Origin of the sequence: Streptomyces vastus, assembly GCF_039532825.1 — a bacterium.
In the GTDB taxonomy this organism is placed as follows: Bacteria; Actinomycetota; Actinomycetes; order Streptomycetales; family Streptomycetaceae; genus Streptomyces; species Streptomyces vastus.
The window spans coordinates 1-229341 of record NZ_BAAASJ010000022.1; the positions used below are offsets into that span (position 1 = coordinate 1).

Genomic DNA, 229341 nt, shown 5'->3' on the forward strand with positions numbered 1-229341 from the left:
CCCTGGTGCGCTGGCTCGGCTCCGGACGGCAGGACTCCCTGCTCTCGGTCGAGAACACGGTAGGAGTCGCCGCCCCGGGAGGTGAGGCCGTATGACCACCGCCGCCGCTCAGCTGACCGCCGCCACCGCTCAGCGGCACCTGCTGCTGCACATGACCGCCAACGGTTCGCTCGGCCCCGAGGGCGAGGACCTCCTCGTCGTCCAGCGTGGGGAGGGACCGTACGTCGACGACGCGGACGGCAGGCGCTACATCGACGGCCTGTCAGGGCTGTACTGCTGCCAGCTCGGCTACTCCTACGGCCCCGAGTTCGCCGAGGCCGCCGAACGGCAACTGCGCGAGCTGTGCTACAGCCCGCTGTGGACCGGCTCCGCGCACCCGACGGCGATCGAACTCGCCGAACGGCTTTCCCGGATCGCCCCGGTCGACATCGAGCACACCTTCTTCTCGAGCGGCGGCGCCGAAGCCGTCGAGACCGCCTGGAAGATCGCCCGCCGCTACCACGCGCTGCGCGGCGAGCCGGGCCGCACCAAGGCCATCGCCCGGCGCGGCGCCTACCACGGGCTGACCATCGGCACCCTGTCGCTCACCGACGACCCGGGCCTGACGGAGCCGTACGGCCCGCCGGCGATCGACACCCGCTTCGTGTCGAACACCAACCGCTTCGGCCTCGCACCGGAGTACGCGGACGACGACCTGTACACGGCCCGGCTGCTCGCCGAGCTGGAGGCCGCGATCCTGGCCGAGGGCCCGGAGACCGTCGCCATGCTCATCGCCGAGCCGGTGCAGAACCGCGGCGGCTGCATCACCCCGCCCAAGGGGTACTGGCCGGGTCTGCGGGCGCTGGCCGACCGGTACGGCTTCCTGCTCGTCGCCGACGAGGTGATCACGGCCTTCGGCCGGGTCGGAGAGTGGTTCGGCGGCGACCGCTACGGCGCCCGCCCGGACATCGTCACCGTCGCCAAGGGCATCACCGCCGGATACGCCCCCATGGGAGCAACTCTCTTCAGCAACCGCGTAGTTGACGTCATCAACCGGCCCGGCGTGGTCCTCAACCACGGCTACACCTTCGCCGGTCACCCGCTGAGCGCGGCCATCGCCCTGCGCAACCTGGAGATCATGGAGCGGGACCGGATCCTGGAGAACGTCCACGGCCTCCAGGACCACCTCGCGAACCGCATGGCGTCCCTCACGGACCTGCCGATCGTCGGCGACGTCCGCGGCACCGGGTTCTTCTACTCCTGTGAACTCGTCGGCGACCTCGACGACGGCGGCTTCAGCGACACCGCCCGCGCCGATCTGATCGTCGACCTGATCCCGCGCCTACTGCGTGAAGCCGGCCTGCTGGCCCGCGTCTACAACCGCTCCGCGCCGCTGGTGCAGATCGCGCCCCCGCTGATCAGCGACCGGTTCCTCCTGGACGGTATCGCCGACATCCTCGCGGTCACCCTCGCCGAGGCATCCGCCCGCATCTGATCCATGTTTTGGAAAGGAACGACATGTTCTCCATCGGTTCGCTGACCGTCGCCCCCGGCGAGCGCGCCCAGGGCCTGATCCCGGTCGGCACCAGCAGCTACGGCGTGGAGCTCGGCATTCCGCTGATCGTCGTCAACGGCGTTCAGGACGGCCCGGTCCTGTGTGTGGACGCGGGCGTGCACGGCGACGAGTACGACGGCCAGGAGGCCATCAGACGTGTCCTCGCCGAGATCGACCCGGCCACCTTGCGCGGCACCGTCGTCGGCATCCCCTGCCTGAACACCCCGGCCTTCGAGGCGGCGGCCCGCGCCAGCGGCATCGACCACCTCAACCTCAACCGCATCTTCCCGGGCGACGCGGAGGGCTCGTACTCCCAGCGCCTGGCAGCGACGTTCGTCGAGAAGGTCGTCCCGGCCGTCGATGCCGTGGTCGACCTGCACACCGGCGGTGCCTACGGCGAGATCGCCCCGCTGGTCATCCTCCAGGGCGGTTACGAGGACCTGGCCACCGACCTGGCGCTGGCGGCCGGGCACGAGCTGGTCTGGAAGGGCGGCAAGTGGGGCGGCACGGTCCGCCACCCCGTTCTCGCGGCGGGCAAGCCCGCGATCACCATCGAGGTCGGCGGCGGCACCTACCGCGAGGCCAACGTCGAGACGCACATGAACTCGGTCCGCAACATCCTGCGCAGCCTCGGGATGATCGAGGGCGAGGCGGAGCTGCGGGACACCTACACCACCGTCTCCGGCACCTTCGCACGCTCCGCCTCCGGCGGCTTCTTCGTCGCCCGCGCCGAGCCGGGGGAGAACTGCAAGGAAGGCGACCTGATCGCCACCATCACCGACCACTACGGCAACACGCTGGAAGAGGTCACCGCGCCGCAGGACGGCATCGTGCTCTGGGTCCGCCGGATCCGCACGGTCCGCCCCGGCGACGAGGTCGTCATCTTCGGCGAGGTCCTCGGGGAGATCCGGCCATGACCGGCGAACTGCAGCTGACCGAGCTGCTCATCGACGGCAAGCAGGTCCCCGCCGCCGACGGACGCTCCTTCACGGTCCTCGACCCCTCCGACGGGACGGCCATCGCCCAGGTGGCGCTGGCCGGCGAGGCGGACGTCAACCAGGCGGTGGCTGCCTCACGGGCGGCGTTCACCTCTCCCGAGTGGGCCGGGATGCGCGCCGCAGACCGGGGCCGGATCCTTTACCGCATCGCGGAGGCCATCCGTCACCAGGGCGAACGGCTGGCCCGCCTGGAGAGCCAGGACGTCGGCAAGCCACTGCGCCAGGCGAAGGCCGATGTCGAGGCCGCGGCCCGGTACTTCGAGTTCTACGCGGGCGTCGCCGACAAGCTCGGCGGCACCACGATCCCCCTCGGGCCCGGCCTCATCGACTACACCGTCCGTGAGCCGATCGGCGTCTCCGGGCAGATCATCCCCTTCAACTACCCGCTGCAGAACACCGCGCGGGGTTCCGCCCCGGCACTGGCGGCGGGCTGCACGGTGGTGCTCAAGCCGTCGCCGGAGGCGCCGCTCACTCCGCTGGAGATCGCCAGGATCGCCCTGGAGTGCGGCCTCCCGCCGGGCGTCCTGAACGTCGTCCCCGGCGACGGCGAGACCGGCGCGGCCCTCGCCGGCCACCCGGACATCAACCAGGTCACCTTCACCGGCTCGGTGCCCACCGGCATCAAGGTCGCCCAGGCGGCCGCCGCAAACGTGGTGCCCTCCGTCACGGAACTGGGCGGCAAGTCCCCGGTCGTCGTCTTCGCCGACGCCGACTTCGACCTGGCCCTCGGTGCCGTCGCCGCCTCGGCCTTCGGCAACGCCGGCCAGACCTGCTCGGCCGGCACCCGGCTGCTGCTCCAGCGAGGCGCCGAGGAGTTCCTGGAGAAGCTCGTCGCCCACGCCGCCGCACTGCGCGTCGGCCCCGGGCTCACCGACCCGGACATCGGCCCGCTCGTCGCCGCACGGCAGCGCGACCGGGTGCTGGGCTACCTGGACGTGGCCCGGCAGGAGGGCGCGACGGTCCGCGTCGGCGGCGCCCCGTCCGACCCGGCCCTGGCCGACGGCTACTACGTCGCGCCTACTGTCCTCACAGGCCTGACGAACGACGCTCGGTGTGCCCGCGAGGAGATCTTCGGCCCGGTCGTCACCGTCATCGAATTCGACGACGCCGACGAGGCGCTGGACATCGCCAACGACAGCCCGTACGGCCTGGCCTCCTACGTGTGGACCCGCGACATCGACAAGGCGATGCGGCTGGCCGAGGGCATCCGGGCCGGTCAGGTCTACGTCAACGCCACCGGCGTCGGCACCGGCGTCGAGCTCCCCTTCGGCGGCTACAAGCACAGCGGCTGGGGCCGGGAGAAGGGCCTGGCAGGCCTGGACAGCTACCTGCAGACCAAGAACGTCTGCATCGGGTTCGGGAACCGGTCATGAGGTACCGCACCCTGGGCGAGCGCGGCCCGGCCGTCTCGGTGGTCGGTGTCGGTGGCAACAACTTCGGCTCTCGCTTGGACGAGGAGGGCACGAAGGCCGTAGTCCAGGCGGCCCTGGATGCCGGGATCACCCTGTTCGACACGGCGGACATGTACGGCGGGCGCGGCGACGGCGAGCGGCTCCTGGGTGCCGCCTTGAAGGGGCACCGGGACGACGTCGTCCTGGCCACCAAGTTCGGTATGGAGATGGGGCCCGAGGCCGACATGTACGGCCGGCGGGGCGCCCGCCCCTACATCCGGTACGCCGTCGAGGCGTCCCTGCACCGGCTCGGCACCGACCGGATCGACCTGTACCAGTACCACGAGCCGGACGGCGTCACCCCGCTGGAGGAGACGGTGGCCGCGCTCCAGGAACTGGTGGACGAGGGCAAGATCGGTCTCATCGGCTGCTCCAACCTGCCGGCCGAGCACCTCACCGACGCCTTCGTGTCCACCCAGGCCCGCTACCACCTGCTCGACCGCAGCGTGGAGCAGGACCTGATCCCCGCCTGCCTGCGCCACGGCGTCGGCCTGCTGCCGTACTACCCGCTGGCCAACGGCCTGCTCAGCGGCAAGTACCGGCGCGGCGAGCAGCCCCCGCCCGGCAGCCGACTGTCCTGGCGGCAGGGCTGGCTCACCGACGAGGCCCTCGACCGCGTCGAGGCGCTCACCGCGTACGGCGCCGAACGCGGCCTGACCCTCCTCCAGGTCGCGGTGGGCGGACTGGCCGCCCTGCCCGCCGTCGGCTCCGTCATCTGCGGCGCCATGAACCCCGAACAGGTCACCGCCAACGCGGCGGCGGCCGACTGGATCCCCGACGCGGCCGACCTGGCCGCCCTGGACGCGATCGTCACCCCCGGCGAACGCGTCGTCTGAAGCTCCTACATCCTCTGGAAACCCGCGAAATAGAGGCTGAACACCATGCGAGAGATCGTCACCTTCGACGCCTATGCAACCCTGATCAACTTCGAGCTCGGCCCCACGACCCTGAAGGTCATCGAGGACCGGCTGGACCTGGACAACCTGGACGTCGACGAGTTCCTCGACGACTTTCGCGTCATGCGGTTCCAGGCCGTCCTGGAGGCCTACCGCCCCTACCACGAGATCCTGCACTCCAGCCTGCGCAACGCCATGCGCCTGCACGGCCTGGAGTACCGCGAGTCCGACGGTGACGCCCTCGTCGAGGCCGTCCCCACCTTCGGTCCCTTCCCGGAGGTCCCGGACGCGCTGCGCGCCCTGAAGACCAAGTACGAGATCGCGATCATCTCCAACACGGACGACAACCTGATCGCGCGTAACGTGGAGAACATCGGCGTCGAGTTCGACTACGTCATCACCGCCCAGCAGGCCGGCGCCTACAAGCCGGACCGCCAGACCTTCGAGTACGCCTTCAAGACCATGGGCGTCGAGCCGTCGCAGGTCATCCACACCGCCCAGGGCTGGGAGTACGACCACATCCCGACCCGCGACCTCGGCCTGAAGCGCCGCGTGTGGATCAACCGCTACGGCCGCCTGGGCAGCTCCGACTACCAGCCGTACGACGAGCTGCCCGACCTGTCGGGCCTGCCGACGCTGCTCGGCTGCTGACCGACGGCGCACCGGCGAAACAGACCGAGAACACAGAGGACGCACGCGATGAAGCAGATCCCCTACTGGATGGACACAGCCCCCGCCCTTCCCGACCGTTCCGGGAAGGACCTGCCCGACGAGGCGGACGTGGTGGTCATCGGCGGCGGCCTCACCGGCCTGTCCACCGCCTACCACGCCGCCCGTAAGGGCGCCCGGGTCGTCCTGGTCGAGAAGGACCAGGTCGGCTCGGGCGCCTCGGGGCGCAACGGCAGCCACTGCAACCCCGGCATCACCATCAGCCCGGCCCAGGCCCGCAAGCGCTACGGGCAGGAGCGTGCTCGCGAGCTCTACGACGCGTTCCGCGACGCTGTGGACGTGGTCGAGGAGCTTGCCGTCAGGGAGAAGATCGACTGCGACTTCCACCGTGCCGGGCGCCTCGGCGCGATCTGCAAGCCCCAGCACTTCGAGGGCCTGCAGGCCAAGCAGCGCGACCTGGCCGAGAACTTCGGCCACGAGACGGTCGTCCTGAGCAAGAGCGAGCTGCGCGCCGAGCTCGGCACGGACTACTACCACGGCGCCCTGCTCGACCCGCTCGGCGCAGCCATACACGTGGGCAAGTTCGTCGTCGGCCTGGCAGGCGCCGCCGAGCGTGCCGGCGCCGAGATCCACGAGCGCAACGCCGCCACCGGCCTCACCCGCTTCCCTGGCGGCGGCTTCTCGGTGGAGACCCTGCACGGCACCATCCGTGCCAAGCAGGTGATGGCGGCGACGGATGCCTACACCGACAAGTCGATGCCGTGGTTCCGGAAGCGGCTGATCAACGTCGGCAGCTTCATCATCGTCACCGAGCCGCTGGGGGAGGCACGCGCCAAGGAGCTCATCCCGAACGGCCGCCTGCTGGTCGCCCACAAGAATGTCGGCAACTACGTCCGCCTCACCCCGGACAACCGCCTCGCCTTCGGCGGCCGGGCCCGCTTCGCCCCCTCCAACCCGGCCTCCGACGTCAAGAGCGGTGACATCCTCAAGCGGGAGATGACGGAGATCTTCCCGCAGCTGGCCGGGACGCGGATCGACTACGTCTGGGGCGGCATGGTCGGCTTCTCCTGGGACCGCGTTCCGCACGCGGGTGACGTCAACGGCCTGTACTACTCCATGGGTTACTGCGGTCACGGCGTCCAGATGGCCACGTACATGGGCCGGGCGGTCGCCGAGATGATGGACGGCAAGCCCGAGGCCAACCCGATGCGCGGCTTCGGCTTCCCGAAGGTCCCCGTTCCCTTCTACAACGGCACTCCCTGGTTCCTGCCGTTCGGCGGTGCCTACTACAAGGCCAAGGACCGGCTGCTCTGAGTCCAGGCCGAACAGCGGTGACACTGTGGGGGCCTCCCGTGACATGGTCGCGGGAGCCCCCCCCGCAGAGTCCTGGCCAACGCGTCTTGTGTTGGCACCGACAGAGAGTCCAAAGGATGTTGCATCAACAATCCGTGATTCCTGTCCGGGCTGGCCCTGGGAGGCCGTCGTACGCGGCTGATCGGCCGACGCCGTGAGCGCGAAGCCCTCAGCGCCCTCGTAGACACTGTTCGTGCGGGGGAGAGCCGGGCCCTCGTCGTCACTGGTGAGTCGGGCGTCGGCAAGACGGCGCTTCTGGACTGGCTGGTTGCCGAAACATCGGGTGTCCGCATCGTGCGCGCCACCGGTGTCCAGGCAGAGATGGATCTGCCGTTCGCCGCGCTGCACCAGCTGCTGGCGCCCATGCTCGACCGGCTGAACCGCCCGCCTCGGCTGTCCTCTTGTGGAATCGTCGGCCGGCCGGGCGGTGCCATCATGCACGCGGCCGGTCGGGCATCTGTGACTTCGTAGGAGCCCGGCCAAAGGTCCCACCACAGTCTTGTCCAGCCGCGCGACCGGCCCGTGCGATCCCTCGCGCATCGCACGGAAGGACAGCAAGACCCAGCATGGCAGACCAGATCGCGGTGGTCGGCGGCGTGGACACCCACACCGACTTCCACCAGGCCGCAGTGATCGACTCCATCGGCCGTCACCTCGCCACGGCAGCGTTCCCCACCACCCCCGACGGCTACCGCCGACTGCTGGAGTGGCTGCGAACGCACGGGGAGGTTCTCGCTGTCGGAGTTGAAGGGACCGGCGCCTACGGCTCCGAACTCGCCCGATTTCTGCGGGTGAACGAGGTCACCGTCGTGGACGTCGACCGCCCAGACCGCAAGGCCCGTCGGGCCAACGGCAAGTCCGATCCCGTGGACGCCTATGCGGCCGCCACGGCCGTCCTGTCCGGCCGCGCGAACGGCCGGCCGAAGACCCGCGGCGGCATCGTCGAGGCCATCCACTCTCTGCGGGTGCTCCGTCGCTCGGCCATCAAGTCCCGCACCCAGACGATCAACCAGATCCGCACCCTCATCGTCTCCGCCCCTGCCGAGGTCCGCGAACGTCTGCGCGGCCTGCCCACCTACAAGCTGATCGCGCAGCTTGCCCGCTCCCGCCCTGGCGCTGATCTCGCCGACCCGACCTGCGCGGTCCGCACCGCCCTGCGACGTCTGGCCCGCCGCTACCAACACCTCACCGAGGAGATAGCCGAAGCCGACGCTGGCCTGGAACCACTCGTGGCCCAGGCCGCCCCGGGGCTGGTCGAACTGGTCGGTGTCGGCACCGAGACGGCAGCCCAACTCCTGATCACCGCAGGCGACAACCCCGACCGGCTGAAGTCCGAAGCCTCCTTCGCCCATCTCTGCGCAGCGGTCCCGATCTCCGCCAGCTCGGGACGGACCAACCGCCACCGTCTCAACCGCGGAGCTGACCGCCAGGCCAACCACGCACTTCACACGATCGCCCTCGTGCGGATGCGCCACGACCCCCGCACACGGCTCTACGTCGCGCGGCGCACAGCCGAAGGCATGTCAAAGAAGGACATCTTCCGCTGCCTCAAACGCTTCATCGCGCGCGAGGTCTACAAGTACCTGACCAGCACGAACGTCTCACAGCAACCACTCCTACAGGCCGCTTGACGATCTATAGGAGCTTCCAGCTCAAACTCACGACAAGAAAGTAGAGCGCCCCCCCATGAGCCAGCCTTCTGCCGCCCCGGTCGTCGAGCGGGTGGACGCACACCATCGGTACGAGATCGTGGTCGACGGCAAGCGCGCCGGCGTGACCGAGTACCGCGACCACGGTGAGCAGCGCGTGTTCTTCCACACGCAGGTCGACGACGCCTACGCCGGACAGGGCCTGGCCGCACAACTGGTGCGGCAGGCGCTCACCGACACCCGCGCCGCCGGCAAGCGGATCGTCCCTGTCTGCCCATACGTTGCCAAATTCCTGAAGAGGCATGACGAGTTCGCCGACATCACCGACCCCGTGACCCCTGAGGTCCTGCGGTGGCTGGAGGCGCAGCTGGGCTGACTGGTCGTCCCTCGGACCCGGCGGCGCGCACGGCCGGCCGCAGCTGCCACGCACGCACCAGGCGTTGACGGGTCGTCCAGCATCCTGGCGGGTGACCCGTCAACGGGCACTTAGACTCGTCCACATGAAGGAGACGGCGCGATGGTTGACCCCGGACGAGCAGCACGCGTGGCGGAGCTTTGTGCGGTTGCATGAGCGGCTGGGGGGCCGGTTGTCGCGTTTGCTGCAGACCGAGTCGAAGCTGTCGGCCGCGGACTTCGCGGTCCTCGTCCATCTGACGGACGTGCCCGAGGGGCGACAGCGTTATCAGGACCTGTGCCGTGCTCTGGAGTGGGAGAAGAGCCGGATGTCCCATCACGTCGCCCGGATGGCCGGCCGGGGACTGGTCGTGCGGGAGGAAGCCCCTGATGACGCGCGGGGGGCGTTCGTGGTGATCACCCCCGCAGGGCGGGAGGCGATCGAGGCGGCAGCTCCGCTCCATGTGGCGGCGGTGCGGGAGTTGTTCCTGGACCATGTCACGCCGGCGGAGCTACGGATGCTGGGCGAGATCTCCAGCCGTGTCGTGGCGAAGCTGGACGAGGACGCGTCCTGAGCCCCGGGCTCGGCTGAGCCCGTACCCCGGACTCAGCCCGAGTCCCGGGCTTCCGGCCGCTCGGGCGAAGGCGTGGCTTCTCAGGCGACTCCGAGGATGATTGACGCATCAACTGTGCTTGGCATGCTGTGCTTGCCGTGGCACGTCAAGCAAGTCTGCGCATAGTCATGTGACGCATCAAGTATCCCGGAGCGCGGCAGGCGAGTCATCGGATCACCCGCTCCGGCAACTGCTCGTCGGCAGCCGCTCCCGGACGCCGCGTCCAGCTGCGGCCGGCGCGGCCGGCGTCGAGCGGGTGACCGCGCGCTGCCGGCCGCATGGCGCCGTCGCGGTCACGCCCCGGCGGTCATCGCGTCCCGGACCTTGGCGGTGTCCACGAACTGTTCGAAGCGGACGATCAGCCCGCCCCGTACGACGAAGTGGTGGGCGACTCGCACGTCGATCGGATTGCCCGTGGCTTTGTTGAGGGCTGTGTAGCGGGCCAGGACGATGACGTTCTCGCCATCGACGACATACGTGTCGTCATGGACGATCCAGTTGTCCCATTCCTTGGCGAGCTGCTCCATGACGTGCGAGATGACGCCGTCAGGGGCGCGGTAGGTGCCGGCCAGGGGGAAGCCGGCCATCTCGGTCCACTCCACGTCGGGGGCGAGGGTGGCGCGCAGGGCGTCCAGATCCCCGGCGGCGGAGGCCAGGTACTGGCGGCGTACGACGTCGGCGGGAGCGGTGGAGGCGGCGAACTCGGTCATGCTCAGCCCCACTTCATCTCGCCCTTGACGACCTTGGCACCGATCTGGGCGGCGATCACCATGCCGTTGTCCGGGTAGCGCTTGACCAGGGCGTCGGTCAGCGAGGCGCCGTCGGCGGCCTTGGCCAGCTCCTCCTCGAACGCCACCAGGTAGTCGCGGGTGGCGGTGATGGCGGAGGCGTCGGCGGGGGCGTCGGGGAGGCGGTGGCCGGGCACCACGAGCTGAGGCTCGAGGGCGGCCATCTCGTCCAGCAGATCGCGCCAGGCGGAGCGATCCCCCGGAGTCGGGGTGTCGGCCACCCAGACATGCTCCTTCTGGAACAGCAGCACGCCGCCCAGGATCGCCCGGTGCTCGGCCTGCCACAGGTAGTGCCGGTCAGGCAGTCCTGCCGGGCCGCCCTTGAGCTCGAAGCGGTGGTCTTCCAGGCTGAGGTCGCCGGTCACGGGCTCGAGGTCGACCAGGCGGGTCGGCAGGTTCGGGCCGAGGGCCGCCCACGCCTTGAGTTTGCCCTCGTAGGAGTGGTGGATGTGTTCGATGACGTGCTCGGTGGCGACGAACCTCGCCTCGGGGAAGGCGTCGGCGAGGACTTCGGCGCCGAAGTAGAAGTCGGGGTCGCCGTGGCTGATGAACACGGTGGTCAGCCGCTTGCCGGAGTCGAGGATTTCGGCGGCCAGCCGGTGGCCGTCGGCCCGGGTGAAGCCGGCGTCGACCAGCAGGGCCTCGCTCTCGCCGGTGACGACGGTGGCGGTCTTGTTCTTGCTGCCGGCGGGGAAGTCGAGATCGAGGATCTTGAAGTCGAGTGTGCTCATGGGAGGAGGTTCCTAACTCTCGGACGTAGGCTCCCCGGGAACAATATCTGACGCGTCAGATATTTCCATCGTGGACGTCCGATCGCCGTGAACCGAGTCTCGCCGTGGTTACTGCACACCGCACGCCGACCGTGCGGCGCCCCTCAGGGCAGCAGCGGCAGAAAGTCCCGGGCCGAGTGGCTCAGGATCCGCAGGTCCTCCGCGAATCGCTCCCGGTGGGACGGAGGCAGGGGCTCCAGGAAGTACCGCTTGATGTTCTCCACGTGGAGCCGGGATGCGCGTACGGCGGTCGCCTCGCCCAGCGGTGTCAGGCGCACCAGGCGTCCCCGCCTGTCGTTCGGATCCGTGACGCGTCGCACCAGCCCGGCCGTCTCCATCCGGTCCACCAGTCGCGTGGCCCCGCCGGTGCTGAGCACCTGCTCCTGGCTGATCGCCCGCATCGACAACCCGGGGTCGCCGGCCCGTCCCAGGATCAGCAGCACCTCGTACATCAGGTGGCTGACCCCGCACTCCTCCTCGATCTTCCGGCCCAGGATGTACTCCAGCCGGTTTGCGGCACCCTGCAGCCGTCCGAAGGCCAGGACCAGCGCGTTGTCGGCCGCCTCCTGGGCGGTCGTGATCTCCGTATGGTCGTTCTGCTCGTCCACGGCACCTCCGTATGTTCGTCCAGGCGGAAACTATCGCGCCTCATCGTGGCGGGAGGCTCGGTGCCTGTGGGGCGGGGGTCGTGCGTTGGGGCGGGGTTGCCGTGATGTTGCGCGAAGTCTTGACACGTTCTGTTCGACTGCGTAGATATGACACCGCAGTCATGGCAGCGCAGTCATACAGCTGATCGCCCGAGTCCCGGTCGGGTCAGCTGCAGGGCTACGGGCCGTGACTGGCTAGGATTTGAGCCGCCGAACATCGGGAGACGCAATGACGCGAGTGGGAGGACGGGGCGGCAGCCCCGCCGCGCCGCGCAGCGTGGACGTCGCCCGGCTGGCCGGCGTCTCACAGAAGACGGTGTCGCGGGTCTTCAACGGCGAGCGGTACGTGTCCGACGACGTGCGCCGGCGGGTGCTCGAAGCCGCCGAGGAACTCGGCTACCGGATGAACAACGCGGCCCGCGCACTGGCCTCGGGGCGCTCCCGCACCATCGGCGTCGTCACGCTGGGAACCGCCCTGTACGGGCCCGCCTCGCTGCTCATCGGCGTCGAGCGGGCCGCCCGGGACGCGGGTTACGCGATCCGGGTGGTCAACACCCTGGAGGGTGAGCCGGGAGGCGTCGCCGGGGCCGTGGAGTCACTGCTCGAGCAGGGTGTGGACGGCATCGTCGTATCCGAACCGATCGATGAGGGATCGGTCTCGCTCAGCGTCGATGTGCCGGTTCTCGTCCTGGGCGCCCCCGCGGTGTTCGGCGGTTCACGGACCGTGGCCGCGGGGATGGGCGCCGAGTCGCTGGCCCGGGCGGCCACCGAACACCTGCTGGATCTGGGCCACGTGACGGTCCATCACCTGTCCGGTCCGCAGGGGTGGTTCGCCGCCCGGGACCGTCTCGGGGGCTGGCGGGCGGCGTTGTCGGCACGCGGCAGGGAACAGCCGCCCGTGATCGAGGGCGACTGGTCGGCCGAATCCGGCTACACGGCGGGCCGCGAGTTCGCCTCCGCCGGTGGCGTCACCGCCGTGTTCGCGGCCAACGACGACATGGCCATCGGCCTGATCCGCGCACTGACGGAAGCCGGCCTGCGGGTGCCGGGCGATGTGAGTGTCGTCGGCTTCGACGACATCCCCGTCGCGGCCTACGTCACTCCTCCGCTGACCACGATGCGCCAGCCCTTCGACGCCGTGGCGAACGACGGGATCCGGCTCCTGGTGCAGGCCATCGAGAAACCGGACGCGGAGCCGGCGCCGGCGCACGATCCGCCGGTCGAACTCGTCGTCCGCGGCTCGACCGCACCCCCGCCGAGCCGGAAGACCCCGGCACGCGGGCGGCGTACGGCCTCCCGCACGGGCCGCTCGGCACACCCGCCTCCGGCCGGGGACGGCCGCCCACCCTTAACCGAGCCCACCATCGACTGAACCGCACACATCGGCCGCCCGAGTGGCGCCCGCCCATGGCCGGGCGGTGAGTCTGCCGCCTGCGCTCACTGCCCGTCAAAATCCTTCTAGGACCGTGGACTTCCGCGCTACGGCACGTGACGCGAGTGCCGGCCGCACCCCGCGCGACGCAGACCCGAACCCGGCGACCCCGATGCCCTGGTAGCGACGTCCGCGCCTCACCCCACGTAAACCCTCCCCACACCCATGCGCAGCGCCCTCGCCAGGCGCTCCGTTCCTCTGCCCATTCGTCTGCCCTTTCGGCGGGAGTTCACCATGCCTCGATCCTTCGTTCCCACGTCCTCCATGAGCCGTCGGCGGTTCCTCGCCGCGACCGGCGCGGTATCCCTCGGCGTCGCGCTCGCCGCGTGCAGCGGCGACGGCGACTCCGGCTCCTCCTCCGCCGAGCCGGTGAGCCAGGCCGACATCGCTACTCCAGCACCGACGAAGGCGAGAGCTGGAAAGTCCTCAACGTCATCGCGACGGGCGGCCGGCAGGGCGGCAGCGCGGGCGCGGTCGGCAGGAACGTCGCCAAGGCGAACACGTACAAGCAGGTCGATCCCCTCTGGGAGCCGTACCTGATGGTCCACGACGGCAAGCTCGTCTGCTACTACTCCGACGAGAACGACTACCTCGGTTTCGACCCGGTCACCGGTGTGCCGAAGCTGGATCCGGACAACGACACCGCCCGGGACTCGCACGGCCAGATCCTCGTCCACAAGACCTGGAACGGCCGCAGCGCGCAGTGGAGCGAGCCCGTCGTCGACGTCGCCGGCCTGACCCAGGACATGGGAGGCGGCAAGACGCAGATCGGAGGCGGCCGGCCGGGCATGACGACCGTCGTCCCGACGACGGACGGCAAGTGGCTGCTCCCGTACGAGTACTGGGGCGGCGGAACCAACACCCGGTACGTGCTCGCCGACGACCCGCTGAAGTTCTACCGCGGCTCCACGGACAGCCCCGTCACCTCACTGCCGGTCGACGCCGGTTCCCGTCGGCTCGCGGTGAACGGCAGCCCGGTCGTCATCAACCTCCCCGACGGGCGTCTGGTGTACAACGCCGCTGGCAGCGGCAACGTCTGGGTCAACGAGAGCGGACGCAGCGACGGCGTGTGGAAGGAGTACCAGACGAATGCGCCGGCCTCCTACAGCCGCAACCTGCAGTATGTCGAGGGCACCGGCCGCATCTCGATCCTCAACCACAAGGGCACCTCGACGATCGCCTTCTCCGAGGTCGACCAGGGCCGCTCGGAGGGCGCCTACTACCAGCTCGTGAACCGCAAGACCGGGCAGGTGATCGGCACCGGCGGCAAGAGCAACGACGCCAACACCGGCAACGGAGACGTTCCCGACGTCCGCCTGGAGGACGCCGGTTCGGTGGCGAACAAGGACACCCGGTACTGGCACCTGGCCACCAAGGCCGACGGCGCCCTGACGCTGCTCAACAAGTCGGGAGGCCGTGCCGCGGGCATCTGGACGGCGGATCCGACGGTCGGCCAGCGGATAGGCCAGTGGGTCGACAACACCCCGGCGGGCCTCTGGAACCTCACCAGGACCGCCGACGGCTACTACAAGTTCCAGGCGGCCAAGAACACCAACGTGTACCTGACCGGCGCATCCGCCGGGGCGCCGCTGACCCTGCAGAACGCGGTCGCGAACGGCTCCCAGGAGTGGCAGCTCGTCCAGCAGGCCCCGACCGCCGCGGACCTGATGAAGGACACGCAGTCGAAGCGCCTGACCACGAGCACCGTCAGGAGGAACGCCACCCTGTCGCTGAACGCCGCCGCCTCGGATCCCGCGGGCACGGCCCTGCACGCGAACAAGACCGGCCGTGTCTATGTGTTCGCGGCCGACGGGAAGGTCACGGACCTCGGCCGGGTCTCCTTCGACGAGGGCCAGAAGGGCAGCGTGGCCCTTCCGGGGACGATCGCGGGCGGGAAAAAGGTCAAGATCGCCGTGGTCTTCGACGACACACCGCTGATGTGGGACGCCGTCACCGTTCGGGCCGCTGCCTCCGAAAGCTGATCCGCAGCTTGGGGTGAGCCGACTCGCCGGCTCACCCCAACCTCAGCCGGCTGTCCGTCACAGACAACCGGCCCACCCGGACAGCCACGGCCTCGTTGAGGCGTTCGACCCTGCAAGGTCATTCACGAGGGCGACATCGGCAGGGCGGCGCGGTGGAGTCGGTGCCGGCGCGGCCAGAAACGGTGTAGCGCCCCGTCCGCGGGTGCGGTGCGTGCAGGTGTCACTTGCGGTGTCGTCGACCGACTTGGACCGGCTGTTCGCTGGATAGAAGGGCGGTCCAGCCCGTGAAGGACGTCCGATCTTGCCGCTCACGATCGCGACGATCACCCCAAGCACCACCGGGCAACCCGTGCGGTGAGAGCCAATCCCATGGCAGGACACCGTCGTGCCTGTGGTTGACAGCGACGACGGTGAGGGGGCCGAATGCAACCCGCTCCCTCAAGAGTCAGCTGTCGGACGTCGTCTGCCCGGGGCCCGCGACGTGATGCCCGAGGGAGAGACTGCCGGGGCATGACCACCCGGCCACCGCGACCGTCCCCAGGCATGACCGGGCTGCCGTGCCGCTTCTGACTGGCACCTGCGTCCTGCGCGCCGAGCAACTCAGCCGCTCTCTCTTCCGGTCGGCACTCCGGCTCTCGCTGCTGACCGGCGTGGCATGCTGGGCGGCCATCGAAGTCGCTGCCCCGTGGCGCGCAGCGCTGTGGAACATGCCCGAACTGGCGCGTTCCTGTGGCTGTTGGGCTGCCAGTACCTGGTGGCGCCGATAGGCGGTGTGCTGTTATCCGCACTGCGCCACGTCGGCCTTCCCGGCTACGCAACGGTCGCCGAGCTCACCGGGCGGGTGGCTGGCTGCGTGGTCGCAGACACGCTCGGCGCCCACGCAGTGGTCCGTGGCCATCTCGCGCACCTTGTGGCCGGGGTCTGTCTGGTCGCGGCCGGCAACTGGGGCGACTCCGCGCTGGGCGGTTTGCCCGGCGCGGTGTTCGCCATGTCTCCGGTATTGCTGGCTGTTGGCTGCTGCGCGGTCGCTGCTGGCCCACCAGGCAGCCGCCGAGATCGGACTGTTGGGCCGCCCAGGTTGGCGAGCGGAGCAACCCGCGGCCGCTGCGGGGCATACGGGTGCAACGACTGGGCCATCTGTGGAACACGAGCATGGGTCTGTTTGGCGAAGGCCGCTCACGTCTATGGATCTCGTTGATTCCGGTCGATGACCCTGTCCGATGAACAGGGCCCCGAAGTCGTCCGAATCAGCCATTCGGTCGTGGCAGACGACCTCCGCCGCGCCGATCGACCAGACCACAATCAGCGTGATGTCGGGAGAGGTGGTGCAGACGGCGAACTGTCCATTCGCACCGCAACGCGCCCTTTGAGTACGCGAACCCGCGCCGAGTCGATTTCACTCGGTGGCCAGTCCGCTTGGCCGTCCGCGAACGAGTTGCTTAGGACTAAGCGGTGAGGCTTCTGCTGCACCAGCGCGGTGGTTCAGTCGCTTAAGAGGACGCTGCAGGTAGGCGCGGTCGGAGGCCGCCACGAGCAAGATCGCGGACCGCCGCGGTCGCTCATGTGTCTCCCATACCGGCAACAGTGCACGATCACTCATCAAGCGTCTTCTGAGGAGCCTGATTACGATGCCCAGACGTCCTGGACGGCATGTCGCCTTGGCCGCTGCCACTGCAAGCCTGATCGCCGCTACACCGCTGGTGGCCGCCGAGCCGGCGTTCGCCCAGTACCCGCCGGCTCCCAATGTTGTGATCGATGACGACACCGTGGCTCCCGGTGATTCGATCACCTTCACCGCGACCGGCTTCGAGTCGGGCGAAGAGGTTGTCGTCAGCCTGGTCCCCGCAGGGGGTGCGGCCGCAGGTGGTGCCACCGTCGGTGCAGGCGCGACCGGCGGCGCGGCCACAGCCCTACTGAGAACATCGCCCTCGTCCGTACGGGCTTTCATGGCGGCCGCCCCCGTCGGCGACGAAGACAAGGGCACCGTGGTGCTCGGCACCTTCACCGCCGACGAAAACGGCGTCGTGACGGGAACGGTCACCATCCCCAGTAACACTCGACCGGGTGTCTACCTCCTCAGACTCGTCGGCCAGTCATCCGGACTCAAGCTGACCGCACGGTTGACCGTCGAAGGTGACGGCGATCACGACCACGGGCACGACTACGGTGACGACGTCGGCCACAACGAGCGCAGTGGCAGCGTCGACAGCCATGACGGGAATGGGAGCTCGCCCGTTTCCGGTCGTGGCAACGGGCCCTCGAGTCTTGCGAACACCGGTTCCTCGGACGTACGAGTGGCCATGCTCACCGCGGCAGGTGGTGTGCTGCTTCTCGGTGGCGGCACACTGGTGATCGCCAGGCGTCGGCGTACTGACGCTCAACGCGGCTGAGAGGCCTGTTGCCGTGGACCGCCCACGACTCTCGGACAGCCCCGTTCTGTCCTCCTTCACCAGCCTTGTCCGACGGCATCGCCGTCGCGCCAAGCCGCTGATGTGGGCGGCCGCAGGTCTCCTCCTCGCCGGTTCGGGCTGGGTGCTTGTAACAGGGCTGTACGCCCGCAGCGAGCTGCTCGCGGCCCAGGAGGACCTGGAAACGCTGCGGAACACGATGACGGTGTCCCGCTCGCCAGTCTCGACGGCGAGGGATGCCACGACTCGCGGCTCCCGCACCGAAGCGGCGGCCCGTTCCGCCGCGGCTCACGCCGACCGGGCACATCGGCTCACCACCGGCCCCGCGTGGTCCGTGACCGCGTATCTGCCCACGCTCGGAGAACCTCTCAAGACGGTCCGCGGCACAGCCAAGGCCGTCGACCGGCTGACCGGCGAGGTGCTGCCCTCCGTCGTACGATCCGCCGGCGACCTCACCGACGAAGCGGGCGCCGGCGACGGCCACTTGAACCTGTCCGAACTGCGCCGCGCCGCGGAGACGCTTGAGCAAGCCTCGCGCCAGGTGGCCGCGGCTCGTACGGAGACACTCGAGTTGCCCCGTCGGACCTGGCTGCCCGCCGTGGACCGGGCCCGAACGCAACTGCTCGAGAAGCTCGACCGGATGGCGCCCACCGTGGAGGACGCCGCCACCGGTGCCCGTCTCCTGCCGGCGATGCTCGGCGAGCACGGGCCGCGGCGTTACTTCCTGGTGTTCCAGAATCCCGCGGAGGCCCGGGGAACCGGTGGAATGCCTGGTGCTCATGCCATGCTGACAGCCGACAAGGGCACGCTGACACTGACGGATTTCGGACACGACGCCGAGATGATGACCGCTCGCCCCAAGGTAGATCTCGGCGACGAGTTCACCGCCATGTACAAACGAAGCGACTCGGTGAACACATGGCCCAATTCCAATATGAGCCCGCACTTCCCCTACGCCGCGCGCATCTGGTCGGCGGCCTGGCTCGACAAGAGCGGCGAACGGGTGGACGGTGTGGTCTCCTTGGATCCGAGTGCGCTGGCCCGCCTGCTCGCGGCCTCCGGGCCCGCGCTCACGTCCGACGGCACAGTCGTCGCCGCGGACAACGTGGTGGATCTCAGCGAGCGCACCAACTACATGACGTACCGCGACCCGCATGAGCGCAAGGCGTTCCTGCTGAACGTGGCCCGCGCCGCTGCCGGACGGTTGCTCGCTGCCGCCGAAGATCCCCAGCAGCGGCCCGCGCTGCTACTTGGCCTGTACGAGGTGCTGAGCAAGGGGCAGATGAATGTCTGGAGCGCGCACCGCAACGAGCAGCGGGAGCTGGCACCACGCCCGGTCGGCGGCTCCTTGCCGCACAGCCCGACACCCTACGCAGGGCTGGTAGTCAACAACGCCGCGGGCACCAAGCTGGACTACTACCTCGACCGCACCCTGGACTGGCACCCCGGCCGCTGCACCGCCGCCGGCCGCGAGGTCACGGTCAAGGCAGTCCTCGCCAACCGTGCGCCGTCCTCAGGGCTTCCCACATACGTCACCGAGCGCATGGACAAGCCACCCTATGCAACGCACGAGGGTGACAATCGCCTGCTCGTCTCCTACTACGCGACCGTCGGCGCGGATCTGATCAAGGCGACCGTTGACGGGCGCAAGGCTCTTATGTCACCGGGCATCGAGCGCGGACATCCGGTGTACACGTTCGACATCGAGGTACCTGCGGGCGGCAGCCGCACCGTGATGCTGCACCTGTTGGAGCCCCCGGCCGACGACGCGCCCACCGTGCTGCACCAGCGACTGCCGCGCCCACTGCGGGCCACGGCGCACCCTCCCCCGGACTGCCACGGAGACTGAGCGGCCCCTTGCCGGCCCGCCCTCGGCCCAGCGCTGCCGCGGCGATCTGTTCCACCGCTTCCGCGATCCGGGCGGCGCACGTCCCTCGGCACAGTACGGGTCGGCCAAGTCGTCGTCCCCGATCCTGCGCCGCTCCCTCTCAACAGGCGGAACTTGTCCGGCGCCGAATCCGGTCGGAAGGCCGGCAGGCGTTCCGGCAGTCGGGGGCGTCCTGCTCGGGCTCAAGGAGTCGTCGCACGATCCCCGGTGGCCATGATGGATGAGGCCGGGCCGCCATGTCCTTGATGCAATACCGGGTCTTCAAAGTTGAGGGGTGCGGAGGTATCCGCGGGCTCGGCGGGTGGTTACACAGCGTGTCCGTAGTCGTTGGTCGTCGGCGTTGCGGAAGACGAACGGGTTGCGGGCACGACGAGCTTGATCACGTGGTTGATCCCCTCGCTTGGCGTTGCTGTGCCCGGTGTCGATGAACGCTTCGGTCTCCGGCCACCATCGGTCGACGGTGGTGGCGAGTTGTCGCACCTCGGGATGTCGGCATCCGCGCACCAGGTGAGGAACTTCCAGCGTGCGTGGCCGATCTGGTGCCGGTCTGCGCCGGTGCGGGCCAGGGCGAGGACGTTGCGCAGGTTCTCCTTGGCGATCCATGCCGTCAGGAGGTCTGCCCGATTGTCCCCTCGCCCAGCAGTGTGTTCCACATCGTGGCGAAGTGTTCGTCGGTGAGGTCCTCGCGGTTGCGTAGCAGGCGTCGTCTGGCCTTCCATTCCGGGTCGCTGGCGCGTCCGCGGCGGCCGCGGATCTCGGCGGTGGTGCGGCGCCGGACCTTGGAGAGCATCTTGTTGGCGAGCTGGACGACGTGGAAGTGGTCGACCACCACGGTGGCGTGGGGCAGACCGGCGCGGACAGCTGCCCGGTAGGTGGCGGACATGTCGATGGCGACGTATTTGATGCTCTTTCGCCATTGGAGGGGTGTGGTGGCCAGCCAGGCCAGCACGTCGGCGGCGGTACGGCCCTCGATCTGGCCCAGCAGCCCGCCGTTGCCTCGCGCGTCGACGAAGCCGGTGTGCCACCGGTCCCGGACGAGAAGCCACTTGCCGGTGGTGGGATCCTGCTCCCAGCACGGCCGACCGCGCCGGGTCTCGAGAGATGATCACGCAGGTCCACAGGCATCCTGCATCCGGGGCTGTGCCCGAATGTGTCATGACAATCGGCCGGGTGTGGTTCGCTACTGCGGTGACTCAGGACTTGGAGATCGTGGCATTCGAATCCGCCGAGGCATTTGAGGCATGGCTCGGCGAGAACCACGCCGTCTCGCCCGGCATCTGGCTCAAGCTTCGCAAGAAGGGCCCCGGAATCGTCGCGCTGGACTACGCCCAGGCGCTCGACGTGGCACTCTGTTATGGCTGGATCGACGGCCAGAAGGCCAAGTTCGACGACCAGTGGTGGCTCCAGCGGTTCACCCCGCGCAAGCCGAGAAGCAAGTGGTCCAAGGTCAACCGGGACAAGGTGGCCGCCCTGATCGAGCAGGGCCGGATGCATCCGCCGGGGCAGACCGAGATCGACCGCGCCAAGGCGGACGGCCGCTGGGCGGCGGCCTACGACGGTGCGAAGACCGCTACTGTGCCGGACGACCTCGCGGCGGCCCTGACCGCCGCCCCGGCTGCGGCGGCGTTCTTCGAGACGCTGGACCGGCAGAACCGCTACGCGATCCTGTACCGGATCCAGGACGCCAAGAAGGCCGAGACCCGGGCGCGCCGGATCGAGAAGTACGTAGCGATGCTGGCGAAGAGCGAGAAGCTGTACCCGTAATCGAGGAGAGGGCCCGCCGCGTGGTGCCCTGGGCTCCTGGCGCGCCTGCGGCCCCGGCAGCAACCACCAGGTGGCCTCACTGAGCGTGACAAAACGTCAGAGGCCTGAGTAGGCGCACCGCTCAACTTCGAAGACCCGCAATACCGCCGCAGCGCCGTCTCCAGCGGCTTGTGGTGCGTACCCTGTCGGCCGACGACGATCATCCGTGAGCACACGCCCAGGATGAACACCGCGTACGCCCAGGCTGAGCAGGTTCTGACATAGGCATGTCCGCGACCCAGAGGTGGTCCACGCCCGAGGCTGTGGCCACGGTCGACCAGTCCCGACGGGCGGGTGCCGACGGCTGCTGGGAGTGGTGCGTCCGGCGTTCTTGAGTAGCGCGGTCAGGGGCCGCTGTTGACTGAACGCAAGGCTGCTGTCCTGTCCGGGGTTCTACTTCGTTCCACGGACGACATAGAGCCCGCGAATGCGTTCGATCTCGAACTCGCTCAGGCGAAGGTCCCTGCACCAGCGCTCGAGTCGGCGCCGCGGCTGGGGCCGCTCGAATTGAGGCGAGAGCCAGTCGAAGGTGTCCAGGACCGACCAGGTCCGCACGGTCTCGGTGTCGCTCAACCCGAGGTGGCGGTGATTGGCGACGGGAACGAGCCGGGTCAGGTAGTCACCCACCCATGGGACTGCGCTGAGGCGCGTGGAAACCGGCAGTAGTCGTGGCGTGATGGATTGGACAACGCCATAGAGCTTGCCTGGGGGAATTCGCTTGGTGACGGGCCGCAGCAGTTGCCGCAGATGCGGATAGGCGACGATCGCTGCGTACACGTCGATGCAGAATTTTCCACCGGGACGCAGGTAACGGAAGATCGTTTTGAAGGCCCGCTCGACGTCAGGGGTGTGCTGGATGACCCCGAGGCAGACGAGGTAGTCGAACGACTCATCCATCAGGGGGAGGTCGTAAATGCTGGCCTGAAGCAGCCGCAGGCCGGCGAATCGGCCATTGGATGTGGCGTTCGCCTCCACCGCATTGGAGATGTCGAAAGAGGTTACGGCAGCCCCGGTCTGGCAGAGCACCTCTGTGAAGCGTCCGGCACCGCTTCCGCACTCAAGAACTTCGCGGCCCTCAAGTTCATCAGTGGTCCAGCCACTCTCCCGCAGCAGGCGATCTCTGGATACGGGGAGCCCCACATACGAGTCAAGCTGGGTAAGTCGATGCAAATTCCATTGATACCCGAACGATTTCCCGTAGTTGTCCTCGGGAACGAATCGCGGGATCCCGTCGCGCACCGGATAGCTCCGTCTACACCCTTCGCAGCTCAGTGTGGCCTCTCCGTGCAGCCGTGCACGGCAGTTCGGACACCGAAGCATTTCGAACCAACCGTCTCGGTTGTTCTCCGCAAGGCCGTCGGCCAATCTCCTGTGCATGCAGGACAAGCTAACTGATCGTTCGGTCTGGAGCGGGACAGGACTGTTGTGTTTTCGACGCACATTTCCTGAGAAGTCAGGAGTGCAGTCGACTTGGAGCCTTTTCCGTACTCAATCTGAGCTGAACGCGACCACGGCGGGCGAACGCGCACATCCTGTGTACACGCTCGACGTCGAGTGCCCCGGGACGCAGCCGCACGGTGGTGCTGCACCTGCTGGAGCCCGTCCGGCCGCGCCCGCCGTGCTGCACGAGCGACTGTCGCGCCCGCTGGGGGCACGGTGGACCCGTCCTCGGGCCGTTCCGGAGACTGGCCTGGACTCTCCCGGTCAGCCCAGTCCTCCGCCTGGTCACCGCCGGCGTGGGGCAAGGTAACCGCTGGTCCCCGCCGGAACCGCGATCCGTGTGTTCCCCACGCTGCCCTAGGCGGCTTCGGATGCGATCAGCGACAGGAGATCGGCCACGAGGCTGCGGTACCGGACGGCAGTGACCGCCGGCGCGGAGATGCGCACTCGCCGCGTTCCGATCCGCAAGCGAGGCCTCATGGAGGAATACTGACGCCATGTCCGATTTCGCCTCCTCCGCCGCCTCGCGCCTGGCCCCATTTCGCGTACTCACGGTGTGTACCGCCAATCTGTATCGGTCCCCCATCGCCGAGTGCCTCCTGAGACAGCGGCTGGACGCACTGCGGGAGACGATCCATGTGAGCAGCGCAGGCACGGAGGCCGTACCGGGCACACCGATGGCGGCCACGGCTGCATCCCTGGTCGTCGGGTGGGGCGCGGACCCGTCCGGGATGGTCACGCGCCGATTGACGACCAGGCTGGTCGAGAGGGCGGATCTGGTGCTCGGTGCCGCGACGGAGCATCGTGAGGCGGCCGTACGGCTCTGCCCCGTGCGGGCATTGTCCCGAGCCTTCAGCCTGCGCGAGTTCGCCCGGTTGGTGAGGGCCGAGGACGCTGCGGGTGTGGTGCACCCGGCCGCCCGGTTCGCCGCGCTCGTGGAGGGTGCGGCGACTCGACGCGGTGCGGCCGGGACAGACGTGGCTGATGACGACGTGTCCGATCCTCTCGGAGCGAGTCCCGCGAAGGCCCGGGAATGCGTGACACGGATCGAAGAGTCGGTGGAACGGATCGCCGTCGCGTTGCGGGCGCCCTGAGGCGTCCGACCCGAGTTATGAGACCTGTCAGACACCGCACACCGGACAGGGCTGACGCAAGCCCGAAGCGGCGTGCCTCGCTCTGCCTGGAGTATGAGGCTGGTAGCCGATGCTGCGTGGCCGCGACGGTGACCCAGATGGCCGCCTCTACTTCTCGAGTACCAGCGTGATCGACGATGCGTAACGGAGCGTGCAAAAGGCGATCCAGTCGATTACAGCCCGCCTGGAGCGGCTGTAGGTGTCGGAGCCCCTGCGCCCGAGCACAGAAGCGAGCTTCTGCTGGTACAGCTCCTGCGTGTACCGGTACGAAAGCCTCAGCTCCGCGCGCTTTGCCTCCTTGACGAACTCCTGGAAATGCCGGTACGTCGTACCCAGGTGCAAATAGGTCGAGATGCGTTCGGCGGTTTCTGTGATATCCCCGGTCCTGTTGTTCCCCACCCCCAACCGCCTCCACATGCGGGCCATTGCCGCGCGTTGCTCGTGTCCGTGGACTCGGTGAATCAACGGCATGAGCACATGGCCGTCGCACAGCGCGTTGCGCATGGGGAATACGTGCATCGAGCACCCGCCGGGGCTGAGCACGCGGCCGAGCTGTGCCAGGAACGGGGAAAGGCGGACGACGTGCTCCAAGACTTGGTTGGACACCACGATGTCGAAGCTGCTGTCCGGGTACGGCCAGGCGTCATGCTGGGAGACGGACCGGATGCGCTCGTGCCACGGCACACCCGGCATCAAGCCTTCCAACTGATCCACAGTCGAGTCCGGAAAGCCCGAACGATCGGATAATGTGTCAACAACGTCGAATCCGTGCACCTCAACGGCGATTTCGGGGTTGAGCTCGGTCAGCCCGGCCTGAAGAAAAGCGACGAGGTGTCCCTCGCCGCAGCCCACGTCCAGCACCCGGACGCTTTTCCGGCCATCTCTACCGGCTAGTTCGGTATTCACCGCGGCCAGCAAGTGTTGATGTGTGAGGCTTTTCGGCTCGAGGGGGATACTCATAATCGCGCACTGTACACATGCATTTACCAACAATGTGCCCCTGGCCGAGGTGTCTGCACAGAATTGACCTCATCGAGTGAGACAAGTCCGGGCGCGATGGACACGCACGGTGGACCAGGTGTCTGAACCAGGGCTCGAGGCCCGGAACTGTGCGGGACTTTGCTGGTGAGCCCGGCAGAGCCGTTACCCGCTCGACAACCGGATGCCCGAACCGCGCCGGGTCGGAGGCCCCGTTACCGCCTGGTTCTCCCTGCTCGCGCTGTACCTGGTCGACCGTTCTCGAGCGACTCGACCACCCCGACGAGACGGAAGGGGTCACCTGCACCACCTCCGGGAACTGGTGAACCCGGCGGCCGGCGGGGCCCCGGCGCAGCCGCAGCGACACACGAAAGCCCAACCCGCAGTCACGCGGGAGAAAAAGGGCGGACCAGCAACCCGCCCATGCACTCACGGCCGCTGACGAATCGAGGATAGCTTCCCAAACTCCAGAGAGTTGGGTGACGAAGGCGTAATTTTCCTGCCCCGGGAATGTGCGAGGAGACAGCCCAGGCAAATCCAGAAGGGAACGGTCACAGTCAGGTTTTCCAGGGTGTTTGCGAACAACAGCCCCACTGAGTAGGCCACTCCCAGCGAGTGGAGAATCAGTTGGTCACCAGCGTATCGTCGACCGAGACCGAGCCAGAGCAGGGCCATGAAGAGTGCGAGTGCGCCGATTCCGGCCTCAGCCGCCAATCGTAGGTAGTCGTTATGTGTGTTGATGTAGACGCCCAGGGCGGACGGGGAGTGGGCATAGCCGGGGAACGCTCCGTACCCGATGCCTCGGAGCGGGTAGTCGAGCGCCACGCGAATGGCAAGCATGGCAGCCTGCTTCCGCACCTCGCTGTTCGCTGTCAGTTCGCTTGACGTCCGGTTTCCCGTCAGGTCACCTTCCACAGCGTCGAGTGATCCCGGGAGAACCATGAGCACGCCGATGATCGTCAGCGCGATGACCACCTTTTGCCACAGCGGACGTCCGACGAGGAGAACGCAGGCCAGCCCAGCTGCGGCCATCAGAAGGGCCCCGCGCGACAGAGTCTGCAGGATCGCGCCGGCGCACGGCAGCGCCGCCAGCAACCACACCCAGGAGCGGTTGAAGCGCGCCAGACCGACTGCCGCAACCAGCGCGAGTGCCAGCACTGCTCCCAAGTAGTTGGGGTTCAACCCCAGGCCCGTCAAGCGGTCGTTGACGTATTCGCCCCGCATAAGGAGGTATCCGGCGACACCAGCGCCGGAGCCGGCGATGAGATACGCGACGGTCCGAGAGCCAGGAGGTGCGATGGCGGAAGCCGCGAGCAAGCCGAGTCCCAAAAGGAAGGAGGCGAGTCCGCTCCACGAGCGATCCGCTTGCAGCATCAGCTGGGGCAGCAGGAAACTCGCGGTCACCGCGATGGCGGTGAGCAGAATCAGAGCAAGGTGGGCGCGCGGTTGGAAGCCTCTGAGCGCAACGCGGAACAGAACGATGACGACTCCTACAGTGACCAGTACCGGCAATGCCGGGCCGTCGGAGTCGACAACGGCGGCTACGGGGGCGATCACAAGGAGCATTGACAGCGCCAGCTCTGGACGCGGCATGACCAACATGGCCAGGCACACCACAACACCGACGGCGAGGGTCGGCGTGCCGTGGTGCAGCACTGTGTACGTCGCCGCTGGCACGCCGATCACAAGGCATCCCCAGGCGATGACGGTGGTAGTGAGAGGCCTTCGCCCGGCCACCAGACTGCCCATCATTCACTTCTTTTTCGGAGTCATGGAGAACCCGCGAGACACGTTGGACGATCCTTTGTCACATCGGCAGCCGCACTGCTCGAAAGTGCCACTGGGAAGGCGGTCTAGCCCTTGCGTGCGAGCACGACCCGAGTATGAAAGCCCCGGTACAGCGACTCGACCGCGGGCCATGAGATTACAGGAGCGAGAAGTCCGGATACTCGACTGACCTGCCGCGTCGCCATGACAAATTCACGCTCTACGAACTCGACTCGCGAAAAGTTACGACCGAAAGCCTGTGAAATCTCCCTTTTTGTCGGGTAGTTGATGCCGCACCTACTGTATTCGACATTCCGCGCTGAGGTTTCGGCAGCGTTGAGACACCGCTGGTAGGAGTTACGGATACCGAGCTTCGCCCACAGTGAAATGAGCGCGGGCTGCTGGAACCGCCCGCCGAAGGGCGTGAAGATGTGCGGTTCCACCGGCCGCCAGCGAGCAGGGAAGACGTGCAACGTCCAGGCGCCGGGTTTAAGAACCCTAGCGATTTCACTGATCGGCTTGTCGTAGCTCATCACGTGTTCGAGAACGGAGGTCGAGTAGCAGAAGTCGAAGGATTCGGAGGGGAATGGGAAGTTTCCTCCCGCGTCAGACAAGTGCAGGTTCCCCCTGTCGTCCGCCGGTAGGTCTCCCCACGCTGCGACCAATTGGTCCACGGGCCTGTCCACTCCCATCACCTCGTAGCCCGCGGCAGCGAACTCGCGGACATGTCGGCCCGAGCCACATCCGAAGTCCAACACGCGGTCACCCCGACCAAGCCCACCACGGCCAGCCAGGATGGCTTGGCATGTCGAAGTCATTGACTGATTGCCAAGCGTTTGAGGGGCGTCGATCGCCATTTCAGCTCCCACGTGCAGCCATCGGTCAAGTGCGGCGACCATAACCCGATCTTCGGGACCGCTTGCGACGTTGACGCCGCTGGGCCGAAGAGGTCGCCGGATCAGAGCACACGGTGATGCTCCCTATTGGCAGTGGTTGCCGGTGCGAGCGAGGGTCGGCGGAATGTCCGTGTCTATGTGATATGTCTCAGGCTTTGATGGTCGGCCCGAGGAGAAGGTGAGCCGGGAAGCCGGCGGACTGTCACCTGGCCATGCGTCATGTTGGGAGCTGTCTATGTGCGGTGTAGCCGGAATCGTGTCCACCAGCCCTCCCAGCCCTGAACTGGTGCGGGAGATGTGCCGCCTCATCACCCATCGAGGGCCCGACGGGGAGGGCTACCACACCGACGCCAACGCGGCCCTGGGGATGCGCCGGCTCGCCATCATCGACGTGGCCGGCGGCGACCAGCCCGTCTACAACGAGGACGGCACCATCGCCGCAGTCTTCAACGGTGAGATCTACAACTTCATGGAGCTGCGGGACCGGTTGGTCGCGCGCGGGCACCGCTTTGCCACCGTCAGCGACACCGAGGTGCTCGTCCACCTGTACGAGGAACACGGCGATGACCTGGTTGAGCATCTGCGAGGCATGTTCGCGCTCGCGATCTGGGACGCGTCGCGACGCAGGCTGCTGCTCGCACGGGACCGAGTGGGCAAGAAGCCGCTGTTCTACCGGCAGGCCGGGGCCTCGCTGACATTCGCGTCGGAATTGAAGGCTCTCGTGGCCGATCCGTCGGTGCCTCGAGACCTGGATCCGGTGGCCCTTCATCACTATCTGACCTTCCAGTACGTCCCCGCACCGTGGTCGATCTATCGCGGCATTCACAAGCTGCCTCCCGGGCACCTTCTCGTGTGGGAACAGGGCGACGTGCGGCTGCGGCGTTACTGGAAGCTGGACTTCACCCCGCGGCCGGCGCACGACGAGCGTGAGGCAGAGGAGCGGGTCCGGCAGTTGCTGCTGGATGCCACACGGGTCCGCATGGTCAGTGAGCGTCCGCTGGGGGCGTTTCTGTCCGGCGGCATCGACTCATCCGCGGTGGTGGCCGCCATGGCGCGGCTCAGCAGCGAGCCCGTGAAGACGTTCTGCATCGGATTCGACGACCGGCGTTTCGACGAGCGGTCCTACGCGGCGTCTGTGGCCCGGCGTTATGGAACTGATCACTACGAGGCCGTCGTGACCGGGTCGGCTGCGCGCGAAGTGCTGGCGACCGTGACCCGGCATTTCGATGAACCATTCGCCGACTCTTCGGCCATCCCCTCGTTCTTCGTGGCCGAACTGAGCCGTCGGCACGTGATGGTAGCGCTCAACGGCGACGGCGGAGACGAATGCTTCGGTGGGTACCGTCGCTATGCGTTCATGGAGAAAATGGGACGAATGCAACCCCCCACCCGGCTGCGTGGTTCACTGACACGCGTCGGTTCCACACTGGAGGAGCGAGCGGCCTTCCGGTCCCGGCTGAGTACAGCCGGTCGGGTGCTGCGGCTTCTGGGCGAAACACCACAGCGCCGATACGCGAGCCTGATGTCCCTCTTCACCAGCGGGGAGAAGGTGGCGCTGTATACTGAGGCGCTGCGTGAGCAGGTGGCCGGTGTCGACAGCTACGCGCTCATCGACCAGGCCCACACCAACTCCTGTGCCGTCGACGCGGTCAGCCGGTTCATGGACGTCGACGTCAACACTTATCTGCCGGGGGACTTGCTCGCCAAGGTCGACATCACCACCATGGCTCACTCGCTCGAAGCCCGCTCCCCATTCCTGGACCACCATCTGATGGAGTGGGCCGTCGGCCTTCCTGGCCGGTGGAAGGTCGACGGCCAGGTGACCAAGGCGCTGTTGAAGAAGGCGATGGGGCCATGGCTGCCACCCGAGCTGCTCAGTCGGCCGAAGGCCGGTTTCGGGGTGCCTCTGGCCGACTGGCTGCGCGGAGAACTGCGACCGCTGGCCTTCGATCTGCTGACCGACGACACCGCGCGCTCGCGCGGCCTCTTCCGGCCGGAGGAGGTGCGGCGGTTGCTGCACAGTCACCTCGACGGGCGCGACCACTCCAGTCGGCTTTGGGCGCTGCTGCAGTTTGAGCTGTGGCACCGCACCTGCGCGGACGGGCCGCACGTCACGGACGCCGCCGTACCCGCGGGCGTCCCTGGATGCCGTGGCTGACAGAGCGCGGCAAGCGCTTGGCATGGTGGGAAGCCAGGCGGCGTGTCTCGTGCTGGCTGCTCTCGCGAGCGTCGTCATTGCCCGTTCGCTGCAACCCGTCGGTCGGGGTGTTTACTCCACGGCGGTCACCGTCGCCACCACATCCATCATTGTTGGGCACTTGTCCGTGGAACAGGCGCAGAGCGCGCTGTGGACGGACCCCGAGCGACGGAAGTCACTCGCGGGCAACAGCGTTCCTCTCGGACTCGTGCTCGGAACGTTGAGCGGACTTGCCGGCACAGCATGCGTGGCCGCGCTGGGCGCGGATGTGCTCCATCTGCCGGGACTGTCGATCGTGGCCGTGGCCTGCCTGGGCGTGCCGTTGGGTGTCGCAGTCAACTACGCCAACAACGTTGTGCTCCTACGGGGCCGTTCGCATGTGGTGAACCGGGCGCTGCTGGCCCGTTCACTCATTCAATGCGTGATGTTGCTGGTGCTGGCTTCCACAGTTGGTTTGACACCCATGTTGGCCATCGCTGCCTGGATCGCCTCGGAAGCGGTTCAGTTACTCGTATTCACCACCATGGGCGGTACGGTGATTCGCCGCCCGAACCTGAGTCTCGTACTCACGACCGTGGTCACCGGCGCCCGGTACCACCTCGGTCCCGCGTCGGTCTTCCTCCTGCTGTACGCGGACGTCTTTCTTCTCGGGGCATTCACCGACGCGGAGGAAGTGGGCATCTATACACTGGCGGTCACCCTGGCCGGGTACAGCCGTCTTTTGTCCGATGTCCTCTCGCAGCTCATGCTGAACCGCCAGTTCGCATTCAGCGCCGCCGAATCCGCTGACGTCACCGTCCGGATTACCCGGATCGCTGTCCTCTTGGCTCTCGCATCTTCTCTGGTCCTGGCACTGAGTGCACCGGTGCTGGTCAGTTCCGTGTACGGCGAGGCGTATGCCGGTGCGGCACCGCTCGTGGCGCTGCTGGCTCCGGGCGTGATGGCTCTGGGAGCGAGCAGGTTGCCGAGCGCCTACCTGCTGCGCCTGCGCCGTGCGCGACTGGTCGTCGTCCCGGCTGTGATCGCCCTCACGGTCAACATCGCGCTGAACCTACTGCTGATTCCCTTGTGGGGAGCCGCGGGCTCTGCGGTCGCCTCCTCGCTGGCATACACGTTGCTGGCTGCTCTCCAGACGGGACTGTTTGCCAGGGAGGCCGGTGTTGCGGTGCGGGTTCTCCTCCCCACGACCGCAGACGCGCTCGCGCTCTTTGCGGCAGTGCGACGCTGTCTGCCACATAAGCAAGCCGTGCCATCACCGCCGCCTGGATAGCCGACTCGCTCTGGTGGCCGTGGCTTCTGCGGTGTGTCACTCGGACGACGGCCCATCACCCGGACGACGGCGCGTCGCGTTTGATACGAGAACAAGAAAGGTTGAGAGGCTGGAGAAGAAGAGCACGCTCTGTCGTGCCCTAACTACTGGTTGGATGGTGGTATCGGTGGCTGGGAACCGCGACGCACGGGCAGTGCCGATCGCCCGGACTGCCGTGGGCGATGAGGAAGTGTCGCGGGTCTGCCTGATGATCGGTCAGCTGGGACTGGGCGGTGCGGAGAAGCAGGTTGTGATGCTCGCTCGTAGCCTGGCTGCGCGAGGTATTGAGACCACGCTGCTGGTGCTGTCCGAAAGACGAGGACCGCGTGAGGCAGAACTGGCAGATTCCGGCGTGTTGATCGTCAGCCTGGGATGCCGGGGGATCCGGCCATGGTCCGATCTCAGAGGTCTCGTGAGGAACATCGCGGTCGGCGGGCGGGCGTTCGTCCGACTCATGACCCACCTGCGACGCACACGGCCTCAGGTCTTCCACGCCTACTTGTTCCACTGCTACATCCTCGGAGCTCCCGCGGCCCGCTTGGCACGGGTTCCGGTGTACGTTGCCGGGCGACGCAGCCTGGGCACCTTCAAGGAAGGACGTCGCATGCTGATGGCCGTGGAACGGGTCGCAACCAGCATGACCGACTTCGTCGTGGCCAACGCGCATGCCGTCGCCGAGGATGCCCGACGCCAGGAAGGCCTGCCGCGAGACAAGATCGCTGTTATTCACAATGGGATGGATGAGGGGGACTTCCAGCCGGCCACTCCGGCTGTCCTGAGCACAGAGTTGCCCGTCGTGTTGTGCGTGGCCAATTTCCGCGCCTACAAGGGGCATCGTTACCTGCTGGACGCCGTCGGCCGACTGCAGCAACGCGGGCTGCCCTGCACCCTTGTGCTGATTGGTGAGGGTCCCCTACGTCCCGATCTGCAGCGACAGGCCGATCTCCTGGTCATCGACGTGCGCTTTCTGGGCCACCGCCGGGATGTGGCGGCCTTCCTCACCCGGGCAGACGTCGTCGTATTGCCCTCCCTCCAAGAAGGCTTGAGCAACGCGGTCATGGAGGCCATGGCGGTGGGCCGACCCGTGGTGGCCACCGATGTGGGGGGAACGGCCGAGCTGTTGCGCGGTCGCGGTCTGCTGGTTCCCCCGGCCGACACCGAAGCGCTGGCGCAGGGCCTGCATCAGATGCTCACCGACCGTGCCGCCGCAGCCCTGCTGGGGAACGCTGCCCGGGAGTGGGCTCTTGAACACCTGAGCGTGAACACCATGGTGGAACGGCACATCGGTCTGTACCGGAAGCTGCTGCAACGCCGATCCGCCGGTTGAGTGCGGGCGACGGCCGGGCCAGCATCGCTGCGAGGGCGCGGCCAAAACGGCCGCGCCCTCGTCGTCCCTGATGTGGTCGGCGCCGAGCGGTCCAGGCAGCCCCGATACGGGTTTTGCAGGCCGCCCAGTTCGTGAGGTCGGTCAGACCACCGCTGTCGCGTCGCGAGCCGCGGGGGCGGGCCCAGCGGTGCCCCGGTCGGCGAGCGAGGCGAAAACGTACTCGTTGCAGCCCAAGCCCCCTCCGCACGTCTTGAGATGACGCAGTTCGAGCCCGTGGCGCCGACCCACGCGGAACACCTCTTCCGGAGCGGCGACTTCGAAGGGATAGCCACCGACCCAGTCGATGAGGTCGTAACGGGCGGACATGCCGCGAGCACGTCGGTCCTGGCCGGCAGGACGCTTACCGGTCTTGGCCAGCTTCAACAAGGCGATCGCGCGCGAGGGAGCAGTCAGATAGACCCTGCTGCCGGCGACCAGCAGGCCCCGCGCCACCGGGCCGGAGGAGTTGTAGGTGCGCTTGACTCGCCTCCACATGCGGCTGCGTCGCCCCTGGTCGTTGTAGATCGACACATACAGCAACCCGCCGGGGGCAACCAGCTGGCAGGCGGTGTCCAGCGCTTCCCACAACGCGCCCGTGTGGTGCAGCACTCCCCAGGAGTAGACGATGTCGAACTGTCCGAGGCGGGAGATCAGGGAGGAATCCAGCACCGACCCCTGCTCCACGCGCCAGTCGCTGTCGGGCGCGTACCGGTCGCGCAGTCGCCCGGTGGTCGCCACCGCGTCGGGATCGTAGTCGAAGGAATGCACCTTCGCGCCCAGTTGGAGCGCCGCCAGCGAGAACAGCCCGCTGCCGCAGCCGATGTCCAAGAATGTGCGCCCTTCAAGGTCGCTCGTTCCCAAGGCCACCACGAGGGACTCCCGAGCCGCAGCGATACGACCATCGTCGACCAACCGGCTGAATTCCTGCCAGTTGCGGCCGAAGGCGAAACGTCTGCCTTGTTCTACCTCACTGGTGCAGTCGATCACCTCATGGCCTCCTTCCTCCTGAGAGCATTCACTGCGGACGCCCGCAGCACCTCGTGCTCAACGCCACATGAACATGCGTACTGACGCGGTATATCAGACGCCGGCCGAGAAGGGCGTCGACTCTGCGGTATGGGATACGAAAATCGACCGAATACCGGCCCTCGGCGATCCTTCCCGGCCTCTTGAGGGTTTTTCCGAGCTTGCTGGCCAAATCAGCGGAAGCATACTTCGAGCCCTTGACAGATACTGGGGAGCGCTCCGCTTAATATTTGGCACATGTCGACCACCACGCACCGAACCGCGAGTTCCGGCATTCTTCGCCTGCGCGTGATGAGGGTCATCACGAGAATGAATATCGGTGGTCCGGCTGTCCAGATCTCGGCGCTCATGCGGGGGCTGGACACCGAGCGATTCGACCATCGCCTGATCACCGGATGTGTGGGACCCGGTGAAGCGGACTATCTGCATCAGCGGGCACCAGACCTGCCGGTTCATCGGCTCAACTGGCTGGGGCGGGCCGTGCGGCCCTCGGACGATGTGCGCTGCGTTTTCGAACTGGCGGCAGCCATACGTCGATTCCGGCCCCACATCGTCCACACGCACACGGCGAAGGCGGGCGCACTCGGGCGGGCGGCGGCCGTACTGGCGCGTGTTCCGTCAAAGGTGCACACCTTTCACGGCCATCTCCTGCACGGGTATTTCTCCCCGGCAAAGGCCCGAGTCGTGGTGCAGACCGAGCGCAGGCTGGCGGCCGTCACCGATCGGCTGGTGGCCGTGGGCAGCCAAGTGCGGGACGACCTCGTCGCCGCAGGCGTCGGAAAGGCCGCGCAGTACGCCGTCGTACCGCCCGGCACCAGGCTCGCGGCGGCGCCCGAGCGCTCGGAAGCCCGGCGCTCGCTCGGACTTCCGCCGGACTGCCCCGTGGTGGCCTATGTAGGTCGCGTTACCCAAATCAAGCGGCCCGACCGCTTTCTCGCCGTGGCCCGCGAGGCGCGCCGTGCCGTACCTGCGGCACATTTCGTGGTGTGCGGGGAGGGCGACCTGCGGCCGGATCCGGAGGCGGTCACCGACCTCGGTGACTCGCTCCATCTGTTGGGCTGGCGCGCGGACGTGGAGACCGTGTACGCGGCGGCCGACATAGTGCTGCTGACCTCCGACAACGAAGGCATGCCGGTCAGCCTGATCGAGGCAGGAATGGCGGGGCTGCCGGTGGTGGCCGCCAACGTGGGCAGCGTCTCCGAGGTCGTGAGCGACGGAAAGACGGGACTCCTGGCGGGAGCTTCGTCCGCGGAACTCGCTCGGCACACGGTGCGCCTGCTCTGTGACGAGCGCCTGCGCCAGGAGATGGGCGCACGGGCCCGTACGTGGACCGCCCTGCGCTTCGGCGAGGAACGTCTGACGGCTGACACGGAAGCGCTGTACACCTCCATCGCCGTCGCCCGGGGCTGGTGGCCCGCATCCCTATCCGAAAGGTGAGCACTGTTGAACGTTCTTGTGACCGGAGGCGCCGGGTTCATCGGGGCCAACCTGTGCCGGGAGTTCGCCTCGCGTCCGTCCGTGGGAAAGGTCATCGCGCTGGACGATCTGAGCACGGGGTCCGCGGCCAACCTGGCGGGAGTCGACGCCGAACTGGTCGAGGGCAGCATCCTCGACCCCGATCTTCTCGACAGCCTGGTGACCGGGGTGGACGCCGTCGTCCACCTCGCGGCCCGCCCGTCCGTGCCACGCTCGCTGGCTGACCCTGTCGCCACTCATCACGTCAACGCGACCGGGACGGTGAACGTCCTGGAGGCATGTCGGCGCGCACACCTCCCGGTGGTCGCCGCCTCGTCATCCTCGGTCTATGGAGCCATCCCCGCGCTTCCGAAACACGAGGATCTGCCGACCCGACCGCTGAGCCCGTACGCCGCGAGCAAGCTCGCCACCGAGGCCTATGTCCTTTCCTACGGTGCCTCGTTCGACCTCCCGGTTCTGGCGTTCCGGTTCTTCAATGTCTACGGACCGTTGCAGTCGGCCGGCCACGTCTATGCCGCCGTGATCCCGGCCTTCATCGATGCCATGCTGCTAGGCGCGCCCGTGAGGATCCACGGCGACGGACTGCAGACGAGGGACTTCACGTATGTCGGAACGGTCGTCAAGGTGCTGGCCGACGCGGTCCTGCGCAAGGTCACCTGTCCTGGCCCGGTGAACCTGGCCTTCGGTACGCGGGTGCCCGTCATCGACCTCGCCCGGCAGCTCGCGGACATCGTCGGATCACCGGCCGACATCCGGCACGAGGGGGCGAGGGCGGGAGACGTTCGCCACTCGCAGGCCGCGGACGGTCTTGTGCGCGGTCTGTTCCCCGACGTCATCCAAGTGCCGCTGGCGCGCGGACTGGCCGAGACGGTGCGCTGGTTCCGCACCATGCCCGAGTACGCAGCGCTGCCGTCGGCCGGGTCCCTCCCGGTGGAAGTGGGCTGACGAGAAGCCCGAGGGGAGCCACAGTGCGGTCACTGTGGCTCCCCTCAGCTCTGTCCGTCCCCTCCTACGCTGTACACAGGGACTCTCAGGAGCAGGACCCAGGCCACAGCGGTCACCGTGACAACCGTGACCAGCACGGTGTCCTGCGGGAAGACCTTGAGCATGACGAGCACTGCTGTCAGGCACGTCATGGCTGCGAAGGACCCAATGGCAACGGTCACCTGGCGGACAGTCAGTCCGAGGCGCTGGAGCCGGTGGGCGATGTGGTCCCTGCCGCCCTGCAGCACGGGTCTGCCCTGTCTGCGTCGCGCGACCATGACCAGGACGGTGTCCGCGGTGACGACCAAGGTGATGAGCAGCAGACTGGTGTACCCGGAAAGGCCGATGTTGTCCCGGTGCAGAGTCACAGTGACGGACGACACCAGAAAGCCCACGAAGAGTGAGCCCGCGTCACCGAGAAAGATCCGCGCCGGATGCCAGTTGTGGAAGAGGAAGCCCGCGCAGGCCCCGGCCAGAGCGGCCATGACCGCGGCGGTGCCGACCAGACCGACGGAGAGAGCGGCGCAGCAGAGGAATCCTGCGGTGACCGCGGTCACGGTGGACACCACTCCGTCCATGTTGTCCAGCAAATTGAACGCGTTGGTGGTGAAGAGGATCCACGCGACCGCGAGAACCACGTCGAGCCATGTGCCGAAGAGACTGGGATGGCCACACCACAGAACCACCACCAGGGCCGCCGCCGCCTCGACGCAGAGCCGGCAACGAATGCTGAGCGGACGCACGTCGTCGGCAAGGCCGAGGACGGCGATGAGCGCGGCGCTTGTGAGCATGACGCCGACCGTTGCGTCGGTCTTTTTCGCGGCGAGTGTGAGCACACTCGCGGAGGCCAGAGTGGCGAACGCGACCGCCATACCGCCGAGATACGGCGTGGGACGTTCATGGGCTTTGCGCGCGCTCGGCTGGTCGGTGTATCCGCCACGCAGGGCCAGTCGCCGCAGTGGCTCGGTCAGCAGGGCGGCGATGAAGAGAGCACCCAGTCCCGCGAATGCCGACACCAGCCAGGGACTCAGACCGAACATGGACCCGCCAGCACGGTCTGAACGGCTGGGTTGCCCGCCTCCCCGTTGGCTGGTCCTTCCACGACAAGCCCACCCACCTGCTGCCTCATCTCGCTCCGGGCATCCGCGACCGCGTCCGCCAGCACATCGTCGAGATTCCGTTGCGGCTGCCAGGCTGTGAAGGCCCTCAGTTTCGTGGTGTCGGGGACCCGACGCTCCATGTCTTCGAACTCGGGTCCGTAGGCTTCGCTGTACGAGAGACGGCGCACGGACGACGTGCTCTCGGCGCAGGCGATGGTCCGCTCCGCCAGATCCAGAATGCTGATCTCCTCGTCGCTTCCGATGTTGAAGGTCTCACCCACGGCATCCGGAAGGTCAATCAGCGACAGGAGTGCCTCGACCGCGTCCGCGACATGGAGGAAGCAGCGGCTCTGTCGCCCGGTGCCGTAGACGGTGAGCGGTTCTCCTCGGACTGCCTGACGGGCGAATCTCGGGATGACCATGCCGTAGGCGGGGCTCTGCCGTGGACCGACCGTGTTGAAGAACCGCACGACGGTGGAGCGCAGTCCGTGCTCCCGGCGGTACAGCTCGGCGAGGATCTCGTCCACCGCCTTCGCTGTGCTGTACGACCACCGGGGCACGGAGGGACTGCCCAGAACTCGGTCGGACGTTTCCTTCAGTGGTCCGGAGGAGTTCTTGCCGTAGATCTCCGACGTGCTGGCAATCATGATTCTGCTGCCGTAACGGTGAGCAGACTCGATGACGGTTTCGGTGCCTTTGGTGTTGATGATGAAGGAACTCAGCGGCTCTTCGACAATGAGTTTCACACCAACGGCCGCGGCCAGGTGCACTACACCACCACATTCACTCACCAACGTGTCCACGAGTGACGCATCCAGCACCGAGCCGTGGACGAACTGGAAGTGACGTTGCTCGCGCGCCGTCGCAAGGTTCTCCAGGCGTCCGGTGCTGAGGTCATCGAGTACGACGACCGGCTCGCCACGTGCCAGCAGTGCATCGACGAGGTGGGAACCGATGAAGCCGGCTCCTCCGGTGACCAGGTACTTCTGACGTTCCATCACACCGACACTCCATGTTTGGCAGGTGGGGCTCGCCGGGCGCATGCACGCCGGCAACGCATGGCAACGATAGCCGGGGCTCACACAAATAGAATGAATTGAATGCCGGATTAGTCCATTTCACTCCCCGGGTGGCCTGGCCGCCAACATGGCCCATTTGGCTGATGGAGGTCACTCAAGAGACGGATGGGAAGCCGCGCCGAACGAGTACCAGGCGTATTCCTCGGAGACATTCTGCTGGGTAGGCAGAGAGGATCGCGGTCGTGTCGATGGGAAAAACGAAGGTCGCGGTGGTCGGCCAGGGGTACGTGGGCCTTCCACTCGCCGTTCGTGTGGTGGAAGCCGGGCACAACGTCGTGGGTCTCGACGTGGACGAGATCCGCATCAAGCGTCTGGCCTCCGGCGAGTCACTCGTCGAGGATGTGACATCCATTCGGCTAGCGGCAGCCCTCAACTCGGGCCGTTATCTTCTGAGCACCGATTACGCGGATGCCGCGGGCTTCGACGTCTGCGTCATTACAGTGCCCACTCCGCTGAAAGACGGCACCCCCGACCTCAGTTTCGTGGAGAACGCCGCAGAGTCGATCGCCGGGCATCTCCGGCCGAACGCAACGGTGATCCTGGAGTCGACCACATACCCGTGTACGACCGAGCACGTGGTCCGCCCGATCCTGGAGTCGGGCAGCGGGCTCCTTGCCGGCGAGGACTTCTTCCTGGGATACAGCCCGGAACGAATCGACCCGGGAAACCCGACCTGGCGACTGGAGAACACCCCTAAGGTGATCTCCGGTGTGAACGACGCCTCCCTGCGACATGTCGAGAAGTTCTACAACGGCATCGTGGAGCAGACCGTCGCCGTCAGCTCACCCCGGACGGCCGAACTGACCAAGCTCCTGGAGAACACTTTCCGCCACGTCAACATCGCTCTCGTCAACGAACTCGCGATGTTCTGCAAGCCACTAGGCATCGACATCTGGGAAGTGATCGACGCGGCGGCGACCAAGCCCTTCGGCTTCATGCGCTTTCTGCCCGGGCCCGGCGTCGGAGGACACTGTCTGCCCATTGATCCTTCCTACCTGTCGTGGCAGGTCAAGCAGATGCTTCGGCACGACTTCCGCTTCGTGGCGCTGGCCAACGACATCAACACCCATATGCCCGATCATGTGGTAATGCGTGTTGCCAGAGGTCTCAATGCCAACCGCAAGCCCGTCAACGGCAGCCAGGTCCTGATCCTCGGGCTCGCGTACAAGAGGAATACGGGCGACCTTCGGGAGTCCCCTGCCGTCGCAGTGGCTCTCGGACTCCAGCAACTGGGCGCGCGCGTCCTCGCGGTGGAACCGCATGTCGACCCGCTGCGACTGCCTGAGGACATCCTCTGCGTGGAACTCACGGAGGAACAGGTCGCGGCAGCCGATGCCGTGGTCATCGTCACTGACCACGACGTCTTCGACTACGCAATGGTGGAGCGCGTCTCCGACTACGTGTTCGACGCCTGTAATCGCTGCCACGCGGATAGCGTCGAGCGTCTCTGAAAAAAACCCACGCACTGCGTTGGGGTACGAAAGGGCGAGCGTAGAGGCCATGCGCCCTTAACACGCAGTGCGGTCCTAGGGTGACTGTCCCACCTACTCGCTCCGATCGGGGAAGACCTTGGATTTGCGCGATTACCTACGAGTCCTTTCCCGTCGATGGCGTGTCATCGCCCTTGTGACTTTGCTGGCAACGGTGGCGGGCGTCCTGGCAAGCGTTATTGCCACCCCTGAGTACCGGGCAACGGCAACGCTGTTCGCTTCACTCCGGGGCGGCGACGACACATCCCAGCTCAATCAGGGGAACGCCTTCACCCAGGCGAGAGTCCAGTCCTACGCAGACGTAGCGACCAGCGCGAAGGTGACCGGGCCTGTCGTAGAGCGCCTCCGGCTCGATATGACGCCGACCCAGCTTGCTGAGCGGATCTCGGCTGAGGCGCCTCTCAACACGGTGCTGATCCGTCTGACCGTCACCGACACCCGAGCGGCACGAGCAGCCCGGATCAGTAACGTGGTCGCTGATCGTTTCGCCTACGTGATCAGAGAGCTGGAACGTACTGAGGGCGAGCAGTCCACGTCTCCCGTGCGACTCACCGTCACCCAACCCGCCGCCGTGCCAACCGCGGCCGCGTCCCCGAACATGCCTCTCAACGTTGCTCTCGGTCTGACGATGGGTCTGCTTCTGGGTCTGGGGCTGGGTGTCGCACTGGAGGCAGTGGACACCTCGGTGCGTAACACCAAAGCACTCGCCGAGTGCCTGGCGGGGGCAGGAGGGCCTCCGATCCTGTCCAGCATCGTGCAGGACCCACGCGCCGTACGACATCCGGTGTCCTTGCACGACGACGTGCACTGTCCTCGTGCGGAGGGCTTCCGGAAGCTCCGCGTCAATCTCCAGTTCGCGGAAGTGGACCAGCGGCCGAAGGTGATCGCCGTCACAAGCCCGCTGCCCCGTGAGGGCAAGAGCAGCGTGTCGGTCAACCTGGCGGCCACCCTGGCCGAAGAGGGGGCCAAGGTATGCCTGATCGACTGCGACCTGCGTCGCCCCTCGGTTGCTCGAGCCCTCGGCCTTGTCAGGGACGCCGGGCTCACCACGGCTCTGGTTGGCCAGGCCAGGCTGGATCAGGTGCTGCAGTCGGCAGGGTCCTTCTCCGTGCTCACCAGCGGGATGATTCCTCCCAATCCGACCCAGCTCCTCGGAAGCACCCAGTTCAGCACTCTACTGCGCACTCTCGCCGAGCAGTTCGACCATGTCGTGGTGGATACTGCTCCGCTGCTGCCCTTCGCCGACACCGCAGCGATGGGGCCCGCCATTGACGGCTACATTCTCGTGGCGCGTGCCGGGCGGACCAGCCGAAGCCAGGTCGTCGACGCCTTGCGCGTCCTCCAACGCGTCAACGTCCCTGTGTTGGGTGCCGTGCTGAATGCCGCGCCGGCACGAGGTGACGGTGAGGCATACAGCTACGCGTACAAGTACCGGCCGAAGCAGAAATCGACAGCGCGGCTCACCGCGCTTGTGTCGTCGCGCAGGGCGGTAGTCCCCAGCCGACGGTCGCATGCAACCGTCGGTGAAGGAACGGCGGTCGCTGGCGCCGGTCGAGACGCGGCCGTAGAGGTAGGTCACACCGGCGAGTCTTCATGAATTGACGGTCCCCGTTTGGTTGAACATCGTCACACTCGGCCCTCGCTCGGTTTCGGCCCGTTCGATCCTGGAAACTACGCCCTGGGAGCGAACGTCTGCGAGTGGTCCGGGTGGGCAAAGTCACCTTTTTTGGGCAGCCCCTCTCGGCGCGGGTCCGCAGGAGATGCAGGAATGCCTTGTGCGGATCGAGGAGTTGGTGGAGCAGATCGCCGCAGCCGTACGGATCCGGGTGAGGCCCGTCTCGGTCAGCCGCGGCATTGCAATGCACGTATTGACGTTTTTGAGCTTGTACGCTCTATTTTGTCTTCTCGGACTACCGCATTTCCAACTGACTTCCTCAACTGGGACGGATATCTTGGATCTGCCCGACTACCTTGGCGTCCTCGCCCGCCGCTGGCGCGCCGTCTTGGTGCTGGGGCTGCTGGGCACGGTGATCGGAGCGCTCGCCGCTACTCCGCAGTACCGGGTCACTTCCACCTTCTTCGTGTCGCTGAAGGTGACGCCCTCTCAACTCACCTTTGCCGACGCCGTTCGCACCCTGCAGCGAGTTGGTGCCACCATGCTCGGCGGCGTCCTCAACATGGCCTCCACGAAGGGCGACAAGGAGCACTACTCGTACGTACTCCTACCGCCCAGCGAACGCCTCACGACGTTGGGGCCGGTTCTGGGGCCGCTGTCGGCCCGCGCCGATCGGTGGCTTGCCCGAACCGCCCAAGCTGGCAGTACCGCCTGTCCCTGTCCATGTGCGTCCGTTCACCGTGGCCAGCACGTCCAGTGGCCGGACCGGTCCGGTGACACTCGAAGACGAACCCCCACGATCAGGGTGTAGGGCATGCGACTCAGGCTCGTGATCTCTATTGCGACCGTCTTGCTGATCGGCGGTGTGCTGGCCCACCTCTGGCAGGCGAGAAGTGGGGCCGTGCCCCCCGTCGTGGACGGGCGCCGACAGGCTGCGGGAGGACCCGAGCGGTTGCGGGCACAGGTCCTCGAAACCCTCCCTCATGACCCCAAAGCCTTCACCCAGGGCCTGGAGACTGCTGACGGCATGCTCTACGAAGGCACAGGCCTGCCGGGGCAGTCGTCCCTCCGTGCCGGGCCGCTCGGCAAGGCCCCTGCCGTCCGGGTCGAGTTGCCGGCTCCGTTGTTCGGGGAGGGCGTCACCGTCCTGGGCCGGACGCTGTGGCAGCTCACGTGGCGGAACGGCATCGCGATCGAACGTGATGCCCGGACGCTGGCTGAGGTGCGCCGCGTCCGCTACGAAGGCGAGGGCTGGGGGGTGTGCCACCAGCGGGACCGTGGGCGGCTGGTGACGAGCGATGGTTCCTCCCGGCTCGCCTTCCGGGATCCGAAGACGCTGACGAAAACGGGTGAGGTGGCCGTCACCTCCCGCGGGCGTGCCGTGCCACGGCTGAACGAGTTGGAGTGCGTCGGCGACGCCGTGTACGCGAATGTGTGGCCGTCCCACCAGATCGTACGCATCGACGCCGACACCGGCAGGGTGACCGGCGAGATCTCGGTGCCGCCCCTGCTCAGTGCGGAGGAGGAGCGTCACGCAGACGTGCTCAACGGCATCGCCGCCGTGTCCGGCACCGACGAGTTCCTGCTCACCGGCAAGTGGTGGCCCAAGATGTTCCGCGTCGTATTCGTCGTTGGATGACATTCGTCGCCGGATGACAGAGGACGATGCTCGGGTAGTCGTTGGCGCCGTTGGCGCAAGTGGTGATGGTCGGTGTGGCGGTGGGCGTGATCCTGACCGCGATGTGGACCACGGCACAGTCCGATGAGTCGAGGGCTGACCCGGAGGCCGCTCGACGCTGCGGACGGTGCCTTGGACGAGAGATGAGGGCCAGTCGAGCCAGGGCCGGGGCGGATACGGGGTCCGGCAGTTGCCGTACAACACCGTCTTGCCTGCGGTTGACAGCGACTGCGCTGGCGGGGCCGAAGGCAGCCCGCGCCCTCAAGTGTCAGCTGTCGGACGTCATCTGTCGGAGCCTGCAACGTGATGCCCGAGCGTCACGTGAGCAGTTGGTCCCCAGGCGGAGCTGTCGGTCTCGCGGAGGTCGCAGGCGGACGCGGGCGAGGAGTTCGTCGAAGCTGAAGGGCTTCGTCATGTAGTCGTCGGCGCCGCCCTCCAGGCCGTACACCGTGTCGGCGACGGCGTCCCGGGCCGTGAGGATGATGACCGGGAGGGCACTGGACGCCGTGCGGAGGCGGGTGACGACGGTGAAGCCGTCCTCGCCGGGCAGGCCGATTTCCAGGACCATCAGGTCGTATATGCCCGACATGGCTGCGCGGCGGGCCGCCTCCCCGTCGGTCACGACGGTGGTGCGGAAGCCGTGGGCTGTGAAGCGTTCCGAGAGGTCGGAGGCGATGTGGGACTCGTCCTCGGCGATGAGGAGGTGGTGGGTCTGTCTGCTGCGGCTCATGGTTTGTGAGAGGCGCCGTTCAGGGCGTGCGTGACGTAGGGGATGCGCAGGGTGAAGGTCGCCCCTCGGCCCGGGGCACTGTCCACCCGGATCTCGCCGTGGTGCGCCTCGGCTATGGCCTTGACGATGGCGAGTCCGAGGCCCGCTCCGGTCCTGCCGCGGCTTGCCTCCGCCCTCGTGAACCTCTCGAAGAGGTGTTGCTGGTCGGTGAGCCGAATGCCGGGGCCGGTGTCCTTGACCCACAGTTTGACCATGTCGGCTCCGGCCCGGCCGCCGATCCAGATACGGCCGTGTTCCTCGGTGTGCTGAGCGGCGTTCTGGGCCAGTTGGATCACGGCCTGGGTGGGGAGCTGGCGGTCGGCGTGGAGGGTGTCGCGGTGCCGGTCCTCCGCGAAGTCGAGGAGCCGGCGGCGCTCGGCCAGCGCGGCGGCCTTCACGTACACCTCCTCTATCAGTTCGGAGAGGCTGAGGTCCTCGGGGCGCAGGGCGTCCGGGCGGCGGGCCTTGGCCAGCGCCAAGCAAGTTGGTCGCCACAGGTCAGCGCGTAGCAGATGACTGACTTCACTGTCCAAGGGCAGCGTCCACAACGGCGGCCCGGTGCGCGTCCGGCAGGCCGGGCAGGGAAGAATGAGGGCCGTACTCAACGGTCGACCCTTGCGGAGGAGCGGGAAATGCAGAACGCGCGAGCGGGGCAGGTCGCCGGGCCCGAGGACCTCATCGATGTGGCCCGCCTGGTCACGGCGTACTACGCGCTGCACCCCGACCCGGCCGAGCCAGGGCAGCGGGTGGCCTTCGGCACTTCGGGACACCGCGGCTCGTCCCTCGCGGCGGCGTTCAACGAGGACCACATCGCGGCCACCAGCCAGGCCATCTGCGAGTACCGCGCCGCCCAGGGCACCGACGGCCCCCTCTTCCTCGGCGCCGACACCCACGCCCTGTCGGAGCCCGCCCGGATCACTGCACTGGAGGTGTTCGCGGCCAACGACGTGACCGTCCTCATCGACGAGGCCGACGGCTACACGCCCACCCCTGCGGTCTCGCACGCCATCCTCACCCATAACCGGAACCGCACGTCCCACCTCGCCGACGGCGTGGTGGTCACCCCGTCGCACAACCCGCCCGCCGACGGAGGCTTCAAGTACAACCCGCCGAGCGGCGGCCCCGCCGGTTCCGAGGCGACCTCCTGGATCCAGGACCGTGCCAACGAGATCATCACCGCCGGCCTGAAGGACGTACGGCGCATCCCCTGCACTCGCGCCCTGGCCGCACCCGGCACCAGCCGCTACGACTTCCTCGGCACCTATGTGGCCGACCTGCCCAACGTGCTGGACCTGGCGGCGATCCGGTCCGCCGGAGTGCGCATCGGCGCCGATCCGCTGGGCGGCGCCTCGGTCGCCTACTGGGGCCGCATCGCCGAACAGCACGCGCTCGACCTGACGGTGGTCAATCCGCTCACCGACCCCACCTGGCGCTTCATGACGCTGGACTGGGACGGCAAGATCCGCATGGACTGCTCCTCGCCGTTCGCCATGGCCTCGCTCATCGAGCAGCGGGACCGCTTCGACATCGCCACCGGCAACGACGCCGACGCCGACCGGCACGGCATCGTCACGCCGGACGCGGGTCTGATGAACCCCAACCACTATCTGGCCGTGGCCATTTCGTATCTGTTCTCGCACCGGGAGCGGTGGCCCGAGGGCGCCGGGATCGGCAAGACCCTGGTGTCGTCCAGCATGATCGACCGGGTCGCGGCGGACGTAGGCCGGCCACTGGTCGAAGTCCCCGTCGGATTCAAGTGGTTCGTGGAAGGCCTGTCCGACGGCACCCTCGGCTTCGGCGGCGAGGAGTCGGCGGGCGCCTCCTTCCTGCGCCGCGACGGCTCGGTGTGGACCACCGACAAGGACGGCATCATCCTGGCCCTGCTCGCCTCCGAGATCACGGCCGTCACGGGCAAGACCCCCTCGCAGCACTACGCTCAGCTCACCGACCGCTTCGGCGCCCCCGCATACGCCCGCGTCGACGCCCCGGCGACCCGCGAGGAGAAGGCACTGCTCGCCAAGCTCTCACCGCGCCAGGTCACCGCCGACACCCTCGCCGGCGAGCCGGTCACCACGGTGCTCACCGAGGCCCCCGGCAACGGCGCCGCCCTCGGCGGCATCAAGGTCGCCACCGCCAACGCCTGGTTCGCGGCCCGCCCTTCGGGCACCGAGGACGTCTACAAGATCTACGGGGAGTCCTTCCTCGGCCCGGACCATCTGCGCCAGGTCCAGGAGGAGGCCAGGTCCGTGGTGCTCGCGGCGCTGGACGCCTGACGCGGTCGTCACCGGTGATGCGGATCCTTCCGCGTCCGTCCCACGAACTACGCCGGGGCTATGCCGGGGCTGCGGGGGCGGTTGCCGTGAAGGCGTCCGCGTGCTCCGCAGCCCACTGGGCGAAAGTGCGGGCCCGCCGGCCGGTGACCTTCTCGACGGTGTCGACGACCGTACGACCCACCTCCGGGGTGTTCCCGTACGCCTCGATCAGGAAGCCGATTACCTCCTCCGGGTGGCCCGCCGCCCGCCACTGGGCGACGGCCTGCTCCTCGGTCAGTTCGACCAGGGCGATTTCCCGGCCACAGGCTGCGGCAAGCTTCGCCACCTTGTCGCCGACGGTCAGCAGCTCGGGGCCTGTGATCACGTACTCCTGGCCCTCATGGCCCTCTTCAGTGAGCGCGACCGCGGCGACGGCGCCGATGTCGCCCTCGTGGACCATGGCGCTGAGCCGGGAGACGAACGGCTCACGGACTTCGCCCGAGGCCACGATCTGGTCCGCCCACTCCAGAGCGTTGGCCATGAACTCGACCGGCATGAGCACGGCCCAGTCCACACCGTCGTCGGCCCGCACGGCGTCCTCCAGCAGGGACGGCCCGCCGCCATGCAGCACGGTGATCCGGCGTACGCCGGCCGCGCGGGCCAGCTCCAGGATCCGCGGACCGCTCTCCAGCGGGGCGAAGTAGGGCCCGCCGAAGGTGATCAGATGGAGGCCGGTGACGCCCTCCAGGGCCGGGATCAGGCTGTCGGGTTCGGTCAGGTCGCCCTGGACGACCTCGACGCCGACCGGGAGGGAGGCCGTCGTCGCATCCCGGGTGAGGGCGCGGACCGCGTGGCCGCGGGCGAGCAGTTCGGCGACGACCTGACGGCCGACGGTTCCGGTGGCGCCGGTCACAAGAATCTTCTGCGTCTGTGTCATGACACGACCGTAGGGAGCATCTAGGTCAAATCCTGTCCGCAATGCTCGATCCAGAAGCGGCAGCTCTCGGCGTACTCCGGTCTACGGAGTACGCCGAGAGCACTGCCGGAAGGCGACGCTTTATCCCGCCGGCTGATCTCAGGCCGCGAATTCCTTCGTGATGCGGTCCAGCATGAACGCCGAGGAGTCGCGGGCCCGTTCCTCCCAGGCGAAGACGCAGGACGTGGCGACGCCGTCGAAGTTCAGTTCGCGCAGGGTGCCGAAGAACGTGTCCCAGTCGACCTCGCCCTGGCCGATGTCCAGGTGCTGGTGGATACGGGCCGGGGTGCCGGGCGGGTTGAGGATGTAGCGCAGGCCGCTGGAGCCCTTGTGGTTGAAGGAGTCCGCGATGTGCACGTGCTGGAGCTTGTCGCCGGCGTAGCGCATCATCGCCGCGATGTCCGCTGTCGGGTCCGCCCCCGAGAGGTGGAAGGTGTGCGGGGCGCAGTAAAGGTAGTTCACCCAGGGCTTGTTGATCGCGCGGACCAGGTTGACCGCGGGGGTGTTCTCCTCGCAGAAGTCGTCCGGGTGGGCCTCCAGGTTCAGAGCGATGCCTTCGCGCTCGAACACCGGCAGCAGTTCCTCCAGCGAGCGCCAGAAGGCGGCCTCGCTCTCGGCGGCGCGCTCCGGGCGGCCGTTGAACTCCGAGTTCATCAGCGGACATTCGAGGTCCGCGGTGATCTCGATCATCCGCTTCCAGTAGCGTACGGCGGTCTGCCGCTCGGTCTCGTCGGGCGAGGACCACTTGTACAGCGGCAGCACCGAGGACAGTTGAACGCCGTGCGTGCGCAGGGACTTCTTGAACGCCGCGACGCGCTCGTCGTCCGCCCGCGGGTGCAGGAAGAACGGCATGAAGTCGTCGCGCGGGGACAACTCGATGTACTCGTAGCCGAGTTCGGCGACCGTGCGCACCATGTCGTCGAGCGGCAGGGCGCGGAACATATAGGGGTCGAGGGCGATTTTCACCATGTTCCTTTCAGTAGGCCCGGCTGTCTCGCCGGCCGGAATGGATCTCGAACAAGCGGCGCGTGGCGCCGCAGCGTCTCCGGTACGATGCTCTGGTCGTTCTGTGAGCCCTTGAAGGCACGAACCGGCCTGGCCGGGGAGACGGTTGTACGTGGTGTCGACCGGATCGACGTCGCCAGGACTTTCCTGGCGTGGGGCCTTGTCACCGGTCCCGCACCGCATGGCGTTCCGGCCGTCACGTGGTGGATGCGACCCGTGACCGCCCCGTCGTAGGGGGCAGTCGGGAGCGCGACGAGGTGTGGACGGCGGGCGCCATAGCGCGGTCGCTTCACGGCTGAGAAGGTGAAGCGGCACCTCCGTAGAACGCGGGGCGGGGCTTCATGTCGGCGGAGACGACGGTGCCGTCGGATTCCAGGGAGCGGACGGCGGCGTCGGTGATGACGGTGGCGGCGTAGCCGTCCCAGGCGGACGGGCCGGTGGGCTCGGCACCCGCGGCGACCGAGGCGATCCACTCGCGGAACTCGGTGTCGAAGGCCTCGGCGAAGCGGACCTTCCAGTCCTGCATGACGGCCGTGCTGTGCCGGGCCGCGGTACGGACGCTCGCGGCGGCCGGGTCGGGCAGCCGGACCAGGCCGTCCTCGCCTACGACCTCGCACTGGATGTCGTAGCCGTACTGGCAGTTGACGAAGACCTCAAGGTCGATACGCACCCCGCTCACGGTCTCGAAGATCATGATCTGCGGGTCCTTGAGGTGCTCGAACCGCTTGCTCGTGGCACGGGGCGTGACCACCTGGGCGGAGACGATCTCGTCGTCGAGGAGCCAGCGCAGTACGTCGATCTCGTGGACCGCCGTGTCCTGTGCCGCCATCGCGGAGTGGTACGCGTCGGGCACTGTCGGGTTGCGGTGGGCGCAGTGCACGATCAGCGGGGCGCCGAGGGTACCGGCGGCGAGGACCTCCTTCATCTGGCGGTAGCCGGGGTCGAAGCGGCGCATGAAGCCGACCTGGACCAGACGGCTGCCATGGGCGCGCTCGGCCTCGACGATGCGCAGACAGTCCTCGGCGGTCGTCGCGAGGGGCTTCTCGCAAAACACGGGCTTGCCGGCCGCGATGGCGCTCAGGACGTGCTCGGCGTGGGTGGGACCCCAGGAGGTGACGAGGACGGCGTCCACGTCGGGAGAGTTGATCAGCTCGGCGCCGCTGGGCAGCACGGTGGCGCCGACGGTGGCGGCGGCCTCGGCGGCGCGGGCGCCGTCGAGGTCGGTCACCGCGGTGACGGCGGCCCCGGTGACCACCTCGGTGAGGCGTCGGATGTGGTCCTGGCCGATCATTCCGGCGCCGATGACACCTACACGTACGGTCATGGCCGTATCCCTTCGAAGGGCTTGCGGGGCCGGCGTCCAAAACCCGGCCCACGGGGGAGGAGGTCAGGAGAAGCGGGCCTTGAGTTCCGCTTCCAGCGTCTCGAGCGTGCGGCCCTTTGTCTCGGGGACGTAGCGCTTCACAAAGGCGAGCGAGAACAGGCCCGCCAGCACAAAGAGGAAGAAGGTGTTGGAGATCCCGATCCCGTCGACCAGTGACGGGAAGACCAGACCGATCACGAAGTTGGTCAGCCACAGCACCACGGCCGCGACACCCATCCCGAAGCCGCGCATCCGCATCGGGAAGATCTCCGACAGCATCAGCCAGGTCACCGGCGAGATCGCGCCCTGCTGGAAGGCCAGGAAGGTGACGGTCATGGCGAGCACGGCGTACGCCCGGCCGTCACCGGAGGGCAGTGCCAGGGAGAAGATGCCGATCAGCAGCAGAGCGGAGGTCGTGCCCATCTGGCCGGCCATGAGCATCGGGCGGCGCGCCACCCGGCCCAGCAGCCAGATGCCGACGAAGGTCGCCAGCACCGAGATCACGCCGTTGGCGATGTTCGCCGTGAGCGCGCTGTCCGCGGCGAAGCCGGCGTCGGTGAGGATCTGCGTGCCGTAGTACATGATCGTGTTCACGCCGGTGATCTGCTGCACGATCGCGATGCCGAAGCCGACGAACATCAGCTTGCGCACCCACGGCGTGCTCTTCATGTCCTGCCAGCCGCCGAGCTTCTCCTGCTCGTCCTTCACGGCCAGCGAGGACACCTCCGCGAGCTCGGCCTCGGCCCGCTGCTGGGAGCGCACCTGCTTGAGGACCTCCAGGGCCTCGCCGAAGCGGCTCTGGGAGGCCAGCCAGCGCGGGCTCTCGGGCATCACCAGCATGCCGAACCACAGCACGACGGCAGGGATGGTCGCGATGACGAGCATCCAGCGCCAGACGCCGCCCGACTCATCGCCCACCCGGGCGATGATCGCGTTCGACGTGAAGGCGAGCAACTGCCCACTGACGATCATGAGTTCGTTACGGGTGACCAACGCGCCGCGCCGCTCGGCGGGCGAGACCTCCGCGAGATAGACCGGCACGGTCACCGACGCGCCACCGACCGCCAGACCGAGCACGAACCGGGCCACGACCATGATCGCCGTGTTCGGGGCGAGCGTGCAGCCGAGCGCGCCGATGAAGAACAGCACGGCGAGAACGAGGATGGTGCGGCGCCGTCCGCGCCCGTCCGACAGCCGGCCGCCGGTGACGGCGCCGAGCGCGGCACCGAGGAGGAGGGAGCTGGTGACCATTCCCTCGGTGAACGGGGTCAGGCCGAGGTCCTCGGTCATGTACGGCAGGGCGCCGTTGATGACGCCGGTGTCGTAACCGAAGAGCAGTCCGCCGAAGGTGGCGATGAGCGTGATGACCCGCAGCCGTCGCTTGACCGTGGGCGAGGCGTCGTCCGGGACGGCGGTGGCGGGAGTGGGGGCCTGAGCCGTGTCCTTGCTGACGTCCATGGTCACCTCCTACTTGTCGTCGAGGGCGGGGCGCCGGGTACCTGCCAGTCCGCAGCCGGCCAGGTAGTCCCGCGTACTGACCGCGATGGGCAGCGGCACCTCGGGAGCGCAGGGGTACAGGTCCTGCTCGACGATGACGAACAACTCCGCGTCCAGCTCCGCGAGTTCGGCGACCACGTCGTCCGGCTTTGGCACACCCGCCGGAGGCGACACGCACACACCGCGCTTGACGGCCTCGCCGAAGGAGAGGTTCTCGGCGGCCACCTGGGCGAGGATCTCCGGGTCCATCTGCTTGATGTGGACGTAGCCGACGCGCTCCCCGAACCGGCGGATCAGGTCGAGGTTGTCCCCGCCGCCGTAGGCCACGTGCCCGGTGTCCAGGCACAGGTTGGTGTAGCGGGAGTCGGACTCGTTCAGCAGCCGCTCGATCTCCGGCTGCGTCTGGATGTGGCTGTCCGCGTGCGGGTGGATGACGAGGCGTATGTCGTACTCGTCGAGGAGCAACTTGCCCAGCCGGTCGGCGGCACGCCCGAAGCCCGCCCACTGCTCGGCGGTCAGCTCGGGGGACTCGGTGAAGCCGCCGGTCTTCTCGTCCCGGTACATGGGCGGGATGAAGACGAGATGGTGGGCACCCGCGGCGGCGGTCAGCGCGGCCACCTGCCGGACATGGGCGAGCATGTCGTCCCAGGCCTCCGGACGGTGCAGCGCGCCGAACGCGGTGCCGCCGGAGACCTGGAGCCCCCGGGCGTCGAGCTCCGCTTTCAGCCGCTGCGGGTCCGTGGGGAGGTAGCCGTACGGGCCCAGCTCCAGCCACCGGTAACCGGCCGCGGCCAGTTCGTCGAGGAAGCGGGTGTACGGGACCTGGTGCTCATCCTCGGGGAACCAGACGCCCCACGAGTCGGGGGCCGAGCCGAGACACAGGTTGCCCACGACGGTGCGGAGGGGGGACGGCGTCGTTGCCATGGTGCACGTCCTTCGAAGAGGGAACGGGTGGGGGTGGGGAGGAAGCTCCGGGGAGTTGCCAGCAGGACGAAGACAGGAAGAACAGTTGAATGACGCGCGCTACTAGCGCGCGCTAGTCCGAGTACGATGACTCCTGTCCAAATGTCATGTCAATAGCCTGTTGCTGGGAGATTTCAGAGCTGCCCGTAGGGTGGGCGCGTCGAAGGGTGGTTCACAGGTGAGTGCGTCGGGCAAACAGCGGCCCACGATGGTGGACGTCGCCGCGAAGGCGGGCGTGTCCAGGGCGCTCGTCTCCATCATTTTCCGCGACCAGCCGGGGGCGAGCCAGGAGACCCGCGAGCGCGTACTGCGCGTCGCCGACGAGATCGGCTACCGCCCCGACAACGCGGCGCGGCTGCTGGCCCGCGGCCGCAGCCGCACCCTCGGCGTGATGTTCACCGTCCACCAGACCTTCCACGCCGACCTCGTCGAGGGCATCTATTCCGAGGCGGAGCGGCTCGGCTACGAGGTGCTGCTCTCCGCCACCGGCCGGGGGAGGGGCGAGGCGAAGGCCGTCGAGGCCTTGTTGAGTCACCGCTGCGAGGCGGTGATCCTGCTGGGTCCGGACACGGTGGCTGCGGACCTCGACGCCCTCGGGCGCCGCACGGTCGCCGTCTCCGTCGGACGCCGGGTGCCGCAGACCCGCGTCGACAGCGTGCACACCGCCGAGGGCAAGGGCGTACGGCAGGCCATGGACCACCTCTACGAGCTGGGGCACCGCCGGATCGTGCACATCGACGGCGGCCGGGGTCCTGGTTCGGCCGAGCGGCGGCGGGCGTACCGGGCCGCGATGCGCCGTCACGGTCTGGATTCCGAGGTGCGGGTGATCCCCGGGGATCACACTGAGGAGTCCGGCATCGAGACCGGCCGCCTGCTGCTGGCGGAACGCGAGCGCGGGGAGCCGCTGCCGACGGCGGTCCTCGCCGGGAACGACCGGTGCGCGATGGGCCTGTTGATGGCTCTGACACGGGCCGGCGTCGAGGTCCCGCGGGACCTGTCCGTCGTCGGCTACGACGACAGCCACCTGTCGCACCTGATGCCGATCGGCCTGACCACCGTCCGCCAGGACTCGCTCCTGATGGCGGAGTACGCGGTCCGGTTCGCCGTGGAACGCCTGGAGGACGGGGAGTTGGAGCCGCGGGAGGCGGTCCTGGACCCGAAACTGGTGGTGCGGGGAACGAGCGGGCCGGCCCCGGAGCAGGGGCCGGCCTGAAGGCTCGGTGAGGTCGAGTCAGTGCGACTGCCTGGTCGTTACCGGGTGCCCTTCTCGGCGAACTTGGCGATTTCGTCGACGTTCTCCTCGGTGACGAAGGCTGGACCGGTCAGGACCGGTGCGGTGCCGCCGCCGCTGAAGTTTCCGTTGTTCTTGTAGAGCCAGAGGCCGTCCACGGCGAGGTAACCCTGCAGGTAGGGCTGCTGGTCGACAGCGAACTGGACGTTGCCCTCCTTGACGGCGTTCACCAGGTCCTTGTTGAGGTCGAAGGTGGCGACCTTGGCCTTGCTGCCCGCGTCGGCCACGGACGAGACGGCGGTCAGTGCGAACGGGGCGCCGAGCGTGACGACCTCGTCGATGGACGAGTCCTGCTTGAGCTTGGCGGTGATCGTCGACTTCACGGACGGCATGTCGGCGCCATTGACGTAGAGGTTCTCGGTCTTGCCCTCGAACGCCTTCTTCAAGCCCGCGCAGCGTGCTTCCAGGGCGACGTGCCCCTGCTCCTGCACCACGCAGACCGCGTTCTTCGCGCCGATCTCGTTCAGGCGCTCACCGAAGGCCTGGCCTGCGATGTTCTCGTCCTGGCCGAAGTACTCGAGCATGCCGAGGTCTTTCCAGTTGTCCAGGCCGGAGTTGAAGCCGACGACCGGGATACCGGCCGCCTTGGCCTTGGCCACGACGTCCTTCATGGCGTCCGGCTTGGCCGCGGTGAGCGCGATGCCGTCGACCTTCTGGTCGATCGCGTTCTGCACCAGGTTGGCCTGGTCGGCGGCGTTGGGACTGCTGGAGTAGACGAGCTTGACGTTGTCCTTGGAGGCGGCGGCCTGCGCGCCCTTGCGGATCAGGTCCCAGAAGGTGTCGCCGGGGGCCGCGTGGGTGATCATGGCCACGGTCATCTTCGGGGTGCTCGCCTTGCCCGCCGCGGCTTCCGCGCCGCCTTCCTCCGACTCCTTGCCACCGGAGCTGCTGGAGCAGCCGGCTGCGAGCAGGGTGCCGGCGAGGACGGTGGCGGCGAGAGCCGCGGTTCGGTGGTGTCTGTGCATGTCCCTTGCACCTCACTGTGCGGTCGGGGGGTGGATATGGGGAGGGAGGGGCCTGGCTCGAAGTTCTTCAGGAACCCAGGAGTGGAGGTCGCCCGGCCCAGGAGGCGGGTGTGCCGTGGGAGGGGGCTCGGGAGGCGGCGGGACCGTTGTCGCTTGTCCGCGGCAGTCTCATGGGTAGGACCACCTCGCCTTCCGTGACTAGAGCGCATCATTAGCGCGCTCTAGTGCTAGGTAACTATGGGGCTGACCTCTGGTGCTGTCAACAGGTTTGTCCGGATGTCCCGACAGAGGTCGAGGGGGAGGAATTCCCGCCGCGGGTGGGGGCGGACTGTCACGCTCTAGACATAGGACTTGAAGTTTCAACGATCTTCCGGAAGGCTCTGCTTTTAAGTTGAAACATTCCTTTCGGACCTCTTCCCGCAGTCCCCACCCTGGAGTTGCCATGTCTGTTACCTCTGAGGCAGTCGCCGCCCGCCGTGGGCCGCTCGTCGTGGCGGGAGGTGTGCTTGCCGCGATCGTGGTGGGCTCTCTGGCCGACGCGGTGCTTGCCCTCCTCGCCCTGGCCGTGGGTGCGCCCGACGACTTCCAGCCGCTCATGCCGGGCTCGTACATCTTCCTGACAACGGTCGGAGTGGTGGCCGGGGCCATCGGCTGGGCCATCATCCGCAAGGTGTCGAAGGGCCCCGAAGCGCTGCTGCGATGGCTGGTGCCGACCGTCGTCGCGGTTTCCTTCGTGCCCGACTTCCTGCTCTTCGGTGAAGGCGGAGCGGCCGGCGTCGTGGCGTTGCTGCTGATGCATGTCGTGGTCGCGGTGGTCGCGGTGGTCGCCTACCGCAAGGTGATGCCCTTGTCGTGACCTGACCGCCTCGCGGTCCACCCCCGGCGACGCGGCCAGTTCGCTCTTCGAGCGACCAACATCCGCGCACGCGCGCGGGAGTTGTGGCGACGCGGGGCCCAGTCAACGGCCCCTGACCCACCCCGGACACCTCGGAGTGGGTCTGGACGCAAACGACGCATCACCGCCAGTGATGCCCGTTGTGCAAGCCCAGCGCTTTAGCGCTGGGTAGTTGACGTGTCCTGACGCAGGGCCTCCGAGATCGACTTGGCGCCGCCGTGCGCGGTGAGGCCGCCGTCGACGGGGATCTCGGCGCCGGTGATGAAGGCGGAGTCGTCGGAGAGGAGGAAGGCGACGAGCGGGGTGATGTCGTCGACGGTCCCGGTGCGGCCGAGCGGCGTCTCGCTCAGGTTCGCCTCGCGGAACGCGGGCGCGGCGGAGGCGGTCATCGCGGTCTCGATGAAGCCGGGGTGGACGGTGTTGACGCGGATGCCGCGGGGCCCCAGTTCCATGGCGGCGGTCTTCGACAGGCCGCGCAGCGCCCATTTGCTGGAGGTGTACGCGACCGGGTAGTGGGCGGTCAGCGCCGCAGAGGAACCGACGTTCACGATCGACGCGCCCGCGCGCATCAGCGGTACCAGGTTCTGGATGCCCAGGAGCGGGCCGGTGACGTTGACCGCGTGGACCCGGGCCATGTCCTCGGGGCGTACCTCGTCGATCCGGGCGCGCCAGGTGACGCCCGCGTTGTTGACCAGGCCGTGCACCTGCCCGTACGACTCCTTGAGCTCGGCGGCGAGATCCGCCCAGTCCTTCTCGCTGGTGACGTCGAGGACACGACAGCCGGGCGCCTCCGTCGTGTCGGTGGCGATCACCCGGGCGCCCTCGAGGGCCAGTGCCTCGGCCTCCGCGGCGCCCTGCCCGCCGGCCGCGCCCGTGACCACGACGACCTTGCCGAGGAGCCGCAGGGAACGGAAGCCGGAGGTCACGGCCGCTCCCGGGGACGGCGCCGGGCGACCGGAACGGGCACCGGCTCCGGGCCGGTCACCACGGTGTTGGAGACGGAGCCGATGCCCTCGACGGTGAGTGTGACCGTGTCGCCCGGCTTCAGCGGCGGCGGTTCCTGCCTGCCGCGTACGCCCCACAGCTCGGCGAGGCAGCCGCCGTTGCCGCAGGTGCCCGAACCGAGGACGTCACCAGGACGCACCCAGGTCCCGCGCGAGGCGTAGGCCACCATCTCCTCGAAGGTCCAGCTCATGTTGGACAGCAGGTCCTTGCCGACGACCTCGCCGTTGACCTCGGCGGTCAGCGCCAGGCGCAGGAAGCCGTCCGCGTCGCGGTACTTCTCCAGCTCGTCGGCGGTGACCAGGTAGGGACCCAGCGTGGTGGCGGTGTCCTTGCCCTTGCAGGGGCCGAGGCCGACCCTCATCTCGGCGGACTGCAGATCGCGGGCCGTCCAGTCGTTGAAGACGGTGTAGCCGACGATGTGGTCACGGGCCTGCTCGGGGGTGAGGTCGCGGCCCTCCTTGCCGATCACGGCGGCGACCTCCAGCTCGAAGTCGAGCACGTTCGATCCCGGGGGCACGGGGATGTCGTCGTGCGGGCCGTACACCGCGTAGGGGTTGGTGAAGTAGAACGTCGGCGCCGCGTACCACCGCTCCGGTACCCCCGCGGCCCCGTCCACGGACCGCCGTACGCCCTCGACGTGCTCCTCGAAGGTGACGAAGTCCCGCACGGTGGGCGGCTGGAGCGGCGGCAGCAGACGCACCTCGGAGACATGGGGACCGGCCAGGGCGTCGAGCGTCCTGGTGCCCATCTCGAGCAGTTGTGGCAGGCCGCCCCCCTCGGTGAGCAGTCCGGTCAGGGAGTGGATACCGGGCAGGGGGCGGAGCGTGCCGTCCTCGTCGACGACGGCCACATGGTGTTGGTCGTGGTGTTCGTACGTGGCGAAGCGCATGGGAGGGTCCTGTCGGCATGGGCGCTGGCGTGGGGTGGGAGGGAACGGGGAGCCCGGGGCACGGGGAGCCCGGGGCACGGCGGGCAGTCAGGGCTGACAGGGGATCGCCGCGCCCCGGTGACGTGGGGACCTTGCCGGTCGGACGGTCAGAAGTCGCGGGTCGGTCGGACGGTCAGAAGTCGCCGGTCGGTTGGACGGTCAGAAGTCGCCGGACGGTTGGACGGTCAGAAGTCGCCGGACGGTCGGACGCCGGACGGTCAGACCGGCGGGGCGACGAACACGCCGCGGTCGACGTCGTTGAACGACTCCTTGACGATGAGTTCGTTCATCGGGTTCGCGGTGCCCCACTGGTCGGTGACCTCGGGCTCCGAGAAGTCGTAGACGTGGGGGTGCCAGGTGTCCTCGTCCAGCTCCTCCAGCTCGGTGGTGTACTCGACGGTGTTGCCGTGCGGGTCCAGGAAGTACGTGAAGGTGTTGTCGCCCGCCAGGTGCCGGCCCGGGCCCCAGAGCTTGCGGAACCCGGCCCGCATCACGCGGCCGGAGCCGCGCATGTACTCGTCCAGGCCGCGCATCTCGAAGGAGACGTGGTGCAGCGAGGTGTGCGGGCCCTTGGCGATGGCCATCGAGTGGTGCTGGTTGCTGATCCGCATGAAGTGCATGACCTCGCCCATGTGCGGCGAGCCCAGCGTGTCGGAGAGACGGAAGCCGAGGTGGCGCTCGTACCACTCACGGGTCCTGTTCAGGTCCGGGGAGTTGAGCACCACGTGCGACAGGCGGACCGGGATCGACTCCTTCTCCTCGACGCGGCGGTGCTGCCGCGCCTCCACGTCGGCGGAGACCTCGATGGTGCGGCCGTCGACGTCGAAGAAACGGAAGCCGTACCCGCCACCCGGGGTGTCGAGCTTCTCCGGCTGGGAGATCAACTGCACGCCCTGGGAGAGGAGTTGTCCGGCCAGGGTGTCGACGTCGGCCGGGCTGCCCGCCCCGTACGAGACCAGGTCGAGGCGCTTCTCGTCGGCCTCGCGCAGCCGTACGACGTACTGCTCGGGGCTGCCCTCGGCGGCGAGGAAGGAGATCCCGGAGTCCTCGGCCACCTTGGTCAGGCCCCAGACGCCCGCGTAGAAGTCGAGCTGCTTGTCGTAGTCGGGCACGGCGAGGTCGACGTGCCGCAGATGGGTGAGCAGGCGGTTGCTCATGGGGGTTCCTCCTCAGGCGAGGTTGAGCAGGACGGCGGCGTTTCCGCCGCGGATGGCGTGGAAGTCGGCGTCGGGCAGGTCCGCGGCGCGCAGCGTGTCCAGCGGGTCCTCGGTGCCCATGTCGAAGGGGTAGTCGGAGCCGAGCAGGACCCGGTCCGGCCCGGCGGCGCGGACCAGCTCCCGCAGTACGTGCGGGTCGTGGACGAGGGAGTCGAAGTAGAGCTGCTTCAGGTAGCCGCTCGGCTCACGGGCGCAGTCCCGGGCGTCGGGGCGGGCCCTCCAGGCGTGGTCGGAGCGGCCGATGTGGGTGGGGAGGTAGCCGCCGCCGTGCGCCGCGATCAGCTTCAGGCCCGGATGGCGGTCCAGGACACCGGAGAAGATCAGGTGGGAGAGGGCGACGGCGTTCTCGGTGGGCTGGCCGACCGTGTTGGACAGGTACCACTGGTCCAGGCGCTCGTCGAGCGTGCAGCCGAACGGGTGCAGGAAGACCAGGGCGCCGGTCTCCTCCGCGCGCGCCCAGAAGGGCGCGAGCCGCGGGTCGGAGAGTTCCACCGCCCGTGTCCCGCCCGGCCCCGGCGCGTGCGAGGAGATCTCCACGCCCTTCAGTCCCTGGTCCAGGGCGTGATCGAGCAGAGTGACCGCGAGGTGGGGGTGCTGGAGCGGGATCAGCCCGAGGCCGTGCAGCCGGTCGGGGGCCTTGGCGCAGTGCGCGGCGGTGCCCTCGTTGGCCAGCCGGCACACCCGCTCGGCCAGTCGGGGCTCGGCCCAGTAGTGGTAGTGGGACGGCGAGGGGCTCACCAGCTGCACGTCCACGCCGGCCGCGTCCATGGCCGCCAGGCGCGCGGCCACGTCCGTCAGCCTCCGCACTCGCGCGCCCACCATGGGACCGCTCACGGCGAGGGCCGCCGGCCCGTTGCGGCGGGCGTCGAGATCGCGGGCCTCGGCGAGGCCGGTGTGACCGGCGACGGCCTCCTCGACCTCCGGGAGCATCAGGTGGGCGTGGACGTCGATCGTCGGAGTCAACGAGGGCCGGATCACGGGAGTTCCTTCAGCGCGCTCAGGGTGCGGTGCATCAGCCCGGGCACGTCCGCGTCGCGCACCCCGTCGAGCAGCCACTGGGCGAGCTGGACGGAGGCGTCGACGACCATACGTACACGGGGCATCCGTCTGGCGTGGTAGTCGGTGAGGAGCTTCTCGTCCCAGGAGTCCCGGCCGGCCAGCAGGTCGGCGAGGACCTGGGCATCCTCCAGGGACATCGCGGCGCCCTGGGCGAAGGTGGGCGGGCAGGCGTGGGCGGCGTCCCCGATGAGCACGACCCGGCCGCGGTGCCACGGGCCCTCCACCAGATGCCGGTCGAACCACGTGTAGTTGACGGCCTTCGGGTCGGTGAACGCGGCGCGGAGCTCCTCCCACACGCCGCCGTAGCCCTCGCTGAGCGCCCGCATCTCGTCGGCGTACGCGTCCGGGTCCAGCGAGGCCCGGTCGCGGGCCGGTTCGACGAGGTACGTGTAGACCGTGTCCTCGCTGGTCGGGCAGTACCCGGCGATGAAACAGCGGCCGCCGTAGACCATCTCAGTGCGGCGGACACCGTCCGGGCGGGGCGCGGGGGCACGCCAGATGCCCATGCCGGTGGGCTGGGGCTCGTCGGTGATGCCGATCATGGAGCGGGTGGCGGAGTGCAGCCCGTCGGCGCCGACCACCAGGTCGTACCGCCGGCTCGTGCCGTCAGAGAAGGTCACGTCCACGCCCTCGCCGTCCTGCTGGAAGGCGGTGGCCGTGGTGCCCAGGCGGACATCGGCGCCCGAGGCGCGCACCTGGTCGATGAGGAGCTGCTGGAGCCTGGGGCGCTGCATACCGATGTGAGAGGGCAGGTCGTCACCGCCGGTGCGGAGTTCCTCGTGGGCGTGCAGCACGGTGCCGTCGGGGGCGAGGACCGCGAGGCCGTCGGCGGCGTATCCGTCCTTCTCGATCCCTTCGAGGACTCCGACCTCGCGCAGCACGCGCAGCGCGTTGCCCTGAAGGGTGATTCCGGAGCCGGCGGAGGCCTTCCAGTCGGGGCTCGCCTCGACGAGGTCGACAGCGATCCCGGCCCGGCGCAGCAGGACGGTCAGGGCGTTTCCGGATGTGCCTCCGCCGATGACCAGGACGATGGGGGCACCCCCAGCCGGAGGCGGGGGGAGGGTGAAGCTGTCAGCCATGTCGTGGATACCTCCCGGGGTTGGGCCGCGCGGCTTCGGGCGGCCGGGGGTGGGGCTGTCGCCCGCCGAGCGCTCCGCTGAGAGTGCGGTACGAAAGCTGCGGGCTGTCTGTGGCTGGTCGCGCAGTTCCCCGCGCCCCTTCGGGGCGCCGGGTACCGCGCCGGACTTCGGCGGGTCCGCTCGGTGCGAGCCCGGCGACTGCGCGGGCTATTTCACCGCCATGGGATTGACCGGGGAGCCGACGGCGCCGGTGATGGGGAGGGGAGCGGCGGTGAGCCAGAACTCGTACACGCCGTCATCGGCGCAGTCCGCGGCGAGGGCGTCGAGGTCCCACATCTCGCCGATCAGCAGGCCCATGTTGGGGATGACGACCTGGTGCAGCGGCTGGAAGGCGTTGTCGAACTCGTTCGGCCGTACCTCGAAACCCCAGGTGTCGGTGGCGATCGCGGCGATCTCGGTACGGTGCAGCCAGCCGGCGGTGGTGAACGACAGGCCGGGCGCGGGGCCGCCCGCGTAGTCGCCCCAGCCGTCACGCCGGGCGCGGGCGAGGCGCCCGGTGCGGACGAGCACGATGTCGCCGCGGCCGACGCTCACGCCGTGGGCCTCGGCGGTCGCGGTCAGGTGCTCCTCGATGATCGCGAAACCGTCGGGCAGCTCCGGTTCGCCGTCGTCGTCGCCGATGGCCCGGGCCACGTCCAGCAGGACGCCGCGACCGGCCACGTACGGGGCCATGTGCTCGATCCCGGTGACCAGGTCGCCGGCGGAGGTGACGACCTTCTCGGCGTCGCGTCCGTTCCACGCCTTGCCGTGGTCGAAGATGTGCCCGAGGCCGTCCCACTGGGTGGAGCACTGCAGCGGCATCGCGATCACGTCGTCCGCGCCGCCGATACCGTGCGGGAAGCCCTGGTTGCCGAGGGCGGCGTCGGTGCCGGTGTCGAGCATGGTGTGCACAGGGTTGGTCCGCCGGCGCCAGCCCTTCTGCGGGCCGTTCATGTCGAACCGCTGCGAGAGGGAGAAGCTCACGCCCCGGCGCACCAGCGCCGCGCCTTCGCGCCGCTTGGCCTCGTCGAGGAAGTTCAGCGTGCCGAGCACGTCGTCCTCACCCCATCGCCCCCAGTTGGAGTAGGCCTTGGCGGCCTCGGCGATCGCGCCCTCCGGGTCGTGGCGGTCCAGGCTCATGGCGTCTCCTCCACACAGCGGGTGCGCTGCATGCCCAGCCCGGTGATGGAACCCTCCATGACGTCGCCGTCGCGCAGCAGCCGCCCCCAGTGGATGCCGTTGCCGGCCGGACTGCCGGTCAGCACCAGGTCGCCGGGCAGGAGCCGGGAGGTCTGGGAGATGTACGACACCAGGCGCGCCACGCCGAAGAGCATGTCCTTGGTGGACTCGTCCTGCATGGTCTCGCCGTTCAGCTTCAGCGTGACCCGCAGGTCACCCGGGTCGGCGATGGACTCCGCGGGGACGATCCAGGGCCCGAGCGGGGTGAAGCCGGGGGCGTTCTTGCAGCGCAGCCAGTCCGTGCCGATGGCCTTCATGTCGCGGCGGAAGACGGTGGCGCGGTCGGTGAGGTCGTTGGCGATCGTGTACCCGGCGACGTACTCCAAGGCCTCCTCGACGGACACCCGGAGGGCGGGCCTGGCGATGACGGCCGCCAACTCCAGCTCCCAGTCCGGCTTTTCGGCCCGCGAGGGGAGGACGACATCGTCGTACGGACCGGTGATCGCGCTCGGCAGACCGATGAAGACGTACGGCAGGTCCTCGGCCGCCCGGCGGTCCATGACCGCGGCGATCTCCGCACGCGCCTCTTCGACCGTGCGGGGGTCGTCGGGGGAGCGGTGGGCGACCTCCAGGTCGATCACGTGCTGGCGGTAGTTGGCGCCGGACTGGAAGATCTGGCGGGGCTCAAGCGGGGCGTGCACGTACAGGCCGTCCAGCGGCAGCCAGTCGAGCGTGTCGTCGTCGGCCAGGGAGCGCAGGACCGGGAGGGTCTCCTCCCACCGTTCCAGTAGGGCACGCACGTCGGACGGTGCCCAGTCCAGGGCTTTGCCCAGGTCGAGCACCCGCTCCTCGGCCAGGAGACCAGGGAACGGCTCCCCTTCCGGAACCGAGACCGTGCCGAGCGCAAACGGGCCGGCAGGTTGCGCGAGCGTTGCCATGAGATTTCCTCCTGCTGGGTTGCGGTCTACTGTGGCCTCGATCGGCGGATCACGGAAATCGCTCCTATGGATGCGTCGAATCCATGACGTGGATGGCTCTTGCTCGCATAGGTGGTGCCCGGTGAACCTGTCCCGACTCGACCTCAATCTGGTCCTCGCCCTGCGCGCCCTGCTGGAAGAGCGCAATGTGACCCGGGCCGGCGAGCGCGTCGGGCTGAGCCAGCCCGCCATGAGCGCGGCGCTGTCCCGGCTGCGCCGCCATTTCGACGACGAATTGCTCGCCCGCACCGGCAACAGCTACGAACTGACACCGCTCGGTGTCTCCCTGCGCGACCGCAGCGCCACCGCGTGCGACCTGCTGGAACGCGTCTTCTCCAGCCAGGCCGACTTCGACCCGGCTGCCGAGAACCGTGAGTTCACCCTCCTCGCCGCCGACTACGGCGCGGCAGTCTTCGGCGCCGCGCTCGCCCGCGTCCTGCACCAGGAGGCACCCGGGATCCGGCTCACCTTCCGGCACCCGACGCCCGACGTCACGGAGAACACCGCCGCCCTGCTGAGCACCGTCGACGGACTGCTGATGCCGCACGGAGTCATCGACGGCTTCCCCGCCGTCGACCTCCACCAGGACCGCTGGCTGTGCATGATCGCCGACGACCACCCCGAGATCGGCCACGCACTCACCCTCGACCAGCTGGCCCGCCTGCCCTGGGCCGTCTACCAGCGCCCCTACGACGCCCCGGCCGCTCGCCAGCTCAGCATGCTCGGCATCAGCCCCCACGTGGAGGTCTCCGTCCAGACCTTCCAACTGCTGCCCTACATGATCGAGGGCACCCGCCGGGTCGCGATGATCCAGGAGCGCCTGGCCCGCAGAGCGGTCCGTTCCGCCGCCGTGCGCGTCCTGCCCTGCCCCTTCGAGGCGGTACCGGTGCAGGAGGCGATGTGGTGGCACCCGGTGCACACCCAGGACGCGGCCCACATCTGGCTGCGGCAGAAGGCGGCGGAGGTGGGCGCGACGCTGAAGGGCCACGACGCGGACGAGGCCGTATCCGTCGTACGGGGCGCGGGGCCGACGCCGGGCCTGCTCTGATCCCGGACCGGAAACCCGCCAGGTGTTCGGCACGTGTGGGCCTTGCCGCCGTCCGGTACGACGGCGAGGCCGGCACGCGATGCGGGACGGGGGGCGGGGCACCGTCGTCGGTGCCCCGCCCCGCCGGCTCCGCGGCCTCAGGTCAGCTGCTCCGGCTGCGGCCGGGGATGCGCGGCCCCCGCGCGGCGCAGGGCACCCCACAGCCCCGCCGCGACAACCGCGGCAGCGGCACCGAGCAGGCCCACCGCCCCCGCGAGACCGCCGGCCGCCGGCTCCAGGCCGAGCAGCACCAGCGGACAGACGAACGCACCGCCGAAGAAGGCCGACGTCCACAGCCCCGTACCGCGGCCGCGGTCCTCGAACGCCAGACGGGACATGGCACTGGTGAGGAGGGCGGGCAACAGCATGCCCGTGCCCAGACAGTTGACCACCGCCCCGACGACCAGCAGGGGGGCGCTGCCGGCGAGGAACATCACCCCGAAACCGGCGCCACAGACCGCGAAGACCGCGGGCAGCGTCACGTCCGGGGAGCGCTTCAGCCGGGCGAACAGGAGCGCTCCGGCCACGGTGGCGGCACTCGCGATCGCCGTGGCCAGACCGATGACGCCGGGGTCCTCCACACCGAGGTCGTCGAGCAGGTACGCCATCTCCACCGGGACCGTGTAGAAGACCATCGCTCCGAAGAAGGTGAGGGCGCAGATCCCCGCCAGCGGCCGCCAGGGGAACGGACGACCGGTCATGGCCACGGCCGGGGCCTCGTCGGTGGCCGCGCGGGCCGCCGGGTTGGGCAGAGCGGCGACCATCAGCGGGGCGATCACCAGGCTCACGGCGTAGATCCAGAAGGGCACGCGCCAGCCCGCCGCACCGACGGCGCCGCCGACCACGAAGAAGGCGGTGGCCGACGCGGAGGTGCACACGGCCTGCAGCGCCAGGTACTTCACCCGCTGCCGGCCGCTGTAGTAGTCGCCGATCAGTGTGGTGCAGCAGGTCATGATGGCGGCCTCGGCGACACCGACCAGGGCGCGGCTGGCGATGATCGCGCCGAGCGAGTCCAGCCAGAGCGGCGCCGTTCCGAACATGGCGTACAGGACGGTCGCCACGACCAGCAGGCGCTTGCGACCGAGCCGGTCCACGATCACCCCGGCGAACGGGGCCAGCAGTGCCAGCGACAGCGCCGGAACGGTCAGTGCGAGAGGCACCAGCGCCTTCGCCCCCGGCGTCGAGGCGAAGTGGTCCTGCATCCTCGGCAGCACCGGGGCGATCAGCACTGCCCCCAGGACCGGCAGACAGCTGCCCGCCATCAGCAGGGTCAGGCGCAGCAGATGAGCCGGGCCCGAGACGGCGAGGGCTGGCGGAGCGGGGTCGTCGACCGCGGTGGGAGACGGCGGCGGAACGGAACCGGGCATGGCGACTCCAGGGGACTGTGTACGGGAGCGGGCATGCCGTCACGGGCGCCGACGGCGGCGCACGGCATGCCGCGGAATACCGGGGAAGGCCACACACCGGGTGCTGGTTGCTGGTCCGGACAGCGGTGCGCGGGTGGCACGACTATGGGCTGTACGTCGCCCCGCCGCTATCCTCCGCACGATCCGAATCCCGTATCCGCGTCATCCACGCCATGAATGAGACCGCCATGGATGAGACCTGCGCCTCCCTCTCATGCCCACCAGGAACCCTCAGGAACGAAGCCGCCCCTTGCTCCGCATAGCGGCGCGGACCCGCTCCTCTGTCACCCCGCGCCCAGCGATGTGCGGCGTGGTACCGCGGCGCCCGGCTTCTTCGAGGACCGTGACGGCGTTGGTGCGCAGCCGCTTGGAGATCGTCTCGAAGATCGTGGGCGTCTCCGGCCGGAATCCGGAGTAGCGGGCGTCCATGGCGAAGGCGGCGGCCACGACGCCTCCGGCGTTGGCGATGAAGTCGGGCAGGACGGCGATTCCGCGTTCGGCGAGGACAGCCTGGGCCTGCTCGGAGGTGGGGAGGTTGGCGCCCTCCACCACCAGCCTGGCCTTGATCTGGTGGGCGGCCTTCTCGTCGATGACGTCCTGGACAGCGGCCGGTACGAGGATGTCGCAGTCGACGGTGAGTTCCTGGCCGGGCTGGATGACGACGCCCTGGGAGTGGCGGGTGACGAAGTCGTCGCCGTACGCGTCGTGGGCCGCCCGCAGCGCGGGAACGTCAAGGCCGGTGGGGTAGTGGAGGGCTCCCCGCGCGGTCGACACCGCGACGATGGTGGCGCCCAGCTCGGCGAACCGTACGGCCGCGGCACGACCCACCGCTCCGAACCCCTGGAGCGCCACGCGGGCGCCGCTCAGCGGCAGTTGGAGATGCTGAGCAGCGGAGTCCGCGGCTTCGGCGACTCCGTACCCGGTGACGCCGAGCTTGTCGTAGGCGACTCCGCCGAGGTGAGCCGGGGTGCCGACCGCCGCACCGCGGTCGCCGAGTTCGTCCTGGATGATGGCCGCGTCGTCCTCGGTCAGGCCCATGTCGAGGCCCATGACGTACTCGCGGGGCACCTCGTTGGCGAGCGCGCGGGCGAAGGCGCGCAGGATCGCCTCCTTGTCGGGGGAGGCGGGGTCCGCGACGATGCCGGCCTTGGCGCCGCCGTAGAACAGGTCGACTCCGGCCCACTTCCATGTCATGACACGGGCCAGCCGGGCGACCTCCCCCACGGAGACGTTCGGGCTCATCCGCGTGCCGCCCTTACCGACACCGCGGGCGGTGTTGTCGATGACCAGGACACCCTTCATTCCGGTACGTCGATGGGAGACGACGACGATCTTCTCGGGGCCCCAGTCGTCGACGAGGGAGAGTGCGTCAGTCACGGTGCGGGTTCCTTGTCCGGTGGGGACTGATGGGGACTGGTGGGGAGATGGCTGGAGTGCCCTAGGACTGCTCGCGCAGCGCACGGGCGATCAGCTCGGCGAGGTGAGTACCGCTACGTTCGGTCTGCTGGGCGATCTGCGTACGGCAGCTGAAGCCGTCGGCAAGGACGAGGGTGTCCGGGCCGGCCGCGCGTACCGCCGGCAGCAGGACTTGCTCACCGGCAGCCACGGAGACCTCGTAATGACCGCGCTCGAAGCCGAAGTTGCCCGCCAGCCCGCAACAGCCGGAGTTCAGCACGCTGTTGTCGACGCCCATGGCTTCCAGCAGTGTGCTGTCGGCACTGAAGCCGCTGGTGGCGTGCTGGTGACAGTGGGTCTGGCTGATCGAGTCGGCGTCGATCCGTGGCGGCTGCCAGCCCTCGGTGTGGTGGAGGAGGAGTTCGGCGAGGGTGAGCGTGGACTGGGAGAGGGCCCGCGCGTCGGGATCGCCGTCGAGGAGTTCGGGCAGATCGGTTCTGAGTGCCGCGGTACAGCTCGGCTCCAGGCCTACGACCGGGACGCCTTCGCGTGCCGCCGGTGCGAGCGCCGCGGCGGTGCGGCGGGCGATACGGCGTGCCATGCCCAGCTGGCCGGTGGTGATCCAGGTCAGCCCACAGCACTGGGTGCCGTCCGGGACCTGGACCCGGTATCCGGCGTGCTCAAGAACCGCCACGCCGGCCTTGAGGACTTCGGGCGTGAAGTGGTTGTTGAAGGAGTCCACCCAGAGCATGACCGGCCCGCGGTGTCCGTCGCCTTCAGGAGTGCGCGTACGGAACCAGGTCAGGAAGGTCCGTTCGGTGAAGCGGGGCACCTCGCGTTCGGCGGCGATACCGCCCAGCCGCTTGACGAGCGGCGCGAGGCGGGACGTGATGAGCCCGTTGACCAGCCGGGGCATACGAGCGGCCAGGCGGGACAGCAGGGGCAGCCAGCCCATGGAGTAGTGGGATGCGGGCCGCAGGCGCCGTCGGTAGTGATGATGCAGGAACTCGGACTTGTACGTGGCCATGTCGACCTCCACCGGGCAGTCGACGCTGCACCCCTTGCACGACAGACACAGGTCGAGCGCGTCGCGCACCTCGGCGGACCGCCAGCCGTCCGTGATGACCTCGCCCTGCGTCATCTCGTACAGCAGACGGGCCCGGCCCCGGGTGGAGTCCTTCTCGTCGAGGGTGACGCGGTAGCTGGGGCACATGACATCGCCGCGCGGGGTGGCGCTGCGGCACTTTCCGACACCCACGCAGCGGCGGGTGGCCTTGGCGAAGTCGCCGTCGTCGGCGGGGAAGGGGAAGACGGTGGCCAGGGGCAGCGGGGTGCGGTGCGGGCTGACCCGGAGGTTGCCGTCGAGGGGCAGCGGTTCGACGATCATTCCGGGGTTCAGGCCGTTGTCGGGATCCCAGACGCCCTTGAACTGCTCGAACAGGGCGATGACTTCGGGCCCGTACATCAACGGCAGCAGCTCGGAGCGCGCCTGACCGTCGCCGTGCTCGCCCGAGAGGGAGCCGCCGTGGGCGGCGACGAGTTCGGCGGCCTCGGTGACGAAGGCGCGGAAGACGGCGGTGCCGTGCTCGGTCGTGAAGTCGAAGTCGATGCGTACGTGGAGGCAGCCCTCGCCGAAGTGCCCGTACACGGGGCCCCGGAGTTCGTGGCGGCTGAGCAGTTCGGTGAACTGCCGTAGGTAGGAGCCGAGTTGGGCGGGTGGTACGGCAGCGTCCTCCCAGCCGGGCCAGGCTTCTGCACCGTCGGGGGTACGCGTGGCCAGACCTGCTCCGTCTTCCCGGATCCGCCACAGTTGCCGGGCCCGTACGGGATCGGTGACGACCTCGTAGCCGGTGAACCCCGCGGTCCGGCCAGCTGTCGTGGTGAACTCCTCGGTCAGCTTGGGGAGTTCGCCATCCTGCCCGCCGAACTCGGCGAACAGCCAGGCCTGTGCGCGGGGCAGGGTGTCGATCGTCCTACGGGTCTCGGCGCGGGTGACGATGTCGGTCAGGGCCTGGTCGAGTCCTTCCAGCGTCAGCAGTTGGTGCTTGAGGAGGGTCGGTACGGCGTCGGCCGCGGCGCAGGCGTCCTGGTAGCCGAGTACGACAAGGGCCCGTGCGGGAGGCGGAGTTACCAGGCGGACGGTGGCGGAGAGGACGACGGCCAGCGTGCCTTCGCTGCCGACCAGGGCGCGGGCGAGGTTGAACCGCCGCTCCGGCAGCAGGTGTTCGAGTGCGTAGCCGGAGACCTGCCGGGGGAAGCGGCCCAACTCCGTGCGCAGGGTTGCCAGGTTGCGTTCGGCCAGCCGGTGCAGGCCCCGGAGTCCTAGCCCGGACACCAGGGAACAAGTAACCCGCCGGTAGCCTTCAGGGCTTCGTGACTGCGGTCTTCTTCGGCTGGCGAGGCACGGTCCTGGTCTTGTCGAGGTGCCCGTACACCGTGGACCGCGGGACGCCGAACATGTCGGCGATCTGCTGGACGGTCTTCTCCCGCTCGTCGTAGAGCCGTTGGGCGAGCGCGGCCTGGTCCTCGGTGAGCTTCGGCCGGCGCCCGCCGACCCGCCCCCGGGCCCGCGCGGAGGCGAGCCCGTCGTTGGTGTTCGCCACGATCAGTTCGCGCTGGAGCTCTGCCAGTACGGACAGCATCCCAAACATCGCCCGCCCTTCCATGGTGGCGGTGTCGATGCCCTGCTCGATGACGTGCAGCCCGATGCCGCGCTCGCGCAGCTCGGCGCCGAGGGTCACCAGGTGCAGCACGGAGCGGGAGAGCCGGTCGAGCCGGGTCACCTTCAGCGTGTCGCCCTCGCGCAGCAGTTGCATGACGAGGTCGAGCTTCGGGCGGGATGCCTTCGCGCCGCTGGCGACGTCGAGGTGGATGTTGTCGCGGTCGACGCCGTGGCGGAGGAGCGCGTCGATCTGATGATCAGGGTTCTGGTCGGCCGTCGATGTGCGGCAGTAGCCGATGAGCATGGTCGGAAACTACCCCGAAGGACCCGTTCTCCGACGTTGATTTCCGACGCGAGTTGCCGACACTGCCCACCTGCGGGTTCGTGATCACGGCCCCGAGTGTCGGCAGACGTTCGTTTACCGACACTGCCGAGCTTGATTCACGTGCGCCTGGTGGGGCATCAGGGGTGATCGGGCCCGACAATATGAGCCAACGCGCGCAGACCAGCAACGATGTCGGCGCCGGTGGGAGCCTGGTCAGGGTCGGTGAGCCATTGCATCATCAGGCCGGAGAGCAGGGCCATCTGGACGGCACCCAGCGTGCGCGCCGCGTCGTCGCCGACCGCGTCCTCCTCGACTCCGCCGAGAACGGCCGCCAGGCCCCGCCGCCCCTGAGCCTGGCCCCCGGCGAGGTAGCGGCGCAGGTTCTCGGAGTGCTCGGCCTGGGTGAGCGCCTCGATCGAGGCGAGCCATAGGGCGCGGTGCATGGAAAGGGACTTGATGATCCGGTCCCACATCGCCTCGTAGCGCTCCGCGGGCGTGGCGCCCTCCGTGCCGAAGTCGGCCAGGGTGCGGCCGACGTGGGTGCCCCATTCGTCGATGGCGTCGATGAGCGCGGCGTTGAGCAGCGCCTCGCGGGAGCCGAAGTGGTAGCCGATGGCGGCCATGCTGACGCCGCCCGAGGCGGCGGTGATGTCGCGGACGGTGGTGCGTGCCCAGCCCTTCTCCTCCAGGCAGCGGCGGGCTCCGGCGAGCAGGTCTTCGCGATTTCCCATGGTCGGAGGCTACTCAACGGTGACGCGCCCGCACAAGACGAATGCCTTAGGCGAGCGCCTTAGGCATTCGTCTTGTGCGTTTGCCTAAATCTTCGCTACGGTCTTTCCATCGCCACCGACAAGGGGGATCCATCATGAACACCACTGCCGCGAACACCGCTGCGACACGCGCCGAACTCGTCATCGACGGCCGCCGGCTGTCCTACCTCGAGTTCGGCGGGACCGGCCGCCCGATCGTCGCGCTGCACGGACACCTGTCCGAGGGCGCATCCTTCGCCCACCTCGCCCAGGTGCTGGGCCCCGATTGGCGGTTGATAGCCCCGGACCAGCGCGGCCACGGGGAGTCCGACCGTGCCGCCGACTACTCGCGGGAGGGCTACCTCGCCGACATCGAGGCCCTCCTGGACGACCTGGGGCTGGACCGCGTCGTGCTGCTCGGCCACTCCCTCGGCGCCATCAACGCCTACCAGTTCGCTGCCCGCCACCCCGAGCGCGTCACCGCGCTGGTCAACGTCGAGGGCGCCGCGTCCCTCGGCCTGGAGGGGCCCAACCCCTTCGCCTTCCTGCTCAACCAGCCCTACCAGGCACCCACCCGTGAGGCGCTGCTCGCGGGCCTGGGCCCGGCCGCGCCCTACTTCGCCGACCGGCTGCGGGAGAACGCGGACGGCACCTGGCGGCTGCCCTTCCACCCCCAGGACATGTACCGGTCCGAAGACCTCGTTCACGGCGACCACTGGGAGGACTGGACGGCCACCCACTGCCCGGCCCTGCTGATCCACGGCACCAAGGGCATCATCCCGGCCGAGCAGATCCGGGCCATGGTCGAGCACCGCCCCGGCACCGCGCCGGTCGAACTCGATGCCGACCACCTCATCCCCACCACCGCCCCGGACGCGTTCGCCGCCGCGGTCAAGGCGTTCCTCGCCACGATCTAGGCAGCCCGCAGCCTCGCTCGTCTCTCCCGTCGCCTCCTCGGCCTAGCTGCCGAGGAGGCGACGCCCATCGAATGCGGGCGGGAGCAGGCGACTCGGTGTCGACTCGAGCGCCATCAGGCGCCGGAGCCCAAAGAAGCCACATCACCGGGTGCGGGACGGCGCTGGCTCGGTACGGAGGCGGCCGGTGCCAGGTCGAGCCGCTTGTCCATCTCCAGCCGGAAGGTGCCGTACGGGTTGACGTTGGACCAGAACAGCGCGGTCAGGCCCCGCCGGTCCTCGTCCGAGAGCTTCTTCGCCCAGGCCGGTTCGGCGAGGACCTGCTGAAGCAGCAGGGTGTTGACGTGAACGAGCGCGGACTGGAGCAGGTGCAGGGCGAGCATCGAGGTCTCGGCGCGTTCCTTGTCCGGGCCGGTCAGCGCGCCGTCCTTGCCGTAGTGGAGCACGGTGTTGGCCGAGTTCCAGGTCTCCACAACCTGGAGCCCGCCGTGGATCTCCCGGCGCAGGCCGGGGGCGGCGAGGTAGTCGCAGGCGAAGACCGTACCCTCCTTGCCCCGGACCTTTTTCAGCTCCGCGGTGAGCTGCCTCTCCACCCGCCGCTCGGCCCGCGCGTTGATCTTGTGGACTAGGGCAACCAGCAGCTCCACCAGGGAGTCAGTGATCTCCGCCTGACGAGAGGAGCACAAGGCCGCGAGCAGGGTGATCCGGGCGTCCTCAGCGGTGTCTCGGAAGTCCGAGGGGTACATCTTGATCGCCCTAGACCGCCATGCGGCCATCAGTTTCTCCGAGCAGTCCGCGAACAGCCCCTGGGGAAGCCCGAGTTTGCGTACATCGTTCAGCTTGGTGATTTCCGTCAGCAGCGAATCCAGCCCCACCGCGCCGGGATCACGCTTGAGCAAGGCCAGCAGGCCGGCGCCGTCCTCGTTGTCCTCCGCGACCAGTGCCAGCAGCCGGGCCACGCCGACGTCGCCCAGGCGCTCGATGGTCCGGGCGCAGAACACCTTCTCCCACCGGTTGCGTGCGGCGACCAGTACCTTCTCGATCCGGGTCCGGCCCGGCGGCTCGATCTTCCTCGCCCGGCACTCGACCAGCAGGGCCTCCCGCTGGCGATCCTCCACCAGCTCGACCGGGCATACCTCCACGGCCAGCCACGCGGTCAGCAGCTCCTCGTCGTCCAGCGTCGCAGGCCGAAACTTCAGGGCTTCCCGAATCTGCTTACGGTGCCGCTTCGCCCCCGCCAGGTCGTACTTCGCAAGCTCAGCCACAGGGACCTTTACCAGACCGGCGACGTACTCGACAGCGGGCTGCGGGAACTCCTCGATGAACTCCGGGAACCGGCCCTCCATCTCGAAGAACTTGAGCATCAGGCAAAAGCCGAGACGGGTCGGACCGGTCTTGTTCGCCACCAGGTCCCAGTCACCGTCCACCAGCGTCCAGCACGCCACCACGTCTTCCGGCGACCACTCCTGCCGCACACCCGCCCCATTTCGTCGCCCCACCCTGGGATTCGCTCGTTCAGCCCAACGAGGCGCACGACGACGAGAAACGGGAGATCTGACCCACTGAAAGCTACCGACGAGTTACTTGCTCCCTGGTGTCCGAGATAGGACTGCGGGGCCGTGCAGGGACGCGATGAGCTCGGCGCGGTCGTCGCCGGCGGCTACGGCTTCGTCGATCTCGGCCTGGGTCATCTCGCCGAGGCGCAGGACGGTCCCGCGGTAGGTGACCACCTCGAGTTCCAGTACGTTCTCCGCGGTGCGTCCCCAGGCGACGGAGTGCGAGCCGCACGCGTTGTTGCCGATCATGCCGCCGAGCGTGCAGCGGCTGTGGGTCGAGGGGTTCGCGCCGAAGAGCAACCCGTGTTCGCCGGCGGCCCGTTGCAGCTCGTCCAGAACGATGCCGGGCTGCACCGTCGCCGTACGCGCAACGGGATCCAGCGCGAGCAGACGATTGAAGTAGCGGGAGAAATCCAGGATCACGCCGGAGCCGACAGCCTGCCCCGAGGTACTGGTGCCCCCGCCACGCGAGGTGATCGGCACGCCCAGACGGCGGCACACGGCCAGCGCGTTCAGCACATGCCGCCGCTCGCGGGGGAAGACCACGACCAGCGGAATCCGGCGGTAGTTGGAGGCGTCGGCCGAGTACTGAGCCCGGCGCCCGGCATCACCCTGCACCTCGCCGCAGTCGCCCCGGGCGAGCGCCTCGGTCACGGCCGCCGCGCCGAGACGCTTCGGGCCCTGCACTGTCGCCGTCACCTGAAACCTCCGAGGATGCCTCGGCCTTCAGGCCAGGGGGGAGTCGGACTCCTGCGGAGCAGGGCACGGAACGGGGTTCCGCCTCCGGGGCGAAAGACCGCCCACGCGGCCGGGTGAGCTGACTGCCGTGCGTTGCGAGAACCAAGCGCGTACGCCGTGCTGATCGAGAACCAAGACAGCACATGCACCTCCAAGCCTTGCGGTACAAACCGGGCTGGTTTCAACCCGGCTGGTGTTGATCGTGGAAGACCTGTCGGGTCGCTGACCTGCGGGCTGCGTGAGCCAGGAACCCCCTGCTTCAGCTGGGGGAGGATTCAATGCGGTAGCTCCCTCATGCTCATACGGTCACGTTCGACCTCGTCCCCGTCACGATCTGCGTACACCTGCCTACTCCGCAAGACCCAGCAGCGCGAGAGTAATGACTCCGCAGGGCAAGTGATGCTTATGCTGCTCGCGAGTTGCCCCGGAGGCCGGCAGGAGGAATCCGTTGCTCAAGCCGCAGCATCTGCTCACCTTGCGAGCCGTCGTGCGCACCGGCTCGTTCGTCATCGCGGCCCGTGATCTCGGCTACACCGCCTCCGCGATCTCTCAGCAGATCTCGGCCCTGGAGAAGGAGACCGGGCTCGTCCTCTTCGAGCGGGAGGCGCACGGCATCCGGGCCACCGCGGCCGCCCACCGGCTGGTCGACCTCAGCGTCCCGGTGCTGGCCGCCATGGACGACCTCGGCCACCAGGTGCACGAACTCGCAACCGGTGCCACCGGCCGGCTGAGGCTGGGCAGCTTCCCCACGGCCAGTGTCAGGCTCGTACCGGCAGCCTTGTCGGCTCTGACCGCGACCCACCCGCGCGCACAGATCCGGCTCGAGGAGGGCGAGCCGGACGAACTCGTCGACGCGCTGAACGACGGCGATCTCGACGTGGCGCTGGTGTACGAGTACGGACTCAGCCCCCGCCAGTGGCCGGACGGAATGGCCCGCCATCACCTCGTACGCGAGGACCTCGTCCTGCTCAGGCCCCGTGGCAGCGGCCTGAGTTCACGCCTCGCCGGGCTGTCGCGAACCCGCTGGATCACCAGCAGCGAAGGAACGGCCGGAGCGCTCTCGCTCACCCGACTGTGCGCGGCAGCCGGAGTCGAAGCCGCGGTCGCCTTTCGCAGCAACAACTACGACGTCGTACGGGAGTTGGTGTCCGCCGGTCTCGGAGTGGCGATCGTGCCGGGTCTCGGCCACTCGCCCGGCGATTCGACCGGCGACGCGGTGGAGGCGACACGGCTCGCGCAGCGCTCGGCCTTCCGCCGGGTGATGGCCCTGCACCGCAGCGAGAACAGCAACCCGCTGCTCGGCACGATGATCCGCTCGCTGCGAAGTGCCGTACCGGCAGAGGACCCGTACGTGCACCCGGCGCAGGACGAACAGACGGCGTAGGGATCACGGCGGGGCCCAGCCCGGTGTCCCTGACCGGGCTGGGCCCCGCCACAGTGCGGCCGGCTGACTACTTCGCGGACACCTGAGCGACCGGCGGCTCGGGACGCGCACAGCGAGGCGGCTCCGGCGACCAGGAACGAGATCAGTACGGCGGGCCCGGCGGTCTCCCTGGCGACGGCCGCCGCCAGGCTGAAGATGCCGGCACCGATGATCGCGCCGACGCCGATCATCGTCAGCTGCGTCAGGCCGAGGGTACGCACCATGCGTTCGCCGGCGGGCTGTTCGGAGGGGAGTGTGCGCCGGAAGATCCCCTGGGGTCCTTTCCCCATCAGCGTGGAAAGCCCGGGTTTGGGGGCTTGGTTGAGGGACATCGCTCGCTCCATGGCAGGCAAGCGGCGGCGTGACGGGCCGCCGACGTAGTGTGGGTCACCACTGGCCTGAAACCATTGCCCAGGGGCGGTACGCCCGGAAGCCTCAGCAGCGCGACAACTTCCGCCTCTGAGACCAACAGAAACTGTTCCTGCCGCCACGGTGAGGAGCCACTTCCGCTTTGCTGCTTACGCCGGGACCGCGCCGCGGCTTAGGCCTTGGCCGCTCCGGGCGGCAGCCGGTCAGCCGAGGTGCGCAGGACATCGACGAGGGCGGCCACGGTCGGCCGATGCTCGGCGAAAGAACGGAACACCACCACGATGTGACGCTCCATCACCTCCTGCAGCTCCAGCACATCGATACGGGACGGGCGCAGCCGCAGCATCAGCTCCGTCACCACACTCACCCCGACACCGGCCTCGACCAGGGCGAGGGTGGCGGCCGTGTCCGTCACCTCGTGCAACACCTGCGGTTCGAAGCCGGCCCGACGGCAGGCGGTGAGCACGGCCCGTCCGTAGTAGCTGCCGACCGACGGCAGGATCCATCCCCGATCCCTGATGTCCGCGAGGGAGATCCTCCGCCGCCCCGGCATCGCCCCGGCGGGAACCGCGAGCGAGAAGCGCTCCCGGGACAGCTCCGTCACCCGCAGGGACGGATCGCGCGGAATGGGTACGTCGGGGTAGTCCAGCCCCAGCGCAAGATCCACAGCTCCGCCGGCGACCGCGTCGTACACCTCGTCCACGTCCATGTCCCGGCTGCGCACGGTCACACCCGGATGCTTCGCGCGTACCTGCTGCAGGGCGGGCGGCAGGATCTCGGCGGCGGCCGTCGCGAAGAGCCCGATCCGCAGCGTCCCGGAGACCTCGTTGCGAGTGCGCTCCAGCGCTTCGACGGCCTCGGCCTCCGTGGTGAGGATGCGCTCGGCGTGCAGGGCCAACGTCGCCCCCGCGTCGGTGAGTTCGACCCGGCGCCCCACCCGCCGCAGCAACTGCATACCGGTGGCCTTCTCCAGCGCGGCGATCTGCTGCGAGACTCCGCCCGGGGTGTAGCCCAGGGCCTCCGCGACCGCGGTGATGGTGCCGCGTCTGGTCAGCTCCACCAGGGAACGCAGCTGTGCACTCGTCCAGTCCATTCAGGGATCGTAAAAGATCAGAAGCATTAACCGTTGATAGACGTCAACGGTTGGGTTGCTGCACGATGACGCACAGCACAGATAACGGTCGTAACAGATAGCTGCTCGGCACCCACCCCGTACTGACAACCCCCGCCGCCCGCAGGACGGTCCGACCCGTCCGCGTCCGCCGGGCGGGCCCATGGATGGGAGCGTGGCCCGTTGTCCTCCTCCGCCTTCCGCACCGTTCCGACCTCCGCCGATGTGGTGATCATCGGGGGCGGCGTGATGGGTGCGAGCATCGCGTTCCACCTCGCCGAGGCCGGCGTGCACAACATCGTCGTCGTCGAACGCGACGATCTCGGCCGCGGCAGCTCGGGCAAGCCGATCGGCGGCATCCGCGCCCAGTTCTCCGACCCCCTCAACATCGAACTGGGCAACCGCAGCCTGCGCGCCTATCAGGAATTCCCCCGCCGCCCCGGCGCCGACATCAAGCTCGACACCGTCGGCTACCTGTTCCTGCTCACCAGCGAGCAGCAGGCCACCGCCTTCGAGACCAGCGTGGCCATCCAGAACGGCCTGGGCGTGCCGAGCCGCATGATCGAGCCCGACGAGGCGCAGAAGCTGTGTCCCTACATCAGCACCGAAGGCCTCGTGGCCGCCGCGTACTCGCCCGCCGACGGGCACTGCCGCCCCGGCCTGGTCGTCAACGGATACGCGGAGGCCGCCGCCCGCGCCGGCGTCACCATCGCCACGCACACCGCGGTCACCGGCATCGACACCGCCGAAGACCAGGTCGTCGGCGTACGCACCGACCAGGGCCGCATCGCCTGCGGCACCGTCATCTGCGCGGCAGGGGCCTGGTCGGGACGGATCGGCGCCATGGTCGGCGTCCACCTCCCGGTCCGGCCCGTACGGCGGCAGTTGGCGTTTACCGAACCGCTCACTCCGCCCGCGCCGCGCATCCCGTTCACCATCGACTTCTCGTCTTCGGCCTACTTCCACAACAGCGACGACGGGCTCCTGTTCGGCCTCGCCGACGCCGACGAGAAGGACGGCTTCGACACCACCTGGACCCCGGAATGGCTCGAGCTGTTCCGCACCGTCGCCCGCGAACGGGCCCCCGCACTGGCCGACATGAGAACTGTCGACGGCTGGGCAGGCCTGTACGAGATCACACCCGACCACAACGCACTGATCGGCCGCTCCGGCGAACGGTCCAACTTCCTTTACGCAGCCGGGTTTTCGGGCCACGGCTTCCTCCAGGCGCCCGCCGTCGGCGAGGTCGTACGCGACCTGTACCTGGAGCGCGAGCCGTTCACCGACATCTCCCCGCTCAGCGCCGACCGGTTCCGCCACGGCGCCGAGATCCGCCCCGAAGCCCACGTGGTGTGACCCGCGATCGAAAGGCCCGGACCATGTCAACGATCAATCAGTGGCAGCTGCGAGCCGCGTTCGCGGCGCGCCTTTCGCACATGTACGGCCAGGAGGTTCCCGCCTACACCACGCTCGTGGACGTCTCACGCGAGGTCAACGAGGACGTCCTGCGCGAGCAGGGGGCAGACGCCGAACGCTTCGGATCCATCAGCAGGGTGACCGCCGAGCGGCACGGCGCCATCAGGGTCGGAACGCCCCAGGAACTGCAGCAAGTCGCCCGTATCTTCGGCGCTTTGGGCATGCACCCCGTCGACTTCTACGATCTGCGCGAGGCCGCCGCCAGTGCCGTACCCGTCATCTCAACCGCCTTCCGCCCGGTAGACGGCGAGGAGTTGGCGCGTAACCCCTTCCGGGTGTTCACCTCCATGCTCACTCCGGCCGACCCCCGCTTCTTCGACGCCGACCTGCGCGCACGTCTGGAAGCCTTTCTCGCCCGCCGCGAACTGTTCCCGCCGGAGCTACTCGCCCTGGCCGACCACGCGGCGGCTGAGCGCGAACTGCCGGAGGACGAGGCCGAGCGCTTCCTCCAACTCGCCGTTCAGGCATTCGAGTTGTCACCCGAGCCGGTCGACAAGGCCTGGTACGAGACCCTGGAGCGGATCTCGGCAGTCGCCGCCGACATCGGCGGCGTACGCAGCACCCACATCAACCACCTCACCCCGCGCGTCCTCGACATCGACGACCTCTACCGCCGTATGACGGACCGCGGCATCGAGATGATCGACACGATTCAGGGGCCGCCCGCCTGGAAGGGTCCTGACGTCCTCTTGCGCCAGACGTCCTTCCGGGCTCTCGCCGAACCGCGCGCGATGCGCACCCCCGACGGCACCGTGATCAGCGGCGCCCTCCGCGTCCGCTTCGGCGAGGTAGAAGCCCGTGGCATCGCCCTCACCCGCGAGGGCCGCGCCCTCTACGACGAACTCCTCGGCCAGATCGACGAGCACGCGTCCGCGAAGCCGGGCGAAGCGCGCAGCGACATCGCCCGTGCATTGTGGGAGCGCCATATGCCCGGCACCGAACAGGAGTTGGCCGCCGACGGGTTGGCCTACTTCACCTATCGGCCAGCCGACGACCGCCCCCGGGACGGCAGCAAACCGCCTGCTGACATCGGCGAGTTGGTGCGGCAGGGCTGGTTGCACGCCGAGCCCATCGTCTACGAGGACTTCCTGCCCCGCTCCGCCGCCGGCATCTTCCAGTCCAACCTGAGCGGCGAGGGCACCCGCAACAACGACCAAGAGGGCACCGCCTACAACGCGGCCTGGCTCTCCGCCGCCATCGAACGCGACGTACTGGACCCATACGCCCTGTACGCCCAGCAGCAGAACACCTCCCTAGCGCAGGTCAGCGAGCAGCTAGGCCTCAACCCCTCTTCCCTCTGACAGGAGCGTCATGACCAGCACCACCCTGCCCACCACGGACGACCTGCGCGCCCGCGCCCGTACGGCCCTGGACCACATCGGGGTCGCCGTCCCCGAGGGCGGCGACTTCCAGGCCCGTACGCCCATCACCGGCGAGAACCTCTTCGCCCTGACGGCCGCCAGCGAAACCGACACCGAAGAGGCGATCGCAGCAAGCCATACGGCGTTCCTGACCTGGCGCACCACACCGGCCCCGCGTCGCGGTGAACTCGTCCGTCGCCTCGGCGAGTTGCTGCGCGAGCACAAGAGCGACCTGGCCGACCTCGTCACCATCGAAGCGGGCAAGATCCGCTCCGAGGCACTCGGCGAGATCCAGGAAATGATCGACATCTGCGACTTCGCGGTCGGCCTGTCCCGCCAACTGTACGGCCGCACGATCGCCTCCGAACGCCCCGGCCACCGCCTCGCCGAGACCTGGCACCCCCTAGGCGTGGTCGGCGTCATCTCCGCCTTCAACTTCCCCGCCGCCGTGTGGTCCTGGAACACCGCGGTAGCCCTGGTCTGCGGCGACGCCGTGATCTGGAAGCCCTCGGAACTCACCCCGTTGATCTCCCTGGCCTGCGACCGTCTCCTCGCCCGAGCCGCCGACGAGGTGGGCTCCCCCGGTGAAGTACACCGTCTGCTGCTCGGCGACCGCACCGTCGGCGAGAAGCTCGTGGACGACCCCCGGGTCGCGCTCGTCAGCGCCACCGGCTCCACCCGGATGGGCCGCGAGGTCGGCCCCCGGGTCGCGGCCCGTTTCGGCCGCAGCCTGCTCGAACTCGGCGGCAACAACGCCACGATCGTCGCCCCGTCCGCCGACCTGGACCTCGCCATCCAGGGCATCGTCTTCGCCGCGGCAGGCACCGCCGGTCAGCGCTGCACGACCCTGCGCCGCCTGATCGTCCACCGGGACATCGCCGACGCTGTCGTCGAGCGGCTGACTGCCGCGTACCAGAAGCTCCCGATCGGTGACCCGTTTGACGAGACGACGCTGGTTGGTCCGCTCATCACGACGACGGCGCTCGATGCCATGAACGATGCCCTGGCTCGCGTCCAGGCCCAGGGGGGCAAGGTCCTGGCGGGCGGCAATCGGCGCCTGACCGAGGCGGTGCCATCGGCCGCGTACACGGAGCCGGTTCTCGTGCGCGTCGACGAACAGACGGATGTCGTACGGGAGGAGACGTTCGCCCCGATCTTGTACGTGCTGACGTACGACACGCTCGACGAGGCGATCGCGCTTCACAACGACGTTCCCCAGGGGCTGTCCTCCAGCATCTTCACGCGCGATCAGCAGGAAGCGGAGATCTTCCTGTCCGCGGCAGGGTCCGACTGCGGCATCGCGAACGTCAATATCGGCACCTCGGGAGCGGAGATCGGGGGCGCCTTCGGGGGCGAGAAGGACACTGGCGGGGGGCGCGAGTCGGGATCCGATGCGTGGAAGTCGTACATGCGGTCGGCGACGAACACGATCAACTACTTCACTGAGCTGGCGCTTGCGCAGGAGGTCAGCTTTCTCTGAGGGGGGCCGGGGCTGGTGTTGGCGAGTCGCCGGTGGGCGGGACGCCCTCTCGCCCACCGGCGGCGGGAGAAGTGATAGAAGCAGGCATGACCAACTCGCATGTCCTTCGTCCCCGCCGCCGGAACGGTGTCCGATGACCGCCGGCATCGACACCCCCGACCGCCGCGGCCGCACTGGACTCGACCGAACCGGCCGCGACCTCACCGGCAATCCCCGCATCAGGGTCCGGGACGTGAAACTCCTGTCCAGCCACTGGTACGTAGAACGCACCACAACCTTCGACTTCCAGCACGCCAACGGCACTTGGACGACCCAGGAACGCGAAACGCACGACCGCGGCAACGGCGCCACGATGCTCCTGTACGACGCCGAACGCGAAACCGTCCTGCTCACCCGCCAGTTCCGCTTCCCGGTCTACGTCAACGGCCACCTCGACGGCATGCTGATCGAAACCCCGGGCGGTCTGCTCGACGACGATGACGAGCACCCCGAGATCGCCGTACGGCGCGAGGTGGTGGAGGAGACCGGGCACACCATCGGCGACGTCCAGCACGTCTTCGACGTCTACATGAGCCCCGGCTCGGTCACCGAACGCGTCAGCTTCTACGCCGCCGCCTACGGCCCCGCGACCCACACCCACGAAGGCGGCGGCCTGGACGAGGAGGGCGAGGACATCGAAATCCTCGAACTACCCTTCCGCCGGGCCCTGGAGATGATCCGCACCGGCGAAATCGCCGACGCGAAGACCATCATGCTGCTGCAGTGGGCGGCACTGGAGGGACCGTTCGCGAAGTAAGTGCGGGAGCAAGTGACTTGCGGGCGCACTTGACTTCAAGTGCGCTCCAAAGTGAAGACTCCTGCTCGAGCCGGACCCACCGGCCGAACGGGAGGAACCACCGTGAAGTACCGCACCATAGGCACTGACCTGGCCACCCGCCGCGACGTGAGCGTGCTTGCGCTCGGCGCGATGCTCTTCGGCTCGCGGACGGACGAGAAGACCTCCTTCGCCCTCCTCGACCGCTACGTCGAGGCCGGCGGCACTTTCATCGACACATCCGACAACTACGCCTTCTGGGAGGACGGAGGCCAGGGCGGTCAGAGCGAGGAACTGCTCGGCCGCTGGCGGCGCAGCCGCGGCATCGGCAACGAGATCGTCATCGCCACCAAACTCGGCGCCCGCCCTCTGGCCCCCGGCACCACCTACATCGACAACCCGGAGGGCCTGTCGGCGAAGGTGATCCGAGAGTCCGCCGAGCGCAGCCGCGAGCGGCTCGGCGTGGACAAGCTGGACCTGCTGTACGCCCACATCGACGACCCCACCGTGCCCCAGCAGGAGACCGTCGAGGGCTTCGCGGCCCTCGTCGCAGAGGGCGCGGTCGGCCTGCTCGGCGTGAGCAACCAGGCCACCTGGCGCGTGGACCGCGCCCGCACCCTGGCCGCCGCGGCCGGGCTGCCCGGCTACGAGGTGCTCCAGTACGCGCACAGCTACCTGCGGCCCCGGGCCGACCTGCCCAGCGGCCTGTTTCCCGACGGCACCCTCGGCGCGGTCGGCCCCGACATGCTCGGCTACCTGCGGGCCGAGCCGCACCTGACCCTGGTCGCCTACTCGCCCCTGCTGACGGGCGCCTACGTCCGCCCGGACAAGCTCCAGCCGGACTACGACCACCCGGGCACCCCCGCCCGGTTCACCGCCCTGCAAGAAGTCGCCCGCGAGACCGGCGCGACCGTCAACCAGGTGGTCCTCGCCTGGCTGCTGGGCGGCGAGCTCCCGGTTGTCCCGCTCGTCGGGGCCTCGTCGATGGCGCAACTTGAAGAGAACCTGGCCGCCGTCGATCTGGAGCTGACAGCGGAGCAGAGGGTGCGGCTGGACGGGGCGCACTGAATGCAGCGCGTACACCCACGGCCCGGGGTGTCCGCGATCAGGGACCGGCTGGCCTGCTACAACGAGGCGGTCAACATCGTCGTGGTTGGTGAGCGCTGGGCACGGCCTATCACGCCGTTCAGCGAGATGCTGCGCCCGAGACCCTGACGGTCTGGCGATCCGTTCCCGTGTGAAGCGCGCCCCAGGGGAGCCTTGACGGCCTAGTCACGCGCGAAGCGATCGAGGAGCGCGTCCAGCCCGGCCGCCAGGGCCTCCGGCCCACCCCGTTCGGCGAGCGCGGCGGCGGTTTCCCGGAGCCGGGGCAGTTCCTGCGACGGCATACGGTGCAGCCCGAGCCGGAACGCCGGCTCCTCCTCGTCCGGGTTGTCGACCATGGGCTGCAGCTCTACGGACACGTAACCCAGGAGCCAGGCCGTGAACGCCCGGAAGGCGGCCGAGGCCCGGGCTTCATCGAGTCCGGCCTCCCGCAGCAGCGCGAGCACTCTCTCGTGGTCCCGCAGCACGGCAAGCGGCCGCCGGGCGAGCGGGACGGCCAGCATGCGGGTGGCGAGCAGCGGAACGGCCTGGGGGTGGGCGAGGCAGATGTCGTACATCGCCCGGGCGATCCGGTGGAGCTCGGCGTGCCAGGCGGGCGCGCCAGGCTCTAGGCCGGGGCCGGGGCCGGGCTCGGCGCCCAGGCGTTCCTCGAGTTCGAGATACAGAGCTTCGACCAGGCCGTCCAGGAGGGCGTCCTTGCTCGCGGCGTACCGATAGAGCGCCATTGCCTCTACGCCGAGCTCGGCGCCGAGGCGGCGCATGCTCAGTGCCGAGAGGCCGTCGCGATCCACCAGTTCCAGGGCGGCGGCCAGGACACGTTCCCGACTGAGCCTGCCGTAACGCCCGCGGTCGCTGGCCCGACGTCTTGGGTCGGCCCCTGAGCCATTCTCCATCCGTGTCTCCTTAACTCCGCGACCGCGCGACCTCATGGAGGTAACATCCTATGTATACGATGTAAACACAAGTGGAAGGGAACTGGAAGTCAGGCGCGCGGTCCAGGAGCGGCGCCTCGCTGGGTCACGTCTTCGCTGCGGGCTGCCCCTCGCCTCTCACTGAGCCTTTTCAGCGTTGGTGCTCCAGGGTGAGGACGGCGGCGGCGATTGACGACATTCGATTCGGGCTGCTCCTAGACCTGCGGAAGATCCGCCACGACTTGAGCCGTGTGACGCCGCGCTCGACCGGCGACCGGGTCGGCGACAGCCGGGCCATGTAGGCGCGGTCGGCGAATACCGGGATGCACTGGCACTCGCAGATCCGGAGGGGTCCGGTGGGTGCGGGCCGCGGTCCGGTCGTGGGCACGGCCCGGCAGGGCGGGCGAGATCCACAGCAGTTTCCGGCAGGGTCGGTCACCACCTGGACGTTCACCCCGTGTCGGCGGTGCTTGTGGGAGAAGTCGGCCCGGCTGTCGCCGACCCGGTCGCACTCCGCGAGGGTGCCGTCCAGCAGGACGTAGTCGGGGTCGGCTTCGCGCAGGGCCCGCAGAAGTCCGGGGGCGCGGTCGGCAAGCAGGCCGATCACCGCGGCCGCGTCGGCGTGAGCAGTGCCGACGGAGATACCGAAGCCGGCCGCGAGCTGGGCGGGGGTGTCGTGCCGGCACAGGTACACCAGGCCGACCAGGGCACGCTGGTGCGGCGGGAGCTTGCAGCGCCGGTCACCCTCCCGGCTGACGATGAGCATGGTGACCCACTCGACCAGGGCGTGAGGCAGGTCGAGTGCGGCAGGATAGGAAACCAACAAGGCTCCTGTGCCAATGAGTTGAGAGGTCGAACACCCCCCTCAACGGCACGGGAGCCTTGTGCTTTGCGGACACCGATCCCGTCCCCCGATCAGTGGCCCCGCTGAAAGAGCTCAGTGCTGCCAGACCCGCACATAGTCGGTCATCATGTCGGCGTTGGCCATTGCCGGGCCACCGTGCTGATCGCTGATCCCATTGTTGAGAATCAGATACATCGGCGCCGAGGTGATTCCGGTCGAAATCTGACCCACCAGCTTTCCGTCGTAGTAGTACGTGACCGAACCCGGCTTCCATTCGGCACCGTATGTGTGCCATCCGGTGAAGTCGCCGGGTGCGCAGCCGCCTGGCCCGCCCGCAGGGGAGTGGAAGTGGTAACAGGCGGAGCCGCCCAGTCCTTCCATGACGTCCATTTCACCGTCGGTCGGCCAGTTCTGTCCGTCGGTCCAGAAGGCGGGCCAGTTGGAGATCTTGCCGCCGGATCCTGGCGTGTAGATCCTGGCCTCGAAGGCGCCATAGGTGAACTCGGCCTTGCCGTTGCTCTCGACGAGGCCGGAGCGGTACGGGTAGGTCTTGCCGTCGACCGTGGTCTGCTGCTGAACGAGCTTGAGGTGAAGGGAGCCGCCGCTGACGCTCACCTGGGAGGGTGCGTAGGCGGTTGTCTCGGCCGAATTGACCGGCTTGGTGGTGCACGTGGGGCAGCCCAGCCAGTTCGGGTTCCACTTCGACGTGTCGAGGCTGGTGCCGTCGAACTCGTCACTGAACACTCTCCGCCATGTGCCGGGAATGCCCAGGGGAACGTTCTCGCTGCTGCTCGGGGCGGGGGAGGCCGACGCGGATGTGCTGGGGCTCGGAGTAGGGGACGCGGACTGGCTCGGCGTCGTGGTGGTGCTCGGGCTCGTGCTCGGAGCCGGGGATGTGGCCGCGGAATCGGGAGAGAAAGTCTTCACCGGGGAAAGATTGTGCCACGTACCGTTGAGCTGGTACGCCACAAAGTAGGTGTACGTGCCGGTGGGGAACGTGCGACTGTCCGAGGTGAAGGTCGAGCCGGAGCGTCTCAGGACAGCCGCGGTGGCGCCGGGGAAGTCATAGTTCACCCCGTTGCTTGAGCGCACTGCAACCGTCAGTTTCTGCACCTTCATTCGGCGGTCGGCATGCATTCTCGCAGTGGCGGTGAATCGTCCGTCGGCTGCCGATGATACCGACAGGGAATCGACGTGCACGGCGTCCGACGATGAGGACGATGGGGTCGCCCATGCGGTGGTGCCGACGGCAAGAACGACGGGAGCGAGTGCGAGCGTGGCCAGCCTGTGCCGCATGGTGAATCGGGGACGGCGTCTCTTTTGGGGTATACGCATGTGGAAATTGACCTTTCCCCACGTGTCGGGCAGTGGGTTACGCGCGGGCAACCCGAACGGACTGGACTTTGCGTTAGTCAATTCCCGTCTGCAACCGTTGTTCCTGCCGCGGGGGAAGGTCGGTGACTCTTTTTTACCCTCAAAGCGTTGCTCTCGAGGGATAGTTGGGAGCGGCGAGTTGCTCCTGGTGATGTCGGTCATAGCGAATTCCCTTTCGTGTCCCATGTGGACGAAAGGGAGCAAAAATGGATTGTTCGCCCTATTAGTTCGAAACCGCCGCGGTTCTAATTCGTTGATCATCGCGTGGGTGAACGGTGGGGACGCACGGCACTTGTCGCATTGACGTGTCGGTCCGGGGTCATCGGGCAGGCAGGCGGAGCCAGCGGCGGCGGCCAGTGTGCACGAGCTGTGCGGCGGCGGAGAACAGACGAAAGCGGGGGCGCTTTGCCGGACGGCACCCCTCGTGAAAGCCCGAGGTTATTGATCCGAAACGGTAGGTGTTCTGGGTCGTTGATCCCTGCGTGAGTGAACTGGTGGGGGACGCACGACAGTTGCCGCCGTCGGCGCAGGAGGCCCTTCGGCTGCGGGCGGTGGCCGCGTTGGTGGCGGGCCGGACTCGCGAGGATGTCGCGGTGGTGTTCCAGGTCTCGCTCAAGGCGGTGGACAACTGGTGGGCGAAGTGGCTGGCCGGCGGGCGCGAAGCGCTCGTAGCCCAGCCACGAGGGAGGCGGGTCGGCGAACATCAGGTTCTCGATGAGGTCGAGCAGTAGGCGATCCGGCAGGCCGTACTGGATCACCGGCCCTGTGACCTGGGGCTGGCGGGGCAGCTGTGGACGCGGGCTGGTGTGGGGGACCTGATCGCGAGGCTGTACCGGGTGCGGCCGACCGGGCAGGTAGTGGGCAAATATCTGCGCCGGTGGGGCCTGTCGTTCCAGCGCCCGAACAAGCGGGCCGTCGAGCAGGATCCCGAGGCCGTGCGGGTCTGGCGCGAGGAGACGTGGCCGGCGATCCGCGCGAAGGCGAAGGCCGAGGGCGGTGAGGTGCTCTTCGCCGACCAGGTCGGCATCCGCTCCGACCACATCACCGGCCGCACCTGGGGCGCTAAGGGGTGCACCCCGGTCGTGCGCCGGTCGGGCAACCGGTTCTCGGTGAACGCGATGTCCGCGATCAGCACCAAGGGCCGGATGCACTTCATGGTGTTCACCGAGACCTTCGACGCCGACGTGATGTGCCGCTTGCTGGACCGGCTCATCGGCCACTTCGCTCGCAAGGTGCACCTCGTCGTGGACGGCCACTCCGCCCACCGCTCACGCAAGGTCCGCGCCTGGCTCGCCGACCATCCTGACCGGATCGAGCTGCATTTCCTGCCGTCCTACTCGCCCGAGCTGAACCCCGACGAGCTGGTCAACGCCGACCTCAAATGGAGCCTGCCGATGGACAGTCGCGCGCGTGACCAGGCCCAGCTCGCCGCCGAGACCCGCCGGTTCTTCCACCGCCGCCAACGCCAGCCACACATCGTCCGCGGCTACTTCGGCGGCCCGCACGTCCGCTACACCCTCGAATAGAACCCTTTGAGTTTCGGATCAATAGTAAGTAACGCCCACTTCGCCGAAGTCAACGCCTGCATAGCCGAGTTACTGAGCGCTTTGCGGAAGATCCGCCACGTGCGCGGTTGACGGTTCGCTGGGTTGGTGTGAGGTCGCGGCCGGGCGAGCGTCTGAGGGGTGTCGTTACCCACGGGCCGGCTTCCATGTAGGAGCTGTCGGCGAGGACCGGGACGCCTTGGCGTTCGCGGGGTAGCGGCTTGTCGAAGACCTTCTTCCCGGCCGGGTCAGTCCGTGCCCGTGGTGGCTAGTCTTGCCGGCATCCCGGCCGAGGAGCACGCCCACATCTTCGGTTTCGAACATCGCGCCCTTCCGGGCAAGTTGAACGTGCAGGCGGTCGGTGTCGTACGCGCAACGAGGAAGCGGCGAGGAGGCGGAGTGGCCGTGGCAGTCCCCTCCACGCTGCACAATCTGCGCCCCATCCTCAGCGGACCCGGCGCGCCCGCACTGCCCCGCCCGGCATCCGTCGCAACACGTACAGCGTTTCTGACCGGACAGATCATTACAAGGAACAGGACGGACGGTCTCGCTGAGACGTCACACCCTTATTACGGCAAAGAGCGCCCGGTCCGTCGGGAAACCGGCGGCGTCGAAGGCGCGATGGCGGCCGAGGTGCTCGATTCGCCCCCCGGCGCAGTTCTTCTGCAGGTAATCCCTGAGCCAGACGTCCGGCGTCGGCTCCATACGAGGAAGACCGAACGACTCGGGCATTTCGTCCTCGCCGCTGTCGAAGAACATCACCTTGTCGGTCCGGGCCCAGAGCTCCCGAAGCAGGTGTGTGGCAGTGTCGAGGCCGTGGGCTCGTACCAGGTGATGCCAGAGGGACAGCAGGAGGGTGCAGTCGGTTACCGGCAGCAGGTCGAGTGTGTCGGGTCGAAACTCGAGTTCCATCACCGCCACATTGCCCAGCTGGTTTCGTCGCACGGCTGTCGTCGCTGTCCGGACGCTTTTCGGATCCGACTCGAGTGCGACCGCGGGAATCCCGCGGGTGGCGAGTTTGATCGGAAAATAGCCGATATTTGCGCCGACATCCATCGCGCTCTTCACGCTCAGACGATCGATGACCGGCTCCATCGCCGCCCATCGGGACTCGGTGCCGACCGCTCGCTTCGCCCTCCGCACTGGTAGGCCCGGGACCGGCTGGTAGATGCCGTCGGGCAGGGCATCAAGCCTTAGGCGGACCAGATCGATCGCGTCGTCGAGCGCGCGACGTGCACGCCGCATAAAGGGAAGCGACGGGATCCTCTGGTGGAGGCGCACCCCGCGCGTGGAAGCTTGAGTTCCGCCCAATTGGTCCACCCTCCATCGGCCTGCAGGGTCCACAAACCCCTAGTATGTCATATTTTATCATAATGTGATGTTGCGATGGATGTCGGAGGAGGGGGTGAAGGCTCACGTTCGTCCGGGGAGGCCGGGGCGCGCCTCCTCGACCCTCGCGGTTTACGTCGTTCGAGCGCCCTCAGTGCCGGTCACGCCAGAACCAGCTCACGGCCAACGAGAATCCGAGCCATAAACCGCGAAGAGCCCCGAAAGGGAAACCGCCCCGGGTCTCTCACGAATGCCGCGGGATTATGCTGCCCATGTGATGCGCGCCCGTGCTCGGCGTGGTCGATGAAGATGGCTCCACGCCGAACGGATCCCTATTGTCGAGATCGTCCGGCAAGCGGATCGGTGAAGCCGTGGGTGAGTGCAAGTTGGTTCTCCTCGTCGTTCCTGCTGCTCTGGTGCTGCAAGGCGGACTGAAGGGCTTGATACGCGGAGGGTGATGCCCCTACAAAACCGCGCGCAGCTGTAGTCCGGCCTCGCCCCGGTGTGTCTCGGCCCCGGATTCCCCTGGCGGGCGGCTCTTCAGGCATCCTCGCCAGGGGAATCCAGCAACTGATGTATCCCCTGCCCCTCTGTGCCGACGAAACGGTCGAGCAGGGCGTCCAGTCCGGCGGTCAGGCCCTCCGCACCGCCCCGTTCGGCCAGGGTGGCGGTTGTCTCGCGGAGTCTGGGCAGTTCCTGGGACGGCATGCGGTGCAGCCCGAGGCGGAACGCGGGATCCGGTTCGTCGGGGTTGTCCACCATGGCCCGCAGTTCCACGGACACATAGCCGAGCACCCAGGCAGTGAAGGCGCGGAAGGCGGTGGTGGCCCCTGCCTCGTCGAACCCGGCCTGTCGGAGTAGGGCGAGCACCCGCTCGTGATCCCTCAGGACCGCTAGGGGGCGCCGGGCCAATGGGACCGCCATCATGCGGGTGGCCAGGAGCGGCACCACCTGGGGGTGGGTGAGGCAGACCCGGTAGGTGGTCAGGGCGATGCGGTGCAGCTCGCCGCGCCACTCGCGTCCAGCGGCCGGAGACTTCTCGGAGTCGGATCCCTCGGCGAGATTTTCCTCCAGCTCGAGGTAGACGGCTTCGACCAGGCCGTCCAGGAGCGCATCCTTGCTGGCCGCATACCGATAGAGCGTCATTGCCTCCACGCCCAGCTCGGAACCCAGCCGGCGCATACTCAGCGCGGACAGCCCCTCACTGTCCACCAGCTCCAGGGCGCTCGCGAGCATACGGCCCCGGTTCAGCCGGCCGTGGCGTCCCCGGTCGCCGCGCAGCGCCATGCCCGCCTCTGAGTGACTGGCCATGTGCTGCCTCCTCTGTTGTGCAGCAAAAGCGTGACTCATTTACGATGTAAATATACACTCTCGATATGGATGTCGGAAGCCAGGGTCGCCCGCTCGCCCGTCGGACAAGCACCGGTGATGATGAGGTAGTGCCAGCTCTTCTGGGAGGTATCTGGCTGAGAGGAGGGCGGGATGACCTTGGCAGCGGGGCTGCGCGGGTTCCTGCCGCTGCGCCCCATCGGTCCGCTGACTCGGCCCGCCGACCTGCTGGCCGCCCGTCGGTTGGCGGCCTCCCTCCGTGTGGGTGGCGGCTACGGCGCCCTGAGGGGGGCGCGGCGGACGTTCTCCGATCTCCTGGTGTTCCGCCTTGACGGCGGCAGCGCGCCAGCCGTGGTGGTCAAGCACCCACGAAGCCGTCGCGCCGCCGCATCGCTGGCGCACGAATGCGAAGTCGTACGCCGGCTGGAACGGGATGAGCGTCTCGGCCTGTGGCGGCGTTTTCTGCCCACGGTGCAGCAGTGCGAGCTGGACGGGGGGCTGCCCTTGGTGATCGAGCACTGCCTGCCCGGGCAGGAAGGTGACATGCTGCTGCGGCGTTTCCCGCAGCTCGCCCAACAGGTGACGGTGTCCGCGCTCCGCATGATCTGCGAGTTGCACCGGGCCACCGGGCGGATGGAGGAAGTGACGGCCCGAGTGGGGCACTGGGTCGACCCTCAACTGGCCGTCCTGGCCGAGGAGATCCAGTGGTGCCGTCACGGCCGTGGTGCGGACGCGACGGCGGTGCTGAGGGAGCATCTGGTCCGTGCTCTGACCGGCCGACGCATGCTGGTGGCGTGGACGCACGGCGACTTCCACCCCGGGAATGTACTGCTGGGGCGGCAGTACGGGGCGCCGCTCGGGGTGATCGACTGGGCAGGGGCCGTCCCTGACGGCCCGTCCGTCATCGACTGCCACACCTTCGTGCTGACTTTGCGGCACCAGCGCGAAGGAAGGCAGTTCGGCCGGGTCGTGGCCGATGTGGTGCGACGTGATTCTCTGCTGCTCGAGGATCGGCATCTGCTCGCAGAGGCGGGGGTGCTCACAGCCGACGACCGGGGAGAGACCGCGCTCACGCTCCTGACCTGGCTGTGGCACGTGGCCAACAACGTGGCGAAATCTGCCCGGTACGGGCGCAGTCACCGGTGGGTCGCCGAAAACGTCGTTCCCGTACTCCGCGAGGTGGCTGCACGCCAAATCGCGTGATGCGGGCACCGCACATCACCTTTGGGCTCGGTTGGGCCAGTCGCCGCCCGAAATGCCCGCTACGCCCGCCCCGACTACGATCAGTACGTGTAAGCACGTGGGCTCAGTTCCGCGAGCCTTGGTTGATGGGAGCCCACAAGCCCGGCAGGAGAAGGCCGTGAACGCACCCGCTGTACTCCTGATCAACACCCCGGCCGGTCCCGCGCACGTCACCGCTCCGGCACCACGGGCGACTTGGTGGGAGCTGGCAGGCCAGGATCCCGACACTCATGTCAGCCAGACCCCGGCATGGCTCGACTGCCTCTGCGCCACAGCGCCGTACCGGGATGCCAGTCGCCTCTACGAGTTCGAGGACGGCAGGCGGCTCGTACTTCCCCTCGTTCGCGGCAGACACCGTCCGGAGCGGCTGGACATGGAGGAGTCCTGGCCGGCCGACTGGGGGATCGGGGGGCCAGTGTCTCCAGGGGGCGTCAGCTCGAGGGAGGCGCGAGTGGTATTCGACGACCTGATGCGGCGGCCGGCGTTCCAGGTAGGTGTGCGGTTCCGGCCGGGGGGCGACGACATCTGGGCCGACGCCGCACCCGCTGACTTCCGGTCAGAACCCCACATGACACAGGTACTGAGCCTCGACGGCGGGTTCAGCACCATCTGGGAGCGCCGCTTCCACTCGGGTGTGCGGCGCCAAGTCCGCCGGGCCGAGCGCTCGGAGGTCGAGGTGGAGGTCGACCGTGCGGGCCGACTCACACCGGCCTTCTATCACCTGTACGAGGAGTCGATCGTGCGCTGGGCCAGGCAGCAGCACGAGCCGCTCCCGCTGGCCCGGTGGCGCAGGACGAGAGGCTTCCCCAGGCGACGGCTGGAGGCGGTGGCTGCCCGGTTCGGTGAATCGTGCGCGATCTGGATGGCCTGGAGCGCCGGGGAGCCCGCCGCGGCGATCGTCGTACTGCGTTACGGCAACCACGCCAAGCTGTGGCGCGGGGCAATGAACCGGGACTTGGCCCATCCGGTCCGTGCCGTACCACTGTTGCACCGGCTGGCGATCGAGGATGCGTGTGAGTCGGGCTGCAGGCAGTACGACATGGGGGAGTCCCGCCCCGGTTCTTCGCTCGCCTCGTTCAAGGCCGGCTTCGGAGCGGACAGCTTCTCGTCCCCTCGCTACTACCGGGAGCGGCTTCCTGTCTCCGCGGCCGAGCGCAGGCTGCGGGCGGCTGTCAAACGCCTGATCCGCTTCCGGGATGCTTGACATCCATGCGCCGAGGGCACGCCGTCGCGGTGTGGCCCCGTGACGGACCGCCAGACTGCCACTCCCAGCAAACGGAAGTAACGTAGCGTTCAACGCTAATGCTGCATATCTGCTGATATCGGCCGATGGGGTGCAGCGACGAACGGGGATCTGGCGTGTTCCGACGAAACGAAGTGCCGTCAAGCGGGATCGCGGGTCGGCCGCTCGACGGGGTTGTACGTCCGGGCGCGCCACGTCCGGGAGGTTCTCCGCAGCGCTGTGTGATCGTCATAGCGGGGAAGGCGCCGAGGCACGGCCATGGTCGCTGCTGTGTGACCACCGTCCTCGCACCCTCTCCGCAGGAGGCATCTCCATGGACAAGCGCCCGACGCTGATGAGCGGCCGTATAACGTCGCGCACCAGCACCGAGTCGCGGCGGCCCGACGCGTCCGTTTGGGCCCGGAGCCGTAGGCGGAGAACTGCGGCACGCCAGTGGGTGGCCCGAGCCGCACTGCCCATCGCGCTCACCCTGTGGCTGGTGTCCCTGCGCGATGTGGAACTGCGCGAGATGGGCGACCTCGGCCTGCTGCAGGTGCTGCCGGTGCTCTTCTGGGTTGCTCTTGGGTTGCTGGCCCTCGGCTTCTGTGTGGCACTGTCCGATCGACGGACTGGGAGCGGCTGGTTCGCGGGCTATGTCCTGGGGCTGATCGCGGTCCTCCACGCCACACCCACGCTGCTCTACCCCACGCTGCGCTACGGCTGGGCATGGAAACACGTTGCGGTCGTCGATGCGATGATCCGGAACGGTGGCGACGTCCCGAACGCAGACAAGCTCTCCATCTACAACCAATGGCCGGGCTTCTTCCACATAAACGCGCTCTTCTTGCAGGCGACCGGTCTCGAGTCGTCACTCGGCTACGCGGCCTGGACCCCCCCGGTGTACAACGCCTTGCTGCTCGTCCCTCTGTTGGTGCTGTACCGGGCGGTGACGCGTGATCGCCGACTGATCTGGGGAGCCGCGTGGATCTTCTACTCGTGCTCGTGGGTGGGGCAGGACTACTTCGCACCACAGGCGTTTGCGTTCCTGCTCTGTGTGACTCTGATCGCCTTGGTCCTGCGTCAGCTGCCTTCCTCGGCACCGCCTCGTCCGAGCTCACCGGGAGGAGGTGTCGGTTCCACGACATGGTCAGCCGGGAGGCTGGCGATGGTCGTGCTGATCATTGGTGTGATCGCCTGCTCGCACCCACTGACACCGTTGATGCTGATCAGTGCACTGGTGGCGCTATCGCTTCCGCGTGGCAATCGACGCGTAACGCTGCCGGTCCTTGCCTGCGCGGTGCTGCTGACAGGGGCCTGGGATGCCACCATCGCGCGGCCCTACGTCTCGGAGAACCTGGAGGATTTCCTGGGCGCGCTGGTGCATCCCGACGCGAACGTCGTCTCGGGGCTGGCCGCGCTGGGTACCGCGGCCCCCGGGCAGGTGCAGGTGTCCTGGATCGACCGGGGCCTGTCGGCCGCCGTCTTCCTGCTGGCTGTCCTCGCCTTCCTGGCTCGCCCCTGGGTCCGCCGTACCGGCTTTCCGCTGCTCGTTGTGGCTCCGCTGCCGGTTCTGACCGCGAACGCCTACGGCGGCGAGATGATCTTCCGCGCCTATCTGTTCGCGCTGCCAGCAGCTGTTTTCCTGATCGCCGCCCTGCTCTTCCCATGGGGGAGACGGCCACTCCTTCGTGCCCTCGTCGTCTATCCATTGCTGCTGGCGATGATCGGTGGACTCGTCTTCGGCTACTACGGCAAGGAAGCGGCGAGCTACTTCACAAAGGACGAGGTCGCGGCCAGCAACTTCGTCACAGCCACAGCTCCTCCCGGGTCCTTGATCGTCTCCCTCACGTCGGACGTTTCCAGTCTGCACATGTACTACGACAAGCACCCCCGGGTGCAACTGGACGAGCAGGAGCTGGAGGACCGGAAACGGCTGGTGAGAGACCCGCTGGCTGGCTTGGAGCCGTTCATTGAGGAAGCCACCGCACGTGAGCCCGCCTACATCGTCCTGAGCCGTGCACAGGCCGCCGCTCTTTACCTCTACGGGACGCTTCCCGCTGACACCATGCAGCGCCTGGAGTCCGCCATGTCGAAGGAACAGGGCTTCACTCGCATCTACGACAACAAGGACGCCGTGGTCTACCGGTACCAGAACCCCGACGAGGAGGAACAATGATCCAGATCCGCTGGGCACTTCCGCTCCGCTGGGGACTCGCGCTGTCTGGCTGGCTGGCTGTGGCGGTCACCCTGCTGCCGGACGCCGGTGCCCTGCGGGTGGTGGTCACGACGGTGTTCATGCTCGTCTGCCCGGGGCTGGCAGCCGCACGGTGGGCCTGGCCGGCAGCGTCGCGTGGTGCGGGGTGGACGGTTGCTCTGGAGGCGGCCGCGCTGGCCGTGGTGCTGAGCATGTCGCTGTCGTTGATCGCGGTGGAGCCGTTCTATTTGAGCGGCACGTTCACGACCACACGTGTACTGATCGCACTCGCGGTCGTCACATCGGGCCTTGCGCTGTTTCCCAGGACCGGCGAAGCCCGTCCTTGGCGGCCGAGAGCCGCCCCGGACGGCGGTCTGCCGACAGACACCCACAGACCCCGGCCTTCTTCCCAGGAGGGGGGAGGCGGCACCGTCGCCCGCGGGCTCCTCGGCCTCGCGCTCCTGCAGGCGGTCCACTTCTTCGGCGGCGGGGGCTTCGCCTCTCGTCGGCTGACCGCCGCGCCAGCGGCCAGGAACCGGCGGTCACAGTGCGGCTGAGGCGCGTACTAGGGGCACTGGCGGCGCTCACACTGGTGCTGGTGGCGGCTTGCGGCAGTGAGACGTCAGTGCTGGAGCCGACTGTTCCAGGAGATTGGAAGCTCGTGTTCCACGACGAGTTCGACGGCTCGAAACTCGACACCGACCGCTGGGCCACCTGCTACGACTGGAATCGGAACGGGTGCACCAACAGTGGCAACGATGAGGAACAGTGGTACCGGCCCGGTCAGGTCTCGTTGGGGGAAGGCGCACTGACCCTGCGTGCCGACCGCCGGGCCACCCGGGGCAGCGACGGCGAGACCTACCCATGGGCTTCCGGCATGATCTCCACCGGTCGTGACCACTGGGACGCCCGTCCCAGGCGGACCTTCACCTACGGGCTCTTCGAGGCGGCCATCCGGATCCCTCCGCAGGCCGGCATGTTTCCGGCCTTCTGGATGATGCCCGCTTCGCGGTACACGCCCCCCGAGCTGGACATCATGGAGTTCCTCGGATCCACAAAGCGGGTCCTCATGTATACGCACTGGCGGGAGCAGGACAGCGAGCGCAAGGTGCGTGGCACCTACGGTCCCGTGAACTTCCCCGCGAAATATCATGTGTTCGCCCTGCGCTGGACCAGCGATGAGCTGACCTGGTACGTGGACGCCGTCCCCCGGTTCCGGGTGACCGAGCCGGAGCGGATCCCCCATGTCCCCATGGAGATCTTGGTCAATCTGGCAGTCGGGGTTCCGCGATCGCCGCCCACGACGGTGGACTCGGCGGAGATGAAGATGGACTGGGTGCGTGTCTGGCAGCAGTGAGAGGTTCAGGTGCCGGACTGCCGGGGCAGCGCCGCATACGGCCGGTAGAGGTCCGCACGCAGACGCCGGTAGGCGCGCCAGGCTGTCGTGCGCATCCCCTCCGCAAACGGTGCGACCGGAGCGCCGGAATCCCGGGTCCAGGACCGGAACTGCTCCCGGTCGGTGTCGGCCCGCACCATCAGCCTGGCGATGCGCAGAGGCTCGTCCGCGGCGGAGCTGAAGCCGAAGCGGACGGCGGCGGCCGATGACCAGCCCGCCTCCCGCACGAGGCGGCGCACCAAACCGCTTGAATATCCGTGCGGATAGGCGAAGGAGTGGACGGGATGCCCGAGCGCGTCCTCGAGTGCTGCTTTGCACCCCCCGATTTCCTCTTGTGCGCGACGCCGCGGCAGTGTGTCCAGCTGCGGATGCGTCCTGGTGTGCCCGCCGATCTCGACACCGAGCGCGTCCAGCTCTTCGATTTGGCGCCAGGTCAGCATCCGGGCGGGCGGGAACAGGCTTCCCCGGACCGGGGAGCCGGGCCCTCCCATGGCGTCCGTGGTGACGTACAGGGTGGCGGGCAGCCCGCGTGCGACGAGCAGTGGGGCCACCGTCGAGTGGAAGTCGGCGAATCCGTCGTCGAACGTCAGCACCGCCGACCGGGGCGGCAGTGGCGGACCGCCGTACAGTGCTGCGACCAGTCGCTGAAGCGGAACCACCACGCGGCCGCTGTCGGCGAGAAGGTCGAGTTGCTCGGCGAAGGCGCGGGGGCCAACGGTGAAGGGTGCGATCCAAGTGGGCGGGGCCACCGACACCGAGTGGTACAGGAAGACGGGTACGGGCGTCTCGTTCATGGTTGGCCCCTCACATGTTCACGTGCCTGACGAGTCTGTGCAGCACCGGTCGGCCGGGCGTCGGCCGGGCGTCGGCGCGGCGTGGTGCGGAGGGGCGGCGGACCGCCAGGAGCGGATCCGGCCCACGACGTAGCCCGCGACCGTGGCGCCGACCCCGGCGGACAGCGCTGCAAAAGTACGCGGGCCGGGAGGTCGGCCCGGCCGCAGGGAGCGGGCGAAGGCCCGCGGCATGGCAGACCGAAGGTAGGTTCGTTCGCTGGCCAGGGCTGCTCTGCCCTTGCTGTGCTGCACGACGAGCGCCTTGGAGAGGCCCTCTGCATAGCAGCGCTGTCTGAAGTACGCCCAGCACGCGCGCGTCTCGGGAACCCGGTGGTGCACAGCTGCCGAAGGCTCGTAGAGAAGTACCGCGCCCGGGCGACGGGCCGCTATCCGCAGGCAGAGTTCCGTCTCTTCGCAGCCCAAAGGTCGGGTTCCCACGCGTCCGAGGTCGGTGCGGAAGCCGCCGGCCGCCACCAGCTCGTCACGGCGGAAGGACATATTGGCGCCAATGAAGTTGCGTACCCGCCCCGAGTGTTCGGGCAGTCCCCGGTACGAGCAGCCGACCACCCAGTCGAACTCCGGCGGAAACCAGGCCGGCCGGCTGGTGTGCCACCGCGGAACGACCAGCCCTCCCACACCCACGACGTTGGGTTCCTCGTACTTCGCCAGCAGGCGCTCGGTCCAGGAAGGGATGGCTGTCGCATCGTCGTCGAGGAAGGCCACCACATTCCCGAGAGCCGCTTCCACCCCCGTGTTACGGGCTCCGGACAGGCCCTTGCGCTGCAGATTGGGCATCACGCGCACACCGGGCAGGGAGCGGCGGGCCAGCCGGTACAGTTCCGGGCAGTGATCGACGACCAGCACGATGTCGTCCGCCGGCCGGTGCTGGGACTGAACCGAGGCGATGGCCGCCTGGAGGTCGTCCCAGCGATCGAGGGTGTAGGCGCACACGACGACGGAGAGGCTTGGTTCGCTGTTCATGAGGTGCTCCTGGGGGGCTCATAACGTGGTCCTGGGGGTTCATGTCGTGGTCCTGCGGGCCGGGATCAGCCAGCGGGACCGCCAGATGAGCAGGGGAACGGCAAGCAAACACTCCGCGAAGAGCCAGGCGACCCCCGCTCCGGTGATGCCGAGCACCGGCAGAAGTACGGCGGCCAGTCCCAGTACCAGGGCGCACAGGGCAATCTGCAGGCCGACCACCAGACGCATGCGCCTGCGTGCCCGCAGCACATCCACGGCCACGCTGAAGACCAGGTTGGGAAGGGCGGACAGGGCCAGCAGGCGGAGCAGGGTGGTGCCCTCTTCGGAGTACTCGGCTCCGAAAAGGCGGAGTATCTGGGGCGCCCCCGCCACGATCACGGCGACACCGGCCGTCAGCAGGAGCCCCGAGTGTCGCAGTACCCGCCGTCCGTGCTCGACAAGCCGCTCAGGACGGCTGACCGCCTCGACCACCAGCGAGCTGCCCATGTTGCGTGCCACCAGAAAGAGCACATAGCCGATGATCCAGGCCAGGGAGAAGAAGGCACTCTGCTCGGCGCCCAGGGTGCTCAGCACCAGCAGCGGCATGATGGTGTACGCGGCCATGCGGAACAGCGAGCCGAAATAGTCGGCCGCCGCGTACCCGACCAGGCGGGGAGGGCGCGCCGCTTGCGGAGCCTCCTTCTCGTGCTGCGGCACGGCCCGCCGCAGCAGCAGGTAGTTGGCCACGAGGAGGGAGACCACGAGCGCTCCTGCCCATGAGGCCAGAATGCCGGACTCCAGTGCCAGGGCGGCTCCCCCCGCCAGAAGCAGGATCTTCACACAGGCGAACACCATGTTCTCCGCGACCACCCAGCCGGGGCGACGCACTGCTGTCAGTGCACCGTCCTGCAGGACGAAGACGGCGTATCCGGCGGTGGCCGCCACGAACCAGACACCGACCGCGGGGTTGCGCAGGTAGCCCAGACCGGAGGCAAGCATGGGCACCAGAGCCAGGAACGCGACGGTGGCCAGGGCGCTCCAGGAGGCGCTGACGGTGTAACAGGTGAGGATCAGTTTGCGGGTATGCCGTCCGGAGCACGGTACGAAACGGATCAGGAAGTCATTGAGGTTGAGCTGGCCGATATTGGCGAGCAGCAGCGAGGCGGAAAGCGCGGAGTAGCTCAGGCCCACGATCTCGTCGTCGTACCAGTGTGTGGCGAACAACCAGAAGAGGGCACCTACACCGGCGTTGACCAGCGAACTGATCGCGAGCACATGCCCGTTGCGAAGCAGTGGCTCGCTGGGCAGCAAGCGGGCGAACCCTGTTAGTACCACAGCGGTCAGTGGCCGCTCCTTGCCGACTGTGTGCGAGGTGTCCGGCATCTCGGCCGTTCTGGAAGCGCTGAGTTCTCGGGAGGCGTACACGGTCTCTCCTCAATCCCCGCCGCTGCCGGCGTGGTTCATGAGGCGTCTGCTGCGCAGATAGCCGAACGGTCCGTACAACAGCCCGCGCAGCTCCAGCAGCGCTAGCCGCCGGGACCACCCGGTGGCCGTTCCCCTCCGGCCGTGCGCCCGGGTCACGGCGTAACCGATACCCCTGGGGAGCCGGCGCAGCAGGGCCGGGACCATGCGAGGCTCGTGCAGGAGGGCGCCGGTGAGGTACGCACCGAGTCCGGCGCCGTAGCCGAACGCCTGGCTGTCCAGGGCGTCCGGGGTGCGGCGATGGCGGTGCCAGACGATCGCGTCCGGCTGGTAGGCCAGGGTCCGGCCCGCCGCCAGGACCCGGAAGAAGGCGAGCAGGTCGTCGCCGCCGTGGGCCGGGGTGCCGGTGCCGGTGGCGGGATCGAATCCGCCGAGGGCCCGCAGGTGGTCGATGCGGAAGGCCATGTTGGTGCCGGAGCCGAAGCGCCCGGCGGTGAAAGGGAACAGGGGGTCTTCGGAGGGCGCTCGCAGGGACCAGGTGCGAAGGGCGTACCCCTTGGCGAATCCGGCATGTTGCTCCAGTGCCGCCTGAGTCGCGGTCCCCAGTTCGGCCGGGACGATCAGGCCGGTGACGCAGCTGATGTCGCCGTCCTGGGCGAATGTCGCGGCGAGTGCCGAGAGCCACCCAGGATCGACCAGAGTGTCGTCATCGGTGAAGGCGGCGACGTGGCCGGCGGCAACGGCCAGACCACGGTTGTGTGCGTGGGCCAGGCCGGCCACTGGCTCTCGAACGTAACGGACATGTCGACCGTACTCATTCCGGACCAGCCTCTCGGTGGAGTCGTCATCGGGAGCGTTGTCCACGACGATCACCTCGAACTTCGGGTACTGGACCCGCAAGAGGGATCGCAGGCACTGCCGCAGCAGTTCGGGCCGGTTGTGAGTAGCGACGATCACGCTGATCGGCGGAGCGGCCGCGAGCGTGCGGAGACGAGCGGCCCTGCAGGGAAGGCGCGCCGTGGCCAGATCCTCGGGACGTCGGCCCGTGCCGTGGCGCAGGCCGCCGGACCGTGGCGCCGATCTGGTTGCGGGAAAGTCCACGGGAGGGTGACCGGGTGAGGTGTCGGCCGTCAGATGCCGAGCGAGGGGGGTGGCGAGCCGGTGACAAGCTGTACGGGCGAGGGACCACCACAACTCGCCGGGATCGCTTCCACCCCTCAGGGACCGGTCGTCGGACGACGGGATCAGACCCAGAGGATGACCGTGCAGTCGGACCAGGGCCACAACCGGTTCTTCAGGGCGGACCAGCTCGCCACCACCGGGCGGACCGAACTCGTTGGGCCGGGCCAGATCGATGTCTACGACCCCTACGGGCGTGTACGAGGCGTCGGTGGGCAGTGTGTCCGCCTTCGGGCGGGCGCTGGTCAGAAGTCGTTGGGCGGTGTTCACTGCGGGCTCCGTCCAGCCCGTGCGCTCGGCCGCTCGGAGAGCAGCGTGTGCAGCACCCGGCTGCCGTCGGATATGGCGTGCAGGTTGGAGCGGCCGCTGCGGCGCGGGAGTTCGAGGCTGGGTACCTCGGCGATGCGCAGACCGGAACAAAGGGCGTGCGCGATCATCTCTGTCTCGATCTCGAATCCGGAGGAGTGCAGGTCGAGATCGTCCAGGAAGCTGCGGCGGAAGGCGCAGTATCCGTAGCACAGATCTGTCAGTGATGTGTGGTACATGCGGTTCACCGCGGCCAGCAGGATGCTGTTGCCGAGGCGCCGGAAGCGCGTGAGGTCAAGTGAGCCGCCGCCGGCGATGAACCGCGACCCCTTCACGAAGTCGTAGCCATGGTCCAGGAAGTGGAGGAAGTGCGGGATCTCTCCGGGCGTCATGCTGCCGTCGGCGTCGATCATCACGATGTAGTCGCCGGTCGCGGCGAGGAAGCCGGTACGCAGGGCGTTTCCCTTGCCCGGGCCGCTCTGCGGGACGTGGCGAACTGTGGGCAGGCAGTGCCGGGCCATGTGCACCGTGGCGTCGATGGAATCGCCGTCGACCAGGAGGACCTCGTCGATGCAGTCGGGAATCTGCTCGAAGACCCAGGGGATGTTGCGTGCCTCGTTGAGGGCCGGCACGACGAGGCTCACGGTGGCTCGGCGCGGGGGCCGGTCCTCTGCCCGCCGCATCGGATGGGCGGGCGGATCCGTTGCCCGACGGTTCGGGAGTGCGGCCGAGCTGTTGATCTCCGGCTGCGCGGTGGAGGCGAGGAGGTCGGAGCTGGGGAGCTGGTTGTTCATGGTGCTGGTGCCTTCCGGAGAGTCAGAGGGCGGAGTGTGTCGGGTGAGCGGTGCGTGGCCTGTTCCGTGCTGCGTGAGCCGAGCGGCTCAGTTGTGCGCGGTGGCGACGCCCGTCGACGGGGCGTACACCTGCGGGGATCGGTCGGGGGTGCCGAGTGCGCCCGCAGATGAGCCATATACTTACGTCGTATACGTACATGTTTACCCCATTTGTTAGCACGGTCAAGGGCAGGTCCAAAATGACGCGCTCAGGGCGTATGGAGCCGCTCCATGCCTGGTTGGCCGAGGGTGAGGCGAGCGTGCTCACCGTTCGCGGCCGCCGTCGCCTGTCGTGGCGTCGAGCGCAGCTCGGGCATCGGCCCGACGATCGCATCGGCGCGCGCTACGCGGACGGTGAAGAAGTGTTCCCTGTCGACGGGGCGCCCTTCGGTCGTTTGACCGTGCCACGCCACCAGGACAAAGTGGTACATATGGCGCAATGGTTTCGAGGTCGCGAACGCCCCTTCCAGCGCATCGGTCAGCGCAGGCCATGGAGGCGACGACCGCCACCCTCCGGCGGAAGGCCGACCACGGCCACGACACGCGCGGGCGAGCCCGCCACAGCAGCCGCGCCGGAGTCGGCCACAACGCCCGCCCCCGAGGCAGCCGCAGCACCCGCACCAAAGTCGCCCGACGCACGCGCGGCGGAGTCGTCCGCAGTACCCGCACTGGGGTTGCGGCTGGACAAAGCAAGCGCGCCGGAATCAGCCGCAGCACGCGCACGGGAGCCGACACCCACGACACGCACCCCGGAGCCTCCGACAGCCCGCGGGCCCCAGCTCCGTCTGATGATCCTGTACGTCCTCTGCGTCATTCCCCCCACCGTCGTCTACCTCACCGTCCCCTCCCGCCACACCACAAGCTGGGCCCTCATCGGCCTCGGCTCAGTAGCCGCAATCCTCGTCGGCGTCCATCGCAACCGCCCCACCCACCGCTGGCCCTGGCTCCTCCTCGCCGCAGCCAACCTCGCCTTCACCGGCGGAGACACCACCTACAACATCCTCGAAGCCGCCTTCAACGAGGAGAACCCCTTCCCCTCCCTGGCAGACGTCTTCTACCTCTCCACCTATCCGCTGTTCGCCGCCGGGATCTTCGGCATCATCCACTTCCGCTTCCCGGCCCGCGACCGCGCCGGCCTGCTGGACGCGCTGATCCTCACCTCAGGCCTCGCGCTCCTCTCCTGGGTGCACCTGATCAACCCGATCGCACAAGCAGAGGGCCAGACCTGGCTCCAACGCGCAATCTCGGTGGCGTACCCGCTGGGCGATGTGCTGATCCTGGCCATGCTCGTCGGACTGCTCACCCTCGGCGGCATCCGCGAACGCTCGGTGCAGCTGTTGGCGGTGGGGACGATCGGCATCCTCGTGTCCGACGTGCTGTACGGAGTACTCCAGTTGCAGGGCACCTGGCAGGTCGGTACGCCCATGGACCTGGGCTGGGTGGTCTTCTTCACCGCTTGGGGGCTGGCGGCCCTGCATCCGTCCATGGTGCGGCTGACCGAGCCGATGGCCCAGCCCCGGCCCGGTATCGCGAAGTGGCGGCTTGCCGCTCTCGCCTGTGCCTCGCTGATCGCGCCCGCCATGCTGTTGGCCCAGTCTCTGCGCGGGCATGCCCGTGACGTGCCGGTCACCGCGGTGTTCTCCGGCGTGATGTTCCTGTTCGTGCTGGCCCGGCTGTGGGGTCTGGTCGACGAACACCGCAAGGCCGTCGCACGCGAACGGAGTCTGCGCGTGGCGGCGGTGTCACTGGTCGCGGCCGTCAGCCCGGAGGAAGTGGCCGGCGCCGTCAGGGCTGCGGCAGCCACCCTCTTCGGACACGGACAGGAGGCTGCCCACGCGGCGGTGCTGCTGGTCCTCGACCAGGACCGGTCCTCGCTGCTTCCGGTGGGCTCTCCGGAACCCCGCTCCACCTGGTCCTTCGACGGCGGCCGTCCCGCGGAGAGTCCTGCGGAGTTGCTGTCCCAGGGCACCCGTCTGATCGACGACGTCGGCGATCTCGGGCCCGAGGTCGCCGATGCCCTCGCACCGTCCTCCGCCGCGCTCCTGTGCCCACTGCGACTCGAGGCTTCCAGCGCGCAGGAGCCGTTGATCGGCGCGCTGCTCCTGGCGGGCCCCGTGAAGCGGCTCCAGGAGCTGTCGGGCCCGGCGGAGTCGCTGGCCGCGCAGGCCGCGCTGGCGCTGGCCCGGGTCGGGCTCAACGAGGAGATCAACCGCCGTAAGAGCGAGGCGTACTTCCGCACCCTCGTGCACAACACCTCCGACGTCATCCTGATCGTCGACGACGACAACACCGTCCGGTACGCAAGCCCCTCGGCGTACGAGATGTTCGGGCGTGACCTGTACGTGAACACCCCGCTGGCCCAGCTGGTGGCGCCGCGGGACCACGAGCGCGCCCTGCACACGCTGAGGCGCGTCCGGGGCGGGGACGGCCTGGACAGCGGACAAGACAGCGGCCAGGACATTCGCGACGACTGGCAGGTCGTACGCGGCGGGGACGGACGCCTCGACGTCGAGGTCCGGTGCCGGAACCTGCGGCACGAGCAGACCGTGCACGGGGTCGTCCTCACGCTGCGGGACGTGACCGAGCAGCGCCAGCTCGAACGCGAGCTCGTCCACCGGGCCTTCCATGACTCGCTGACCGGACTGCCCAACCGGGTCCTGCTGCTGGAGCGCATCGAGCGTGCTCTGCTGCGCGGCCGCCGGGACGCCGGCCTTACCGGTGTGCTCTTCGTCGACCTGGACGACTTCAAGGTCGTCAACGACATGATGGGCCACTCGGTCGGCGACGAACTGCTGGTCGCCGTGGCGCAGCGGCTGACCGCCGCGTTGCGGCTGAGCGACACCGCGGCCCGGCTGGGGGGCGATGAGTTCGCCATCCTCATGGAGGGTGCCAGGGATCCGGCCGATGCCGAGACGCTCGCCGAGCAGATCGTAGGGGCCCTGGGGCGCCCGTTCCGGCTCGTCAGCGGGTCCACCAGCGTCTCCGCCTGCGTCGGTGTGGCGATCGCACGACCCGGCGACGAGGCCGAGGATCTCCTCGGTCACGCCGACCTCGCCCTGTACGCGGCGAAGACCGCGGGCAAGCGGCAGTGGCAGCGCTACCGTCCCGACCTGCACACCGGTATGGCCGAACGCCACGAACTGCGGGCCTCTCTGGCCGGCGCGATCACCAAGCACTCCTTTGCGCTGCGCTACCAGCCGGTCGTGGAGATCGTCACCGGGAACGTCGTCGGTTTCGAGGCGCTGATCCGCTGGCCGCACAGCAGTCGCGGACTCGTGCCGCCGGACGAGTTCATCAACCTGGCCGAGGAGACCGGTCACATCATGCCGCTCGGCGCCTGGGTGCTGGAGCGCGCCGCCACCGACCTCGCCCGCTGGCAAAGGCTGCGTCCGAGGCCCGAACCTCTGCGGCTCAACGTCAATGTGTCGGCCCGCCAGTTCCGGGATGACGGGTTCGTGGACGACGTCCGCCGCGTCCTCGACCGCTCGGGTCTGGCCCCGGGCTCCCTGGTTCTGGAACTCACCGAGTCGGTGCTCGTACGGCGCGACGAACAAATCCGGTCCGCCATGAGCACTCTGAAGGAACTCGGGGTCTCCCTCGCCATCGACGACTTCGGGACGGGATTCTCCTCGCTCAGCTATCTGCGCGAGTTTCCCATCGACGTACTCAAGGTGGACAAGTCCTTCATCGACGACATCGTCACCGACGGCCAGCAGGTTGCCCTGGTCGAGGGCATCGTCCGTATCGCCGACGTCCTCGGTCTCCAGGTGATCGCCGAGGGCATCGAGAACGACGGGCAGCGTGATCTGCTCGGGGCCATGGGCTGCCGCTACGGGCAGGGCTATCTGTTCGCCCGGCCGATGGCGGCGCCGGAGGCACAGCAGTTCCTTCTGGTGAACCAGGAACGGCCGTTCACCGGACGGCAGTCCTCGTCCGGGCCGCGCGGCCGACGCCCTTCCCGGCCCAAGGCCGCGGCGGCCCGCCGGGCGCAGCACTGGGACGATCTCGAGCGGCTGCGCAGGGACAGCCGGATGTGCGACGCGGTGATCGACGAGGTACGCGGGCGGCGCATCCGCAGCGGCGATCACTGGCTGACCGACTTCGCCTCCTGCAACTACCTGGGTTTCGACCTCGACCCCGAGATCATGGACGCCATCGAGCCGCACGTCCGCCGCTGGGGCACTCACCCCAGCTGGTCGCGGCTGATCGGCAACCCCCGCCTGTATCCGCAGATCGAGGCACGGCTGGCCGATCTGCTGGGCGCCCCCGATGTGCTTCTCCTCCCGACGATCACTCTGATCCACGCGTCGGTGATCCCGGTGCTCGCGGCCGGCCGGAGCGGCGGCGGCCAGGTCTTCGTCGAGGCGCGAGCCCACCGCACCATGTACGACGGCTGCATGGTGGCCCAGGAACAGGGAGCGACGGTACGCCGCTTCCACGCGGACGCTCCCGACGAACTGACGCGGCTGCTGCGCACGGCCCCCGTCGGCGCCGCCAGACTGGTCTGTGTCGACGGCGTCAACAGCATGACCGGCAACCTCCCCGATCTGCCGGAGCTGCTCCGCATCTGCCGCCGCGAGGGCGCGCTGCTGTACGTCGACGACGCCCACGGCTTCGGAGTGATCGGGGAACGCGACGTCGCCGAGACGTCCCCGTACGGCATGCGCGGCAACAGCGTCGTACGGCACTTCGGGGAGTCGTACGACGACATCGTCCTGGTCGGTGGCTTCTCCAAGGCGTATTCGTCCCTGCTGGCCTTCGTCACCGCGCCGCCCGCCCTGAAGGCGCATCTGAAGGTCGCCGCCGGCCCCTACCTCTACTCCGGGCCCTCCCCGACCGCCTCCCTCGCCACCGCGCTCGCGGGCCTGGACGTCAACGAGCGCCGGGGCGACGCGATCCGGGCCGATCTGCACCGCAAGACCGCCCGGGTCCTGGATCACACACGCGGCCTTGACGTGGCCACCCCGAACACCGACGGACTGCCCATCATCGAGATCCCGCTCGCCGAGGACGCCGACCTCACGGCCGTCGGTGAGTATCTGTGGGACAACAGCGTCTACGTCACGCTCGCCGCCTATCCGCTGGTGCCGCGCGACCAGGTCGGCTTCCGGGTCCAGATCACCGCGCGGAACACCGATGAGGAGATCGACCGCCTCAACGACGTACTGACCTCGGTGGCCGAGCGGTTCCCCGTGAAGCGGACCGCCGCGGCAGGGGGACGGCCATGAGCGTGAGGGCCCACGGGCGCGGCGCACCCGGCACAGCCACGCACCGGCGCAACGCGGACGCCGACTGGGACCGCTGGCCCGTGGACGCCTACCTCGACGAGAACTACCGCAGGATTCACCCGTCCGACGCGGCGGTCATCCGGCACCACGCCGGCCTGTACCGGACTCTGGCGCCGGGAAGTCTCGCCCGTTCCCTGGAGTGCGGTGCCGGCCCCAACCTCTACCCCCTCATGCAGGCTGCCGCGGCCAGCCACCGTATCGACGCCGTCGAGCCCGGAGCGAGCAACATCGCCTATCTCACCCGGCAGTTCCGCGACGGCCCGGACCCGCACTGGGCGGCCTTCTACGCCCTGTGCCGGGAGCTCGACCCCGCCCTGCCCGCCCGGCTCTCCGACGCCCTGGCACGGGTACGGATCGTGCCGGGCAGCGCCCGCACCCTGCCGGACGGCCTGTACGACCTGGCGTCGATGAACTTCGTGGCCGAAAGCGTCACCGAGGACCTGGGCGAATTCGCCTCCCTGTGCCGTGCGTTCATCCGCTCCGTCCGCCCGGGCGGACTGCTCGTCGCCGCCTTCATGGAGAACATGCCCAGCTATCGCATCGCCTCCGGGACGCGCTGGCCGGCCTGCCCGGTGAGTGCGGGCAACGTGCACGACGTCTTCGCCCCGTACACGGAGGACCTGCGGATCAGGCGCGTACGCAAGGACCCCACGCTGCCCGACTACGGGGACACCGGCATGGTGCTGCTGCGGGCGGTACGGCGTGAGGCCGTCTAAGCGCTCCGTTGGCAGCGCGACGAACGCTGGCAGCGCGATGCCGTCGGCTGGGCGAGGCGGCGGGCGGGCAAGGTCGCGGTGGGTATCGGGAGGGTCTCGTGCGCGGTGCGGCGGAGATGCCGTACGTACTGCTCTCGGGGCATGAGAACGCAGCCCAGGTCGCGGACGTGCGGGCTGTCCCGCTGCGCGTCGAGCAGTTCGCCGCCGGCCTGTGCGAAGCGCGCCGCGAGGTCGGTCACCGCGACCTTGGAGGCACCGGGACGGTGGAAGAACATCGAGTCCATGCTGAAGACCGATCCGATCTGGATGCCGAAGACGCCGCCGATGAGATCGCCGTCCTCCCACACCTCGACGCTGTGCGCAGGACCCAGTTCGTGCAGGCGGACCAGGCTCGCGATCAGTTCGTCGGTGAGCCACAGGGGGACGCGGTCGGCCCGGCATTCGCGGACCACCGCCTCGAACCGCCGGTCCAGGCTGGTCGACCACGACAGCCGGTTGCGCAGCCGCCGGGCGAGGCTACGACTGAGGTGGGGGGCCGAGACGGGCAGCACCGGCCTGGGGTCGGGCGACCACCAGGAGACGGCGTAGGGATCGGCCGATTCCTCGCCCACGAGCGGGATGCGGCCCTCCTGGACCTGATCGTCGAAGACCACCTCGTTGACGGCGCGGGCGTACTCGTCGGATGCCGGGAACGGATAGACCCCGGCGCGGTACGCCGCCAGGAGGCCGGCCGGACTGAGGTCGGCGCCGAAGGCCACCGGACCGTCGGGCGCCGCTTTCAGCACGTCCAGCGCCTCCCAGCAAGGGCATCGGCTCACCACCGTGCCGCTCCCTGCTCTTGGCTCTTCACCGGCCCGACGTCGTCGGCCTGTTGGAGGAAGTCGATGTAGCGGTCCATCATCTCCGCGTCCACCGGCGGAATGTCGATCCCGGCGTCCACCAGCGTCCGTTCCGCGTTGTCGCGGGTGAACTCCGGGAAAACGCCTTGGAAGTACATCTCGCTCACGGTGATGTCGGCGCGGGCGCACCGGTCGACGAAGAGCGGGACGAACGGGGTGATCGCGTCGGTGGGGTGACCGGCCGCGTACTTCACCAGAGCGGCGATCCATTCGGCGTACGGGATTTCCTGGACCGGGTGACCTCGTCGGCGCAGCCGCTCGGCGAGCGAGTTCAGCAGTGTGGGACGGGGGTTGGTGAGGTGGTAGACCTCGCCGCGAGCGGGATGGCGAGTGGAGATGTGTCCGATGGCGCGGGCGAGGTGGTCGGCCGGCAGGAAGTCCAGGGGGAGCGGGACGTCGGGGCACAGTCCGGTCCGCGCGATGAAGTCGAAGAGGGCAGCCAGCTCGCTGCTGGTGTTCATCACGCCGGTTCCGCTGCGGCCCGTGATGTCCATCAAGCGGTAGACGGCGACCGGCAGGCCCGCGTCGGACGCCTTCTTCAGGAGCGCCTCGGCGACCCATTTGGTCTCCACGTAGCCCACCGACAGATAGTCGGGGAAACGCAGCGGCGTGCTCTCCGTCACCTCGCGCACCCCGGCCGGCCCGAATCCGGCGAGCACCGCCATGCTGGAGGTGAAGTGGACGGGGACGGCCCGGCCGGCGGCGAGGCGGATGATCTCGTATGTTCCGTCGACGTTGGCCGCGCGCAACTCGTGGTACGGGTAGATGAAGTTGACCTGGCCGCCGAAGTGGTAGACGGCGTCGATGGTCGATCCCAGCTCCTCGAACCGGCTTGGGGACAGCCCCAGTCCGGGCTTGCGCAGGTCGCCGACGACCGGCTGGACACGCTCGCCGGACAGATCGCTGAGGACGTGTCTCTGATGGCTCGCGCGGATTCGCTCCATGCCGTGCTGCTCGTCCGGGGCCCTGACCAGGCAGAGGATCCGTCCCGTCGTCCTGCGCAGCAGTTCGTCGATCATGTACGCGCCGCAGAACCCCGTCGCCCCGGTGAGGAGGACGTCGCCGGGGCGCCGGGGGTCCGGAGCCGGGGCGTCATGGCCCACTGCCGGAACACGCCGATCCGTCTCGGCGGCGAAGTCGACTCTCCCGCCGTCCGGATGGGCCAGTGTGCCGGCCCGTGCCTGGCGCACGGACTCGGCGAACGCGGCGAGCGTCGGATATCGCAGCAGTGAACGGGTCAGGTCGCGGATCTGTGTGACGCCGATGCCGAACACGACGCGGGTCCGGGCGAGCATCTCCATGGCCAGCAGCGAGTTGCCGCCGAGCTCGAAGAAGTCGTCGTGCGGACGGACGTAGTCCACATCCAGTATCTGGCGCCACAACTGGGCCATCCCCTGCGGCACCGGACGGTCGTCGGCGCCGGTCGTCGGCGCCGCGGTCCCGGGTTCCGGCACGGCCCTGCGGTCGAGCTTTCCGCCGGGCGTGACGGGCAGCCGCTCCACCGCGTGGAACGCTGCCGGGATCATGTAGCCCGGCAGGACCTCGGCGAGTGCCGACCGCAGCCGTGCGCCCAGCACCGCCTCGCCCCCGGCCGGCGGCGAGGTCGGCGTGAAGTACGCGACGAGGTCCCGGTCGCCGCTCGCGCGGGTCCGGGACACCACCATCGCCTGGCCGATCTGCGGGTGGGAGGCGAGCGCGGCCTCGACCTCGGCGGGGTCGACCCGGAACCCGCGGATCTTCATCTGATCGTCGACCCGGCCCAGGATTTCCAGGTTGCCGTCGTAGCGCCGGCGGCCCAGATCTCCGGTGCGATACATCCGGTCCCCCGGCGCCAAGCCGTGCGGGTCGGGCAGGAACTGCTGTGCGGTCAGGGCAGGTTGCCGCCAGATACCGCGCGCCAGCCCCGGGCCGCTGATATAGATTTCGCCGCGCTCCCCCTGCGGCACCTGGCGCATTTCGGCATCGAGCACGTGGACGCGATTCCCCTCCAGGGGCCTGCCGATCGGGGCGACGGCGGTGTCCGGCGCGGCGAGCACTTCCTCGTTCAGGTCGCAGAGGGTGGAGGTGATGGTGGTCTCGGTGAGCCCGTATGCGTTGACGAGCCGCGCGCCGGGGATCCGGTGCAGAATGGCGCGGCAGTCCTTCGCGGTGATGATCTCGCCGCCGACGATGACGAGCCTCAGCGATGCGAGGCTCTCGTCGCGGGCCGGGACGGAGACGATCCGATGCCAGTAGGCGGGGGTCAGGTCGGCGACGGTGATCCCGTGCTCCGGGAGGCGGTGCAGCAGGTCGGTGGGCGCCCACGTATGGGTTCCCGCGAGGACGAGTGTCGCGCCGCTGATCAGCGTGGCGAAGATCTGCTCCAGCGAGGTGTCGAAGCCGAGTGCCGCGGCGTGCAGCACCTGGTCGCCGGGCGTCAGTTCGTATGCCCGGGCCACCGTGGTGAGGGAGTGTGCCAGTGACCGGTGGCTGATCATCACCCCCTTGGGAGGTCCGGTGGATCCGGAGGTGTAGATCACGTAGGCGAGGTCGTCCGGCCGGGGGCCGGGTGCCGGCCGTGCCGACTGGGGGTCCTGCGGCGGCGCCTGCGGGGCCGGTTGCCCGGCGTGGACGATCCGTGCCTCGCACTCGGCGAACCTCGGGGCGTGCTCGCGGCTCGAGACGATGAGGCGTGAACCTGTCTCCGCGACCAGTCCGGCTATCCGTTGCCGTGGAGCCGCCGGGTCGAGAGGCAGGAACGCGCCACCGGAACTCAGTACCGCCAGCAGCGCGACGACCAGCTCGGGCACGCGGTCGAGGCACACGGTGACGACGGACTCCGCGCCGACGCCCGACTCCCGCAGCTCGTGGGCAAGCCGGTCGGCGCGGCCGGTCAGCTCGGCGTAGCTGAGCCGGCCCTCGTCCGAGATCACCGCGAGAGCGGACGGCTCACGCCGTGCCCGCTCCCGGACCAGCTCGGGCACGGTGCTCGGCCCGGTTCCCGGGGGCCGCCGCCCGGCGCGGGCGCTCGCGGGCCGCATGTCGGTCCACAGGCGGTCGACCAGGCTCCCGCACGACGCGGCGGACTCCGGTCCGCCGATCCGATGCCACCCGGCCGGAATCCGGCGATCGGCAGGCCAGATCGCGTACTGCTCCTCGTCGTTGCGCAGCACGACGCACAGCGCGGCCGACTCTGCCGGCGGGTGGTCACGTTCCGTCACCTTCGGTCTCCTGCCTCGCGCGGCGTCCTGCGGAGCATGACTTGCGCGGTTCGCGGGAGAGGGGCCGCCGCCATCACCCATTCCCTTCCGCAGGCGCCGCGGGCATTCCGGCCAGGCGGCCGAGCGGCGGCGCGAGGACGAGGTGCTGCGCCTCCTCTGCGCTGACCGGCTCGGCGAAGAGATAACCCTGCCCGAGTCGGCAGCCCATGGAGATCAGCGATTCCTGTTGCCGCACGTCCTCCACTCCTTCGGCGATCACGGTGAGGCCGAGTGTGTCGGCGAGATGCGTGATGCCCTCGACCAGGGCGTACTGCTCGGGCGAGCGCCCGAGTTGGTCGATGAACGACTTGTCGATCTTGAGTATCGAGATCGGGAACTCGCGCAGATAGCTCAGCGACGAGTAACCCGTTCCGAAATCGTCAATCGCGAAGCGGACCCCGAGGTCGGTGAGCGAACTCATCTCGGCCAGGATGCGCTCGTCGTTGTACATCAGCACACTCTCGGTCAGTTCCAGTACGAGAGACGACGGTTCGATGCCGGAGAGTTGCAGGGCGCGCCGGACCACGTTGGGGAAGTCTTCGTCCCGGAACTGACGCGGCGACACGTTCACGCTGACGTAAGGTGCGTTGCGGTCCGCCGTCCCGTGGTGCAGCACGGAGTCCTCCCACCGGACAGCTTCGGCCGCGGCCTGATCAAGCACCCAGGCTCCGAGCGGGACGATCTGTCCGCTCTCCTCGGCCAGCCTGATGAACTGCTCCGGCAGCACCATGCCGCGCGTGGAGTGGGGCCAGCGCACGAGCGCCTCGAAGCCGACGATCCGCCCGCTGGTCAGCTCCACGATGGGCTGGTAGAGCACCATGAACGACGTCTCGATCGACGAACTGTCCAGGCCCTCCTGCAACTTGGCCCGCTCGGCCATGCCGCTCTGCAGCTCCGGGTGGTAGTGGCGCCACTGGCGCTTGCCCGCCGTCTTCGCCGCGTACAGGGCGAGATCGGCGTGTGTCAGCAGTTCGACCGAGTCGATGCTGTCCTCCGTCGTCGCGACGCCGACACTGGCGTATGTGCTCACCGGCCCCACACTGAGCCGGAACGGCTCGGCGAACACGGTCATCACGTGTTCGGTGAACCGCTCCACGCCCGCCGTCGAGACGGAACCCTCCACCAGGAGGGCGAACTCGTCGCCGCCGATGCGCGCGGCGGTGTCGGAGGCACGGACGGTCGTCTGCAGCCGGAGTGACAACGCGACCAGGAGTTCGTCGCCCACACCGTGGCCGTGTATGTCGTTGACGACCTTGAAGTCGTCCACGTCGACGAAGAGCACGCCGACCACCGTGCCCTCGCGCTGAGCCTGCACCAGGGCGTGGTTGACGCGCTCCTGGAAGAGCAGGCGGTTGGCCAGGCCGGTGAGCGAGTCATGGAACGCCTGGTGGGTCAGTTCGCGTTCGAGCTTGCGCTGTTCGGTCACGTCCCGCAGGGTGAGCACCACCCCACCGACGGTGGCTTCCTCGCGCAGGTCGCTCCACCTCACCTCGACCTCGATGGTCGCCCGGTCGGTGCGGACCATACGCCAGTGTTCGCGACTGGTCTGGTACTCGCGGCTCCGTATCCGGCCGAGCGTCTCAACCACCTCTCGGCTGTCCTGCGGGGGCACCAGATCGATGAGTTGAGTGCCCTCCAGATTCGGAATGCCCAGCACCTGGTCGGCGGAGGGGCTGGCGTAACGGATCCGGTCGTCGTCGTCGAGGATCAGGATGACGTCCGAGGCGTTCTGCACCAGGGTGCGGAAGTACATCTCGCTGTTGCGCCGGTTGACTTCCTCGGCCAGGGCGACCCTCGCCACGGCAAGTGCCGCCTGTGCGGCGAGAGTCGCCAGTGTGTCGCGGAACACGAGCAGGTCGTGCTCGTCCCCGGCCACGATCAGTGCCCCGATCAGTGAATCGCCAGAGGGGTGATCCTGTGAGATGAGCGGGCAGACCAGCGCGTGGCCGGTGCGGGTCGGCTCCTCGTCCGGGCCCGTGAGGCGGGCGGCAAGATCGGGCCCCGTACCGTCGAGGGTCACCAGGCGGTTCTCGCCGGACGCGATCAGTTCCCGTACGGCTGCGGTCACCGGCGCGGGCAGCGGCCCGGATACGTCGCCGTGTGCCCCGTTCACCCAGAGCGTGTTGTCCGGCACGGTGAGCAGCGCCGAACGCGGTGGGCCGTGTGACATCAGCTGCGTGACCGCGGAGTGGACGGCGGCGGCCACATCCCGCAGATCGCCCGCTCCGCCCAGCGACGACACCGCGTTGCGCAGCACCTTCTCCCGGCTGACCGCCCGCCGGTGGGTCGCCACCACGCCCGCCAGGCGGTAGAGCACGAGGAGGAAGAGCACGGCGGAGAACACTCCGATGACGCCGACGTTGGACTCCACGCCGCGTACCGCCTCCGTCAGGAGGATGGTCGGCGCGATCAACGACGCCAGGGTGAGCAGGCTCAGGTGGCCCGTGCCGGTCTCTGCGCGCCACGCCACCGGCCGGGTCAGCGAGCCCATGGACGGATCGAGTGCGGCGGCCGCCCAGGCGCCGTACAGGACGGCCCAGCCGAGATCGACCACGGTACCCGTGCGCCAGGTCCCGTTCAGTTGAATGAGGCCGTAAGCCACGTCGGCGGTGAGCAGGCCGACGGTGCCCGCGGTGAGCAGCATGAGCGAGCGGCTCTTGCCACCACGGCCGACGAGCAGGCGCAGCAGCATCGCCAGTACGAGGATGTCGCCGAGCGGATAGGCGATGGAGAACGCCTTCTGCACCCAGGTGAGACCCTCGACGCGGGCGTACGGATCGATGAGGAACAGCCACGACAGCAGCGCCAGGCCGACCGTCAGCGTCAACGCGTCGACGAGGCTCGCGCGGTCGCGCCAACTCGTGCGCCAGTGCACGAAGCCCAGCAGCCCGGCCGCATAGAGCGGATAAGCCGCGAGATAGAAGCCGTCGGCGATCGACGGGAACGGGATCGCCTCGTCGAGCAACTCGATAAGGATGATCTGGGTGGCCTGGCCCGCGGCGAAGGCGAAGTTTCCCGCGGCGAGCAACAGCCAAGGAAGTCGATGTGCGGGGCGGTTGAGAAGGACTCCCAGGACAATACCGATGACGCCGGTCGCCCCAATGGCGACGAAGATCAGCCGCTCTTCCGGGAATATGTAGTAGAAGGCGGTCAGCACGATGATGCATGTGCTGACCGCAGCCATCGCAGCCGGGCTTCGCAGTCGCAAGTTCATCCCAACTAACCTCCTGGGAAGGCTACTTGTCGGGCGGACCGAGCTGGGCGAAAGGCACCGGCCGACGGCGGAGAAGCCCGTGGGATCGGGCTGAAGAAGGAGAGTTCTCCAGGGCCGGGAATCGGCCCCGGTCGCCTGTGAACACGATCGCTGCTATACGCGGTCGATAAGCGGTTGCCGGTATATGCCGGTATGCGGGCTCCTTCTCGCCGAGACATCGACTTCTCCCATCAAGCTAACTCGACTCGCCATTTCCCGCACATGCAGGGAGAGATACCGCGTCGCGTCGCGGGATACCGGGCCATGCGTGAAAATGCAGTACAAGGAGGACGCAGTAACCGGACCGGATCCGCCCCGCGACGATCGGCTCCTGACGGAACGTGGAGTCCCATGCTCTCCGATTACCGCCGGATCTTCTCTCCTGCGGGCAGTCTGCTCTTCTCCGCCGCGGGCTTCGTTTCACGCCTTCCGATGTCGATGATCGGCGTCGGCATCGTCACCATGCTGTCGCAACTCGGCGGTGAGTACTGGCTCGCCGGCTCGGTCTCCGCCACTCAAGCGATCGCCGCCGCGGCGATCGCACCGCAGATCTCCCGGCTGATCGACCGTCACGGCCAGCGCCGGGTCGTCCTCCCCGCGATGGCCGTGACGGTCGCCGCCATCTGTGCGCTGCTGCTGTGCGCCCGGTATGCCGCCCCGGAATGGACGCTGTACGTCACGGCGGCGGTAGCGGGCTGCATGCCCAGCATGGCCGCGCTCGTCAGATCTCGCTGGGCAGAGGTCCACCGGGAGTCGCCGCGGCTGCTGCACACCGCGTACTCGCTGGAGACGGTGCTCGAAGAGGCAATCTACGTCGTCGGCCCAGTCCTGGCGATCACGCTGTCGACCAGCGTCTTCGCCGAGGCAGGACCGCTGGCGGCCGCGATCCTGCTCGCCGTCGGCGTCCTGCTGTTCGCCGCCCAGCGGCGTACGGAACCGCCGGTGCGCCCCGGGCCGCGAGGCGCTGGGGGCTCCGCGCTGCGCATCCCGGGGCTCGGCCTGTTGGTGCTGACGGTGACGTCGGTGGGCGCGTCCTACGGTTCGGTGGAGGTCGTGACGGTGGCGTACGCCGACGCACACCACCACAAGGCGCTCTCCGGCCTGCTGCTGGGCGTGTACGCGCTCGGCTCGGGCCTGGCGGGCGCAGTCTTCGGCGCGATTAGGCCACGGGGGGCGATCGCGCGGCGGTTGCTGGTCAGCCTCTGGGCGATGGCGGTGACGATGGCACCGCTGTTGTCTGCGCCGGGTCTCGCGGCGCTGGCGGGGCTGCTCTTCGTGGCGGGCATGTCCGTCGCGCCGACCTTGATCACCACGATGGGGCTGGTGGGCCACCTGGCGCCGCCCGCCCAGTTCACCGAGAGCATCACCTGGGTCGTCTCAGGCCTCTCCGTCGGGGTGGCGCTCGGCTATGCCGCGTCCGGGTGGTTGGTCGACGCGGCCGGGGCCTCGGCGGGCTACTGGGTGCCATGCGCGGCGGCCGTGCTCGCCGCCTCGACGGTCTCCCTCGCCCTGCCACGGCTGACCCGCGCCGACGCGCAGTGAGCGCGGCCAGGCCCCGCAGTGCGTGGTTGGGCGCCAGGGTCAGCCGATGCGGAACCCACGATGCACTCCCACAGACAGGAGGTTCCGGCACGGCAACTGCTTGCTGCGTACTGCGGCTGCAGTACCAGGCCTTGCCCCCGGCTCACGCCAGGAGGTTCCGGTACAGCGCCGCGTACCCCGACCTGAACCGCGCCGGACCGAAGCGCTCCTCGACCGTGGCGCGGCCATGCTCCGCGAGCTTCTCCCACCACCAGGGCCGGTCCAGGAGCTGGAGCAGCAGATGGCCGGCGCGATGGGCGTCTGCGGCGGGGGCACGCACGACGGCGTCGTTCAGCGGAGCGAACTGGGGGAGGTTGCTGAGGATGGCGGGACGTCCGGTCGCGAGCGCTTTGAGGACGGTGAAGGGCACGTCCGGCCGGCCGCCGAGGGTTCGCGGGAGATGCAGCACGATGTCCGAGACGGCCAGCAGCCGGGGCAGGTCCTCGACGCTGCCGAGCACCTCGGTGGCGTGCAGTCCCTCCTGAGTCGCGCGGTCGCGCAGCGCCTGCTCGAGAGGGCCGACCCGCTGTCCGGGGCGGCCCTGGACGGCGAGGATCAGCTGGAAGCGGGCTCCCGCGCGGGCGGCGACCGCCGCCGCGGCGATGGCCTCGTACGCACCGCCGCCCGGGTCGTGATGGCCCGTGGCCAGGACGATCGGCGGATCCCTGACCGACCGGGGCCGCACCTGCCACTCTTCCGGCTCGATCATGGGACCGATGACCGGCACCTTGCCGAAACCCGCCGCGCCGAGCGCCCGGGCGGTCACCTCGGACAGCGCCACGGTGGGGCCGAGCGGCCGGGACCGTGCGAGCAGCACGGGATCCGAGACGCCGGGGACGGTGTGCAGGACCGGCCGCCCGTGGAGCAGCGGAGGCCACAGCCGGGAGAAGGCGGGGAAGCCGGGGCCGATGGTCAGCACGGCGTGCACGAGATCGGCCCGCCGCGCCAACCGGGCGCCGACCGCCGCCACGTGGAGTCGTTCCGACAGGCCGGGAGCGCCGTTCCTCGACACCTTCGGCACCGAGCGTCCGCGCCAGGAGCCGGTCGGTCCGTTCCCCCCGCGACGGAACCAGAAGTGGTCCACCTCCGGCATGGCGTGGGCGAGGCTCAGCGCCAGCTCGGCCTCGGCATCGTCCCCGGCATCGAGAGGGCCACTGGTGAGGAGCAGTACGCGGGGTCTGCGGGCGTCAGCTGCCATGGCAGCCTCCCGCGGATGATGTCTCCTGGTCGCCCGCTCCGTCTTCCGGGCAGCTCCCTCGGCGATCTCCGACCGTGCGGGAGGAGGCCGTACGCGAACGCCTGGGCCGCCGAGCCGTCCGGGCCCGGCACGGCGCCGCCCGGCGCGCCTGGGCGCGGGCGATGCGGTCCGAGGCACGACGGAGCGGGTGGACACCGCGAGGGGAACTGGGGCGCCGCGAGCCGTGGGCGGCAGGCCGGTCCGTCGCACGCCGTAGCGGGTGCGAGGCCATATGTGCCGGAAGCCGGCTCGCCAATCGGGACATCGGTACGTCCTGCCGAAGGAACTGAATGCCCTGCTATCCCACCCTTAACGCAGGGCACGGGGTGAGTCAAAGAAAAGGTTTTCTTTCGATCTTTTTCGCTTCTGCTTACCCTCTCCTAGAATTCTTGTCATGGCAGGGCGAATCGAGGACTACGCTCTCATCGGAGATCTTGAGACGGCCGCTCTGGTCGGCAGGGACGGGGCGATCGACTGGATGTGCCTGCCGCGATTCGATTCCCCCGCCTGTTTCGCCGCGCTTCTCGGCGGTGAGAAAAACGGCCGGTGGCGGATCGCCCCGGCCGGCGGCGCATCCCGGCTGTGCGACCACCGGGCCTACCGCGGTGACACGCTGGTCCTGGAAACGGTCTGGCAGACGGCGGACGGTGCCGTGCGCGTGACCGACTTCATGCCTCCCCGCCAGGGAGTTCCCCGTCTCGTGCGCCTGGTGGAAGGGCTGGCGGGCCGGGTCGAGATGCGCGGGGAACTACGGTTGCGGTTCCTCAACGGGCGTGTGGTGCCATGGATCCGGGGTGTCGACCCGCGCACGGTGGCCGCGGTCGCCGGACCGGACTCCGTCATTCTGCGATGCGACGGAATTCCGCAATCCGGCGACGATGAAATGTGCTTCTCCGTCAGTGATTCCTGTATTCGCTCGCAGTTCACGCTCTCGGCCGGACAGCGAAGGGCATTCGTCCTCGACTGGAGCCCCTCACACATGCCGCAGAATCCGCGCGGGGACACCACCGAACTCCTGGCCGAGACACAGGGATTCTGGCAACAGTGGGCGGCGAAGTGCACTTATCAAGGGCCTTGGCGGGAAGTGGTGCTCCGGTCCCTCATCACACTCAAGGCACTGATCTACGCGCCCACCGGAGGAATGGTGGCCGCCGTCACCACCTCACTGCCCGAGTGCCTCGGTGGAGAACGGAATTGGGACTACCGCTTCTGCTGGCTCCGTGACTCCACCTTCACGCTGTCCTGCCTCCTGCGCACCGGCTACCGCGACGAGGCCGTCGCCTGGCGGAACTGGCTGGTCCGTGCCGTGGCCGGCGAACCCGACGACCTCCAGCCGATGTACGGGGTGTCAGGCCAGCGGAGGCTGCCCGAGAAGCCGGCCGGCTGGCTCGAAGGATACGAGGGCTCCCGCCCCGTCCGCTTCGGCAACGCCGCCGCCGACCAGCTCCAACTCGACGTCTACGGCGAGGTGCTCAACACCGTGTACTCCGCGGTGCGCGCGGGCATACCCATCGACCACCACATGTGGAGCGTCGTCGCCTCGCTCATGGGCCACCTGGAGCGGCACTGGCGGGAGCCCGACGTGGGACTGTGGGAAGTACGCGGCCCGCCACGGCACTTCGTGCACTCCCGGATCATGTCGTGGGTCGCCGCGGACCGGGCGCTGCGGATGGCGCGGATCGCAGGCCTGCGCAGCTCGGCGGAGCGCTGGCGGGGGATGCGCCAGGCGATCCACGACGAGGTGTGCCGCGAGGGCTGGGACGCCGAGCAGGACAGCTTCGTGCAGTCGTACGGCTCGAGTCGCATCGACGCGTCCGCACTGCTGCTGCCCAGGCTCGGCTTCCTGCCTCCGGACGACCCCCGGGTCCACGGCACGCTGTCGGCGGTGGCCCGCACGCTCGACGACCACGGCTTCCTGCGGCGCTACGCCGACGGCGGCCCTGAAGGGGCCTTCCTCGTCTGCTCCTTGTGGTTCGCCGACGCCCTCAGGGCGATCGGCCGCCGTGAGGAGGCGGACGCCGTGTTCGAGCGCGTACTGGACACCCGCAACGACGTCGGCCTCCTCTCGGAGGAGTGGGACCCGGTCGCCCACCGCCAACTCGGCAACACCCCACAGGCGTTCAGCCACGTCGGCCTCGTCAACACCGCCTTCGCCCTGCACGGCACGCGCGACGCGGCGCGGCGCTAGCGCGGCTGGTGCGGGGATTGGAAGAAAGCGGCCTGGTTCTTGCCTGCGGTCTTGGCTCTGTACAGGGCGATGTCGGCGTCCCGCAGCGCTTCCGTGGGCGCGGTCGGCCTGGTGATGCTGCGGAATCGGCGGAACACCGGCCGAGAACGGAATCCAGGCGCTCTTGGAGCAGCGCTCGGTTGGCCAGACCCGTCAACGGGTCGTGGGTCGCCTGATGGGTCAGCCGTTTTTGGAGATCTGTCTGTTCCCGCAGTGAGGCGGCGAGTGCAATGGCCCTGCCATGGGCGTACTGAGCCAGGAACGCGACGCGCACCAGCAGCAGTGACAGGCCGGCCATCATGCTCACGATCACTGTGACGTTCACGGACTGGGCCCGGATGCCGCCGACATTGGCCAGCACGATGAGCGGCCCCATCAGGATGAGCGCGATCAGGATCGACATGCGCCGCCGGGGCAGCCTCTCCTGGTTTTCCGCCGGGAGTGCGAGATGGGCAACGGACGAGTGCAGTGCCGCGGCTCCCAACAGGAGACAGCAGCAGCAGGTCGGTGGCGGGATAGGCGATGGTGATGGCGAGCGGCCATGCGGACAGCTCGCCCCTCGTGACCGCGCACCGATCCGGTGGCAAGGGACCGTCGTACGCCGCAGTGGCGGATAATCGCGGCATGCGGATCTCGGCGAAGGCGGACTATGCGGTACGGGCGGCGTTGGAGCTGGCTGCGGCAGGTGAGGACACGTCGGTGAAGGCCGAGGCGATCGCCCTGGCGCAGGGCATCCCGCACAAGTTCCTGGAGGGCATTCTGGGCGACCTGCGCCGGGGCGGCCTCGTGGTCAGTCAGCGGGGCGGGAAAGGCGGTTACCGGCTGGCCCGCCCGGCGGACTCGATCGCCATCGCGGACGTGATCCGGGTGGCGGACGGACCGCTGGTGTCGGTACGGGGCGTGCGCCCGCCCGAGCTCTCCTACTGCGGCCCCGCGGAATCCCTGCTGCCGCTGTGGATCGCGGTACGCGCCAACGTCCGGAAGATCCTCGGCGAGGTCACCCTGGCGGATGTGGCCGCGGCCAAGCTGCCCGAGGAGGTCGTGGGCCTTGCCGAGGACCCCGGGGCCTGGACGAATCCCTAGACCGTATGAGGCGTGCAAACCGCACGGCGCGGGGCCCGGGGGTGGCACCGACAGCATCTGCACGGTCCCGCCCCCCTGTGAGCTGGTTCTCTACGCCGACGCCCCGCGTCGCTGCTGCGCCGCGCGGCATCCGGACGCGGGCGGGTGTCCCACTACGCGCGCCTGGCGTTCGGTGACCGTACGGCGGCGGTGGTCGGCTGGGGCTTCTGCCTCGCGGTGCCCCCGTTCTCGCCGCCGACCGGCTGCGCGGCGCCGGCGGCCGGGTGGTCATGAAGGGCCACTGGCCGAGCCGCGACGGAGTGTTCCTTCTGGCCCTGGCGCAGCCAATTCCGCGACAACGGCGGCTGTTTGAGCCTCGGCGCGGACACGGGACACTCCTGTCCGGCTTCCGGTCTCACTTCTCGTCTGGCTTTCGAGAAGCCCTGTCAGTCCGCTCCGATGACATGATCCACCTCGCTGTGACCGCCCTGATGGCCCGCCGCCTCACCGGCGAAGCCACCACAGAGCGGGTCCGTAGCTCAGTGGCCGACGTCGTGGTCGCCCGCTTCGACGAGGCCGCTTTCGTATGCGCAGATCACGATCTGGATGCGGTCGCGCAGCCCGAGTTTGGTGAGGATGCTCGACACATGCGATTTGACGGTGGCGGCACCGATGACGAGCTGCTCGGCGATTTCCGCGTTGCTCGCGCCCCGTGCGACGGCGGTCATGATCTCGCGTTCGCGGCCCGTGAGCCGTTCCAGACGGGCCGCGACGGCGGTGTTGACGATACGGCGCTGCGTGAACCGGTCGATGAAGCGCCGGGTGATCGAGGGGGCCAGCAGCGTCCCGCCTTCGGCCACGGTACGTACGGCGGCGGCAAGTTGTTCGGGGGGAATGTCCTTCAGTACGAAGGCACTGGCGCCGGAGCGCAGCGCCTCGTAGACGTACTCGTCCGGGTCGAACGTGGTCAGGATCAGTACCCGTGGGTTCCAGTCGGCCTCCTCCAGGATCCGGGAGGTCGCTTCGAGGCCGTCCATCTCGGGCATGCGGATGTCCATGAGGATCACGTCCGGTCGGTGCCGGCGTGCCGCCTCGACCGCCTGGAGGCCGGTGCCCGCCTCGGCCACGACCTCGATGTCGTGGTGGACCCTGAGAATCATGGTGAAGCCCCGCCGTACCAGTGCCTGGTCGTCGGCAACGACGACGCGGATGCTCACGTGGGCTCCCCCTTGACGGGCAGATGGGCGGTGAGGCGGAATCCGCCGCCGGGACGCGGTTGGGCGTCGAGGCTTCCGCCGAGCAGGTGGGCTCTTTCCCGCATGCCGACGATGCCGTGGCCGGGCGGGCCCTTGTGTGCGGCCGGCATGGCCTGGACGGTGGCGCCGTGGCCGTCGTCGAGCACCTCGATGGTGAGGCCGTCGCTTTCGTCGCGCAGGTGCACGTGGGTGTGCGTGCGCGGTCCGCTGTGCTTGAGCACGTTGGTCAGGGCCTCCTGGACGATGCGGTACGCCGAGAGATCGACGCGGGCCGGGAGAGGGTCCCGGATGCTGTTGGTGACCGAGACGTCCAGGCCCGCCTCGCGAACCTCGGCCACGAGCCGGGGCAGATCGCCCAGACCCGGCTGGGGCCCCAGACCGTCGCGCTCGGAGTCCGGCCGCAACACCCCCAGCAGGTGGCGCAGTTCGTCCAGCGCCTGGCGTCCCGCCTCCTCCACCGCCGCCATCGCCTCCAGCGCGCCCTGGGGATCCTCGGCGGCCACCATCCGGGCCGCACCGGCCTGCACCGTCATCATGCTCACCCGGTGGGCGACCACGTCGTGCAGTTCACGGGCGATGTGGGTGCGCTCCTCGGTCACGATCCGCCGGGCCTCGGCGGCCTGTTCTCGGAGCAGCCGGGCGGCACGCCCGGCGCGAAGCCGCAGGCGCCGGCCGAGGTACCAGGCCCCGGACATGACGAGGGCGCCGAAGACGATGTCCCCCCAGGAGACGGAAAGCAGGAGCCGTCGATCGTGAGCCCGGCGATGGCCGCGACGACGCCGAGAGGGCCCCACCGGTTGTCGTCGGCGTGCCGCCCGACGCTGTACAGCGCGACGATCACCATCGCGCCCAGGGTGGAGTGGCTGCTTCCCAGCGTCCCGGCCCACGCGACGAGCACCACGCACAGCACCGCGAGCGGCCTGCTCCGACGCCGGTAGAGCGCCGCGCCGGCCACCAGGAAGAGCGGGAGGGCGGGATGGAGGATGCCCGTGACCGGGCGGACGACCATCGTGTCCCCCGGAGCTTCCTGAAGGAGCATCGTCGGCAGGAACATCGCCACCGCGAGGACAGCGTCCGCGCCCCGCGGCCAGCGCGTGAACGGACCGCGGAACCTGCCCGGCACGCTGCGGCCCGGCGTCTCGGCATGCGGCGCCCTGCGATTCATCGTCGCTCCATCAAGAGGCGTCCGGTGCCCTGGTGCACGGTGCAGGTCATCGGGACGCACCGGGCACGTCATCGTAATTCCGGCTCCCAGGCACCGTCACCCGCCTGTGGACGGATCCGGTCCTCCGCCGCCGGCAGGAGGCGCCCCACGGTTCTCCCCGCCGCGCGCGGGAGGACCGAGCCCGCCGTGCGGCGGGAGACGGCACCGGTGCCGTCTCCCACGATGGGACTGCTCACTCCTGCTGCCGCCGCACACCGATCAGTTGTGGCCGATCGGCAGCCGACCACGGGAGCCCAGCCGGCAGTTGTGGCCGGTCGGTAGCCAACCATGGGAGCCGGTCCGGCAGTTGTGGCCGGTCGGCAACCCCACCACAGGAGCTCAGCCGACACGTGCCGTCAGCCGGCACCCGTACCTCAGGAGCCACCATCATGAACCACGTCACGCGCCGCATCGGCGACGCGAGCGCTCGCCGACCGTGGATGACCATCGCCTCCTGGCTGGCCGCCCTGGCCCTCGTGCTGCCTCTAGCAGGCCTGGCCGGCGGCTCGTTCGTCGACGACCTCGTCGCTCCCGGCAGCCAGAGCGAGGAGGCGATGGAACTGCTCGAAGAGCGCTTCCCCGAAGCCTCCGGCGGCAACGCCATGGCAGTGTTCGCCGCGCCGGAAGGGGAGAGGCTCGACCGCCACCGGCCTGCCATCGAGGCGGCGGTCGCCCGGATCGCCAAGATGGAGCACATCGCCACGGTCACCGATCCCTTCACCGCCGGCACACTCTCGCCCGACGGACGGATCGGCTTCGCCCAAGTCGCCTTCGACGTACCGACGATGGAGGTGAGTCCCGAGCAGATCGATGCCCTGAGCGGCGCGATCGAACCCGTACGCGGCGACGGTGTCGTCGCCGAACTCGGCGGCGACACCGTCTTCATCAATGCCGAGACGCCGACATCGGGCGCGGAAGCGGCGGGTCTGCTGGCCGCCCTGGTCATCCTGGTGGTCGCGTTCGGCACGATCGTGGCCGCACTGGTCCCGATCGCGCTCGCCCTCGTCGCCGTCGCCGCCGGACTTGCCGGCATCACGCTGCTGGCCCATACGATGGACGTCTCCACCGCCGCCCCCACGATCGGCGCGATGATCGGCCTGGGCGTCGGCATCGACTACGCCCTGTTCATCATGGCCCGCTACCGCGAGAACCGCGCCGCCGGCCAGGACAACTCCACCGCGCTGTCGAACGCCATGGGATCGTCCGGCGCGGCCGTCCTGCTCGCCGGCGGAACCGTCGTCGTGGCGATGACCGCTCTCGCACTGACCGGCCTGGGCTTTCTGACCTCGATCGGTCTGAGCACCTCGCTGGTCGTACTGTTCGCCATGGCGACCGCCCTGACGCTGCTGCCCGCACTGCTGTCCCTGCTGGGCGACCGCATCCACAAGGGGCGGCGCCGGGGCTCCCGTTGGCGCCGGGTGAAGAGCCGCGAGTCCTACGAGAACCCCGACGACCCCGAGAACGTCAAGAACCCGGAGAACACGGCATGGTGGCGATTCGCCCACCGCGTCTCCGGCCGGCCGTGGCCGTACCTGCTCGCCGCGTCGGCGGCGTTGCTGGTGCTGGCGCTCCCGGCGCTGCGCATGGACACGGGCTTTCCCGACGCGGGTAACGACGCGACCAGTACCACGCACCGCCGTGCCTACGACCTGCTGGCGGAGGGCTTCGGCCCCGGCTTCAACGCCCCGCTGCTGATCGTCGCCGACCTGCGCAGCCCCGGCGTGGACGCCGGGGGAATCCCCGAGCTGTCCCGCCGCCTCGCCGACGATCCCGGCATCGCGTCGGTCGGCGAGCCCCGGATGTCCGCGGCGGGGGACACCGTCGTACTGCCCACGCTCCCCACCACCGCCCCTGCGGACGCCGAGACCTCCCACACCCTCGAACGCATCCGCGACGTTGTCCCCGACAACGTCGCCGTGTCGGGCCTGACCGCCATGACCGACGACCTCACCCGCCAACTCGCCGACACGCTCCCGGTCTTCATTGCCGCGATCATCGTGGTGTCGTTCCTGCTGCTGATGCTGGTGTTCCGCTCCATCGTGGTACCGCTGAAGGCTGCCGTGATGAACCTGCTGTCCATCGGCGGCGCGTACGGCGTCGTGGTGGCCGTCTTCCAATGGGGCTGGTTCGGAGAGATGCTCAACCTCGACGAAACCCTGCCGATCGCCTCACCCCTGCCGACGATCTTCTTCGCGGTCCTCTTCGGCCTGTCCATGGACTACGAGGTGTTCCTGCTCTCGCGCGTCCGCGAAGAGTACGACGCCACGGGTGACACCAAGGAGTCGGTGGCTCGCGGCATGGCGGTCACGGGCCGCGTCATCACCTCCGCCGCACTGATCATGACGGTGGTCTTCCTCAGCTTCGTCGCCAACCCCTCACCGCTCGTCAAGATGATGGGCCTGGGTCTGGCGACGGCCATCGTGCTCGACGCCACGATCGTCCGGATGGTGCTCGTACCCGCGGCCATGGCGTTGCTGGGACGCGCCACCTGGTGGCTGCCCGGTCCCCTCGACCGCCGACTGCCCCGCATCCGTACGGAGGGCGCAGCCGCCCCACCCCCGTCCGAACCCGCGTTCGCCCCCAACCGTCAGTGACAGGGAGCCCCCGCGGTCGGCTGTCTGCTCGGTCGGCTCCAGCCCTGGAATCGGCGTCGATGGGCACGGTGACCGGACCGTCGTTGACGGCTACGTTGCGGACTGGCAACCGAGTTGGACGGCGAAGCGGGCGTGAAGGGGCGAGGGATGAAACGGCTGTGGGGGGTCGGCGTGGCGGTGGCCACGGGGGCGGCGGCACTGCTGCTCGCGGGATGCAGCGCCCCGACGGATTACAGCGAGGTCGTCACGTTCACCGACGAGCACGGCCGCGCCTGCACCGCGGCGGTGGTCGTCGACCAGTCATACGCCCGCACTCCCGGCCTGGTCGTCGACGAGCGAGCGCCCGGTCCGGCTCAGTGCGCGCCCCGGCGTGGCGCCGACCCCTCTGTGCCCAGTGCCCCCATCGAGGTGGTCCGGGTGCTGCTCGCCGCCTGCGAGACCGACGGGGCGGCCTGACCGCTTCGCGCGGGGGAACCTCGTCTGCCCTCACACCCTGCACCCTCACGCCAGGCGCGGCGTCACCCCGGCGCCTCGGTGACCGTGGGGAGTGTGAGGACGCCGTCGCCGAAGTCCACGACCGTACGGGTCGCGTCGGCCCAGCGGACGGTGACGGTCAGGTCTTTCACCTCGGCGGTGGCCTGCCCGGCGAGCGGGGCGGGGTCGCCTTCGCCGGTGAGGGAGGCGAGCGCGGCGAACACTGTACCGGCCGGGTCCTCGCCGACCGTTCCGGTGAGTTCGGGGACGAGGGCCCAGGGCCCGTATGCCGTGCCCTGCGGGGCGCGGACGGTGCGTTGCGTCTGCCAGCCGTGCAGGCAGAGCAGTTGGCTGGTCACCTCCGGTCCGCCGAGACGCATCTCCTTGATCGGTTCGGCTTCTGTTTCGGCGGCCGACTCCGGCGAAAGGGCGACGGCCCAGCCGGTGTGGTGGATCGGCGTCCCGGCCGGTACGCCGACGGTGCGGTGGACGCGCAGTTCGAGCCTGCCGCGTGCCAGCGTCAGGCTCTCGATGCGGGCCGAGGGCAGGACCGGGCCGTCCTCGGGGAAGACCGGCCGGTGCCAGGAGGCAAGCCAGTCGGGGCCCGCCGCAAGGAGATTGATGCGGATACGAGCACTGCGGGTGCCGCGGGCTGTCAGGGCGATGTGGTTGTCGGGGGTGTTGGCCGCGCTGGTCGGGCCGGTACGGGTGGAGTACGCGAGGCGGGCGTACAGCGGGTTGCCGGGGGCCCGCTCCGGCTCCCGCGAGTCCAGCTTGTAGCTGCCGTGGTTGTGCAGGCGCGCGAGACCGTCCCGGCCTGTGGTCTGGATGAGCAGTCCCGGGGCAGGCAACGCGAGTACACGGTCACGGCCTTCGGAGGGCGCGCTCTCCTCGGTGGCCGTCCACACCGGATCCTCGGGCGGGAGGAGCAGGGCGAGAAAGCCTTTGGAGGCCCAGTACGGGGAACCGGGCCCCGAGTAGCGCTGGAGCGTTGCCTCGTGCGGCCCGTACCAGCCGAGGCTGAGGACGCCGTCCGCGGTGAGCGCGCCGCGGTCGAGGAAGTGGCGCAGCGCCCCGCTGAGGATGCGGCGGGTGACGCCGGGGGCGAGTGGCGTCACGCCGGTGAGGGCGCCGAGGGCCACGGCGGCGACCGCGGCGAAACGGTAGGTCAGGGAGCGGCCATGGTGGATGGGGGCGCCGTTCGCGTCGAAGAGCAGGGCGAAGCCTTCGAGGAACTCCCGCAGCCGCGGGCCGAGTTGGTCGAACAGTACCCGGTCGCCGGCGAGGTGGGCATGCAGGAGCGGGTACATGTGCAGGGCCCAGCCGTTGTAGTGGTCGAAGGACCTGCCGTCGCCGTCGGAGTACCAGCCCTGCCCCTGGTACCAGCCGTCCAGCAGGCCGAGCCCGCGCTCGATCGCGCCGCGCGTCTCGGCGTCGCCCCGCCCGGCGGACTCCAGGAAGCCCGCGACGGTCAGCGGGAAGAGGTACCAGTTGTTGGGGGCGGGCGTGTGCCTCAGCGCGCCGCGCAGCCACTGCTCGACGCGGTCCTGGTCGTCGGCGGGCAGTGTGTCCCAGGTCCACGGCGCGGTCAGCCGCAGGGCCAGCGCCACGGAGGCGGACTCCACCATGGGCTGGCCCTGGATGTTGTGGTGGCCGATCTCCGGCCAGGACTCGGCGTCACCGCGGCCGGGAGTGCGGGTGCCACGCGCGAGGCCCGCGGTGTAGCGCTCCAGGAAGCCGTGCGGGTCCTTGCCGGACGCTCCGGCCGTACGGAACGCCGCCAGTAGGAACGTACGGGCGAACCCCTCCAGACCGTCCGAGCGCACCCCGGACTTGGAGGGCGGGCCGGGCAGGTCGATCAGGGCCTGGCCCGGGGTGGCGTAGCGGAGGGCGGCCGTGAGCAGTCGGTCGGCGGCGGTTTCCCAGTGGGCGCGGGTGTAGCCGGTGTGCGGGCTGAGGGTGCGGTCCTCTGCGGGGAGTTCGAGGGGGTGGTCGGGCATGGGAGGGGCCACGTCTCCTGTTCGTTCCGGCTTGTTCGGCGTAGGCGAGTGGGTGGAGTTCAGGCGAGGCGCGCCAGATGTTCGGGCCGTACGGGATGGGCGAAGGGGCGGCCGAGCGCGTACGACTCGACCTCGGCCAGCGCCAGGTCCGCGAGGCGGCGGAGTTCGCCGCCCTTGGAACCCGCGATGTGCGGGGTGACGAGGACGTTGGGGCAGTCGAACAGCGGTGAGTCGGCGGGCAGCACCTCCGGCTCGGTGACGTCCAGGATCGCGTGCAGCCGCCCGGACACCACCTCGTCGGTGAGCGCGGCCTGGTCGACGACGGCGCCGCGCGCGGTGTTGATCAGCGTGCCGCCCGTGCGCAGCCGCGTCAGCAGGTCGCGGCCGACCAGGCCGCGGGTCTCGGGCAGTAAGGGGGTGTGCACGCTGATGACGTCGCTGTCCTCGAACAGCCTTGGAAGCGGGACCAGTTGGGCCCCGAGCTCGCGGGCCTCGACGCGCGTGACGTAGGGGTCGTGGAGCAGCACCGTCAGGTCGTGGGGACGGAGCAGGTCTATGACTCGGCGTCCGATGGCCGACGCGCTCAGGATGCCCACCGTCTTGCGGTAGTTGCCCGCGTCGGGATGGCGCTCGTTCCAGTCGACGCGGCGGCGCTCGGTGCGGTAGACGCGGGCGGTCTCCAGGACCCGCTTGTTGGCGAGCAGGATCATGGCGAGGGTGTACTCGGCGACCGGCACGGCGTTGGCCGCGGCGGCGGAGGACACCGCGAGGCCGCGCTCCCAGCACGCGGCGGTGATGTGGTGGCGTACGGTGCCGGCGGTGTGCACGACCGCACGCAACCGGGGCGCCGCGTCCAGTGCCGCCGCGTCGATGGGCGGGCAGCCCCAGCCGGTGATGAGCAGCTCGGCGTCGGCGAGCGCACGGTGTGCGGTGGGGGTGGTGAGATCGTCCAGGACGAAGTGCGGGTCGATGTCGGTGAGGGCGGCCAGCCGGGCTCGTACGTCGCCGTCGAGGACCTGCTCCGCCGTCTTCTTCGCCATGGCCAGCACGGCGCGCGGGCGGGGCCGGCCGTCGGGGGCGGTCACTTGAGGTTCCGTACGGACCAACTGGCCCTCCTTGCTGGTCACTTGACGCTTCCTGCGGTCAGGCCGGACTTCCAGTAACGCTGCAGAGCGATGAACGTGACGATCAGTGGGACGACGGCGAGCAGCGAGCCGATGACGACGAGCGGGTAGTACTCGGGTGAGACGGTGGCGGAGCTGTTCCAGGTGTAGAGACCGAGGCTGAGCGGATACAGATGCTGGTCGGAGAGCATCACCATCGGCAGGAAGAAGTTGTTCCAGATCGCGGTGAGCTGGAAGAGGAAGACGGTGACGAATCCGGGGCCGAGCATGCGCAGGCTGACGCGCACGTAGGTCTGCAGTTCGCCCGCGCCGTCCACGCGGGACGCCTCCAGCACCTCGTTGGGTACGTAGCCGCTGCTCAGCAGACGGGCGAGGTAGACGCCGAACGGGTTGAACAGGACGGGGATGAACACCGCCCAGAAGGTGTTGACCAGGCCGGTGCCGGAGGCCACCAGGTAGAGGGGGAGGGCCAGGACGGTCTGCGGGACCATGACGCCTGTGAGGACGAGCCCGAACAGCTTCTCCTTGTGCCGGAACTCGTACTTGTCGAAGGCGTACCCGGCGCTGACGCTGATCAGCGAGCCGACGAGGGCGCCGCCGACCGCGTACAGCAGGCTGTTGAGGTACCACTCGCCGTAGAGGCCGCCGTCCATGGCGAACAGGTCGGAGAGGTTCTGGGCGAAGGAGAAGTCGCCCAGGGAGAAGATGTCCGAGCCGAACAGGGCGTCGGCGTTCTTGGTGGAGGCGAAGAGCAGCCACAGTCCGGGCAGCAGGGTGTAGAGGGCCGCGATCAGAACGACGGCGTTGGCGACGCCGCGGCTGGTCAGCCTGCTGGTGCCGGAGGGGCGGGCGAGCGGCTTGCCCAGCGGGCGGCCGGCAACACCGGGGCTGGTGGGGGTTGTTGTCGTCATCGAGCGCTCCGTTCCCGGCGGCCGGCCCACCGCGTTACGGCGTACGACAGGGCACAGGTGACGATGAGGAGGATGACGGAGGCCGCGGCGGCCATTCCGTAGTTGTTGCGGCGGAAGGCCGCGTCGTAGATGTACATGTTCGGGGTGAAGCGGGAGTTGACCATCGGTGTGGCCTGGTTCATCAGCATGGGCTCGGTGAACAGCTGGAGTGCGCCGATCAGGGAGAACATGCAGACCATGACGACGGAGGCCCTGATGATGGGCACCTTGACCTGCAACGCGGTGCGCACATCTCCCGCGCCGTCGATCCGGGCGGCCTCCAGCACTTCGCGCGGCAGGGCCTGGAGAGCGGCGTAGAAGATCACCATGTTGTAGCCGAGGCCGCTCCACAGCGCGATGTTGACGATCGACGGCAGCACGGTGTGCAGACCGAGGAAGTCGATGGTGATGTCGGCCTGTGCGAAGAGCTTGATGACCGGGCTGAGGCCGGGGGTGTAGAGGTACAGCCAGATGACGGCGGCGATGATGCCGGGCACCGCGTGCGGCAGATACAGCAGCATCTGCGCCGTACGCCGCAGCCGGACCAGCCCGGAGTCGAGGAGGAGGGCGAGTGCCAGCGCGCTGACCACGACGACGGGCACGAAGATCAAGCAGTAGAGGGCGATGGCGCCGAACCCGGACATGAAGCTCGGATCGTCGAGCACCGCGAGGTAACTGCGCAGCCCGGTGAAGACGGTGGTGCCGCCGCCGAACCCGAGGCCCTTGTGGTCCTCGGAGAAAAGGCTGAGGCCGATGGCGTAACCGACGGGTACGAGGAACACGGCGACGAGCAGTGCCGTGAAGGGGGCCAGGAGCGCGACGCAGGCGAGCGTCTGCTGCCGGCGTCCGGCTCGGCGGGGGCGGACCTGGGTCGGGGCCGGCGGTGTGGTCCCCGTACGTTTTCCTGGAGAGATCACTGTGCTCACGGGTACACCTCAGTTGGTAGTGACCGACAGGCCGAGGCTCTTCAGGTCGGGCAGAGTTCTGCGCTGCGCCTCGCGTAGGGCGCCCAGGATGCTGCCGCTGCCGGCACCGGCCCGCGCTAGCCCGTCGTCGCCCGAGCTGGTCGTCGACACCATCCGCGGCCCCCACTTCCACTGGGTGGAGATCAGCTTGGCTTCCTCGTGGAAGAGACCGAAGATGTCCTGGCCCGAGTAGTAGCTGGTGTCCATCGCCTCGCGTGCGACCGGAACCAGCTCGGGCACGGTCGGATACGCGCTGCTGATGCCGCTGGAGAGCTTGGCGCGCAGCGCGTCCGGGCTGGTGACCATCCAGGAGATGAACTCCAGCGCCTCCTTGGGACGGTTGCTGTCCTTGGTGACCATGAAGGTCGAGCCGCCTTGTGTGCCCAGGGACGGCTTGCTCAGGTCCCACTGCGGCAGCGGTGCGATGGCCCACTTGCCCTTGCCGCTCGGTGTGGAGGCCATCATCGAGCCCGCGGCCCAGGCGCCCGCCAGCCAGCCGGCCGTCTCACCGCTGCGCAGATGCGCCCGCCACTGCTGGCTGGACGAGGGTTCGACACGCACCAGGTCGTCGTCCAGCATGCGCTGCCAGTACGCGGCGACCTTGCGGGTGGGGGCGTCGTCCATGGAAACCTGCCAGGTCTCGCCGGAGGTGTCGTACCACTGGCCGCCGGCCTGCCAGCTGAACGAGGCCATGTGAAGAGTGCCGCCGGTGGTGAAGAGGCTGGCGATACGGGAACGGGGGTCGGCCTTCTTGAGCTTGCGGGCCGAAGTCTCGAACTCCGCCCAGGTCTTGGGGACCGGGATGCCGTACTTGGTGAACAGGTCCTTGCGGTACAGGAAGACCATCGGTTCGATGTCGACCGGCACGGCGTAGGTGCGCCCGTCGAACGTGGTCAGGTCCATCGCCTGCGGCAGGATCTGGCGGCGCACCGAGTCGGGCAGCAGCTTGGTGATGTCGCGGGGCACGCCGTCGATGGCGTAGCCGGGCAGCTGCGGGTACTCGATGGTGGCGACGTCGGGGGCGTTGCCCGCCCGTGCGGCGTTGCTGAGCTTGGCCCAGCCGCCCTGGTCGCCCGAGGGAACCTGCTCGAAGTCGACCTTGATCTTGGTGTGGGTGCGGTTGTACTCGTCCACGACCTCCTGGCTGCCGCGGAGCGCCGACCAGAAGGTGATGTGCACCGGACCGCTCTCGGCGGTGTCGCTGCCGCCCGAGGAGGAACAGCCCGCCAGCAGCATGGCGAAGATCATGAGCAGTGCTGCCGCAGCCCTCCGGGTACCTCGCATGAGCCCTCCCGCGTCCTTGCATGGATTACGGGCATCCTGAGCGGCAGACGAAAAAGGCGTCAATACATCGAACAGAGGAAACTCAAACGGTCAAACGAACAAAGCGTCAGTCGACTGGTGGACGGGACTCACGTCGCCGGCGGAGCCGTGGACTCCCTGATCACAAGACCCGGCAGCAGTTCCAGATGACGGGTGGCACCCGGGCGCAGCCCCTCGCGCGCCATGCCGAGCCGGCGCAGCAACAGGTCGACACCGACCCGGCCGAGCTCCGTCTTGGGCGGGGCGACGGCCGTCAGGGGGACGGGCCCCATGTCGGCGACCACGTCGTTGTACGCCACCACCGAACACTGCTCGGGCACGTCGATCCCCGCGGCCTGCAGCCGCTGCACCAGCACCAGCGCGTCCATGTCGCTGTGGATCAGCACCGCCGTGGCGCCACTCTGCCCCACCACCTCGAGCAGGTCCGCGGCCCGCGGGTCGGCGGCGCGCGGGTCGGGACCCGCGGTGCGCGAGCTGAGGATCGTACGGCACTTCTCGGCGAGCCCCCGGGCGGCGGTCTGCTGGGCGAACTCGGCGCGGATGACCCGTGCGGTGGGGCTGTCGTCGCGCGCCGCCAGCACGATCCGCCGGTGCCCGAGACCGACCAGGTGCCCGAGCGCCAGGTGCACGCCGTACGCATGGTCCGAGCGCACGCAGTCCAGCGGGTAGATCGCGCTGGTCCGTGCGGGACGCCGCTCCACCAGCACCGTGGGGACGTCCAGGTCGGCCAGCCACGAGTGGTCCGCGTCGGCCTCCGCCTGCGTACGCCAGTGCGGCGAGAGCAGCAGTCCCCGCGCCCCGGCGTCCAGCGCCTGGCGCACGGCCTCGCGCTCCGCCCCGGCATCGTCGGCGATGTGCAGGGCGAGCCGCAGGCCGGCTTTCTCCGCGGCCTCCCGCGCGGCCTGCACGGCCTCGGTGAGGTAGGTGTTGCGCTCGGGAACGATCATGGCAACGGCGTCACCCCCGGCGGTGCTCTCCTCGGGCACCGGCCGCAGCGAACGCGCCACCCCATGCCCGCGCCGCACTTCCCCACGCCGTGCCAGCTCCTCGACGTCCCGGCGCACTGTAACGACGGAGACCCCGAGCTCGTCGGCGAGATCGGTGATACGCGCGACACCACGGTCCCGCACCACCTCCGCGATCCGGGTCTGCCGCTTCTGCGCCGACTCCCGCATGTCCCCACCGCTCTCGTCCGCGTCGGCCGCGCCGCCGGGGCGCGACCGCGCGGCGGCTTGCGCGATCGAATTCGCGCGATGCGCCCATGATAGCGATCAATCGATCAAACGGTGAGAGGGTCCGAGCGCACAGTCCTGACCGTGCACAGTCCTGACCGTGCAGGAAAACCGGTTGCTCCGGGCTGTACGCCGCTGAGAGGGTCGCGGCCATGTCTGCCTCCTTCGCCTTCTCCGCGTACGACGGAACCCAACTCGCCTACCAGGTGCTCGGAGACGGCCCGCCGGTGATCTGCCTGCCCGGAGGAATGCAGGACTCGGTGTATCTCGGCGACCTCGGCGGACTGTCCGCGCACCGGCAGTTGATCAGGCTGGACCTGAGGGGCACCGGCCGGTCCGCGACACCGCAGGACACCGCCTCCTACCGCTGCGACCGACTCGTCGATGACGTGGAGGCCCTGCGCGAGCACCTCGGCCTGGACCGGATGGACCTGCTCGCGCATTCCGGCGGCGCCAATCTGGCGACGCAGTACCTGACTCGCTATCAGGAACGGGTCGGCAAGCTCGCCTTGATCACCCCGAGCGTCATGGCCGTCGGCCTCACGATCACCGGCGGCACCCGGCTCGAGATCGCGCGGCTTCGCCAGGACGAGCCGTGGTTCGCCGCGGCGTTCGCGGCTCTGGAGACGATCGTGGCGGGCCTGGCCACCGGCGACAGCTGGCAGGCCATCGCACCGTTCTCCTACGGCCGTTGGGACGAGATGGCGCAGGCACACCAGGCCGCGGAAGCCAGGCAGCGGAACATGGAGGCCGCGAGCGCCTTCGCCGCCGACGGCGCCTTCGACCCGGACGCCACCCGCACGGCGCTCGCACGGTTCGGGCCGCCGGTGCTCCTGCTCGCCGGGGAAGTCGATGTGGCGGCCCCTCCTCCCGTCATGGCCGAATTCACCGGGCTGTTCCCGAACGCCAAGCTCGTCGTCCAGCCCGGAGCCGGACACTTCCCTTGGCTCGACGACGCCGAACGGTTCGTCGCGACTGCCGCGGCGTTCCTGTCCAGCTGATCCGAGCGACTGACTCGTCCGCGGGGCTTACGGGGTGAATAGCTCGCCCTGCTCGGCGGGCGGCGTTCCGCCGTACCAGGGCAGGGCCTCCCCGAAGAGGACCAACTCCCCGTACAGGGGCGGGGTCCACGCGCTCGGCGAGCACCCGATCCAGCCGACGCCGTCCCTTGCCCTGGACGTCACCCGGCCGTCAACCAGCGCCGCGACCCTGTGGCGATGGACATGACGGCACTGGCCCGTACGCTGCTCGAGCCCATCCCGGCCCATCGCACCGCCGGTATCGAAGTGTTCCGGGCCGCCGACGGCACGGCCGAGGTGGCGCTGGAGACACCCAAGGAGCTGACGAACGTCATCGGCTCACTGCATTCCAGCGGCCTCATCGCCCTGATCGACGCGGTCGGGCTGGCCGCGATCATCGCCACGAGCGAGCGCAGCGAGGAGATGGAGGACCTCGTCCCGCAGGGCGCGGCGGCGTCCCTGGAGTTCCTCGCCCCCGCACGAGGCCGCCTACTGGCCACCTGCCGCGTCGGCGACGAGGCCCACCACACCCTGCGCAGGCTCCTGTCGGGCGAGACCGACAGAGCACGCCTCATCACCCGAGCAGGGGTCACCGACACGGAGGGCACGCCGGTGTGCCGAGGCAGCTTCGACTGGAGCATCCGCCGCATGCCAGGCAGCGCCCCGTACGGGGTCTGACACGGGGAAATTCGCAGATGGTTGCTGGGCTGACCAGCGGTGCCCTGTACTGATCAGGACCGGCTGCCACCCGCACCCTGGCCGCGCTGTGTTCGGCGAGGGTGCGGGTGTAGCAGGGGTGTCGCTCAGGAGGCGGCCACCCGGCTCAGGGCCAGATGCCGTCGGCGAACGCCGTGAACGCGGCCTGGGTCCCCGATCCGGCGATTCCGTCGATCGGGCCGGTATAGCCCCAGTTCTGGAGGTTGCGCTGGAACGCCTTCGAGCTGTTGGTGCCCAACAGCCCGTCGATCGCGCCGGTGTACCCCCAGTACCTGGCCGGCCAGCGCTGGACGTCCTGGGCCTGCGCCGTACTCCGGCCGAGGTTGTCCACCGCGAGTGGTACGGCGGCCTCGGAGCTCACCGCCGGCTTCGCGGCCGGCCCGGACGCCGCGAAGCCGGCACCTGCCCCCGCCAGGCTCCCGGCGGCGATCCCGACGACGACGGTGACACTGACGAGTGACCTCGTCACAACGTTCGTGTGCATCCCCCTTGGCAAGCGTCAGAACCAGCTCTGGTTCTTGGACCTCGAGTCCGATCCGGGCCAGCAGGTCCAGGTACGCAGCCCCGCACTGCTGTCGTCGATGCACCGGCTGGTCGCCTGGCTCTTGAACTGGATGCTGCCGTCGTTCCACCGGTGCACGTACCAGCTTTGGTTCTTGGACCTCGAGTCCGATCCGGGCCAGCAGGTCCAGGTACGCAGCCCCGCACTGCTGTCGTCGATGCAGCGACCCGTGGCGACGTTCTTGAGCTGGCGGGTGCCGTCGTTCCAGACATGCACGTTCCACTGCTGGGTCGCGCGGCCGTGGCACCCCACAGTACGGAATCCGCGGTCGCTGTCGTCCATGCAGCGGGCCGTGACCTGGTTCTTGAACGTCTGGGGGGCGAGTATGGTGCCCCCTCCCGCGTCCGCCGCCACGGCCTGCGTGCCCAGCGCGCCGCTCAGCGCGAGCGCGCTGCCTGCCGCCGCGAGTACGAGCCTGTTTCGCCTCATGTGTTCTCTCCTCCCATGGAGCCCGTGCCCGGTGCGGAGTGCCCGCCGGGCCGTTCGCCCCAAGGTGTAGCGGCCCACGCGTTGTTCGCGTTCGGTCACTGGTGCCGAACAAACAAGTCCTGAAAAATGTGACGGCGCAGCGACCACTGCGACACGGGGAAACGACACGGGGGAGGTGCGGCGATGCCGCGCAGGGAGCGACCGCTGGAAGCGGGGGACGGTCCGTTACTGGAACTGGCCGCGGGGCTACGGCAACTGCGGCAGAAGGCCGGCAATCCGCCCTACCGGAAACTGGCGGAGCGGGCGCACTACTCGATCTCGACCCTGTCCTCCGCGGCGTCCGGGCAGCGGCTGCCCACGCTGGCGGTGACGCTGGCCTACGTGCGCGTCTGTGACGGGGACGTGGGGGAGTGGGAGCGCCGTTGGCGGGAAGCGGCGGAACAACTCGGCGAAGGGGATCCCGCCCTCGGCCCTGCGGAGGATCAGGAGTCCGGCGCGCCACCGCCTTATGCAGGTCTGCGCTCGTTCCGTGAGCAGGACGCGGAGTGGTTCTTCGGCCGGGAGCGGCTGGTGGAGGAGCTTGCCGAACGGCTGGAGCGACAGCGGTTCGTGGTGGTGATCGGGGCCTCGGGTTCGGGCAAGTCGTCGCTGTTGAGGGCGGGTTTGGTGCCGCGTCTGCGGCCCTTGGCGACCACGGTGGTGCTGACGCCGGGGCCCCGGCCGCTGGAGGAGTGCGCCGTGCGGCTGGGTGCGCTGGCGGGAGTCACGCCGGGCGGACTGTACGAGGAGTTGAGGGAGGATCCGGCGAACCTGGGCCGTGTGGTGCGTCAGGTCGCCGCCCGTTCCGGAGCCGGTGACGGCGGCCTGGTCCTGGTCGTCGATCAGTTCGAGGAAGCCTTCACGCTGTGTCCGGACGACGCCGAGCGGGACCGTTTCATCGAGGCACTGGTCACCGCCGCCTCGGCCGAGGCCGGCCGGTGCCGGGTGGCAGTGGGAGTACGCGCCGACTTCTACGCGCACTGCACCCACCACCCGCTGCTGGTGGAGGCGATGCGCGACACGCAGGTGCCGGTCGGGCCGATGAGCCTGGAAGAGCTGCGCCGGGCGGTGGTGAAGCCGGCCCAGCAGGCCGGACTGACCGTCGAGGGTACGCTGTTGGCGTCGCTCACGGCGCAGGCGCACGGCCAGGCCGGAGTACTGCCTCTGCTGTCGCACGCACTGCTGCAGACCTGGCGGCGGCGACGCGGCAACGCGCTGACGCTGGGGGCGTTCGATGCGGCGGGCGGGCTCGAGGGCGGCCTGGCGCGCACCGCCGAGGAGTTCTACCAGCGGCTGGACACGGAGCAGCGGAAGCTGGCCAGGGGGGTGTTCATGCGGCTGACCGCGCTGGGAGAGGGTACGGAGGACACCCGGCGGCCGGCGCGCCTGGAGGAGCTGGACGGGCTGACCGAGGCCGACGACGGGGGCGTCGGTGCCGTACTGGATCGTGCGGCTGCAGCGCGGCTGCTGACGCTGGACCACGAGCGGGTGGAGCTGGCCCATGAGGCTCTGATCCGGTGCTGGCCGAGGCTGCACGGATGGCTGACCGAGGACCGTGAGGCCGTACGGACCCTGCGCCAGCTCACCGAAGCGGCTCAGGCCTGGGAGGCGTTGGGCCGTGATCCCGGTGCGCTGTACCGCGGCACCCGCCTCGACATGGCCACCGCCCTGGGGCGCGCGTCCTTGTCAGTGCGGGAGCGGGAGTTCCTCGACGCGAGCCTGGCCGCCCGGGCGGCCGAATGTGCGGCGGTGCGGCGACGCGCCCGGTTCCGGCACGGGGCGGTGGCGCTGCTGACCGTCCTGCTCGTGCTGGCGAGCACGACCGCTGTCTTCGCCGTGCGGGCGCAGCGGGCGGCGGACCGGCAGCGCGACGCCGCCAGTTCGCAGCGGGCCGCCGATAGGGCGGCGGCACTGCGGGCGGCCAACCCCGCTCTGGCCGCCCAGTTGAGTCTGGCCGCCTACCGCCTGTCGCCCACCCCCGAGGCCCGTGGCAGTCTGCTCAGCACCTTCGCCACCCCGTACGCCACGCAGTTGCCCGGTCAGGCGAGCGCGGTCACGACGATGGCGTTCAGTGCCGACGGCCGGGTGCTGACCACCGGCGACAGCGACCGGACCGTGCGCTTGTGGTGGGCCTCGGATGCCCACCGGCCGCGCGAGCTGAGCACGCTGCCCCGCCTGGCGGGCCCCTTGCGCACGGTCGCCGTCAGCCCCGACGGCCGTCTTCTGGCCGCAGGAGACGACCTCGGGACGGCCGGGGTGTGGGACATCGGCGACGCACGGCGCCCCCGGCTCGCGGCACGCCTGCCGGCCGGTGCGGGCCCGGTCGTCGGACTGGGTTTCGCTCCCGGCGGGCGGACCCTGGCGACAGCCTCCCGCGGCGAGATTCGGCTCTGGCAGCTGTCGGATCCCCGCCGGCCGCGTCCCCTTGCCGCGATCCGTGCGCCCGCCGCCGTGACCGCGATGGCGCTCCGACGGGACGGGCGCATGCTGGCCACGGGCCATTCCGACCGTACGGTGCGGCTGTGGGAGGTGACCGCGTCGGGCGGGCGGCTGCGGAAGCTGCCGCCCGCGGCCGGCCACGGCGGTGAGGTCAAAGCACTCGCGTTCGCCCCGGACGGCCGCACGCTTGCGACCGGCAGCGCCGACTTCACAGTGCGGCTGTGGGACGTGGCCGGACCACGCCGACCCCGCGCGACGGAGGTGCTCTCCGGGCACACCGACGCGGTCAACGCCGTGGGTTTCAGTCCCGACGGCCGCACCCTGGCCTCCGCGGGCGTCGACGGCACGGTACGCCGCTGGGAGCTGACGGGGCCCGGTCCCGTCCGCGAACCGGCCGTCCTCAGGGGCCATACCGGAAGCGTCGGATCGCTGGCCTTCAGTCCCGACGGCCGCACCCTGGCCACCGGCAGCGAGGACCAGACCACACGTCTGTGGGATGTACCCGGGCCGGCCATGACCGGCCACACCAGCTCGGTCTACTCCGTCGCCTTCAGCCCCAACGGACGCCTGCTGGCCACCGGCAGCTACGACCGCACCGTGCGCCTATGGAGCCTCGCGAACGTCCGCCGCCCCCGGGAACTGGACCGGCTCACCGGCCACACAGGGGCCGTCAACTCGGTGGCCTTCCGGCCGGACGGGCGCGTACTGGCCAGTGGCAGCGCCGATGGCAGTCTGCGGCTGTGGAGCGTGGGAACATCTCGCCGTCCCCATCTGCTGAGTGCCGTTCAAGGTCGTATCGGCCACGTCAACTCGGTGGCGTTCAGCTCCGACGGCCGCACCCTGGCCACCGGCGGCGAGAAGGGCAGCGTGCGGCTGTGGGACACAACAGACATGCGGCATCCGCGTCTTCTGGCTCCTCTACGGGGAAACAGCGCGGTCGACTCCGTGGCATTCGCCCCCGACGGCCGCACCCTGGCGGTTGCGGCCCGAAACCGTACGGCCATCCTGTGGAACGTGGCCGGCCGACGGCATCCTGAACGCCTGGCCGTCCTCGCCGGCCACACCGACGCGGTGAAATCAGTGGCGTTCAGTCCCGACAGCCGCGCCCTGGCCACCGGTAGCGAAGACCGCACCGTACGGCTGTGGGATCTCACCGATCCGCACCGTCCAGTCTCACGGGACCGGTTGACCGGTTACACCGACGGCGTCATGTCCGTCGCCTTCGCCCCGGGTGGGCGGACGCTGGCCGCCGCGAGTTCCGACAACACCGTGCGGCTGTACGGCCTGACCGGTCGCGGTGGCGCCCGGGAACTGGCCCTGCTGACGGGCCACAGCAAAGCGGTGGACACCCTCGCCTTCAGTCCCGACGGCCGTACCCTGGCCACCGGCAGCGAGGACTGGACCGCACTGCTGTGGGACCCCGGCGTCCGGCGCGTGGCGTCCCGGATCTGCGACACCGCCACTCCTGCGATCACCCGCACCGAATGGCGCCAGTACTTCACTCAGCACAGGTACCGCCCACCGTGCTGAGGCGCGTATGCGAGCCACACCGTGTTGCCGCCTCCGGGAACCGCCCCTAGATGGTGATCACGAGCTTGCCGCAGGTCCGCCCCTCCAGCATGTACCGGATGGCTGCGGCGACCTCGTCGAGCGGGTAGGTCCGGTCGACGGCGGGTGAGACCTTGCCCGACTCGATGAGCCCGCGGAGGGCCTCCAGGTCTTCGGCGTTCTCCGACGAGATGAAGGTCCCGAGCTTCTGGCCGATGAACGGAGACAGCACCAGCGCCCGGAGTTGACGGTCGGTTCCGCCGAGCCACCGGCCGTCGGTCTCGCCGCCGACGATGACCAGCCGCCCGGTCGGGGTGAGGGTGCGGCGCAGATGCGACAGCCGGCGGTTGCCTCCGATATCGAGGATGACGTCGTAGCGGTGGCGGCCGTCTGCGAAGTCCGCTCGGGTGTAGTCGATGACATGGTCTGCGCCGAGCGCGCGGACCGCTTCGACCTTTGAGGTACTGCACACGGCCGTCACTTCGGCTCCGTATGCCTTGGCGATCTGCACGGCGAAGGTGCCCACGCCTCCCGACGCGCCGACGATCACCACCTTCTGTCCTGCCCGGACTCGTCCCTGGTCGCGAACGGCCTGGATGGCGGTGAGCCCGGAGACGGGTACGGCAGCCGCCTGATCGAAGGAGAGGTCCGCCGGCTTCGGGGCGAGCTTGTCGGTTCGGACGCGCACGTACTGGGCGAACGAGGCATCGCAGATGCCGAACACTTCGTCACCCGGTTTGAATCCGGTCACATCGCCGCTGACGGCCTCGACCGTTCCCGCGAAACTGCGGCCCGGGTTGGGGTACTTGGGCCGACGGAGACCGAACCCTGCCGCCCGACGGGATACGGCAGACCGGACATGATGTGCCAGGTGCCGCGGTCCACGCTGGCCGCGTGCACCCTGACCAGGACCTCGTCCCGCCCGATCGTGGGCTTGTCGATCTCCGCGAGACGCAGAACGTTCTCGGGCGAAGGTCCGTACCGCTCCTGGACGATCGACTTCATGGTTCCCCCTCAGTGGCCACAGTGGCCGGCTACATCGCTGCATGACGATGCCCAGGTTCGACTCATCGTCCTTACGCCGTAAGGTTCGTCCTTACGGCGTAAGGTTGTCAATGCCGACGATGGGAGGACCACAGATGACCCCGCGGACCGGACGCGATCGAGCGCCCCGTATCCCGCTGAGCCGCCAAAAGGTGCTGCACGCCGCTGTCGCCCTGGCCGACGAGAGCGGACTCGAAGCGCTCAGTATGCGCAAGCTCGGTGAGGCGGTCGGGGTCGAGGCGATGTCCCTCTACACGCACGTCGCCAACAAGGAAGATCTCCTCAACGGCATGATCGACCTGGTGTTCAGCGAGATCGATCTGCCCTCCGGCGAGGACGACTGGAAGACGGCGATGCGTCAGCGGGCGCTCTCGATGCGCCAGGTCCTGTCCCGCCACCGCTGGGCGATCGGCCTGATGGAGTCGCGGGCCTCACCCGGGCCGGCGACGCTGCGGCATCACGACGCCGTCCTCGGATGCCTTCGCAAGGCCGGCTTCTCCGTCACACTGACCGCGCACGCGTACTCGGCCCTCGACAGCTACATCTACGGGTTCGCCCTGCAGGAACGCGACTTGCCGTTCGACACACCCGCCGAGACCGCGGAGCTGGCGCAGGCCATCCTGGCGCAGGCCCCGGCCGACCAGTACCCGCACCTGGCCGAACTGACGACCGAGCACATTCTCAGCCCCGGCTACGACTACGCCAACGAATTCGAATTCGGTCTCGACCTGATCCTCGACGGGCTCCAGAGAGCCGGACAGGTCACGTGACGGGCGGCTCCAAGCGGCCTGGAGGCCGCCCCGGCGTTGCATGAGCAGCGCCGGGCCTCCCCGTGCCGCGGCGTCGCGGTCACTCTCGAAGGGTGCACCATTCGTCCGAGCGGGCGGCGACGCGCTGCCAGACCTCCTCGGCCTCCTCGAACGACATGAACGACATGAACGCAGAGTCCGCTTCGGGAAGCGGCCGGCACCCGTCCACGATCGCTTCGATCGCGTCGAGACTGGCCTCGATGATGGCCCGGCCCTCGCTCGCGGTGGCGAGGTGGGCGTCGTCGCCCTGGGCGAAGCGGCCGAGGGGTGTGGTGTTGCGGTCGTCCAGGCGGCCGAGGTCGACCAGTTCCGGGCGGACGTACATCAGCTGGGAGACCTCGTACCGGCCGGCGTGGTCGCCCTCGAACTGTCCCAGGACGAGTTCCGGGTCGCTGACGGCGGTGATCGGGATGTCGCGGGCGCGGCGGAACTCCTCGACCGCCAGCCGCAGATCGGGCTGGTTGGCGTTGTGGCCGGTGAGCACGACGACGGCGCGGAAACCCGCGTTGACGAACGCCCTGAGCTGGTAGACCAGCAGTCGCAGGACGACGTCGGGCGGGAGGCTGCCCATGCGCGGATTGACGTCGCCCATCACCTCCTTGAGCCACGGCCGGTGGTATCCGGTTTCGTGGATCTGGTACGTCTGCGTCGGGGCGACGATGCCGCCGAAGCGGCGCGCGGACTCCTCGCACAGGTAGACGGCCTTGTGGGTGTCCAGGCCGAAGGCGGCGACATGTCCGTGCGGCTCACACAGGCCCATCGGCAGGTATACCAGCGGCAGTTGGGCCAGGCGCTGCTCGAACTCGCGCGGCAGCAGGTCCTCCCAGCGGACCGTTTCGGAGCTCTCGGTCTCTTCGGGCTGTGCGGTTGTCATCGGTACTCCCCAAAGATCTTGGTTTCGTTGAAGTTCTTGATGAAGCGGTGCTTGAAGCGCAGCAACTCGTGGATTTCCGCGGGGAGTTCGGGTTCGTCCAGCGCGGCGATGTTCGCCTCGCAGAACTCCCGGACCTGCATCGAGGAGATCGCCGTGGTGACGCCCTCCGCCTGGACGACGAACTTCAGAGCGAGCGCGGCGAGCGAGCCGGCGTACTGCGGCACGTACTGCCGCAGCTCGTCGACCTTCTCCAGGTAGACCGAGCGGGGCACGATGTCGTCGAAGTAGCCGTACCGGAAGTCGCCTTCGGGGAAGACCGTGTCCTCGGTGAGGGTGCCGGTGAGTCCGCCCTCGTCCAGGACGCAGCGTGCGATCACGGCGACGTCGTGCTCGACACAGGCCGGCAGGAGGTTGTCCAGGGCGGTCGGATCGAAGATGTTGATGATCGTCTGGACGGAGTCGATCAGGCCGGACTGCACCAGGGGGAGCGCCATGTCGGAGCGGTGGTCCGGGATCGAGATCCCTATGTGGCGTACGAGTCCCTCCTGCTTGAGCTGTTGCAGCTCGTCCATCCAGTGCCCGGTCACGCCCCAGGTGGGCCACCAGATGTGCAGCTGGAGGAGGTCGACGTGGTCGAGGCCGAGTTCGGTGAGCGAGCGCTGGGCGCCGGCGCGGATGTGGCCGGGCGGGTGGGCGAGTTGGGGGTCCACGGGGGTGCCCCAGCCGCGCTGCCCGGAGAGGTTCTCGACCTTGGTGGCGACGAAGGGACGCGTTCCGGACCACTGGCTCAGTGCTTTGCCGACGATGCGTTCGGAGTTGCCGTAGGCCCGGGCGGTGTCGATGAAGTTCACGCCCCGGTCCAGCGCGTACAGCAGGCTGTCGATCCAGCTGGACTCCGAGTCGTTGCCGTTGCCGCCGAACCAGCCGGCGAATCCCATGGCCCCGAAGCCGAGTTTGCTGATCGGTTCGCCGGAGCGGGGGAAGGACGAGTGGTGCATGGAGGGTGCCTCCTGTTCAGCTCGGCGCCTGCCGCAGCAGGGCCTTGAGCGGGGTGGCCGGGTCGGCCAGTGCTGCCGTAGCCGGGGCGGCCCGGCGGGCGATGAGCATCTCCGCCAGTCGGATGTCCTTGGCCACGGCGTTGCCGGTGGCGATAGCGGCGGCGTACAGGAGTCGGCCGTCGGTCCCGAGGCCGAACCGGATCCGCACCCCGTCGGGGCGTTCGCGAACCACCTCCTGCCCGGCGGTGTCGGGCAGTCCGGCGATCTGCAGGGTGAGGTCGAACTGATCGGACCAGAACCACGGAACGGCGGCGAACGGCTGATCGTCGCCCAGCATGTTCCGCGCCGCCGCCCGGCCCTGGTCCTGGGCGTTGCGCCAGGCTTCCAGGCGGATGCGGCGCCCGCCGTAGAGCGGGTGCGGAAACGAGCAGCAGTCGCCGGCCGCGAAGATGTCGGGGTCGGAGGTGGCCAGACGGGCGTCCACCCGTACCCCGTTCTCGACGGCGAGACCCGCCTTCTCCGCCAGCGCGGTCTCCGGTACGGCACCGACGCCCGCCACCACCGTGTCGCACTCCAGCAGCTCGCCACCGGCAAGCTCGAGCAGCAGGACTCCGTCCCGGCGCGTGAGCCGTTCCACCGTCAGCCCGCAGCGCAGATCCACGCCCGCCTGCCGGTGGCGGTCGGCCAGCGCGGTGGCGATGGCGGTCGGCACCGCTCGGCTCATCGGACGCGGCGCCGCCTCGATCACGGTGACGGCACAGCCCCGTGCGGCCGCCGCGGCGGCCAGCTCCAGGCCGATGAAACCGGCGCCGATCACGCGGATACGCGCTCCGGGCCGCAGCCGGTCCCGCAGGACGAGAGCGTCCGCGCGGCTGCGCAGGTAGCGCACGCCGCCCGCGTCGATGCCGGCCAGCGGCAGCCGCCGGGCGGCCGCCCCTGTGGCCAGCAGCAGCCGCTGGTAGCCGATCCGGCGCCCGTCGGAGAGCACGGCGTGGTGAGCGTCGCGGTCGATACCGGTGACGGCGGCCCCGGCGACGAACTCGATGCCGGCGTCCCGCAGCGCGCGGCCCTCACACAGCGCGGTGGGCTCGCAGGCATCGTCGGGCCCGGTGAGCACGGACTTGGACAGCGGCGGACGCTCGTACGGCAGCACGTTCTCCGCGCCCACCAGCGTGATCGGGCCGGTCCAGCCCGCCTCGCGCAACTCGAACGCGGCCCGCGTACCGCATTCGCCGGCCCCGACGACCACCATCCCTGGTGCCACCGTCCCCGGTGCGGCGCCCACCCGTCAGCCGATCTCGATGAAGACGGTGCCGTCCTCGACTCGGACCGGGTAGGTCTGCAGGTCGACGAGGACGGGAGCGCCCGCGGCTCTCCCGGTGGTGTAGTCGAACCGGCCGTTGTGCTTGGGGCATTCGATGGTGTTGTCCATGACCAGGCCGTCGCACAGCAGCATCCGTTCGTGGGTGCAGTGCCCCGCGGTGGCGTAGATGTCGTCGTCCGGCGAGCGGTAGATGGCGTAGTCCACCCCCTCGTGCTGGAAAGGGATGACGTCTTCCGGCTCGATGTCATCGGTCTGGCATGCGGCGATCCACTTGGACATATGGGTGTGCCTCCTTGCTGAAGTCCGGTTCGGTATCGCGCCCGCTTGAGGGGCCGCAGGCCCCGATAGGGGCGCGGGACGTATCAACTTGCGGCTGCGCCGCGTGGGCGCGACCAGCTTTCACCGGCCCGCGGTTTCATCACTGCGCTTCCAGCGGAGCGCTTAGCGCGCGGCCGTCGGAACGGGCATGCAACGGAGGGGCGCCCGGGGGCAGTTCGCGGCGCACGTAGTACGTCGGGTCCTTCAGCTGGCGCAGCACCGCCGGGATGATCTCCCTGTAGGCGGCCCACAGGGAGGGGTACGCGGGTGCCAGTTCGTGCTTGATCTCCTCGTGCAGCTCCGGCAGCCGGTGGTAGGGGATCATCGGGAACATGTGGTGCTCGACGTGGTAGTTCATGTTCCAGTACAGGAACCTGTTGACGCGGTTCATGCGCACCGTGCGGGTGTTGAGCCGGTGGTCGAGTACGTTCTCGCCCATCCCGGCGTGCTGCGTGAGGCCGTAGACGTAGAGCATGTAGCCGCCGTACATCCGCGGCAGGCCGACGAACATCGCCGGCAGGACCGAGCCGGTCAACACGCAGGCGGCGATCACGGCGGCGTAGATCGCCAGCCAGACGCGCGCCGTGCGGAACACCTTGGGCCGCTCGGTGTCCGGGACGTAGGTGCGCTGTTCCGCGGTGAGCCGTCCGAACGCGTGCAGGAGGGTGTCGCGCAGCGCCAGTGGTACGTCGACCAGGCCGAGGAAGTTGGCCAGGAGGCGGGCCAGCCGGGCCGGCCTCATCACCTGGATCTCCGGGTCGCGGCCGAGGATCAGCGTGTCGGTGTGGTGCCGGGTGTGGCTCCAGCGCGACACGGTCGGGTTCCTCATGACCATGAACGAGGCCAGCCAGTACACGGCGTCGTCGAGCCGGCGGTTCTTGAATGCGGTGCCGTGCCCGCACTCGTGCCAGCGTGAGTCCGACGCCGACCCGTACAGCACTCCGTAGGCGGCGAAGAACGGCACCGCGAGCCAGCTGCCCCAGAAGACGGCGCCCAGGGTCCCGAACACCGCCATGGCGCCCAGCCAGATGACCGTGTCGCGGATCGCCGGGTAGTCCGAGCGGCGCATCAGCTCCTTCATCCGGCGCCGCGGCACATCGCTGCGGAACCAGTCGGTGCCGTCGGCCAGCCCCGCTTCCACGGCGCGTTCGCCCTCAGGGCCGACGAGGCTGTAGCGCTGCAGACGCTCTCTGGCCTTCACCATGCATCCCTGTCCTCTCCATCGAGCCGGTCATGCGTGGATACTGGAGCGCTCTATTGGAGCGCTCCAGTCCCGTTATCGTGAGAGCGGCCACCTCGCATGTCAAGACATTCGGTTGCTGGAAGCTCGGGCAGGCACTGGAACGCTCCACCGGTTTCCGGGAGGCGACCGTGATCACTGCCGACGGCGGGCGAGAGCAAGGGCAGGCGGTCGGCGGTCCTGTACGTCGCCGAGCGGGCTGCCGGTGTGTCCAAGTCCCTGGTCTCGCGGGTCCCAGGTGCCCGCGAGGCGGGCGCCGGTGATGATCAGACGGCTGACCAGGCCGGTCAAACAGCGGCCGGTTGCCCAGCCCGTACCGTCCGCGGCAGCGCCCCGCCGGTGCGGATCAGGACCGGCTCCGGCTGGCGCCCGCGAGCCTGCGCTGAACGGGAGGCGCCGCAGACCGAGGGCGCCGTCGGCCGGCTCGATGAGGACCCACTCCTCGGCGGACTGGACAGGCAGGGCCGTCCCGTGGCCCGGCATCGCTCCGGGCGAGTGCCCTGGGTCGACGGCAGGATCGTCAGGCAGTCGCCGACCGGCTGTGTCACTGGAGGGAGTCGGTTCGAGTCGACTCCTGCCGCTGCTGGTACTGCTCGTTCCACAGGTCGGCGAGCTCGCCAAGTGCGCTGTTGATGCGGCCGAGTTCCCAGAGCAGGTAGACGCTGGCTCCGGCGAACGGGATCCACTCACCCCAATGGAAGATCAGAACCGGCATGTACAGCAGGCCGACCAGGACGAAGAACTTGACGAGGATCTCGGCCGTGTACGTCTGTTTCCGTTCGACGATGACATGCTCTCCGCGGCCGTGGATCCACTGCAGGCGCGACCTCATGACTACCCCCTCGGGCTCTGAGTGGCCATCATCCCGTCCGCCGCTCTGTGAGTGCTAGTGCGCGATCGGTTGAAGGGCAAGCTGAGCGAGCCCGCCGGACGATCAGTCGTCGAAGTAGGCCTTGGCAACGGCGTAACTGTCCTCGTAGAGGTGGTAGCGGGTGATTCGCCCGTACCGGACCATGGTGTGCAGGGCGAACGCGGTGTCGATGTCCCGGTCCGTCTTCTCGACCTCGAAGACCATGCGCCCGATGAGCACCACATCGTCGCCCTCGACGATGACTGGCGGAGGTCGAACTCCTTTGTTTGCACATGGGTGCAAGCCCATCAAGCCCTGAGCCAAGAGCGCCCTCCCAGACACATTTCCGCCCGCGATGCCCAGCGCGGTAAACGCAGCTCCGTTCCCCGGTGCTCGCCTCGGCCGTGGCCATGGCGGGGAGACGAGCGGGGCTCCCGTCCCGGGTTCCGCAGAGCGAGGACCCTCCGCGGTGTGCGGTGGTAGGACGGGGCTGTAATCGGCAACTGCGGACAGCAGCCAGAGCGCGGGCCGAACGCGGGGACTGCGAGAGGGAGTTGGGCATGGCGGCAGAGAACATCGACGATGTCGTGGACGGGCTTGCCGGGATCGTGCGGGGGGCCGGCCGCGCCGGTGACCGGGTCGGGTACTTCGCGGCGCTGTACCGACAGGTGACCGTTGAGGTCCGCACGGCCATTCACGGTGGGCTTTTCGACGACGGCGCCCGAATGGACCGTTTCGACACTCACTTCGGCAACCGCTACTTCGACGCGTACGACGCCTGGCGTCGCGACCAGAGCGGGCCGCGTTGTTGGCGCGAGGCGTTCGGGCTGCTCGACGACGCCGACACCGTCATCGTCCAGCACCTGATCCTCGGCGTGAACGCGCACATCAACCTCGACCTGGCCATCGCCGCCGCGCGGACCAGCCCGGGCGAGGCCATCCACACGTTGCGGCGCGACTTTCTGCTGATCAACGACATCCTTGCGCGGGTGGCGCTGGCGGTGCAGGACTCGGTGGGCGCCCTGTCGCCACTCATGTCGCTGCTGGATCAGGTCGGAGCCCGCACCGACGAGCGGATCCTCGACTTCAGTGTCCGTCAGTCCCGCGAGGAGGCCTGGTACAACGCCGTCCTGCTTGCCGGCCAGAATGAAGAGGAGCGCGAGACCACCATCGAGCGGCTCGACATCCGGGCCGCCGTGCTCGCACGGTTGACAGCGCGACCGGGCGGCCTCGTCCGGCCGGCCCTGCAGCTGGGTGGGTCTGGCGAGTCGCCGTATGTGGCGGCGTAGGCAGCGTTCGCAGCCGCCGACCCAGGTGGAGTCACGGTGGTCTTCGAGAACCTCGACCGGGTGGGCATCGACGAGGATAAGCTCCATTCCCGGGTGCGTCCGGGACAACTCGGTGGCAGCCTCGGTACGAGGGTGCTGAGGACCGTTCGGAAACCGGCGAGTCGTACCCGTCCGGCACGAGTCCCACGCGGGCGGCCGACTCGACCGACGAGGCGTCCACTCGCTCCAGGATCCCTGTGGCCCGCTGCGCCAGGAACTCGACGGCTGGGACCACCATCGCTTCATGACCGAGCTGATCCGACGAAGCTGGACCAGCAGCGGAAAGGAAAGGAGTCGCCGGCCATGTCACTCGCCCGCGTCCACAACTTCGCCATCTCACTCGACGGCTTCGGCACCGGTGAGCCTCAGAGCCGTGACGAGCCGTTCGGCCACGCCGGCGAACGGCTGCACGAGTGGATGTTCGCCACCCGGTTCTGGCACGAGACGACCCGCCAACCCGGCGGGAGCAGCGGTCTCGACGACGCCTTCGCGCGGCAGTACAAGCCCGGGGTCGGCGCGGAGATCATGGGCGCCGGGAAGTTCGGCCCGCCCGGATGGCACGAGGACCCGGAGTGGAAGGGGTGGTGGGGGCCCAACCCGCCCTTCCACACACCGACCTTCATCCTCACCCATCACCCCCGCCCGTCGATCGAGATGGACGGCGGCACGACGTTCCACTTCCTCGACACTTCGCCCGCCAAGGCGCTCGAGACGGCCCGCGAGGCTGCGGACGGCCAGGACGTACGCATCGGCGGCGGCGCCACCGTGATCCGCGACTTCCTTGCCGCCGGGCTCATCGACCACATGCACGTCGCGGTGGTCCCGGTCCTGCTCGGCCGAGGCGTACGCCTCTGGGACGGACTGGAGGGCCTCGAGAAGGACTACGAGGTCGAGGCCAACTCCTCGCCCAGCGGAGTCACGCATGTGACGTTCACCCGTGTGGGTCTCTGAACCGCCTCGTCGAGGCCCCATCACGCCGCGCCTCGGCCGACCCGAGGACGGCCTGTCAGCCCTATGCGGCGGACCTGCGCGACAGGTGACCCGTACAACCGACCGCGTCAGCCGGTCCCGGTCGGGCCTCCCGGAGAGATCAGTCCGGTCTCATAGGCCAGTACGACGGCCTGGACGCGGTCGCGGAGGTCCAGCTTCGACAGGATGCGGCCGATGTGTGTCTTGACCGTGGTCGGGCTGAGGCACAGCCGGTCTGCGAGCTCGGCGTTGCTGAGGCCCGTCGCGAGCAGGCGGAGCACCTCGAGCTCGCGTGGGGTCAGTCCGGACAGGTCGCGGTGGACGCCGGCCGGCCGGGCCTCTTCGCGGTGGGCGAAGCGCTCGATCAGCCGACGGGTGATCGTGGGCGCGAGCAGGGCGTCGCCGGACTGCACCAGGCGTACCGCGGCCACCAGGTGCTCGGGCGTGACGTCCTTCAGCAGGAAGCCGCTGGCCCCGGCGGTGAGCGCGGCGTAGACGTAGTGGTCGAGGTCGTACGTGGTGAGGATGATGACCCGCGTCTCATGCGGGCCCTCGCCGCCGAGGATCCGCCGGGTGGCTTCGATGCCGTCCGTCCGCGGCATCCGGATGTCCATGAGGACGACGTCGGGCCGGGTGCGCCGGACGGCGGCGACCGCCTCGGCCCCGTCGGCCGCCTCGGCCGTCACCTCGATGCCGTCAGCGGCGAGGATCATCCCGAATCCCGTACGCACCAGGGCCTGGTCGTCGGCGATGACCGCGCGCAGCGGCGGCCGGTTCACGTGATCCGCCACGGGACTCGGGCCTTGATCCGGTATCCGCCGGCGAGGGTCGGCCCGGCCGTGAGCTCGCCGCCGTAGACCGCCAGCCGTTCGCGCAGCCCGATCAGGCCGCGGCCGTTGCCGTCCGCCGGCGGTGAGTCGTGGGCGCCGCCGGTGTCGGTGACCTCGATCTCCAGACAGTCGTCGGCGTAACCGATCACGACGGAAGCCTCGGCGCCGGGTGCGTGTTTGATCGTGTTGGTCAGGGCCTCCTGCACGACGCGATACGCCGCCAGGTCCACCCCGGGCGGCAGCGGGTCCGAGGGCAGGGACACCGCGACGCCGACCGGGGTCCCGGCGGCGCGGACCCGTTCGGTCAGGGCGTCGAGCTGCCCGAGGCCGGGCTGCGGCTCCAGGCCGTCGGCGGGGGTGTCGGGGCGGCCCGTGTCCGGGCCGGCCAACAGGCCCATCACATGCCGGAGTTCGGCCATGGCGGCCCGGCCTCCGGCCTCGACCGCCAGAAGTGCTGCCTTCGACCGCTCCGGCGCCGCGTCCATCACCTTGCGCGCCGCGCCCGCCTGGATGACCATCACGCTCACATTGTGGGTCACGACGTCGTGCAACTCGGCGGCTATGCGGGCGCGTTCCTCCTCGACGGCCCGGCGCGTGGCCTCTTCCTGGGCTTCTTGGAGCTGCGCGTACCGGTCCCTGCTCGCCGCCAACTGACGGCGCCAGATCCGGACCAGGCCGGCCAGCACCCCGGCGATCAACAGCACGACTGCCGGGCTCGACCAGCCCGGAAGGATGGGCTCCGTGTCCCGGAACGCCAGGCCTGCCAGCACGGCGGCGATGACCAGTGCGACCATGGCCCACATCCGGTAGCGGCTGTGGACGACGGCACTGTACGCGCCGATGACGCAGGTCAGCACGCTTATCCAGGAGGCGTCGTCGACCATGGCCAGCGTCGCGGCCATCACCACGGCGAACGCGGCCAGCGGATACCGGCGCCGGGCCGCCAGCGGCAGCGCCGACAGCACGACGAGCGGCCAGATCACCGATGAGGGCTCCTCCTCCGGCACCGGGAGGCCCGGGGGCGTCGGCGGCGTCGGGGGAGGGAACGGAGCGTCCTGACCGATCCGGACCGGTCCGCTGTCGGGATAACGCGCGAGCCAGATCAGCGCTACGACGGTCAGCACGATGGCCAGCACCACGTCGGCACGCACCGCACGCCGCGACAACGGGGCGGGCTTCGCCTCCGGGCGCAGCGCGTCGCGCAGTTGCTGACGCCATCCGCGCCGGTCCTCCGTCTCCATGGGCTCATTGTGCGGCCCTCCCTCCCGGGCCCGCGTCCGCCTGAACGGCCAAAACGCCGTCCCGCAGGCGTACTTCGCAGGGATGACCCCGCGGCCGGGTCGTTCGCGGGGAGGGCCGGATGTCGGTGCCGCGGCCGACGCGCCATCAGAGCGCACGCCCCTACGTTCGCCGGGACCGGCCAAGGCATGAGCCCTCCGGGCCCTCTCGACCGTAAGGACGGACCACTCCATGACTCACGTGATCGAACTGGAGGGCGTGGCCAAGCGCTACGACAGCGCCGACGCGCCCGCGCTCGGACCGCTCGACCTCAGCGTCGCCCAGGGTGAGGCCCTTGCCGTGACGGGCCCTTCCGGCAGCGGCAAATCCACGCTGCTGAACCTCGTCGCCGGCCTGGACAAGCCGACCGAAGGCGCCGTGACCGTGGCGGGGCGGCGGATCGACCAGCTGAGCGAGCACGCACTGGCTCGGTTCCGCCGCGAGCGGATCGGCATGGTCTTCCAGTTCTTCAATCTGCTCGACGACCTCACCGTCGCCGACAACATTCAGCTCCCCGCCCAACTGACCGGGACCACGCGCCGCAAGGCGGCGGCCCGCGCCGGTGAACTCATGGAGGTGCTGGGCATCCAGAAGCACGCCCGCGCCTATCCGGGCCGACTGTCCGGCGGCGAACGCCAGCGGGTCGCGGTCGCCCGGGCGCTGGTCAACCGGCCCGCGCTGCTGCTCGCCGACGAGCCGACCGGCGCGCTCGACACCGCCTCGGGCCAGGACGTACGGGAACTGCTGATGGACCTGCACCGGGGCGGGCAGACCATCGTGCTGGTCACGCACGACCTGGCGCTGGCGGAGGCGTGCGCGAGCCGCACGATTCATCTGGTCGACGGTCACCTCGCCCTCGCCACGCATGCGGAGGCCGTCCGATGAGCCGCTTCGGCACCGGCGCGCTCGGCCGGGTCGTACGCTCCGGGGTGGGCCGGCGACGGGTCCAGACGCTGGTGATCGCCGTGGCCACGATGATGGCCGTGGCCTCCGCCGTGGTCGCCGGATCGCTCATGGTCGCCACGAGTGCCCCGTTCGACCACGCCTTCGCCGAGCAGCGCGGTGCGCATATCACCGCGCAGTTCGATCCGGCCAAGGCGAGCACGGCACAGCTGAAGGACACCGGGCAGCTCGACGGCGTCACGGCGAACGCGGGGCCGTTCCCGTCGACGACCATCCACCCGACAGGTCCAGGTGGCGGACACTTTCCGGCGCTGACCCTGGTCGGGCGGTCCGATCCGCACGGCGACGTGGACGACCTGGACCTGAAGTCCGGCCGGTGGGCGGCGAAGCCGGGCGAGATCGTGGTGTCCGCTTCGTTCGCCGGACCCGACATCAAGCCCGGCTTCACCATGAAGGCTTCGGACGCCGTGGACAGTCCGACCCTGACGGTCGTCGGCCTCGCCGTGTCGGCAAGCAAGACCGCCGACGTCTGGGCGACCCCCGGACAGGTCAGCGCACTGGCGTCGGAGGACAGCCCGGTCACGAGCCAGATGCTCTACCGCTTCGACTCCGCGGGGACGAAGGAGCAGATCACCGCCGACCGGAAGAAGCTCGCCGCCGCCGTGCCCGCCGAGGCGCTGCTGGGCACCGAGTCCTGGCTGGACACCAAGCGCGCCGCCGACCAGGGCGCGGCGGCGACCGTCCCGTTCCTCATCGCCTTCGGTGTGCTGGGCATCGTGATGTCGGTGATCATCGTCGGCAGTGTGGTCAGCGGCGCGGTCGGCACCAGCCTGCGCAGGATCGGCATCCTCAAGGCCATCGGCTTCACACCGCGCGAGGTCGTACGCGCCTATGTGGCCCAGGCGTTGATCCCGGCCGGCGTCGGCATCGCGCTGGGGGTCGTAATGGGGAACCTCCTGGCCGTGCCGCTGCTTGAGGACACCGAGTCGGTGTACGGCACTGTCTCGCTCTCGGTGGCCTGGTGGGTGGACCTCGTGGTGCCGGCCGCCGCGCTGCTCATCGTCGGGATCGCGGCGCTGGCCCCCGCGCTGCGGGCCGGGAGACTGCGGACGGTCGAGGCCATCGCGGTCGGCCGGGCGCCGCGCACGGGGCGCGGCCAGTGGGCGCACCGGGCGGCGGGGCGGCTGCCGCTGCCGCGGGCGGTGACCTACGGCCTCGCGAGCCCCGTCGCGCACCCGGTCCGCACAGCAGCGATGCTGCTCGCGGTGGCCTTCGGCACGGTCGCGGCGACCTTCGCGGTGGGGCTGACCGCGTCGCTGAACGCGGTCGGCGACGCGCAGGATCCCGAGGACCACGCCGCGGTCACCGTCATCAGCGGCCAACCGAACGCCGGCCCTGTCGGACCACGCCCCGCGGAGGGTGAGGCCGAAACCCCGGCCGCCGACCCGGCGCGGGTGCGCGCCGTCATCGAGGCACAGGCGGGCACCGCTTCCTGCTACGGCAAGACACAGGAGGAGGTCACCGTGGCCGGGCTCTCCGGCCCGTCCCGGGCCAGCCTCTACCAGGGCGATTCGCGTCCCGGCAGCTACGAGATGATCTCCGGGCACTGGATCACCGGTGCGGGTCAGGTCGTGGTGTCCTCGCGCTTCCTGGAGAAGACCGGCACCAAGGTCGGTGACACGGTGCGGGTGACCCTGCGGAAGCACACGGAGACCCTGCGGATCGTGGGCGAGGCTTTCGACACGTCGGGAGGGGAGCTGGAGATCCACGCGGACCTCGCCGACTTCCCCGCGGCCAAACCCGGCGCCTTCCTCATCGACCTGAAGCCGGGCGTCTCGGCCGCCGAGTACGCCGATCAGCTAGCCGCGAAGGTGCGGCCTCTGGGCGGCGACGTCATGGCCAACTCCTCCTCGGAGCAGGAGAACATGATCCTCATCCTGAACGCGATGGCCGCGCTGCTCACCCTCATGCTGGTCTCCGTGGCCGGCCTCGGTGTGCTCAACTCCGTCGTCCTCGACACCCGGGAGCGCGTCCATGACCTGGGCGTCTGCAAGGCGCTCGGCATGTCGCCGCGGCAGACGGTGAGCCTCGTACTCGCCTCGGTGGCCGGGATCGGCGTACTCGGCGGACTCGTCGGTGTGCCGGCCGGGTTCGCGCTGCACGGCTTTGTGCTGCCCGTGATGGGGCACGCCGCGGGCACCGATCTGCCGCCGTCGGTTCTCGAGGTGTACGAGACCGAGCAACTGGTCCTGTTGGGGCTGGCCGGGATCGCCATCGCGCTGCTGGGCGCGCTGCTCCCGGCGGGCTGGGCGGCCAGGACGCGTACGGCCACGGCTTTGCGGACGGAGTAGCCGACTCTGTCTCGCCGCGCTGCGTCAGGCCGAGGCACGGCCGACGGCCCTGCTTCGTGCCTTCTTCGTGGCCGGATCCGCGGGGCGGCGAGGCTCTCGTGGAGTCCGGCGACTACGCGGCGTTGCGACGGGCAGCCGAGGGGTTCATGCCGTACTTGGCGTGGAAGGCGCGGGTGAAGTGCGCCTGGCCGACGAAGCACCAGTGGGCGGCGATCGCCGCGATGCTGCGATGGGCGAGCAGAGGGTCGGCCAGGTCCCGCATCGCCGCTTCGAGGCGGCGAGAGCGGATGTAGTCGGTGACGGTGCATGACTCGTGCTCGAACAGTCGGTGCAGTGTGCGCGCGCTCATGTGGTGCACGGCGGCGACCCGCGCATGTGTCAGGTCCGGTTCGGCGAGGTGCGCTCTGATGTAGTTCAGGATCTGCAGGCGCAATGCGTCCGCTGCGCCGTCGTCGCCACAGGGGGCGGCCTCGCTCAATGCCGCTGCCACCAGATGCAGTCCCGCTTCGCCGAGCCGGTCGGCGGATGTCCGGTGGATCGAATCCCGCTGCGATACCGCGGAGGACACGTAGCCGGCCAGCACCGCGCCAGGTCCGTCCGCGAGTGGATGGGCACGGTTCATCGACGTGACGACCACGCGCTCGGGCAGGCTCAACGCGCCCCGGGGAAAAGCCATGACCGCGCACGACCACTGCCGCTCCAGACGCAGATGGTACGGCCTGCCGGTGTCGTAGATCGCCATCTGCCCGGGCGCGATCGAGATCTCGCGATCGTCCTGGCACACGGTGGCGTACCCGCTCAGCTGTACGCAGATCTTGAGCAGGTCGATCGGTGTCTGCCGTACGGCCCGTGGGGTGCGCCGCACGATCTGCGGGGTGCCGCTCACCCGGTAGGCGGCGATCGTCCCGAGCTGAGTACCGGCCATCCGCCCATGGGCGGACGGCGCTCCGATGGCCTCGGGGACGAGTCGGCCGAAAGCACGGCCCAACTGCTCTCGCCAGAGTTCGGCCGGGAGAGAGCTTGACTGTTCGGTCCCTGCGGTCGACGACATCACTGTGTGTGCCCTCCCACAAGACTTGGCCTTGTACGACAAAGGCCGAGGCGGGATCAGTCAACAACTCTGCAACGTGACTGACAAGAATCTGTAGCAGGTTTTTCACCGCGCGGGCGACGGGGCCCGCCGGACCGCCGAACCAGAGGTGGTGGGCTGTGGTGGCCATGGCTGCTCGTTACGACTACGTGGTGATCGGTGCCGGGTCGGCCGGCTGCGTTCTGGCCGCGCGACTGTCGGAAGATCACGACACCCGCGTTCTCCTGCTCGAATCCGGTCCTCCCGACGACGCGCCCGAGATTGCCGTGCCACCCGCGTGGCCCGCGCTGTGGGGCACGGAGATCGACTACTCCTACGACACCGTTCCCCAGCCCGGCACCGGCGGGGTGGTCCACAACTGGCCTCGGGGGCGCACGCTCGGCGGGTCGAGCAGCATCAACGCGATGGTGTACCTGCGTGGGCACGGCGCGGACTTCGACGCGTGGGCCAAGGCGGGCTGCGACGGCTGGGACTACGCCTCCGTGCTGCCCTACTTCCGTCGCATGGAGACCGTCGGCGGCCGGGATCCGCAGTACCGGGGTGAGGACGGCCCGATGCGTCCGGCTCCGTCGGCGCAGCCGAATCCGCTGTCGCAGGTCTTCCTCGACGCGGCGGCGGCTACCGGTCATCCGCTGACCGACGACTTCAACGGAGCCGTGCAGGAGGGTGCCGGCTGGCACGACCTGTCGATCGCGGATGGGCACCGCCAGAGCACCGCGGCGGCCTATCTGCCCCCGGTCCGTGACAGCCGTCCGAATCTCACGGTCGCGACGGAGTCTCGTGCCCACAGGCTGCTGTTCGACGGCACACGCTGCACCGGTGTCGAGTACGAACGCCGCGGCGAGCTCGTCACCGCGTACGCGGATGCGGAGGTGGTGGTCAGCGCGGGCGCGGTCGACTCGCCCCGGCTTCTGCTTCTCTCCGGTGTGGGCGCGGCCGACGAGTTGGAGCAGGCGGGTGTCGCGGTCGTGCACGACCTGCCCGGTGTCGGCCGTAACCTGCACGACCATCCGCTGTGTGGGATCGTGTACGAGGCGAGCCGGCCCATCCCGCCAGGGCTCGCCAACCATGCCGAGGTGTCGATGCTGTGGCGCAGCGACCAGGCCCTCGCGGGCCCGGACATGCAGCTGATGTTCATCCACCTGCCGTTCCACCCACCGACACTTCAGGCACCGGAGAACAGCTTCACCTTCGGCGTCGCCACGGTGCCCGAGGCACGCGGCTCTGTCCGGATCGCGGGGCCCGATCCGCAGACGCCGCCAATGATCGATCCGAACTATCTGGGCGCGGAGTCCGACGTGCGCCGCCTGTTGCACGGCATCGAGGTCGCCCGGGAGATCGCCGCCTCCGAACCGTTCGCTCCTTGGCGTGCCCGCGAGGTGCTTCCCGGACCCGACGTCACGGACGAGGCAGGTCTGCGGGAGTTCATCGCCCGGGGCACCGGAACCTACTACCACCCGGTCGGCACCTGCGCGATGGGCGTCGGGCCGGAGGCCGTCGTGGGGCCCGATCTGCGGGTGCACGGCCTGGAGGGCCTGCGGGTGGCCGACGCCTCGGTCATGCCGAGGCTCGTCTGCGTCAACACCAACGCCGCCACGATCATGATCGGCGAGAAGGCAGCGGACCTCATCCGCCGGCCCGGCGCCTGACAACCCGAGCTCACGCGAAGCTGAGGAGAACCCCGCGATGACCGAACTTCTCGACGACGTTTCCTGGCAGGGCAAGATCTACAGCAATGGCTGGACCACCGCCCACGGCGGTGTGCTGGACAGCACCGAACCGGCGACGGGTGCCGTCCTGGCCCAGGTCGGCCTGGCCGATGCCGACGACGTGGCGGCCGCGACCGCCCGAGCCGCCCAGGCCCAAGCCGACTGGGCCGCGGCGACCGGCCCGTCCCGCGCCGCCGTGATCCGCAAGGCCGCCGCCGTCCTCGCCGACAACCGTGCGGAGTTCGAGCGCTGGCTCGTCCGCGAGGGCGGCGCGGTGCCGGGCAAGGCGGCGTTCGAAGTCGACCTGGTGCTGGGGGAGTTGTGGGAGGCGGCGGCGCTGCCCACCCAGCCCTGGGGGCACCTGCTGCCGGCCAGTGAACCCGGCCGGGAGAGCATCGCCCGCCGGGTGCCGCTCGGCGTGGTCGGCGTGATCAGTCCGTGGAACTTCCCGCTGATCCTCTCCGTCCGGGCCGTCGCGCCGGCGCTGGCGCTGGGCAACGCGGTCGTCCTGAAGCCGGACGTACAGACGGCGGTGTCAGGAGGCACGCTGGTCGCGCGGCTGTTCGAGGCGGCCGGCCTGCCCGACGGGTTGCTGCATGTGCTGCCCGGGGACGCCGGGCCCGGCGCGGCGCTGACCGAGGACCCGAACGTCGCCATGATCGCCTTCACCGGCTCGACGGCGGTCGGCCGCGAGGTCGGAGCCACCGCCGGGCGCACGCTGAAACGGGTCTCGCTCGAACTCGGCGGCAACAACGCCCTGATCGTGCTCGACGACGCCGACCTGGAGATCGCCAGTTCGGCGGGAGCCTGGGGCGCGTTCCTGCACCAGGGCCAGGTCTGCATGACCGCGGGCCGGCACATCGTGCTCGAATCCGTCGCCGACGAATACCTCGACCGGCTGGCCAAGCGGGCGCAGGGACTTCCGGTGGGCGATCCGTTCACCGGGCAGGTGGCCCTCGGGCCGCTGATCAACGAGCGGCAGCGGGACAACGTGCACCGGATCGTGGAGGAGACCGTCGGGGCGGGGGCCGAGGTCAGGGCCGGCGGCTCGTACGACGGGCTGTTCTACCAGCCCACCGTGCTGACCGGCGTGACCACGTCGATGCCCGCGTTCCGCGAGGAGATCTTCGGACCCGTGGCCCCGGTCGTCGTCGTGCGCGACGAGGACGAGGCGGTCGCGGTCGCCAACAACACCGAGTACGGGCTGGTCGCCGCGGTGCAGACGGGATCCCCGGACCGTGGCCGCGATCTGGCGCGACGGCTGCGCACCGGCATCGTCCACATCAACGACCAGACCCTGAACAACGACGCCTACGCACCCTTCGGCGGTACGGGCGCCTCCGGCAACGGCAGCCGGTTCGGCTCCCAGAGCAGCTGGGACGAGTTCACTCAGTGGCAGTGGGTCACCTTCCGGGAACAGGCGCACGCCTTCCCCTTCTAGCCATCCGGGGAGCCGCTGTCGAACGTACGTACTTCGGCGTCTGGCCAGTGTGCGGTCGTGAGTGTGCCGGGCGGTTCTCACCGCCCGGCACACTCACGACGCCAGAGCAGCAGTGGGCTTGAGCCGGAGTCGGAGCCAGATCCGATGCTCGACCCATCTATTACAGACTATTGACGTTACGACGAAGAGTTGTAGATTCTGGCGGCATCCTTCTCACCCCGGCCCACCTCAGGAGCTGTCATGGGTGTTGTCTCTGTCTTCTCTCTGACCAGAACGGTCGCCGGACTTGCCGTGGGCGCCATGTTGCTGTCGGGCTGCGGGTCGAGCCTCGACGAGTCCGGCGGGAGCAAAGCCGCAGGGGACCAATCCGCCGGCGCCGTCAAGGTCGGGCTCCTGGTACCGCTGTCCGGGGTCTACGCGCCGATCGGCGAAGACCTACGCGCAGGCTTCCAGCTCTACCTCGACCAGCACAACGGCAAACTCGGCCAGCGCAAGGTCGACCTCGTGACCGCCGACGAGGGCGAGGGCCCGCAGACCGGCGTACCCGCCGCCCAGAAACTCGTCACCCAGGACCAGGTCAGTGCGGTCGCCGGGGTGGTCAACTCGGCCACGGCCCTGGGACTGCGCGACTTCTTCGACGAGTCCAAGAAACCGCTGCTGATCGCCAACGCCGGAGCCGACGACATCACCGGAGCCCGCAAGTCGGAGTACGTGTGGCGGACGAGTTTCAGCAACGGTGACGTGTCCGCCGCCCTGGGCCCGGCCGTCGCCGAGGAGGTCAAGGGCAAGGTCTACCTCATCGCCGCCGACTACGCCGCGGGCAAGGAGATGGTCGCGGGGTTCCGCAAGACCTTCGAGGCGGCCGGCGGCAAGGTCGCGGGGGAGAAGTACACCCCCTTCGGCAAGACGCAGGACTTCCAGCCCTACCTCTCGGCGATCCGCAAGTCCGGCGCCGACGCCGTCTTCGCCTTCTACGCGGGCGCCGAGGCGGTCAACTTCGTCAAGCAGTACAAGCAGTTCGGGCTAGCCGGGAAGACACAGCTGTACGGCACCGGCTTCCTCACCGAGGGCGGGGCGCTCGCCGCGCAGGGCACGGCCGCGGTCGGCGTGAAGACGTCCCTGCACTACTCGACCGAACTGGACAGCGCGACCAACAAGAAGTTCGTGGACGCCTACCAGAAGGCGGCGAAGAAGCCGCCGACGGTCTACGCCGTGCAGGGCTACGACACCGCCGCCGTCCTCGACAAGGCGCTGGCCGAGGCGAGCGGCGACAGCGGTGACGCCCTGGTGAAGGCACTGGCCAAGGTCGGTTCCATCGACAGCCCCCGGGGCGCCTGGAAGTTCGACGCCGACCAGAACGCGGAGCAGCAGTTCTACCTGCGTGAGGTCAAGTCCAGTGGCGGGACGGCCGTCAACACGGTCGTCGGCGAGCTGGACTGAGCGGGGCGGCCGGTATGGCAACCCATCTGGTGAGCGTCCTCAACGGGCTGGCGATGGGCTCCCTGCTCTTCGCCATCGCGCTGGGACTGTCCCTGGTGTTCGGCATGATGGACGTGCTGAACCTCGCCCATGGCGCGGTCTATCTGGTCGGCGCCTACGTGGCGGTGGCGCTGGTCGCCGACGGCGCGGGCGTGGCGGCCTTCGTGCTGGCGGTCCTGGCGGCCGCCGTGGCCGGAGCCGTCCTCGGGGGACTGCTGGCCGCCTTGACGCGCGCGACGACCCACCACCTCGATCAGGCCCTGCTCACGCTCGGTGTGGCCCTGGTGGTCGCCGAAGCGCTGTCGCTGGCCTTCGGCAACGACGTGCACTCCATCGCTGCCCCCGAGCCGGTCGGCGGCGGTGTCACGGTGCTCGGGGAGACGTACCCGGTCTACCGGCTGCTCGTCATCGGGTTCGGCATCGTGCTGGCGCTGGCCGTCTACGTCCTGGTGGAGCGCAGCCCGCTGGGCTCGGTCATCCGCGCCACCGTCGCCGACCGGGCGATGGTGGCGGCGCTGGGCATCAACACCGGCCGGGTGCTGGTCGGGGTCTTCGCCGCGGGCGCGGCGCTGGCCGCGGTCGGCGGAGTCCTGGCCGGTCCGATCCTGGGGGCCCAGCCCGGTCTGGACGAGAAGGTGCTGCTGCTCGCGCTGGTCGTGGTGGTGATCGGCGGTCTGGGCTCGGTCCGCGGCGCGCTGCTCGGCGCCGTACTGATCGGGCAGGTGCAGGCGCTCGGAACCGCGCTGCTCCCGGAGTACGCGTCGTTCCTGGTCTTCGCGGCGATGGCCCTGGTTCTGCTGCTGCGGCCGGCGGGTCTGCTCCCGGCGCGGACGGGGGTGCCCGCATGAAGGCGGAGGCGGAGGCGATGCGCGGTGACACGGGCGGGCCGCAGGACACGACGACGCCCGTTCTCGAACCGCTGCGGAGCGGACCCGGCGGCGCGCACCTCCCCGGGCGCCGCCGGGCCGCTGTCGCCGTCGCGGTCGTCGCGCTGCTGGCGGCGGCCCCGCTGGTGCTCAGTCCTTATCCGGTGTCGGCCATGACCCGGATGCTGGCGTTCGCGGTGCTGGTGATCGGGGTCGACCTGCTGACCGGTGTCACGGGGCTGCCCTCGCTGGGGCAGGCGGCGTACTTCGGTGTCGGCGCCTACACGGCGGTGCTGGTCGGGCTCCACATCACCCCGGACGCGATGGTGCAGGCGCTGGCCGGCCTGGTCATGGGCCTGGTGGCGGCCGCGGTCACCGGCTGGGTCGCCGTGCGCGCTCGCGGAATCGTGTTCCTGATGCTGACCCTGGCGATCGGCGAGTCGGTGCACCAGGTGGCCGACACATGGTCGGCCGTGGGCGGCAGCAACGGACTCGCCGGGATGCCCCCGATCAGCCTGTTCGGCGGTCCGGCGCTGCTCGCCGCGGGGTTCGTCTACTGGTGGGTGCTCGCCGTGGCGGCCCTGGTGTTCGCGGCGGTCGCGCTGGTCGTCCGTTCCCCCTATGGCCGGACGCTGCGGGGCATCCGGGACAACGAGGCCCGGATGCGGGCGCTCGGCTACCGCCCGGCGCTCGCCCGCTACGGCGTCTTCTGTCTGGCGGGGGCCGTCGCGGGGGTCGGCGGTGCCCTGTGGGCGCAGCAGGCCCGGTTCTTCTCGCCCGGTGACATGGGGTTCGAAGTGGCGGCGCTGGCTCTGCTCAGCGTGGTCATCGGGGGTGCGGGCAGTCTGTGGGGGCCCTGTCTGGGTGCGGCTCTCGTGCTGCTCGTACGCGACAACCTCTCCGCGTCGATCGGCGGCCACGGCCCGCTGGTGCTGGGCGCGGTGTTCATCGCCGTCGTCTTCCTGATGCCGCGCGGCTTGGCGGGCCTCACCGGTACTCGTGTCCGCCTGCGGAGCCTCGCCAGTGCGCGCCGCCGAAAGGAGAACTCCTCGTGACCGAACCCCTCGTGACCCCCCTTCTGGAACTGCGGGGGCTCACCCGCTCCTACGGCTCGCTCACCGCCGTCGATGATGTGGACCTGGCGATCGCCCGCGGCGAGCGGCACGCGCTGATCGGGCCCAACGGGGCGGGAAAGTCAACGCTGTTCGCGACCGTGGCCGGGACGCTGCGGGCTTCGGGCGGGAGCGTCCTGCTGTCCGGGCAGGACGTCACGTCACTGCCGGAAGCGGACCGGGCCCGGCGCGGCATGGTGCGGACGTACCAGCACTCCAGCCTGTTCCTCGACTGCTCCGTGCTGGACAATGTCGCTCTCGCCGTCCAGCGCGTCCATCGGGTGGCCCACCGGTTCGACCGGGCGGCACGGCGCTTCAGGCGCACCGAGGCCGAGGCGCGCCGCCACCTCGACTCGGTCGGACTGTGCGGACGTGCGCGGGACAAGGTGGCCGCCCTGTCCCACGGTGAACGGCGCCAGCTCGAGGTCGCGATGGTGCTCGCCACCGAACCCGCTCTGGTGATGTTCGACGAGCCGACTGCGGGCATGTCCGCCGCCGAGACAGAGCGGTTCGTGGCCCTCATGGAGCGCCTGCCCGAGGACCTGACCGTACTCATCGTCGAGCACGACCTGGATGTGGTGTTCCGCCTCGCCGACCGGGTCACCGTGCTGCACCTGGGCAAGGTCCTCGCCTCCGGGTCTCCGGAGGCGATCCGGGCCGACGAGGCCGTACAGCGGGCGTATCTCGGTTCCGCCAGGGCCGAGGACCTGTTCGCCGATGCCGGAGGACCGCGATGACCGAAACGACAGGGATGACAGCGGCGGCCGGGACGACCGGCACCGACCTCCTCAGCGTGCGCGACCTGCGCGCCGGCTACGCGGGTACCACCGTGCTCGACGGCGTCGACTTCACCGTCCCCACCGGTGCGGTGGTGGCGCTGCTCGGCCGCAACGGCGTCGGCAAGTCCACGTTCGTCCACACGGTGATGGGCATGCTCAAGCCGTACTCCGGCAGCATCCGCGTGGACGGACGCGAACTCGCCGGAGCGGCCGCGCACACCGTTGCCCGCAGCGGCGTCGCGATCGTGCCCCAGGGGCGCCGCGTGTTCGCGCCCCTCACGGTCGAGGAGAACCTGCGCATCGCGGCCCGAGCGTCCAAGGCGTCCAGAGCGTTCAGGGGCGGAGGCGGCCCCTGGACCCCGGAGCGCGTCTACGAGCTGATGCCCCGCCTCGCCGAGCGGCGCGCCAACCGGGGCGATCAACTCTCCGGCGGAGAACAGCAGATGCTGGCCATCGGCCGGGCGCTGCTGAGGAACCCGCGGCTGCTGCTCCTGGACGAGCCGTCGGACGGCCTCGCCCCGGCGGTCATCGACCTGATCGCCGAGTTGCTGGAGGGCCTGCGCGGCGAGGGCATCGCGGCCGTGCTGGTCGAACAGGACCTGCACCTGGCCTTCCGTCTCGCCGACGAGGTGGCGGTGATGCAGAAGGGACGCATCGTGCACCGGAGTTCGACTGCTGACTTCCGCCGGGACCGGGCCCGGGCCCACAGCCTCCTCGGTGTGGGCTGACCCAGCTGACCCTGTCGGGCGGGAACGGGGAACCCGTCCAATCCCATGTTCTACAGAACCTTGACGCACTGCGGTACTTCTGTAGAAGATTCCCCTATCGGTACCTGCGCTAGCGCGAGGAGGCGCTCGTCATGGTGGTGGCAAGCAAGCCGGACGTGGTCGAAGCCGCGAACGGAGCGCCGGAGTCCACAGGCACGGTGGTGGTGACCTTCGACCGGAGCCCGGACAGGTACCGGCACTGGAAGCTGCGCGTCGACGGGCCGGTCGCGTGGCTGGAGATGGACGTCGACGAGCAGGGCGGCCTGGTCCCGGGCTACGAGCTGAAGCTCAACTCCTATGACCTGGGTGTGGACATCGAGCTGTACGACGCGCTGCAGCGCCTCCGGTTCGAGCACCCCCGGGTGCGGTCGGTGGTTGTGACGAGCGCCAAGGACAGGGTCTTCTGCGCCGGGGCGAACATCCGGATGCTGGCGGCCTCCCCGCATCACTGGAAGGTGAACTTCTGCAAGTTCACCAACGAGACCCGCAACAGCATGGAGGACGCCTCGGAGCACTCCGGGCTGACCTTCATCGCCGCGGTCAACGGTTCCTGTGCGGGCGGCGGTTACGAACTCGCGCTGGCCTGCGACCGGATCCTGCTGGTCGACGACAACTCCTCGTCGGTGGCCCTGCCCGAGGTCCCGCTCCTGGGCGTGCTGCCCGGGACCGGCGGGCTGACCCGGGTCACCGACAAGCGCCGCGTACGCAAGGATCTGGCCGACCTGTTCGCCACCCGCAGCGACGGCGTACGAGGCAAGACGGCGGTGGACTGGCGGCTGGTCGACGAGGTCGTCCCGCGCCGGGACTTCCGCACGGTCGTCGAGCAGCGCGCCGTGGAAGCGGCCGCGCACAGCACCCGGCCGACGGACGCCGAGGGTGTCGAACTGACACCGCTGGAGCGGGACGTCACCGAGGACGGCATCACGTACCAGTACGTGCGCGCCGAGTACGACCGTCCGCTCGGCCTGGTCCGCATCACCGTACGGGGCCCCGTCGAGGACGCCCCCGCCGACGCCGCCGCGATCCACGACGAGGGAGCCGACGGGTGGCTGCTGGCCGTCACCCGCGAGCTCGACGACCTGATCCTGCGGCTGCGGGCGAACGAGACCGAGCTGGGCACCTGGGTGCTCCGGACGGAGGGCGAATCGGCGCTCGTACTGGCCCATGAGCAGGCGGTGCTGGGCGCCGCCGCCGAGGGCGACTGGCTCAGCAACGAGATCGTGCACTACTACAAGCGCACCCTGAAGCGGCTCGACGTCACCAGCCGCAGCCTGGTGGCGCTCATCGAGCCGGGCAGTTGCTTCGCGGGTCTGCTGCTGGAGCTGGCCCTGGCCTGCGATCTGCAGTACATGCTGGACGGCCCGCCCATCGAGGACCCGGACAGCGACGAGCGCGCCCAACTCATCCTCTCCGAGGCGAACTTCGGCACCTTCCCCATGGGCAACGGCCTGTCCCGCCTCCAGTCCCGCTTCTACCAGGAGGACGACCACCTCGACTGGCTGCGCCGCGAGGCCGGGCAGCCGCTGAGCGCCGCCCAGGTCCGGGAGCTCGGCCTCGTCACCGACGCGCCCGACGACATCGACTGGGAGGACGAGATCCGCATCGTCCTGGAAAGCCGGGCGGCGCTGAGCCCGGACGCCCTGACGGGCATGGAGGCCAACCACCGGTTCGTCGGCCCGGAGACCATCGAGACCAAGATCTTCGGACGGCTCACCGCCTGGCAGAACTGGATCTTCATACGCCCCAACGCCGCCGGCCCCGAGGGCGCGCTGCGCCGCTACGGCACCGGCCAGAAAGCGGTCTACGACCGGAAGCGAGTGTGACCCGATGCCCACGAAGATCGACTACGACTCCAAGATCCCCAACAACGTCGCTCTCGCCGACGACCGCCGTCTGCAGCGGGCGCTGGAGGGCTGGCAGCCCAAGTTCCTCAACTGGTGGGGCGAAATGGGCCCGGAGCTGGAGAACCGAGGCGTCTATCTGCGTACCGCCGTGTCGGTCGGCCGCGACGGCTGGGCCCACTTCGACCACGTCAACGTGCCCGACTACCGCTGGGGCATCTTCCTCGCCGAGCGCGACCCCGACCGCCGCGTCGCCTTCGGCGAGCACAAGGGGCAGCCGGTCTGGCAGCAGGTGCCCGGCGAGTACCGCGCCGACCTGCAACGGCTGATCGTCGTCCAGGGCGACACCGAGCCGGCCTCCGTCGAGCAGCAGCGCCTCCTGGGCCTGACCGCCCCGAGCCTGTACGACCTGCGCAACCTCTTCCAGGTCAATGTGGAGGAGGGCCGGCACCTGTGGGCGATGGTCTACCTGCTGCACGCCTACTTCGGCCGGGAGGGCCGCGAGGAGGCCGAGGCGCTGCTCCACCGCAACTCCGGCAGCCCCGACTCGCCGCGCATCCTGGGCGCGTTCAACGAGGAGACCGCCGACTGGCTGGCCTTCTTCATGTTCACGTACTTCACCGACCGGGACGGCAAGTACCAACTCGGCTCGCTCAAGGAGAGCGCCTTCGATCCGCTGTCGCGGACCTGCACCTTCATGCTGAAGGAAGAGGCGCACCACATGATGGTGGGCACCACCGGCGTCGACCGCGTGGTGACCCGCAGCGCCCAACTGGTCCGCGAGCACGACACGTTGGACATCGCCGCCTGCGGCGGCATCCCACTGGACATCATCCAGAAGTACATCAACTTCCACTACACGGTCTCCCTGGACCTCTTCGGCAGCGAGACCTCCACCAACGCGGCGAACTACTACACCGCCGGGCTCAAGGGCCGCTGGCAGGAGGAGCGCCGCAAGGACGACCACCGGCTCACCGACCACAGCGCCTTCCTGGACAAACCGCTGGCGGACGGCACCTGGTCGCAGGACGAGGTCCCCGCGCTGCTCGCCCTCAACCTGGACCTGCGCGACGAGTACATCTCCGACTGCGAGAACGGCCTCAAGCGCTGGAACCGGATCCTGGAGGAGCACGGGATCAGCTTCCGGCTGAAGCTGCCGCACCCTGGCTTCAACCGGAACGTCGGCCTCGCCGCCGGCCACCACGTCACCCCCGACGGCACGATCGTCGACGAGCGGACCTGGGAGGCCGGCCGCCACCACTGGCTGCCCACCGCCGAGGACCTGGCGTTCGTACGGTCGCTGATGCAGCCTGTGTACGAACGCGGCAAGATCGCGAGCTGGGTCGCACCGCCGGTCAACGGCATCAACGGCCAACCGTTCGACTACGAGTACGTCCGACTGGTGTGAGGTGAGCCGGATGCCTGAGGCGTTCAACACGGCGGACTATCTGGTCGACCGGCACGTGCGGGAGGGCAACGGCGCCCGCACGGCACTCGTCACTCCCACACGCACGCTGACCTACGAGCAGCTGTCGGCGGAGGTCCGCCGCGTGGCAGCCGGGCTGCGCGCCCTCGGCATACGCCCGGAAGAGCGCGTCCTGCTGTGCATGGTGGACGACATCGAGCTCTTCACCGGCATCCTCGCCGCCTTCCACATCGGCGCAGTGGCCGTCCCCGCCTCGACCATGCTCACCGGTCCGGAGCTGGGCAAGCTGGTGGCCGACGCGCGCTGCCGGGTGGTGCTGGGCTCCGCCGAGTTCGCGCCGGTCGTACGCGCGGCACTCCAGCAGGCGCCGGAGGTCGAGCACGCCGTCCTGACCGGAGAAGACAGCACAGGACTGCCCGGCCACGTCCAGGGCCGCACCTGGCAGCAACTGCTGGACGCCGGCACCGGTATGGACGACGGGCCGTATCCGACCTGGCCGGACTCGCCCGCCCTGTGGCTGTACACGTCGGGTACCACGGGCACGCCCAAGGCGGCCATGCACCGCCACGTCGACATCAGGTTCGTATCGGAGAACTACGGGCAGCGGGTGCTGGGCATCGGCCCGGAGGACCGATGCCTGTCGGTCGCGAAGCTCTTCTTCGCATACGGCATCGGCAACTCGCTGTTCTTCCCGCTGGCGGCGGGCGGAACGGCACTGCTGGAACCTTCCAGGCCCTCTCCCACGCTGTTCGCGAAGCGGGCGGCCGGCGACCGGGCCACGGTCCTGTTCGGCACCCCCAGCTTCTTCGGGCCGCTGCTCGCGAGCGCCGACATCCCGGACGACGCCTTCGCGACGGTGCGGGTGGGCGTCTCGGCCGGAGAAGCGCTGCCCGCGCGGATGTACGAGGGGATGCTGGAACAGTTCGGTGTGGAGGTGCTCGACGGCATCGGGTCCACCGAGATGCTGCACATCTTCATCTCCAACCGCTCGGGCCGCGTCCACCCGGGCTCCTCCGGAGAACCCGTCCCCGGGTACAAGGTGGAGCTGCGCGACGTCGAGGGCCACGTGGTGGAGGGCGACGGCACACCGGGCGAGCTGTACGTGCGCGGTGAGTCCGCGGCCATCGGCTACTGGTGCCGGGCCGAGACCACCCGTCAGGTCTTCCTCGGCGACTGGGTGCGCACCGGCGACACCTACATCCGCAACGTCGACGGCACCTACACGTGCATGGGCCGCACCAACGACCTGCTCAAGGCGGGCGGCATCTGGGTCGCGCCCGCCGAGGTGGAGGAGCGACTCCTCGCCCATCCGGACGTGGCCGAGGTCGCCGTGGTCGGCGTACCGGACGCGGACGGCCTGGACAAGCCGGTCGCCTGCGTGGTGCCCAGGCCCGGGCGTGAGGTCGACCCGGACGCCCTCGTCGCCTGGTGCCGGGAGGGCCTGGCCGCCTTCAAACGCCCGCGCGGGGTGATCGGGCTGCCCGAACTGCCCCGTACGCCCACCGGCAAGATCCGCCGCAACGTGCTGCGCGCCATGGTCCGCGACGGTTCCTGGGCAGAGGCGCCCTCGTCGCCGACGACATCAAGCTGACGTCCTCCCTGCCACTCGCTCCCCGCCACTCGGCAAGCCACTCTCTTCCCCCTGCACCAAGGAGGACGTGCATGTCCCCGTGCCCCGCGGATCACAGCACGGATCTGCTCATCGTGGGAGCCGGCCCCACCGGCCTGTTCGCCGCCTACTACGCCGGTTTCCGCGGTCTGTCGGTGACCGTGCTGGACTCGCTGCCCGAGCCCGGTGGCCAGATCAACGCCATGTACCCGGAGAAGCAGATCTTCGACATCGCCGGATTCCCGGCGGTACGCGGACGTGAGCTCGTGGACCGGCTCCTGGAGCAGGCCGCACCGTACGACCCGTGCCATCTGCTCGGCCACCGAGCCGAGACGATGGAGCGGATCCCCGGGGCCGGTGGCGGGCCGGACACCTTCACCGTGACCACGCACCAAGGGGCGCGCGTGCGGGCCAGGGCCATGCTCATCACCGGCGGCATCGGCACCTTCACGCCCCGCCCTCTGCCGGCCGCCGCCGCGTACGAGGGCGCCGGACTGGCGTACTTCGTGCGCAGGCCGGACGACTACGCGGGCCGGGACGTGGTGATCGTCGGGGGCGGTGACAGCGCCTTCGACTGGGCCGACACCCTGCACCCGCTGGCCGCCTCGGTGACCCTGGTCCACCGCCGCGACACCTTCCGCGCGCACCCGGCCACCGTGGCCGCCGTACGGGCCGCGGGCGTGGAGATCCTCACCGAAGCCGAGCTGACGAAGGTCATCGGCGACGGCGGGGACATCGAGGCTGTGGAGGTCACCCGGCGCGACGGGCAGACGCACCGCCTGCCCTGCCGGGGGATCATCGCCGCCCTCGGCTTCACCGCCAACCTCGGCCCGCTGCTCGGCTGGGGCATCGACATCGCCCACCGGCGCCACATCCCGGTCGATTCGGCCATGCGGACCTCTCTCCCGGGGGTCTACGCGGCCGGAGACATCAACGACTACCCCGGCAAGGTGCGGCTGATCGCGGTCGGCTTCGGGGAGGCGGCGACCGCCGTCAACAACGCCGCGCACCACATCGACCCCGAGCAGCCGGTGTTCCCCGGCCACTCCACCGACGTATCCACGGCGGCCCCCGCCGTCGCGTAGCACCGAAGAGGACCGATAGCCCATGCCCTACGTGATAGCCGAGGCGTGCATCGACGTCATGGACCGCTCCTGTATGGAGGAGTGCCCCGTCGACTGCATCTACGAAGGCGACCGCAAGCTCTACATCAACCCGATGGAATGCATCGATTGTGGCAACTGTGAGCCCGTCTGCCCGGTCCAGGCGATCTCCCAGGACCGCCGGGTGCCGCCGGAGCTGAAGGACTTCGTCGCCGACAACAAACGGTTCTTCACCGAGTCCCTGCCGGGCCGCGACGAGCCGATCGGCCTGCCGGGCGGCGCCGTCGGCCACGGCCCGGTCGGCGCGGACACCGAACTCGTCGCCGGGTACGACCCGCGCGGCTGAGCACTCTGTGAGGGAGGCGCCGTGATCGACGGCGAGATCGTGGTCGACGCGCACGTCCACGCCCCGAGGCTGTCCACACTCAAACCGGCCTGGTTCGAGTGGGCGGACACGTTCTCCGGCGACCATCCGTGGCGCGACGCCTACGACGAGCGGGGGGACCCCGTTCCCGAGCGGCTGGACGCCCTGCTGGAGTCCGAGGGCGTGGACCGTGCGCTGCTGTTCTGCGAGTACAGCCCACGCGCCACCGGGATCCAGCCGATCGAGGACCTGCTGCCGATCGTCGCGTACAACCCGGTCCGCTTCCGCCTGGTGGCAAACGTCAATCCGCACCTGCACCACCCGCTGGTGGCAGAGGCCGAACGCCAGCTGGACCTGGGCGCGGTCGCGCTCAAACTGCACCCCGTGCACGGCGGATTCGACCCGGCCGACAAGGAGTTCTACCCGCTGTACGCGCTCTGCGCCGAGCGCGGCGTCCCGGTCGTCCTGCACTCGGGCACCTCCAGCTTCCCGGGCGCCCGCGCCCGGTACGGTGATCCGCAGCTTCTGCTCGACGCCGTGGAGGACTTCCCGGACGTGCAGTTCGTGTTCGCCCACGGCGGGCGGGGCTGGTGGTACGACACCGCGGCGTTCCTCGCCCTGGCCAGGCCCAACGTCTGGCTGGACCTCGCCGGACTGCCCCCGCGCAAACTGCCCGAGTACTACGCCCGGTTCGGCCTGGCGAGGCTCGCCACCCGGTGCATCTTCGGCACCGACTGGCCGGGGGTGCCCGGCGCCTCCCGCAACATCGCCGCGCTGCGTGCGCTGGGCCTGCCCGCGGACACCGTGCGCGCCGTGCTGTCCGGCAACGCGGCCAAGGTCTTCCCGGGCCTCGGAGTGTAAGGACATGACGAGTGTAGGGACATGACGATGGGTCAGCGGTAAGCCCGGCGGGTCGGTACGGTGCGTCCGCGCGATCTCACTTCTCGCCGTGCCCCTCGGCCAGCTCCTCCCAGCGCCGCAGCGCCAACGGATTCCACTCGGCGTGCCTGCTGTGGAAGAGGTCCGCCGCCTTGGCGCCGCTCCAGTTGGCGGGCAGCAGCTTCGACGGAAGCCGCGGATCGAGGAAAGGGAAGCGGCGCCACTCGTGCACCAGCATGGTCTGCGCATGCAGGACGGCGGCGCCGTCGGCGGGGCGCAGCCCGGTGAACTCGTCGATGAACGCCTCATAGCGGTCCTCCACCTCGCTGAGGTCCCAGGCTCGGGCCACCATGGCCGCCTCGCTGCCCACAGCGCCGTACGTGGCGGTGAAGGACATCGCGTCGTCGGCGAGCCCGAGTTCCTTCAGGACGCCCAGCGCCTCCGCCTCACGGTCGGCGTGGGGCGTGATCCACACCCCGGGCTCCGGGGAGCCGAAGCCGGCCCAGGTGAGCCGGGTGCGCACCCGATGCCGCAGATCCCGCTTGGCCTCCGGCACCGAGACCAGCACCACCAGCCAGGTGCCGTCCCAAGGGCGCTCTCCGCTGCCGAAGTCGTAGATGCGCTGTGCGCCCTCGGTCAGCAGTCGCCGCCCCGGTGGGGTGAGCGCCCAGCGGACGCGGCGTCCCATCCGCTCGGAGGCCAGCCAGCCCTCTGCCGCGGTCCGCGCGAGCGACTGGCGGGCCGACTTCTCCTCGACACCGAACATCGCCAGCGCATCCACCAGCGCGGAGGTCCACACCGGCGTGCCCTTGGGCAGTACGTACTCGCCGAGCATGGTCATCAGCAGCGACCGCGCGCTGACGTCACCGACCTCCCGGCGTCGGCTGACCACCGGCCGTGCGCTCCCCGCTGCGGCCTGGTCGGCACGCTCCCTCCGGCCCGGTCCGCGCGACGCACGATCCACCATCGTCCTTCACTTCCCTTGCTGCCGGCCGATCCGATGTATCACGCCGTCGCGTGACATCGACGTCATCAGCGTATCCAGGGCGCTCCGGCACGACGGCCCGGACCGAAGCCTCTCCTCAGGGAAGCCCGCCCTTTCCTACACAATATCTTGTCGGTACGGAAATTATCAGTAGAGTGTCAGTCGCGTCGGCGGGCCGCCGACCAGAACGAGCGAGGTGGCAGCCATGCCGGTCTACGCCCTCGGACCCGACGAGCCGGACATCGATCCCAGCGCCTTCGTCCACCCGGACGCCGTCGTGATCGGGTGCGTGTCGATCGGCGCGGAGGCCAGCGCCTGGCCCGGGGCGGTCCTGCGTGGAGACCACGGCGGTCGCATCGAGGTCGGCGCCCGCACCAGCATCCAGGACGGAACCGTGCTGCACACCACCGAGCAGTGGCCGACCGTGATCGGACCCGAGTGCGTGGTCGGCCACAACGCCCACCTGGAGGGCTGCACCGTGGAGCGCCGCTGCCTGATCGGGTCCGGTTCCATCGTCCTGAACCGGGCCACCGTGCGGGAGGGCGCGGTGGTCGGCGCCGCCGCCCTGGTCCCCGAGGACTTCGAGGTCCCGCCCAAGACCATGGCGCTCGGCGTCCCGGTACGGCTACGCGGAACACCGGTCGATCCCTCCTGGGTGGAGTACGCCGTACGCACCTACCGGGACGCCGGCGCGCGCTACCGGCGTGATCTCCGGCGCATCGACCGTTGAGAGCCATCGACCCCTGAGAGCACGAAAGGTGGACCCGCCGTGGCCGCGAAACTGCACAGCTACCTCGCCGGTGACTGGTACGAGGCACCCGACGAGGGGCGCCCCCTGCTGGACGCGGCGACCGGCGCCGAGGTGGCCCGGCTCTCGGAACGAGCCGTCGACGCCGCGGCCGTACTGCGCCACGCGCGGGAGGTGGGCGGCCCGGCACTGCGGGAGCTGACCTTCCATCAACGTGCCGGTCTGATCAAGTCGTTGGGCAAGCACCTGGCCGCCCACACGGACGAGTTCCACGCACTGTCCACCCGCACCGGAGCGACCCGCCGCGACTCCGCGCTCGATGTCGACGGCGGCATCGCGGTGCTCTTCGTCTACGGCAGCAAGGGCACCAAAGAGCTGCCCGACGGGCATGTCCTGCCCGACGGCGACATGGAAACGATCGGCAAACAGGGCACCTTCGCCGTACGCCACGTCCATGTGCCGCGGCAGGGTGCGGCCGTGCAGATCAACGCGTTCAACTTCCCCGTGTGGGGCATGCTGGAGAAGCTCGCGCCGGCTCTGCTGGCGGGCCTGCCGTCCGTGGTCAAACCCGCGGGCCAGACGGCCTACCTGACGGAGCTGGTGTTCCGCCGCATCGTCGAGTCCGGCATCCTCCCCGAAGGCGCCGTCCAGCTGATCTGCGCCCCGCCGGACGGCATTCTCGACGCGCTCACGGGACAGGACGTGCTCAGCGTCACCGGGTCCGCCGCGACCGCCCGCACCCTGCGCAGCCACCCGGCCGTCGCCGGCTGCGCCGTCCGCTTCAACGCCGAGGCCGACTCCCTGAACTGCGCGGTCCTGGGTCCCGACGCCACCCCCGGCACCCCCGAGTTCGACCTGTTCACGCAGACCCTGGTCACCGAAATGACCGTCAAGGCCGGGCAGAAGTGCACCGCGATCCGCCGCGCTCTGGTGCCCGCCGGCCTCATCGACGACGTACAGGAAGCGGTCCGCGCCAAGCTGGCCGACCTGCGTGTCGGCAACCCCGCCGATCCCGCCGTCACCATGGGCCCGCTGGCAGGACTCGGGCAGCGGGAGGAGGTGCTGCGCGCGCTCAAGGCGCTCACGGCGGCGGCCCGCCTCGTCCACGGCGACCCCGACCGGTTCGAGGTCCTGGAAGGCGACAGGGAACGCGGTGCCTTCCTCCCTCCGCTGCTGCTGCGCTGCGACGACCCCGACCGGGCCGAGCCGCACGAGGTCGAGGCGTTCGGCCCCGTCACCACCCTTCTGCCGTACGACGGGACCGCCGCCCACGCGATCGCGCTGGCCGCGCGCGGCGAGGGCAGCCTCGTCGGCTCGGTCGTCACCCACGATCCCGGCTTCGCCCGTGAGGCCGTACTCGGGGCCGCCCCGTGGCACGGTCGCCTGCTGCTCCTCGACCGCACCGACGCCGGGGAGTCCACTGGCCACGGCTCGCCGCTCCCGCACACCGTGCACGGCGGCCCCGGCCGGGCGGGCGGCGGCGAGGAACTCGGCGGCATCCGCAGCGTGCTGCACCATATGCAGCGCACCGCCGTCCAGGGGCCGCCCGCCATCCTCTCGACACTCACCGGGCTCCATCCGGTCACGACCACGGAGCCACAGGGCGAGGCGTAACACCATGGCCGATTTCGGCAAGTGCGCTCTGGAGCGCACGAAGCCGTCGGCCGGCTGCCGATGGCGAAGCGGGCCGGAGGGGCAGCCGTCTCGTCCAGCGGCTGCCGCGCCTTCAGTACCCGCTCAGCGGGGATGTCGTCGTCCCGCGGGACCTGTGGGTGCCGATGCCCGACGAGACTGTGCTGGGCGGCGGCCAGACCCTCGACTCTCCTTAGGGCTCAAGCTTCTTGAGCTGTGCGTGGGTGCGCCGGGTCCGCTGGAGGCGCTCGGGAAGCGGCGTGCGGTAGTCGGGCAGAAGGCGCTGAGCGCGGAACGCGGACTTCAGGAAGACGCGGACGACACGCTCGCGGCGGGGGCTGATCCAGCCGATCCGGTGGAGTCGGCAGACCTGCTCGCCGGCGAGGTACCGGGTCAGGTCCCTGCCGAACGCCCGAAAGGGTGCAGGGAACCAGTGCTCGGCAAAGAAGTCCATCATTGCGGTCGCCACACGATGGCCGGACTCTGTCTGTTTGTACGGCCGGGAGTCGAACTTCAAGGCGAATTCGGTCATCGCGTTCCAGTCCTCAGGGAACGCCTCGTCGGCCAAGGGGCCTGACTCGCGTTCCAGGAGGCGGAAGAGTGCCTGCGCCCAGCGGTGCCAGGCGATCTTCATGTGTTCGCTCATGCCGGGGAGGCCCAGCGAGGTCTGCAGGCGGTCGCCGAACGTGGCCAGCAGGACCAGGGGATAGATGAAGTCGTCGATGTGGTCGAAGTTGCCGGGCAGTTGCGGGGTCCTGCGGGCGACGGTCAGGTGGATGCGGTTCAGCCGTTCGGCGGCCCTGCGGCCCGCCGCGCTGGATAAGCCGTCCACCATCCAGGCCATCAGGAAGTCGTTGCCGTCCTGGAAACGCCGGTGGGGCCTCGTCTCCAGCTTCGAGGTGTGGGCCAGGGTGGCGGCCCCCATACTCGGCTGCATCATGCGCATGGTGCCCGGATAGACCATCATCGCCAGGGCGAACTCCGGGACGCGGTGGCTGACGTAGAGCGAGATCATCCGCTCCCAATCGGTCTCCGGATCCATTCGAGCCAGTTCGCGGTCCACCCACTTGTACCCACGGCGCAACGTCGGTTCCCCCTGTCTCGGAGTCAGGCGGCCGTACCGCCGTGGCTCTACCGGAATGTGGTGCCGAACAGGCAGGCCGTCCCCAGGGGATAACGCTTTGGGCCCGCCCCAGGTGCTTCTCTCCCTTATGGCCGCCGTTTTCCGCCCGCACAAAAGGTGCTTGATCCCCCGTGAGAAGAGGACGCTCGGGCTTCCGCTTCCCGATGCCAGGGCTCGCCGTGATTTACATCACGATGATTGTGGGTCACGGCCCGGTATTCGGCGGTGTTGCTCAGGGCTACCCCCGTGCCCCGTCCTGACCCTGGGGACCACCGTTGAAGAGGTCGATGAATCCGAACGGCGCGCGGTCGCCGAGACAGAGGTCCAGCATTTCGTGCGCTTCGGCGTAGAAGGCTTCGGTGCGGGGGAACAGCGCCCCTTCGTAGGCGGTGAGTGCCGCCTCGAAGTCGTCGGGGTGAGCGGCGATTGCCTTACCGAGTTCCGCGCCGTCGAACATCGCCAGGTTCGCGCCGTCACCGGACGGCGGCATCAGGTGCGCGGCATCGCCGAGGAGCGTCACCCCGGGCATGCGCTCCCATCGGTGTCCGTCCGGGAGGGTGTGGATCACGCGGGCGACCGGAGCGGTCTCGCCGTCGGTGATCAGCGCCGCCGTGAGCTCCGGAGCCCACCCGTCGAACTCGGCCGCGACCCGAGCAGTCGCGGCGGCATCAGCGAAGTCGATGTCGGCGATCCACTCGGCGGGGCGGTTCAACTCGACGTACGTGTGCAGGATGTTCCCCGCCTCGCGGTGCGCGATGATCCCCTTTCCCGGGGGCAGCGCGTACATCGGCCCACACCGACCGCCTCGGCTGACGCGGTGTGCCGCCCGTCGGCGTCGTGCAGGTAGGTGTCGATGAACGTCGTGCCGGTGCACGCGGGCTTGGCATCGGAGAGCAGTGGGCGGACCTTCGACCAGGCGCCGTCGGCACCGACGAGGAGACTGCTGGTCACGGCCGCGCCGTGGGCGAAGGTCAGCTCGTGATCATCGCCCCACGCACCAGCGCCGGCGCGACCACCAGTCGCGACGCCTTCCTCACCCGGACCGCCGAGCACTGGGAAAAGCTCGACCCCGCCGACTACCCCTTCCTGACGCGCACCACCACGGAACTACGTGACCACGACGACCGCGACCAATTCACCACCGGCCTCGACCTGCTCCTGGGCGGCCTGAACACGACCGCAGGCCCACGACCGCCCGCGTGATGCCGCGCTGCAGACGGTGCAGAGTCGATCGTTCGGCCGTCCGCGTCGCCATACACCGTGGCGAACTGTAAGCGGTGGAGTTTGACGACGCATCTGGAACCACAGCAGCGCCAAGGGCCGACACCTCCCGGGCAACGGTCTTCACTACGGCTCCGGCCAAGCCCGGTAGGACATCCCCGCCCGGCACCACGGAGGATCACCGCATACAGATCGAGTGGGCGATGCCGTCGCTGCCGGGGGTCGAAGGGCCAGCCCCAGTCGGCGACCCGGCCGGGGACTTCGGCGTCTCCGTGAGCATCACGGGGTCCTTCAGGACAGGCAGCCGACATGGGCGAGAGCCTGCCTGAGGAGGACTCCCTGCCCGCCCGGCATCTCGCTCAGGACCAGTGCCTCCGAGGCCTCCTGAGGGCTGAACCAGACCAGGTCCAGAGCGTCCTGGCGGGGACGGCAGTCGCCGGTCACCGGGACGATATAGGCGAGCGCGACCGCGTGCTGGCGGGGATCGTGGAACGGTGTGATCCCCTGCGTCGGGAAGTACTCGGCGACCGTGAAGGGCTGCAGGGAGGCCGGCACCTGGGGCAGTGCCATCGGGCCGAGGTCCTTCTCCAGGTGGCGCAGGAGGGCGTCCCGGACGCGTTCGTGGTGCAGCACGCGGCCGGAGACGAGCGTGCGGCTGACCGTTCCGTCCGGCCCGATGCGCAGCAGGAGCCCGATGCTGGTGACTTCGCCGCTGTCGTCGACTCTCACGGGTACGGCCTCGACGTACAGGATCGGCATACGGCCGCGCGCATACTCGAGTTCGTCGGGACTCAGCCAGCCGGGCGTGGTTTCGGTCATGTCAGACATTCGCTGATCATACTTTCCGCCACTCAGCTGGCGCTCCCGCACACTTCGGCGAAGCGCCGGACGTCGATGTTGCCGCCGGAGATGAGCACGCCGACGCGGGACGGGAGCCGCTCGACGCGACCGGCCAGCAGGGCGGCCAGTGCGGTGGCGCCGCTGGGCTCGACGATGATCTTCAGTCGCTCGAAGGCGAACCGCATCGCGTCGCGGATCTCGTCATCGGTGACCAGGAAGATGTCGTCGACCAGGCGCTGGTTGACGGAGAACGTCAGCTCGCCGGGGATGTCCGCCGCCTGCCCGTCGGCGATCGTGCGCGGCACCGGGATGGAGACGCGCCGGCCGGCCTCGAGGGACCGCTTGGTGTCGTCTCCGGCCTCCGGCTCGATGCCGATCATCCGGATCCCGCTGTGCAGGCCCTTGGCCGCGGTGGCACTGCCGGCGATCAGCCCGCCGCCGCCGACCGGCGTGACCAGCGCGTCCAACTCGGCGGTCTCCTCGATCAGTTCGAGCGCCGCGGTGCCCTGCCCGGCGATCACATGCGGATGCTCGTACGGCGGGATGAGCGCAAGGCCGCGGTCGGCGGCGAGGGCCTCGCCGATGGCGGTCCGGTCGCCCGTATAGCGGTCGTACGTGACGATCTCCGCGCCGTAACCCGCCGTGGCGTCCATCTTCGACTGCGGCGTGTCCTCGGGCATGAGAATCACCGCGGTGGTGCCCAGCTCCCGTGCGGCGAGGGCGACGGCCTGGGCGTGGTTGCCCGAGGAGTAGGCGGCGATGCCCTTGGCCAGCTGCTCCGGTGACAGGCGGGAGGCGGTGTTGTAGGCGCCGCGGAACTTGAATGCGCCGATGCGCTGGAAGTTCTCGCACTTCAGGAAGACCTCGGCGCCTACGAGCGCGTCAAGGGTGCGGGAACGCAGTACGGGGGTGCGGTGGGCCACGCCCTTGATCTGCGCGGCGGCGTCGCGGACGTCGTCGAGGGTGACCGGGGGAGTGTGCGTCATGGCTGGGCTCCGTCGGGGTGGGTGGTGCCGGACTCCGTGCCGTCCGTCGTGGAGGCGTGCGGCGTCGCCCTGGCATCGGACAGGTAGTTGTAGGCGGAGGCGCGGGAGATGCCGAGCCGGGCGGCGACCTGCTCGACCGCGCGTCGTACGGCGAAGACGCCGCGCTCGTCCAGGCTGCGGAACAGCTCGAGGCGCTGGGCGCGGTCGAGTTCGGACCAGGTCTTGTTCTGCCCCAGCTGATGGCTGTCGACGATGGCGTCCACCACGGAACCGATGTCGTTGCCGAACGTCGTGGTCGGCACGGCGGCCGGTCCGGCGGCGACCCCCGCGATCTCGCCGATCAGGGCGTGGGCCTGGTTGACGGCCGTGATGTCGAGATTGACGCACAGGGCGCCGAACACCGTGCCGGCGGTGTCGCGCAGGACCATCGTCGACGACTTGACGATCTTCCCCGTACGGGTGCGGGTGAGGTAGTTCAGCTCGTCGCTCGCCTCGTCGCCGCGGGCGAGGATGCCCATCCCGATCTCGCTCATCGACCCGCCGACCGCGCGCCCCGTGACCGAGCCCGCGATGGCGACCACGGATTTCTCCGGCCGCCGGAAGTCGTGCACGACCACCTCGCAGAACGAGCCGAACGTCGCCGCGATGCCGTCGACGACGGGGGTGAGCGCGGCGATGATCGCGTCCTGCTCGTCGGTGCCGCTCGACATCGCGTGCTCCAGGGTCTGGATGAATTAAATCTGGACTCATAGTCCAGGTCCTAGACTACACGTCCAAGGCCGGATCTGTACGGTGCTCATCCGGCGTCCCCCCACATCTGCCGGTGGCGGCCGCATCATGCGCCTACGGTGTGTCGCTGTGGTCCCCGTACGGGACGGTGGACCGGGGGAGAGGTGTTGCGAAATGACCGCGGTGTTCGTACATGGTGTTCCCGAGACCGGTCAGTTGTGGGACCGGCTCCGGGCTCGCCTCTCGACCGACTCGATCGCCTTGGACCTGCCCGGGTTCGGCGTGCCGGTTCCCGACGGTTTCGGCGCGACCATGGACGAGTACAGCCGGTGGCTGGAGCGGGCGTTACGTGAGGTCGATGGACCGCTCGACCTCGTCGGGCACGACTGGGGCGCGCTGTTCGTGGCGCGGGTGGCCACGAACTCCTCCGTGCCGGTGCGGAGTTGGGCCATGGACGTGGCCGGCGTCCTGCATCCGGACTACGTCTGGCATGAGTTCGCGCAGCTTTGGCAGACACCGGGAGCGGGGGAACAGTGGGCGAAGGCCTCGGTCGAGGCCGCTCCGGGAAGCCCGGAGAGCCCCGCGGCGCAGCTCAAGGGGGCAGGTGTGCCCGCCGAAGATGCGGAGGCCCTGGGCGAGAGGCTGGACGCCACCATGGCCGCGTGCATCCTGGCCCTCTACCGCTCGGCGACGCCCAACCCGTATGCCCACGCCGCGGCCCAACTCTCCGGCCCTGCCCCCGCACCCGGGCTGGTGATCCAGGCCCAGCTCGACCCCTTCGACGACCCCGCGGCCTCCGACGAGATGGCCGCCCGCCTCGGCGCCCGCACCGAGCGGCTCGAGGGAGTGGGCCATTGGTGGATGTTGGAGGACCCGGGTACCGCGGCCACCGCGCTTGAACGGTTCTGGGCCGCCGTCAGCGAGAACTGAGCTGCCGTCAGCGAGCGCCGACTCGAGCACGTACGGATCACACCAAGGGACAGGGAGCCGGTCAGTCGAGGACATGCCGTAGATAGGCCTGCGGGTCGGCGAAATAGCGGCGCCAGTGGTCGACCAGGGCGAGTTCGCGCCACTGAACCCGGTGCATGCCGTGCTCGCCGACCTCGACGATGTCCGCACCGGGCAGCGCCGTCAGCAGCGGAGAGTGGGTGGCGCAGATGACCTGGCTGCCCTGCTGCGTCAACTGGTCGATATGGCCGAGCAGTTCGAGGCAGGACGAGAACGACAGCGCCGCCTCCGGCTCATCCATCACATACAGCCCGGGCTGGAGGAACTTCCCCCGGAACGCAGCCAGAAAGCCCTCGCCGTGACTGACGGAATCCGGTGCGAAGCCTTCCCGGTGCAGCGCGTCCATAGCCGTCTCGGCCCGCAGGAAGAACCCCTTGCGGGCGGACCAGCTGCCCAGCATGCGCCGTCCACCCGGCGTCGCGTCGAAGCGGATCCGCTCACCCAACACCGACTTGCCGCGATGGCTCGCATAACGCCAGTCGTGCGAGCCGCCCCAGGAGTCCAGCCCGAAGCCCTCCGCGAGGGCTTCGATCAGTGTCGACTTGCCCGAACCGTTCTCCCCGACCAGGAAGGTCACCGGAGCGGTGAACCGCAGCCCGTCCGCGAGAAGCCGACGAACACAGGGCACGGACCAGGGCCACTTGTCATCCTCGTACGTGGACACATGTGCGTACGCGCGTTCGATGATCACACGCCGAGTTTCTCACGGTGCGCCGACAGCGTGCTGACGCCCTCCACTGTGCCGAAAATTTCGGGGCAAGAAATGCGGCAACCCTTTCGCCCGGAGTGGCAACTGCCTTGCGGCAATGCACGACTTCATGTCACCAGGGCGGTTGGATTAATGGAAGCGAAGCAGCAGAAAGCGCGGCACCGCAGGCGCAGGGTCGGTCTGTCGATCGGGATCCCGGTGGCGGTGGCCGCGGCGGCCGGTATGGCGTACGGCACGGATCTGGGTGTGTTCGGCGAGGACGCGCAGCGCAGCGCCTCGGCGGCGACCGCGGCCCCGGCGTGGGCCGATGACGTCGCCGACGGCTTCGCGTCGGTCAACTCGCAGGCGCAGAACGGCACTTACGGAGGCCGGGGCGGCAAGACCGTCACCGTGAAGACTCTTGCCGATCTGGAGAAGTACGCGACGGCCAAGGAGCCGTACGTCATCGTCGTGGCCGGCACGATCAACATGGACCCCAAGGGCAAGGAGATCAAGGTCGCCTCGGACAAGACGATCGTCGGCTCGGGTACCTCCGGGCAGATCGTCGGCGGAGGTTTCTTCCTCGGCCAGGGGGTCCACAACGTCATCATCCGAAACCTGACGATCCGGGACTCGTACGCCGGCGAGTGGAACGACAAGGACAACGACTTCGACGCCATCCAGATGGACGGCGCGCACCACGTCTGGATCGACCACAACGACCTGCGGCACATGGCCGACGGCCTGATCGACAGCCGCAAGGACACCACCAATGTGACGGTGTCCTGGAACAAGCTGAGCGACAACAACAAGACCTTCGGCATCGGCTGGACCGAGAACACGACGGCCGACCTCACGATCCACCACAACTGGTTCCGCGAGACCGAGCAGCGCAACCCGTCCACCGACAACGTGGCCCACGCGCACCTCTACAACAACTACCTGCAGGACGTGCCGAACACGGACATCACCACGTCCTACGGCAACTACGCGCGCGGCAAGACGAAGATGGTGCTGGAGAACAGCGTCTTCGAGGGGCTCAAGAACCCCGTCACCAAGGACGGCACCGCGGCGGTGGTCCAGCGCGGCAACGTCTTCACCGGCACCAGCGGCCGTAACGAGAGCGGTGGCACGGCTTTCGACCCGAAGAGCTTCTACAAGTACACCCTCGACAAGGCGGCCGACGTCCCGGCGCTCCTCAAGTCCGGTGCGGGTCCCCGGACTTCCATCGGTACGACGGCGAGTGCGAGCACGAAGGCGAACGCCGCCGCGACCACGCTCACCGTCGCCAAGGACGGCAGCGGACAGTTCAGCAGCGTCCAGGCCGCCGTCAACGCCGTACCGGCGAACAACACTTCACGGGTCGTCATCTCCATCAAGCCCGGCACCTACCGCGAGCTGGTCAAGGTCCCGCGCGACAAGCCGCATGTGACCTTCCAGGGCACGGGAGCCAGCCGCAAGGACACCGTGATCGTCTTCAACAACGCCTCGGGGACGCCGAAGCCGGATGGTTCGGGGAACTACGGCACCAGCGGCAGCGCGACCGTCGCCGTCGAGGCCGACAACTTCCAGGCCCGTAACCTCACCGTCTCCAACGACTTCGACGAGGCCAAGAACCAGAGCCTGAACGGACACCAGGCCGTCGCCCTGCGCACCGCGGCCGACAAGGTCTTCCTCGACGGGGTCATCGTCACCGGCGACCAGGACACACTGCTGCTGGACACGCAGTCCAAAGACAAGCTTGGCCGGGTCTACGTCAACAACTCCTACATCGTCGGGAACGTCGACTTCATCTTCGGCCGGGCCAGCGCGGTGATCAACAAGTCGGTGATCACGCTGAAGAAGCGGTGGAACGGCGACTCGGCGGGCTATGTCACGGCGCCCAGCACGGCCGCAGGGCGCAAGGGCATCCTGATCGCCAACAGCACGGTCAACGGCGATGTGTCCGCGTCCAGCTTCCACCTGGGCCGCCCCTGGCACGCGGGCGGTGACGCCGCTCTCGACCCGCAGACCACGGTCCGTAACACGTCCCTGAGCAGCGCGATCAAGTCCGCTCCGTGGACCGACATGAGCGGCTTCTCGTGGAAGGACGACCGGTTCGCCGAGTACAAGAACACCGGCCCCGGCTCCGGCTCCGCGAGTGGCGACCGGCCGCAGCTGAGCGATGCCCAGGCCGCCGACCAGGAGATCGGGGACTGGCTGGGCGACTGGACGCCCGGCGCGTCGTAGGACCAGAGCCCCGGCGTTTGCCTCGGATGTCCGGTTGGTCGAATGGTGCTGTAACTGGGGTAGTCGGGGTTAGGTTCACCGGGCAGTACCCGATTGCGATCCTGTCCGACTGCGTCGTCTACGCGGCCGACGGCACCAGCCCGCTGGACTTCCTGCCCTACCGCGACGGCAAGCCGCTGCCGGGCGGCTTCAAGCTCGCCATCAACCCGGGCCTGGTCAAGCACGAGGGCACCCAGAGTGTCCTGTGGGGCGAGGAGGTCCACGAGCGGTTCAACGCCCCGGAGCTCAACCTCGCCCGGTACATCAAGGACGGAGCCGATCGGGTCGACGGACCAGGACCGCATTCGGCACCTGACCGTCGCCCTGCCTCCCCGCTACGCCGCCCGCCTCTTCGACGCCCAGGAGGCCGGCACCGGCGACGACCGCCTGTGGGAAGTCGCGGCCGATGCGCTCGTGGGGGAGGGCGGACCCGCGTGGGAGTTGTGGGAATGCCTGGCCGGCAGCAAGCAGCACCCCAGCAAGCCCGACGGCATCGGCCGGTTGGCGCAGGCAAGTTGCCGGCCCGCAGGCGTCCCCACCTCAAGCAGCAGGTCAGGCATGCCCATGCTCTTGCTCGGAGTGCCTGTCGAAGGGGAGAGCTGCGCCGCGGGGGCACGCCGTCTCGCGGCACGCCCCCGCGATGCGCCGTCACAGCGCGAGAATCTGCCAGTCCTGGTTGGACCCGTCGGCGGAGGGCCACTGGATGACCCTGGCACCGTCCGCTGTGGAGGCGTCCTTGACGTCGGCGCACCAGCCGTTGCGGACGTTGACGAGCTGGTGGTAGCCGCTGGTCTGGGAGGGCACCAGCTTCCACCACTGGTTGTCGCCGCCGTCGTCGGTCCACTGGTCCAGTCCGTCGCCCTGGGCGGATCCGCCCGGACTCTGCAGGACCTTGCTGCTGCGGACGTTGGACAGTCGGTAGGAGCCGTCGGTGTTGGGCAGCAGCTTCCACTGCTGGTTGGTGCCGCCGGTCCACGGCCACTGGATGACGGCGGCGCCGTCGGCGGTCGAGGCGCCACTGACGTCCAGCACCTTGCCGCTCTTGCGGTTCACCAGCCGGACCGTGCCGCCGTCCCCGCCGAAGGGACGGTCGTAGACCTCCAGGCTGCGGATCGAGGCCCAGACACCGGCGGGAAGACCGGTGACGGTCACCCGCACATATCGTGCCTGAGCCCGGAAGACGGACACCTGCACCTGACTGGTGCCGGTGGTGGCGGTGAGGTCGGCGAGCGTGGTCCAGGTGCTGTTGTCGGTCGAACCCTCGATCCGGTACCGGTAATTGGTGTCCGCGGACTCCCAGGCGATCCGCGTACCAGCGATCGACTTGGCCACCCCCAGGTCCACCTTCAGCCAGTGCCCGGTGTTGCCGTTGTTCGCGCACCAGCGGGTGGCGGTGGAGCCGTCCACCGCCTTCGCCGCGGTGTTGCCCTGGGAGGTCTCCTCGCTGCTCGCCGCGGCGGCCCTGCCCGCGGCGATGTCGGTGGGGTACACCGTCCGGTCCAGCGTGACGCCGACGATGCTGTCCTCGGGGATACGGGTGCGGTTGATGCCGGTGACGGTCACCTTGCCGTTGCCGTCCACGCTGTACGGCAGGTCGGCGCCTGACGCCACGTCGAAGACCCGGGTGACCTGCGCGTCCCCGACCTGGGGAGTGGTGAAGGACGTACCGCTGTAGCCGGGCAGCAGGTGGACGTAGAAGGTGTTGTTCTTGCACGTGAAGCCGTACTGGCCGTCCACCGGTTGCCACGGTCCGCTGCTCGTGCCGTAGACGGCCTGGCCACAGGTGGTCAGGAAGGAACCGATCCTGCGCACCAGGGCCTGCTGGTCGGCGGGTATCGCACCCGTACGGTCAGGGCCGACGTTCACCAAGCAGGTCATGTTGCGCACCCAGGAGTTGACCAGGATGTTCATGACCGTGCCGAAGCTCATCACGGGGGCGCCGGCCTTGTAGCCCCAGGCGCCGCAGATCGTGAAGTTCTTCTCCGCCACGTGCCCGGTGCGCATGGCGCCGGTCGGGATGGAGGGGCCTTCCTCGCTGTTGTAGTCACCCATCCAGCCGGTGCGCAGGTTGACCGTGACCTCGGGCTGGTGTTTGCGCACCATGCCCATCAGGCCGAGAGGGCGGCCGGTGGCGGAGTCGGTCTCGCCGTAGGTGGCGTCCACCGGCCAGTCGTTGGCGCTGTCGCGGAACTTGCCGGGCTCCCAGAAGAAGGCGGCGTCCGCGTCCGAGCCGCGCTGACCCAGCCAGCCGCCGTCCCAGTAGATGTCGTCGATCTTGCCGTACTGGGTCACCAGTTCCTTGACCTGCTGGTACACCTCGTTCTTCATGATCCGCGCGTTCTCCTTGTGCGCGGGATCAGTGGTGTATCCCCACTTGTTGGGCAGGCAATTGGTGCCGGTGACGTCGTAGTAGCCGGGGTAGCGCCAGCTCATCGGGGAGTAGTAGAGGCCCACTTTGAGCCCGGCGTTGCGTACGGCGGTGACGTATTCGTCGATCAAGTCCCGCTGCATCGGGGCTTGTCCGGCGTGGAAGGCGTTCGGGTGGGTGGACGGCCACAGGGCGAAGCCGTCGTGATGCCGTGTCGTCAGGACGGTGTACTTCGCGCCCATGTCCTTGGCCAGCTGGGCCCAGTCGGCCGGATCGTAGGAGCTCGCCGTGAACTGCTCGCCGGTCGCGTCGGTGAAGTACTTCTTGTAGTTCTCCGGGGTGATGGCGGCGTTCTCCATGTACCACTCGCCCTTGGCCGGGCCGGAGTAGACACCCCAGTGGATGAACATGCCCAGCTTTGCGTCCTGCAGCCACCGGGTCTTCTCGTCCGACTGCTGCTCCAGGCCCAGGTCTACCTTGGGTATGCGGAGCGGAGGGAGCGGCAACGGCTGGCTGGAGGCGGCATGAGCGGGTGCCGCCAGGGTGGGGGTCACTGCGGCGGCGACCGTCATGGCCGCCATGCCGACGAGCACCGTTCGTCGGGTGATCGGTTCTGGCATGGGGATTCTCCCTTGATTGTCCGCAGGACAGCACAGACACTGCGGCTCAGCGTCCGGGCCGAACAGGAATGAGTCGCGTGGGAACGGCGAGGCGCAGCGGAGCCACACGGAGGCGCGCATCTCGTACCAGCAACATGGGATGTATCAGCGGGCTCCCCCGTATGGGACGTGCCCCGGCGGCCCGCTCGACGGCGGGGTCGCCGGGGCACGCGGTCAGGAGAAAGTCCAGGTCTCGCTGTTGGCGCTCGCGCTGCCGCCGAGCTCCTGGTCCACCGCCGCTCCCTGGGTGGTCGAGCCCGCGACGCCGATGTGCAGGCCGCTGCCGATGCCCACCAGCATGTAGTTGCTGCCGGTGTAGCTGCCGGTCAGGTCGAGGGCCCACTGCTGGTTCGTCCCGCCGTTGCAGGTCCACTGGTGCAACTGGACGCCGGCGGTGGTCGACTTGCTCGGGACGTCCAGGCACAGGCCGCTCTTGACGCTCTTGAGCGTGTAGATGTTGTCCGCCACCCGGGTGAGGGTCCACTGCTGGTTGGTACCGCCGGTGGACGGCCACTGGATGATCTTGGCGCCGTTTGCCGTGGACCCGCTCGACACGTCCATCAGCATGGAGCTGCCGACGTTCTTCAGGGTGTGGACCCCCTCCGACGGGATCCCGCTGCCGGCCGTCCACGTGCCGGCGTCCACGTCGAGGGACCAGGTCGGGTACTGACCGAGGTTCACCGTCGTGCCCCGGATGGTCAGCGGCAGCCAGATCAGCTTCGACGCGCCCAGGTTGGAGGTGTCCCAGCGGTCGCCCGCGTAGATGTACGTGGTGCCGGAGGTGCCCTGAACCGTGATGACGTTCGCCGTCTGGCTGCCGTAGGTGCGGGTGCCGGGAGCGGCGAAGTTCCGGAACGCCGACCACGGGCCGCTCAGCGAGGTGGCGGTGGCGTATACGTTGTCGTTCAGACTCCAGCCCGTCAGGTGGGAGCCGAAGACGTAGTACATGCCGTTGATCTTCACCATGGCGGGCGACTCGACGCTGCCACTGCCGCTGCTGCCCAGCACCGCCACCGCGCTGTTCACGGAGAGGTAATCGGCGGACAGCTTGTAGATGCGCAGGCCGTTGTTGCGGTCCTCGCTCAGCAGATAGCCGGTGCCGTCGGTGTCCTGGAACAGGCCGATGTCCCGGCTGAGGTTGCCCATCGGCCGGAAGCTGCCCCGGTAGGTGTACGGGCCGCACGGCGTGCTGCTGGTGGCCACGCCGACCCTCGCGTCGGAGTAGTTGGTGCTGTCGATGTGCATGTACATCACGTACGTGCTGGTCGACGCGTTGTAGATGACCTTCGGCCGCTCCACGATCCGGCTGGGGCCGAGGTCACCGCTGGCCTGCCTGCTCAGGGCCTGGCCCTGGTAGGTCCAGTTGCCGAGGTCGGTCGAGGTGTAGCAGGTGATGTCCTCGAACGAGGTGTCCGCCGACGTCTTGCCGGTCTTGTCCTCGCCGAAGCCGTACCAGGTGCTGCCCACCTTGATGATGCCCAGGCCGTGCAGTTGGAGCGCGTTGCCGTTCTGGTCGGTCCGTGCGGCACCCGTCGTGAACGTCACCGAGGCCGCTTGTGCCTGCGTGGCGGGTACGAGCAGGGCGGCGAGGCCGCCGAGCAGCGTCAGGAGCGTGACGAGGGTGGTCCGCCATCGGGCGCGCGGTGGCGGTGTGCGGTGCGATGTGATGTCGGGCATGGTGTCACCTCTCCGTTGAGGTCGGGGGATGGTGCGGGGGCACGGGTCGAGCGGTGGGAGGGGGATCCTGAGGCCGCTCAGAGGGCGAGCGGGATGGTGATGGTGTTCCAGGACATCGGTGGCAGCAGGGCGCTCAGCCGTCCGCCGTCCGTGACGGTGCCGGTCACCGGCTTCGGCGTCACGCGGTCCTGGTGGTGGAGCGTGTTGGCCGCGTGGCGGTCGGGGTCGGCCAGGGCGGTATGCGTCACCTGCCCGGCCACCGGGCTGAACGCCCGCAGGTCGGCGGTGAGTTCGAGCGGCCTCGTGGTGTCCCGGTTGACGGCGAAGACGGTGAGCGTCCCGTCCTCCTGCTGGACGGCGGTCGCGTGCAGCAGGGGCACCTCGCCGTAACGGGCGGTGTCGTGGACGGGACTGTCCAGGGCGAGCCGGAGCACCTGGCCGCGGCCGTGGCGGGCCGCGTCGGCGAAGGGGTGGAAGATGGTCTGCCGCCAGGCCGGGCCGCCGGGCTCGGTCATGATGGGGGCGATGACGTTCACCAACTGGGCGAGGCAGGCTGCGGTGACGCGGTCGCAGTGGCGCAGCAGGGTGATCAGCAGGCTGCCGACCACGACGGCGTCGGTGACGGTGTAGACGTCCTCGAGCTGGCGCGGGGCCACGCTCCAGTCCGGGGTGTCGGTGTTGTTGACCGGCCGGCTCTGGTACCAGACGTTCCACTCGTCGAAGGAGAGGTTGATCCGCTTGCCGGAGTGGCGCTTGGCCCCGATGTGGTCGGCGGTGGCGACCACCCCGTCGATGAAGGCCTCCATGTCGGCGGCCGAGGCGACGAAGCTGTCGACGTCGCCGTCGCTCTCCTCGTAGTAGGCGTGGCAGGAGATGAAGTCGACGAGGTCGTAGGTGTGCTCCAGGACCGTCGCCTCCCAGGCACCGAAGGTCGGCATGGAGCGGTTGGAGCTTCCGCAGGCGACCAGTTCCAGGCCGGGGTCGACGTCGCGCATGGCCTTGGCGGTGACGGCGGCGAGGCGGCCGTATTCGTCGGCGCTCTTGTGACCGAGCTGCCAGGGGCCGTCCATCTCGTTGCCCAGGCACCACAGCCGGATGCCGTGCGGCTTGTCCACGCCGTGCGAGCGGCGCAGCTCGGAGAAGGCCGTGCCGGCGGGGTGGTTGGTGTACTCCAGGAGGTCGAGTGCCTCCTGCAGGCCGCGGGTGCCGAGGTTGACGGCCTGCATGGGCTCGACGGCGGCCTTGGCCGCGAAGCGCATGAACTCGTTCAGCCCGAACCGGTTCGTCTCGACGGTCCGCCAGGCGCCGTCGAGACGGCGGGGCCGCTGCTCCACCGGGCCGACTCCGTCTTCCCAGCGGTAGCCGGAGACGAAGTTGCCCCCGGGGTAGCGGACCATGGTGACGCCCAGTTCCCGGATCAGGGCCAGGACGTCGGTGCGCAGTCCGTCCTCGTCGGCGCTCGGGTGGTCCGGTTCGAAGACGCCGGTGTAGACGCAGCGGCCGAGGTGCTCGACGAAGGATCCGAACAGCCGCGGATTCACCTCACCAACGGTGAAGTCGGGGTCCAGATGTATAGCTCCTGCGAGCGGCGGGTGGCTGGCGGGGTCGGGCATGGGTCACTCCGGGGTGGATCGGTGCGAAGAGTGGCGTTCTGTACGGTTGCCGGGGTGCTCTGCGGTCAGCCCTTGATGCCGGTGTGCGCGACGCCTTCGACCAGGTATCGCTGCAGGAAGAGGAAGACGAGCACCAGCGGCAGGATGGACACGGTGGCGGCGAGGAACAGCTCGTGGATGTTGACGGTCTGCGCGGTGGTGAAGGTCGACAGGGCCACCTGGACCGTCCAGCTGGACTGGTCCTGGCCGATGACCAGCGGCCACAGGAAGGCGTTCCAGTTGGTGATGAAGGTGATCACCGCGATCGCCGAGAAAAAGCCACGGGAGTTGGGGACGACGATCCGCCAGTACGTGCCCCAGCTGCCGAGACCGTCGATCCGGGCGGCCTCCTCCAGTTCCTTGGGGAAGCCGAGGAAGTACTGCCGGAAGAGGAAGGCGGTGAAGCCGCTGAACAGGCCGGGCACGATCAGACCTTGCAGGGAGGAGACCCAGCCCAGTGACGACACGAGGACGAAGCTGGGCACGAAGGTGACCGCGCTGGGGATCATGAGGGTGGCCAGCACCGCATAGAAGATCTTGTTGGCGTGCCGGTACGGGACGCGGGCGAGCGCATAGCCGGCCAGGGAGCAGACCAGCAGCTGTCCGGCGGTGCCGAGCACCCCGACGACGAGGGAGTTCCACATGCTGCGCGCCATGGGAACGGCGGGGTCGTTGAACAGCTCGGAGATGTTCTCCCAGTGCAGCACGGTCGGGAAGAGCTTCCAGTTCGCCCCGGTGATGTCGGCGTCGGTGGCCAGGCTGTTGCGGATCAGCAGGTAGAAGGGGACCAGGAACAGCAGCGCCGCGACGACGGCGACGGCGTACACGGCGACGCTGCCGGCCCGTCCGCTCCCCGCGCGTGGACGGCCGCGGCCATGGGTGGTGGAGGAGGTGGCCATCAGCGGTCCGCCTTTCCGAAGCCGAAGATCCTGCCCTGCAGCAGCGTCACCATCGTGATGAGTGCCGACAGCACCAGCGCCCCGGCGCTGCCGTGGCCGAAGTCCTGACCCTGCCCGAGGGCCGTGTAGTAGAGGTAGACCAACGGCGGCCGTGCGTAGGGGGTGTTGGGCAGCAGGTTGTAGAACTCGTCGAACGCCTGGTAGGCCGCGATCAGCATGAGGAGCACCACGGCGACCGAGGTGGTGCGCAGCTGCGGCAGGGTGATGTGCCGGAAGGTCTGCCAGCCGGGTCGGGCGCCGTCCGTCCAGGCCGCTTCGTACAGTTCCTTGGGGATCTGCTGGAGGGCGGCCAGGAAGAGGATCATGTAGAAGCCCAGCTGGAGCCAGAGCCGTACGGTGACCAGCACCAGCCAGTACCAGGGCGGGGAGACGGTGCCGATCCAGGCGATGGGTTCGATCCCGAACCAGCCCAGGACGGTGTTGGCGAGACCGAAGCGCACCCCGTTGAAGATCGACAGCTTCCACACCATCGAGGCCACGACGTAGGAGCACGCGGTGGGTATGAAGAACACCGAACGGAAGAAGGCACGGGCGACGCGGATGCGGTGGACGAGCAGCGCGAGCGCCAGAGCCAGGACGTAGGTGAGAGGGACGACGATCAGCGCGAAGAGCGTGAAGGTCCACAGGCTGTCGGTGAACGGCCCTTCGGTGAGGATGTCCGCGTAGTTGTCCAGGCCGACGAACTTCGTCGGGGTGACCGTGTTCTGGGCCTGGAAGAGGCTCAGGTAGAAACTCCAGCCGACCGGCACGTAGACGAACAGCAGGAGACCGGCCAGGAAGGGGCCCGCGAAGAGCCAGAAGGTGCGGGTGCTGCCTCGCGTCCCGTGCCTGTCACGTCTCGCCTTCGCCGCGGGGCCGGGTGGCGCGGTGGCGCCCTGACGGGCGCCACCGGTGGTGATGGTCGTCATGCCTGTCAGGGCCCCTCAGGCGATCTTCTTGAGTTCGGCCTCGACCCGGGTGCGGGCCTTGGCCACCTCGGACTCGGGGTTCTTTCCGCTGACCACGGCGTTGTTCACCATGTCCTGGGAAATCGTCACCATGGCCTGGGTCCAGTACGGGTCGTCGTAGTGCCCCTTGGTCTCGAAGAGCTTCACCGCCTCGGCGGCGGTACCGCTCTGCAGCTTGGTGGCCTTCGCCGCCAGGCTCTTGCGCGGAGGGATGTGGAAGCCGTAGGAGGTGCACCAGTCCTCCTGGAGTTTCGTCTGCTCGATCCACAGCCACTTCACGAAAGCCTTGGCCGCGTCGACGTCCTTGGCCTTGGCGCTTACGTAGGTGGACCAGCCGCCGTTGTAGACCACCGGGCGGCCGGCGCTGCCGATGCCGGGCAGGGGGACGATGCCGAAGTCGTCGCCCAATGCCTTCTGGATGCCGGGCATCGCCCACAAGCCGCACCACTGCATCGCCGTCAGGCCCTGGATGAACGCCGACGGGTCCCACCAGTCGGTGGGGGCGCCGAGCAGCAGCGTCTTGCTGGTGTAGAGCTTGCGCATCTTCTTCAGACCCTCGACGGTCGCCGGGGTGTCGAAGGCGACCTTGTGGTCGGCGGTCAGCAGTTCACTTCCGGTGGCCCAGATCAGGGGACTGGCCAGGATGTCGCTGCCGCCCTTCAGGCCGAGGTACAGGCCCTTGACCCCGCCCTTGTCGAGCTTGCGGGAGACGTCTATCAGCTCGTCGAAGGTGGTCGGGGGCTGGACGCCCGCCTTCTCCAGCAGGCTCTTGCGGTAGTACAGGAACTGCGGGTCGTCGATCATGCGGATGCCGTAGACCTTGCCGTCGACCGAGTTGGCGGCCAGATCCTTCTCCGTGAAGTCGGACTTCACGTCCGCGATGATGTCGTCCAGCGGCACGATCTGCCCGGACTTGGCCATCTGGACGTCGGGGTGGAACTCGAAGACGTCGGGGCCGTTGCTGGAGACCAGGCCGCTGGAGAGCTTGGAGGCGTAGTCACCGGGGATCCACTGCACCGACACGTCGGCCTTGCTGTACGCCTTCGCATACCGCAGCGCCGCCTGCTGGGTGCCCGCCTCGCCGTACTGGTGGTACCACTGGCTGATCGCCGCCTTACCGCCGGTGGAGCCGCCGCCGCGACCGGTGTTCCCGCCGCACGCGGCGAGGAATCCCGCCGCCGCCACGGTGCCGGAGGCGCGCAGGAAGGATCTGCGGCCGAACGATCTGCTGGGCTTCTGCTCAGGGGACATGGGCACCTCTGCTGTGGAGAACGGGTGTGGGACCGGACCTTGGGGACGGGGCCGCGACGGCGGGTGATGACGCTGTGGACGGCCGCGGAGTGCGGCCGGTGAGAGCGCGACGCGAAGCCCGGGGGTAGGGGGCGCGCAATCGGAGGGGGAAATTCCTGCCGCTGACGGGGTTGCAGCGAGCGGAGCGAGACGCAGGTTATGCGCGCTACACCCCTTCGTCAACAAGCCAGAAAAAGTCTGTGCACGGCAGTTCCAACGGCGTGCCACCCGTGGATACGATCAGGCGCCCCAGCCCCATCGAGTACAGGACAGCGTCGTTGAAGCGGACGTACCAGGACATTCGCCGGACCAACCGTTTCGCGGTGATGCGGCATCTCATCGCCTCGGCGCCCGTCGTCAGGCGCGACATCGCCGCGGCCACGGGCCTGTCGGTGGCCACCGCCTCCGACATCGTCAACGAGTTGCACGAGCTGGGGCTTCTGGCCGAGATCGGACAGCAGGCTTCGGGCGGCGGACGCCCGCGGAACCTTCTCGCGCCCGCCATCGAGGGCCCCCGGCTCATCGGCGTCGACATCGCCGAGACCTACGTCCACGTCGAGGTCTTCGATCCCGCTCTGCGGGTTCTGGCCAGAGCCGAGTACGAACTGCACCCGCACGCCAACTCGCCGGGCTACGTCGTGGACCGTATCGTCCGCGGAGTCGACGACGCGATCGCGCAGGCCCAGGTGGAGCGGGGCAGGATTCTCGGGATCGGCGTCAGCGTTCCCGGCCAGGTAGGGCCGGACGGCACGGCCTCTGTCTTCGCCCCGAACTGGAACTGGGACGACGTACCGCTGCTGTCCCTGCTCACCGAACGGGTCCCTGACTTGCCGGTCCTCCTCGACAACCCGCTGCGCGCGAGCACCGTCGCCGAACTGTGGTTCGGCGCCGCCCGCGGCCGCGACGACGTCGCCGTCCTCACCCTGGGAACCGGCGTCGGCGCGGGCCTGGCCGTCCACGGAGCCCTCTACCGCGGGGCCACGAACACGGCCGGCGAATGGGGCCACACCAACCTGGTCATCGACGGCCGCAAGTGCCGCCGCGGATGCGTCGGATGCGTGGAGACCTACGTGGGCGCACCCGGCATCATGCAGCACCTCGCGGAGACCGACCCGGACAGCCCGCTCCTGTACCCCGACGACCAGACGGCGACCATCAACGCCCTGGCCACCGCCCACGCGGCCGGCGACCCCGCCGCACAACGGGTGATCGCCACGACCGGTCAGTACCTCGGCGTCGCCATCGCCGACCTGATCAACCTGTGCAACCCGCAGATCATCGTGCTCACCGGCTGGGTCGCCGACAGTCTGGGAAGCGCCGTCCTGCCGTACGTGCGCGCCACCGCCGCCCGTTACGCACTCGCCGAACCCTGGGATGGCACCGAGATCAGTCTCTGCCCCATCGACCGCAACCCGGTCAGTCTCGGCGCGGCGACCCTCGTCCTCGAAGGATTCCTGTCCTGACACTCCTGCTGTGAGCGGCTCCAGCTTGAGGACGGAACTCCCGGGCGCGCCCAACTGCGCCTGCGATCAGCAACGTTGAACCTCGTTTGTTTGTGTTCACATCGACATGCATGCAACGGAGAGGTGTACGAGTCATGGCAGATCCAGCGAGCCACGCCATACCTGAACAGCCATCGGCCGGCGCCCCGGGACGGCTCTCGCGGCGTGGGCTCCTCAAGGGCGCCGCCGTCACCATGGGAGCCGCGGCGCTGGGTGCCGGCGCCGCCGGGACGGCCGCGGCGGCCGATGCCTCGGTCACCGCGACGGCCCCCGACGGCAGCAACACCATTACGATGTCGCTGACTTCGGGCGCGCTCAGCTGGTCGGCGAAGCGAAGAGGCGTGACGGTGGTCGACACTTCGGCTCTCGGCCTCAAGCTGAGCAACGGGACGGTGCTCGGCGCCGCGGGCACGGTGATCACCAACTACCAGCACTGGACCATCGACACCACCTGGACTCCGGTGTACGGCCGCAACGCGACCGTCCGCGACCGGTACCAGGAGATGCGCTGGAACCTCCAGGACACCGCCTCGCTGATCAACTTCAGCATCCAGATCCGCGCCTACCCGACTGGCGTCGCCTTCCGGTACGTGCTGCTCGGCAAGGGCACCGCCACCATCGCCGACGAGCTGACCACGTTCGTCTTCCCCGACAGCACCCTGGTCTACAGCGCGCGTGACGAGGACCCCTACAACCCGGTCGCGCCCGGCTCGATCCCCTCCACGGGCACCTCGACCACGGACACCGGCCCGCTGACCGACCTGCCGCTGACCGCCACCTACGCCGGCGGCAGCCTGATCGCCTGCATCTGCGAATCCTCCCGTCTCAACTTCCCGCGGCTGATGCTCAGCTCCGTGTCCGGGCAGCAGGGCACCCTCGCCGCCTACCTGATGGAGCACACCGGCCGCGGTTCGGACAGGGTCCAGACGACCTCGACGGTCACCACGCCGTTCGCCACGCCCTGGCGGGCGGTAGTGACCGGCTCCACCCACGCCGAACTGGTCGACAACGCCGAGCTGGTGCTCAACCTGGCCCCCGCGAGCACGTTGGCCGACACTTCGTGGATCAAGCCTGGCAAGGCCTTCCGTGTGCAGCTGACCACCGCCGCCGGGATGGCGGGCGTCGACTTCGCCGTGGCTCGTGGCCTGCAATTCATCGAGTACGACGGCGGCTGGTACGGCGACGTCAGAGGCACCGACGCGACGAAGCCGATAGCGGACATCGACCTGTCCTCGGTGATCTCCTACGCCACGAGCAAGGGCATCGGCGTCATCCTCTACGTCGACCGCGTAGCGGCCACCAACCCCGACAGCCTGTTCAGCCTCTACAAGAGCTGGGGCGTCAAAGGCGTCAAGCTCGGATTCGTCAATGACGGCACCCAGGCGATGACGAACCAGATCACGAACTGGGTCAGGACGGCAGCCAAGTACAACCTGCTGATGGACATGCACGACAACGTGCGGCCGTTCGGCTACGAACGGACGTACCCGAACTGGGTCAACATGGAGGGCGTGCGCGGCAACGAGCGCTTCCCGACCGCGAGCCACAACGTGACCCTGCCGTTCGCCCGCAACATCGGCGGGCCGATGGACTACACCATCTGCTACGGCCAGTCGCGGGACCGGACCACCAACGTCCACCAGATGGCCATGGCGGCGGTCTTCTACCAGCCGCTGAACTTCCTGTACTGGTACGACTCGCCGTCCAGGTACGCCAACACGTCCAACTGGCCAGGGCTGCCATGGTTCGACGCCATCCCCACCACCTGGGACCAGAGCCGCACCCTCGCCGGATCGATCGGCCAGTACGCCGCCGTCGCCCGCCGCCACGGCGACACCTGGTACGTCGGGGCGATGACCAACGAGACGTCCCGGACCCTGTCGATCCCGCTGACGTTCCTGGGCAGCGGAACATACACGGCGACCGTCTACGCCGACGGCACCCCGGGCGCCAGCCCCTACCAGACGCCGGTCGTGGTCAGCACCCGGACGGTCACCTCAGCCACCACGCTGAACGTGGCGATGGCTCCCGCAGGCGGTCAGGCGATCATCCTCAAGCCCAGCTGACGCGACGGACGCGGGTTCAGTCGGTGATGGTGATGTACTTCCAGGCGCCGTGGGTCGTGGAGTTGACACAGTCGCCGGAGGGGCCGTTGATGTACGACGAGCCCCGCCCGCGCCCCGTCTCACGCGGTGGCCACGACCCGTGGTTCCCTCCGGCCGGCGGCGATATCTGCCGCCGTCGGCCTGCTCTTCACGTCCCAGACCCTCGTCACCCGCGCGGGCTGCTGGGAGGCTGCGGATCCACCAGATGGTCGCTGCTCGGAGGTCGAGTCCGGCGAGGTAGCTCTGGCCACGCGGTTCGCCTGACCACCGCGCGTCAACCGTTCGACGCCGCGGCCACGGAAGGGCTCAGGCTCCTCGTCCACGCCCTCGAGAAGCCGGACGCAGAGCTGCCCCAGTGAGCGACCCACCGGTCGAACCCGTCGTCTGCGACCCGACCGCACCATCTCTCATCTGGAACGTCATCCGGCCCGCCTGCGGCTGACGCTCCCCACTCGCACCCGCCGCCTCCACCCTGGGCTGCCCCTGGGCTCGGCGGGCCACAACGCGCCCTCCCCCCGATAGCAGGAGTACGAGGATGGAAAATTCACCGACCCACCGGGACAGATCAAGATCAATCGGCAAACCGCCCATGATTGCTCACGCGGACGGGACGCCACCCGGGCGGATTCCGTTGCGGCGCCGGATCAGCCGCGCGGGAAGTGCCCTGACCGCCATGGTCATGATGATCACTGGTCTGCTCCTCGCCGGCTCCCCGGCGCAGGCGGACAACCCCATAGACATGGACCGGTTCGTGGCGGACCCGTCGGCACACGTCTTCGACGGGCGCATGTACATCTACGCCACCGACGACTCCGACAACAGCGGTACGTACTGGGACTCCAAGGACTGGCGCTCGTACTCCTCCGCCGACGGGGTGACCTGGACCGACCACGGACAGGTCTTCGACCTCACCGGCTTCAGCTGGGCCAACAGCCTGGCCTGGGCGCCTGCCGCCGCGCAGCGCAACGGCTTCTACTACCTGTACCTGCCGACGGACCGCAACAAGATCGGTGTTGCCCGCAGCACCTCGCCCACGTCCGGGTTCAGTGACGTACGCGGGACACCCCTCATCGACACCTCGCGCGACGCGAACACCGGAACAGAGCCCATCGACCCGATGACGTTCATCGACGACGACGGACAGGCGTACCTGTACTTCGGCAGCAGCCGCCAGCCCAAGGTCGTCCGGCTCAACGCGGACATGATGTCGACCAGCGGCCCCATCATGAACGTCACGGTCAACGGTGCTCCCGGCCAGGGCTTCGCCGAAGCCCCCTGGATGTACAAGCGCAACGGGCTCTACTACTTCTCGTTCTCGACCGGCTGGCCGGGACAGATCCAGTACGCGACCGCGCCCAGCCCGCTCGGTCCGTTCACGTACCGGGGCGTCGCGCTCGACTACGTCAACGTGAACACCAACCACTCGTCCATCCTGCAGTTCAACAACAAGTGGTACATGGTCTACGCGAACAAGGCTCTTGCGGGCGGAGGTAGCTTCCGCCGGTCGATCGCCGTGGATTACCTGCACTACAACGGTGACGGCAGTATCAAGACGGTGGTCCAGACGGCCGTCGGGACCGCGGGGCCGGAGGGCCCCTACGAAACGATCGCCAACCGTAACAGCGGCAAGGTCATGGATGTAAGGAGCCGCAGCACCGCCGACGGCGCCGGCATCATCCAGTGGTCGAGCTCAGCCCTGGCCGCGAACCAGCACTGGTTCTTCCGTGACGCGGGCAACGGCTACTACAACGTGGTCAGCCGCAATACCGGAAAGTGCCTCGACGTCCAGAGCGCGAGCAGGACGGACGGCGCGGCCGTCATCCAGTGGACCTGCACCGGCGGCACCAACCAGCAGTGGTCTCTGACCAACGTCGGCAACTACGTGCAACTGGCGGCGCGGCACAGCGGGAAGTGCCTCGACGTCAGTGGCGGGAGCACCGCCGACGGCACGGCGATCATCCAGTGGACCTGCACCGGCGCCACGAACCAGCAGTGGACCAGAACCACGGTGTGACCTTCCCGGGCCACGACCGGCCGGAGGGCTGACCTGCCAATGCCAGCGCATGCAGGTCAGCCCTCGCGGGCCGCGGACAGCCACAGCAGTCGGCCCTTGTCGTCGGTGAAACGTTCTTGTCGACGCCCCGCTCGCGCTGCGACACCAGCAGCACCGCACGGCCCGCGACCTGCCCGGAACTCGCCGGGCAACGGCAACACCGCCGCCGGACGCCGAGCCCGCACCGAGCGCCACCGCGTCCTCACCCTCTTCGGCATCACATGATCAACCGGACAGATCAACGGGACATCCGAGGCAAACGCCGGGGCCCTGGTCGTAGGACAGATTCGATAGTTCTCGGCCAGGCCCTCCGATCGGCTCGATCCCGCTGTTCAATAGGAACTGTTCAATGGGAACGAACGATGCCCGCGAGAGGAGCCGTCCGTGTCCCCAGTGGTCGTGCCGCCTGTCGGTGCGCGCATCCGGCAGGCGCGCACCGCGCGGGGCATGAGCCTGCGCGGCCTGGCGCGGGAGATCGGCGTGTCCGCGAGCCTGATCTCGCAGATCGAGACCGGGAAGAGCCAGCCGTCGGTCAGCACGCTGTACGCGATCACCACCGCGCTCTCCATCCCCGTCGAGTCGCTCTTCGACGGCTACGACGGCTTCGACGGCATCGACGGGGAGGAGAGCGCGCCGGTGCCGGCTGCCGCCTCGCCCGTCGCCGGTCCGCCCGGCACCGTCCTGCACGCGCTCGCCGCCTTCGCCGCAGACCCGGGTCACCGGATCGGGCCGCTGGTCAGGGCCGAGGAGCGGGAGGTCCTTGAGCTCGACTCGGGCGTCGTATGGGAGCGTCTGGGCCATGTTCCCGGCGCGGACGTCGACTTCCTGCTGGTGACCTACCGGCCCGGCGGCGCCTCCTCCGGCACGGGCGGACTGATGCGGCACCCGGGCACGGAGTACGGCTATCTGACCTCCGGCGAGCTGGTGCTCACCCTCGGCTTCGAGGAGTACACGCTCCGCCCGGGCGACGCGGTGTCCTTCGAGTCGACGACGCCCCACCGCTACCGCAACGACGGCGACGAACCTGCGGTCGGCGTCTGGTTTGTGTTCAGTATGCCTTGACACTCCCCTCGGGCGGTCGTTCACTCGAAGGGGAGGTTCGCCATGGCGATCCGTACGTTTGGTCCCAACGCCGTCGACTGGGAAGAGCGCGTCGACCTCGACCGGCTGCGCAAGGAGCGCCTTGCCCGGCTGAACGCCGCGCTGAACCGTTCCGAGCTGGGCGCCCTGCTCAGCTTCGACTTCTCCAACATCCGCTATATGTCGTCCACCCATATCGGCACCTGGGCCATGGACAAGCTGATCCGCTTCGCGCTGCTCGTCCGCGGCGGCGAACCGGTCGTCTGGGACTTCGGCTCCGCCGCCCGCCACCACCAGCTCTACAACCCCTGGCTCGACTACAGCGACGGCAAGGGCGGCCCGCCCACCGGCGCCCGCGCCGGCATCTCCACCCTCAGGGGCGCCTTCCATCCCGACGCCGGGATCGCCGAGGACGTCGCCGCCAAGATCGCCCAGGTGCTGCGCGAACACGGCCTGGCGGGCGAGCCGTTGGGCGTCGACCTGGCCGAGATGCCCGTACTGCACGCCCTCAAGGAGCAGGGCATCGACGTCGTCGACGGCCAGCAGGTCTTCCTGGAGGCCCGCCGCATCAAGACCGGCGACGAGATCTCCCTGCTCACCCAGGCATGCTCGATGGTCGACGCGGCGTACGAGGAGCTGTACGGCTATCTGCGCCCCGGCGTGCGCGAGAACGAATGCGTCGGGCTCGTCAGCAAGGTCCTCTACGACCTGGGCAGCGAGTACGTCGAAGGCGTCAACGCCATCTCGGGAGAGCGCTGTTCACCCCACCCGCACGTCTACAGCGACCGGCTGATCCGCCCCGGCGATCCCGCCTTCTTCGACATTCTGCACAGCCACCTCGGCTACCGCACCTGCTACTACCGCACGTTCGCCGTCGGCAGCGCCTCCGCCGCACAGCGTGACGCGTACGTCCGCTGCCGCGCCTACATGGACGAGGCCATCGCCTTGGTCCGGCCGGGCGCCACCACCGCCGACATCGTCCAGGTCTGGCCGCGTGCCGAGGAGTTCGGCTTCCCCGACGAGACGGCCGCATTCGCCCTGCAGTACGGGCACGGGGTCGGCCTGTCCATCTGGGAGAAGCCCATCTTCAGCCGCCTCGTCTCGCTCGACCATCCCGAAGTCCTCGAAGAGGGCATGGTGTTCGCATTGGAGACGTACTGGCCGGCCGCCGACGGCTGGTCGGCGGCACGGATCGAGGAGGAGGTCGTCGTCACCGCCGACGGCTGCGAGGTGATCACCAAGTTCCCCGCGGAGGAACTGCTCGTGGCGGGCCGCAAGTACTGGACGGTCGGCGGCGCGCTCAACACCCGGCGCGAGGCCCAGTCCCACCTCAACACCCCCGAGGGCAGGGGCGGGTCATGACCGGCGCGGCATCGACGAACGCGGGTCAACTCCTCGCGCTCTACGAACAGATGGCAGTGATCCGGCTTACGGAGAAGGCCGCTCACGACCTGTTCCTGGCCGGCCTCGTCAAGGGCACCACCCACCTCGCCTCCGGCCACGAGGCGATCGCGGTCGGCGCGAGCGCGGCCCTCCGCGACGACGACTACGTGTTCGCGACCTACCGCGGCCACCACCACGCCCTGGCCCGCGGCGCCACTCCCGAGGAATGCCTCGCCGAACTGATGAGCCGCGCCACCGGCCTGTGCAAGGCCAAGGGCGGCTCGATGCACCTCACCAAGGCGTCGCGCAACATGCTCGGTTCGTACGCCATCGTCGGCGCCCATCTGCCCATGGCAGTCGGCGCCGCCTGGTCTGCCCGGCTGCGCGGCACCGGGCAGATCGCCGTGGCGTTCTTCGGCGACGGCGCTACCAACATCGGCGCCTTCCACGAGGCGCTGAACCTGGCCGCCGTATGGAAACTGCCCGTGCTGTTCATCTGCGAGAACAACCTCTACATGGAGTACACGCCGATCGCCGACGTCACCGCGGTGGCGAACCCCGCGGCGGACCGTGCGCCCGCGTACGGCATACCCGGCGAGATCGTCGACGGCAACGACGTGGTCCTCGTCCAGGAGGCGGTGGGACGGCTGGCGGACCGGGCCCGTGCGGGAGACGGGCCCAGCCTGCTGGAAGCACAGACCTACCGGCACTTCGGCCACAGCCGCTCCGACCCGGCCACCTACCGGCCCGCTGAGGAGGTCGAGCGCTGGCTGAAGCACGACCCGCTGGATCTCGCCCGCGGGCGGCTCACCGAACTGGGCGTGCCCGAGGAAGCGGTCACCGATGCCGACGCGCGCGCAACCAGCCTCGTACAGCAGGCAGTTGAGGCCGCGAAGCAGGCGCCCGCGGCCGATCGGCGGGAGGCGCTGACCGACGTATGGGCCGACGGAGGTGCGGCGTGGCGGACGTGATCACCTACCGCGAGGCGGTCGCCGAGGGCATCGCACGCGAGATGCGGCGCGATCCGTCGGTCGTCTGTCTGGGGGAGGACATCGGCGCGGCGGGCGGGGTGTTCAAGACGACCGTCGGGCTGCACAAGGAGTTCGGATCCGAGCGGGTGTGGGATACGCCGATCTCCGAACAGGCCATCGTCGGAGCGGCGATGGGCGCCGCGATGACCGGGATGCGGCCCGTCGCGGAGATCATGTTCTCCGACTTCCTGGCCTGTTGCTGGGACTACCTCGCCAACGAGATACCGAAGGTCCGGTACATGACGGGCGGTCAGGTCACCGTGCCGCTCGTCGTCCGCACGGCCAACGGCGGCGGTCTCGGCTTCGGCGCCCAGCACTCCCAGGCCACCGAGAACTGGGCGTTCACCGTCCCCGGACTGAAGATCGCGGCACCCGCCACGCCCGCCGACGTGATCGGCATGATGGCCGCCGCCATCCGCAGCGACGACCCGGTGGTCTTCTTCGAGCACAAGGGACTGTTCGCGACCAAGGGGCCGCCCGCGCCACCGGACCACATCGTCGAGCTGGGGCAGGCCGCCGTCGTACGGGAAGGCGCCGACGTCACGCTCGTCGCCCTCGCCTCGATGGTGCCCGTGGCGCTGACGGCCGCCGAACGGCTGGCCGAGGAGGACATCGACGCCGAAGTGATCGATCTGCGCTGCCTGGTGCCGCTCGACACGCGCACGGTGCTCGGTTCCCTTACGAAGACCTCGCGGCTCGTGACCGTCGAGGAGAACCCCTACCAGGGCGGATGGGGCGGCACCCTCGTATCGGTCGTCGCCGACGAGGGATTCGGCCTTCTCGACGCGCCCGTACGCCGGGTCGCGGCCGAGTGCGTGCCGCTGCCCTTCGCGGACGCGCTCGAAGAGCAGGTCATCCCCACGGTCGACAAGGTCGTGACGGCGGTCCGGCGGCTCGCCGCGTACTGAAACACAGCATGGGAGGAATGGCGATGACCAGTCGGATGCTTCTGCGCTCGGGCCATGTGATCTCGATGGATCCCGGCATCGGGGACCTGCCCGAGGGCGATGTACTGATCGAGGACGGGAAGATCACGGCGGTCGAGCCGCGGATAGCCGCCGAAGTCGACGCCGAAGTCCTCGACATGACCGGCCGCATCGTCGTGCCGGGCTTCGTCGACACCCACCGCCACACCTGGGAGGCGCCCATCCGCGGCTGCGCGCCCAATGCCACGCTCGACGACTACTTCGTCGAAGTCCTCGACACCTTCGCACCCGTCTACGGCCCCGAGGACGTGTACGCGGGCAACCTCGCGGGCTCCCTCGAGTGCCTGAACGCCGGGATCACCACGCTCGTCGACTGGTCGCACATCAACAACACACCCGAGCATCCCGACGCCGCCGTGCGGGCGCTGAGCGAGACCGGGATCCGCGCCCAGTACGCGTACGGCAGCGCCAACACCTCGCTCGCCGACTACTGGTTCGACAGCAAGATCGCCATACCGGCCGACGACGTACGACGGATGAGGGAGCGTCACTTCACTTCCGACGACGGCCTGCTGACCATGGCGCTCGCCACCCGCGGCCCGGGATTCTGCATCAACGACGTCGTCGAGGCCGAGTGGCGGCTCGCGCGCGAACTGGACATCCCGATCACCGTGCACGTCGGCATGGGCCGGCTGGCCGGCCGCTTCGGGATGGTCAAGCAACTGCACGACCTCGGGCTGCTCGGCTCCGACACCACCTACATCCACTGCTGCTACTTCAGCGAGGAGGAGTGGCGGATGGTCGCCGACAGCGGCGGCACGGTCTCCATCGCGCCGCAGGTGGAGCAGCAGATGGGGCACGGCTGGCCGCCCGTGATGAAGGCGATCGAGCACGGGCTGCGGCCGAGCCTGAGCATCGACGTGGTCACCACCGTGCCCGGCGACATGTTCACCCAGATCCGTGCGGCCTTCGGCGGCGAGCGCGCCCGGGTGAACGCCGAGTGCTGGCAGGCCGACACACCCGTCCCCGCAACGATGCTGACCGCACGTCAGATGCTGGAGATCGCCACCGTCAACGGCGCACATGTCGCGGGACTCGAACACCGCACCGGCTCACTGACCCCCGGCAAACGCGCCGACATCGTCGCCATCGACGCGACGGCCCTCAACATCGCGCCCCTCATCGACCCCGTGGCCGCGGTGACCCTGTGCGCGGACGTGTCCAACGTCGACACGGTCATCGTCGACGGCACGGTCCGCAAGCGCGACGGCAAGCTGCTCGCCGACACCGCACGGGCGCGGCGCCTTGTCGAGGAGTCCCGCGACCGGCTGGTGGCGGCGGTCGAGGCCCGGAAGAAGCAGCAGGCGTGAGGCAGTCCGGACGGAGGGCGCCGAGGAAGGGGCGGGCATGACCCACTTCGCCGTACGGCGGGCGGCGGACGCTACGTTCGCCGCCCCGACCCAACTGGCGTACCACAGCAGCGGGTTCAGGCGACGGACGGTCGTCGACGAGGCCGACGGCGCCGTGCACAGCGGCTTCGGCCTGTGCGAACTGGCGCCGGACGGAGCGATCGGCGCCCACGTGAACGCGTACGAGGAGTCCTTCCACGTGCTGTCGGGCACGGTGATCCTCGATGTGCCCGAGGGCTCGTACCTGCTCGAGGAAGGCGACTACGGACTGCTGCCGACGGGCGTGCCGCACGCCTGGCGCGGCGCCGGGGACACCGTCGCGCTCTGGGCGGACATGCTCGCGCCGGTCCCGCGAGCCCGCTACGGCTACGACACCCAGGCGGTGCCCGCACTGCCGGCCCGCGAACCGGTCCGCATCGACGTACGCGACCCGCGCACCCGCTCGTTCGGCCACTTCGCGGCCACCCAGATGGACCCCGGCAAGCAGTCTCAGGACCTCCTCGCCGTGTCGGCCAGCATGCGGACCGCGCTGCTCGTCTACAGCGGCATCACCGTGAAGATGATGGTGGACAGCGATCTGGGCGCGGTCGCCTCGACGATGTTCATGGTGCAGTACGCACCCGACGGCGTCGCCGGCAGCCACGACCACCCCTTCGAGGAGACGTATCTGATCGTCGAGGGCACCGTGGACGCCACCTTCGACGGCGAGCGCCACCGGCTCGGCGTGGGCGACGCCGCCTGGGCGGGCGCCGGGTGCGTGCACAGCTTCGCCAACGCCGGTACGGGACCGGTGCGTTGGCTCGAGACACAGGCACCGCAACCGCCGTCACGGCACTCCTACCGCTTCACCAGGGACTGGGACTATCTGCGCGCGACCTTGGGAGAGAAGCCATGAGCAGCGTGGTCGTCATCGGCGGTACGTCCGGGATCGGCCGGGAGTTCGCCCGGCACCGCGCCACGAGCGGTGACGAGGTCATACTCACCGGGCGCGACGCCGGCCGGGCCGCCACCGCCGCCAAGGAGACCGGCGCGTCGCTCGGCCTGGCCCTCGACCTGTCCCGGCCGCACGAGATCGCCGCGGCGCTGACCGATATCGGGCGCGTCGACCACCTCGTCCTCGTCGGGATCTCCCGCGACCACAACAGCGTCACGGAGTACGACATCGACGCGGCCACCCGCCTGGTCACGCTCAAGCTCGTCGGCTACACGGAGGTCGTGCACACGCTGCGGCCCCGACTGCACGACGACAGCTCCATCGTGCTGTTCGGCGGACAGGCCAAGGAGCGGCCCTACCCGGGCGCGACCACGGTGGCCACCGTCAACGCGGGCGTGACCGGCCTCGTGCGCACTCTCGCCACCGAACTCGCCCCGATCCGCGTCAACGCCGTGCACCCGGGGGTCGTCGGCGACAGCCCCTTCTGGTCCGGCAAGGCGCTCGACGCACTGGTCGCCAGGACGCCCACGGGCCGGCTGGCCACCATGCGGGACGTGGTGGACGCCGTGGACTTCCTGCTCGGCAACCGGTCGGTCAACGGCGTCGACTTGAGCGTCGACGGCGGGTGGCTGCTGCGGTGACGGCCCAGAGTGCCTTAGGAAGGGCTGAACTCAGGACTTGATGCCCACGCCCGCGTACAGCGGCACCGGGGCGTCCCCCTGGACGTCCTCGCCCGCCGCGAGCTCGGGATGCCACTCGGGCAGCGAGACGATGCCCGGTTCGACCACCTCAAGCCCCTTGAAGAAACGGGCCACTTCGGCGTGCGAGCGGGCTACGAGCGTGACCCCGCCCGCCGCGTACGTCTGGACGGCCTGCTCCATGGTCCGCGGATCGTAGTCCCCGGTGATCACCGAGAGCACGAGGCAACTACCGGACGGCAGCGCGTCGACGAGGCTCCCCACCAGCTCGTACGCCCCCTCCTCGTCCGAGACGAAGTGCATCAGCGCGACCAGTGACAACGCCACGGGCCTGCTGAAGTCGAGGACGCGCTCGGCCTGATCGAGGATCTTGCGGGGCTCGCGCACATCCGCCTGCACGTACTGCGTCACCCCCTCGGGCCTGCCGCGCAACAGCGCCTCCGCATGGGCGAGCACGATCGGGTCGTTGTCGACGTACAGGACCCGCGCGTCGGGTGCCGTGGCCTGCGCGAGCCGGTGGAGGTTGGGCTCGGTCGGGATGCCCGTGCCGATGTCGAGGAACTGCCGGATGCCCGCCTGGGTGGCCGACCAGCGGATTGCGCGGTGCATGAACCAGCGGTTGCTGCGGGCCGATCGCCTGGCGTGCGGCTCCAACTCCAGGATGTGGCGGCCCAGTTCCTCGTCGACCGGGTAGTTGTCCTTGCCACCCAGGAACCAGTCGTACACCCGCGCCGGATGCGGCCTGCTGGTGTCGATGTGCTGGGGTTGCCGGGGAGCGGACTCGGTCGCGGCCATGCGGCACTCCTCTGCTCGTCTGCCGTCGCGGTGTGCGAGCAGTGTGGCGCCGTTGAGCGGACCCTGGAAGCCCGTTGCCCGCCCGGCCTTCGAGGCTTTCGGTCCTTTCAGTCCTCGTCCTTCGCGCGTTCCTCCGCGTGCCGCAGAACGTCCTCCACGACCTTCTTGTCGAGCGCGGCCCGCACCAACGCGGCTGCCAGCACGGCCGGTTCGGTGTCACCGGCGAGCTTCACCAGATGGTCCGGCTCCTCGGGCAGCCCGAGCCGCTCCGCGCCCTGGAGCGCCTTCGCGTCGAGCCAGGGCGCGGCCTCGGGCCAGACCAGCTGCACCTCCCGCAGGAAGATGTCCACGCCGGCCGGGCCGAGAGCGGGTATCTCCCCCAGCAGAGAACGCAGTTCGTCGAGATCGCCGTCCGCCTCGTCGCGCATACGCCGCAGATCGCCGCCCCAACGGTCCAGCAGCAGCTCGGCGCCCTCACCGAGCATCGTCGCCGTGCGCTCGTCGTAGCGCCGATAGCCGCCCTCGCCCAGCGCGTCGACCCGCTGCTGCCAGCTCGCGTCGGCCATCCGGCGCGGATCGCGCATCCCCGCCTCGTACAGGGCGCGGCTGGCCGCGAGGGCGACCGAACCGCGGATCCGCGCGCTGAGGAGACAGGACATGACCAGGGTGCGGTACAGCGGCTGCGGTGTGTTCCGCAGCTTGATGCCCGCCTCCTCGGCGAACGTACGGCCGTGTTCGGCGACCAGCGTCTCGAGGATCCGGCTGTCCCGGTCTGTTCGTCTGGCCATGACTACGGCCTCAGCGGGTCGTGGCCGAGCGTCATCAGCCGGTGACGGCGCTCGGTCTCCTGGGCCGCGGGGTCCTCAGCAGTGGGCTCCAGCGTGGGGTCCGTCTCGGCCTCGACCGCGTCCACGACCTCGTACATGACATTGATGTCGTCCTCGGTGAGATCCGTGCGACGCTTCTGGAGGATGGCCAGCACATGCTGACCGGTGGGCGAACCCGCGTGCTCCGGCAGCGGTTCGGACTCCTCGTCGGCGTCACTGACCTTCAGCCAGGCGGCCAGCTCCTGCGAGGTCATGTTCACCACACGGTGGAACTCGTCCCACAGCACGTCGAGTTCTAGGGCGTCGGCCATTGCGTACCCCTTCCGTTCGTACGCTCAGTACGCTCGTCCGCAGTCATGCATCTGGCGGTGGTCAGTCGCGTGGCCAGTCCTCGGCCTGGAACATCCAGCGGTGCTTCTCGAGTTCGGCCGTGAGGGAGATCAGCAGGTCCTGGCTCACGCGATCGGCTTCGTCCGTCGCGTTGATCCGCTCCCGAAGCTGCCCGATGGTCGTGTCCAGGGACTCGATGAGCAGGCCGACGACCTCGGTGTCCTGCACCCAGCCTTCCTTCGGGCTCTGGTGGGCGCAGGTCGCGGCGATGGTCTCGGGCCGGCCGTCCGGCGGGATGCCGAGTGCCGCGGCGCGTTCGGCCACGGTGTCGGCGTACGAACGTGCCGTGGCGACGACCTCGTCGAGCTGGAAATGGATCGTGCGGAACCTGGGGCCCACGACGTTCCAGTGGACCTGTTTGCCGATGAGTGACAGCCCCAGCAGGTCCACCAGGGTTCCCTGCAGGGCGTCCGCGACCACCTGACGTGCGGGGTCGGGAAGGGTGCTCTTCACCACAGTCATGACGCGCTTCTCCTCGTGGTTTCGCGGCTTCTGGTTTCGCGGCTTGTGGCTTCGGGGCTCGTGGTCTCGGGACTTATGGTCTGACGTCGGACAAGACGAAGCAGCGCCGCGCGTTCCTCCTCGCACGTTCCGCCCCACACGCCCGAGGTCTGTCCGGTTTCGAGCGCCCAGGCCAGGCACTGGTAGGACACCGGGCAGCGGTCACAGACACGCTTGGCGGCCGCTACGTCCTGCAAGGACGGGCCGGTCGTGCCCACGGGGAAGAACAGTTCGGGGTCCTCATCCGCGCAGGCTGCTCTGCGCAACCACTCCATGCGGGCGCGAGTGCCCAAGGCGGATCTGCGGAAACACGTGCCCTTCAGCTCCCTGCTTCCCGGCGCGCAGTCCAGGCAGTTCGCCGTTTTCCCGGGTACGCGGTCCGGTCCGTTTCCCTAATCGACCGTCCGGTCAGTCCCCGAGTACCCGGTCCACGAAGCCGGTCACGTCCGCGAGGACCACGGCCTTGTCCGTCTCGTTGAACACCTCGTGCTGTGCGCCCGGGTAGACGCGCTCGGTCCAGTCGGCTCCGCGCAGTTCCTCGACGCCCGCGCGGCTGTCGGGCAGAGGCACGATCCGGTCGTCGTCGCCGTGCAGCCACAGCAGCGGGAGTGGGCCCACGCCGCCGCTCTTGGAGATCGTCTCCAGTGTGCGGACGAAGGCTTCCAGCGTCGGGCGCTTGAACGGGCCGTGCCAGACGAGGGGGTCCGCCGCGTACGCCTCGCCCACCGACGGGTCGCGCGAGAGCGTCGCCGGGTCGATGGGGACGTCGGGGATCGGGTCGTGCGCCAGCAGCTGCCGGGGCACGCGCCAGTCACCGATCACCGGCCCGGACAGCACGAGCGCGGCCAGACCGTCGCCGTACCGCTGTGCGTACCGCGCCGCGATGAGCCCGCCCATGGAGTGGCCGATCAGCACGACGGGCACGCCGGGGTGCGCGGCGCGGGCCAGCCGCTCCACTGCGTGGACGTCGGTCACCACGTCCTCGAAGTCCTCGATCAGCACCCGCTCGCCCGCCGACTTCCCATGGCCCATGTGGTCGGGCCCGAACACCGCGGCGCCATGCCCGTTCAGTACGTCCGCCACGTACTCGTACCGGCCGATGTGCTCCCCGTATCCATGGACCAGGAGCGCGACATACCGCGGCCGCTCCCGTGGCCACTCGCGTGCGGTGATGCCGCCCCTGGTGCCGGTGAGGGTGTGCTCGCGGGAGTCGGCCATGGCTCGCTCCTCCATCGACGTCGGCGAAGGTTCCGGAGGATCTTCCCAGGGAGCGGGGCGGGGGTCCACCGTGCGCGACCAGTCGGCGTTCCTTGAAGTTGCGCTCCCTGGCGTTGTGCCACCGCGGGCAAGGGGCCACCTGGCGAGACGGTCCTGACACGGAGAGATGGCTGCGCATAGCATCAGTCTCCGCATGAACACGATGACGCTCTGGCACATCTCTGTCTGGGAGTTCGCCGCTCTCGCCGCCGCGGCCATGCTCGTCGGCTTCTCGAAGACCGCCGTGAGCGGGGCCAACACGGTCAGCCTTGCCATCTTCGCCGCCGTCCTGCCGGCCCGCGCCTCCACCGGCGTCCTGCTGCCCGTGCTCATCGTCGGCGACGTACTCGCCGTGCTCACCTATCGCCGGCACGCCCACTGGCCCACGCTGTGGCGGCTCTTCCCGGCGGTGGCGGGCGGCGTGGTCGTCGGCACGGTGTTCCTGATGTGGGCGGACGACCAGATCGTACGGATGTCGATCGGCGCGATTCTGCTGCTGATGGCCGGGGTCACGGTGTGGCGCCGCCGGAAGGCGACGGCGGAGGAGGAGCCGGAGGCGGTGACCTCGCCGGCGGGCCGGATCAAGGCGCGTTCGTACGGTGTGCTCGGCGGCTTCACGACGATGGTCGCCAATGCGGGCGGCCCCGTCATGTCGATGTACCTCCTCTCCGCGGGCTTCCGCAAGCTCGGCTTCCTCGGGACCTCGGCCTTCTTCTTCCTGATCGTCAACGTGTCCAAGGTGCCCTTCAGCGTGGGCCTCGGCCTGATCGACGGCCGCTCACTGCTGCTGGACGCCGCCCTCGCAGCCTTCGTCGTCCCGGGTGCCGTGATCGGCAAGCTCGCCGTGGACCGCATCAACCAGCGGCTCTTCGAGCAGTTGGTGATCGCGGCGACGGTGGTGGGCGGGGCACAGCTGCTGCTTCGCTGAGCCGGCGCTTTGTCGATTTCTGTGGCGTCGATTCCTCGTTGATTCCCGTGGCCCGTACGCTCGACGCCATGTCCCCGCATGCCCATGCCCATGCCCATGCCCATGCCCATGCCCATGCCCATGGCCATGTCCTGGTCCTGGGCGGCACGGCCGAAGCGCGCGAACTCGCCGCGGCCCTCGCCGCCCGGCCCGGCGTGCGCGTGACCACCTCGCTCGCGGGCCGGGTATCACGGCCGGGGGCGCTCGAAGGGGACGTACGTGTCGGGGGATTCGGCGGGGCGGAGGGGCTCGCTCGGTGGTTGCGCACGGAGCGCGTGGACGCACTCGTCGATGCCACCCATCCCTTTGCTTCGGGCATCACGGCGAACGCGGCGCAGGCCGCGAGGGCCGAGGGCGTCCCGGCCGTAGTCCTGCGCCGCCCCGGCTGGCAGGCAGGGCCCGGCGACCGCTGGCACTCGACGACCTCCCTCGCCGAAGCCGCCGACCTGCTCCCGTCGCTGGGCCGCCGCGTCTTCCTGACGACGGGCCGCCTCGGCGTTGCAGCCTTCGCACCGCTCTCCGAACTCCACTTCCTCGTACGCTCGGTGGAGCCCCCCGAGCCGCCGCTGCCACGCCACACGGAAGTCCTGCTGGCCCGAGGCCCGTTCACGGTGGAAGACGAGACGGCCCTCCTACGCGAGCACGCAATAGATGTCATGGTGACGAAGGACAGCGGCGGCGCCTCGACGTCAGCCAAGCTGACGGCCGCCCGCACCCTGGCCGTCCCGGTCGTGGTGGTACGCCGCCCTCCGCTGCCGGAGGGGATCGCGCCTGCCGCCGATGTCGCAGAGGTGCTGGCTTGGCTGGACGGGGGCCTTTCGGGGACGGGGTCCTGATCTGGCGCCGGTGTGGTGGGTTGTCGCCGGCTGCGCCTGCGTGTGGGGTCCGGGGCGAAGCTCCGGGGATGGGACCGGGCAGGGGCGGAGGGGGCGAAATCCGCTCGCCAGCGCTGCCCTGTTGCGGTGCGGTACCGCGCCCCCTTCAGGGGCGCGGGGCCGTGTCAATTTGCGGCTCCGCCGCGATGGGGGTCCCCCCGCTCGAGCGAAGCCGAGAGTGGGGGAGCGACCGACCACGACGCACTCGCAGCTTCGAACCACCTTTCCCACGGAGCGCTTGGCCCCACGGGATGCGGGGCCACCTGGCGGGGCCCGGTGCAACGGCCCCGCCCTACCCCCGCGGCCGCCTACGCAGCAAGTACGTGTCCATGATCCAGCCCTTCCGCTCACGGGCCTCCGAGCGGAGCTCGGCGATGCGAGGTGCCGTGTCCGCGAGCGGCCCCGAGGAGAGGATCTCGTCCGGGGTACCTATGTACGCTCCCCAGTAGATGTCGATGTCCTGGTCGGCGTACCGCTGGAAGGCCTGGTGGGCGTCGAGCATGACGACGACATCGTCGACGCCTTCGGGGAAGCCTTCGGCAATGCGTCGGCCCGTCGTGATCTGCACTGGTCCGGCGACCCGGTTGAGGCCCGTGCGATGGCGGGCGACAAGCGCGGAGACGCTGCTTATGCCGGGTACGACGTCGTAGTCGAAGGCCACCGCGCCCCGCTCGAGGATCTCCTCCAGGATGCCAAGTGTGCTGTCGTACAACGCGGGATCACCCCAGACCAGGAACGCCCCGCTCTCCTCCTCGCCCAGCTCCTCGCCGATCAGCCGCTCGTAGATGTCGGCGCGGGCCCGGCGCCAGTCCCCGACGGCGGGGGAGTAGCCGGCACCACCGGCAGCCCGGTCCCGCTCCGGATCGCGGGCCTCCACGAGCCGGTAAGTCCCCTCTGGTATGTGCGCGTCGAGAATGTCACGGCGCAGCTGAACGAGGTCCGACTTCACCTCGCCCTTGTCCAGGATGAAGAACACGTCCGTGCTCCGCAGGGCCTTGACCGCCTGAAGGGTCAGCTGGTCGGGGTCGCCCGCCCCAATGCCGATGACATGAATCTTTCGCACACCCCGAGTCTGCCCCACGCCACTGACACTCGGATCACCGCACCTGACCGGAACAGGCGGCAGGCATTCAGACTCGCGCCGCTATGCCTTGCTCCCGCGCAGCCGAGGAGCCCACGCCCCCGCGTCCACCGCGGCCTCGTCCCGCTCCACGACCCCGGCCAACTCCCGTGCCCAGGCAATGAGTTCCGGCAGTTCCATCCCGTACGGCCGCTCCTGCCCGGCCCTCGCCCCCCACTCCTCGACCGCCCCGGCTCCCCGCCGCAACAGCCGCGCCCCACCCGTGAGATTCCCGCGAGCCGCATGCGTGAGCCCCACCGCGAGCTGGGCCAGTCCGCGCCACAGGGCCCGTTCCTCTTCCGGCCCCGACTTCCAGGCGTCCTCGAAGACCTCGTGCGCATGGAACGGCTTCCCCGCCTCCAACAGCGCCTGCGCCTCGTCGACGGTCTCCTCGGGCGTGCGTACGACCCCTTCAGGCTGCCGCTCCACCCCGTCGGCCCCGTACGGCAACGGCCGCCCGAGCCCGTCCCGCGGCCGCGCACTGCGCGCCCGCCCCTCGGCATCCCGGTCCCGTCCGTCGTCAGAAGCACTACCCATACCCCGATTGTCCCCCGTCCCACGCCCACTTCGGAGCACGCCGCGACGTGAGGTAAAGTGCTGTTCGCGCGATCACGCGGTTCACCGCGACGGTCGCATCGGGACGTGGCGCAGCTTGGTAGCGCACTTGACTGGGGGTCAAGGGGTCGCAGGTTCAAATCCTGTCGTCCCGACGGTGCGAAGGGTCTTCGCAGGCGAGAGCCTGTGGGGGCCCTTTGTCGTGTGGGTCGTTTCCGGCTTCGAGGTTGAGCATGCCGCTCATCGGCACCTTTACTCGGAGGTCGGCGAAGATGCCGCTCTTGGACTTGAACAAGATCACTGCGGGTCTGTCGAAGACCTGGTCGGGGTTCCTGCGGGACTGGGACCGCTCGCTGCGGTCGGGGAACCATCCGGAGACCACCCGGTACAACTATCTGCTGGCGGCTGCCCAGTTGGGCCGCTACCTGGGGGAGTACTCGCCGGACCCGGACGCCGATGACGCGGCCGAGGATCCGACCGACGTCACCCGCGCGCACGTCGAGGTGTTCCAGGCATGGATGATCGAGACGCGGTCGGCGGCGACCGCGCTGAACAAGCACAAGGCGCTGCAGCAGTTCTTCAAGTGGCTGATGCTGGCCGAGGGCGAGATCGACCGGTCGCCGATGGAACGCGTCCGGCAGCCGAAGATGCCGCAGAAACTGGTCCCGGTCATCCGCAACGACGAGACCACGAAGATCCTCGGCACCTGCAAGGGCAAGGACTTTGTGCAGCTGCGGGACGAGGCGATCATCCGCCTGTACTGCAACACGGGCGCTCGCCTGTCCGAGGTCGGCAACCTGATGCTCGACGACATCGACCTGACCACGGAATCCGTCCACTACCACGGCAAGGGCAGCAAGGAACGCCGTGTGCGGTTCGGGCCGAAGACCGCGCGGGCCGTCAGCAGTTACCTCCGGGCCCGTGCCAAGCACAAGGCGGCTCACCTGCCGGATCTGTGGCTGGCTGGCTGAGCGAGGGATGCGGTCGCTGGCTCCCAACGGCATCAAGATCATGCTGAAGCGGCGGGGCCTTGCGGCCGGCCTGGTCAAGCTGCACGCGCACCGGTGGCGGCACACCTTCGCCCATGAGTGGAAGCGCGAGCTGTTCGTACGGCAGGTCGCCACGCCCTTCGGCGACGTCCTCGGCCGAAGCGACGATCGGCGTCAGATCGGCGGGAGGCGGCGTCCCGAGCTGACGGAGCATCGCCTCGGAAGGATCGACGCACAGGATCGGCCGGCGCGGCTGGAGCTGCTTGGCCACCTCCCGGGCGAACAGGCCGGTCCCGGAGCCGATATCTGCTGGCCGCACTCCGCGACGATCCCTCGCTCCTGCCCGGTGCCGTCGAAGAGATCCTGCGCACAGAGGTCCCCGGCCACGGAGGGCTGCTGCGCGTAGCCATCAAACCCGTGCCGCTCCCCTCAGGAGGCATCGTCCGCCCAGGCCAGGCCGTCCTGGCCCCCGTCGCGGCCGCGAACTTGGATCCGCAGCACTTCCCCCATCCCGACACGTTCAACATCCGGCGCACCGACAACAAGCACGTCGCCTTCGGACACGGCCCGCACTACTGCCTGGGTGCCAACCTCGCGCGCGTTGAACTGCAGGTAACCATCGGATCGGTGATCCGGGGATTCCCTGGCCTCGCGCTCGCGGGCCCACTGCAGGAGCTCACATGGACCAGCGGAAGTCGGGTCTGCGGCCTGTCGCAACTCCCCGTCACTTGGTAGCGGGGAAAAGCCAAGGTATGGCGGACGATACGACTCCGTAAGCTCCGGCCCTCCGAGAGCCGGCCGCAAGGCGGCGCTGGGCTGACGGCGTTCCAGTCAGATCCGAGGGGACAAAGTGAAATGCGGCGTAGATCAGTGGGCGGCGCGGCGGTTGTCGGCGCTGCCTCGGGCTGACGTAGCTGTTCCAGGGGCCAGGCCACGCGCCGTACGGCGGTGAGGGCGGCCGGGGCAGACAGGGAGCTGGCGGTCCCGGTGAAGGACCCTGCTCCGAGCTGAGCTCAGGAGGCGGGCTGACGTGGGCGTTGGCGGTTGCGGAAGCCGAAGACGAGCCCTCCCAGGGCGACCAGGATCACCACCGCGATGACGCCGGGCCCTTCCGTCAGCCCGTCCACCTTGTCCGCGAATCCGTCCCAGAAGCCCCGCTCCGGAGGGTTGGTCGAGGCGCCGAGCCAGATGGAGCCGTCGGCCGCGGTCACCGGGCGGTCGACGGAGTCCCTGGCGGACGCGGCGAGTTGCGGGTAGCGCCTGGCCGTCTCCGCCGCGCCGACGGTGGTCAGGGTGACGTGGGTGAGGTCCGCGCCGCCCACCGTGTACCGCTCGATGCGGGTGACCGCGCCGTCGCGGGTCTTGCGCGTGATGTCGAACTCCTTGTTGCGGTAGGAGTCGACGTAGGCGTCGAAGACCTCCTTCGGGCGCCAGCCGTCGTCCAGTTCGGCCGGGCCCAGGTCCGCGGACTCGATCACGTCGTCGAACGAGGTCCGGTGTCCCTGCTGGTGCCGCTCGCGCACCCACTCGGCGATGATCCGCGCCATGAACGCCCGGCGCAGGGGCGCGTACTCCGGCGCGGCGTTGACCGCCTTCACGATCTCGGGCAGGACGAGGGTGCGTTCGAGGTTCTCGTTGTGGGCGTCGATGGCCGGATCGGCGTCGCAACCCTGCGCGTAGGGGTCCTCGATGTTCTCGGACTCCGTCTTCACGTCCAGCAGGGCCTTGAGGATGTACAGCGAGTCGCCGTCCTCGCGTACCTCGACCTGACCCGGGACGATCCACGCGCGCGAGTCGAAGCAGCGGGAGCCGTCGGCCGCGGGCTTGAGTTCCCGCCAGTACCGGGCGCCCGTGGCCGTGTCCGGGTGCAGGATCTTCGCCTCCGTGCGCTTCATCTCCAGGTCGGCTTCGAGCAGGGCCCGGCCCGCATTCGTCCGCCCCAGAGCGGGGTCGATGACGCGGTCCGGCTCCGTGGGGTTGAGGTTGACCCAGAACGCCTGCGGGTCGAGAGCGAGCCAGGTGCGCAGATCGGCGCCGAGGTTCTGCACGACGCGCATGCCGAGTGCGGGGTCCTGCTGGTACTCATCGGGGAGCGACTTGGCGGAGTACGCGTACCGCACCCCGCCCGAGCCGTCGGAGACGTACCGCATCTCCAGCGTGGAGAAGTCCACCCCGCCGTAGGCGTCGGCGTCGACCGGGGCTTCCAGCGCATGCGCGAGACCGCCGGCACCTTTGCCCGCCTCGCCGCAGCCGCCGGCAGCGAGGGGGGCGGTGAGGGCCAGTACGGGACCTCTGCTTTTGTTGCCCTGGGATTGGGCGCAGGTGGCCCCCGAACTGCCCGCGGCGGGGAGGGACCGGTTGGCCTTGGCCTTCTGCTCCTTCTCCTCCTCCTTGAGGATGGTGATCCCCTTGCTCGTGATGCCGTTAACCCGGTTCGCCGACGCCGATTGATCCTGTTTGGTCTCGTAGGGCGTTCCGGAGACAAACTTCTCCTTGGGGATGCCGCTGGTGCGCCGCAGGCAGGCCGGGCAGCGTCCACGGTCCGAGAATCCGGCGACGGCCTTCTTCAGCAGTCTTTTGATCGCTCCGTCTCTCATGCCGAGTTTGGAGAGGATGTGGGTCAGGCTGCGGTCGTAGATGACGATCTCGGAATGGTCGAACCCCGGTTCGTTGACCGCGGCGAACTCCAGCACGGGACCGTTTCCCGTCACGCCGATCCGCTTGAAGAGACTCTCGTTCCCTTCTGGCCTCAGCAACCGGCCGTACCCGATGTAGCCGTCCAGATACTTGGTGCCCTGCCCGAACTCGCCGATGATCGCGTTCAGATGGGTGAGCTGAAACCCCGTCAGGTCGAACCAGATGACGGCGAGATTGCGGTTGCCGTCCGTCATGTTGAGGAGCTTGTGGGCCCGGATCCCGGCCCGCCCGATCGGGTCGGCCAGGAGCTTGCGGGCGATGTCCGCGAACTCGCCTCCGACCTCGGGCTTCGGGGTGTTGGCGGCCGGCGGGCAGCCGCACGCGTCCGCTCTCGGGGACGCCTGCGCCGACGGCACCAGCAGGCCGGTACCGAGAACGGCGAGCGCCAGCAGGACGACAGCGGCCCGGTACGCCCGTACGAGAGGAGCCCGTACGAGAGGGCTACAGCGAGGTGTCCGCATCATGCCCACCTGTCCGCCCGAGGTATTCGGAGAGGGGATCACCGTCGAGGGTTTCGGCCCTCGCGCGTCCCCTGCGGAAGGCGATGACGCCTCCCGTGGCGAGGGCCGACGCCGCCAGCAGGGCGAGGACTGCCGTGCCCGTCAGCGAGGTCCCCTTGGAGCACTGCTTCACGAGACCCGTGCCGCGCCCGGAGTCGTCGACGTCGATCGTGGGTTTGTACTGGTAGCTGACGTCGCAGGCGGACGCGGTGGGCGCGGACAGCAGGAGGGTGAGGAGAGCCGCGAGGACGACACAGGTCCCCAGCAGCACCCCGGCGAGCGCCTTCCCGGCGCGGGTACGGAACCTCATGACGCCACCAACCGGTCGATGTCTGTACGGAGTTGGAGGGCTTTCGCGCGCAATTCCTCGCCCTCCCGTTCCTCCGGCCCCGGTACCTCGTCCGCCCTCGCCCGCTGCCACAGCCATCCGGCCACCTCCAACTGCGCCCGCTGGAAGCGGTGCAACGCCAGCGCCGCGTCGCGCCCGTGCCGGCGCCAGGTGCTCACCAGCGTCCACAGCCGCAGCGCCGGATCGACCAGGAACGGCACCTCACGGGCGGCGATGACACCGCCCGCCGCGGCCTCCGCCGTCACGGCCTGTCGCGCGGCGGCGGCGCGCTCCCGCAGGCCGGACCGCAACAGCAGCACGACCACGACGATGAACGGAACCTGCGGAGCCAGCCAGAGGGAAGGCGAGACCACCAGCGTGTCGAGCGTGCCGCCGATCGCGACGTGACCATGGGCCAGCTTCGAGAACCAGGCCGCCAGCGTCTCGTTGGCCACCGCCGCGCCGACCGCCGCCACCAGGCTCGCCGCGACGATCCCCACACGCTGCCCGCGCCCCCGCGTCCGGGCCGCGAGACCGATCCCGGCCCCCAGCAGCGCGCCGCAGACGACCTGCCCTCCGAACAGGCCCGCCCCCTGGCGGATCCAGTACTCGAAGCCGTCCGTCGCGCCGTTGAACTGGCCCGTCACGTGGCCCCACAACCGGATGAACAGGACGCTCTCGCTGAAGTTGTAACCGAGCCCGGTGGCCGCGCCGAGCACGAGGCCCGTCACGACATCGGTGACGCGATGCCGGAACATCATGAGCAGCAGCACGATCCCTGCGGCCCCCGCCACCTGGTTGACGACGCTCAGATGGAGCAGCGCCAGATCGGTCGCGCGGTAGATGTCCGAGAGCTGGAAGCCCAGTTCGCTGTCCATGTCCTTGCCCAGATGGCCGTAAATGGTGCCGCTCGCCAGGCTGGTGCAGGCGCGCCCGAGACCGAACTGGACCAGCGCGCCCCAGCCGAACGCCGTGAGCAGCATCGGCACCGGCAGCCGGGCGAACCACTGGCACCGGTGCATCAGCCATAGGGCGAACGCGCTGGTGGGCACGCACGCGAGCGCGATCAACGGGGACTTCAGGATGAAGAACAGGGAGAACAGGGAGAACGATCCGAGGAGGGCCGCGAGCGTCACCCACGCGAGAACCGTGGCCCGGCGGCCCTCCGACGGGCCACGGGCGGCGATCACCTGGAGTACGACACCCACCGCGATACCCGCGAGCACGCCCCAGAACGCGGCCCGGGGCACGTCGTACAGCGAGCCGAGCCCGCCGAGCGCACCGCTCAGTAGCTCTTCCCCCGGAAACTCGAAGATGGTCAGCGCCGGCTCGTCAGGAAAGACCTTCGGTCGGGTGAGGTTGAGCAGCAGCTCCACCAGATACAGCCCGATCGCCAGCCGGGCGACCAGCAGCGCCCGGCCACGGGCCACCGCGTCGTCGAGTTCGAGTACGGGCCTGTTGTCGGTCACGAGCCATCACCCGGCACTTCGGGCAGGCTCGGCAACTCCAGGCTGGGCAGATCGGTGGGCAGTTCCAGGTCGGGGAGGGCCGGCTCCCCCGGAGCGCCGGAGGGCAGACCGGAGATGGTGGGAAACTCCGGCACCCGCGGTTCCGCGGGATCGACATGCCCGCCGAACTGGACCACCAGGGACGTCACCAGCCCGACCGCGCCAACCCCCGCGCCGATCACCAGTAATCGCAGCTGCGTATCCGGCCTCATGGATTCCCCCGTCACCATGCTGACGCCTCGTTAGATGATAGCCGGGTTCGAACACTCGAACCAACGGTTGTGCCGGGGAAGTTCCCGGCACATGGACACTAGGTCGACAGGTCGAGCGAGGCGATGCCGCCGACGGTGGGCACGTATGCGCGGTCGCCGTGCGTGCGTTGGGTTCTGACCACGGGACGATGGAGGACCGGGTGCGGATCCGACGGGTCCGCGTACCTCAACACCCGCTTCGGTTTGCCGTCGCGGCCGACCATGTACAGCTTCCGGCCGAAGCAGACGTAGGCGTGATCCCCGAAGACCGTCGGGTCGTTGTAATACCTCACGTCGCCGGACCCCTCCAGAGCGGCGGCGTCCTGGAACGTCCACACCGTGGACCCGTCGGCCGGATCGACGGCCACGAGCGGTCCCTGGTTCGTGGTGACGGCCAGGTCGCCGAGGGCGGCGAACGTCACGTACGTCGCCATCAGCACGTTCAGGTACGAGCCCACCTCGTGGTTCACGACGTGCCACAGCGGCTCGCCCGTCAGGCTGATGCCGTTCACGTTCGGCTCTCCCGCGTCCGTATCCCCCCGCGATCCCACGACGAGGGTCCTGCCGACGAGTGCGGGCCGTCCGGGAGCTCTGGGGGCCTCGGCGGTCCACAGCAGGGTCCCGTCCGTGGCGTCCAGAGCGGCTACCACGTCCGCCTGAGTGCCCACATAGACCACGCCCTCCGCCACCATGGGCTCGCTGGTCGGCCCGCCCGGCAGCCGTTCGTTCTCCCAGGCCACGCTGCCGTCGGGCCGGTACGCGCGGACCGTGCCGCCCTGCGTGCCGGTCGTCACGAGCACCAGGTCGCCCGCCGCCACGGGGAACCTGCACCAGCCGTATTTGTTGAGGTAATCGGTGGAGGCGAATTCGCGTGTCCAGCGCACGACGCCCTGCGGATCGACCGCGCACAATGCGGTGGCGATGGGGTCGGCCAGCAGACAGTAGGCGCCGTCAGCCATGGCGAGGGGCGGCATGACCGGCTCTCCCAGGTCGGTTTTCCAGAGCACCTCGCCGGCCGGGGTCAGGGCGTGCAGGGTGCCGTCATCACCCCCGACGTACACGATGGCGCCGTCGGGCGACAACGCCGCACAGTGGCCGCCGTTCTGCCCGCCGAGCCCACCCGGTTCGTATTGCCAGGCCACGGCCGCGGGCTCCGCCGACGGGGAGGCGTCGCCACTGGCGCCGCCCCGCGCCCCGGGGTCCCCGCCGTCGCGGTCTCGTAGCCACAGCCATCCGCCGGTCCCGGCCCCGGCGGCGACCAGCGTCCCGGCCGCGAGCCCCTGGAGCAGCCGTCGCCGTGAGGGCGGTGCGGGCGGTGTCGGTGGCACGGCTGGTGGGGGAGGCGCGAGGGTCGGAGGTGCCAGCGGTGCAGGTGGTGCCAGCGGTGCAGGTGGTGCCAGCGGTGTGGGAGGTGCCAGCAGTGTGGGAGGTGCGGGCGGATGGGCCGGTGCCTCCGGGATCGCGATCGTTGCGGTCGGCTCGGATTCGGGTGCGGTCTTGGCCTTGGCCGGGGTGGCGGTCTCGGCCGGTGCGCTGGTCTTGGCTGGAGCGGTGGTGGCCGTATACCAGCCCGGGCGTCCGTTCTCGGCCAGGGACTCCGCCGTGTGCCCCGCGGCCGCGATCATCTGTGCCGGGGTGGGCCGCTCCTCCGGTTCCTCCCGCAGACAGGGTTCGACCAGCGCCCGGATGCCCTCGGGCACCCCGGACAAGTCGAAGTCCCGGGACAGGACGCGCATCAGGACCACCGCATCCTGGCCCTCGCCGAACAGCTCGTGTCCTGCGGCGGCGTAGACGAGGACCGCGCCCAGGGAGAAAACGTCGCTGGGCGGCCCCACGTGGCCGCTGGTGCGGATCTGTTCGGGGGAGACATAGCCGGCTGAGCCGACGACACCGCCGGTGCGGGTGGACGAGGTCGCCTCCAGGGCCCGTACGATTCCGAAGTCGATGACGCGTGGGCCGTCCGCGGTCAAAAGGATGTTGGAGGGGTTGAGGTCCCGATGGACCAGGCCCTTGGTGTGGATGGCGGTGAGGGCCTCGCCGAGGGCGGCGGCCAGGACGCGTACCGCGTGTTCGGGGAGCGGGCCGTGGTCGAGGACGGCGTCACGCAGGTTGGGTCCGTCGACGAATTCCGTGGCCACCCAGGGCCGTTCGCTCTCGGTGTCGGCGTCCATGACCCGCGCGGTGTACGTGCCGGGTCCGCCGACGGTCCGCGCCGCTCGCACCTCCCGGCGGAACTGGGCGCGGAAGGTGCGGTCCTCGGCGTGTACCGTCCCCACCACCTTCACGGCCAGCCGCAGACCGGTCGGGGACTCGGCGAGGTACACCTCGCCCATGCCCCCGGCGCCGAGTCTGCCCAGAACGGCGTACGGGCCGATCCGCCGAGGATCCGTCTCACGTAACGCCTGCATTCCGTACCCCCCGGTATCGCTCATGCGATGCGTACGGTCGCTGAGAGGCAGCGTAACGCCGGGTCTGCGTCAGGGCGACGAGTATTCGAATCAGACCGTTTTGCCGGGGAGGATCCTGGTCTCCATGCCCCACTTGTCGACCACCGCCTCCAGCAGGTGGGCCCCCGGCACAGCGGCGACTGCCAGCGCCGCGAGGGCGGTCCCTCCGGCCGGCTGGTACGGCCAATTCCACGACGTTGACGGCTACTTGAGCCACAACGCCGAAACGGTGTGGTTGTGCCGCAGGAACGCGGCCGCCTGGGTGGGGTTCCAGCAGATGCGTTCCTGGGCCGCAGGGCGCGGCGTCAGCGCATACCGGCACGGGTTGTCCGCGATCAGCCGGGCGCGCACGGCGGCGCCGAGCGCGCTGGAGAGGGTGGCGCCGATCCGGTAGACGGTGGTGCGCCCCCGGCCGCCAGCGAGCTCGGCCTCCTGCCAGGCGGTGATAAGCCGCGGCCGCAGATTCTGGAGCGCGATGCGCCCGAAGGAGGGGACGAGATCGGCGCGGACGTAGTCGCGGTAGCGGACGAACGTGGTGGGCTTGAGCGTCTCCTCCATGGTGCGCAGCCACTCGGTCAGGTAGGCGGCGAGGGCGAGGTCCTCGTCGCCGTGCAGCCCGGTGCGCTCGCACGTCAGGGCGCGCTCCAGCGCCGCGTGGGCGGCCTTGCGAGTGGGAAAGCCGCTGCGGCAGCGCGGCTTGCGTCTGCCGTCAGCGGACGGCAGGTCGACGGCGAAGGCCCACGAGCCGTGCGGCGAACGGCCCTTGAGCTGCGGACAGGCCGCGCCGAACTGCCGACCATCGACTCGGCGGCAGCCGCACCGCCGGTAGAGACGACCACGCTCGGGGGAACGAGGAGCCATAGAGCTCACCTTCGGTGGGGGAGTGGTGCGTTGGCTCCACAGTGACGGCGGCATCTTCTGGCGTATCAGCTGGCGGATCATGGCGTACGAGGGCGGGTGCCATCACCTCGCCATCACAGGACGCGACCCGTCACCGTTGAACAGCAGCGAGCCCATTGGGTGGCGCCACGCCTCCAATGACCAGATCGCGGTCACCGGCGGTTGTCGAGGTACGGGGCACGGCGTGATCTCCAACTCACTCTCGTGGACGATCAGTACGGGACGCAATTCCGCGCTCTCCGGGGACGGTCAGCAGAACAGAGCCGTTGGGCGGGATTGTGCTCGATCCGTGGCTGGCGGCGGCCCTGCTCGGGGTGTTGGCGAGTGCGGCAAGGCAGTGGCGCAGGCAGTGGCTCGCGGGGTGGTGGGCTTCAAGGTTGATCGTCGGTGTCTACTCGCCGCTGTCGATCGCGGCCATATCGCCAGCACCGCAGGTTGGGCCATAGACCCTTGGGACAGGTAGTGGCGCTCGCCTGATTGCCACTCGTCGTGCATGTCGGCCGCCGGTTGCAGCTGTGGGACGCAGGAGATCATCCGGCTGTACCGCAATACAGGGGCGCGCCTGTCTTCGGCAAGCTGATGCTGGAGGACAGCGATCTGACCACCGAATCGGTGCACTTCCGCGGTAGGGGCAGTAGGGACCGGCGAGTGCGCTTTCGGGCCGAGGACGGCGCGGGCGGTCCGCGTTTGAGGCGGCAGGGCCCGCTATCCCCGGGTGAGTTCGAGCACGGTTGCCATGTCGCTGAAGGGGAGCAGTTTGTCGCCGATGATCTGATGGGGCTCGCTGCCCTTGCCGGCGATCAGGACGATGTCGTCCGGGCCCGCGGCGGAGAGAGCGAAAGCGACAGCCTGACGGCGGTCGGTGAACCGTTCGAACGGTGTGCCGGTCGCCGCGATGCCGGGGGCGATCTGGTCCAGGATGGCCTGGGGGTCTTCGTTGCGGGGGTTGTCCGAGGTGAGGACGCACAGGTCGGAGTGGGTTCCGGCGATCCTGCCCATGTCCGTCCGCTTGGTGGTGTCCCGGTCCCCGCCGCAGCCGAAGACGGTGATGACCTGGCCGCGTGCGAAGTCGCGGATGGTGGTGAGGACCTTGTCCAGGGAGTCCGGTGAGTGGGCGTAGTCCACGATCACCGAGGTGCCGCGCGGCGTCTGGAAGCGCTCGAACCGGCCCGGGATCGCAGGCATCCGGTCGAGGGCGGCGACCAGCCCGCCCAGATCGTGGCCCAGAAGGTGGCAGGCCGCCACGGTGGCCAGTGCGTTGGCTACCGAGAAGCGGCCCGGGACGGGGATCGCCGCCGGATACTTGCGGCCGTCGTGGTGCAGGATGAAACGCGTGCCGGAGGCGTCCACGGAGAGGTCGGTGGCCCGGTAGTCCGCCTCGGCGTCCACGGCGTACGTGGTCACCGCGTCCGGCATCATCGCCTGGATCCCGGCGCCCACCGGGTCGTCGGCGTTGACCACAGCGCGCCTGCACAGGCCCTGGAACAGACGCAGCTTGGCGTTCCGGTAGTTCGCCATCGTTCCGTGATCGTCCAGGTGATCCTGCGTCAGGTTGGTGAAGACGCCGACGTCGATGAACGTACGGTCCACCCGGTGTGTCAGCAGCGCCATGGACGTGGCTTCCAGTACCGCGCTGCCGACTCCGCGGTCGCGCATGCACCCCAGCAGGTACTGCAGGTCCGGCGACTCCGGCGTGGTCAGCACCGACCTCGGCATCGGGATCAGCTCGTCGCCGATCCGGCTGCCGGCGGTCCCGATGACCCCCACCTTCGCGCCCTCGGAGATCCGCAGGACCGACTCGACCATGTACGACACCGATGTCTTGCCGTTGGTACCGGTGATCGCCACCATGTCCATCTGCCGCCCCGGCTCACCGAAGTAGCGGGAGGCGACGACCGCGGCCGCCGTCCGGGTGCCCGGCACCCGTACGACGCACACCTGCGGTGCCGACGCCCACACCGACGCCGCAGGTGCCGGCGTCGCGGCGTCGACGAGTACCGCCGCCGCGCCGCGGGCGAGGGCCGGTGACACCGAGTCTGGGCCGCCTTCACGGTGGCCGGGCACGGCGATGAACAGCGAACCCGGCGTCACCCGGTCGGCGTCGAAGGTGGTTCCCGCGGTGATCCACGTCCTCGCCGGATCGCCCTGCAGAACGTGGTGCTCCTGCCCGGCCAGCATCTCGCTCAGCTTCACAGTGATCCCTTCGAAGGTGGCTCGGGCCGTCGTGCGGCCGTCGCCAGGCGGCAGCTTCCGGCGGTGCGCAGGAAGCTGCGGTGGTGCCGTTGAGCGGGTGCGCAGGTGTCGCGACGCGTCCGATCAGAACCGGATGCGGCGGCTCAGGCCGGCAGCAGAAGTCCTGCCGTGTTGCCTGCGGTGTGTTTACAAGAGCAGCGAGCCGAGCGAGGCCAGGGCCCCGCCCCGGTGAGGGCGCGGAGAATCGCTAGCCGTGGCCGTGCAGCGCGATACGGCCGCTCTCGGGCGCCTCATTGTCAGCTGCGGTCGCCGATCCCACGGCAGCCGGGCACAGCCGACAGGCAGCCTGCTGCAGGCTGCCCCTCACGGCACGTGTGCGACTCATGTGCCGAGTGTACGTCTGCCCGAGCGGCCCGAAGGCCACGCTCGGCGCGCCACCGAGCGCGCACGAGGCGGGTACCTCCTCGTCCGGCGTCCATGGTGGCCCCGGCAGTGGTGCAGCGGGCGGCAATCATCGCGAGGGTTACCCACCGGACGAGATCACCGCGGGGCTGTCCACGAAGGCATCCGGCGAGGGGCTGCTGTGCGGCCCACCGTGGCCGCGAGTTTGCGCAGTTGACGCCAGTTGAGGCGGGGCGAGGAGGGCCTGGCGCCTGGCCTTTTTCGGGGAACACGCACGCGGAGTGCTCCAGGGGCGATGCGGCAGCGGACGGGAAGGGGCAGGATGACGGCTTCGCCGTCGATGCCGGCCTCGATCTCCGGGCGGTCGGCATCGATGACCACTTCCCGGGCGGTCAGGATGGTGAGTGCGTCCGGCTCGGGGGCCAGCAGGAGCGTGGCGGCCTCGGCCGCGCTGCCCACGCTGATGCCGAGGACGCCGAGGATGGCGGAGTCGAGACGGTCACGGCGGCCGAACCCGAAGGGATCGTCGGTGCGATAGGGGTTGTTGCTGACCAGGACGGCGTGCGGGGCGGAGAGCGTGCTGTCTCCGGCGTGGGCGGTCAGCCGGGGGCCCTGCCGGCGGGAGAGCAGGTCGGGCAGCAGGGCCAGGCTGGTGCCGATCTTGTCGTCGCGGTAGGCGGGGCTCTGCACGATCACCGCGTAGGCGCCGAAGGAGGCGTTGTTCACGAAGGGGCGGTCACCGGCGAAGCCCAGGTCGACGCGGAGCTCGACGCCGTCGGTGAGCGCGTCGAGGTTTGTGGCGGGATTGTCGCGGTCCAGGCCGAGGTCCAGGGCGAAGTGGTTGCGGGTGCCGGCGCTGATGACCAGGAACGGAATGTCATGCTCGGCGGCGACGGCTGCGACCAGTGCCTGGGTGCCGTCGCCTCCCGCGGCCCCCAGCAGGTCCGCGCCGTCCGCGACGGCGGCGCGGGCCAGGGCGGTGACGTCCTGGTTACCGTGGGGATCGAGCAGGACGACCGTGGCTGCGAGCTGTTCGGCTTTCTCTTTCAGGTCGAACCGGCCCACCTTTCCGCCGCCCGAGCGGGGATTCATGATGAGGAACGGCCGCTTCGGCGGCGGCATCCGCCGTTCCCGCACACGCACTCGGCGGCCGCCGCTGCCCCGCAGGGCGTACCGTCCGCACCAGACGGCCACTCCCCACAGCGCCAGTGACAACAGCAGGGCCCAGAACAGGGTGATGGCGAGCAGGGCGATGACGGCGGCGGGTATGGACACCGCCAGCGCCGCGGCCGCCCAGCGGGCCGGGCCGCGCAGGGTCAGTGTCCACCAGACGGCGGCGGCACTGAGGCCCAGGCCCGCCACGCCGCCCATCAGCAGCAGTACGCCGCCGATGCCGCCGTAGGCGAGGGGGACAAGAGCGGCGAGCGTGGCCGCGCCCAGCGCCCCTCGGGCCGCCCACCGCTGCATGCGGTGGGCAGGTCTGCTCAGGTTCATGGCTGTTCCTCCACCCGCCGACGGTCGTCGTAGGAACGCAGTACGCGGTCAGGCTCACGCTGTTACCGAAAGGGTCATGGGTTAGAACGCGTGAACTCAGGCTCCTTCTCCGAGGCGACCGAGGTCCTGATCCCTTCCTCGGGCTCGGGCCCACTCTCCGCCGCTGTGTCCTCGGTTCGTCCCTTGCCCGGGAGCAAGAGGGCCACGGACACCGCCCCCACGCCCAGGATCGCCGCGCCCACCAGGCTGGTGTGAGCCACCGCGTCCGCGAAGGAGGAGCCGACGGCGTCCGCCATCTGGTGGGCGCCGTCGGTGAGTTGGCCGGCCTGTTCCTTGAGCTGCGCGGCCTGCTGCGGGTCGGTCGCCCGCGCCGCCTGTTCGGCGAGCTGCCGGGCCTGGTCGCCGATGCCCTGGGCGACCCCGTACCCGGCGGCGACCGAGTCCTGCGCCTGGCTCAGTGCGTCGGCCGGGAGCTTGCTGCCGGCGGTTGCGTCCGACAGGTTCGACGAGTACGAGGTCGACAGCAGCGAACCGAGGATGGCGATGCCGATCGCCCCGCCCAGTTCCTGCGAGGTGTCGTTGACCGCGCTGCCCACGCCCAGCTCCTCCTCGGGGAACGCACCCATGATCGCGTCCGTGCAGGGCGAGAGCGCCAGGCCGATCGCGAGCCCGAGTGCGATGAGGGGTGCCACGAAATCGCCGTACGACGACGACTTGTCGACCTGGGTGAGCAGCGCGAGTGCCGTCGTGCCGCCGACCATGCCCGCGACGATCGTCGCCTTCATGCCGATGCGCGGGGTGAGGTAGCCGGTCAGCGCGGAGCCGGCGAAGACGGCGCCGGCGAGTGGCAGCATGCGTATGCCGGTCTCCAACGCGTCGTAGGCCAGGACGAACTGGAGGTGCTGGGTGAGGTAGTAGAAGGCGCCGAAGACCGCGAGGAGGAACAGTACGACGGCGATGTTGGCACCCGTGAACGCGCGGTTCGCGAAGCGGCGCGGGTCGAGGAGGGGGTGCGGGTGGTGCAGCTCCCACAGGACGAACGCCACGAGCCCCGCGACCGCGACGACCGTGCTCGTGGCCGCCTCGGCGTCCCAGCCGTGCGGGGCCTCGATGAGCGTGAAGACCAGCGCGGCGATCCACACCACCGACAGCAGTCCACCGGCGTAGTCGATCCGCGGGCTGTGCGTGGCCTTGGACGGCGGTACCAGGACGAAGGTGCCGACGATGGCGAGGGCGATCACGGGAACGTTGATCAGGAAGGTGGACTGCCAGCTGAAGCTCTCCAACAGCATGCCTGCGATCAGCGGTCCGGCGGCGATGGCGATACCGG

Annotated in this window: 194 protein-coding genes, 1 tRNA gene and 10 pseudogenes (1 of these 205 only partly in view); 97 read left to right on the plus strand and 108 right to left on the minus strand. The window is 69.2% G+C overall.

Annotated elements, in window-relative coordinates; genetic code table 11:
* The first annotated feature begins 91 nt into the window (after positions 1 to 91).
* From ABD357_RS09810 to ABD357_RS09855, 10 genes are all read left to right on the plus strand, one after another.
* Positions 92 to 1474, plus strand: a complete 1383-nt coding sequence (locus tag ABD357_RS09810) for an aminotransferase class III-fold pyridoxal phosphate-dependent enzyme (RefSeq protein WP_344389048.1) — start codon at positions 92 to 94, stop codon at positions 1472 to 1474.
* A 23-nt stretch (positions 1475 to 1497) separates the two neighbouring features.
* Positions 1498 to 2451, plus strand: a complete 954-nt coding sequence (locus ABD357_RS09815; protein WP_344389049.1) for a succinylglutamate desuccinylase/aspartoacylase family protein — start codon at positions 1498 to 1500, stop codon at positions 2449 to 2451.
* Positions 2448 to 3905, plus strand: coding sequence for an aldehyde dehydrogenase family protein (locus ABD357_RS09820; protein ID WP_344389050.1), 1458 nt, complete (start codon positions 2448 to 2450; stop codon positions 3903 to 3905). Before ABD357_RS09815 ends, ABD357_RS09820 begins: the two co-directional genes overlap by 4 nt.
* The gene (locus ABD357_RS09825; protein WP_344389051.1) at positions 3902 to 4819 is read left to right on the plus strand and encodes an aldo/keto reductase; all 918 of its coding nucleotides are present in this window, start codon (positions 3902 to 3904) and stop codon (positions 4817 to 4819) included. The genes ABD357_RS09820 and ABD357_RS09825 overlap by 4 nt, the downstream gene beginning before the upstream one ends.
* A 45-nt stretch (positions 4820 to 4864) precedes the next feature.
* Positions 4865 to 5530, plus strand: a complete 666-nt coding sequence (locus ABD357_RS09830) for a haloacid dehalogenase type II (RefSeq protein ID WP_344389052.1) — start codon at positions 4865 to 4867, stop codon at positions 5528 to 5530.
* A gap of 48 nt (positions 5531 to 5578) precedes the next feature.
* Positions 5579 to 6862, plus strand: coding sequence for an NAD(P)/FAD-dependent oxidoreductase (locus ABD357_RS09835; protein WP_344389053.1), 1284 nt, complete (start codon positions 5579 to 5581; stop codon positions 6860 to 6862).
* Positions 6863 to 7042: 180 nt separating this feature from the next.
* Positions 7043 to 7372, plus strand: a complete 330-nt coding sequence (locus ABD357_RS09840; RefSeq protein WP_344389425.1) for a BREX system ATP-binding domain-containing protein — start codon at positions 7043 to 7045, stop codon at positions 7370 to 7372.
* 95 nt (positions 7373 to 7467) lie between these two features.
* Entirely contained in the window at positions 7468 to 8532 is a 1065-nt protein-coding gene (locus ABD357_RS09845; RefSeq protein ID WP_344389054.1) for an IS110 family RNA-guided transposase, read from the plus strand.
* Between the two features lie 55 nt (positions 8533 to 8587).
* Positions 8588 to 8926 (plus strand): GNAT family N-acetyltransferase, encoded by a 339-nt coding sequence (locus tag ABD357_RS09850; protein WP_344389055.1) that lies wholly within the window; start codon positions 8588 to 8590, stop codon positions 8924 to 8926.
* Positions 8927 to 9050: 124 nt separating this feature from the next.
* A complete protein-coding gene (locus tag ABD357_RS09855) occupies positions 9051 to 9518 on the plus strand; it encodes a MarR family winged helix-turn-helix transcriptional regulator (RefSeq protein ID WP_344389056.1) in 468 nt (155 codons plus the stop codon).
* Between the two features lie 332 nt (positions 9519 to 9850).
* Here the strand turns inward: ABD357_RS09855 and ABD357_RS09860 are convergent, their stop codons facing one another.
* The 3 genes from ABD357_RS09860 to ABD357_RS09870 form a co-directional block, all read right to left on the minus strand.
* Positions 9851 to 10267 (minus strand): nuclear transport factor 2 family protein, encoded by a 417-nt coding sequence (locus ABD357_RS09860; RefSeq protein WP_344389057.1) that lies wholly within the window; start codon positions 10265 to 10267, stop codon positions 9851 to 9853.
* Between the two features lie 2 nt (positions 10268 to 10269).
* Positions 10270 to 11076 carry an MBL fold metallo-hydrolase gene (locus ABD357_RS09865; RefSeq protein ID WP_344389058.1) on the minus strand — a complete coding sequence of 269 codons (807 nt, stop codon included), beginning with the start codon at positions 11074 to 11076 and terminating at the stop codon, positions 10270 to 10272.
* A 143-nt stretch (positions 11077 to 11219) separates the two neighbouring features.
* Positions 11220 to 11723 carry a MarR family winged helix-turn-helix transcriptional regulator gene (locus tag ABD357_RS09870; RefSeq protein ID WP_344389059.1) on the minus strand — a complete coding sequence of 168 codons (504 nt, stop codon included), beginning with the start codon at positions 11721 to 11723 and terminating at the stop codon, positions 11220 to 11222.
* Between the two features lie 268 nt (positions 11724 to 11991).
* On the opposite strand from ABD357_RS09870, the gene ABD357_RS09875 reads away from it, so the two are divergent.
* From ABD357_RS09875 to ABD357_RS09890, 4 genes and pseudogenes are all read left to right on the plus strand, one after another.
* On the plus strand, positions 11992 to 13134 hold the full coding sequence (locus tag ABD357_RS09875; protein ID WP_344389060.1) for a LacI family DNA-binding transcriptional regulator: 1143 nt from the start codon (positions 11992 to 11994) through the stop codon (positions 13132 to 13134).
* A gap of 449 nt (positions 13135 to 13583) precedes the next feature.
* Positions 13584 to 14837, plus strand: a pseudogene (locus tag ABD357_RS09880) (RICIN domain-containing protein); the annotation flags it as partial.
* A 1967-nt stretch (positions 14838 to 16804) separates the two neighbouring features.
* Positions 16805 to 17566: a hypothetical protein gene (locus ABD357_RS09885; RefSeq protein WP_344389064.1), complete on the plus strand. Its 762-nt coding sequence runs from the start codon at positions 16805 to 16807 to the stop codon at positions 17564 to 17566.
* 13 nt (positions 17567 to 17579) lie between these two features.
* A complete protein-coding gene (locus ABD357_RS09890; protein WP_344389065.1) occupies positions 17580 to 19433 on the plus strand; it encodes a DUF4012 domain-containing protein in 1854 nt (617 codons plus the stop codon).
* Between the two features lie 646 nt (positions 19434 to 20079).
* On the opposite strand, the pseudogene ABD357_RS09895 reads toward ABD357_RS09890, so the two are convergent.
* Positions 20080 to 20478, minus strand: a pseudogene (locus ABD357_RS09895) (ISL3 family transposase); the annotation flags it as partial.
* A gap of 149 nt (positions 20479 to 20627) precedes the next feature.
* On the opposite strand from ABD357_RS09895, the gene ABD357_RS09900 reads away from it, so the two are divergent.
* Positions 20628 to 21236: a YdeI/OmpD-associated family protein gene (locus ABD357_RS09900; protein WP_344389067.1), complete on the plus strand. Its 609-nt coding sequence runs from the start codon at positions 20628 to 20630 to the stop codon at positions 21234 to 21236.
* A 432-nt stretch (positions 21237 to 21668) separates the two neighbouring features.
* Here the strand turns inward: ABD357_RS09900 and ABD357_RS09905 are convergent, their stop codons facing one another.
* Together ABD357_RS09905 and ABD357_RS44615 are read right to left on the minus strand one after the other, a co-directional pair.
* A complete protein-coding gene (locus tag ABD357_RS09905; RefSeq protein WP_344389068.1) occupies positions 21669 to 22514 on the minus strand; it encodes a class I SAM-dependent methyltransferase in 846 nt (281 codons plus the stop codon).
* Positions 22515 to 22652 (minus strand): annotated as a pseudogene (locus tag ABD357_RS44615) (Trm112 family protein); the annotation flags it as partial.
* Positions 22653 to 23212: 560 nt separating this feature from the next.
* Between ABD357_RS44615 and ABD357_RS09910 the strand changes: the two are divergent.
* Positions 23213 to 23809 carry an arsenate reductase/protein-tyrosine-phosphatase family protein gene (locus ABD357_RS09910; RefSeq protein WP_344389069.1) on the plus strand — a complete coding sequence of 199 codons (597 nt, stop codon included), beginning with the start codon at positions 23213 to 23215 and terminating at the stop codon, positions 23807 to 23809.
* A gap of 147 nt (positions 23810 to 23956) precedes the next feature.
* On the opposite strand, the gene ABD357_RS09915 is transcribed toward ABD357_RS09910, so the two are convergent.
* The 3 genes from ABD357_RS09915 to ABD357_RS09925 all read right to left on the minus strand — a co-directional run bounded on the left by ABD357_RS09915 (position 23957) and on the right by ABD357_RS09925 (position 27450).
* Positions 23957 to 24808 carry a class I SAM-dependent methyltransferase gene (locus tag ABD357_RS09915; RefSeq protein ID WP_344389071.1) on the minus strand — a complete coding sequence of 284 codons (852 nt, stop codon included), beginning with the start codon at positions 24806 to 24808 and terminating at the stop codon, positions 23957 to 23959.
* Positions 24809 to 25255: 447 nt separating this feature from the next.
* The gene (locus ABD357_RS09920) at positions 25256 to 26575 is read right to left on the minus strand and encodes an O-antigen ligase family protein (RefSeq protein ID WP_344389072.1); all 1320 of its coding nucleotides are present in this window, start codon (positions 26573 to 26575) and stop codon (positions 25256 to 25258) included.
* Positions 26576 to 26679: 104 nt separating this feature from the next.
* Positions 26680 to 27450: a class I SAM-dependent methyltransferase gene (locus ABD357_RS09925; RefSeq protein ID WP_344389073.1), complete on the minus strand. Its 771-nt coding sequence runs from the start codon at positions 27448 to 27450 to the stop codon at positions 26680 to 26682.
* 274 nt (positions 27451 to 27724) lie between these two features.
* Between ABD357_RS09925 and asnB the strand changes: the two genes are divergently transcribed.
* The 3 genes from asnB (at position 27725) to ABD357_RS09940 (ending at position 32322) form a co-directional block, all read left to right on the plus strand.
* On the plus strand, positions 27725 to 29647 hold the full coding sequence (asnB, locus tag ABD357_RS09930; protein WP_344389074.1) for an asparagine synthase (glutamine-hydrolyzing): 1923 nt from the start codon (positions 27725 to 27727) through the stop codon (positions 29645 to 29647).
* Complete coding sequence (locus ABD357_RS09935) at positions 29640 to 30956, plus strand: lipopolysaccharide biosynthesis protein (RefSeq protein ID WP_344389076.1); 1317 nt, start codon at positions 29640 to 29642, stop codon at positions 30954 to 30956. Before asnB ends, ABD357_RS09935 begins: the two co-directional genes overlap by 8 nt.
* A gap of 193 nt (positions 30957 to 31149) precedes the next feature.
* A complete protein-coding gene (locus ABD357_RS09940) occupies positions 31150 to 32322 on the plus strand; it encodes a glycosyltransferase (protein WP_344389077.1) in 1173 nt (390 codons plus the stop codon).
* 141 nt (positions 32323 to 32463) lie between these two features.
* Here ABD357_RS09940 and ABD357_RS09945 read toward each other — a convergent pair whose 3' ends face one another.
* Complete coding sequence (locus ABD357_RS09945) at positions 32464 to 33348, minus strand: class I SAM-dependent methyltransferase (protein WP_344389079.1); 885 nt, start codon at positions 33346 to 33348, stop codon at positions 32464 to 32466.
* A gap of 276 nt (positions 33349 to 33624) precedes the next feature.
* On the opposite strand from ABD357_RS09945, the gene ABD357_RS09950 reads away from it, so the two are divergent.
* The gene (locus ABD357_RS09950) at positions 33625 to 34824 is read left to right on the plus strand and encodes a glycosyltransferase (RefSeq protein ID WP_344389081.1); all 1200 of its coding nucleotides are present in this window, start codon (positions 33625 to 33627) and stop codon (positions 34822 to 34824) included.
* A 6-nt stretch (positions 34825 to 34830) separates the two neighbouring features.
* A complete protein-coding gene (locus ABD357_RS09955) occupies positions 34831 to 35808 on the plus strand; it encodes an NAD-dependent epimerase/dehydratase family protein (RefSeq protein ID WP_344389083.1) in 978 nt (325 codons plus the stop codon).
* 44 nt (positions 35809 to 35852) lie between these two features.
* Here ABD357_RS09955 and ABD357_RS09960 read toward each other — a convergent pair whose 3' ends face one another.
* On the minus strand, positions 35853 to 36887 hold the full coding sequence (locus ABD357_RS09960; RefSeq protein ID WP_344389084.1) for an MraY family glycosyltransferase: 1035 nt from the start codon (positions 36885 to 36887) through the stop codon (positions 35853 to 35855).
* Positions 36875 to 38029: an NAD-dependent epimerase/dehydratase family protein gene (locus ABD357_RS09965; RefSeq protein WP_344389085.1), complete on the minus strand. Its 1155-nt coding sequence runs from the start codon at positions 38027 to 38029 to the stop codon at positions 36875 to 36877. Before ABD357_RS09965 ends, ABD357_RS09960 begins: the two co-directional genes overlap by 13 nt.
* Before the next feature lie 185 nt (positions 38030 to 38214).
* Between ABD357_RS09965 and ABD357_RS09970 the strand changes: the two genes are divergently transcribed.
* From ABD357_RS09970 to ABD357_RS09985, 4 genes are all read left to right on the plus strand, one after another.
* Entirely contained in the window at positions 38215 to 39477 is a 1263-nt protein-coding gene (locus ABD357_RS09970; protein ID WP_344389426.1) for a nucleotide sugar dehydrogenase, read from the plus strand.
* 124 nt (positions 39478 to 39601) lie between these two features.
* Positions 39602 to 41113, plus strand: a complete 1512-nt coding sequence (locus ABD357_RS09975) for a tyrosine-protein kinase domain-containing protein (protein WP_344389428.1) — start codon at positions 39602 to 39604, stop codon at positions 41111 to 41113.
* A 178-nt stretch (positions 41114 to 41291) separates the two neighbouring features.
* Complete coding sequence (locus ABD357_RS09980) at positions 41292 to 41942, plus strand: YveK family protein (protein WP_344389086.1); 651 nt, start codon at positions 41292 to 41294, stop codon at positions 41940 to 41942.
* A gap of 3 nt (positions 41943 to 41945) precedes the next feature.
* Entirely contained in the window at positions 41946 to 42770 is an 825-nt protein-coding gene (locus tag ABD357_RS09985; RefSeq protein ID WP_344389087.1) for a glutaminyl-peptide cyclotransferase, read from the plus strand.
* Between the two features lie 307 nt (positions 42771 to 43077).
* Here the strand turns inward: ABD357_RS09985 and ABD357_RS09990 are convergent, their stop codons facing one another.
* Both ABD357_RS09990 and ABD357_RS09995 read right to left on the minus strand, forming a co-directional pair.
* Positions 43078 to 43539 carry a response regulator transcription factor gene (locus ABD357_RS09990; RefSeq protein ID WP_425584791.1) on the minus strand — a complete coding sequence of 154 codons (462 nt, stop codon included), beginning with the start codon at positions 43537 to 43539 and terminating at the stop codon, positions 43078 to 43080.
* Positions 43536 to 44057 carry a sensor histidine kinase gene (locus ABD357_RS09995; RefSeq protein ID WP_344389088.1) on the minus strand — a complete coding sequence of 174 codons (522 nt, stop codon included), beginning with the start codon at positions 44055 to 44057 and terminating at the stop codon, positions 43536 to 43538. Before ABD357_RS09995 ends, ABD357_RS09990 begins: the two co-directional genes overlap by 4 nt.
* 153 nt (positions 44058 to 44210) lie before the next feature.
* Between ABD357_RS09995 and pgm the strand changes: the two genes are divergently transcribed.
* Positions 44211 to 45851 (plus strand): phosphoglucomutase (alpha-D-glucose-1,6-bisphosphate-dependent), encoded by a 1641-nt coding sequence (pgm, locus tag ABD357_RS10000; RefSeq protein ID WP_344389089.1) that lies wholly within the window; start codon positions 44211 to 44213, stop codon positions 45849 to 45851.
* 58 nt (positions 45852 to 45909) lie between these two features.
* On the opposite strand, the gene ABD357_RS10005 is transcribed toward pgm, so the two are convergent.
* From ABD357_RS10005 to ABD357_RS10025, 5 genes are all read right to left on the minus strand, one after another.
* Positions 45910 to 46767, minus strand: coding sequence for an NmrA family NAD(P)-binding protein (locus tag ABD357_RS10005; RefSeq protein ID WP_344389091.1), 858 nt, complete (start codon positions 46765 to 46767; stop codon positions 45910 to 45912).
* 138 nt (positions 46768 to 46905) lie between these two features.
* Positions 46906 to 47772 (minus strand): sugar phosphate isomerase/epimerase family protein, encoded by an 867-nt coding sequence (locus tag ABD357_RS10010; protein ID WP_344389429.1) that lies wholly within the window; start codon positions 47770 to 47772, stop codon positions 46906 to 46908.
* Between the two features lie 328 nt (positions 47773 to 48100).
* Positions 48101 to 49135: a Gfo/Idh/MocA family protein gene (locus tag ABD357_RS10015; protein WP_344389092.1), complete on the minus strand. Its 1035-nt coding sequence runs from the start codon at positions 49133 to 49135 to the stop codon at positions 48101 to 48103.
* Positions 49136 to 49198: 63 nt separating this feature from the next.
* Positions 49199 to 50632 carry a sugar porter family MFS transporter gene (locus ABD357_RS10020; protein ID WP_344389093.1) on the minus strand — a complete coding sequence of 478 codons (1434 nt, stop codon included), beginning with the start codon at positions 50630 to 50632 and terminating at the stop codon, positions 49199 to 49201.
* Positions 50633 to 50641: 9 nt separating this feature from the next.
* Positions 50642 to 51595: a TIM barrel protein gene (locus tag ABD357_RS10025; protein ID WP_344389095.1), complete on the minus strand. Its 954-nt coding sequence runs from the start codon at positions 51593 to 51595 to the stop codon at positions 50642 to 50644.
* 247 nt (positions 51596 to 51842) lie between these two features.
* Between ABD357_RS10025 and ABD357_RS10030 the strand changes: the two genes are divergently transcribed.
* Positions 51843 to 52847: a LacI family DNA-binding transcriptional regulator gene (locus ABD357_RS10030; RefSeq protein WP_344389430.1), complete on the plus strand. Its 1005-nt coding sequence runs from the start codon at positions 51843 to 51845 to the stop codon at positions 52845 to 52847.
* Between the two features lie 38 nt (positions 52848 to 52885).
* On the opposite strand, the gene ABD357_RS10035 is transcribed toward ABD357_RS10030, so the two are convergent.
* Positions 52886 to 53890, minus strand: a complete 1005-nt coding sequence (locus ABD357_RS10035) for a sugar ABC transporter substrate-binding protein (protein WP_344389096.1) — start codon at positions 53888 to 53890, stop codon at positions 52886 to 52888.
* 442 nt (positions 53891 to 54332) lie between these two features.
* On the opposite strand from ABD357_RS10035, the gene ABD357_RS10040 reads away from it, so the two are divergent.
* Positions 54333 to 54746: a DUF6069 family protein gene (locus ABD357_RS10040; protein WP_344389097.1), complete on the plus strand. Its 414-nt coding sequence runs from the start codon at positions 54333 to 54335 to the stop codon at positions 54744 to 54746.
* A gap of 197 nt (positions 54747 to 54943) precedes the next feature.
* On the opposite strand, the gene ABD357_RS10045 is transcribed toward ABD357_RS10040, so the two are convergent.
* The 7 genes from ABD357_RS10045 to ABD357_RS10075 form a co-directional block, all read right to left on the minus strand.
* Entirely contained in the window at positions 54944 to 55711 is a 768-nt protein-coding gene (locus tag ABD357_RS10045) for an SDR family oxidoreductase (protein WP_344389098.1), read from the minus strand.
* Positions 55708 to 56679, minus strand: a complete 972-nt coding sequence (locus ABD357_RS10050) for a fumarylacetoacetate hydrolase family protein (RefSeq protein ID WP_344389099.1) — start codon at positions 56677 to 56679, stop codon at positions 55708 to 55710. Before ABD357_RS10050 ends, ABD357_RS10045 begins: the two co-directional genes overlap by 4 nt.
* A gap of 257 nt (positions 56680 to 56936) precedes the next feature.
* Positions 56937 to 57875, minus strand: coding sequence for a VOC family protein (locus ABD357_RS10055; RefSeq protein ID WP_344389100.1), 939 nt, complete (start codon positions 57873 to 57875; stop codon positions 56937 to 56939).
* Positions 57876 to 57887: 12 nt separating this feature from the next.
* Positions 57888 to 58913: an amidohydrolase family protein gene (locus tag ABD357_RS10060; protein WP_344389102.1), complete on the minus strand. Its 1026-nt coding sequence runs from the start codon at positions 58911 to 58913 to the stop codon at positions 57888 to 57890.
* Positions 58910 to 60073, minus strand: a complete 1164-nt coding sequence (locus ABD357_RS10065) for an FAD-dependent oxidoreductase (protein WP_344389103.1) — start codon at positions 60071 to 60073, stop codon at positions 58910 to 58912. Before ABD357_RS10065 ends, ABD357_RS10060 begins: the two co-directional genes overlap by 4 nt.
* 207 nt (positions 60074 to 60280) lie before the next feature.
* Entirely contained in the window at positions 60281 to 61252 is a 972-nt protein-coding gene (locus ABD357_RS10070) for a cyclase family protein (RefSeq protein ID WP_344389105.1), read from the minus strand.
* Positions 61249 to 62229: a fumarylacetoacetate hydrolase family protein gene (locus ABD357_RS10075; RefSeq protein ID WP_344389107.1), complete on the minus strand. Its 981-nt coding sequence runs from the start codon at positions 62227 to 62229 to the stop codon at positions 61249 to 61251. Before ABD357_RS10075 ends, ABD357_RS10070 begins: the two co-directional genes overlap by 4 nt.
* A gap of 121 nt (positions 62230 to 62350) precedes the next feature.
* Between ABD357_RS10075 and ABD357_RS10080 the strand changes: the two genes are divergently transcribed.
* Positions 62351 to 63316: a LysR family transcriptional regulator gene (locus ABD357_RS10080; protein ID WP_344389109.1), complete on the plus strand. Its 966-nt coding sequence runs from the start codon at positions 62351 to 62353 to the stop codon at positions 63314 to 63316.
* Between the two features lie 137 nt (positions 63317 to 63453).
* Here the strand turns inward: ABD357_RS10080 and ABD357_RS10085 are convergent, their stop codons facing one another.
* From ABD357_RS10085 to ABD357_RS10105, 5 genes are all read right to left on the minus strand, one after another.
* Positions 63454 to 64722, minus strand: a complete 1269-nt coding sequence (locus ABD357_RS10085) for an MFS transporter (RefSeq protein ID WP_344389111.1) — start codon at positions 64720 to 64722, stop codon at positions 63454 to 63456.
* Positions 64723 to 64992: 270 nt separating this feature from the next.
* Positions 64993 to 66138, minus strand: coding sequence for a Glu/Leu/Phe/Val family dehydrogenase (locus ABD357_RS10090; protein WP_344389113.1), 1146 nt, complete (start codon positions 66136 to 66138; stop codon positions 64993 to 64995).
* Positions 66139 to 66199: 61 nt separating this feature from the next.
* Positions 66200 to 68491 carry an FAD-binding and (Fe-S)-binding domain-containing protein gene (locus ABD357_RS10095; protein WP_344389115.1) on the minus strand — a complete coding sequence of 764 codons (2292 nt, stop codon included), beginning with the start codon at positions 68489 to 68491 and terminating at the stop codon, positions 66200 to 66202.
* 28 nt (positions 68492 to 68519) lie between these two features.
* The gene (locus ABD357_RS10100; RefSeq protein WP_344389116.1) at positions 68520 to 69122 is read right to left on the minus strand and encodes a recombinase family protein; all 603 of its coding nucleotides are present in this window, start codon (positions 69120 to 69122) and stop codon (positions 68520 to 68522) included.
* A gap of 158 nt (positions 69123 to 69280) precedes the next feature.
* Positions 69281 to 69874 (minus strand): TetR/AcrR family transcriptional regulator, encoded by a 594-nt coding sequence (locus ABD357_RS10105; protein WP_344389118.1) that lies wholly within the window; start codon positions 69872 to 69874, stop codon positions 69281 to 69283.
* A 134-nt stretch (positions 69875 to 70008) separates the two neighbouring features.
* Here ABD357_RS10105 and ABD357_RS10110 point away from each other — a divergent pair, with 134 nt between their 5' ends.
* Complete coding sequence (locus ABD357_RS10110) at positions 70009 to 70809, plus strand: alpha/beta fold hydrolase (protein ID WP_344389120.1); 801 nt, start codon at positions 70009 to 70011, stop codon at positions 70807 to 70809.
* Between the two features lie 113 nt (positions 70810 to 70922).
* On the opposite strand, the gene ABD357_RS10115 is transcribed toward ABD357_RS10110, so the two are convergent.
* Positions 70923 to 72281 (minus strand): Tn3 family transposase, encoded by a 1359-nt coding sequence (locus ABD357_RS10115; RefSeq protein WP_344389122.1) that lies wholly within the window; start codon positions 72279 to 72281, stop codon positions 70923 to 70925.
* 144 nt (positions 72282 to 72425) lie between these two features.
* Positions 72426 to 73061 (minus strand): annotated as a pseudogene (locus ABD357_RS10120) (FAD-binding oxidoreductase); the annotation flags it as partial.
* Between the two features lie 487 nt (positions 73062 to 73548).
* On the opposite strand from ABD357_RS10120, the gene ABD357_RS10125 reads away from it, so the two are divergent.
* Positions 73549 to 74484, plus strand: a complete 936-nt coding sequence (locus tag ABD357_RS10125; RefSeq protein ID WP_344389124.1) for a LysR family transcriptional regulator — start codon at positions 73549 to 73551, stop codon at positions 74482 to 74484.
* Between the two features lie 101 nt (positions 74485 to 74585).
* Here the strand turns inward: ABD357_RS10125 and ABD357_RS10130 are convergent.
* Together ABD357_RS10130 and ABD357_RS10135 are read right to left on the minus strand one after the other, a co-directional pair.
* A pseudogene (locus tag ABD357_RS10130) lies at positions 74586 to 74813 on the minus strand (amino acid permease); the annotation flags it as partial.
* Between the two features lie 251 nt (positions 74814 to 75064).
* A complete protein-coding gene (locus ABD357_RS10135; protein WP_344389126.1) occupies positions 75065 to 75985 on the minus strand; it encodes a LysR family transcriptional regulator in 921 nt (306 codons plus the stop codon).
* Positions 75986 to 76186: 201 nt separating this feature from the next.
* Here ABD357_RS10135 and ABD357_RS10140 point away from each other — a divergent pair, with 201 nt between their 5' ends.
* The 6 genes from ABD357_RS10140 to ABD357_RS10165 all read left to right on the plus strand — a co-directional run bounded on the left by ABD357_RS10140 (position 76187) and on the right by ABD357_RS10165 (position 82349).
* On the plus strand, positions 76187 to 77359 hold the full coding sequence (locus ABD357_RS10140; RefSeq protein WP_344389128.1) for an NAD(P)/FAD-dependent oxidoreductase: 1173 nt from the start codon (positions 76187 to 76189) through the stop codon (positions 77357 to 77359).
* Positions 77360 to 77382: 23 nt separating this feature from the next.
* Positions 77383 to 78780 (plus strand): 2-oxoadipate dioxygenase/decarboxylase, encoded by a 1398-nt coding sequence (gene hglS / locus ABD357_RS10145; protein ID WP_344389129.1) that lies wholly within the window; start codon positions 77383 to 77385, stop codon positions 78778 to 78780.
* 10 nt (positions 78781 to 78790) lie between these two features.
* On the plus strand, positions 78791 to 80320 hold the full coding sequence (amaB, locus tag ABD357_RS10150) for an L-piperidine-6-carboxylate dehydrogenase (RefSeq protein ID WP_344389131.1): 1530 nt from the start codon (positions 78791 to 78793) through the stop codon (positions 80318 to 80320).
* A gap of 133 nt (positions 80321 to 80453) precedes the next feature.
* Positions 80454 to 81116 carry an NUDIX domain-containing protein gene (locus ABD357_RS10155; RefSeq protein ID WP_344389133.1) on the plus strand — a complete coding sequence of 221 codons (663 nt, stop codon included), beginning with the start codon at positions 80454 to 80456 and terminating at the stop codon, positions 81114 to 81116.
* Positions 81117 to 81218: 102 nt separating this feature from the next.
* Positions 81219 to 82202 carry an aldo/keto reductase gene (locus tag ABD357_RS10160; protein WP_344389135.1) on the plus strand — a complete coding sequence of 328 codons (984 nt, stop codon included), beginning with the start codon at positions 81219 to 81221 and terminating at the stop codon, positions 82200 to 82202.
* A complete protein-coding gene (locus tag ABD357_RS10165; protein ID WP_344389137.1) occupies positions 82203 to 82349 on the plus strand; it encodes a hypothetical protein in 147 nt (48 codons plus the stop codon).
* Between the two features lie 53 nt (positions 82350 to 82402).
* Here ABD357_RS10165 and ABD357_RS10170 read toward each other — a convergent pair whose 3' ends face one another.
* The 3 genes and pseudogenes from ABD357_RS10170 to ABD357_RS10180 form a co-directional block, all read right to left on the minus strand.
* Positions 82403 to 83131 (minus strand): TetR/AcrR family transcriptional regulator, encoded by a 729-nt coding sequence (locus ABD357_RS10170; protein ID WP_344389139.1) that lies wholly within the window; start codon positions 83129 to 83131, stop codon positions 82403 to 82405.
* Between the two features lie 169 nt (positions 83132 to 83300).
* Positions 83301 to 83972 (minus strand): annotated as a pseudogene (locus ABD357_RS10175) (transposase).
* Between the two features lie 114 nt (positions 83973 to 84086).
* Positions 84087 to 84764 carry a glycoside hydrolase family 16 protein gene (locus ABD357_RS10180; RefSeq protein WP_344389432.1) on the minus strand — a complete coding sequence of 226 codons (678 nt, stop codon included), beginning with the start codon at positions 84762 to 84764 and terminating at the stop codon, positions 84087 to 84089.
* On the opposite strand from ABD357_RS10180, the gene ABD357_RS10185 reads away from it, so the two are divergent.
* From ABD357_RS10185 to ABD357_RS10190, 3 genes are all read left to right on the plus strand, one after another.
* Positions 84757 to 84969, plus strand: coding sequence for a hypothetical protein (locus ABD357_RS10185; RefSeq protein ID WP_344389451.1), 213 nt, complete (start codon positions 84757 to 84759; stop codon positions 84967 to 84969). The genes ABD357_RS10180 and ABD357_RS10185 overlap by 8 nt on opposite strands.
* 880 nt (positions 84970 to 85849) lie before the next feature.
* Complete coding sequence (locus ABD357_RS44620; protein WP_425584794.1) at positions 85850 to 86098, plus strand: helix-turn-helix domain-containing protein; 249 nt, start codon at positions 85850 to 85852, stop codon at positions 86096 to 86098.
* A gap of 18 nt (positions 86099 to 86116) precedes the next feature.
* The gene (locus tag ABD357_RS10190; protein WP_425584808.1) at positions 86117 to 86893 is read left to right on the plus strand and encodes an IS630 family transposase; all 777 of its coding nucleotides are present in this window, start codon (positions 86117 to 86119) and stop codon (positions 86891 to 86893) included.
* A gap of 196 nt (positions 86894 to 87089) precedes the next feature.
* Here the strand turns inward: ABD357_RS10190 and ABD357_RS44625 are convergent.
* The 3 genes and pseudogenes from ABD357_RS44625 to ABD357_RS10200 all read right to left on the minus strand — a co-directional run.
* Positions 87090 to 87235, minus strand: a pseudogene (locus ABD357_RS44625) (IS110 family transposase); the annotation flags it as partial.
* 234 nt (positions 87236 to 87469) lie between these two features.
* On the minus strand, positions 87470 to 88156 hold the full coding sequence (locus ABD357_RS10195; protein WP_344389141.1) for a class I SAM-dependent methyltransferase: 687 nt from the start codon (positions 88154 to 88156) through the stop codon (positions 87470 to 87472).
* Positions 88157 to 88780: 624 nt separating this feature from the next.
* Positions 88781 to 89551: a TetR/AcrR family transcriptional regulator gene (locus tag ABD357_RS10200; protein ID WP_344389142.1), complete on the minus strand. Its 771-nt coding sequence runs from the start codon at positions 89549 to 89551 to the stop codon at positions 88781 to 88783.
* Between the two features lie 171 nt (positions 89552 to 89722).
* Here ABD357_RS10200 and ABD357_RS10205 point away from each other — a divergent pair, with 171 nt between their 5' ends.
* The 5 genes from ABD357_RS10205 (at position 89723) to ABD357_RS10225 (ending at position 95584) form a co-directional block, all read left to right on the plus strand.
* Entirely contained in the window at positions 89723 to 90772 is a 1050-nt protein-coding gene (locus tag ABD357_RS10205) for a phosphotransferase family protein (protein ID WP_344389144.1), read from the plus strand.
* 157 nt (positions 90773 to 90929) lie between these two features.
* Positions 90930 to 92015, plus strand: coding sequence for a GNAT family N-acetyltransferase (locus tag ABD357_RS10210; RefSeq protein ID WP_344389146.1), 1086 nt, complete (start codon positions 90930 to 90932; stop codon positions 92013 to 92015).
* Positions 92016 to 92532: 517 nt separating this feature from the next.
* Positions 92533 to 94209, plus strand: coding sequence for a glycosyltransferase (locus ABD357_RS10215; RefSeq protein ID WP_344389148.1), 1677 nt, complete (start codon positions 92533 to 92535; stop codon positions 94207 to 94209).
* The gene (locus ABD357_RS10220; RefSeq protein ID WP_344389150.1) at positions 94206 to 94784 is read left to right on the plus strand and encodes a hypothetical protein; all 579 of its coding nucleotides are present in this window, start codon (positions 94206 to 94208) and stop codon (positions 94782 to 94784) included. Before ABD357_RS10215 ends, ABD357_RS10220 begins: the two co-directional genes overlap by 4 nt.
* A gap of 104 nt (positions 94785 to 94888) precedes the next feature.
* Positions 94889 to 95584 (plus strand): glycoside hydrolase family 16 protein, encoded by a 696-nt coding sequence (locus ABD357_RS10225; RefSeq protein ID WP_344389152.1) that lies wholly within the window; start codon positions 94889 to 94891, stop codon positions 95582 to 95584.
* Positions 95585 to 95589: 5 nt separating this feature from the next.
* On the opposite strand, the gene ABD357_RS10230 is transcribed toward ABD357_RS10225, so the two are convergent.
* The 6 genes from ABD357_RS10230 to ABD357_RS10255 all read right to left on the minus strand — a co-directional run bounded on the left by ABD357_RS10230 (position 95590) and on the right by ABD357_RS10255 (position 101587).
* Complete coding sequence (locus tag ABD357_RS10230; protein WP_344389154.1) at positions 95590 to 96417, minus strand: polysaccharide deacetylase family protein; 828 nt, start codon at positions 96415 to 96417, stop codon at positions 95590 to 95592.
* Positions 96418 to 96435: 18 nt separating this feature from the next.
* Positions 96436 to 97437 (minus strand): glycosyltransferase family 2 protein, encoded by a 1002-nt coding sequence (locus ABD357_RS10235; protein ID WP_344389156.1) that lies wholly within the window; start codon positions 97435 to 97437, stop codon positions 96436 to 96438.
* 39 nt (positions 97438 to 97476) lie between these two features.
* Positions 97477 to 98841: a lipopolysaccharide biosynthesis protein gene (locus tag ABD357_RS10240; RefSeq protein ID WP_344389157.1), complete on the minus strand. Its 1365-nt coding sequence runs from the start codon at positions 98839 to 98841 to the stop codon at positions 97477 to 97479.
* 9 nt (positions 98842 to 98850) lie between these two features.
* The gene (locus tag ABD357_RS10245) at positions 98851 to 100287 is read right to left on the minus strand and encodes a glycosyltransferase family 2 protein (RefSeq protein WP_344389159.1); all 1437 of its coding nucleotides are present in this window, start codon (positions 100285 to 100287) and stop codon (positions 98851 to 98853) included.
* Entirely contained in the window at positions 100284 to 101006 is a 723-nt protein-coding gene (locus ABD357_RS10250) for a glycosyltransferase family 2 protein (RefSeq protein ID WP_425584809.1), read from the minus strand. Before ABD357_RS10250 ends, ABD357_RS10245 begins: the two co-directional genes overlap by 4 nt.
* Before the next feature lie 359 nt (positions 101007 to 101365).
* The gene (locus ABD357_RS10255) at positions 101366 to 101587 is read right to left on the minus strand and encodes a hypothetical protein (RefSeq protein WP_344389162.1); all 222 of its coding nucleotides are present in this window, start codon (positions 101585 to 101587) and stop codon (positions 101366 to 101368) included.
* A gap of 357 nt (positions 101588 to 101944) precedes the next feature.
* Here ABD357_RS10255 and ABD357_RS10260 point away from each other — a divergent pair, with 357 nt between their 5' ends.
* On the plus strand, positions 101945 to 106384 hold the full coding sequence (locus tag ABD357_RS10260) for an aminotransferase class I/II-fold pyridoxal phosphate-dependent enzyme (protein WP_344389164.1): 4440 nt from the start codon (positions 101945 to 101947) through the stop codon (positions 106382 to 106384).
* Positions 106381 to 107160: a class I SAM-dependent methyltransferase gene (locus ABD357_RS10265; protein ID WP_344389166.1), complete on the plus strand. Its 780-nt coding sequence runs from the start codon at positions 106381 to 106383 to the stop codon at positions 107158 to 107160. Before ABD357_RS10260 ends, ABD357_RS10265 begins: the two co-directional genes overlap by 4 nt.
* Here the strand turns inward: ABD357_RS10265 and ABD357_RS10270 are convergent.
* From ABD357_RS10270 to ABD357_RS10280, 3 genes are all read right to left on the minus strand, one after another.
* Positions 107157 to 107978, minus strand: coding sequence for a leucyl/phenylalanyl-tRNA--protein transferase (locus ABD357_RS10270; RefSeq protein ID WP_344389168.1), 822 nt, complete (start codon positions 107976 to 107978; stop codon positions 107157 to 107159). The genes ABD357_RS10265 and ABD357_RS10270 overlap by 4 nt on opposite strands.
* Positions 107975 to 111259: an amino acid adenylation domain-containing protein gene (locus tag ABD357_RS10275; protein ID WP_344389170.1), complete on the minus strand. Its 3285-nt coding sequence runs from the start codon at positions 111257 to 111259 to the stop codon at positions 107975 to 107977. The genes ABD357_RS10270 and ABD357_RS10275 overlap by 4 nt, the downstream gene beginning before the upstream one ends.
* A gap of 73 nt (positions 111260 to 111332) precedes the next feature.
* Positions 111333 to 114512 carry a putative bifunctional diguanylate cyclase/phosphodiesterase gene (locus tag ABD357_RS10280; RefSeq protein ID WP_344389172.1) on the minus strand — a complete coding sequence of 1060 codons (3180 nt, stop codon included), beginning with the start codon at positions 114510 to 114512 and terminating at the stop codon, positions 111333 to 111335.
* Between the two features lie 390 nt (positions 114513 to 114902).
* On the opposite strand from ABD357_RS10280, the gene ABD357_RS10285 reads away from it, so the two are divergent.
* Positions 114903 to 116093, plus strand: coding sequence for an MFS transporter (locus tag ABD357_RS10285; RefSeq protein WP_344389174.1), 1191 nt, complete (start codon positions 114903 to 114905; stop codon positions 116091 to 116093).
* A 142-nt stretch (positions 116094 to 116235) separates the two neighbouring features.
* On the opposite strand, the gene ABD357_RS10290 is transcribed toward ABD357_RS10285, so the two are convergent.
* Positions 116236 to 117330, minus strand: a complete 1095-nt coding sequence (locus ABD357_RS10290) for a glycosyltransferase (protein ID WP_344389176.1) — start codon at positions 117328 to 117330, stop codon at positions 116236 to 116238.
* A gap of 433 nt (positions 117331 to 117763) precedes the next feature.
* Here ABD357_RS10290 and ABD357_RS10295 point away from each other — a divergent pair, with 433 nt between their 5' ends.
* Both ABD357_RS10295 and ABD357_RS10300 read left to right on the plus strand, forming a co-directional pair.
* Positions 117764 to 119557 (plus strand): glycoside hydrolase family 15 protein, encoded by a 1794-nt coding sequence (locus tag ABD357_RS10295; RefSeq protein ID WP_344389178.1) that lies wholly within the window; start codon positions 117764 to 117766, stop codon positions 119555 to 119557.
* 663 nt (positions 119558 to 120220) lie between these two features.
* Positions 120221 to 120679, plus strand: coding sequence for an RrF2 family transcriptional regulator (locus ABD357_RS10300; RefSeq protein ID WP_344389180.1), 459 nt, complete (start codon positions 120221 to 120223; stop codon positions 120677 to 120679).
* Between the two features lie 152 nt (positions 120680 to 120831).
* Here the strand turns inward: ABD357_RS10300 and ABD357_RS10305 are convergent, their stop codons facing one another.
* The 4 genes from ABD357_RS10305 to ABD357_RS10320 all read right to left on the minus strand — a co-directional run bounded on the left by ABD357_RS10305 (position 120832) and on the right by ABD357_RS10320 (position 123079).
* A complete protein-coding gene (locus tag ABD357_RS10305; protein ID WP_344389181.1) occupies positions 120832 to 121047 on the minus strand; it encodes a hypothetical protein in 216 nt (71 codons plus the stop codon).
* Between the two features lie 150 nt (positions 121048 to 121197).
* A complete protein-coding gene (locus ABD357_RS10310; RefSeq protein WP_344389182.1) occupies positions 121198 to 121875 on the minus strand; it encodes a response regulator transcription factor in 678 nt (225 codons plus the stop codon).
* Positions 121872 to 122609, minus strand: coding sequence for a sensor histidine kinase (locus tag ABD357_RS10315; RefSeq protein ID WP_344389183.1), 738 nt, complete (start codon positions 122607 to 122609; stop codon positions 121872 to 121874). The genes ABD357_RS10310 and ABD357_RS10315 overlap by 4 nt, the downstream gene beginning before the upstream one ends.
* Positions 122510 to 123079: a hypothetical protein gene (locus ABD357_RS10320; protein WP_344389184.1), complete on the minus strand. Its 570-nt coding sequence runs from the start codon at positions 123077 to 123079 to the stop codon at positions 122510 to 122512. The genes ABD357_RS10315 and ABD357_RS10320 overlap by 100 nt, the downstream gene beginning before the upstream one ends.
* Before the next feature lie 428 nt (positions 123080 to 123507).
* Between ABD357_RS10320 and ABD357_RS10325 the strand changes: the two genes are divergently transcribed.
* Both ABD357_RS10325 and ABD357_RS10330 read left to right on the plus strand, forming a co-directional pair.
* Positions 123508 to 125712: an MMPL family transporter gene (locus ABD357_RS10325; RefSeq protein ID WP_344389186.1), complete on the plus strand. Its 2205-nt coding sequence runs from the start codon at positions 123508 to 123510 to the stop codon at positions 125710 to 125712.
* Positions 125713 to 125859: 147 nt separating this feature from the next.
* A complete protein-coding gene (locus ABD357_RS10330) occupies positions 125860 to 126168 on the plus strand; it encodes a hypothetical protein (protein ID WP_344389188.1) in 309 nt (102 codons plus the stop codon).
* Positions 126169 to 126230: 62 nt separating this feature from the next.
* On the opposite strand, the gene ABD357_RS10335 is transcribed toward ABD357_RS10330, so the two are convergent.
* The 6 genes from ABD357_RS10335 to ABD357_RS10360 form a co-directional block, all read right to left on the minus strand.
* Positions 126231 to 128186 carry a DUF2264 domain-containing protein gene (locus ABD357_RS10335; RefSeq protein WP_344389190.1) on the minus strand — a complete coding sequence of 652 codons (1956 nt, stop codon included), beginning with the start codon at positions 128184 to 128186 and terminating at the stop codon, positions 126231 to 126233.
* A gap of 59 nt (positions 128187 to 128245) precedes the next feature.
* Positions 128246 to 129226 carry a hydroxyacid dehydrogenase gene (locus ABD357_RS10340; RefSeq protein ID WP_344389434.1) on the minus strand — a complete coding sequence of 327 codons (981 nt, stop codon included), beginning with the start codon at positions 129224 to 129226 and terminating at the stop codon, positions 128246 to 128248.
* 83 nt (positions 129227 to 129309) lie between these two features.
* Complete coding sequence (locus tag ABD357_RS10345) at positions 129310 to 130221, minus strand: carbohydrate ABC transporter permease (RefSeq protein WP_344389191.1); 912 nt, start codon at positions 130219 to 130221, stop codon at positions 129310 to 129312.
* Positions 130218 to 131177 (minus strand): carbohydrate ABC transporter permease, encoded by a 960-nt coding sequence (locus tag ABD357_RS10350; RefSeq protein ID WP_344389436.1) that lies wholly within the window; start codon positions 131175 to 131177, stop codon positions 130218 to 130220. Before ABD357_RS10350 ends, ABD357_RS10345 begins: the two co-directional genes overlap by 4 nt.
* Before the next feature lie 18 nt (positions 131178 to 131195).
* Positions 131196 to 132509, minus strand: a complete 1314-nt coding sequence (locus ABD357_RS10355) for an ABC transporter substrate-binding protein (RefSeq protein WP_344389192.1) — start codon at positions 132507 to 132509, stop codon at positions 131196 to 131198.
* Positions 132510 to 132637: 128 nt separating this feature from the next.
* A complete protein-coding gene (locus ABD357_RS10360) occupies positions 132638 to 133723 on the minus strand; it encodes a LacI family DNA-binding transcriptional regulator (RefSeq protein ID WP_344389193.1) in 1086 nt (361 codons plus the stop codon).
* A 209-nt stretch (positions 133724 to 133932) separates the two neighbouring features.
* Between ABD357_RS10360 and ABD357_RS10365 the strand changes: the two genes are divergently transcribed.
* Positions 133933 to 134781, plus strand: a complete 849-nt coding sequence (locus ABD357_RS10365; protein WP_344389194.1) for an alpha/beta fold hydrolase — start codon at positions 133933 to 133935, stop codon at positions 134779 to 134781.
* A 27-nt stretch (positions 134782 to 134808) separates the two neighbouring features.
* Here the strand turns inward: ABD357_RS10365 and ABD357_RS10370 are convergent, their stop codons facing one another.
* Complete coding sequence (locus ABD357_RS10370; RefSeq protein ID WP_344389195.1) at positions 134809 to 134964, minus strand: hypothetical protein; 156 nt, start codon at positions 134962 to 134964, stop codon at positions 134809 to 134811.
* Between the two features lie 33 nt (positions 134965 to 134997).
* Here ABD357_RS10370 and ABD357_RS10375 point away from each other — a divergent pair, with 33 nt between their 5' ends.
* Positions 134998 to 135477 carry a PaaI family thioesterase gene (locus ABD357_RS10375; RefSeq protein ID WP_344389196.1) on the plus strand — a complete coding sequence of 160 codons (480 nt, stop codon included), beginning with the start codon at positions 134998 to 135000 and terminating at the stop codon, positions 135475 to 135477.
* Between the two features lie 145 nt (positions 135478 to 135622).
* On the opposite strand, the gene ABD357_RS10380 is transcribed toward ABD357_RS10375, so the two are convergent.
* Both ABD357_RS10380 and ABD357_RS10385 read right to left on the minus strand, forming a co-directional pair.
* Entirely contained in the window at positions 135623 to 136000 is a 378-nt protein-coding gene (locus ABD357_RS10380) for a peptidoglycan-binding protein (RefSeq protein ID WP_344389197.1), read from the minus strand.
* A 15-nt stretch (positions 136001 to 136015) separates the two neighbouring features.
* Positions 136016 to 136507: an RICIN domain-containing protein gene (locus tag ABD357_RS10385; protein WP_344389199.1), complete on the minus strand. Its 492-nt coding sequence runs from the start codon at positions 136505 to 136507 to the stop codon at positions 136016 to 136018.
* A 183-nt stretch (positions 136508 to 136690) separates the two neighbouring features.
* Between ABD357_RS10385 and ABD357_RS10390 the strand changes: the two genes are divergently transcribed.
* Positions 136691 to 140515, plus strand: a complete 3825-nt coding sequence (locus ABD357_RS10390; protein WP_344389201.1) for an nSTAND1 domain-containing NTPase — start codon at positions 136691 to 136693, stop codon at positions 140513 to 140515.
* 46 nt (positions 140516 to 140561) lie between these two features.
* Here the strand turns inward: ABD357_RS10390 and ABD357_RS10395 are convergent, their stop codons facing one another.
* The gene (locus ABD357_RS10395) at positions 140562 to 141581 is read right to left on the minus strand and encodes an NAD(P)-dependent alcohol dehydrogenase (RefSeq protein WP_425584795.1); all 1020 of its coding nucleotides are present in this window, start codon (positions 141579 to 141581) and stop codon (positions 140562 to 140564) included.
* A 91-nt stretch (positions 141582 to 141672) separates the two neighbouring features.
* Here ABD357_RS10395 and ABD357_RS10405 point away from each other — a divergent pair, with 91 nt between their 5' ends.
* Positions 141673 to 142347 (plus strand): TetR/AcrR family transcriptional regulator, encoded by a 675-nt coding sequence (locus tag ABD357_RS10405; RefSeq protein WP_344389207.1) that lies wholly within the window; start codon positions 141673 to 141675, stop codon positions 142345 to 142347.
* Between the two features lie 79 nt (positions 142348 to 142426).
* Here the strand turns inward: ABD357_RS10405 and ABD357_RS10410 are convergent, their stop codons facing one another.
* From ABD357_RS10410 to ABD357_RS10445, 8 genes are all read right to left on the minus strand, one after another.
* On the minus strand, positions 142427 to 143260 hold the full coding sequence (locus ABD357_RS10410) for a creatininase family protein (RefSeq protein ID WP_344389209.1): 834 nt from the start codon (positions 143258 to 143260) through the stop codon (positions 142427 to 142429).
* Entirely contained in the window at positions 143257 to 144258 is a 1002-nt protein-coding gene (locus ABD357_RS10415; protein ID WP_344389211.1) for an aldo/keto reductase, read from the minus strand. The genes ABD357_RS10410 and ABD357_RS10415 overlap by 4 nt, the downstream gene beginning before the upstream one ends.
* Before the next feature lie 16 nt (positions 144259 to 144274).
* A complete protein-coding gene (locus ABD357_RS10420; protein ID WP_344389213.1) occupies positions 144275 to 145510 on the minus strand; it encodes an NAD(P)/FAD-dependent oxidoreductase in 1236 nt (411 codons plus the stop codon).
* A gap of 36 nt (positions 145511 to 145546) precedes the next feature.
* On the minus strand, positions 145547 to 145861 hold the full coding sequence (locus tag ABD357_RS10425) for a MocE family 2Fe-2S type ferredoxin (RefSeq protein ID WP_344389214.1): 315 nt from the start codon (positions 145859 to 145861) through the stop codon (positions 145547 to 145549).
* 139 nt (positions 145862 to 146000) lie between these two features.
* Positions 146001 to 147104, minus strand: coding sequence for a fatty acid desaturase family protein (locus ABD357_RS10430; protein WP_344389216.1), 1104 nt, complete (start codon positions 147102 to 147104; stop codon positions 146001 to 146003).
* A gap of 171 nt (positions 147105 to 147275) precedes the next feature.
* Positions 147276 to 147623 carry a hypothetical protein gene (locus ABD357_RS10435; protein ID WP_344389218.1) on the minus strand — a complete coding sequence of 116 codons (348 nt, stop codon included), beginning with the start codon at positions 147621 to 147623 and terminating at the stop codon, positions 147276 to 147278.
* A 61-nt stretch (positions 147624 to 147684) separates the two neighbouring features.
* Entirely contained in the window at positions 147685 to 147972 is a 288-nt protein-coding gene (locus ABD357_RS10440) for a hypothetical protein (RefSeq protein WP_344389219.1), read from the minus strand.
* Between the two features lie 102 nt (positions 147973 to 148074).
* Positions 148075 to 148233, minus strand: a complete 159-nt coding sequence (locus tag ABD357_RS10445) for a hypothetical protein (RefSeq protein WP_344389220.1) — start codon at positions 148231 to 148233, stop codon at positions 148075 to 148077.
* Positions 148234 to 148550: 317 nt separating this feature from the next.
* Here ABD357_RS10445 and ABD357_RS10450 point away from each other — a divergent pair, with 317 nt between their 5' ends.
* The gene (locus ABD357_RS10450; protein WP_344389221.1) at positions 148551 to 149279 is read left to right on the plus strand and encodes a DUF5995 family protein; all 729 of its coding nucleotides are present in this window, start codon (positions 148551 to 148553) and stop codon (positions 149277 to 149279) included.
* Between the two features lie 342 nt (positions 149280 to 149621).
* Complete coding sequence (locus tag ABD357_RS10455; protein WP_344389222.1) at positions 149622 to 150269, plus strand: dihydrofolate reductase family protein; 648 nt, start codon at positions 149622 to 149624, stop codon at positions 150267 to 150269.
* Between the two features lie 107 nt (positions 150270 to 150376).
* Here the strand turns inward: ABD357_RS10455 and ABD357_RS10460 are convergent, their stop codons facing one another.
* Both ABD357_RS10460 and ABD357_RS10465 read right to left on the minus strand, forming a co-directional pair.
* Positions 150377 to 151078 (minus strand): response regulator, encoded by a 702-nt coding sequence (locus ABD357_RS10460; protein WP_344389224.1) that lies wholly within the window; start codon positions 151076 to 151078, stop codon positions 150377 to 150379.
* Entirely contained in the window at positions 151063 to 152358 is a 1296-nt protein-coding gene (locus tag ABD357_RS10465; protein ID WP_344389226.1) for a sensor histidine kinase, read from the minus strand. The genes ABD357_RS10460 and ABD357_RS10465 overlap by 16 nt, the downstream gene beginning before the upstream one ends.
* Before the next feature lie 229 nt (positions 152359 to 152587).
* Here ABD357_RS10465 and ABD357_RS10470 point away from each other — a divergent pair, with 229 nt between their 5' ends.
* Together ABD357_RS10470 and ABD357_RS10475 are read left to right on the plus strand one after the other, a co-directional pair.
* Positions 152588 to 153280: an ABC transporter ATP-binding protein gene (locus ABD357_RS10470; protein WP_344389228.1), complete on the plus strand. Its 693-nt coding sequence runs from the start codon at positions 152588 to 152590 to the stop codon at positions 153278 to 153280.
* Positions 153277 to 155649, plus strand: coding sequence for an FtsX-like permease family protein (locus ABD357_RS10475; RefSeq protein WP_344389229.1), 2373 nt, complete (start codon positions 153277 to 153279; stop codon positions 155647 to 155649). The genes ABD357_RS10470 and ABD357_RS10475 overlap by 4 nt, the downstream gene beginning before the upstream one ends.
* A gap of 112 nt (positions 155650 to 155761) precedes the next feature.
* Here ABD357_RS10475 and ABD357_RS10480 read toward each other — a convergent pair whose 3' ends face one another.
* Positions 155762 to 156700 carry an AraC-like ligand-binding domain-containing protein gene (locus tag ABD357_RS10480; RefSeq protein WP_344389231.1) on the minus strand — a complete coding sequence of 313 codons (939 nt, stop codon included), beginning with the start codon at positions 156698 to 156700 and terminating at the stop codon, positions 155762 to 155764.
* A gap of 167 nt (positions 156701 to 156867) precedes the next feature.
* Here ABD357_RS10480 and ABD357_RS10485 point away from each other — a divergent pair, with 167 nt between their 5' ends.
* From ABD357_RS10485 to ABD357_RS10545, 13 genes are all read left to right on the plus strand, one after another.
* Positions 156868 to 158388 carry a GMC family oxidoreductase gene (locus ABD357_RS10485; protein ID WP_344389233.1) on the plus strand — a complete coding sequence of 507 codons (1521 nt, stop codon included), beginning with the start codon at positions 156868 to 156870 and terminating at the stop codon, positions 158386 to 158388.
* A gap of 37 nt (positions 158389 to 158425) precedes the next feature.
* On the plus strand, positions 158426 to 159889 hold the full coding sequence (locus ABD357_RS10490; protein WP_344389234.1) for a benzaldehyde dehydrogenase: 1464 nt from the start codon (positions 158426 to 158428) through the stop codon (positions 159887 to 159889).
* Between the two features lie 240 nt (positions 159890 to 160129).
* The gene (locus tag ABD357_RS10495; RefSeq protein ID WP_344389236.1) at positions 160130 to 161329 is read left to right on the plus strand and encodes an ABC transporter substrate-binding protein; all 1200 of its coding nucleotides are present in this window, start codon (positions 160130 to 160132) and stop codon (positions 161327 to 161329) included.
* A 14-nt stretch (positions 161330 to 161343) separates the two neighbouring features.
* Positions 161344 to 162216 carry a branched-chain amino acid ABC transporter permease gene (locus tag ABD357_RS10500; protein ID WP_344389238.1) on the plus strand — a complete coding sequence of 291 codons (873 nt, stop codon included), beginning with the start codon at positions 161344 to 161346 and terminating at the stop codon, positions 162214 to 162216.
* Positions 162213 to 163289: a branched-chain amino acid ABC transporter permease gene (locus ABD357_RS10505; RefSeq protein ID WP_344389239.1), complete on the plus strand. Its 1077-nt coding sequence runs from the start codon at positions 162213 to 162215 to the stop codon at positions 163287 to 163289. The genes ABD357_RS10500 and ABD357_RS10505 overlap by 4 nt, the downstream gene beginning before the upstream one ends.
* Positions 163286 to 164083, plus strand: a complete 798-nt coding sequence (locus ABD357_RS10510) for an ABC transporter ATP-binding protein (RefSeq protein ID WP_344389240.1) — start codon at positions 163286 to 163288, stop codon at positions 164081 to 164083. Before ABD357_RS10505 ends, ABD357_RS10510 begins: the two co-directional genes overlap by 4 nt.
* Positions 164080 to 164853 carry an ABC transporter ATP-binding protein gene (locus ABD357_RS10515; protein ID WP_344389242.1) on the plus strand — a complete coding sequence of 258 codons (774 nt, stop codon included), beginning with the start codon at positions 164080 to 164082 and terminating at the stop codon, positions 164851 to 164853. The genes ABD357_RS10510 and ABD357_RS10515 overlap by 4 nt, the downstream gene beginning before the upstream one ends.
* A 131-nt stretch (positions 164854 to 164984) precedes the next feature.
* Positions 164985 to 166715, plus strand: a complete 1731-nt coding sequence (gene boxC / locus ABD357_RS10520; protein ID WP_344389244.1) for a 2,3-epoxybenzoyl-CoA dihydrolase — start codon at positions 164985 to 164987, stop codon at positions 166713 to 166715.
* 4 nt (positions 166716 to 166719) lie between these two features.
* Complete coding sequence (boxB, locus tag ABD357_RS10525; protein ID WP_344389246.1) at positions 166720 to 168141, plus strand: benzoyl-CoA 2,3-epoxidase subunit BoxB; 1422 nt, start codon at positions 166720 to 166722, stop codon at positions 168139 to 168141.
* Between the two features lie 10 nt (positions 168142 to 168151).
* Positions 168152 to 169750: a benzoate-CoA ligase family protein gene (locus ABD357_RS10530; RefSeq protein ID WP_344389248.1), complete on the plus strand. Its 1599-nt coding sequence runs from the start codon at positions 168152 to 168154 to the stop codon at positions 169748 to 169750.
* Positions 169751 to 169821: 71 nt separating this feature from the next.
* Entirely contained in the window at positions 169822 to 170853 is a 1032-nt protein-coding gene (locus tag ABD357_RS10535; protein WP_344389250.1) for an NAD(P)/FAD-dependent oxidoreductase, read from the plus strand.
* A gap of 22 nt (positions 170854 to 170875) precedes the next feature.
* On the plus strand, positions 170876 to 171217 hold the full coding sequence (fdxA, locus tag ABD357_RS10540) for a ferredoxin (protein ID WP_344389252.1): 342 nt from the start codon (positions 170876 to 170878) through the stop codon (positions 171215 to 171217).
* 21 nt (positions 171218 to 171238) lie between these two features.
* On the plus strand, positions 171239 to 172096 hold the full coding sequence (locus tag ABD357_RS10545; RefSeq protein ID WP_344389254.1) for an amidohydrolase family protein: 858 nt from the start codon (positions 171239 to 171241) through the stop codon (positions 172094 to 172096).
* Positions 172097 to 172172: 76 nt separating this feature from the next.
* On the opposite strand, the gene ABD357_RS10550 is transcribed toward ABD357_RS10545, so the two are convergent.
* Positions 172173 to 173006 (minus strand): PaaX family transcriptional regulator, encoded by an 834-nt coding sequence (locus tag ABD357_RS10550; RefSeq protein WP_344389255.1) that lies wholly within the window; start codon positions 173004 to 173006, stop codon positions 172173 to 172175.
* A gap of 298 nt (positions 173007 to 173304) precedes the next feature.
* Here ABD357_RS10550 and ABD357_RS10555 point away from each other — a divergent pair, with 298 nt between their 5' ends.
* Positions 173305 to 173829 carry a gamma carbonic anhydrase family protein gene (locus ABD357_RS10555; RefSeq protein ID WP_344389256.1) on the plus strand — a complete coding sequence of 175 codons (525 nt, stop codon included), beginning with the start codon at positions 173305 to 173307 and terminating at the stop codon, positions 173827 to 173829.
* Positions 173830 to 173868: 39 nt separating this feature from the next.
* Entirely contained in the window at positions 173869 to 175461 is a 1593-nt protein-coding gene (gene paaZ, locus ABD357_RS10560; RefSeq protein ID WP_344389258.1) for a phenylacetic acid degradation bifunctional protein PaaZ, read from the plus strand.
* A 211-nt stretch (positions 175462 to 175672) separates the two neighbouring features.
* On the opposite strand, the gene ABD357_RS10565 is transcribed toward paaZ, so the two are convergent.
* Positions 175673 to 176563, minus strand: coding sequence for a DUF2236 domain-containing protein (locus ABD357_RS10565; protein ID WP_344389259.1), 891 nt, complete (start codon positions 176561 to 176563; stop codon positions 175673 to 175675).
* Between the two features lie 277 nt (positions 176564 to 176840).
* Positions 176841 to 177592, minus strand: a pseudogene (locus ABD357_RS10570) (FAD-dependent oxidoreductase); the annotation flags it as partial.
* Here ABD357_RS10570 and ABD357_RS10575 point away from each other — a divergent pair.
* The gene (locus tag ABD357_RS10575) at positions 177581 to 177805 is read left to right on the plus strand and encodes a hypothetical protein (protein ID WP_344389452.1); all 225 of its coding nucleotides are present in this window, start codon (positions 177581 to 177583) and stop codon (positions 177803 to 177805) included. The pseudogene ABD357_RS10570 and the gene ABD357_RS10575 sit on opposite strands and share 12 nt — an antisense overlap.
* Before the next feature lie 309 nt (positions 177806 to 178114).
* Here the strand turns inward: ABD357_RS10575 and ABD357_RS10580 are convergent, their stop codons facing one another.
* Genes ABD357_RS10580 through ABD357_RS10590 form a run of 3 tightly spaced genes read right to left on the minus strand, consistent with a single transcriptional unit; the run spans position 178115 to position 180359 of the window.
* On the minus strand, positions 178115 to 178642 hold the full coding sequence (locus ABD357_RS10580) for an NUDIX hydrolase family protein (protein ID WP_344389438.1): 528 nt from the start codon (positions 178640 to 178642) through the stop codon (positions 178115 to 178117).
* Between the two features lie 32 nt (positions 178643 to 178674).
* Positions 178675 to 179649 carry a pyridoxal-phosphate dependent enzyme gene (locus tag ABD357_RS10585; protein WP_344389261.1) on the minus strand — a complete coding sequence of 325 codons (975 nt, stop codon included), beginning with the start codon at positions 179647 to 179649 and terminating at the stop codon, positions 178675 to 178677.
* Positions 179646 to 180359: a helix-turn-helix transcriptional regulator gene (locus ABD357_RS10590; RefSeq protein ID WP_344389263.1), complete on the minus strand. Its 714-nt coding sequence runs from the start codon at positions 180357 to 180359 to the stop codon at positions 179646 to 179648. The genes ABD357_RS10585 and ABD357_RS10590 overlap by 4 nt, the downstream gene beginning before the upstream one ends.
* 193 nt (positions 180360 to 180552) lie before the next feature.
* Between ABD357_RS10590 and ABD357_RS10595 the strand changes: the two genes are divergently transcribed.
* Positions 180553 to 181308 (plus strand): alpha/beta fold hydrolase, encoded by a 756-nt coding sequence (locus tag ABD357_RS10595; protein ID WP_344389265.1) that lies wholly within the window; start codon positions 180553 to 180555, stop codon positions 181306 to 181308.
* A 61-nt stretch (positions 181309 to 181369) separates the two neighbouring features.
* On the opposite strand, the gene ABD357_RS10600 is transcribed toward ABD357_RS10595, so the two are convergent.
* Positions 181370 to 182077: an AAA family ATPase gene (locus ABD357_RS10600; protein WP_344389267.1), complete on the minus strand. Its 708-nt coding sequence runs from the start codon at positions 182075 to 182077 to the stop codon at positions 181370 to 181372.
* A gap of 150 nt (positions 182078 to 182227) precedes the next feature.
* On the opposite strand from ABD357_RS10600, the gene ABD357_RS10605 reads away from it, so the two are divergent.
* From ABD357_RS10605 to ABD357_RS44630, 3 genes and pseudogenes are all read left to right on the plus strand, one after another.
* Positions 182228 to 184303 (plus strand): pectinesterase family protein, encoded by a 2076-nt coding sequence (locus tag ABD357_RS10605; RefSeq protein WP_344389269.1) that lies wholly within the window; start codon positions 182228 to 182230, stop codon positions 184301 to 184303.
* A 68-nt stretch (positions 184304 to 184371) separates the two neighbouring features.
* A pseudogene (locus ABD357_RS10610) lies at positions 184372 to 184617 on the plus strand (telomere-associated protein Tap); the annotation flags it as partial.
* Positions 184613 to 184756 (plus strand): annotated as a pseudogene (locus tag ABD357_RS44630) (telomere-protecting terminal protein Tpg); the annotation flags it as partial. The pseudogenes ABD357_RS10610 and ABD357_RS44630, both read left to right, overlap by 5 nt.
* A gap of 234 nt (positions 184757 to 184990) precedes the next feature.
* Here ABD357_RS44630 and ABD357_RS10615 read toward each other — a convergent pair.
* The 6 genes from ABD357_RS10615 to ABD357_RS10640 all read right to left on the minus strand — a co-directional run bounded on the left by ABD357_RS10615 (position 184991) and on the right by ABD357_RS10640 (position 193855).
* The gene (locus tag ABD357_RS10615) at positions 184991 to 187330 is read right to left on the minus strand and encodes an alpha-L-fucosidase (protein ID WP_344389271.1); all 2340 of its coding nucleotides are present in this window, start codon (positions 187328 to 187330) and stop codon (positions 184991 to 184993) included.
* A gap of 213 nt (positions 187331 to 187543) precedes the next feature.
* Positions 187544 to 189046 carry an RICIN domain-containing protein gene (locus ABD357_RS10620; RefSeq protein WP_344389272.1) on the minus strand — a complete coding sequence of 501 codons (1503 nt, stop codon included), beginning with the start codon at positions 189044 to 189046 and terminating at the stop codon, positions 187544 to 187546.
* A gap of 77 nt (positions 189047 to 189123) precedes the next feature.
* Entirely contained in the window at positions 189124 to 190659 is a 1536-nt protein-coding gene (arfA, locus tag ABD357_RS10625) for an arabinosylfuranosidase ArfA (protein ID WP_344389274.1), read from the minus strand.
* A gap of 65 nt (positions 190660 to 190724) precedes the next feature.
* Positions 190725 to 191597 (minus strand): carbohydrate ABC transporter permease, encoded by an 873-nt coding sequence (locus tag ABD357_RS10630; protein WP_344389276.1) that lies wholly within the window; start codon positions 191595 to 191597, stop codon positions 190725 to 190727.
* Entirely contained in the window at positions 191597 to 192565 is a 969-nt protein-coding gene (locus ABD357_RS10635) for a carbohydrate ABC transporter permease (protein ID WP_344389278.1), read from the minus strand. The genes ABD357_RS10630 and ABD357_RS10635 overlap by 1 nt, the downstream gene beginning before the upstream one ends.
* Positions 192566 to 192580: 15 nt before the next feature.
* Entirely contained in the window at positions 192581 to 193855 is a 1275-nt protein-coding gene (locus tag ABD357_RS10640) for an ABC transporter substrate-binding protein (RefSeq protein WP_344389280.1), read from the minus strand.
* Positions 193856 to 194172: 317 nt separating this feature from the next.
* Here ABD357_RS10640 and ABD357_RS10645 point away from each other — a divergent pair, with 317 nt between their 5' ends.
* From ABD357_RS10645 to ABD357_RS10700, 11 genes are all read left to right on the plus strand, one after another.
* Positions 194173 to 195357 (plus strand): ROK family transcriptional regulator, encoded by a 1185-nt coding sequence (locus ABD357_RS10645; protein WP_344389281.1) that lies wholly within the window; start codon positions 194173 to 194175, stop codon positions 195355 to 195357.
* Positions 195358 to 195491: 134 nt separating this feature from the next.
* The gene (locus ABD357_RS10650; RefSeq protein ID WP_344389283.1) at positions 195492 to 197462 is read left to right on the plus strand and encodes a glycoside hydrolase family 97 protein; all 1971 of its coding nucleotides are present in this window, start codon (positions 195492 to 195494) and stop codon (positions 197460 to 197462) included.
* Positions 197463 to 197588: 126 nt separating this feature from the next.
* Positions 197589 to 197765 (plus strand): hypothetical protein, encoded by a 177-nt coding sequence (locus tag ABD357_RS10655; protein ID WP_344389454.1) that lies wholly within the window; start codon positions 197589 to 197591, stop codon positions 197763 to 197765.
* Positions 197766 to 198090: 325 nt separating this feature from the next.
* Complete coding sequence (locus ABD357_RS10665) at positions 198091 to 199515, plus strand: RICIN domain-containing protein (RefSeq protein ID WP_344389285.1); 1425 nt, start codon at positions 198091 to 198093, stop codon at positions 199513 to 199515.
* Between the two features lie 423 nt (positions 199516 to 199938).
* Positions 199939 to 200616, plus strand: a complete 678-nt coding sequence (locus ABD357_RS10670) for a helix-turn-helix domain-containing protein (RefSeq protein WP_344389286.1) — start codon at positions 199939 to 199941, stop codon at positions 200614 to 200616.
* A gap of 42 nt (positions 200617 to 200658) precedes the next feature.
* Entirely contained in the window at positions 200659 to 201996 is a 1338-nt protein-coding gene (locus ABD357_RS10675) for a M24 family metallopeptidase (RefSeq protein WP_344389287.1), read from the plus strand.
* Entirely contained in the window at positions 201993 to 202988 is a 996-nt protein-coding gene (locus ABD357_RS10680) for a thiamine pyrophosphate-dependent dehydrogenase E1 component subunit alpha (protein WP_344389288.1), read from the plus strand. The genes ABD357_RS10675 and ABD357_RS10680 overlap by 4 nt, the downstream gene beginning before the upstream one ends.
* Entirely contained in the window at positions 202976 to 203956 is a 981-nt protein-coding gene (locus tag ABD357_RS10685; RefSeq protein WP_344389289.1) for an alpha-ketoacid dehydrogenase subunit beta, read from the plus strand. The genes ABD357_RS10680 and ABD357_RS10685 overlap by 13 nt, the downstream gene beginning before the upstream one ends.
* 23 nt (positions 203957 to 203979) lie before the next feature.
* Positions 203980 to 205344: an amidohydrolase family protein gene (locus tag ABD357_RS10690; RefSeq protein WP_344389290.1), complete on the plus strand. Its 1365-nt coding sequence runs from the start codon at positions 203980 to 203982 to the stop codon at positions 205342 to 205344.
* A gap of 37 nt (positions 205345 to 205381) precedes the next feature.
* On the plus strand, positions 205382 to 206278 hold the full coding sequence (locus ABD357_RS10695; protein ID WP_344389291.1) for a cupin domain-containing protein: 897 nt from the start codon (positions 205382 to 205384) through the stop codon (positions 206276 to 206278).
* The gene (locus ABD357_RS10700) at positions 206275 to 206958 is read left to right on the plus strand and encodes an SDR family oxidoreductase (RefSeq protein ID WP_344389292.1); all 684 of its coding nucleotides are present in this window, start codon (positions 206275 to 206277) and stop codon (positions 206956 to 206958) included. The genes ABD357_RS10695 and ABD357_RS10700 overlap by 4 nt, the downstream gene beginning before the upstream one ends.
* Before the next feature lie 30 nt (positions 206959 to 206988).
* Here the strand turns inward: ABD357_RS10700 and ABD357_RS10705 are convergent, their stop codons facing one another.
* The 6 genes from ABD357_RS10705 to ABD357_RS10730 form a co-directional block, all read right to left on the minus strand.
* Entirely contained in the window at positions 206989 to 207810 is an 822-nt protein-coding gene (locus ABD357_RS10705) for an SAM-dependent methyltransferase (protein WP_344389293.1), read from the minus strand.
* Positions 207811 to 207917: 107 nt separating this feature from the next.
* Positions 207918 to 208598 carry an endonuclease gene (locus ABD357_RS10710; protein ID WP_344389294.1) on the minus strand — a complete coding sequence of 227 codons (681 nt, stop codon included), beginning with the start codon at positions 208596 to 208598 and terminating at the stop codon, positions 207918 to 207920.
* A gap of 2 nt (positions 208599 to 208600) precedes the next feature.
* Positions 208601 to 208948, minus strand: a complete 348-nt coding sequence (locus ABD357_RS10715) for a DUF3140 domain-containing protein (protein ID WP_344389296.1) — start codon at positions 208946 to 208948, stop codon at positions 208601 to 208603.
* A 61-nt stretch (positions 208949 to 209009) separates the two neighbouring features.
* Positions 209010 to 209489, minus strand: a complete 480-nt coding sequence (locus ABD357_RS10720; protein ID WP_344389297.1) for a Dps family protein — start codon at positions 209487 to 209489, stop codon at positions 209010 to 209012.
* Positions 209486 to 209803 (minus strand): WhiB family transcriptional regulator, encoded by a 318-nt coding sequence (locus ABD357_RS10725; protein WP_344389298.1) that lies wholly within the window; start codon positions 209801 to 209803, stop codon positions 209486 to 209488. Before ABD357_RS10725 ends, ABD357_RS10720 begins: the two co-directional genes overlap by 4 nt.
* A gap of 133 nt (positions 209804 to 209936) precedes the next feature.
* Complete coding sequence (locus ABD357_RS10730; RefSeq protein ID WP_344389299.1) at positions 209937 to 210746, minus strand: alpha/beta hydrolase; 810 nt, start codon at positions 210744 to 210746, stop codon at positions 209937 to 209939.
* A 193-nt stretch (positions 210747 to 210939) separates the two neighbouring features.
* On the opposite strand from ABD357_RS10730, the gene ABD357_RS10735 reads away from it, so the two are divergent.
* The gene (locus ABD357_RS10735) at positions 210940 to 211713 is read left to right on the plus strand and encodes a sulfite exporter TauE/SafE family protein (protein ID WP_344389300.1); all 774 of its coding nucleotides are present in this window, start codon (positions 210940 to 210942) and stop codon (positions 211711 to 211713) included.
* Positions 211714 to 211781: 68 nt separating this feature from the next.
* Positions 211782 to 212588: a cobalt-precorrin-6A reductase gene (locus tag ABD357_RS10740; RefSeq protein WP_344389301.1), complete on the plus strand. Its 807-nt coding sequence runs from the start codon at positions 211782 to 211784 to the stop codon at positions 212586 to 212588.
* A gap of 331 nt (positions 212589 to 212919) precedes the next feature.
* On the opposite strand, the gene cobF is transcribed toward ABD357_RS10740, so the two are convergent.
* Together cobF and ABD357_RS10750 are read right to left on the minus strand one after the other, a co-directional pair.
* Entirely contained in the window at positions 212920 to 213690 is a 771-nt protein-coding gene (gene cobF, locus ABD357_RS10745) for a precorrin-6A synthase (deacetylating) (RefSeq protein WP_344389302.1), read from the minus strand.
* A gap of 81 nt (positions 213691 to 213771) precedes the next feature.
* On the minus strand, positions 213772 to 214284 hold the full coding sequence (locus tag ABD357_RS10750; protein WP_344389303.1) for a DUF309 domain-containing protein: 513 nt from the start codon (positions 214282 to 214284) through the stop codon (positions 213772 to 213774).
* 99 nt (positions 214285 to 214383) lie between these two features.
* On the opposite strand from ABD357_RS10750, the gene ABD357_RS10755 reads away from it, so the two are divergent.
* The 4 genes from ABD357_RS10755 (at position 214384) to ABD357_RS10770 (ending at position 216026) form a co-directional block, all read left to right on the plus strand.
* Positions 214384 to 214457: transfer RNA gene (locus ABD357_RS10755), tRNA-Pro, on the plus strand.
* A 132-nt stretch (positions 214458 to 214589) separates the two neighbouring features.
* A complete protein-coding gene (locus ABD357_RS10760; protein ID WP_344389304.1) occupies positions 214590 to 215273 on the plus strand; it encodes a tyrosine-type recombinase/integrase in 684 nt (227 codons plus the stop codon).
* A gap of 7 nt (positions 215274 to 215280) precedes the next feature.
* Positions 215281 to 215697 (plus strand): hypothetical protein, encoded by a 417-nt coding sequence (locus tag ABD357_RS10765; RefSeq protein ID WP_344389456.1) that lies wholly within the window; start codon positions 215281 to 215283, stop codon positions 215695 to 215697.
* The gene (locus ABD357_RS10770; protein ID WP_344389440.1) at positions 215688 to 216026 is read left to right on the plus strand and encodes a cytochrome P450; all 339 of its coding nucleotides are present in this window, start codon (positions 215688 to 215690) and stop codon (positions 216024 to 216026) included. Before ABD357_RS10765 ends, ABD357_RS10770 begins: the two co-directional genes overlap by 10 nt.
* Before the next feature lie 278 nt (positions 216027 to 216304).
* Here the strand turns inward: ABD357_RS10770 and ABD357_RS10775 are convergent, their stop codons facing one another.
* The 10 genes from ABD357_RS10775 to ABD357_RS10820 all read right to left on the minus strand — a co-directional run.
* Positions 216305 to 218452 (minus strand): hypothetical protein, encoded by a 2148-nt coding sequence (locus tag ABD357_RS10775; protein WP_344389305.1) that lies wholly within the window; start codon positions 218450 to 218452, stop codon positions 216305 to 216307.
* On the minus strand, positions 218430 to 218798 hold the full coding sequence (locus ABD357_RS10780; RefSeq protein ID WP_344389306.1) for a hypothetical protein: 369 nt from the start codon (positions 218796 to 218798) through the stop codon (positions 218430 to 218432). Before ABD357_RS10780 ends, ABD357_RS10775 begins: the two co-directional genes overlap by 23 nt.
* Positions 218795 to 220285, minus strand: coding sequence for a PrsW family glutamic-type intramembrane protease (locus tag ABD357_RS10785; RefSeq protein ID WP_344389307.1), 1491 nt, complete (start codon positions 220283 to 220285; stop codon positions 218795 to 218797). The genes ABD357_RS10780 and ABD357_RS10785 overlap by 4 nt, the downstream gene beginning before the upstream one ends.
* A complete protein-coding gene (locus ABD357_RS10790; protein WP_344389309.1) occupies positions 220282 to 220536 on the minus strand; it encodes a hypothetical protein in 255 nt (84 codons plus the stop codon). The genes ABD357_RS10785 and ABD357_RS10790 overlap by 4 nt, the downstream gene beginning before the upstream one ends.
* Before the next feature lie 98 nt (positions 220537 to 220634).
* Positions 220635 to 223007 carry a protein kinase domain-containing protein gene (locus tag ABD357_RS10795; RefSeq protein WP_344389310.1) on the minus strand — a complete coding sequence of 791 codons (2373 nt, stop codon included), beginning with the start codon at positions 223005 to 223007 and terminating at the stop codon, positions 220635 to 220637.
* Between the two features lie 219 nt (positions 223008 to 223226).
* Positions 223227 to 223883, minus strand: a complete 657-nt coding sequence (locus ABD357_RS10800) for a tyrosine-type recombinase/integrase (RefSeq protein WP_344389311.1) — start codon at positions 223881 to 223883, stop codon at positions 223227 to 223229.
* A gap of 744 nt (positions 223884 to 224627) precedes the next feature.
* The gene (locus tag ABD357_RS10805) at positions 224628 to 226115 is read right to left on the minus strand and encodes a UDP-N-acetylmuramoyl-L-alanyl-D-glutamate--2,6-diaminopimelate ligase (RefSeq protein WP_344389312.1); all 1488 of its coding nucleotides are present in this window, start codon (positions 226113 to 226115) and stop codon (positions 224628 to 224630) included.
* A gap of 247 nt (positions 226116 to 226362) precedes the next feature.
* Positions 226363 to 226500 (minus strand): hypothetical protein, encoded by a 138-nt coding sequence (locus ABD357_RS10810; RefSeq protein ID WP_344389313.1) that lies wholly within the window; start codon positions 226498 to 226500, stop codon positions 226363 to 226365.
* Positions 226501 to 226655: 155 nt separating this feature from the next.
* Positions 226656 to 228011: a diacylglycerol/lipid kinase family protein gene (locus tag ABD357_RS10815; RefSeq protein ID WP_344389314.1), complete on the minus strand. Its 1356-nt coding sequence runs from the start codon at positions 228009 to 228011 to the stop codon at positions 226656 to 226658.
* A gap of 74 nt (positions 228012 to 228085) precedes the next feature.
* Positions 228086 to 229341: the 3' portion of a DHA2 family efflux MFS transporter permease subunit gene (locus ABD357_RS10820; RefSeq protein ID WP_344389315.1), read on the minus strand. 460 nt of this gene lie beyond the right edge of the window; the window shows 1256 of its 1716 coding nt (coding positions 461-1716); the start codon falls outside the window, past its right edge; it ends in the stop codon at positions 228086 to 228088.

Bases quoted from the DNA above. Each gene is read 5' to 3' on its own strand.
- ABD357_RS09810 (WP_344389048.1), top strand. From the start codon at position 92: ATGACCACCGCCGCCGCTCAGCTGACCGCCGCCACCGCTCAGCGGCAC.
- ABD357_RS09815 (WP_344389049.1), top strand. From the start codon at position 1,498: ATGTTCTCCATCGGTTCGCTGACCGTCGCCCCCGGCGAGCGCGCCCAG.
- ABD357_RS09820 (WP_344389050.1), top strand. From the start codon at position 2,448: ATGACCGGCGAACTGCAGCTGACCGAGCTGCTCATCGACGGCAAGCAG.
- ABD357_RS09825 (WP_344389051.1), top strand. From the start codon at position 3,902: ATGAGGTACCGCACCCTGGGCGAGCGCGGCCCGGCCGTCTCGGTGGTC.
- ABD357_RS09830 (WP_344389052.1), top strand. From the start codon at position 4,865: ATGCGAGAGATCGTCACCTTCGACGCCTATGCAACCCTGATCAACTTC.
- ABD357_RS09835 (WP_344389053.1), top strand. From the start codon at position 5,579: ATGAAGCAGATCCCCTACTGGATGGACACAGCCCCCGCCCTTCCCGAC.
- ABD357_RS09845 (WP_344389054.1), top strand. From the start codon at position 7,468: ATGGCAGACCAGATCGCGGTGGTCGGCGGCGTGGACACCCACACCGAC.
- ABD357_RS09850 (WP_344389055.1), top strand. From the start codon at position 8,588: ATGAGCCAGCCTTCTGCCGCCCCGGTCGTCGAGCGGGTGGACGCACAC.
- ABD357_RS09855 (WP_344389056.1), top strand. From the start codon at position 9,051: ATGAAGGAGACGGCGCGATGGTTGACCCCGGACGAGCAGCACGCGTGG.
- ABD357_RS09860 (WP_344389057.1), bottom strand. From the start codon at position 10,267: ATGACCGAGTTCGCCGCCTCCACCGCTCCCGCCGACGTCGTACGCCGC.
- ABD357_RS09865 (WP_344389058.1), bottom strand. From the start codon at position 11,076: ATGAGCACACTCGACTTCAAGATCCTCGATCTCGACTTCCCCGCCGGC.
- ABD357_RS09875 (WP_344389060.1), top strand. From the start codon at position 11,992: ATGACGCGAGTGGGAGGACGGGGCGGCAGCCCCGCCGCGCCGCGCAGC.
- ABD357_RS09885 (WP_344389064.1), top strand. From the start codon at position 16,805: ATGCCCAGACGTCCTGGACGGCATGTCGCCTTGGCCGCTGCCACTGCA.
- ABD357_RS09900 (WP_344389067.1), top strand. From the start codon at position 20,628: ATGACAATCGGCCGGGTGTGGTTCGCTACTGCGGTGACTCAGGACTTG.
- ABD357_RS09910 (WP_344389069.1), top strand. From the start codon at position 23,213: ATGTCCGATTTCGCCTCCTCCGCCGCCTCGCGCCTGGCCCCATTTCGC.
- ABD357_RS09915 (WP_344389071.1), bottom strand. From the start codon at position 24,808: ATGAGTATCCCCCTCGAGCCGAAAAGCCTCACACATCAACACTTGCTG.
- ABD357_RS09920 (WP_344389072.1), bottom strand. From the start codon at position 26,575: ATGGGCAGTCTGGTGGCCGGGCGAAGGCCTCTCACTACCACCGTCATC.
- ABD357_RS09925 (WP_344389073.1), bottom strand. From the start codon at position 27,450: ATGGCGATCGACGCCCCTCAAACGCTTGGCAATCAGTCAATGACTTCG.
- asnB (WP_344389074.1), top strand. From the start codon at position 27,725: ATGTGCGGTGTAGCCGGAATCGTGTCCACCAGCCCTCCCAGCCCTGAA.
- ABD357_RS09950 (WP_344389081.1), top strand. From the start codon at position 33,625: ATGTCGACCACCACGCACCGAACCGCGAGTTCCGGCATTCTTCGCCTG.
- ABD357_RS09960 (WP_344389084.1), bottom strand. From the start codon at position 36,887: ATGTTCGGTCTGAGTCCCTGGCTGGTGTCGGCATTCGCGGGACTGGGT.
- ABD357_RS09970 (WP_344389426.1), top strand. From the start codon at position 38,215: ATGGGAAAAACGAAGGTCGCGGTGGTCGGCCAGGGGTACGTGGGCCTT.
- ABD357_RS09985 (WP_344389087.1), top strand. From the start codon at position 41,946: ATGCGACTCAGGCTCGTGATCTCTATTGCGACCGTCTTGCTGATCGGC.
- ABD357_RS09990 (WP_425584791.1), bottom strand. From the start codon at position 43,539: ATGAGCCGCAGCAGACAGACCCACCACCTCCTCATCGCCGAGGACGAG.
- pgm (WP_344389089.1), top strand. From the start codon at position 44,211: ATGCAGAACGCGCGAGCGGGGCAGGTCGCCGGGCCCGAGGACCTCATC.
- ABD357_RS10005 (WP_344389091.1), bottom strand. From the start codon at position 46,767: ATGACACAGACGCAGAAGATTCTTGTGACCGGCGCCACCGGAACCGTC.
- ABD357_RS10015 (WP_344389092.1), bottom strand. From the start codon at position 49,135: ATGACCGTACGTGTAGGTGTCATCGGCGCCGGAATGATCGGCCAGGAC.
- ABD357_RS10020 (WP_344389093.1), bottom strand. From the start codon at position 50,632: ATGGACGTCAGCAAGGACACGGCTCAGGCCCCCACTCCCGCCACCGCC.
- ABD357_RS10025 (WP_344389095.1), bottom strand. From the start codon at position 51,595: ATGGCAACGACGCCGTCCCCCCTCCGCACCGTCGTGGGCAACCTGTGT.
- ABD357_RS10030 (WP_344389430.1), top strand. From the start codon at position 51,843: ATGGTGGACGTCGCCGCGAAGGCGGGCGTGTCCAGGGCGCTCGTCTCC.
- ABD357_RS10035 (WP_344389096.1), bottom strand. From the start codon at position 53,890: ATGCACAGACACCACCGAACCGCGGCTCTCGCCGCCACCGTCCTCGCC.
- ABD357_RS10040 (WP_344389097.1), top strand. From the start codon at position 54,333: ATGTCTGTTACCTCTGAGGCAGTCGCCGCCCGCCGTGGGCCGCTCGTC.
- ABD357_RS10050 (WP_344389099.1), bottom strand. From the start codon at position 56,679: ATGCGCTTCGCCACGTACGAACACCACGACCAACACCATGTGGCCGTC.
- ABD357_RS10055 (WP_344389100.1), bottom strand. From the start codon at position 57,875: ATGAGCAACCGCCTGCTCACCCATCTGCGGCACGTCGACCTCGCCGTG.
- ABD357_RS10065 (WP_344389103.1), bottom strand. From the start codon at position 60,073: ATGGCTGACAGCTTCACCCTCCCCCCGCCTCCGGCTGGGGGTGCCCCC.
- ABD357_RS10070 (WP_344389105.1), bottom strand. From the start codon at position 61,252: ATGAGCCTGGACCGCCACGACCCGGAGGGCGCGATCGCCGAGGCCGCC.
- ABD357_RS10075 (WP_344389107.1), bottom strand. From the start codon at position 62,229: ATGGCAACGCTCGCGCAACCTGCCGGCCCGTTTGCGCTCGGCACGGTC.
- ABD357_RS10085 (WP_344389111.1), bottom strand. From the start codon at position 64,722: ATGCCCGGTTCCGTTCCGCCGCCGTCTCCCACCGCGGTCGACGACCCC.
- ABD357_RS10100 (WP_344389116.1), bottom strand. From the start codon at position 69,122: ATGCTCATCGGCTACTGCCGCACATCGACGGCCGACCAGAACCCTGAT.
- ABD357_RS10105 (WP_344389118.1), bottom strand. From the start codon at position 69,874: ATGGGAAATCGCGAAGACCTGCTCGCCGGAGCCCGCCGCTGCCTGGAG.
- ABD357_RS10110 (WP_344389120.1), top strand. From the start codon at position 70,009: ATGAACACCACTGCCGCGAACACCGCTGCGACACGCGCCGAACTCGTC.
- ABD357_RS10135 (WP_344389126.1), bottom strand. From the start codon at position 75,985: ATGGACTGGACGAGTGCACAGCTGCGTTCCCTGGTGGAGCTGACCAGA.
- hglS (WP_344389129.1), top strand. From the start codon at position 77,383: ATGTCAACGATCAATCAGTGGCAGCTGCGAGCCGCGTTCGCGGCGCGC.
- amaB (WP_344389131.1), top strand. From the start codon at position 78,791: ATGACCAGCACCACCCTGCCCACCACGGACGACCTGCGCGCCCGCGCC.
- ABD357_RS10155 (WP_344389133.1), top strand. From the start codon at position 80,454: ATGACCGCCGGCATCGACACCCCCGACCGCCGCGGCCGCACTGGACTC.
- ABD357_RS10165 (WP_344389137.1), top strand. From the start codon at position 82,203: ATGCAGCGCGTACACCCACGGCCCGGGGTGTCCGCGATCAGGGACCGG.
- ABD357_RS10170 (WP_344389139.1), bottom strand. From the start codon at position 83,131: ATGGAGAATGGCTCAGGGGCCGACCCAAGACGTCGGGCCAGCGACCGC.
- ABD357_RS10185 (WP_344389451.1), top strand. From the start codon at position 84,757: ATGCCCAGGGGAACGTTCTCGCTGCTGCTCGGGGCGGGGGAGGCCGAC.
- ABD357_RS10195 (WP_344389141.1), bottom strand. From the start codon at position 88,156: ATGCGGCGTGCACGTCGCGCGCTCGACGACGCGATCGATCTGGTCCGC.
- ABD357_RS10200 (WP_344389142.1), bottom strand. From the start codon at position 89,551: ATGGCCAGTCACTCAGAGGCGGGCATGGCGCTGCGCGGCGACCGGGGA.
- ABD357_RS10205 (WP_344389144.1), top strand. From the start codon at position 89,723: ATGACCTTGGCAGCGGGGCTGCGCGGGTTCCTGCCGCTGCGCCCCATC.
- ABD357_RS10220 (WP_344389150.1), top strand. From the start codon at position 94,206: ATGATCCAGATCCGCTGGGCACTTCCGCTCCGCTGGGGACTCGCGCTG.
- ABD357_RS10230 (WP_344389154.1), bottom strand. From the start codon at position 96,417: ATGAACGAGACGCCCGTACCCGTCTTCCTGTACCACTCGGTGTCGGTG.
- ABD357_RS10235 (WP_344389156.1), bottom strand. From the start codon at position 97,437: ATGAACAGCGAACCAAGCCTCTCCGTCGTCGTGTGCGCCTACACCCTC.
- ABD357_RS10250 (WP_425584809.1), bottom strand. From the start codon at position 101,006: ATGCGGCGGGCAGAGGACCGGCCCCCGCGCCGAGCCACCGTGAGCCTC.
- ABD357_RS10255 (WP_344389162.1), bottom strand. From the start codon at position 101,587: ATGTACCACTTTGTCCTGGTGGCGTGGCACGGTCAAACGACCGAAGGG.
- ABD357_RS10260 (WP_344389164.1), top strand. From the start codon at position 101,945: ATGATCCTGTACGTCCTCTGCGTCATTCCCCCCACCGTCGTCTACCTC.
- ABD357_RS10265 (WP_344389166.1), top strand. From the start codon at position 106,381: ATGAGCGTGAGGGCCCACGGGCGCGGCGCACCCGGCACAGCCACGCAC.
- ABD357_RS10280 (WP_344389172.1), bottom strand. From the start codon at position 114,512: ATGAACTTGCGACTGCGAAGCCCGGCTGCGATGGCTGCGGTCAGCACA.
- ABD357_RS10285 (WP_344389174.1), top strand. From the start codon at position 114,903: ATGCTCTCCGATTACCGCCGGATCTTCTCTCCTGCGGGCAGTCTGCTC.
- ABD357_RS10290 (WP_344389176.1), bottom strand. From the start codon at position 117,330: ATGGCAGCTGACGCCCGCAGACCCCGCGTACTGCTCCTCACCAGTGGC.
- ABD357_RS10295 (WP_344389178.1), top strand. From the start codon at position 117,764: ATGGCAGGGCGAATCGAGGACTACGCTCTCATCGGAGATCTTGAGACG.
- ABD357_RS10300 (WP_344389180.1), top strand. From the start codon at position 120,221: ATGCGGATCTCGGCGAAGGCGGACTATGCGGTACGGGCGGCGTTGGAG.
- ABD357_RS10315 (WP_344389183.1), bottom strand. From the start codon at position 122,609: ATGTCCGGGGCCTGGTACCTCGGCCGGCGCCTGCGGCTTCGCGCCGGG.
- ABD357_RS10320 (WP_344389184.1), bottom strand. From the start codon at position 123,079: ATGAATCGCAGGGCGCCGCATGCCGAGACGCCGGGCCGCAGCGTGCCG.
- ABD357_RS10325 (WP_344389186.1), top strand. From the start codon at position 123,508: ATGAACCACGTCACGCGCCGCATCGGCGACGCGAGCGCTCGCCGACCG.
- ABD357_RS10330 (WP_344389188.1), top strand. From the start codon at position 125,860: ATGAAACGGCTGTGGGGGGTCGGCGTGGCGGTGGCCACGGGGGCGGCG.
- ABD357_RS10335 (WP_344389190.1), bottom strand. From the start codon at position 128,186: ATGCCCGACCACCCCCTCGAACTCCCCGCAGAGGACCGCACCCTCAGC.
- ABD357_RS10340 (WP_344389434.1), bottom strand. From the start codon at position 129,226: ATGGCGAAGAAGACGGCGGAGCAGGTCCTCGACGGCGACGTACGAGCC.
- ABD357_RS10345 (WP_344389191.1), bottom strand. From the start codon at position 130,221: ATGACGACAACAACCCCCACCAGCCCCGGTGTTGCCGGCCGCCCGCTG.
- ABD357_RS10355 (WP_344389192.1), bottom strand. From the start codon at position 132,509: ATGCGAGGTACCCGGAGGGCTGCGGCAGCACTGCTCATGATCTTCGCC.
- ABD357_RS10360 (WP_344389193.1), bottom strand. From the start codon at position 133,723: ATGCGGGAGTCGGCGCAGAAGCGGCAGACCCGGATCGCGGAGGTGGTG.
- ABD357_RS10365 (WP_344389194.1), top strand. From the start codon at position 133,933: ATGTCTGCCTCCTTCGCCTTCTCCGCGTACGACGGAACCCAACTCGCC.
- ABD357_RS10375 (WP_344389196.1), top strand. From the start codon at position 134,998: ATGGACATGACGGCACTGGCCCGTACGCTGCTCGAGCCCATCCCGGCC.
- ABD357_RS10380 (WP_344389197.1), bottom strand. From the start codon at position 136,000: ATGCACACGAACGTTGTGACGAGGTCACTCGTCAGTGTCACCGTCGTC.
- ABD357_RS10385 (WP_344389199.1), bottom strand. From the start codon at position 136,507: ATGAGGCGAAACAGGCTCGTACTCGCGGCGGCAGGCAGCGCGCTCGCG.
- ABD357_RS10390 (WP_344389201.1), top strand. From the start codon at position 136,691: ATGCCGCGCAGGGAGCGACCGCTGGAAGCGGGGGACGGTCCGTTACTG.
- ABD357_RS10395 (WP_425584795.1), bottom strand. From the start codon at position 141,581: ATGCAGCGATGTAGCCGGCCACTGTGGCCACTGAGGGGGAACCATGAA.
- ABD357_RS10405 (WP_344389207.1), top strand. From the start codon at position 141,673: ATGACCCCGCGGACCGGACGCGATCGAGCGCCCCGTATCCCGCTGAGC.
- ABD357_RS10410 (WP_344389209.1), bottom strand. From the start codon at position 143,260: ATGACAACCGCACAGCCCGAAGAGACCGAGAGCTCCGAAACGGTCCGC.
- ABD357_RS10415 (WP_344389211.1), bottom strand. From the start codon at position 144,258: ATGCACCACTCGTCCTTCCCCCGCTCCGGCGAACCGATCAGCAAACTC.
- ABD357_RS10420 (WP_344389213.1), bottom strand. From the start codon at position 145,510: ATGGTGGTCGTCGGGGCCGGCGAATGCGGTACGCGGGCCGCGTTCGAG.
- ABD357_RS10425 (WP_344389214.1), bottom strand. From the start codon at position 145,861: ATGTCCAAGTGGATCGCCGCATGCCAGACCGATGACATCGAGCCGGAA.
- ABD357_RS10430 (WP_344389216.1), bottom strand. From the start codon at position 147,104: ATGGTGAAGGCCAGAGAGCGTCTGCAGCGCTACAGCCTCGTCGGCCCT.
- ABD357_RS10435 (WP_344389218.1), bottom strand. From the start codon at position 147,623: ATGCCGGGCCACGGGACGGCCCTGCCTGTCCAGTCCGCCGAGGAGTGG.
- ABD357_RS10440 (WP_344389219.1), bottom strand. From the start codon at position 147,972: ATGAGGTCGCGCCTGCAGTGGATCCACGGCCGCGGAGAGCATGTCATC.
- ABD357_RS10450 (WP_344389221.1), top strand. From the start codon at position 148,551: ATGGCGGCAGAGAACATCGACGATGTCGTGGACGGGCTTGCCGGGATC.
- ABD357_RS10455 (WP_344389222.1), top strand. From the start codon at position 149,622: ATGTCACTCGCCCGCGTCCACAACTTCGCCATCTCACTCGACGGCTTC.
- ABD357_RS10465 (WP_344389226.1), bottom strand. From the start codon at position 152,358: ATGGAGACGGAGGACCGGCGCGGATGGCGTCAGCAACTGCGCGACGCG.
- ABD357_RS10470 (WP_344389228.1), top strand. From the start codon at position 152,588: ATGACTCACGTGATCGAACTGGAGGGCGTGGCCAAGCGCTACGACAGC.
- ABD357_RS10475 (WP_344389229.1), top strand. From the start codon at position 153,277: ATGAGCCGCTTCGGCACCGGCGCGCTCGGCCGGGTCGTACGCTCCGGG.
- ABD357_RS10480 (WP_344389231.1), bottom strand. From the start codon at position 156,700: ATGTCGTCGACCGCAGGGACCGAACAGTCAAGCTCTCTCCCGGCCGAA.
- ABD357_RS10485 (WP_344389233.1), top strand. From the start codon at position 156,868: ATGGCTGCTCGTTACGACTACGTGGTGATCGGTGCCGGGTCGGCCGGC.
- ABD357_RS10490 (WP_344389234.1), top strand. From the start codon at position 158,426: ATGACCGAACTTCTCGACGACGTTTCCTGGCAGGGCAAGATCTACAGC.
- ABD357_RS10495 (WP_344389236.1), top strand. From the start codon at position 160,130: ATGGGTGTTGTCTCTGTCTTCTCTCTGACCAGAACGGTCGCCGGACTT.
- ABD357_RS10500 (WP_344389238.1), top strand. From the start codon at position 161,344: ATGGCAACCCATCTGGTGAGCGTCCTCAACGGGCTGGCGATGGGCTCC.
- ABD357_RS10505 (WP_344389239.1), top strand. From the start codon at position 162,213: ATGAAGGCGGAGGCGGAGGCGATGCGCGGTGACACGGGCGGGCCGCAG.
- ABD357_RS10515 (WP_344389242.1), top strand. From the start codon at position 164,080: ATGACCGAAACGACAGGGATGACAGCGGCGGCCGGGACGACCGGCACC.
- boxC (WP_344389244.1), top strand. From the start codon at position 164,985: ATGGTGGTGGCAAGCAAGCCGGACGTGGTCGAAGCCGCGAACGGAGCG.
- boxB (WP_344389246.1), top strand. From the start codon at position 166,720: ATGCCCACGAAGATCGACTACGACTCCAAGATCCCCAACAACGTCGCT.
- ABD357_RS10530 (WP_344389248.1), top strand. From the start codon at position 168,152: ATGCCTGAGGCGTTCAACACGGCGGACTATCTGGTCGACCGGCACGTG.
- ABD357_RS10535 (WP_344389250.1), top strand. From the start codon at position 169,822: ATGTCCCCGTGCCCCGCGGATCACAGCACGGATCTGCTCATCGTGGGA.
- fdxA (WP_344389252.1), top strand. From the start codon at position 170,876: ATGCCCTACGTGATAGCCGAGGCGTGCATCGACGTCATGGACCGCTCC.
- ABD357_RS10555 (WP_344389256.1), top strand. From the start codon at position 173,305: ATGCCGGTCTACGCCCTCGGACCCGACGAGCCGGACATCGATCCCAGC.
- ABD357_RS10580 (WP_344389438.1), bottom strand. From the start codon at position 178,642: ATGACCGAAACCACGCCCGGCTGGCTGAGTCCCGACGAACTCGAGTAT.
- ABD357_RS10585 (WP_344389261.1), bottom strand. From the start codon at position 179,649: ATGACGCACACTCCCCCGGTCACCCTCGACGACGTCCGCGACGCCGCC.
- ABD357_RS10590 (WP_344389263.1), bottom strand. From the start codon at position 180,359: ATGTCGAGCGGCACCGACGAGCAGGACGCGATCATCGCCGCGCTCACC.
- ABD357_RS10595 (WP_344389265.1), top strand. From the start codon at position 180,553: ATGACCGCGGTGTTCGTACATGGTGTTCCCGAGACCGGTCAGTTGTGG.
- ABD357_RS10605 (WP_344389269.1), top strand. From the start codon at position 182,228: ATGGAAGCGAAGCAGCAGAAAGCGCGGCACCGCAGGCGCAGGGTCGGT.
- ABD357_RS10615 (WP_344389271.1), bottom strand. From the start codon at position 187,330: ATGCCAGAACCGATCACCCGACGAACGGTGCTCGTCGGCATGGCGGCC.
- ABD357_RS10620 (WP_344389272.1), bottom strand. From the start codon at position 189,046: ATGCCCGACATCACATCGCACCGCACACCGCCACCGCGCGCCCGATGG.
- arfA (WP_344389274.1), bottom strand. From the start codon at position 190,659: ATGCCCGACCCCGCCAGCCACCCGCCGCTCGCAGGAGCTATACATCTG.
- ABD357_RS10630 (WP_344389276.1), bottom strand. From the start codon at position 191,597: ATGGCCACCTCCTCCACCACCCATGGCCGCGGCCGTCCACGCGCGGGG.
- ABD357_RS10635 (WP_344389278.1), bottom strand. From the start codon at position 192,565: ATGACGACCATCACCACCGGTGGCGCCCGTCAGGGCGCCACCGCGCCA.
- ABD357_RS10640 (WP_344389280.1), bottom strand. From the start codon at position 193,855: ATGTCCCCTGAGCAGAAGCCCAGCAGATCGTTCGGCCGCAGATCCTTC.
- ABD357_RS10650 (WP_344389283.1), top strand. From the start codon at position 195,492: ATGGCAGATCCAGCGAGCCACGCCATACCTGAACAGCCATCGGCCGGC.
- ABD357_RS10665 (WP_344389285.1), top strand. From the start codon at position 198,091: ATGATTGCTCACGCGGACGGGACGCCACCCGGGCGGATTCCGTTGCGG.
- ABD357_RS10675 (WP_344389287.1), top strand. From the start codon at position 200,659: ATGGCGATCCGTACGTTTGGTCCCAACGCCGTCGACTGGGAAGAGCGC.
- ABD357_RS10680 (WP_344389288.1), top strand. From the start codon at position 201,993: ATGACCGGCGCGGCATCGACGAACGCGGGTCAACTCCTCGCGCTCTAC.
- ABD357_RS10690 (WP_344389290.1), top strand. From the start codon at position 203,980: ATGACCAGTCGGATGCTTCTGCGCTCGGGCCATGTGATCTCGATGGAT.
- ABD357_RS10695 (WP_344389291.1), top strand. From the start codon at position 205,382: ATGACCCACTTCGCCGTACGGCGGGCGGCGGACGCTACGTTCGCCGCC.
- ABD357_RS10700 (WP_344389292.1), top strand. From the start codon at position 206,275: ATGAGCAGCGTGGTCGTCATCGGCGGTACGTCCGGGATCGGCCGGGAG.
- ABD357_RS10705 (WP_344389293.1), bottom strand. From the start codon at position 207,810: ATGGCCGCGACCGAGTCCGCTCCCCGGCAACCCCAGCACATCGACACC.
- ABD357_RS10710 (WP_344389294.1), bottom strand. From the start codon at position 208,598: ATGGCCAGACGAACAGACCGGGACAGCCGGATCCTCGAGACGCTGGTC.
- ABD357_RS10715 (WP_344389296.1), bottom strand. From the start codon at position 208,948: ATGGCCGACGCCCTAGAACTCGACGTGCTGTGGGACGAGTTCCACCGT.
- ABD357_RS10720 (WP_344389297.1), bottom strand. From the start codon at position 209,489: ATGACTGTGGTGAAGAGCACCCTTCCCGACCCCGCACGTCAGGTGGTC.
- ABD357_RS10725 (WP_344389298.1), bottom strand. From the start codon at position 209,803: ATGGAGTGGTTGCGCAGAGCAGCCTGCGCGGATGAGGACCCCGAACTG.
- ABD357_RS10730 (WP_344389299.1), bottom strand. From the start codon at position 210,746: ATGGCCGACTCCCGCGAGCACACCCTCACCGGCACCAGGGGCGGCATC.
- ABD357_RS10735 (WP_344389300.1), top strand. From the start codon at position 210,940: ATGAACACGATGACGCTCTGGCACATCTCTGTCTGGGAGTTCGCCGCT.
- ABD357_RS10740 (WP_344389301.1), top strand. From the start codon at position 211,782: ATGTCCCCGCATGCCCATGCCCATGCCCATGCCCATGCCCATGCCCAT.
- ABD357_RS10750 (WP_344389303.1), bottom strand. From the start codon at position 214,284: ATGGGTAGTGCTTCTGACGACGGACGGGACCGGGATGCCGAGGGGCGG.
- ABD357_RS10765 (WP_344389456.1), top strand. From the start codon at position 215,281: ATGCGGTCGCTGGCTCCCAACGGCATCAAGATCATGCTGAAGCGGCGG.
- ABD357_RS10775 (WP_344389305.1), bottom strand. From the start codon at position 218,452: ATGATGCGGACACCTCGCTGTAGCCCTCTCGTACGGGCTCCTCTCGTA.
- ABD357_RS10780 (WP_344389306.1), bottom strand. From the start codon at position 218,798: ATGAGGTTCCGTACCCGCGCCGGGAAGGCGCTCGCCGGGGTGCTGCTG.
- ABD357_RS10790 (WP_344389309.1), bottom strand. From the start codon at position 220,536: ATGAGGCCGGATACGCAGCTGCGATTACTGGTGATCGGCGCGGGGGTT.
- ABD357_RS10795 (WP_344389310.1), bottom strand. From the start codon at position 223,007: ATGAGCGATACCGGGGGGTACGGAATGCAGGCGTTACGTGAGACGGAT.
- ABD357_RS10800 (WP_344389311.1), bottom strand. From the start codon at position 223,883: ATGGCTCCTCGTTCCCCCGAGCGTGGTCGTCTCTACCGGCGGTGCGGC.
- ABD357_RS10810 (WP_344389313.1), bottom strand. From the start codon at position 226,500: ATGAGTCGCACACGTGCCGTGAGGGGCAGCCTGCAGCAGGCTGCCTGT.
- ABD357_RS10815 (WP_344389314.1), bottom strand. From the start codon at position 228,011: ATGAACCTGAGCAGACCTGCCCACCGCATGCAGCGGTGGGCGGCCCGA.